Genomic DNA, 227,657 nt, shown 5'->3' on the forward strand with positions numbered 1-227,657 from the left:
ACCGCGGCCGGGGGATCGGCACCTCGCTGCTGGCCGCCGTCGAAAACCGGATGGCGCCGCACGGGCTCAACAAGCTCTCTGCACTCATGCCCGAATCGGAAACCCGGGTGGAGGCGTTCCTGGGCCGCGGCTTCGCGCTGAAGAAGAACCTGCGCTACTTCGAGCGGACCATCCCCGTCCAGCGGCAGGAACTCGGCGCGCTGGGCCAGCTCGGCGGCCGCGTCCTGGCCCGCGACCTCTGGGAAAACGTGGCCGGCATGCGTAAGGAGAAGGAACTCCTGGAACGCCGCCTGGTACTCCCCCTAGCCGAGGCCGACCTCGCCGACGAATTCGGCGTCGTCCCGCCCCGCGCCGTGGTCCTCTTCGGTCCACCCGGGACCGGAAAAACCACCTTCGCCAAGGCCATCGCCTCCCGCCTGGAGTGGCCCTTTGTGGAGGTGTTCCCCTCCCGCCTCGCCGCGGACCCGCAGGGCCTGGCCGGCGCGCTCCGCGAGACGTTCCTGGAAATCGCCGAACTGGAGCACGCCGTGGTGTTTATCGACGAGGTGGAGGAGATCGCCGCGCAGCGCTCCGGGGAGCCGCCGTCGCCGTTGCAGGGCGTTACCAACGAGCTGCTGAAGATCATCCCGGCGTTCCGTGAACAGCCGGGCCGGCTGCTGGTGTGCGCCACCAACTTCATCCGCGCCCTGGACACCGCCTTCCTGCGCCACGGCCGGTTCGACTACGTCATTCCCATCGGCCTCCCGGACCGGCAGGCCCGCGAAGCGATGTGGCAACGGTTCATCCCCGCTCCCGTGGTGGACGCCGTCGACGTGGAACTGCTGGTGGAGCGCACCCCGGGCTTCTCCCCCGCCGACATCGAGTACGCCGCCCGCAGCGCCTCCCAGCGTGCCCTGGAAAAGGCAGTGTACGACGACGGCGGGCTGGCTTCCGACGGCAGACTTTCCGTTCAGGCGGTGCGAAAGGGCCCCTCCACACAGGACTACCTCGACGCCATTGGTGACACCCGCACCACCGTTAGCGCGGAAGTCCACAAGGACTTCCTGGAAGACATCGACGTCCTCGGCCGCGTCTAAGCGCTGCCGCATGAAGCACGGAGCGCCTCACTGCAAATGATCTTTCTGCTGGGTAGGGCTTACTGCTCCGCCTCGGGGACGGCCTTATACGTGCGGGAGGCGGTCCGAGCCCGGTTTAGTTCTGGGTCCACTGAGCGCAAGGCGCGGCCGCTAACAGCCGGGGACCATTCCTACGGGTTATCACGCGTACGGCTGCTGTGGGAGTTTACGCAACGGTTGCCGACTTCCAGCCGTGGAGAACCGTGTTGGTCCTAACTGTGGACGGAACAGGGTTACCGGGCGCAACGTGTGCTCCGCCCCGGCGCCAGGTTGGCGGATATCCGTTATCAGCTTCTCGAATCAGACGGGGAACTGCCTCGGAATCGTTCAGTTACCTCTTCAAAATTTGGGCTGAGTTTGGACGGGCTGGGCGGTGACGTCATGCGAGTAGCAGCCAACTCAGCTGCATGGGGCCCTGCACCTGTTCGCGTCATTCAAACCCACGCCGGTCCACTGTCGGTCTACTCGATGCCAACTGGGCAAGGTCCACGGCGATCTGCTCAATGCCCAAAGGTCCGGCGCAGGAAATACTGGACAGGATGGAATTTCTGCCGTGGGGGCAGGTGGATCCGGTTTTCACTGCCACCGTCGAGGCGGTGGAGGAGGCGGTGCTCAACTCGTTGGTCAACAACCGGGACATGATCGGCCGCGAAGGCCACTTCAGTCCTGCACTGCCCCACGACGAGGTGCGCGAACTGCTCCGCTCACATGGCTTCTGACCTCTCGACTCTGTCGCGACGGTGATAGAGCCGGGCAGCGCAGCTGGACGTGGCTTCGACCGGGAATCGCATCTATTTGCATGTCAATTCTCAACCTCGGTGTTTAGGTCCGAGGGCGACGAGGTGCCCCACGGAGGCGTGCTGGAAAGCCAACGCCTGAAGCCCAGGGCTAGGGTGCGCAGCTCCGCCGCGGCATAATGTTGAGGATCCCAGGATGCGTACAATTTGGTGCGTAAAGGGCGTCCCGCGGCATATGCGGGCAAGCCCCGCAACCCGAAAGATTCCTTCTCTGTTGCCAAGGCGAAACCATGGTTGTTCGCAGCCAGCGCCTGACCCACGAAGCCCATGGCGACATTGCGGATTCTAAACGGGGGTGTGATGCCGGCGGCAGCCTCGTCGAAGACCACATGAACGCCCGTGACGGGAACGAGGATCAGGTCATCTGTCAAACGTTCGAGGTCACCGATTGTTGCGTTCCCGTAGCGGTCTTCCATAGCTTGAGGGGATCCATAAACGTTGACGGGGAGGCTGCCCACGACGACATGACGTCGATGGGGCGGGGGTAGGAGTGTGCTGATAGCCAGGTCGGCTTCCCGTTCTAATGTGGCATCGACGTCGGGCGCAGGCACCATAGTGAGATCGACGATTGGCGGGTCCACGTCCACCATGAATGGCGCCAGCAAAACGTAGGCGGTGGTAGGAGGACATGCGACACGGAATGCAGGTTTGGCGGAGAACCGGGCCCGTAGAGTCCCTTCGGCCCGTTCAAAGCGGGTTAGGACATCCCCGCCAAGTTCGTAGAGGGCCTCCCCTGCTGCTGTCATCGCCATTCCACTTGGGGTCCGGTGGAATAACTTCATGGCCAGTTCAGCTTCCATCCGGCTTATCTGCTTGGACACCGCAGGCTGGGTTACTGACATGTGCTGAGCGGCTGCACTAACCGAGCCCAGCCGGGCCACGGTGCGGAAATACTCCAAAGCTCGTCTGTCCATATTCCTAAATGTTATACACAGGGCCTGAAAAAGTCATTAGACAGCATGACCTCAAGCTGAGAAAGTCGTAGTCGGGTCAGCAGTGCCGCTGATCACATCCCAACTTTCAGTGATACCGCGCTGATCTAATCCACTAGGGATCTCCAATGACTCCACCACGCAATCGGGAGCGCACCGCCGTTATCGGTGCCCTTGTCGGAAATTCGCTTGAATGGTTCGACTTCTTTGTTTACGGAACGGCATCAGCACTTGTCTTCAGCAGGATCTTTTTCCCTGAGGTGAATCCTGCGACGGGGCTGTTGGCTTCGTTTGCAACACTCTGGGTTGGCTTCCTCACCCGCCCGCCCGGTGGGCTTGTTTTCGGTCATCTCGGTGACAAGTTCGGTCGAAAGAACGTGCTGATGGCGACCTTGGTACTGATGGGCGCCTCGACGACTCTCATCGGCGTACTTCCCACCTATCAACAGGTCGGCGTCCTGGCTCCAGTCCTACTGGTTCTGCTCCGTGCCTTCCAGGGCCTTGCAGTCGGTGGCGAATGGGCCGGTGCAGTGCTGATCGCCACAGAAAACGCCCATGAAAAGCGGAAGACGGTTGCGGGTGCATGGGTCCAGCAGGGGTCCCCGATTGGTTCGCTGTTGGCAACGGGCTCGTTCCTGCTCGTTGGGCTCCTTCCCGACGAGGACTTCTTCAGCTGGGGATGGCGCTTGCCTTTCCTTGCATCGGTCATTCTGATCGTTGTAGGCATCGTCCTGCGCATGCGGGTCGCAGAGTCCGAGGAGTTCCTGGAATCCAAGCGCGCCGGCAATCTCGCTGAAAAGGCACCGGCCCTGCTGGTCTTCACCAAGGCCCCGCTCATCCTCATCTTCGCCATGCTTGCCTCTATCATGGCCATCTCGATCTCGTACTTCACCAACACCTTCATGTTGGCGTGGGCGACCGGCCCCCTCGGCTTCGACCGCCAAGTCATCCTTAACATCCTTGTCGGCGCCTCCGTCGTGCAGTTCTTCACGCAACTGGCGGGCGGCTATTTGGCGCAACGGTTCGGGCGAACCAGGATCATCCTCACCGGATTAGGAATCGCCCTTGCCTTCACCGTGCCCTACTTCCTCGCCATCCAGATGGGTCACCTGGTCTTCATCGCGGCCATGGTTTACGTTTCGTTCGGCAGTATCTGCATGTACTTCGCCGTTTTCTCGACATTTTTGGCGTACGCATTCCCCGCCAATATCAGATATTCGGGCATGTCCATTTCTTACCAAATGTGCTCAGCTCTCATCGGCGGCTCCACCGCATTCGTTGCCCAGTGGATCCTCACGACGAGCGGCAACAACCCCTGGGCTGTGGCTGTCTACTATGCAGCACTGACTATCGCAACCATCATCGGTGTCATAGGACTCCACATCGTTAGCAGCCGACGCCCGATCGAGACCCCCGATGGGGAACTGAATGCCGCACCCGTAGCTTGATCCTCCTCCGGACAATCCACCACATTCTGCTCACTTTCCTCAAGAGCAGGGCAGGGCGCCCGGCTAAACCGGACTGTTCCTCGGCAGGTGCAAGCCCCTCCCCCTTGGAACAGTCGTTCTTCTTGCTAAACCGAATACCACCGCCTGAAAGGCATAGAGCATGACCTCTCCGCAACACGCTGACCTCGCACTCGATTACAGGGATGAGGCGCCGGCGGCTATTGCCGGCCCCGCTGCAGTCGAGTACCAAGTGCCGGGCCTCGACGCAGATGTCGAGGTGCTGATCGACCATTGGGGCATCCCTCATATCTACGCCGACACTCGACTCGACGCTTACGTGGCCCAAGGCTTTCAAGTGGCTCGCGACCGGCTGTTCCAGATCGACCTCTGGCGCCGCCGCGGTCTTGGGCTGCTGGCCGAGGCGTTCGGCCCGCGCTATGTCGAGCAGGACCGGGCGACCCGGCTCTTCCTCTACAGGGGTGACATGCGCGCAGAGTGGCTGGCCTACAACACCGAGACCAAAGACATCATCACTGCCTTCACTGCCGGCATCAACGCCTTCGTGGAGTGGGTACTGAAAGAACCAGACCTCCGTTTGCCTCCAGAGTTCGGCCAGCTAGGCTACCTTCCCGCTCTCTGGCAGCCTGAAGACGTAGTGCGCATCAGGACCCATGGGCTCGTCTACAACGTGGAGCAAGAGCTGACGCGCGCCCTGACGCTGCGGGACTTGGGGCAAGCCGCCGAGGAACTCAGAGCTGTGCGCGAACCATCCAACAGCCACGAAACGCCCCCAACAGACCTCTTCGACTTCCTGACAGAGGAGGTCCTGGACGTCTACCGTCTGGCCTTCGCTCCAGTCGATTTCGGCGCGGGCACCGCATCAGAAATTACAAGCCCCTCAGGATCCAACAACTGGGTCATAGCCCCCTCCCTGTCAGCGTCCGGGCGACCTGTCATGGCAAACGACCCGCACCGGGCCATGACCCTGCCCTCCCTCAGGTACATCGCCCACCTCGAGGCGCCGGGCATGAGCATCATCGGTGCAGGGGAACCCAACCTGCCCGGAATCTACATCGGGCACAACGGTCACGTAGCCTTCGGCCTCACGATCTGGCCAGTGGACCAAGAGGACCTGTACATCTACGAACTGCACCCGGAAAATGATCAGCTGTACCGTTACAAGGCCGGCTGGGAGCAGTTCGAGGTGATCCAGGAACCGGCCCCGGTTGCCGGAACGGATGATGCGGTCCACACCCTGGCATACACCCGGCACGGACCCGTCGTGCACATCGACACCACCAACCGCCGTGCGGTCGCCGTCAGGGCAGCCTGGCTGCAACCGGGCATGGCCCCATACTTGGGGAGCCTCGAGTATCAGTCCGCCAAGGACGCGACCGAACACGGCCGCGCCCTCCGGCGCTGGGGCGTCCCCGGCACCAACCAGATTTTCGCTACAAAAGACGGCGACATCGGCTGGCAGGCCAGCGCCATGATACCGCGCCGACCAAACTGGGACGGATCACTCCCCGTTCCAGGCGATGGCCGCTACGAATGGGACGGCTTCGCTTCCGTCGAGGAACTTCCCTCGGTGCTAAACCCCGACAGCGGCTGGTTCTGCAGCGCCAACGAGAACAACATCCCCGACGGCTACGACAGCACCGCGCTTCCAACAACCACGGACTGGTACTCCAACGCCCGCTACGACCGGCTCGCGGCATGGTTCAAAAGCGGAGCGCCACTCGACGTCGCCTCCAGCCTCCAGATGCAAAACAATGCTGACAACACACACGGGCGCCTCCTGCTCGACCGGTTCTCAACCATCCCATCACCAACCAACGCCGCGGAGTGGACGGAACTTCAGGCCTGGGACGGGACCGAGACCGTCGACTCCCGCGCTGCGCTGCTATTCCAGGTATGGCAGCGAAGGCACCTCCGGCCGTGGCTGGTCGATCATTGCCTTGACCGGCTGGGAATCACAGCGTCAGCTGCGGAGAAAGCCAGGCACAGGCTGTTGCGCACAGACACTCTCTTTTCAGACCTCCGCCCCGACCTGCGCATGCTGGACATGTTCGACACCGACAAGGGCACTGACCTGGCACTGCTGCACGAAGCTGTGAACTCGACCCTGGCCACAGCAATCGCCGAGATCGAAGAGCTCCTCGGCCCTGACCGGGAACTTTGGACATGGGGGGCACTCCACCAAACGAGGCTCCGACACCCCGTTCTCTCCCGAAACCCCACGGTGCCCCGGGAATGGGGACACCTTCCAGCCGTACCACGGGCGGGCAGCGGCGACACGGTCGGGCTGACCGGCTACGATGCTGAATTCAACGCCGTCATGGGAAGCAGCTTCCGCATCGCTGTCGACGTCGGTCAATGGGACGAAAGCAGGGTCGTAAATTCTCCGGGACAATCAGGCGATCCCCGGTCTCCACACTACGCAGACCTGCTTCCGCTCTGGGCAACAGGAGACTCCTTTCCGCTGCTCTACAGCCGCGCCGCCGTCGAATCCGCAGTGTCCCAGCGCATCACGCTCCGCGCAGGAACGGCAACACAATGACCAGAATGCAACACCGTATTGCGCTGATTCCAGGAGACGGCATCGGCAAAGAAGTCACCCCGGCCGCAACCGCCATTCTCGACAAGGTGGGACAACGGCATGGAATCTCCTTCGCCTACGACGAACTGGATTGGTCCTGTGAGAGATATGTTCACACCGGTGCAATGATGCCCGAGGATGGCATCGAGCAGATCCGGTCCCACGACGCGATCCTCCTCGGAGCTGTCGGGTGGGGCAATGTACCGGACCACGTCTCACTATGGGGGCTGCTGATCCCCATCCGCCGTGCCTTCGCCCAATACGTCAATCTACGACCGATCGCTGTCATGGAAGGCGTACCAAGCCCGCTAGCTGCGGCGCACCCCGGCACCACAGAGGGCGGGGTTGATCTGGTGATCGTCCGCGAGAATGCCGAGGGCGAATACTCGCAAATCGGCGGCAGGATGAACGACGGGCTTGCCTCGGAAATGGCGGTGCAACAATCGGTCTTCACCCGTGCCGGAGTCTCCAGGATCGCCGACTACGCTTTAACTCTCGCGTCGGCCCGCCGGAACCGTGTCACCTCAGCGACAAAATCCAACGGAATTATTCACACCATGCCCTTTTGGGACGACATCGTAGCTGAACGTGCCCAAGAGCATCCCGGCGTGGAACTTCGAAGCGAACATATCGACGCCCTTGCCGCGAAGCTTGTCCTACAGCCTGCCGAGTTCGATGTAATCGTCGCATCGAACCTCTTCGGTGACATCCTCTCGGACCTCGCGGCCGCCGTAGCCGGCTCAATCGGCATTGCCCCCTCAGGGAATATCAATCCCGAGAGGGAACACCCCTCAATGTTCGAACCAGTACACGGCTCGGCCCCGGACATCGCCGGAAAGGGTGTGGCCAACCCGGTCGGTGCCATCTGGTCCGCCGCCATGATGCTTGATCACCTCGGACATCCTGAAGCTTCCGCAGAAGTCATGGACGCGGTACGCAACCAGCTCGCTGAAGGCATAGTGCTTACCCGGGACATGGGCGGTACTGCAGGAACCGCGGAATTCATACGGAGCCTTCTTGCAAAGCTGAACTGACCTTTCCTACCCACGCCCTGATTCGTCTTTCCAGACGGCCAGGTCACGACGCCCGTCTCTTGACGCAGGGCCACACAAACAGCCCACGGTGCCTGCCACAGACGCGGCGCAACGCCTCCTGAGGACGCTGCCGACAAGACCCGCGAAGCTAAAGACGCTTTCGCGGGTCTTGTCGGTGGCGGGCTGGGCGGTGTCCCGCTGCCAGGTCATTAGGTGGGTGCGGCTTGGGCGTTTCCTTGGAAAAGCCGGTAATACCGTGGCAGGCAAAGCGGGCTGCTGCCAGAGCTTGTTTGTCTCCTGGCACCGTCATTCGCAGTCGGGCTAATCAGCCGCCCAGACTTCGTAGCCTTCAGAGCGCTCAAACATGGTTCGGGGCATGATCCCTTCACCGAGAATCCACAGTATTTCCCCATCGTCGGTTACCGTATCGACGACCCCGGCCCGGAAAAGTTGACCACTCTTGTATATCTCCACGGACTCGCCCTGGACAGCGGTCCAGTCATGTTGGATGTCATGCTTCACGGTGCTCAATCTTTCTTGCTTATGTGCCCCTGCGGTACCGGGCCGCCGGTCTTCTGAACCGCCAGCGAATCCGCTGAAGACGCGGTAGCAGCACGGACAGTCCTCGGTGCTGCGACCGGGGACTGGGGACTGCTAACTCTGCCCTGCCACTTGTGTCACGAGCTGTGAAGAAGTGTCGACGGAGGAAATTTGGGCTGTTATCTGCTCAGTAACCTCATCGATTGCCACGTTTCCGTCGACTGTCAGTAGAACGCCGCGGGCACGGTACAGGTCGATGAGCTGTTCGGTTTGTTGGTGGTAGAGATCCAGCCGGTGTCGGATCACAGTCTCCGTATCGTCGCTACGGCGTGTTGTTTTTGCGCGCTCGAGCAGACGCGTCACAAGGTCTGCGTCATCGACGGTCAGCAGGAGCGCAGCGTCCAAAGTCAGGTTGTTGAATGACAGCATGTCATCGAGTTCTGCCACCTGCGTGGTGGTGCGAGGATATCCGTCGAGTAGGAATCCATCGAGGGCGTCGGGTTGTCTCAATCGCTGGCGCACCATCTGGTTGGTGAGATCATCGGGGACAAGGTCTCCCTTATCTATGTAGTTTTTGCAGTTCACTCCAAGTGGAGTCAGCTGGGCAATGTTCTGCCGGAATATGTCCCCGGTGGAGATGGCCGGAATCCCAAGCTGCTGAGAAATACGTTCAGCTTGCGTGCCTTTTCCTGAGCCGGGAGGCCCAACAATTATCATTCTCATGGTTGCGAAACCCTTCGTTAGACCGGCATGAGGTGGCTGGAGCTGTTGGACTTCCCGTGGCGTGAATGCATTTGCCCGAGCCGCCGCTAATACTTATGAGGCCCCACGTGGTGATGAATCTTCCCCGCTAATATGCGGGGACGGACACCTCTATCGCTGCGATACAAAATTGGGTTGCGATTCGTGTGCCTGGTGTCCTGCATGTTCCTCTTGCATCGCTGGTGGCGTTTGAGACCTGTGGAGGCTTGCCGCGATCTGCTGCATGATCGTGGGGTCGGAGAGGGTGGTGGCGTCGCCCGGATCGCGCCCTTCCGCGACGTCCTTGAGCAGGCGGCGCATGATCTTGCCGGAGCGCGTCTTGGGCAGTTCAGGTACCACCAGGATGGCCTTCGGCTTCGCGATGGGCCCGATTTCCTTGCCCACGTGGTTGCGGAGTTCCTGGACAATGTCGTCACCGGAATCCACTGCGTCCCCGCGGAGGATGACGAACGCGACGACGGCCTGGCCTGTGGTTTCGTCCGCGGCACCAACAACAGCCGCCTCTGCAACGGCGGGGTGGGAGACCAGGGCGGACTCGATCTCAGTGGTGGAGAGCCGGTGCCCGGAGACGTTCATGACGTCATCCACCCGGCCCAGGAGCCAGACGTCCCCGTCCTCGTCCTTCTTCGCACCGTCACCGGCGAAGTACATGGTCTCGAACCGGGACCAGTAGGTGTCCTTGAAGCGTTCCGGGTCGCCCCAGATGCCGCGGAGCATGGCCGGCCAGGGCTCGCGAATCACTAGGAAGCCGCCGTGTCCGTTGGGCACGGATTCGCCCATCTCGTCGACGACGTCCACGGCGATGCCCGGCAGCGGGACCTGGGCCGAGCCCGGCTTGGTGGCGGTAACCCCGGGGAGCGGTGCGATCATCTGCGCGCCGGTCTCGGTCTGCCACCACGTGTCCACGATGGGGGTCTTGTCCCCGCCGATGACCTTCCGGTACCACATCCAGGCCTCGGGGTTGATGGATTCGCCCACAGAGCCAAGGACCCGAAGGGAGGACAGATCGTACTTGTCCGGGATCTCCCTGCCCCACTTCATGAACGTCCGGATCGCGGTGGGAGCGGTGTACAGGATGGAGACCTTGTACTTCTCCACGATTTCCCACCAGCGGCCCTGGTGCGGGGAGTCCGGCGTGCCCTCATACATCACCTGGGTGGCGCCGTTGATGAGCGGCGCATAGGCGACGTAGGAGTGGCCGGTGACCCATCCGACGTCGGCCGTGCACCAGTAGACGTCCGTCTCAGGGTGCAGGTCGAACACTGCCCGGTGGGTGTAGGCAGTCTGGGTGAGGTACCCGCCGGTGGTGTGGAGGATGCCCTTGGGCTTGCCGGTGGTGCCGGAGGTGTAAAGGATGAACAGGGGGTGCTCGGAATCGTGGCCCACGGCGGTGTGCTCGGCCGAGGCGGCCTCGACGGTGTCTGCCCACCAGTGGTCGCGGCCTTCGTGCCAGTCCACGTCCTGTCCGTTGCGCTTGACCACCACGACGTTCTGTACGGTGTGGCCCTCCTTGGCCAAGGCGTCATCGACGGCGGGCTTCAGGGCGCTCGGCTTGCCGCGCCGGTACGTGCCGTCCGCGGTGACTACCAGCTTGGCCTCGGCGTCATCGATCCGGGAACGCAGCGCGTCGGCGGAGAAGCCGCCAAACACCACCGAGTGCACGGCTCCGATCCGGGCGCAGGCCAGCAGGGTGATGACGGCCTCGGGGATCATCGGCAGGTACACCGCAACCCTGTCGCCCTTGGCAACTCCAAGGGATTCGAAGGCGTTGGCCGCCTTCTTCACTTCCTCCGTCAGCTGGGCGTATGTATACGTGCTGGTGTCCCCGGGCTCACCCTCGAAATGGATGGCCACCCGGTCGCCCAGGCCGTTCTCCACGTGCCGGTCCAGCGCGTTGTACGCAGCGTTGACCTCACCGCCCACGAACCACTTCGCGAACGGCGGGTTGGACCAGTCCAGCGCCTCATCGAAGTCCTTGCTCCAGGTGAGCAGCTCGCGGGCCTTCTTAGCCCAGAAAGCCGGCCGGTCGGCGTCGGCCTCGGTGTAGGCTTCAGCGCCTACCACTGCGTTGGCCGCGAATTTTTCTGATGGTGGGAAGCTGAGTTCCCTCCCGGAGCTGTTGATGGGAGGTGATTCCACGTTGCTTGGCATGTCTCTCCTTGGGTGTTCAGGTGATAGGAGGTAGGGCTGAAATCAGGTCTTACAGGCTTGTGGCGGCGAACATCAGTGACATTGTCAGTGCAGCGCCTGCCTCATAGGACCGTTCAAGAATGGTCTGCCGGTGCCAAGAGACCGGGTTCAAGCCGGGTGCTTTCTTTGCCAGCATCTTGGCCACGAGGCGGACCATGGGCAGAAGCCATGCGAGGACTGCCCCAGCAAAGAGAATGGCCAGGACCTGCGTGGCTGCATGGGTCCACAGCGGGCTGACGTCGGGGATTGAGGGAACATTCGTGGTCAGCGCGTGGCCATGATGGGGAGCAGGGTGAGCAGGCATGGTTGTGCGTTCGGCCTGGCCTGCGGAATGAGGAAGTGCGAGCATAAAGACCATTGAGGCGAGCATGGCTGCGTGGTACAGACAGCTTAGGCGCCCGGGACGGCTGTGGCATACAAGAGCGAACTCGTGCCGCGAAACGGCCTGCAGGAAGAACCAAAAGGAGGCTGTGCCGAACAGCAACAGCTGAGGCAGCAGCGGCAACCGTACGTCGTGCCAGACCATTCCGAGCATCCCTAGAGCCATGAGGGTATGCAACACATAGTTCAGCCGGGTGACCCATGAGTTGCCCCGGAATGCCTTGGCAAGGCAAAAAGCTGTGCCGGCTACGAGGATTAGGCTGACCGGAATATTAAGGAAAGGCGCCAGCACGGGAGTCTCCTTCTTTGGCACGGCAAATGAGGCAAGTTGGGGTGTTTGTAGACAGAACCAAGGACAGCGAAGTGGCCGGCCGCCGGTGAAACCGGCGGCCGGCCACGTGCCCTCAGGCTCTGGAGTCGAGTTCCGCCTCGGCCTGCTCGATTGCGGCGAATTCTTCCTCCGGCGCCTGTGCAACCAGCCGGTGGCGGCTGTAGAAGGCGAAGTAGGCGATCATGACCGCGTAGGCGGCCACAGCGTAGAGAACCACTGACGGGTCGACGACGAATCCTGCGGTCAGGGCAGCAATGGCGAGGACGAGCGCGGTGCCGGACGTGAAGATTCCTCCAGGGGTACGGTACGGCCGGTCCAGCTTGGGTTCCCGGACCCGAAGGATGATGTGCGAGAGCATCATCAGGATGTAGGAAATCGTGGCTCCGAAGACGGAGATCAGGATCAGCAGGTCGCCGGATCCGGTCATGGAGAGCACGAAGCCGATGATTCCGGGGACGATCAGTGCCAGAAAGGGAACCTTCCGGCCATTCGTCAGCGACAGTACCCGCGGGAGGTAGCCTGCCCGGGATAGGGCGAACGTCTGCCGGGAGTAGGCGAAGGTGATGGCAAAGAAGCTCGATACCAGCCCGACAAGCCCGATGACGTTGACGAACCAGCTCAGGGCCGTGGCTCCAGTACCAATCAGGGGCGATTCCAGAGCGTCGATGAGCGGGTTTCCGGATTCCTGGAGGGCAGCTGAGCCGGCGCCGCCGGGTCCCAGCATCAGGAGTGCTGCAGCCAGGACGGTCAGGATTACCACTCCCCCGATGAGCCCCTTCGGAACATCGCGTACCGGGTTCCGGGCCTCCTCTGCTGCCAAAGGTACTCCCTCCACTGCAAGGAAAAACCACATCGCATAAGGCAGGGCTGCCCAGATCCCTACGATGCCGAACGGCAGGAAGGCGCTGGCACCAAAAGCATCTGTCGGCTCAATGTTGAGGAGGTTGCTTGCGTCGAAATACGGGAGCATTCCGACAGTCCATGCGACCAGGCCGATTACCGCGACTACCGCGATGCCAAACATGAGCTTCAGGACTTGCTTGACGCCGTACAGGTGGAGTCCGATAAAGGCGGCGTAGAAGACAAAGTAGACGAGCGGACCGCTGATGCCGAGCAGCGACTCCAGGTAGGCGCCGATGAACGTGACGACTGCAGCGGGGGCAAGAACAAATTCCAGCAGGATGGCCGTACCGGTGAGGAATCCTCCCCATGGACCCATGGCGCGGCGGGCAAAGCCGTAGCCGCCGCCGGCTGTCGGGATGATGGAGGACATTTCTGCCAGAGCGAAACACATGGTGGTATACATGATTGCCATCAGTGCAGTGGCGATCACGAGGCCACCCCAGCCTGCCTGGGCCAAGCCGAAGTTCCATCCTGCGTACTGGCCGGCAATGACATAACCGACACCGAGTCCGACCAGCAGCACGGGGCCGGCGGTGCCCCGGCGCAACTGCCGGTGTTTCATATAGTCTTCGCTGACGTTCTGGTACTCAACTCCGCGCGTTGCATGTCGGGTCGCGGGCTGCATTGGGGGTGCTGCCTGGTTTTCTTTTGACATCGTTGTTCTCCTGGGTCATCGGCCCAGCATGGCTCGATGGTTCAGATCACGTCATCGTGAAGTGAGGGGGCGGAGCTTGTTGCCTGGGCCTGGGTGTGGTGCGAAAGGGTGCCAGCGGGCCGGACGTCATCGGGGGCCTGGGAGAGTGGGGACGCCCTCCCCAGTCCGGTCAGGACGGCGAGCATGGGGGTAGACACCTGGAAAGTGTGAACTGGAGGATTTGCTCTTTGGAATGAGGCCGGAAGCGCCGTCGCAGGTAGGCGTTCGGCGCTCCCGGGCCTCAATTAACGACTGTCAGTCTGTGGAGCAGCAGTGCGAGGAATTGTGTGCTGGTGCGGCGGGACGTGGCAGGTCCAGGGTCGGGTTCTGATCGAAGAAGCCGTGTGGCTGAAGGATGAACCCGACGTGCTGGCGCGGCATGACTGGCCAGTCCTCCAGTCGGACCACGTGGTGCATGCCGAACGTGTACCAGACCACCAGATCCTGGTCAGCGATATTGCGGTTGGCCGCTGTCCAGGCCGGCAGGCCATCCCCGCCCATGCTTTGGTTGGGGTATTCGCCTGCGGGGAAACGCTCTGTCCGATCGTACGCGGTGACCCAGAGGTTGTTGCGGGCGAACTGTGCACGCTGGCTCACGAAGGAGTCCTCATGGGCGGCCAGGGTGATAGCGTCCGTGGGCATGAGCCGGTACGCCACCGGTTCATCGACGAGGTTCCGGCTGTCGTGGTTGACGACCTTCCAGAAACGGTGCTTGGAACTATCGGCCTTGCGGATGGCTTCCTGTTCTGTCCCCAGAAGCCGGTCCACGGTGTAGAAGCCGCTGAGGGTGGGGTTGTCGGCGGGGATCTCGGTGTCCACTTCGTAGACGGCGTTCTGCGGGCCGTCGAGTTCAAAGTCCATGCGGACGTTGAAAATGTGCTGGTGGATCGGGGCGTAGAGGCCGTCATTGTTCAGTGTCTGGCCGTACTTGTTCTTTTGCCCTGCCTTTTGGCCGGCCGTTGAGAGAATGCCGGTGGCCTTGACCAAAAACTCGATGGTGCCATCGAGGTACAGGTGCCAGTAGAAGCCGTACTCGTAGTTGGCCACCGTGGCGATAAATGAGATGACCAGCTTGCGGGAGCGGCGGACCTCGGCGGAGTTATTCCGGAAGTCGAAGTGCTTCCACATGATGCTGTCGTCTTCTTCGTGCATGCAGACAGCGTTCTTGATGGTCATGGGGTTTCCGTGGCTGTCGGAAACAATGCCGTCGAAGTACTGGATTTCTCCCAGGCAGTCGCAGCCAAGTTTCAGCGAGTTCGCCATAACGCCGATGTTGTACTCGCCGGCGTCGAAGGCGTTCTTCTTGGACTGCACCGGCGAGGGGTCACCGTAGGGAACCACCATTTCAACGAGGGATGCCCTGTTGATGACAGAGCGGTCCCCGCCCTTGTCCCGGAACTTCATCTGGTGAAGAACGAGGCCTTCCCTTGGGGTGAAGCCCACCCGGAACGACCAGTTGGCCCACTGGACGTGGTTTCCGGTGACTTTGAATGAAGGGCCCTCCGGCTGGGAGATCTCTATGGGCTTGATGTCGGTGCGGGCTGGCCCGACGTGCTGGGGAAGATAGTTGCCGGTGGCTTTGGGGACTTCGACGAAGCCGTTGTCCTCGATCTCCACAACATCTCCTGAGTTGAGGTCGTAGATGATCACGAGGTTCTCTGCGGGGTGGGCATAGGGGTTGTCATCACGGTCGAGCCTGGTGAAGACGAGGCAGCGCATCAGCCGCCGGCCCTCGGCATCAGTGCCGAAGTACCCTGCAGACCACGGCTCAATACAGACCAGGTCAAGGTCGGTCATGCCGCGGGCGGCGAGGACCTCAACGACGCGGGGGTCCTTCTTGCAGTTGACTTCGCACTCTTCGAACTCGTCCAGCATGATCGGCGGCTGCATGCCGCGGTCGAGTTCGGTCCACTGGGCAACGATGTTTGACTCAAGGTCGACCACGGCTTCATAGGCCAGTCCGGTTGCCCGGTTGATGAGCACTGAATCTGCTTCCCGGCCGGGGATAACACCGCTTCGCAGTGTTTCTTTGGCCGGTTCGCGAAGTTCAACGCTGACGAAGCGGAATGTGTCGGCAGCAGCGGGGCCTTCCTTCAGAGTGGACACCGCTTGGGAGATTTCATCCCGGGAAAGCGGATCCAACGGATGGGCTGCCCCGACGACGGTCTGGGTTTCACTGTTCAGGGTCATGTCATTCTCCTTGCTAAATTCCGGACCGATGGTCCGCGGGGTTGGGGGCCGCACGTGTCGTGTCATCCGCTTTCTGTCAGCGGTGTCAAACGGGCCAGTCCATGAGGGTTGAGCGGATGAGGAAACGTACTCCGTCGGGTGATTCCAGGGAAAACCCGCTCCCTCTGCCCTGCACTACGTCAACTGTCAGATGCGTGTGGCTCCAGTAGGCGAACTGCTCGCGGGACATCCAAAAGTCCACTGGCTGGGATACTCTGTCACGGTCGCTTTCATCGTCGGCGCCAATGTCGAACTGTCCGAGCAGAACGTCGGCAGCTCCGGTCCGAAAGTCCCCTGCGGGGTAGCACATGGGTGCCGATCCATCGCAGCAGCCGCCGGATTGGTGGAACATCAGCGGACCATGCCTGGACCAAAGATCCCTGAGTAGGACGACGGCAGCGGGAGTCAAAGCCACTCTTGAAAAATTCTCGCCGGGCAGCGTAACTGCGGCGTCGAGTCTTGAAATGATCATGGGAGTCCTTTCGGGCTGCCATAGCGGGTCCTTCGGGGTTTGAGTTCGCCAGGAAGGGCCTGGATACTCACTTCGCCGCCCTCGGGGAAGTGAACTCCTTGGGCAGCGGATGTGTGCGTTCCCACTGCATCCGGCGATCGTGGATGAGCTTGACGTTCTTCACTTGAACTCACCTCCCTTGGGGAGGGGCTCGAGTGGGATCCGATGATTTTGTTGTCAGACCCCACTCATGTCCCTGGATGCGGCTTAGAAGAAGCCGAGTTTGTTTTCGTTGTAGCTGACCAGGAGGTTTTTGGTCTGCTGGTAGTGGTCCAGCATCATGGCGTGGTTTTCGCGTCCGATGCCGGAGGACTTGTAGCCGCCGAACGCAGCCCCGGCGGGGTAGGCGTGGTAGTTGTTGACCCAGACGCGGCCGGCCTGGATTTCGCGTCCTGCGCGGTAGGCGATGTTGCCGTTGCGGGACCAGACGCCAGCGCCCAGGCCGTAGAGGGTGTCGTTGGCGATGCCCATGGCGTCGTTGTAGTCGCTGAAGCGGGCAACGGAGACTACGGGGCCGAAGATTTCTTCCTGGAAGATCCGCATTTTGTTGTGGCCTTCGAAGACGGTGGGCTGGACGTAGTAGCCGCCAGCGAGATCACCGGGCAGTTCGGCCCGGCCGCCGCCGGTTAGGACCTTGGCGCCTTCCTGCTTTCCGATGTCGATGTAGGAGAGGATCTTTTCCAGCTGGTCGTTGGAGGCCTGGGCGCCGACCTGGGTTGCGGTGTCCAGCGGGTTGCCTTGGATGATCGCATTGGTGCGGGCCAGGGCATCGGCGATGAAGGATTCGTAGATGTCCTCCTGGACCAAGGCGCGGGACGGGCAGGTGCAGACCTCACCCTGGTTGAAGGCGAAGAGTGTGAAGCCTTCCAGTGCTTTGTCATAGAACGCGTCGTTGCTTTCGGCCACGTCGTTGAAGAAGATGTTGGGGCTCTTGCCACCGAGTTCCAGGGTTACCGGGATGAGGTTCTCGCTGGCGTACTGGCTGATCAGCCGACCCGTGGTGGTCTCGCCGGTGAAGGCAATCTTCCGGATGCGGGGGCTCGATGCCAGCGGCTTGCCGGCCTCGACGCCGAACCCGTTGACCACGTTCAGTACGCCGGCGGGCAGCAGGTCGCCGATGAGTTCCATCAGGACCAGGATGGACGTCGGCGTCTGCTCGGCAGGCTTGAGGACGACGGCGTTGCCGGCGGCGAGGGCCGGTGCGAGCTTCCAGACGGCCATCAGGATGGGGAAGTTCCAGGGGATGATCTGGCCGACGACGCCGAGGGGTTCGTGGTAGTGGTAGGCGGTGGTGTCGTCGTCGAGCTGGGAGAGCCGGCCTTCCTGGGCGCGGATGGCGGAGGCGAAGTAGCGGAAGTGGTCCGCGGCGAGCGGGAGGTCTGCGTTGAGGGTTTCGCGGACGGGCTTGCCGTTGTCCCACGTCTCGGCGACGGCGAGCATTTCCAGGTTCTCGTCGATGCGGTCCGCGATTTTGTTCAGGATGGCGGCGCGTTCAGCAACCGACGTCTTGCCCCAGGACGGTGCAACCTTGTGCGCAGCGTCAAGGGCCAGCTCGATGTCCTCGGCCGTGCCGCGGGCCACCTCGCAGAAGGCCTTGCCCGTGACCGGAGTGATGTTCTCGAAGTACTGGCCCTTCACGGGGGCCACCCACTCGCCGCCGATCCAGTTCTCGTAACGGTCCTTGAACGTGACCTTCGAGCCGTCGGTACCGGGCTGTGCATAAACAGTCATTCTTATTCTCCTGAATTTCTGGAATTCCTCATCCTCGAGGAACGTGGGCGGCTATTCGGGCAGACAAATATATTCCAAGACAATTAGGAATAGGGACAGGTACTTCCCTGACGGTCTTCCGAATAACACGTATTCGGGCGGTTCTAGCTGCACATCGTAGGAATGTGATTTACCAGTGACCTTGCCCAGAAGCTCAGCGCCGCCAATACCAGCTACCTGAAAAAATTGAGCCTTATCAGTTTCGATGCCCGGGTCGACATGTACAAAAAAGTTCTGGGGCCGTATTTCGACATTGCCGAACAGCAAAAAGGCGCGCCGGTGGACCGGGATCTGGTCGCCTATTTCATCACCCACTACTATGCATCCATGGCACTCTACGGGGGTTATGGTAGACCCGAGGCAATAAACCTTTTGCTCAAGAAACTCATCACCGGCCTCAGCATGGTGTGACACCGGTGCCCCGTCGAAGGGCTGCCACCAAAGGATCGCCGTAAATCACCCGGCGAAACACCCCGTCCGCAGCCCGGGCCAGCTCCATTTCATCAAGGCCCGGAAATTCACCGTTGCGCCACACCACCTTGCCGTTGATCACGGTCATGTCCACGGGGCCGGAAAAACCCACTTTCGCGGGCAGGCTCCGTGGATCGTGGTTGGCGCCGATGTATTCGATCCGGTTCAGATCGACGGCAAAGAAATCCGCAGCCCTGCCCACGGCGAGGGCGCCGAGATCAGGCCGGTTGAGGCAATCCGCACCACCCTGGGTGGCCATGCGCAGAAAGTCATAGGGAGCTGGCACCGGATGCTGGCGCTCACTGGCCTTCAGGCACTGGAGCAGGTAGGCAAGGCGGATGCACTCGGCGAGGTTCGAGCTGTCGTTGGAGGCGTGGCCATCCACCCCAAAGCCCACCCGCACACCTGCCGCCGCCATGGCGGGAATGTCGGTGACTTCGGCACCCACCAGAAACACCGGCGCCGGGCAATGGGCAACACCGGTGCCGGTGGCGGCAAGGCGGGCGATGTCCGCTGCGGTGAATTCCCAGCCGTGGGCGAGCCACACATCCGGCCCGACAAAGCCCCGGTTTTCGCACCAGTCGAGGCTGCGCTCGCCAAAACGGGCCACCATGGCGGGGGTTTCCCCCTCCCCCAGATGGGTGTGCAGGCTCACCCCCAGGTGGCGGGCCAGACGGGCAGACTCGACGAAGGTTTCCGGGTAGGCAATCACCGGCGAGCTGGGCGCCACCACCACCCGCTGCATGGCGAAGGGCCGCGGGTCATGAAAGCGGCTCACCAGGCGTTCGCAATCGGCAAGAAAAGTATCGGTGCTCTCCCGCATGGCATCGGGAATGGTGCTGCCCTCCGCCATCGGCAGGGTGATGCAGCCGCGCCCGGCGTGAAAACGCAGCCCCAGCAGGTTAGCGGCATCAAACTGGCGGTCCACCAGAAAGGGTCCACCCCGGCGGCTGTAGTTGTACTGGTGATCAAACGCGGTGGTGCAGCCGTGCTTGATCAGCTCCGCCATGGACACCACTGTGCTGTGGTAGATGCAGTCTTCATCCACCAGGGCAAACACCGGGTAGATCTTGCGCAGCCAGGCCAGCACATCAAGCTGGGTCCAGTCGAGGGGGGCAAGATTGCGGACAAAGGCCTGAAAAAAATGGTGATGGGTGTTGATCAGCCCCGGATAGGCGGTCAGCCCCCGGCAGTTCACCACCTCAACACCCTGTTCCTGGCCAACGCCAATTGGGGCCAGAGTTCGGGGCAGATCCGGGCCAAGGCCAATAATCTCCCCGTCTCTCACCAGAATATCGACGCCATTAAGCACCGTGCCCGCGACATCCCCGGTGACCAGCTGGTGAAACCCGGTGTAAAGAGTAACGGCAGCTTTTGCAGGTGTGGCGGTGTGGCTCATGGTATCTCCCTTTTTCTGGTAAACCTGTCTGATGGCATGGTTTCACGAAACACCGGTGTTTGTCAACGTAGTTGTCGTGTAGACCGTGTTTTTATGCAGCCTCGTTCAACTGCATTTCTTGCCTCTCCGGATTGAGTGTGTTCCCGGTCTGGGCTGGAGATCGAAACCTGCCAGATCATTCCCAGACTTGGTGCCACCACTTCAACTGGCAGCTTTCTGGATCCTTTGAGATATAAAGCTTGCAGCTTGGCAAGGTACTCGATGGCAGGATGCTCGCCGGTGGCCTGCCAGGGCAGCTTTGCAATGGCGACGAGCAACGACCGCACGGGGCGAATTCCATCAATCAATCCCTCGCGGACCAGGGAGGCCCTGCTCGGTGGTTTGCGTTTCTGGGTTTCGGTGATCAAGGCTTCAAGACGGGCACGCAACTCAGCATCTGGCACCGCACCTTGCGCGCTCAAGGCAACAAGTTCGCCGAGCAGCGTTTTGTACATTGCGGCCCAATTGACGGTAGCGGGGACATCGGCGGCAGCCTGACGCCACAGATCGGCGATCCGGCGCTGCACCATAAGGATCAACTGGTCTGTGGTGGTGAACAGGCAATACCGAAGAAAGCATGCGACCTCCACGGTGCGCGCTGGCTCTTTGATCTTGGCTCCGGCTGAGGGCGGCCTGGAGACAAGTCGGCGCGCGTAGCGGCGCAAGATGAGATCGGGGATGTCTGCCAGGTGCTTATGAACGTCCAGCGTGTAAAGCAGGTCGATGCGCTCCAGTACCTCGCTGATTTGGCGGGTTGAGTGTTTCGCCGGTGCAGCCCATAGCCAACTCTGCTGGGTTTGTCCATCTGGGCGCAGCTCTGAAACTGAGGCTCGCCAGCGATCAAGTGTTGCTGGATCAACGCTGGCGGCGATGGCGGTGCCTGTTTCAACTTCAAGCTGGGCAAGTGCCGCCGCAATCAGTGTCCGAATTGCCCGCTCGTGCACGATCACCAGCTTGTTCTTGTACAGCCATTGACGCGCCCGCACGAGTAGCTGATCGCGGTCGGCGCAGCGCGCCACTTCGTCGCGCAGTTCACGTACCAGTGAGCGGCGCTGGTGCTCGCTCATCCACTGGAATCCAAGGACCGTGCAGGCTACTTGTTGGTGATCGAATAGCGTGCGCCCGCGTTCATACATGGCTCTCAGCGAGGCGACTTCTGGTGCTGCAATGCCAAGCTCGTTGCCAAGGTGGCGCCACAAGGCTACTGGAATTACCCGAAAGGCACCGAGCAAACGCCCACTCATGCGCAGGAAACCAATATGGAGCGCCAGACCAAGCTTGTGGGAATCACCTCGGCGTGCATTGATTGCGTCGCGCTCGGCACCATCGAAGGTGAAAAATGCCTTCATCTCGAAGTCGCTGATATCGCGGGGGAGCCCACGCATCCCCAAAAACGTTGTGTGCCAACCCTGCATCGTGAACCTCAAAAGTGGGAGGCCACCATACCCGTTTACAAAGCGAACAGGAAAGTCAATGAAATCAACGGTCTACCCAGACCACCCCCGCGCCAGTGCTAGCTTTGCGTACCGTCACTTATTGCACTGAAAACGAGGAGACCCCGCCATGGCCAAAATGCGCAAGGTCACCACCGTTCGCGGCTACGGTGCCTTTGTCGGCGCCAACCACCTCGAAGTGGAAGAAACCACCGGCACGGGCCAGGAGAAGACGGGCACCAAGAAGGTCATCGCCTTCAAGCGCGCCATCATCGCCGCTGGCAGCCAGGCCGTGCGCCTGCCGTTCATGCCCAACGACCCGCGCGTGGTCGATTCCACCGGCGCGCTGGCGCTCAGCGGCGTGCCCAAACGCATGCTCATCCTGGGTGGCGGCATCATCGGCCTGGAAATGGGCACGGTGTACAGCACCCTGGGCGCACGCCTGGATGTGGTGGAGATGATGGAAGGCCTGATGCAGGGCGCCGACCGCGACCTCGTCAAGATCTGGCAAAAGATGAACGCCAAGCGCTTCGACAACATCATGTTGAAGACGAAAACCGTCGGTGCCGAGGCCACACCTGAAGGCATCAAGGTCACATTCGCGCCAGCGGAAGAGGGCGGCACCGCCCCCGAGCCACAGGTGTACGACCTGGTGCTGCAGGCCGTGGGCCGCACGCCCAACGGCAAAAAGATCGCTGCTGAAAAGGCTGGCGTGGCCGTCACGGACCGTGGCTTCATCAACGTCGATATCCAGATGCGCACCAACGTGCCGCACATCTTTGCCATCGGCGACATCGTGGGCCAGCCCATGCTGGCGCACAAGGCGGTGCATGAGGCACACGTGGCGGCAGAAGTGATTGCCGGTGAACTGCAAGGCAACAAAGAGCTGGCAAGCGCCGCCTTCAACGCCCGCGTGATCCCAAGCGTGGCCTACACCGACCCTGAAGTGGCTTGGGTGGGCCTGACGGAAGACCAGGCCAAGGCCCAAGGCATCAAGGTCAAGAAGGGCCTGTTCCCCTGGACGGCCTCGGGCCGCGCCATTGCCAACGGCCGCGACGAAGGCTTCACCAAGCTGCTGTTCGACGACAGCCCCGAAGCAGCGACCCCTCGAATCTCATCGCCGGGTGTCATCTTTCACGCGGCCACCGGCATCGATGCGGCTACCGTGGCCCCAGTGCAGACCACACTGCAAAAACGCATCCTGCGCGCCTTCGTTGCTCGGGGCCTGCTGGAGAACTGTGACGCCAAAGACATGCTGGGCTACAAACACAGCGGCTTCTCGGTGGACGCCGGTGTCTGCATCGAAGCCCACGACCGCGCTGCGCTGGAGCGGCTGCTGCGCTATTGCGCGCGTCCACCGTTTTCCATGGAGCGCCTACGCAAAGAGGGAAGCAAACTGGTGTACCGCTGTGCCAAACAGCGCAGCGAGCCCACCAGTGACAAGCGTGGTGCCAAGGCAGATGAGCTGCACCTCACACCGCTGGAACTGATCGACCGCATCGCCGCGCTGGTGCCACCGCCACGCACCCACCGGCACCGCTACTTTGGTGTGCTGGCACCAAACTCGCCGCTGAGAGCGGCGGTAACGGCGCTGGCTCAGCCTGCTGCGTCGCAACCAGCCACGGTGGAGACTGCACAACCTGGCGCGGGCGTACCTGGGGTGGCGGCGCCGGGCAACGCGGCCACACCCACACCCGAACCTGAAGCACGCCCGAAGCGAGCGGCGCATTACTTGTGGGCGGTGCTGATTGCCCGCATCTACGAGGCATTTCCGCTGCTGTGCCCCATGTGCGGTGGGCAGATGCGCATCATTGCCTTCATCACCCACAGCGCCGAAATCCGCCACATCCTGAACCACATCGGGGTGGAGTCTGCCCCCCCGCACATCACCCCGGCACGCGGGCCACCGCTGTGGGAGGGCTGCGACGCGCCGGTGGATGATGGTGCGCAAGGCGAGCCGGATTGGGATCTGGCAGCTCAACCCGACGAGGTAGACCAGCGCGTCAATTGGTGACCCAGTGAAGCGGCGGTATCCATCGCTGCGGGGAAGCAGCTGCGCGCGCGCCAGGCCCAAATGCATACTGCCTCCCAAGCTCTTGCCATTGAGCGGCAAGCGAGCGCTCAACCTTCCTTGGCCGAACGTGTTTCGAGGCCCAAAACTCGTGCCATACTTGGCCTCATGCGGTTGAATTTCCTATCCGTCTTATAGTACAATGGTTACAACCATGGCACGAAACGGGACAGAATTTGGAATTCGGATAAGTGGTTTAGGAACCAGATGGTTTACAGCTCCCGCTGAAATGGTTAAGGGCCTCATTTTCCCAGGGTTTACCGAAGAAGACGCCAATCCGGACATTGGTGATAGTGCTATCACCGAAACGGCCGGGATAGGAGGATTTGCCATGGCGGCGGCTCCAGCTATTACCCAGTTTGTCGGGGGCTCCGTAGAAGATGCTTTTAGCTGTTCTAACCGTATGTATGAGATAACTTTGGACGAGCATAAATTCTTTAATATTCCTCAGTTTAATTTCCGAGGTAGTGCTACCGGGATTGACCTCAGAAAAGTTATTGAAGTTGGAATTTTACCGCAAATAAATACAGGGATAGCTCATAAAGAACCTGGGGTAGGGCAAATAGGGGCTGGCCTTGTAAATCCCCCTAAAGCCTGCTTTAACAAAGCTCTATCGGCTTTTGTCCAAGAATATGTAAAATAGCTGCAAAAATTAAAAATAACGGGGTAGTTAAATGGGAAAAAGTATTGTCATACCTTGTTGATTTGATAAAAAATGGGTACCACCTCGTGTTAACTCATGGGAACGGCCCACAGGTAGGTAATATTTTAATTAAAAATGAACTAAGCAAATCAATTGTACCGGCTATGCCTCTAGATGTTTGTGTTTCTAATACCCAAGGTTCCTTAGGTTATGCCATTCAACAGGAGCTGACAAATGTATTAGTAAAAGATAAAGCCCAGATACCGGTAGTTACAGTAGTTACAAGGGTCAAGGTAGATATAGCTGATCCTGCCTTTCAAAATCCCACAAAGCCGGTTGGACCTTTCTACAGTGAAAATGAAGCAAAAAACATTACTGCGGAAAAAGGTTATGTAATGATAGAAGACAGTGGGCGTGGATGGCGGCGGGTAGTTCCCTCACCCCTTCCATTAGAAATTTTGGAGAAAGAGGCGATCCATTATTTGTTGGAAGGAGGAACAGTAGTTATTGCCGCCGGAGGAGGGGGAATTCCCGTTTACCTAGATGACAATGGGAACTATACGGGGGTTGAAGCAGTTATTGACAAAGACTTAGCCGGCCAACAACTAGCCAGGGACGTAGGAGCTGAAACCTTTGTAATACTTACAGGGGTGAGTCATGTCGCAATTAACTATGGAAAGGAGTCACAAAAGGAACTAGATACGATTACAGTCAGCGAAGGGCGTAGGTATCAACAAGAGGGCCACTTTCCGCCAGGCAGCATGGGACCAAAAATGGAAGCAGCTTTATTGTTTGTTGAAAACGGAGGCCATAAAGTCGATTATTACCTCTCCGGAATAAATTGGACGGGCCTTAAAAGGGGAAGCTGGTACGATTATTATTCCCGAACCTAAAAAGTTAGTTTAAATCTACCAAAAAGAAGGCTCGAAGTTACAAGTCCTAGTTTAAAAAATGAGGATAAAAATGAGTAAAGATTTTGATTTAATCATTAGAAACGCCTATCTAAGTGAAAAAGACAGTGTATATGATATTGGGATTGTTGGTGACAGAATAATCAAAATAGAAGCTAAAATTGAAGGAACCGTAAAAGACGAAATTGATGCAAAGGGTAACCTTGTGTCTCCCGGATTTGTCGATGCACATACCCATATGGATAAGTCATTTACGAGCACAGGTGAAAGATTACCGAAGTTTTGGAGCAGACCTTATACAAGGGATGCTGCCATCGATGCTGCCATCGAGGATGGCTTGAAATATTATAAAAATGCTACCCACGAAGAAATAAAAAGACATGTGATAGAACATGCTCACATGCAGGTACTCCATGGGACTTTATACACCCGGACCCATGTAGATGTAGATTCAGTTGCTAAAACAAAAGCAGTGGAAGCAGTTTTAGAAGCCAAGGAAGAGTTAAAGGATCTTATCGATATACAAGTCGTAGCCTTTGCACAGAGTGGATTTTTCGTTGATTTGGAATCTGAATCATTGATTAGAAAATCCTTGGATATGGGCTGTGATTTAGTTGGGGGAGTTGATCCTGCTACGCGGGAAAATAATGTTGAGGGTTCTTTAGACCTATGCTTTAAATTAGCAAAGGAATACGATGTTGATATCGACTATCACATACATGATATTGGAACTGTTGGAGTATATTCGATAAATCGTCTTGCCCAAAAGACAATTGAAAATGGGTATAAGGGTAGAGTAACTACGAGTCATGCCTGGTGTTTTGCAGATGCTCCGTCCGAATGGCTCGATGAGGCAATCCCATTGTACAAGGATTCGGGTATGAAATTTGTTACCTGTTTTAGTAGTACACCGCCTACTATGCCGGTGATAAAGCTGCTTGAAGCTGGCATCAATCTTGGCTGTGCTTCGGACAATATCAGAGATTTTTGGGTTCCCTTTGGCAACGGTGATATGGTACAAGGGGCTCTGATCGAAACTCAGAGATTAGAGTTAAAGACAAACAGAGATTTGGGACTAATTTGGAAAATGATAACGTCAGAGGGTGCTAGAGTTTTAGGAATTGAAAAGAACTATGGGATAGAAGTTGGTAAAAAGGCCGATCTTGTTGTATTAAATTCGTTGTCACCACAATGGGCAATAATCGACCAAGCAAAAAGACTATGCGTAATTAAAAATGGACGTATCATTGTGAAGGATGAGGTTATAGTTGCCTAATAGATGCTTTTTTTGGAGCGGCACCCTAAGGATGGTCTGCACGAATCACTTTTGACCGTGCAGCGCCGCCCGCGGCCGCGCCTCCACCGGCAGATGCCGCCGCTGCGCCCGTGCCGCCACCGGCCGCAGCGGGGGATGCCGCCGCTGCGCCCGTGCCGCCACCCGCGGCGCTAGAGGCCTGCGCGGCTTGCGGGGCAGACTGACCGCCGCCGTTCGCTCCCGACGGGCCAGTGGAGCCCGTAGAGCCCGGCGAGCCGGTCGAGCCCGAACCGCCGGATGAGCCGCCGCCGGAACCGGTCGCCAGGCGACCCATCGAGGCCGCGCCTGTGGGGAGGGCGGCGAGAGCGGCCACGCCGAGAGCGCCGCCGGCACCGGCCGACATGGCCCCCACGAGAGGGGTCACGAACCGCATCAGGGCGGGCATCGCGAACAGCGCGAGCACCATCAGGATCAGGCCCGTGAGAACGGCGATGAAGCCGGTCCCGTCGTCCTGGAACACGTTCGTTCCCGCGAGCTGGAACGCCGCGGCGTAGACGATCGCGGCGGCGGGCTTGTAGAGGATGAACGCCACGAGCCACCCGACGTTCTTCTTGAACCAGCCCTTACCCATTTCGGTGTTGGTGGCCGCCGCGGACAGCGGGAGGATGCCGTCAGGATGACGAGCATGCCGCCGCGCGCGATCATCAGCACGATTTGGAAGGCCGTCGCGAGGATCGCGATCAGCCCCAGGATGATGATGAGCAGAGCGCCGAGGCCACCCGTCGCCGGGTTCGTCGTCAGGGCGAGCAGGGTCGCGATGTTGTTGCCGAAGCACGCCGTATCCGTGCCGACGTCGCAGTTCAGCGCCCCGTTGAGAATCCACACGGAGAACGAGTCGAACGCCGACACGAGCAGCCCGACGATAGTCACGCCGGCACCCGCCACGACGATCAGAGTCAACAGACTCTTGACCGTCTCCTTGCCGGGCTCGGCGCGCTGTTCCCACGCCATCCGAACGCCGCCGATGATGACGGACACGACGGCGGCCGCGCCCATGTACCACCACAGCGACGACTGCAGAAACAGCACGGCACCGCCCGCGCCCTGCGGCCCGTTCGGGAGCAGACCAGACACCAGCGCGGTCGCGCCGCTGATGAGGAAGATCGCACCGAGCACGATCCCCAGTCGGCCCGCGGCCTGGAAGCCCTCACCGCTGCGCATCCGCGTAGCGATGAGAGCACCGAGGAGGATGATCGAGATAGCCGCGAGCACGATCGCAATCCAGGTCACCCAGCCGAGCACCTGAATGATGCCGTCAGAGTTCGGAGCGGTCGCACCCGCAGCGATCGACGAGCCACCGCCCGTCCCGGTCAGGTTCGGCGTGCCGACGTTCACCCAGAGCGTGCCGAGCGAGGCGACAGCCTTCCCGAACGCTTCCATGACGGCATCCGCCATGTTCTGGATGGCATCGCCGACGACACTGTTTGCCCACTCGCCGGCCTTGCAGCCGAAGTCGAGCGGCGCACATTCACTCGCGGCCATGTTCTACCCCTCCGTCCAGCTCACATAACCCGAGAGGTCCGGCAACTCAGCGAGGCGTGCAGGCTCAGGGTTCGAGGCGTCGAGCTTCCAGTCCCCGTCCGCCCAGACGAGTTCGAGAACGGCGGAGCCGTTGACGCTCTGGCCGTTGCTGCTGCCGCGGAACGCGATGTCGACACGAGCGGACTCGCCGTCGTACGCGAGCATGCGAAAGCCGGCGATAGATGCCCGCACGTCGGATGGCGCAGCCGCTCCCTGAGCGTTGAGCAGGGTGTCACGGTACGGGCCATCCGTCAGGGCGTACTCGAGAAATGCCTGTCGCTGCTCGGCGGGTCCGAAACCGATGATCGTCACGTTCGCGGCTGCGAACAGTGCACCCTCAGGCGAGTGCTGGAAGCAGTACGGGTAGCCCTCTGGGGCCGTGTCCCCCGGCCCCGCCGTGGAAGAGGTCGGGAAGGCGTAGACGTCCTGGAACCGCCATTCGGCGGCGGGAGCTGTCGTCACCGTCCCGGATAGCTCCTCGCCCGCCAGGCCACAAACGCTCGCGCCGCCCGCGACCCCGGAAGGCTCCGGGGAAGGGGCGGCGCTGCTTGTGGCACTGGACGACGGGTCGGGAGCCGGCGGCGCGGCGTCGTCGTCTCGGTTCAGGTTGAGAACCGTCAGAACGATGCCCGCCACGATGAGCGCGACCACCACGACCGCCCCGACGATGAAGCCGGGGCGCGTGAACGGGTTCTGCTGCGTGTCGTCGTCCTCAGCCATGACGGCTCCTCTCAGGCCCCGGCGAGGATGCCGACGAGAGCGGCACCACCACCGATCACGATCGCTCCGGCCATCGGCCAAAGGATCTTCGGCAGAGCATCGTGACCCTCACCGCGGCGGAAGCTGACGGCGATGAGGATGCCGCCGACGATGATCGCGCCGCCGACGACGACGTAGCCGATCCACTTCAGCCAGGACAGGATGATGGTCACGCCTTCGGTGCCCGGAGGCTGTACGGGGTCCGGGTCAGGAATGACGCCGGCGAGGTTCACGGCGGTGTCGGCCGCCGCGTGGAACACGTCGATAACGGACATGCTGTTGCCTTTCAGTTCGAGGTGCCGGCGGCACCGAGGATTGCGGTCAGCTCGTCGACGAGACGCTGAGCTTCGCGCGGAGAAGATGAGAGAGCCGGCGGCTCTCCCACGCGCCATGCATCGACCCACGGCACCGACCAGGTGCGCGGGACTCCCCCGCTGACGACCTGCATCAGGTCGCGCAACGAGCGAGGCAGTCGACCAGGTGCGTCAGCCATGACGACCAGGCCCAAGACTTCAACAGACGGGACGAGGCCCGCGGCCCACTGCCGCATCGCGGCCTGCGCCGCGCGCAACCCGCGAGCGTCTGAGCGGGCGACGAGAACCGTCCGTGCGGGCGTCGTGGAGGCGGTGCGCGGCCACGAGTGGCCCGCCGCCTGCGAGCCCGGCATCAGCGCCGCCAGCGTGGACTCTCCCGCGCCGCCGTGTGCGCCTACCCACCACAGCGCAGCCGTGGTGTTGCGGTCGTAGATCGGCAGCTGGTCGACGCGATCCGGTGCGGGGATTCCTCGCTGCGGAGCCACCGGGCCGAACGTGTCGGGCACGGCCGCGATCGGGGCCGCCTCGGTAGGCGGCGGCGTCGTCGGCCGAGAAAGCCACGGGTTGAGCGGGTCGCTCATGTTGCCCCCCTAGGTACAGTGAGATTCACCCTAATAAGGGAATCCTACGCCCAAGCGCCCAAACAAGGAAGGGTGAACCCGAATGAACCCGAACCTATACAAACATGCCCTAACCGGTACACTAGGACCGTGGAGCCAACAGGAGGTCTCACCGTGAGCAGCGACAGCGGTGCGTGTGACGCGCTCGATCGCCTATTCGAGCAGAGCCCTCCGACCCTCGGCCCCACCGAAGTAGCAGAACGACTCGGAGTCTCTAACAAGAGCGTGTACACGTGGCTCCGCGAGGGACTGATCCCCGGCTACAAGGTCGGCTCGACGTGGTTCATCATCCGCGACGAGCTGAAAGACACCTTGCGCCGGGGTGCGAATGTCCCTCGCGACACCGGCCCGGTCGTCGTCATCAACTCAGAACGGCACGAAGGGGACTGACATGCGGAAGATCGGGACGGCGCTACTCATAGTCGTCACCGCGGCGGCCCTGACCGCCTGCACCGGCCAGAACAACGCGCCAGCGCCGACCCCCAGCGCCAGTAGCACCGGCCCGATCTATCCCGACCTCGACCAGTTCACCCCCGCCCCCGAAGGCCTCATCGACGAGGACAGCGGAGAGACGCACGGCCCGCGGCCCGTGCCCACGTGGGATGACGAATCGCGCGAGAGCGCAACGGCGGCCGCGGTCGCCGTGATGACCGCCTACGCGCGCCCCGATCTTCCGTTCGAGCAGTGGTGGGCCGGCTTGCAGCCCCTCCTCGACAACAAGGCCACCCAGGACTACGCCTACATGGACCCGGCACGCATCGTCGCGACGAGCGTCACCGGCCCCGCCGTCATCACCGACGACACGAGCGCTTACGTCGCGTTCGTCGACGTCCCCACCAACGCCGGCACCTACGGCGTCGTGCTCAGCCGTGCCGACGCTGACTCCCCCTGGCTCGCGGGGCGCTTCATCCTCCCCGAAGGGGTGAACTGATGGCAGCGCCCAAGGGCAGCGCCGCCTACGCGATCGCGGCGGTGCCGCTCCTCATCGTCGGCTCCCTGTTCGGGCTCCTCCTCATGGGCGAGGACGAGTGCGGCCCGAGCGCCGGCAACGGCGGATCGAGCGTCTCGATCGACCCCGCATCCGTCCCCGAGACGGAGATTGCCGGCTACGGCCACGAGCAGCTTGTGAACGCCGCATATGTCATGCAGGCGGGCAAAGACCTCGGCCTGAACGCGCGGGATCAGACCATCGGCGTCATGACTGCGATGGGTGAATCCAGCCTCCGGAACATCGACTACGGCGACTGGGAAACCGGCGGGGTCACCAACCCCGACGGCACCCGCACGACGTCGATCGGCCTGTTCCAGCAGCAGGACGGATGGGGCACCCGCGAGGAGCGGCTGGACCCCTACATCTCGTCGACGAAGTTCTTCAACGCGATGACCACGAAGGTTCCCGACCGCGAGTCGCTGGAACCGACGATCGTCGCCCACCGCACTCAGGTGAACGCCGACCCGTACCACTACACGAAGTTCTGGGACGGCGCGGTGCAGATCGTCGAGGGCCTGAGTGGTGTCCGCACCGGCCTCGACTCCGGCGACGGCAGCGCCAGCGGCGGCGCATGCGAGGGCCTGCTTCCCGGCGAAGTCAGCGCCGAAGGCTGGGCCTCCCCCGGCGCCGGCCCGGTCAGCAGCCCCTACGGCATCCGCGTGCACCCGATCTACGGCACGCAGCGACTCCACGCCGGCACCGACCTTGCCGGCGGCGGCTGCGACGGCCCGATCTGCTTCTGGGTGCGTAGGTCCGCCGAGAACTCCTCGACAAGCGCGGGCGTCCAGTTCCACGGGTCTTCGTTGACGTGGCTGATGAAGCGCTCGACCATCCGGAGCCGTTGGTCGATGGTCGCGAACTGCAGGTTGCGTGACAGCTGCTGGTTCCGCCAGCCCTCGAGCATCTTCTGGAGCACCTGCTCGTCGGGCCGGAGGACCGGCACCGACTCGACCAGGCGGACCCGTCCGGAGCCATCAACCTGCATCAAATCCTCCCGAGAATCCGGTTTCATCCAGTGATTCCATGATGCATCTGATGAGACGCCATCTGTGTTTGCGCAGGTCAACGGCGTGTCGCGGTGGCCGCGCAACGCCTGATCGTTCCGCCGCCACACACGGTTTGACGCCGTTACGACGACGTTCGGTGCTGCGTTTCCGCTGGTCAGAGCTGGGTTAAGTACGGCCAGCGGGGCAGTGAGTCAGCCGCCCGCGATTGATTCATCCGATGCAATACGCAGACTAGTACCTTACATAAGCATTGTTATCGGCGGTCAATCGGGACGAGTCGAAGCAGATGAGAGAGCCCGTCCCATGGAGTCGGTGACCCGCGACCTCCCCGTAGCACTCACACACACGCGCCCCCAGATCGCCGAATTCGCGCGGGCCAACAGCAACTACAGTTCGGCGGCATGGGGCGCGTCCAGGGGCATTACGAGTGGGCGCGCAGGGACACGCCCCCCGTTGCTCGGACCGCCGCCGATCTTCCGCCCGGCCGGCGCGAGACGCTCGCGTGGCGCCTCAGCGATCGCGATGGCTTCCACCTGGCTCAGGCACTCGACCACCTGGAGGACACCTGTGAGGCGAGCCTGCTGCAGTTCGAGCAATTGCCGCCGTTTGATCGCGCTGTCGCGGACCGATCCGGCATCTACCATCTCTTCGCTGGCTCACGCGCGGCCTGCCTCGGACGGTTCACCGAGTCACGCTGGTGCGAGGCGCAAGTCTCGCGATCAGGCGCAGAGCCCGTCTCCAATGTGGCCAATATCCCGCTCGAGCTTCGCTGCGATCGCGCAGCTGGCCGCTGGCCGCCCCAGATCGACGGCAAAGGGCCGCGCGCAAAGATCCGACGCCGGCTTGTCGAAGAGCTCGGGTGTGGGTGCGCGACGTGTCCGGATCCATGGGCGACCAAGATCGATCATGACCACCTGACCGGACTGGTCCGTGGCTACCTATGCGGAGCCTGTAACACGGTGGTCGACCTGTGTCGACACCTGTCGGGCTGCCGATTTGCCGACTACCTCGCCAACCCTCCGGCCGCGCCTCTCGGCATCGAGTACCCCGGTTGGAGGGCCCAGCTCGCGAGTCCGAGATACGTCGCCCGCTGTCGGCGGCCACGAGAAACTGCCCGGAGACGGCCACGAAGCTGCCCGGTGGCGGACATGAGAACTGCCCACTGACGGTCATGGGATCTGCCCGACACGACGTCGTCTGCCTCACCGGTTCCCACGGTTGAGGCCCCTCCTCAGGTGCGGTTGGCGTGCTGATGCGCCGTTCGCCCCTGAGGAGGGACATGTGAAGTCTGCCGAGGAGATCATGGAAATCTTGGATGCCTACGACCTGACTGGGTCGTTTCGTGATGCCGGTGAGTTGGCCGGCTGTTCGCACCACACGGTGAAGCACTACGTGGACCGCCGCGCTGCCGGCGGGGAGCTGGACCAGACCGCAGCCCGGCTGCAGTTGATCGATGAGTACCTGCCCAAGGTCGAGGAGTGGGTCGAGCGGTCGTTCGGGAAGGTCCGTGCCGATGTCGCCCACGAGAAGCTCGTGGCGTTGGGCTACAAGGGTTCGGAACGCACCACACGCCGCGCGGTCGCTAAAGTCAAGGCGTCCTATCGCTCTGGTCGGGTGCGGGTGCACCGGCCCTGGGTCACCGAGCCGGGGATGTGGCTGCAGTACGACTACGGCGACGGCCCGGTCGTCGACGGCGTCAAGACGGTGCTGTTCGTGGCGTGGCTGGCGTGGTCGCGGTTCCGGGTCGTGCTGCCGTTGCGTGACAAGACGATGCCGTCCGTGTTCGCCGCGCTGGACGTCACGTTCCGCCGACTCGGTGGAGTGCCGACCTACGTGCTGACCGACAACGAGAAGACCGTCACGGTCGAGCACATCGCCGGGATCCCGGTCAGGAACCAGCAGTTGGTCACCTTCGCCGAGCACTACTCGGTCGTGGTGCACACCTGTGTGCCCGCGGATCCGGCGTCCAAGGGCGGCACCGAGGCGTCGGTGAAGATCAGCAAGGCCGACCTCGTCCCCAAGGACACCAACCTGCGGGAGGAGTACGCGAGTTTCGCTGAGCTCGAGGCGGCCTGCGAGGCGTTCTGCGAGAAGGTCAACACCCGTGCCCACCGGACGACGAAGCGGCCGCCGATCGAGATGCTCGCCGAGGAACGAGCTCGGCTGCACCCCGTTCCGGCGCGAGCGCACACGGTCGCGTTCGGCACCACCCGCATGGTGCCGGCGAACACCCCGATGGTGATGTTCGAGTCCGGCCAGTACTCGGTCCCACACACCCTGCTCGGTGCAACAGTGTGGGTCCGCACCCACGGGGTCGGTGAGGACGAGTGGGTCGTCATCGTTCATGTCGGCGACGACGGTCCGATCGAGGTCGCCCGCCACCGTCGCGCCACGCCGGGAACGCCGAAGATCGATGACGGGCACTTCCCGCCCCAGCCGTCCGGCCCGCTGGACCGCCAGCCCCGAGCGAAGAACGCCGCGGAGTCGGAGTTCCTCGACCTGGGTGAGGGGGCCCGGCTGTGGTTGGTCGAGGCGGCTGCCGCGGGCACGCCGCGGATGCGGGTCAAGATGACCGAGGCGCTCGCGTTGGCCAAGTTGTTCGACCCCGTCGAGGTCGACTGGGCACTGGGCCACGCCGCGGTCCATGGCCGGTTCGCCGAGGCCGACCTCTCTTCGATCCTGGACCACCACGCCCGGCAGCCCGGCACAGGTGAGCATCGTGCCAGCGAGGACTCCTCGCTGACCCAGGGCACCGCCGCGTGGGCACGGCTCGGCCAGCGGTCCACCGCGGACGGCGACGGCGAGGTGACCCGATGACGACGAGGAGCCCCATCAGCACCGCGCCGCCGTTGCCGGTCGAGTTGGAGGAGCTGCTGCGCAAGCTGCGGCTGCCGCACATCCGTCGCCACGCGCCCGAGGTGGTCGCGACCGCGAAGGCCCAACGCTGGGAGCCCGCCGAGGTCCTCAAGGCCCTGTTCGCTGAGGAGGTCGCCGGCCGGGAACGCTCCGCCTTGGCCACGAGGCGGGCGGCCGCAGGGTTCCCGACCGGCAAGACGTTCGATGCGTGGCAGCCCGAGATCTCCTCGATCCCGGCCCCGACCCAGCAGGCGCTGCGGACCTTGGAGTGGGTCCACCGGCGAGAGAACCTCGTGGTCTGCGGGCCATCCGGGACCGGGAAGACGTTCCTGCTCGAAGCGCTCGGACAACAAGCCGTCGAGCAGGGACTCAAGGTCGCCTGGTTCACCCTGGAAGACCTCGGCGTCCTGCTGCGCCGGCACCGTGCGGACGACACCGTCACCAAGGCCATCGCCCGAATCCTGCGGGCCGACCTGGTCATCGTCGATGACATCGGGCTCCTGGCCGTCGCCGCCGACGCCGCCGAAGGCCTCTACCGCCTCGTCGACGCCGCCTATGAGAAGCGCTCGGTCGCGATCAGCTCGAACCTGCACCCGTCCGGGTTCGACGAGCTCATGCCCAAGACGCTGGCCACCGCCACAGTCGACCGGCTGCTCCACCACGCCCACGTCTGCCAGACCAGCGGCGACAGCGTGCGCCTGACCCAGGCACTCGCCGGCCAGGGGGTGAGCCCGTTGAGCTGAGCACCCCGGTCGGTGGTGGCCACCGCCCCCTTGGGCAGATCCCGTGGCCACCACCGGGCAGTTCTCGTGGCCGTCAGCGGGCAGGTTTCATGTCCGCCCCTGGGCAGTTCCTACTGTCCCTTGACACGCTACCACGACTCACCTCAGCCTTTGCTGTCGATTGGGAGTCACGGCAAGCGCAGACCCCATCTGAGAACTTCGTTCATTGGAGTTAGACTTTCACACAGCGTAAGCCGTGCCGTCCCAAGGTGCGCGGCCGACGACGGATGGCGGGCAACTCCGCCGCCCAAATCACCGGGTCGGATGGCCCGAGACCGACCGAAAGGGTCAACATGGAGTCGATGACTCGGCAGAATATCTCGTCTGGGTCTCACCTCGAGAGCCTCCGGGGCTACTCGCGGGCCGTCTGCAAGGGGCCGTTTGTGTTTGTTGGTGGGATGACCGCAGGGTCGAGTGAGGGAGCCGTTGGCGGCGACGACGTCGTCGCACAGACGCGTGAGACTCTTACGCGAGTCGAGTCCGCGCTGAAAGAAGCGGGCGCGTCGATCGCGGACGTGGTCCGGACTCGGATCTTCGTCACGAATATCTCGGACTTCGAGGCGGTGGCCGCCGTCCATGGTGAGGTGTTCGGGGAGGTACGGCCAGCGAATGCGCTTGTTGAGGTTGGCGCACTGGCTCTTCCCGACCTACTCGTCGAAATCGAGGCAGACGCCATCATCGGCTAGCCGCCACCGGACCAATGTATGGTCCGTCCGGCTTGCCGGAACCAAACTAGGCATCGGCTCTGCGGTTCGGTGCCTACCTTCACAGGCCATACCCACGAAAGACCAGCGCCCCAGTCAGATTGTCTGGGGCGCTGGTCGTTTGAGCGATCGGCTCAGCCGATGGCACGTCCCGCAGGCAGTTGCGCCTGCCTGCCGTCGTGCGGGCTCCCCAATCCAGAGCGCCTCCTGCAGGAGCCGCCGAGCCGACGGACAGTCCTCACGGCGCGATGGTCAGATCCACCGACTTCTCGACGTCGATCGGGTGGTCGACGTAGTCGCCGTCCTCAAGAATCTTGGCCGTTTCCTCGTAGTTGTCCATGGGAATCTGGCCCCAGTTGTCTGGAGGCGTGTCTCCATCCCAGAGGACGTCCTTCATCGCGTCCAGCGCAGAGGTTTCGACTGGTCGGCTGGCGCTGGGCTCCTCTGCGAGGATGGCGTCAACAGCCTCGTCGGGATGCGCGAAGGCGTAGGTCCACCCCTTCATCGTTGCCTCGACGAAAGCGGTGAGCGCGTCGGGGCTGGACTGGATGGCGCTCTCGTTGGCGATCAGGCACCCGTGGAGAATGCCGACGTCATAGTCAGAAGGCTTGAAGAAGACAAGGTCCTTGTCTGTGTAACCAGCGTGATAGACCTCCTGGAGCTGCCCAAACGATGTCATCTCTGCGACGGGGTACTCGTCGTTGAGCCACGGATCCATCGTGAATCCCTGGTAGAACGTCTTAACATCGCTGGGGTCGACGCCCATCGCTGTGAGGAGGGCGTCGGCCTGGAACTCGTCGTCTGCGAAGATTCCTACCTTCTGCCCGACAAGGTCATCAGGTGAGTTGATTCCGCTGCTCTTCTTGGCCACGAGCCAGAATCCGGACTTCTGATCGAACTCCGCGATGCCCTTGATCGGGATGCCCTTGTCACGCGACAGGAAGAGGGTGCTGACGCGGTCGACGGTGAGGTCGGCCTGACCGCTGGTCAGTTGCTGAACGTTGTTGACGTTCGGCCCGCCGTAGAGAAGGTCTACATCCAGGTTTGCGTCCTCGTAGAAGCCCTGCTCCTTAGCCATCATGTATCCAGCGAACTGTGCGTTCGCCACCCAGCTCAGCTGCATCCGTAGCCTCGTCGGCGCGCCGTTTGATGTGGTGGTGCCGCCTTCGCTGTCCTTGCCGCATCCCGCGATGGAGGCAATGATCAGGAGTGCGACCGCGAGCGCGGCTGAAACCCGTCGAACTGCCATCGATATCGATCCTTTCAAGTGGGAAATCCGTATCAATTCGCCCGAGCGGGCATCGACGGCGAGCAAGAGCGTCGATGACGTGCGTGTGGCAAGGAACTTGGGAGCACAGATGCTCGGCGTCCAGTACCGCCGTGACCCCTACTGCAGGGGGCGCAGGGCACTACAAGTTCTTGGGAATGAGTGCTGTCGTATTCGCGACGATGCGTTCGAGATCTGCCAGAACGGGTCGTTCGTTCTCGACGAGCACCTGACCATTCACGACCACCAGGCTTGCCCGGTCTGAAAGACCAGTCATGATCAGGCCGATCGCCGGGTCGTGCACACCAACCCGGTCGACTCCATCGAGGCGCCAACAGGCGATGTCCGCAGCACGACCCTCCTCGAGGACGCCCAGGTCGGGCCTGCCGAGGCACTCCGCTGATCCCCTGGTTGCCATTCGGAGCAGCTCGCGTGCCGACAGCCACTTCTCGGGCTCGTTGGGGTCAGCGGGGCGGTGCGCCAGCGCAGCCAGGCGCAGATCGCCAAGCAGGTTCCCGCCATCGTTGCTGGCGGACCCGGTCGTTCCAAACCCAACCGTGATTCCGGCGTCGAGGTATTCCCGGATAGGCGCGAGTCCCCAGCCCAACCGAAGGTCCGGCGCAATGAGATGCGCGATCGCGACGCCTGCGTCGGCGAACTCGGGGATCTCCTCCCGTGGAGGTACCACAGCGTGAGCCAGCCATACTCGGTCGCTGGCCCAGCCGTGCTTCTCAAGGAAACGCCACGGCGTCATACCGTAGAGGTGGTCGCTCATTCCCGCGTCGAGCGGTTCGTAGAAGTGGGTGTGGAGGCGCACGTCGTAGTCCGCCGCCATCTGTGCGAACGCTTCGAAGAGTTCGGGCTTGTCGTAGGGGACGCCGCAGGGTCCAAGAGCGATTCGAACCATTCCAAACGGTTCCGGCTCGTGGTACTGGTCGATGAGACCCAGACAGTGCTGGACGACTCTGTCGACGGGCTCGACGAACAGGTCGTCGCAGAAGCCACCTTCGCTCTTGCCGAGCGTCATCGATGACCTTGCCGCATGGAACCGGATCCCGAGGTCGGTGGCGGCCTCGATGGTTGCGTCGATATAGCTATCGACATAGCTATCGGCCGTGGCACCGGGGAAGAATGGGTGCTGGTCGGCGACCGTGGTGATGCCACCGAGGAGCGACTGGAGGAGGACGGCGCGCGCAACCTCCCGGATGACATCTGGACCGAACTTCCCGTCGCGCCACCATCCTGTGCTTCTGGTCAGGACGCCTTCGAGCCAACTGGCCATCGTGACCCGCTCGAGTTGGGGAATCGCCCGCATTGCGCCTTCGAACAGGTGCTGGTGCGAGTTGATGAGACCTGGCAGCGCAATCATTCCACGCCCGTCGATTGTCCGTGAAACGCTGCGATCCGACAGGTCCTTTCCGACGGCGACGATCTTCGGCCCGTCGATCAGAATGTCGGCGTCTTCCAACTCGCGTTCTTGATCGTCGAAAGTGATGACACGTGTCAGTCCGCGGATCAGGATCATTCTCTCTCCTTCGTGCAGGGCTCTTACGCCCGGGTACGACTTGCTGACGGCGTCGACCTCGAGCAACGGCGCGTGGCGGTCTTCGGTCCGTCCTAGGTCCGGTGCTACTTGCGTCATGTTCCCTCGCGGAGGTCTTGTGTGCGGTGCGTCACCCCACTGAGCGATGGACCCTAGACGACATCCGAAGTTGGATGCAATATACCCGCCACGACGATCAGAGTCAACAGACTCTTGACCGTCTCCTTGCCGGGCTCGGCGCGCTGTTCCCACGCCATCCGAACGCCGCCGATGATGACGGACACGACGGCGGCCGCGCCCATGTACCACCACAGCGACGACTGCAGAAACAGCACGGCACCGCCCGCGCCCTGCGGCCCGTTCGGGAGCAGACCAGACACCAGCGCGGTCGCGCCGCTGATGAGGAAGATCGCACCGAGCACGATCCCCAGTCGGCCCGCGGCCTGGAAGCCCTCACCGCTGCGCATCCGCGTAGCGATGAGAGCACCGAGGAGGATGATCGAGATAGCCGCGAGCACGATCGCAATCCAGGTCACCCAGCCGAGCACCTGAATGATGCCGTCAGAGTTCGGAGCGGTCGCACCCGCAGCGATCGACGAGCCACCGCCCGTCCCGGTCAGGTTCGGCGTGCCGACGTTCACCCAGAGCGTGCCGAGCGAGGCGACAGCCTTCCCGAACGCTTCCATGACGGCATCCGCCATGTTCTGGATGGCATCGCCGACGACACTGTTTGCCCACTCGCCGGCCTTGCAGCCGAAGTCGAGCGGCGCACATTCACTCGCGGCCATGTTCTACCCCTCCGTCCAGCTCACATAACCCGAGAGGTCCGGCAACTCAGCGAGGCGTGCAGGCTCAGGGTTCGAGGCGTCGAGCTTCCAGTCCCCGTCCGCCCAGACGAGTTCGAGAACGGCGGAGCCGTTGACGCTCTGGCCGTTGCTGCTGCCGCGGAACGCGATGTCGACACGAGCGGACTCGCCGTCGTACGCGAGCATGCGAAAGCCGGCGATAGATGCCCGCACGTCGGATGGCGCAGCCGCTCCCTGAGCGTTGAGCAGGGTGTCACGGTACGGGCCATCCGTCAGGGCGTACTCGAGAAATGCCTGTCGCTGCTCGGCGGGTCCGAAACCGATGATCGTCACGTTCGCGGCTGCGAACAGTGCACCCTCAGGCGAGTGCTGGAAGCAGTACGGGTAGCCCTCTGGGGCCGTGTCCCCCGGCCCCGCCGTGGAAGAGGTCGGGAAGGCGTAGACGTCCTGGAACCGCCATTCGGCGGCGGGAGCTGTCGTCACCGTCCCGGATAGCTCCTCGCCCGCCAGGCCACAAACGCTCGCGCCGCCCGCGACCCCGGAAGGCTCCGGGGAAGGGGCGGCGCTGCTTGTGGCACTGGACGACGGGTCGGGAGCCGGCGGCGCGGCGTCGTCGTCTCGGTTCAGGTTGAGAACCGTCAGAACGATGCCCGCCACGATGAGCGCGACCACCACGACCGCCCCGACGATGAAGCCGGGGCGCGTGAACGGGTTCTGCTGCGTGTCGTCGTCCTCAGCCATGACGGCTCCTCTCAGGCCCCGGCGAGGATGCCGACGAGAGCGGCACCACCACCGATCACGATCGCTCCGGCCATCGGCCAAAGGATCTTCGGCAGAGCATCGTGACCCTCACCGCGGCGGAAGCTGACGGCGATGAGGATGCCGCCGACGATGATCGCGCCGCCGACGACGACGTAGCCGATCCACTTCAGCCAGGACAGGATGATGGTCACGCCTTCGGTGCCCGGAGGCTGTACGGGGTCCGGGTCAGGAATGACGCCGGCGAGGTTCACGGCGGTGTCGGCCGCCGCGTGGAACACGTCGATAACGGACATGCTGTTGCCTTTCAGTTCGAGGTGCCGGCGGCACCGAGGATTGCGGTCAGCTCGTCGACGAGACGCTGAGCTTCGCGCGGAGAAGATGAGAGAGCCGGCGGCTCTCCCACGCGCCATGCATCGACCCACGGCACCGACCAGGTGCGCGGGACTCCCCCGCTGACGACCTGCATCAGGTCGCGCAACGAGCGAGGCAGTCGACCAGGTGCGTCAGCCATGACGACCAGGCCCAAGACTTCAACAGACGGGACGAGGCCCGCGGCCCACTGCCGCATCGCGGCCTGCGCCGCGCGCAACCCGCGAGCGTCTGAGCGGGCGACGAGAACCGTCCGTGCGGGCGTCGTGGAGGCGGTGCGCGGCCACGAGTGGCCCGCCGCCTGCGAGCCCGGCATCAGCGCCGCCAGCGTGGACTCTCCCGCGCCGCCGTGTGCGCCTACCCACCACAGCGCAGCCGTGGTGTTGCGGTCGTAGATCGGCAGCTGGTCGACGCGATCCGGTGCGGGGATTCCTCGCTGCGGAGCCACCGGGCCGAACGTGTCGGGCACGGCCGCGATCGGGGCCGCCTCGGTAGGCGGCGGCGTCGTCGGCCGAGAAAGCCACGGGTTGAGCGGGTCGCTCATGTTGCCCCCCTAGGTACAGTGAGATTCACCCTAATAAGGGAATCCTACGCCCAAGCGCCCAAACAAGGAAGGGTGAACCCGAATGAACCCGAACCTATACAAACATGCCCTAACCGGTACACTAGGACCGTGGAGCCAACAGGAGGTCTCACCGTGAGCAGCGACAGCGGTGCGTGTGACGCGCTCGATCGCCTATTCGAGCAGAGCCCTCCGACCCTCGGCCCCACCGAAGTAGCAGAACGACTCGGAGTCTCTAACAAGAGCGTGTACACGTGGCTCCGCGAGGGACTGATCCCCGGCTACAAGGTCGGCTCGACGTGGTTCATCATCCGCGACGAGCTGAAAGACACCTTGCGCCGGGGTGCGAATGTCCCTCGCGACACCGGCCCGGTCGTCGTCATCAACTCAGAACGGCACGAAGGGGACTGACATGCGGAAGATCGGGACGGCGCTACTCATAGTCGTCACCGCGGCGGCCCTGACCGCCTGCACCGGCCAGAACAACGCGCCAGCGCCGACCCCCAGCGCCAGTAGCACCGGCCCGATCTATCCCGACCTCGACCAGTTCACCCCCGCCCCCGAAGGCCTCATCGACGAGGACAGCGGAGAGACGCACGGCCCGCGGCCCGTGCCCACGTGGGATGACGAATCGCGCGAGAGCGCAACGGCGGCCGCGGTCGCCGTGATGACCGCCTACGCGCGCCCCGATCTTCCGTTCGAGCAGTGGTGGGCCGGCTTGCAGCCCCTCCTCGACAACAAGGCCACCCAGGACTACGCCTACATGGACCCGGCACGCATCGTCGCGACGAGCGTCACCGGCCCCGCCGTCATCACCGACGACACGAGCGCTTACGTCGCGTTCGTCGACGTCCCCACCAACGCCGGCACCTACGGCGTCGTGCTCAGCCGTGCCGACGCTGACTCCCCCTGGCTCGCGGGGCGCTTCATCCTCCCCGAAGGGGTGAACTGATGGCAGCGCCCAAGGGCAGCGCCGCCTACGCGATCGCGGCGGTGCCGCTCCTCATCGTCGGCTCCCTGTTCGGGCTCCTCCTCATGGGCGAGGACGAGTGCGGCCCGAGCGCCGGCAACGGCGGATCGAGCGTCTCGATCGACCCCGCATCCGTCCCCGAGACGGAGATTGCCGGCTACGGCCACGAGCAGCTTGTGAACGCCGCATATGTCATGCAGGCGGGCAAAGACCTCGGCCTGAACGCGCGGGATCAGACCATCGGCGTCATGACTGCGATGGGTGAATCCAGCCTCCGGAACATCGACTACGGCGACTGGGAAACCGGCGGGGTCACCAACCCCGACGGCACCCGCACGACGTCGATCGGCCTGTTCCAGCAGCAGGACGGATGGGGCACCCGCGAGGAGCGGCTGGACCCCTACATCTCGTCGACGAAGTTCTTCAACGCGATGACCACGAAGGTTCCCGACCGCGAGTCGCTGGAACCGACGATCGTCGCCCACCGCACTCAGGTGAACGCCGACCCGTACCACTACACGAAGTTCTGGGACGGCGCGGTGCAGATCGTCGAGGGCCTGAGTGGTGTCCGCACCGGCCTCGACTCCGGCGACGGCAGCGCCAGCGGCGGCGCATGCGAGGGCCTGCTTCCCGGCGAAGTCAGCGCCGAAGGCTGGGCCTCCCCCGGCGCCGGCCCGGTCAGCAGCCCCTACGGCATCCGCGTGCACCCGATCTACGGCACGCAGCGACTCCACGCCGGCACCGACCTTGCCGGCGGCGGCTGCGACGGCCCGATCTGCTTCTGGGTGCGTAGGTCCGCCGAGAACTCCTCGACAAGCGCGGGCGTCCAGTTCCACGGGTCTTCGTTGACGTGGCTGATGAAGCGCTCGACCATCCGGAGCCGTTGGTCGATGGTCGCGAACTGCAGGTTGCGTGACAGCTGCTGGTTCCGCCAGCCCTCGAGCATCTTCTGGAGCACCTGCTCGTCGGGCCGGAGGACCGGCACCGACTCGACCAGGCGGACCCGTCCGGAGCCATCAACCTGCATCAAATCCTCCCGAGAATCCGGTTTCATCCAGTGATTCCATGATGCATCTGATGAGACGCCATCTGTGTTTGCGCAGGTCAACGGCGTGTCGCGGTGGCCGCGCAACGCCTGATCGTTCCGCCGCCACACACGGTTTGACGCCGTTACGACGACGTTCGGTGCTGCGTTTCCGCTGGTCAGAGCTGGGTTAAGTACGGCCAGCGGGGCAGTGAGTCAGCCGCCCGCGATTGATTCATCCGATGCAATACGCAGACTAGTAGTTGACATAATATTTATTATCGGCCTCTGAACAACGGGAGCAGAAGTAGCTGCGGGAAGCTCCCGTCCACGGACGAAGCCGACGCAATCGCAAGTAACAACCGTCAGGGCTCGTGACCGGTCGCGATGCCTTTTTTAGGGTGTCAGGGGTTTATGGAGAGGAAGATAAAGGCGGCGAAGAGGATCAGATGTATGGTGCCTTGGAGTCTTGTGGCGCGGCCTGGTGCCACTGTCAGTGCCCCCACGATGATGGTGAGGGCAAGCAGAACCATTTGTGTCGGTTCGAGCCCGAGTGTGAGGGGTCCTTCCAACCAGATCATTGCCACGGCGATCGCCGGGATGGTCAGACCGATGCTGGCGATCGCCGAACCGTAGCCGAGGTTGAGGCTAATCTGCATTCGGTCCCGCAGCGCAGCGCGGGTGGCGGCCAGCCCCTCGGGCAGCAGCACCAGCAGGGCAATGACCACCCCGACGAATGATTGGGGGATGCCGGCCGCCGACACTGCAGCTTCGATCACCGGTGAGATTGTCTTGGCGAGGCCAACAACCGCCACCAGTGCTGCGACGAGCAGGATGAGGCTTGTCAGGGCCGACCGTTTTGACGGGGGCGTTGCATGTTCCTGGTCGGGGGGCGCTCCTGGGACAGTGGTCACGGGAAGGAAGAAATCGCGGTGGCGCACTGTCTGTGTCATCACGAATGACGCGTAGAGAACCAGTGAGGCGACGGCGGCGAAACCGAGTTGCGCGGCCGAAAATGTCGGACCGGGCTGGGCGGTAGTGAATGCGGGAAGCACCAGGGTCATCGTTGATAACGTCGCGACGACCGCCAATGCTGCGCCGGTGCCTTCGGGATTGAACCGGGCCAACCCGTGCCGCAGCGCCCCAACCAGAAGTGACAAACCTACAATGCCGTTGACGGTAATCATCACGGCTGCGAAAACTGTGTCCCTCGCAAGCGAACGGCTTTCCGGTCCACCCGAGAGCATCAGGGTAAGGATCAGTGCGACCTCGATAACCGTCACCGCAACGGCCAGAATCAGGGACCCGAAAGGTTCCCCCACGCGGTGTGCGATGACTTCAGCATGATGAACAGCGGAAAGGACCGCTCCGATCAACACCACCGCCACAGCCACGACAAGCAACGGAGCCAATGCCTGTCCCCAGGTCAACAGAAGCAGAATGCATGCAAGGATCGGAACCGCTACGAACCATTTATCCAGCAGGAAACGGACCAAGGGTTCCTCCTCCAGTTATCAGCCCGGCGGACTACGGATGAGCGTAATGGTCGGTTATCAGAGCGGTCCGCCAATCGCGACAAGCTAGTCTCCCACTTCGGCCTCCTCAGCGGTGACGGCGGCGATCGCGGAAGTTATCGTCCTAAGTGTAGGGGCGGCAGGCTGAGCCGGTCATCGAGGCTCTGGGTTTTGTCGGTGACAACGGCTGTCAGGTATCCGAAGCGGCGACTGCTCCGACGATCAGTAGGACACCAAAAGCCGTTCCGGCTAATCCAGTCATTCCGGCCCACTTGCGGGTCTTAGCTGTCCGAGCGCCCTCCTGCGCGTCTTCCGTCTGCCCGGGCATTTGCATTCCGCGCTGGCTCTTGGTAGCTGCGAAGGCCCAAACGACAAGCAGGGCAACCCCGATGTTAATGATCAACACACCGATGAGTACGATGCCAAGCGCCGGTTCCACGCGTTCTCCTATCTTGCGCAACGCCACTCCCGTATGAATCTGAGGCCACAGCGGAACGCTGACTTCACAGTTGCTTGGTGGTAATTCATTTTGAGATGTTTGCAGTGAACGTCTTATCGGGATCCTCGTCCCGGTCGTGCGGGCCAGCGGTGGTCACCGGTTCGCCGTGCATCTGTCTGCGGTCTTCCTTGTTCTCGTTGCCTCGGGTCTTGAGCAGACTCGCGGCGGTCGCTACGACGATGGTGGCGGTGATGAAGAGCAGCGAGAGCCAGATGGGGATCTCCGGCACCCACAGGAGCGGTTGCCCGTCGTTGATGAAGGGGAGCTCGTTGACGTGCAGGGCGTGGAAGACGAGCTTCACGCCGATGAAGGCGAGGATAACGGCCAGCCCCTGGGCGAGGTAGACCAGACGCTCGAGCAGGCCTCCGATGAGGAAGAACAACTGACGCAGACCCATCAGCGCGAACGCGTTGGCGGTGAAGACGATGTAGGCCTCGTTGGTCAGGCCGTAGATCGCAGGGATTGAGTCGACGGCGAAGATGAGGTCCACGAAACCGATCGCAATGATTGTGAGCAGCATCGGCGTGATGAAACGCTTCCCGCCCTGCATGACGGTGAGCTTGTCCTGGTGATACTCGTCAGTGACGGGCAGGACCCGGCGGACAAGTGTCATGAACTTACCGTCAGCGGGGTTGGACTCGTGGCTGCTGAAGGCTTGCCGGTAGGCCAGGACGAGGAGGAGGGCGCCGAAGATGTAGAAGACCCAGGAGAAGTTTTCGATCAGGGCCGCTCCGACGGCGATGAACCCGCCGCGCAGGATCAGTGCGATGATGATCCCGATCATCAGGACCTTCTGCTGGTACTTCTTCGGTACTGCGAATCCGGCCATTACGATGAGGAAGACGAACAGGTTGTCGATCGACAGTGCCTTCTCGGTGAGGTAGCCGGCGAAGTACTCGCCGCCGAACGTCCATCCCGAGACCGTGCCGATCCCCACCCCGAACAGTAGTGCGAGGCCGATGTAGAACGCGGACCAGCGGGCCGATTCTGCGATGGACGGCTCGTGGGGTTTACGGACGTGGGCGAAGAACTCGTAGACGAAGAACAGGATCGTCACGGCAATCGTGATGAGCCAGATCATAGGTGTGACCTGCATAAGGGGGGCTCCCAAGGGGTAGGCGTTGAACAAGAACGCCAAGGTCTCCTCCGCCCGGATGACACCGGAACTGTCGGCCCGAGATGCTTCAGTGCATCCGTATTGACGGGCCGATCACAGACGGGAGTACTCCCCTTGATAGGAAAATCATAGCCGGACCAAAACCGTCGTCCAAACCCACAGATCATGCCGCCGGTAGCACCCGGGACTGCTCCGGTCTTCCTTAGCTCGGGTCTTGGGCGCGAAGACGCGAAAACACAAACCCCATGAACTTTGCCGTGCATATTGGTTAAGCTGGCCGGATGGAACTGGCATTCGAGCTGACACCCGATTTGGCCATTGCGTTTGTGACCCTGTTCATCCTGGAGATCGTCCTGGGCGTGGACAACGTCATCTTCATCTCCATCCTGGCGAGCAAGCTTCCGGTGGAGCAGCAGGCCAAGGCCCGCAACCTCGGGTTGACGCTCGGCATGCTGATGCGGGTCGTCCTGTTGTTCGCAGCCTCCTGGATCATCTCCCTCACCGAGGATCTCTTCGAACTCTTCGGGATGGGGTTTTCCGGACGGGATCTGATCCTGCTGTTCGGCGGTTTGTTCCTGGTCTATAAAGCGGTACGGGAGATCCACGAGAAGCTCGAGGGTACCGAATCCCATGGCATGGGTGGGGCGAAGGCCGCCACGTTCGGTGCCGTGCTGGGGCAGATCATTATCCTGGACATGGTCTTCTCCTTTGACTCGGTGATCACCGCCGTCGGGATGGTGGACAATCTGCTGGTCATCATCGTCGCGGTGTTGTCCTCCTTTACCATCATGCTCTTCTCCGCGAAGTACATCTTCGCCTTCGTCAACCGGCATCCCACCGTGAAGATGCTCGCGCTGGCCTTCCTGGTGCTGATCGGGGTGTTCCTGATCGCCGACGGGTTCGAGGTCAAGATCGACAAGGCGCTCATCTACGGCCCGATGGCGTTCGCCATCGCCGTGGAAGCACTGAACCTGGCAGCCAAGCGGCGGCAGGAAAAACGCATGGGCAAGCCCATCGACCCTGTCCATCTGCGCCACGCCTACACAAAAGCAGATGACCGCGCCGCCATCGCCGCCGCAACAGCCCGCGGGCCCGAAGCCGGCGACGTCCACCTGTCCCGCAAACCGGTCACCGGCCGCATCATCGACGAGGACGGACACCAGGAACCTGCCGGGCTGGGATGACCCGATGGGGCCATCTGACCGGCCGGTTAGGCTGATCAGCTGGACTCGGCAGACAAGCTCAGCCCTGACCGGACGGCGTTCCATCCGTACGGAAGTGACCGCAGAATTGGTCGTTTCTGAGAGCTCGCAAGGCATCAAGTTCAGATCGTGACTTTTCCCTACCCATTGGGGTTGTTTGATGCGTACTGCCACCGCCCGCCCGGCAGGAAAAACTCGCGGGCAAGGGGGAACTCAGGCGCTGGCATTTTTTGAGGTGACGCCATCTGCTGGCAGAATTGATGGTGTCCACGGCGGCAGGCCGCGGACATTTTCTGTATCTGGATCCCTTGAGAGGAACCGATGTCTACTCCCGGTGACAGTCCGGGGCACAGTCCGTGCCCCCCGTTGATGCGTGAGAGCGCCTTGAACAGCAACGGGGGGTGTGGCAAGTGGAAGTAGCCTCAATCCTCGTCGGCCTATTACTGATCGTCGGCTGCGGTTTGTTTGTCGCCGCAGAATTCTCGCTGATCACCGTTAACCGGAACACGGTCAGGGAAGCCGCCGATTCCGGCGACAAGAAGTCCGTGGGCGTGCTCAAGGCGATGAACACGCTCTCGACCCAGTTATCGGGTGCCCAGCTGGGAATCACACTTACAAACCTCGGCATCGGTTTTCTGGCCGAGCCCGCAATTGCCGCCCTCATCGTCGGTCCGCTGATGGACGCCGGCCTCGCGGCCCCGGTGGCACGCTCTGCCTCGGTGGTCCTCGCCCTGATCCTGGCAACACTGCTGACCATGGTCTTCGGCGAACTCGTACCGAAAAACCTGGCCATCGCAAAGCCCTTGGCGACCGCGCGGGCCACCGCCGGCTTCCAGCGGGGCTTCAGTACCGCGACGGGACCGCTGCTGCGCTTTTTCAACGGCACCGCGAACAAGCTGGTCCGCGCCCTCGGCATCGAACCTCAGGAAGAACTCGCTTCGGCGCGCTCCCCCGAGGAACTCGCCTTCCTCGTGCGGCACTCGGCCCGGCAGGGCATCCTCCCCGAGGAGACCGCCGACCTGGTCCAGCGGTCATTCGCCTTCGGGTCCCGCCGCGCTCACGATGCCATGACACCGCGCACCCGGATGGTCACGCTGGCGCCGGAGCAAAGCGTCCAGGAAATGCTGCAGACCGCCGCCGAAACCGGACATTCACGGTTCCCGGTGATGAAGTCCGGCTCCCATGAGGTGCTGGGCATCGTGCACGTCCGACGGGGACTGGCAGTGGCCTTTTCCGACCGCGAGCAGACAGCTCTCGCCGATGTCATGGACAAACCCACCCTCATACCCGACACCGTCGAGCTCGATGACCTGATGGACACGCTTCGAGCCGGCGGGCTGCAGATGGCGGTCCTGATCGATGAAACAGGCGACATCGCCGGGCTGATCACCCTCGAGGACCTCGTCGAGGAACTGGTCGGCGAGGTCGTGGACGAACACGACCCTCAGGACGGCACGAGCGAACGGCTACCCTTCGGTCTCTGGCGTCTCGACGGCGCGCTGCGCCCCGACGAGGCGACAGCGATCCTGGGCCACACGGTGCCCGAGGGGACGGAGTACGACACTCTGGCCGGCCTGGTCACGCTTGAGCTGGGGCATATCGCCCGGCCCGGCGATGCCATTCAGATCGCCACGGAGCAGTCCCACGGCCACCCGGCGGCAACCGTTGAACTGCGCGTGGAGGAAATGGACGGGGCACGCATCGCCAAAATCCTGGCCACCGCCAGCCCCCGCAACGACGAAACAGAGGAACGCTAGTGGATACCGCCGGGATTATTCTGACCATCGTCCTGCTCGCCGCGAACTTCTTCTTCGTCGGGGCCGAGTTTTCCCTCATCGCCGCGCGGCGAAGCATCATCGAACCGTTGGCCCAACAGGGCGGGCGGTCCGCCCGGATCACCCTGTGGGCCATCGAAAACGTTTCTCTGATGATGGCCGGCGCCCAGCTCGGAATCACCGTCTGTTCCCTCGCCCTGGGCTACGTCACCAAACCCATGGTCGTCTACGCCCTGGAGGGGCCCTTCGAAGCATGGGGCGTCCCGGATGGCTGGATCGACCCGATCGCGTACGCCGTCGCCCTGTCCGTGGTGACCTACCTGCATGTCGTGCTCGGCGAGATGGTGCCGAAGAACATCGCCCTGGCCGGCCCGGAACGAATGGCTCTGGTCCTCGGACCGGTCCTGGTCGTCGTCGTGCGCATCCTGCAGCCGCTCCTGTGGCTGATGAACTCCATGGGTAACGGGATTCTGCGCCTGTTCAAGGTCGAACCGAAGAACGAAGTGGCCAGCGCCTTCACACGGGACGAAGTAGCGGGCCTGGTCGAGGAATCCCGCGAAGGCGGCCTGCTGGACAAACAGGACGAACGCCTCCTCCTCGGAGCCCTCACCTTCGAGGAACGCTCCGTGGAAAGTATCGTGATTCCCCTGGATAAGGTCACCACGCTGCCGCACGGGTGCACCCCGGACCAGATCGAACAGATTGCCGCCAACGGCTTCTCCCGTTTCCCCGTCCAGGCACTGACCGGTGAACTCACAGGCTACGTGCATGTCAAGGACCTCCTCGGCCTGGGCGCCGCGGACCGCAATCATCCACTGCCGACACACCGCATCCGGGATCTGCCCCGCGTGCATCTGGACGACGGCCTCCGCGTCTCCCTGCGCCGCATGCAGCGCGAAGGAGCCCACCTGGCCCTCGCCACCGACGAGGGCGGGAGACCCTACGGCATCGTCACCCTGGAGGACATGCTCGAGGAACTCGTGGGCCAGATCCGCGACAACAGCCGGGCATCCAGGACCGCCGCGCCCAGAACGGCTTAGGAAAGCCACGCTGACGCGGGACCAAAGCTATATCCACCCGCGTCAGCCTGCCCCCGGCGAAGGCTACAAAAAACAGGCACCCTGCCACCGGCAGGGTGGCACGTCCTGAGCCGCAACCCCGCGCCGCCGCGGCGGCCGGCCCTCCCCGGCGAAAATCCGCCCTATAACTGCCCGCTGAGGCAGATTGGAGACCAATGATGACAACCGTCGTTTTGCCTTTTTCTGTGCCCGAACACTCATCTGCAGCAGCAGGTCTGACTGGCGTCTCCCAATGGGCTGTGGAGCTGATGGAGGGAATCGGCGCGCCCGGTGCCGGACTGATCGTGGCACTGGAGAACCTTTTCCCGCCGCTGCCCAGCGAGATCATTCTCCCGCTGGCCGGCTTCACAGCCAGCCGGGGTAGCTTCAGCCTGGTCGAGGCGCTGCTATGGACCACCATCGGCTCAGTGCTCGGAGCATGGCTGCTCTACGGGATAGGCGCCCTCTTAGGCCGGGACCGGATGCGGGCCATCGCGCGCAGACTGCCCCTGGTGGATGTCGAAGATGTGGACAAAGCCGAAAACTGGTTCCACCGCTACGGGTACCGTGCGGTTTTTTTCGGCCGAATGGTCCCCTTGTTCCGGTCCCTGATCTCCATTCCGGCAGGGATCGGGCGGATGAGCGTGTGGAAATTCCTGCTGCTGACGCTCGGGGGAAGTTTGATCTGGAATACGGTATTTGTCCTCGCGGGTTTCTACCTGGGCGAGAACTGGCATCTGGTCGAGCAGTACGCCGGAATCCTTCAAAAAGCCGTGATCGCCGGCCTCGCCCTAGCCATCGTCTGGTGGGTGGCCGCGAAGATGACTAAGCGACGCGAGAAAGCCGACGCTACCTGAGTGAAGCCACCGGACGTCTTCTGGAATCCTGTCACGGGGCGGACGACCCTTCAGGACTTCATCTATCGCAGGAATTCACCATGTGTTCGGGCGGGGCCTCAACCCTGCCGAGGCCTGAAATTGGCGAAGCTCCAGTCAAATAGCGGTTGACCGGAGCTTCGGTCCATTATGTGCCGGTAAACCTGAGGATTACCTGTGAGGCTGGAGAGGGAATCTCGATTATCACCGTCTAAGAAAACCGTTGCAGACGGTGGGTATTTCCGGGGTTTCAGCGCACGTAGGGCGGGACGGAGGCGTCGTTGAAGGGCTCGAACCAGTCCTCGACTTTCATCGGTGCAAGGCCCAGCTGCATGTTCAGCTCGATGTCGCCTTCGAAGCCGTCCATGGCGTTCTGGTAGAGCATTTCGCTGTCTATGTCTTCGAGCATGTTTTGTTCCAGCATGCCCCGCCAGTCGCCCGGAAGGTCCAGGTCGTACAGGTCCTGAATGACTTCGACTTGGTCAAAAAGGCAGCGGAGCGCCAGTTCCTGGGCCACGCAGGACGGGTGGGTCCATCCCCGGATCAGTGCCCCGGTCATGTCCACGGCGATGACGAGGAACTGTTGGGTGAACCGGACGTCGTATTTATCGGCGTGCCGGGGTGGAAGTCCGGACAGGACGAAGGTGGTGGCGATGTCCTGGCGGTCGATCCGGTCGAGCTTCAGCAGGCCGTTGAGATCCTCGAAGAGCTGGTCTATTAGGACGGCCGATGCCTCCCAGAGGGATCCGGCCAGGAGCGTTGCCTGGAACAGGCTCTGGTCGCGCTGCTCCGGCGTGATTGAACTTATCCATTCGAGGTCCTCAGCGTCCAGTCGGTTCCGTTGGTCCTCTGTCAGGTCCTCCAGCCGGGGTTCGAAACCCAGCTGCTCTAGGCTTAGGCCGGTCAGGTCCTCGCCGACGTGGAGCGCGTGCTCGATGTAGTTCTCGTCCCCGGTCATGGCCCCGATGCTACCGCCTCCCCCGGGCCCGTCTTGCTTCAGGTCGAGGGGGCGGTCTATGGTGGCAGGAGTTTCACCACTTTCACCGGTTTCACCTAGTTTCACCCGAGGAGGGTATGGTGCAGAATCCCTTCAAGCCGACGGCCGGAGCGACGCCTCCTGAGCTGGTCGGACGGGCCGGGCTGCTGGACGATTTCGAGTATGGCCTGCAGCAGGGTTCCGGAGCCCCTGGGCTCTTGACTATCATCACCGGCTCCCGGGGCATCGGCAAGACGGTCATGTTGAGCGAAGCCGAAGGTATCGCCCGGAATCACGGGTGGGCTGTGATTTCCCGGACGGCCACGCCGGGCTTCCTCGCCGGGGTTGGTGATGACATGCTCCGCCTCCTTGATGAACTCGGGGACGGGCCTCCGTCCCGGAAGATCACCGCTTTTTCAGCGGCAGGGTTCGGACTGACGACCCAGCTTCCGCCGGAACGTGCCGTGGACTGGCGCCGGACCGGGAACGACCTGCTGCGCCTGCTGGACGCGAAAGGCACAGGACTCGTCATCACCATCGATGAGATCCATGCCGTCGACAGGGCGGAGATCGCCCAGCTGGCCGCCGACGTCCAGCACTTCATCCGCGACGGGCTGCCCATCGGCCTGATCTTCGCCGGCCTGCCATCAGCCGTGTCGGACCTTCTCAATGAAGGCGTTGCCACCTTCCTGCGTCGGGCCGACAGGATCAATCTTCATGAGGCAGCTATCGCCGAAGTCACCGCCTCGTACAGCGAGCTCTTCAGCCAGGGAGGCATCAGCATCTCCCCCGACCTCATCAACCAGGCCGCCGAAGCAACCGAAGGGTATCCCTTCCTGATCCAACTGGTGGGCTACTATCTCTGGCTGGAAGCCGACAGGGCAGGATGGAAACTCGACGTGACCAACGTTCAGCGTGGAATCGCTGCCGCCCAACGACGAAACACCTTAGTAGTCGTCGAGTCGGCACTGTCGGACATCTCAGACAAAGACCGCGAGTTCCTGAACGCAATGGCCGGCCAGGACGGCCCCTCTGCCGCCGGTCAAATCGGCGCCATCCTCAAAGCCAAACCCAACGTCGTGTCCAAATACCGCAACAGGCTCATCGCCGCGGGCCTGATTGAGTCTGCCGGCTACGGCAAAGTGGACTTCGCAATCCCCGGGCTCCGCCAATACCTCCGCGAGTAGATTGACAGAAGGGTGGATCTACGTATAGACGCTGTGGCCCTCACGTCGTAACCTCCAGACATGAGTTACCGGCTGTCTTCGCTCCTAAACGTAAGTCCTGTCGATGGACGTTATGTTTTCCTCCTGGTCGAATGGAATGACTTCGCCCATGGAGTCAAGGAAGAGCTGCACCGCCAAGCGGACGCTTTTGGACAGGCCATGCGTACCAACGGGGTATTTATCAGGGCATTCGAACGATCGACTGACGCCGTCGTTGAAGAAGTGATGGATAAGCAATGGCCAGCCGAAATTGCCGAGAGGTTCATGACGGACCAGGAGCCCATCATCCTGATATTCGACCGGGACTGGGCGGATTTTGATCCTAGGGAACATCCTTATGGAATCATTTGGGTTTCCGACTTCCAGGATGACCCAGCTGCTGTACGTCCGTTGCTTTCCGAGCTAGCAATGCGAACTGCCAGGGGGGATGACATAATCGCTTACCTACAGGAGGTCGCCGAGAAGGAACGACGCACAAGCGCCCTTGATGTTGTGGAGCGCGGCACAGGGTTGCTTGCCCGAATCGCCAGTTACGTAGAAATAAAGCCGGAAATCTTTGGCGTAGCGGTGGACCTAAAAGCCATCTTGCGGGACATGGCGGAGCGAAAGACATAGCGCAGAGCCTGCGGTTGGCCCCGGGTCATCAGGGATCCCGGACCGTCAAGAGGGGCTGACTCTAGACGTGCTGAAACCGTGAACCGGCCCCACGCCCGGCAAGTACTCTCGGGCGAAGTCACATGGAGCTCCCCAACAAGGACAGAGAGCACTCGCCGCTGCACATCCTCCGACAAATACATACTTCCAGCAACAAACCACGACCAAGCCACGGTGTTGGCAAGGCTATGAAGCCCTCCGGTTTTGGCGGTCAAGAGAAGCGTTGAACAGATCACTGCTACGCGGAAGGGGCACCAAGATGGGAACACGTCTGCCGCGATCATGCCCATCCTGCCCGTCGATTGGCGCGGTTTATGGGCAGAGCCGGTCCAGGGTCTCTTGGAGGGCAGAGACCATTTGGTCATCCCATAGGTTGAACTTGTCATCCGTTCTCGGATCCTCAACGGGTGCGGGCATCGGAGGTGGTATCAGGGTCATCGTGGCCTGGTACTGGCCATCGGTGCTCGCGACTGACGCGGTGCGGTAGGTCCAGAACCCGCCAGTACCGCCGAACCGGTGCTTATCGTCGCAGTCCTGGTTCCACTTCCAGAGCCCGAGACCGTACAGCGGGAAGGCCTCGGTCTTGGTCATTTCCCGGAGTGAGTCTTTGGACAACAGGTCCCCGCGAAACAATGCTGCGTAGAAGTCGTTGATATCGGACATGGTGGAAATTGCTCCGTAAGCAGGCGATCCTAGAACACCCGGTGATTCAGTGACATCAAGGCGTTCTCCGCCGTAGGTGATGTAGCCCCGGATCACTCCGGGTTCAGCAGCTGCAGCCTGATCTAGGGCTGTATCCTCCAGTTTCAGCGGATCAATAACGTCCTCGCGCAGCACCTCGGTAAACGGGCGGCCCCGCAACTTCTCCACGAGCTGCCCCAAGGCCATATAACCGGAATCGGAATAGCGGAAAGAGCCTACGTCCCGAGCCTCCCACGGCAGTTGCGCCGTAAGTTCCAGGGCCCGTTGTGTAGTGATGTCTTCTGCAATAACACTCGGGACGTCGGCGTCGGTTTTCTCGGTGGCGTCCCGGAAGGTGCGCATGCCCGAGGTGTGTCCCAGAAGCTGCCGGACGGTGATGGGGCCGGGTGGTTTGAGGACATTGGTGAAGCTGTCCAGGATGCCGTTCACCGGATCGTCCAGACCGATGAGGCCGTCTTCCACCAGCTTCATGACCGAGACGGCTGTCATTGACTTGGTGATACTCGCGATGAACACCTGGTCGTCCGGCGTCGTCGCTTCCTTCGACTCCAGGTTCCGGACGCCATATGCCCGGGACCACGTTCCTCCCGGCCACCTGACTTCCGCCACCACTGCAACAGAGCCCTGGTCCACAAAAGCGCGCATGGTGTTATCGATAGATCTGGTCGGCGGAGGCGCGGTGCCAAAGGAGGCCGGCGCGGGTACGGGTTCGGAGTAAGTGCACGCACCCAGTGCCAGCGCAGTTGTGGCCACTGCGCTAAGAAAAGGAATGAAGGACGTTTTCATGACGCCGCCTGATAAATGAAAGGGCTGAAGGGGGCGGGCCGCACACTACGCCGCTCCCGGTCAAGGGCTCCCCGGCGCATTAGTCCCAGCGCTTCAAGTTTAAGTACTGTGCCCTTGCCCGGTCGAGTGCCATTCCTGGGCTGTCTCCAGAGGAAGGCGAAGACGGCAGGCTTACCACCACTTCGTCAGCGCCCAGCCATTTTGTGCGCCGTTTCCGCCGTCGCCATCCTTACCGCAGCGCAAGCAACGCTTATACAAACCTCCATCCTCGGCATGTTCAACGTGCCAATGATGCCGGAGATTCAGCTTGCACAGCAGAGCCTGGATCATGGCCAACTCCGATCCGAATCGCAGCGCTCTAAAGTTCAATACTGGCCTTTAGACCGCCGCAATAGAAGACGAAATTAGTGGCCAGGCTAACGGGCAACCGGCTGCGCGTCTCCTGCCCAGAAACCACTGAAGAGGCAGTCCCGATCGTCTGAGTTAGGCAGCTTTCAAAAGCCTTCTGCCAACTCAACACAAACTCCACTAACCCGAGAGGGACCTCGGCTGTCCCCGGCCTGTTCAACCATAAATGAAGACGAGGGACCCTACGAGCACATGGTCTGCCCGCCCACAGCCAGGGACGCTTGTCATAGGATATCCAACGCTACTGCTGCGAGGGAGCCACTCTAACGGCCCCCAATCCCAGCCGTGGATAACCCGAATTGACTCCACCCATAGACGGATCAAAGGCGCCATCAGTTAGTCACGTGATCGTCAACCTGCCCTGAAGGCAGGTTGACGGAATCTCCATTATCGGCTCTTAAATAACTGGAGCAGAAGTAGCTGCAAAAACTCCCGTGCATGAACGCGGAACAGGCCTTGCCGTAGGTTGGTGGCTGATCCCAGCTGGCATCGGGCTCCGCCACGTGGGCTCGCTCTTGGTCTCAGGAATCTATGGAGTCAGCCCCCATCTCTCGACCCGCAAGCTGGTCGGTCTACCTCTGAGACCCGACCCTGTGTGGCTGGTATAGCAGCACACAGCTGCGTTCGAGCATCCGGGCCAACCTCAGCTCTGCTACAGCGGCCTCGGAATGCCGTTTACCGCCCGTTTGCTTGAGGGCCCCTGAAATCTTCACTTCTGATCCTCAAGATTGGTCATGACTTTTCCCAAGGATGAAGGCAATTTTGAGCTGCCCCCGAAGGATGTCCTCGATGGCGCCTGACCAGCGTGCTGAACGAAGTGCCCGCCCCGTATAGAGTCGGTGCGCCCGGTGCAACATGGGCTAGGGTCAATAGGTTGGGGACCGCAACTTACGTGGCAAGGATCCTATGGGCAGTATTGAGATCACGGACAAAGGCACTCTTGAACTCGCACATGGATTTTTGCGCTTGCGCTGGAGCGCAGGTCAGACCATTGGAGTGGATGAGGCTCACTGTGCTGCCGCGGCAGTAGACGCGCTCGGCCAGGGAGGTAGCCTTCCGATGCTCATACACGTTGAAAAAGTGAGCTTCACACGGGAAGCCCGCAAAGTATTTCCGACGCCGGGAAGCGTTTCACGCATTGCGCTCCTGGGTTCGTCTCCGGTGGATTATGCCATTGCCCTCTTCCTACTGAGGGTAAGCCCGCTGCCTTGCCCGGTCGCGTACTTCACCTCCTCAAGGAAGGCCATGACCTGGCTTCGCCGGGACATGGATCTGACCGCGGGCGGGTAAGTGCCCACCAGACACGCGTCTCAGGTGGCAGTATCTGTCGAGAAGAGCTCTTTCGTGGCGACGATGCACAGGAAAAACCCTCGCAGAAGCAAGGACTTAGCGGGAATTAGAGAACAACGAATGGTCGATCTCTGCCTTGACCTTCTGGCCTCGTTATGCTCTTGCGGCCGCCGAAGGGGTCCGAGACGGCACTGGCGTTCCATCCGCGCTTGATGTTTTTGGTATGCACCCGGATGACGGTTTAGATTCTCTCCTCAAGTTTCTTCGGGGGTCTTGAGCCATGTGAGGGCCTCATGCATCGAGCCAAACATCCGTGTGGGGCACGGCAGGGTGTGCCGGGCCTGGTAGTAGCTCATGAAGATATGATCCAGCGGTGAGGTTCCAAGGATGGCGACACGGGTGAGCGGCCATGGGCCGGCAAAGACGCTCATGGCCCTAAGGTCCACCCACTGGACTTCGGGGCTTTCAAGCAGGAGCGGATGCTCGCGCCCGTTGCAGAGCCTGTTGATGTTTTGCATCGCCTCAAGGGCATGCCTCTCCAGAATCACTGCTCCGGTGCTCCAGCGCAGGAACACGACGCCGTCTCTGAGTTCGATGTGGGCTGTCGGGGCGACGGGCGGTGGAGGAGACATCATGTCCTTCCCTGCCAGTTGCACATCTGGGCTCCTGCGAAGGGGCGCTATCTGGGTGCTGGAGCGTCGACACGATCCGTTCGGGGCCTGACCATGCATCGTACCCTGATTGGCCGATGTGCAAACACGCTGGATGGCCAAGCCATTGAAGGGATCACTGCCCAGAGCGGACAGCGGAAGGTGCGCTCCCTGGACACGGACGGATTCAGCCGGCCTTCCTGTCGGAGAGAGGAAAGCCGTTCACCCGGCCTCGGGCGTTGCCGTCCCACCAATGCCGGAGGTAGATGCGCGGCGTCCCCTTGGGGGCGGGTAACAGCACACTTCACGAGGACCTGAGGTCAACGGTGCTGGTCGATGTGAAAGTACTGCCTGACAGCGCATGGCCCGCCCTCCGAAAAATGGAGGCCGGGCCATGGGCGGTTAGGTGCACTGTCCCGGAGGCGCTCCGGAACCGGGCTGTAGTTATCGGTTGGTGCGGCCGTCGTCGTCGAGTTCGATGTTTTCCTTGCGGATTTCTTCGTTGACGGTGACGTTTTCGGTTACGGTGTCCTTGTCGAGGCGGACGTGTTCGACGGGGGACGGTTTCCTTCTGCACGCCCCGGTGGCCGGCGAAGGAAAGCGCTTGGTAGTTGCTGGTGATGCCGGGGATGAAACCGAGGACTCCGGCCAGCAGGAAGACGGCCCCTACTGCCTGGGCTGCTCGTTGGAGGGAGGTTTTGGGTCCGGAAGTCCGGTTCGTCATCGCCACGTATCTGCTCCTTTTTCAACGTGAAGTACCTGGGTTGGATCCTGCGTGTTGGTCGAATTTGAGGATGTTGCTGACCGGCGCTGTCTGGGTCCGTGCGGGACAAAACCGCTGGGCTCGGTGTTCCTGAGGTGGCGGATGTGTTGCTCCAGCTGGTGGCGGAACAGTGCTTCGTCTTCGGCTTCGGTTTGTTCCCCTTCGCGGACGAGGGCCTCAGCTGCTGAGAGGACGTTGCGCCCCTTTCCGGTGAGGCGGATGTCGGCGCTCCTGCCGTCCCTGGCCGGCTCTTTGATCAGCAGCCCCAGGCTTTGCAGGCGCCGCACGACCTTGCCCAGGCTTTGCCTGCTCACGCAGAGGATAGCGGCGAGATCGGCGGCGGTGGTGGGCTCCAGCTCGGCCGCGGTCTCCAGTGCGTCCAGTGATCCTGTAGTCAGCCCGAGCCGGGCAAGCCGACGGTTGAGCCGCCGCTCATTGAGCCGGGCAGCGACGCTGACGAGCCGGTATGTGGCCCACTGGTCAGGAAACGGGCCGGGTCGGGCCTTCATGTGCCGCGGCCCGCCCACAAGTGGTTGCTGGTCCGGGTCCGAAGCCCGCCCCGCCGAGTCGCGGGGCGGCTGCGTACCCTGTCCCGGGCGCTCACGTGCTTTGGACGGTGTCCTTGGCCTCTGCCGCGCGGTCTTTGACGTCCGTGACGGCGCCCTGGCTTTCGGCCTTGACGTTCTGGGCACCCTCGGCGGCGGTGGTTTTGACGTTGTCAATGGCTTCCTGGGCCGGTTCCTTCAAATCCTGAACCATGTCCTTGGCCGCGTAAGTGACCTGGGTGGCGAGGGGTTCGGCGGCGGTTTTGAGCTGCCGCGCTGCCTCGCGTTCCTTGGTGCTGGCGGGGATCAGGGAGGAGAGCAGCATTCCGGCGCCGAAAGCGATCAGGCCCGCGGCCATCGGGTTGCCCTGGGCCTTGGCCTTCACCTGGGACGGGGCGGCGGAAATCGCGTCACCGGCATCGGAGAGCTTGGCTGTGACAGATAATCGTCGTCTCTGGAGTTGCCAACTCGACCCAGCACCGAAAAATGCAGACCAGGAGCGACACGTGTAACCGGACACTGCTGGGTTTTGGCCCTGAAGCGGTCCTCTACGCCATCCTGGTCGCCGTTGTCGACGGTTATGCACCGGAGGTTTCGGGGCTGGACAATGATATCGATGAGATCGAAACGGAGGTCTTCAGTGGTGTCCCTGCCGTGTGTCCTGACGTATCTATGAACCGTCCCGCGAAGTCATCCAGTTCCAACGCTCCGCCCGCCCCCTGACCGGCATCCTCGCAGCCTTGGCGGGTGGGTTCACCAAATACGGTGTCCCCGATGACCTGTGCAGCAATACCTTCGGGACGTCGCTGACCACACAGCCCAGGTCAATGAACGGATCGACGGGTTCCGTCACTTGCTCCGGGACATCCTCACCGTCAACGCCACCCTCGTCGCCCAGCGCCAGAACCAGGCGATGAAGCACCTTGCCCAGTCCAGCCACGCCCAGAACGAGGAAATCAAAAAGATCTCAGCCTGGCGCCGATCCTGTTCGCACCACCACTGGTGGGCACCGTGTATGGCATGAACTTCGATTACATCCCGGAACTCCAATGGGAGTACGGCTATCCGTTCGCCCTGCTGTTGATGGCCGCGGTCAGCATCGTGGTTGGGTCCCCAGGTAGAAGTCCAGTGTTTGTGTGAGTTTCGTGTCCGAGAATGGACACAGGAGGAAATTCACGAATTATGGTACGCAGACACACCCCCGAGCAGGTCATCACCAAGGTCCGGCAGGGCCAGAAAATGCTCAATGACGGCCGCCCGATGGTCGATGTCATCAAAGAGCTCCAGGTCACCGAGGCGACCTGGTATCGCTGGCTGAACCAGTACGGGTCCGAGAAGAACGCCGAGGCATCCAAGCGGACCAAGGAACTGGAGAAGGAGAACGCCCGGCTCAAGCGGCTGCTGGCGGAGAAGGAACTGGCCATCGACATCCTCAATGAGGTGGCCAAGGGAAAATTCTGAGCCCCGAACCCCGTCGCCGTGCTGTGGGCATGGCGGTGAAGAAGTTCGGGGCGTCCGAACGCTTCGCGTGCGCGCTTCTGGGGCAGAACCGGTCGGCGTTCCGCAAGAAGAAGCCCGAGCTGGGCTTCGAGGAAGCCCAGCTCCGCGCAGCCCTGCGCGCCGTCGCCGGGCAGCACCCGGCGTGGGGCTGGCGGAAGGTGCGCTGGCATCTGCTGGCCCAGCCCGAGTGGGACGGCGTGGCACTGAACAGGAAGCGGGTGCGACGGCTCTGGCGCGACGAAGGCCTGGTCTGTAAGCCCGGGGCGCGGAAGAAGCGCCGGACAGGGCCCGGCGCCGGGGAACAGAAGCGCCTCACTGCCAAGTACCCGATGCACGTGGTCAGCTTCGATTTCCAGTCCGATGTGACCTCCTGCGGCCGGCACATCCGCTTCTTCAACGTCGTCGACGAATACACCCGCACCGCGCTGGCGATCATCCCGCGCCGGTCCTTCAAAGCCATCGACGTGGTCGCGGTGCTGGAGGACATCATCGCCGAAATCGGCACCGCCCCGACCTACGTCCGCTGCGACAACGGACCGAAATTCACCGCTGCCGCCCTCATCGAGTGGTGCAACACCGCCGGGGTCGACACCGCCTTCATCGACCCGGGCTCACCATGGCAGAACGGCTTCATAGAGTCCTTCAACGCCCAATTCAGAAGGGAACAACTCGCCGGAGAAATCATGGACACCATGGCCGAAGCGAAGTACTTGGCCGAGGAATGGAAAGCTATCTACCGTCATGAATGGCCCCACGGATCCCTGAACGGCATGACGCCGAAACGCTACTGGGAAAACTGGACGCAAGAAAACCAATTAGCTATCGCATAAGCGCTGGACTCCTAACGGGGGCCCAATCAATCGGACTCCACCGGATCTTTAGGAACCGCGACTGGATCTAACCGACTAAGAAACCGGCGCTCCGCGCAGCGGCGGGGAAGGTTCCGGCCCGTTGCGATGCCGGCAGCGCTCGGGTGGAAATGTCCGGACCTACTGACCGTAGTGTCCTTCCCGGCCCTACACTGAGCGGAGACTGAGCAGCCGGGGGGCTTGATGGAACGCCAGCATATCTGCCTGGTTATCGAAGATAACGACGACATCCGGAGTGATCCGCGCCGTCAGCTCTGCTGCAGCGGGCATCTTCGCTGCCACCGCTATTCCCACCTTGTCCCTGATCGCCCCGGAACCTCCAGATACACAGGCACTCTCTTGAACCAACACGGGCGCGGACAATATGGGACGGGCGCAGCAGGCGCCGGGAGCAGGCCGCTTTGCTGCATCGTGGACTGTCACCGGAACAGGGGCTGGCCCTCGGCCTCCCCCGGGCCAAGAGCCAGACCGAACGGTGGTTCCCCCCAGCACGCCTCAAACACCGCCATGTTCATAGTCGAACAAGGGATTGCCTTAGGCAAGGGACCACCGGGCTGTCGCCACGGCTTCACCACGTTGGCTCAAATGCTGGACCCTCACAAAATCCCATCGGGTGCGATTATTGCCGGGCAGTTGGTCGGCACGGCCGATGAGGGGCGCAAGTAGTCCGGTCCCGGAAAGAGCACCAGTTGGAGAGAGGAAGCAGGGTGGGCAGGCCTAGCGTTGTGGTGCTCATAGAAGATGATGCCGATATCCGTAATCTACTCACGGGCATGCTCGTACAGGCCGGGTACCTGGTCCATGCCGCGGCGACCGGGAGCGGCGGGATCGATCTCGTGTCCGACGCTGGCCCCGACCTTGTTATTCTCGACCTTGGGCTGCCCGATCTTGACGGACTCGAGGTCTTGAGCCGCATCCGGCCAATAACCGCCAGTCCCATCCTTATCCTCAGCGGGCGCACGGGAAGCACGGCGCAACTCACTGCTTTGTCGCTGGGGGCTGACGGCTATGTGACTAAGCCTTTCCGTCCCAAAGATCTGCTGGCGAGGATAAGCGCCGTGATGACCCGGCCCAGGATCGGCGACACCCACAGTTAGTACCTATTTGATGGTGAGGACGAGTTTGGGTGCGACGGTGCTGCCGGCTTCCTTGGAGTTGAGGTCCACGCCGTCGGTGCTGCTGGAGTCCATACCCAGTGAGAGCTGTTGGCCGAGCTCCCCGGCCAGGGCGCTGGTGGTCAGTGGGACGTTGTAGTTGGTGTTGGTCGTGGTCGGGCCGAGCGTGCCGATGATGGCCCCGAGCACCGGCCGGTTGGTGTAGGTGATTCCGCCTTCGGTCCAGCTGTCATCTGCGACCAGCTTGACGTTCTGCTTCCCCGTTGACCCGCTTCCGGCGCTGCGCAGCTGCAGCGTCGCACTTTCGACCGTCCTGCCCGCATACGCTGACAGGTCGAACTTCAAGTACGAGATCTCCACCGTGTTGGCATCCACACCCAGGACGGTCCTCGTGCCATAGTTGGTCCCCGTCGTCGTCGACCCGCCCGAGACGAAGCTGTCAGCGGTGGCCGTAAGCGTTACGGTTTGGGAGGTGCCGGTGCCGGCGGAGGCGGTGGTGAACGTCCAGGTCTTGTCCGAGGCCAACGCGTTGCCGGCAGCATCCTTCACCCCGCCGGCACCGCCCTTGATCGTGGCCGTGTACGTCGTGCCAGCAGCCAGATCCGTGCCCGGGTTCAACGTCGCCACCTTGTCCGTGCCGTTGTAGGTCACAGCGGCCGGCACCGTCGTGGTCCCCGTCGTCAACGTGAAGGTGGCCGGGGTGATCGTCGAGGCATTCATCGCCTCCGAGAACGACCCCGTCACATCCGTGCCCACCGCCACACCGGTAGCCCCGGCAGCCGGTGACGTGGCCGTCACCGTCGGAGCAGCCGTATCACCCGGCGGTGGCGGCGGTGGGGCCGTACCACCCCCACCGCCACTGCTGATGGTGAGGACGAGTTTGGGTGCGACGGTGCTGCCGGCTTCCTTGGAGTTGAGGTCCACGCCGTCGGTGCTGCTGGAGTCCATACCCAGTGAGAGCTGTTGGCCGAGCTCCCCGGCCAGGGCGCTGGTGGTCAGTGGGACGTTGTAGTTGGTGTTGGTCGTGGTCGGGCCGAGCGTGCCGATGATGGCCCCGAGCACCGGCCGGTTGGTGTAGGTGATTCCGCCTTCGGTCCAGCTGTCATCTGCGACCAGCTTGACGTTCTGCTTCCCCGTTGACCCGCTTCCGGCGCTGCGCAGCTGCAGCGTCGCACTTTCGACCGTCCTGCCCGCATACGCTGACAGGTCGAACTTCAAGTACGAGATCTCCACCGTGTTGGCATCCACACCCAGGACGGTCCTCGTGCCATAGTTGGTCCCCGTCGTCGTCGACCCGCCCGAGACGAAGCTGTCAGCGGTGGCCGTAAGCGTTACGGTTTGGGAGGTGCCGGTGCCGGCGGAGGCGGTGGTGAACGTCCAGGTCTTGTCCGAGGCCAACGCGTTGCCGGCAGCATCCTTCACCCCGCCGGCACCGCCCTTGATCGTGGCCGTGTACGTCGTGCCAGCAGCCAGATCCGTGCCCGGGTTCAACGTCGCCACCTTGTCCGTGCCGTTGTAGGTCACAGCGGCCGGCACCGTCGTGGTCCCCGTCGTCAACGTGAAGGTGGCCGGGGTGATCGTCGAGGCATTCATCGCCTCCGAGAACGACCCCGTCACATCCGTGCCCACCGCCACACCGGTAGCCCCGGCAGCCGGTGACGTGGCCGTCACCGTCGGAGCAGCCGTATCACCCGGCGGTGGCGGCGGTGGGGCCGTTCCGAGCGGCCGGTCCGAGTACCAGTAGCGCGAAGTGCTCTTGTTGGAGGCCATGACCACAACGCCCGTGGTGGCGTTGACGCTCTGTTTGGTGGTGGTGACATTGTTCATGCCGGCCGATGCGCCGTCCTGGATCACCGGCGTTCCGCGGCCGCTGCCGAAGACAGGGTTGTCCATGGACGCGGTCTTCTCGTAGATACTGCCGGGCATGCCCGAATACGCGCAGCCTGATACGGAGGTCGACGGCGCCGTGTAGAACGCCCTCACCTGGTTGTTGGCCGTATCGAGCAGGATTTGCGGCCGGGAAACGCAGTCAGCAATGGTTGCGATGGGGGACTTCGTGAATGCACCTGTTCCGGGTTTGAAGACCAGCAGCTGCAGCTGGGGCAGCGTCTTATCCGAGGAGGTTTCATCGAGGCTGGTCTTGACCGCGGCGTAGACGCGTCCTGCCGAATCAGCCAGGAGTGCTTTGAGGTTCAAATGGTCATCTGCCTGGCCTTTGCCCTGGACGGCGGGCTGGACCTTCCATGAGGATGCTGCAGTGGGGGAAGTCCCGTCGGTGCGGGTGGCCCAATACACGGTTCCCGCTGATTGGTCGCTCCACATCACGCCGATCTTCTTGCTGCCATAGGCAACAACGGCCGAGATGTCATCCGGGGCGGGGTTCGGGTCTGCAACAGGCAGGACGAACGGGGTCCCCCAGCTGGTCCCGCCCGGGGCGGAGGAGTTCACGTACACGCTGCTGGTGTAACCACTGGTTGAACTCCCGGACACCTGAGTCCAGGTCGCCCATACAGCACCGGTGGTGTCCTTGTCGATGGTCAGAGACTCGCTGCTGTTGTTGTTGATGTTTGCGGGGAAGCCCGTGTCGAGCGTGTACTTGCCGGCGGCGTAGCTGTACCTGTACAGCTTGGCCGGCTGGCCCGAAAGCGAAGGTTTTGGGCTGCTTGAGGACACCGTCACCACATGGGAAGCGATGTACAGCTTGTTCCCGTCCCACAACGTATCCGCCGAGGCAGTGCTGCGGGTATCGTTCGTAACCCCGGTGCTCACCCAAGCCTTGGTAGCCCGATCCAGCCGGTAGATCTGCCAACCGGTCCCGGTGGTCCACATATCCGCCCACCACGACCCGTCATTCCACCACAGCTTGCTCTGTGGCTTATCAGCGGTAGGGGGGTTAGCCAGACCGGAGTAGCTGATGCTCTGGTACCCGTAATTCTCTGCGGCCTGGGCACTGCTAACTACTGCGATCAGGCTGACAAAAAGGGCAACTGTCAAGGCCAAAGCCTGGGCGATCAAAGCCATAGGCGCTTTAGCTCTTGGCATCTCCGGAGTCCTTGCTGAAGAAACATGCACTGGCGGCACCCCAACTGTGCCGGACGGTCATTGTTGACCGTCAAGATGAGGACAAGGTAGTCCTTGCTTCTTGCCGGGGGCAATGGGGTTTTCGGGGCGAAGAGTCAATAGGGAGTTGAGGGCTTCCTTGCTACTCTGAACCTGCGGAGAAAAGCTAGTTTTGGGGTCTGCTGCTCCGGTGCTGGTCACACCGTCTCCTGGCTCATTTAGCTTCCGAATGACCGGGCAAAGCGCTCGTAATCCAGCATCCAAAGAAGGCGCCTGACAACGAAGTGCAGCTAGGCGGACCGCAAAAAAGAGGGGGACTTGGTCATTGACCGGTCTCAACGGTCAGAGGATACTAAAACTTAGCTTGCTGGGCTGGGACACTGGCTTGATCTAAATCAGGGCCCTTAATCGAGTGCCTGTTTATTTCATTCAGAATTCAAATGACGTCGTTTTACGCGCTGCGGCACCGATCGCTCATCGTCTGTAATCGTCGTCACCGAGACGGCTGAATTTGGCCGGCCGGGTCCGACCTCGATGCGAGCCACGAATGTGCCAGGGGCTCGCTTTAGGAATGCGCATGCTCCGTCACTCCCGACTTTTTCTTGTGACGCTGCTCGCATTGGTGACTATTGGTGCATTGGCTTTGATCACTCTCGGACTTAATACGGCAGTCGCCGCCCCCACGACTGTCACACTCAACCCGGTAGCTGACACCTATGTTTACGCCAAGTCGCCTAACAGCAACTATGGCCGCGCAACATCTTTAACGGTTACACAGAGCACCTACCGGGCGTTGGTGCGGTTCGACGTTTCGCTCCCGGCGGGCAGCACCATCACCAACGTGAGCCTCCGGCTCTATTCGAATACCTCGGTGAGCGGGAGCCTGATCGTGCACCCGGCCAGTAACGACTGGGGTGAGACGACCGTGACATCAGCAAACCAGCCCCCCTGGCAGACAGCTGAACTGGGCAGGACGGGCGTGCTGCGCTCTAAGCAATACGCAAGTGCGACCTTGCTGACGGGCGCCGTCAGCAGTTCTGGCAGCGTTAGTTTCGGGCTCAACACAACTTCAGGGGTTAAGGCAAGCTTGGCCTCTCGGGAGGCGACGCAGCGGCCCCAGCTTGTCATAACCTACGATCCGCCAGCCGCCCCCACGCCGACCCCTACGGAGACAGCGACGCCTACGCCAACTCCCACGCCCACGGAGACAGCAACGCCCACGCCAACCCCGACACCGACGCCGCCGCCATCAGACGCCAACGCGCCCAAGAATGTTCGTCTTGATCCTGGTTACACCACGGATCTTCAGCACAGTGCCCGGTTCCTCTGGGATGCGGTGCCGAACTCCACAAAGTACCGCCATTACCTCAACGATGCGCCCATCGCCAATGAAGATGACACCAGTACCAGCGAAACGGTCGAGAACCTCCAGCCAGGAACGGCATACACGTTTACCGTCGGCGCCTTCGTCGGCGGCGTAGAGTACAAGTCCGCCCCCTTCAGCTTCACCACAGCCGGAACAACACCAACCCCGACACCGACGCCGCCGCCATCAGACGCCAACGCGCCCAAGAATGTTCGTCTTGATCCTGGTTACACCACGGATCTTCAGCACAGTGCCCGGTTCCTCTGGGATGCGGTGCCGAACTCCACAAAGTACCGCCATTACCTCAACGATGCGCCCATCGCCAATGAAGATGACACCAGTACCAGCGAAACGGTCGAGAACCTCCAGCCAGGAACGGCATACACGTTTACCGTCGGCGCCTTCGTCGGCGGCGTAGAGTACAAGTCCGCCCCCTTCAGCTTCACCACAGCCGGAACAACACCAACCCCGACACCGACAGAGCCTGTTGTGCTGCCGGCCCTCGAAACTGAGAGTTTCTCAGGCTCGGGGGACATTGCAGATGACTCCGCCATTTGGGTTGACCAGACAAATCCCGCCAATAGCGTAGTGATTGCTGACAAGAAGTCGTCCTCAGGCGGCGGCATTGGCGTGTTCGGAATGGATGGAAAACTCATCCAGTTCCGTGGCGACGGAATGATTGGCAACGTCGATATCAGAACCGGATTCCCACTGGCTGGACAATCGACCGTGCTGGTCGGGGCAAATAACCGCACGAACAATACGATCGCGCTTTACACGCTAAATACCGCAACCAGAAACCTCACATCGGTCGTCGCCCGGAGCATTGCAACCTTTTCACCAAACTACGGTTTCTGCCTCTACCGCAGCAGTGCCACCGGCAAGTTTTATGCTTTCATCACACCCTATGTCTCAGGCAACATCCAACAGTTCGAACTTTTCGATAATGGAGCTGGCATGGTCGACGCCACCCTTGTCAGGACCTTGCCCATCAGCAGCATCACTGAAAGCTGCGTCGCCGATGATGGACTCGGCCATCTGTATGTGGCCCAGGAAGACGTGGCCCTCTGGAAGTACGGAGCCGAACCAGGCTCTGGCGGAGGCCGTGTGGCCGTCGATACTGCCGGCGGTGGCCGACTAGTAGCGGATATTGAAGGGCTGACTATCGAGTACGGCCCAAACGGCACGGGTCGACTCTTCGTCTCCAGCCAAGGCGATTCCAAAATCGCGGTCTATGACCGTGCTGGAACCAACGCCTTCCTTACGAAATTCAGCGTAGGGGCCAACGGAACCATAGACGCGGTGACCCGCACGGATGGTCTCGACGTCACCCCCCTGAATGCCGGTCCTGGGTTCGAGAACGGGCTCCTCGTAGTTCACGACGAGACTAATACGGGCAGCACATCATCGAACCTTAAATATGTACCGCTGGACGCGGTGCCCGGATAACCAACCATCGGGTTCCGTCAGAGGAGACCAGTTAGGGGCTTGTATCTCTTAAATACCCCCTGTCGAGGTTGGGTGGTCGTCGTTTACGGTGGCCTTGGGAGGGGTCGGGGTGGTTCCGGTTTTCGGCTGGGCGTCATGGCTCGTGAAAGAGATCGTCGCCCCGGCCTGTCTTCCAAGCAGACCCGATTGAGGGAATTGGTGGCCGGAAGAGAACGGTGCGCAGCATCGGGTTTCGTCCGGGCGGGCACCGAATCACTTACAAGTGCGGGAGCTGTATCCGACGCTTCCTCAGCAGTTGCGGGCGTGTGCGGGAGGTCGCCGGCGGCGCTTAGATTAGCGCATGACGGTTCTCCCCAGGGATGGGGAAGCCCGGCCCCTGGTGACTCGGCTGGTGGACCGGCAACGACGGGTTGTCCCATCGCACGTATTCGATGCGAGGAGGAGAACCATCATGCAGAATCAGGATAAACCCGCGGGAGTCGTGCGTGCAGTGGCAGGTATCGACGCTGCCATCACGGCACGGCACCATATCGCGGTGCGGGAGTTTTTCGACGACGGAACAGAACATCTGAGCCGTTTCACGGTTGACCCGACACTGGCTGGGCTGGAGAAACTCTCACAGCGGCTGGCCGCAGTTCCGGCGCCCCTGACAGCGGTCGTGGAACCGACCTCGATGACCTGGCTGGCGCTGGCTCTCGCGGTTGAACGGGCCGGCGGCCAGATGGAAAATGATCGGCGCCCGCCACTCCTCACGGCTGCGCGGAGCCATCATGGGCAAGAACAAATCCGACGTCATCGATTCCGAAGTCCTCACTCATGCCGGGGAGATCTTCGATCCGCCGCCCTTGATACTGGCGTCTCCGGGACAGCTGGCGCTGCGGCGGGCCGTGGTCCGCCGGGCCGGCGCTGTGGTTGACGGTAACCGGTACTGGCGGCGGCTGTTGTCGCTGGCACGGTGGGCCTTTCCCGATGTGTGGACCGCGTTCGCCGGATGCGAATCAACAGCCCTCGCCGTGCTGGGCCGCTGGCCCCACATCCGTTCCCTGGCGTCGGCACGCGCGGCGACCCTGACGGCTGTGGTCGCCCACCATACCCGCGATGTCGCCGACACACCCGCCCGTGTCGGCGGCAATCAGGACCGCAGCCCGGGGGATGGGCGGACTTCTGGGACGGTCACCTGGACTTGGACGCACTGGCAGTCGACGTCACCGAACACCTGACCTGCAGGAATCCCGGGCCAGGGTGGAGCGCTTCACCTCCCATGCACGGCATTGGTGGGAGCACCTCTACGGCGATGACCCTTTGATCCTGTCCCTACCCGGCGTCAGCAAGGAAGGGCCGGCGCCCCTGCGCCTTGCTTTCTACCAGGCCGGCAGTGTCGCCCGGACCATGGACCCGCAGCTGGCCGCGTTCTATCACCGGCTCATGACTGAACACGGACACTGCCACACCCAGGCCACCATCGCGGTCGCCAGGAAACTTGCTGAAAGGACCTGGAAAACCCTCACCACAGGGCAAATGTATGAGCTGCGCGACGTCGAAGGTCACCTGGTCACCAAACGGGCCGCGAAAGAGCTCATCGCCTCACGCTATACCGTCACCACCAAGCAGCGCAGCCAATCCCGGTCCCACACGGTTGAAGCGAAACGGGCCCGCCTGACACGATAGGCAACACGCGATACCGTTCAGGCCGAGCCACAGGGCCCCCCTCCGCCCCCTCCACCAGCCCAGGGCCGACGCCCCGGCTTTTCCCCGGACAGACCAGCACCACCGCACCCGCACAGCATCGGTGACGGTGCACTCAGCCTGCCTGCCGTCCAGAGCCAAAAAACGGTTGACAAGCGTTAGGGAATCTCTTCACGGTTGGTGGGGAAATGGATCCATGGAATGAGTAATGCTGCCGTCCGGACGGCACTTCTCAAGAGAAAAACTGATTTGTAGTTGGCGGCATTGCGCTATCCGCGTGCCGTTCGCTTGATGTTCTTGATCGCGGTGTTGATCGCCTCGACCTTGCCGGTGGTGGCGCCGGTGATGATCAGCACCTCGATCTCTTTCCACCATGTGCAGACGGTGCGGTAGAGCTTATGGTCGTGGCCGTCGACCACGCCCAGACCCTGACCGGTGGCCAGATCAACGATCGTTGTCATCCACGGTTCGAACCAGATCCACACCTTCAATCCCGGGTCCTGAAAATAGCGCAGGGACCGGAACCGGTGTTCATTGATGCCCAGCAGCCGGGCTGAGCTTGTCCACGTCAGGAAGCTCCAGCAGGCAGGCCTCATTCAGCGCAGCGCGGACCATCCACCAGGACACGGCAAACCTGGCGGCTTGTCTCCGAGACGGCCCTGCCGGAGCGGATGACGCGTCCACGAGGTTGTCCCGAAGCCGGCTCGTCGCGGCACCTACGGGCTGGATTCAAAGGGCTGGATTCAAAGAACGACAGCCGGCATTTTACGGTTTGGCCTGGATGTCAACGGCCCACTGAACCGCAGCAAACGTGAAGACAAGTAAAAGGAGCAGCGCAACGTTCTGACCATACTGCCACCAAGGTCGGATGGAGACTCTCCATTGCCATCGCCGATAGCGGCGCACCCAACGTTTCAGGACATGCTTCATATGACCTTCTCATGAAAGCTAGCCCCAGCTTCCGATGGAGAAAGAGTACGTGAGAATGCTTAATAATCCGAGGTGTCGACGCGAGATGCCGCACGAGCTTTCCTTGAACCGGAGTATTGGCTACGTTGTTTGCGGCGGAGGCGTGGACCCCGGACGATGCCCGGCCTTCTCTGCCCTGCCGCTAACAATCCCGGGCACTGTTCGGAGCAAATCATCTCGCCAGCGATGCCGTAGTTGGCCACAGTGTCGAGGCGCACTATGTCCGCAATAGTTGGCGACGGTGGCCGGAATGTCAATAACAAGCCGAAGGCGACTCAGAGCTAGGAACAGACCATTCAGGCTCACGCGCGGCCGGCGAAACGGATTACGCGCCGGCGCCTTACTCCGCGTGGGTGTGGTGTAGAGAAATACCCCCCGGTCGACCGCGCACAAGGCAGGCAAGGCGCCGTCACTCCAACAGATTCCAACGACTCGAGGAAAGTTCCCCACCTCACTGGCGGCGTCTCAAGAAAACCATCCCGATATTCTATTGCTCGGGCTTGTCATCTCGACCACTAAAATGGGGTCAACGAAGGGACGTATCGAGGATTATGGCAGGGGCAAGGCGTCGGGCGCAAAACTCGATTGGATGGGTGAAGATGTACCGGAACGGGCTGTCCGTCTCCAGGATTGCCGCACTGGTTAGTGCTGCCGAAACCACCGTCCACAACCACTTGCAGATGGTGGTAAGGTCGGATCCGTCCCTTCAGGAAGAGCATTTGAAGGCAGCGATTCAGTCTGGGAAGAAGCAAAATAGCCCAGCTCTGAGAAGCCTGGAGGAAGTTGTTGCCCTTTATCGGGCAGAGGGCCGGCTGCCTAGCGGCAACGCTAAGTCAGCGCGGGAACGGGCACTGCGGTCTTGGCTTTCAAAACGGCGTCGGGAGTCGGAGGCCGGGACCCTGCCCACCCTATACAGGAACGGGCTTCAGGAGATCCCGGGGTGGGACGCGCCGCCTAAAAAAGAGAGAAATACGAAACGCTCTGGAACGAGCGGTTAGCCGAAGTCATCGGGTACCGGACCTCCAGGCACGAGTGGCCATCGGATAAGGGCGCCGGCAACGAAGAGGAACGCTGGCTCGGGGCTTGGCTGCGCACCCAACGAACCAATCATCGCCACGGTCGGCTGCGCCCGGACCGGGAAGCGCAGCTCGACGCAAAGCTGCCTGATTGGCATCTGAGCCTGCCCCCCAAGGGCGTAGGTCCATAGCCCTCGGTGCCCGGCATCAGGTCACGAAAGGCCAATGGGCCGCACACGCCCACGTAATGTAGGGCACACCCCAACCTGACGTCGGGGGCGTCTGGCCAGGCAGGATTCGCCTGTCGGTGGAGCTCTGATCGTGTACTCAGACACTTGCCGACCCGCAAGAGGTAACATCGCAGCCCCTGCACGAAGCAATTTTTATCGAGTCCCGATTCTTTGGACTATTTCGATGATTCTCGGGCTACCGCACCCCGGTTCGCTGCCCCTCCGACTGTCAGGGTGGGATCTGAGAACATCATGAGCCACTGTCAATAAAACGGAACATCGCACTGTTCTGACACCAACGAGATCTCCTAAAATTTCTGCTCCCGTTGGCATAACTCGATGGCTACTTGACCGAATATCCATTATCGGCCCTTTGAAATAAGCGGGGGAGTGGCTGCGAAAGGGGTTGTTTTCAGGCGCCACTTCGTGGCGTTCTCTCCCCAGATTCCGGAAGTCAGAACTACTCAGCCAGCGCCCGGTTCACGGCTAGAATGTCCAGAAAAGCCGGGTCAAAAGGCGCATCGGAGCCGGTATGTCGGCACCAGCTTTTGCCGTTGTCCGGCCGATAAGTGATGGTGCAGTCATCAGAGGCTCCTTGTCCGCATGATCCCGTACGTTCAGCCGGTCTTCTGCATCAAGGCTGCAGGAAGACTTGAGGAACAGTCGCCCATCAGCGCGCGGCGCGCCGGATGGATGCCCCTGATCGGCCGGGGACTCAAGAGTCCAGTATTCCTTTCAGGACCTCAGCCTCATCCCAGGGCACCAGCACCTGCAATTCTTTGGAGTCACCCGCGTGGCTGAGAGTAAGGTGCAAAACCAGTCCCGGCTTGTTGCCCCCCACCTTTATGGCACTGGTCGCCAGCACCCGCCAAGGGACATCCTGTGACATCAGGACGCCAGCGGAACGGGACTCCTGCCCCTCCGGATGCTTAAGGACCCAGTCCTCTCCACCGTCCATGGCATCCTTATGAGCGCCACAAACAGGCAAGGCCTGTTCGCCCGGACCCTCAACATAGAAAACATCATTCCCTAGTGCTGTGCAGCGGTGCACCGAACACTCTGGCATGGGCCCTCCCCGGTTCTTGTTGGCGTATCACGCTACGTTTTCGAAGGCAGCCGGTGGCCGGAACCATCGCGATTACTTTAAGCCGCTCCGATAATCTCTACCATAACGTGAGAGTAGATTCGCGGCTCTATGAACCGGGCAACAATTTGGACCCTAACCTAACGTCAGGGTAGAGTTAGGGTTGTACGGCCCGGTTTTTTGGCCCCTGTTCTCCGTTCTCCACACATCACCCAGGCCAAGGAGATGAATTTGCCTGGTTCCAGCCTGCTGTGTGCCCTGGGCCCGCAGCAGCCGGACCCGGCATAGGGGACGCATTGCCGCCGAAGTCAGTTTGAACACTTTGGGCGCTAACGTCGCCGCCATAGGCGCGGCCTTATGCGCAGCCCGCCGCTTCACCAACGTTCGAAAGACCTGCGCGGAGCCACCGCGCATCACAAAGGAAGAAGGAATACCATGTCTGCAACCCAGAGCATCCGTAAGACAGTGACTGTTGAGAACACCGCACACTTGGATGAAGTGACGGTACATTTCGAGGTGGATGTTAACTGCCAGTGCGCCTCAGGCCAGGGCGGGTCCTACATCACGACCGAACCGCCACGCCGCTAACCACCCCGTCCCGCACAGTGCGGGAAGCAGTACCCCGCCGTCCAGCTAAAGGAAGCAGCAAAACACATGAACCATGCCCACATCGAACACAAGACGCCGCCCAAACTCGCCCATGATGCCCTGCGCGTCGTGGCCCTGGGAGGCATCGGGGAGATCGGCAGGAACATGACCGTCTTCGAATACGGAGGCAAGCTGCTCATTATCGACTGCGGGGTGCTGTTCCCCGAGGACCACCAGCCCGGGGTGAACCTCATCCTGCCTGATTTCTCGGCCATCCGGGACCGCCTCCACGATGTGGTTGGCGTGGTGCTCACACATGGCCACGAAGACCACATCGGAGGCGTACCGTACCTGTTGCGGGAACGGCCCGACATTCCCGTCGTCGGTTCCAAGCTCACCATCGCCTTCATCGAGGCCAAGCTCAAGGAACACCGGATCACCCCCAAGACCCTCCAGGTGGCCGAAGGGCAAAACCTCACCATGGGTCCGTTCGATCTGGAGTTCCTCGCCGTCAACCACTCGATCCCTGACGGGCTGGCCATCGCCGTCCGGACCGGCGCCGGGCTGGTCCTGCACACCGGGGACTTCAAGATGGACCAGTTCCCGCTGGACCGGCGGATCACCGACCTGGCCGGGTTCGCCCGGCTGGGGACCGAGGGTGTGGACCTTTTCCTGGTCGACTCGACCAACGCCGACGTCCCCGGGTTCACCACCTCGGAGAAGGACCTGGCCCCGGCCATCGACACCGTGTTCCGGACCGCTCCGCGGCGGATCATCGTCTCCAGCTTCGCCAGCCACGTCCACCGCATCCAGCAGGTCATCGACGCCGCGCACCGCCACAAACGCAAGGTCGCCTTCGTAGGCCGGTCCATGGTCCGGAACATGACCATCGCCCAAAGCCTGGGCTACCTCACCATCCCCCGCAACACCCTGGTGGATTTCCGCCGCCTGCAGAAAAGCGATGACCCCAAAGTGGTCCTGATCTGCACCGGCTCCCAGGGCGAACCCCTGGCCGCCCTGTCCCGGATGGCGAACAAGGACCACGCGATCAGCATCGCCGAGGGCGACACCGTCCTGCTGGCCAGCTCGCTGATCCCGGGGAACGAAAACGCCATCTACGGGGTGATCAACGCCCTCACCCAGCTCGGCGCGAACGTGGTCCACAAGGGCAACGCCAAGGTCCACGTCTCTGGCCACGCCAGCGCCGGTGAACTGGCCTACTGCTACAACCTCGTCAAGCCCCGCAACGTCATGCCCGTCCACGGCGAGTGGCGGCACCTGAAGGCCAACGCAGCCGTGGCCGAAAGCACCGGGATCGACCCGGCCCGCATCGTCCTGGCCGAAGACGGCGTCACCGTGGACCTGCACAAGGGACGGGCAACGATTTCCGGGAGGGTCACCGCCGGCCTGGTCTTCGTCGACGGCGAGAACGTCGGCGGCACCACCGAAGACACCCTGCGTGAACGCCGCCAGCTCGCCGAGGAAGGATCGGTAACCGTCCTGGCCATCCTCGACGCAGACACCGGGAAACTGGCCGAACCCGCGGAATTCTTCACCCGCGGGTTCGCCTGCACCGACGCGGACCTGGACAAGGCCGCGGCCGCCGTCGGCAAAGCGGTGGGGCAGGCACATGCATCCCGCCGCGGCCGCGGACCGGCCCAGGACCCGGAAGCCGTGATCGAGCGGGCCACCAGTGAGTGGATGCGCCGATTCTACAACCGGGCCCCGGTCGTGACCGCCATCGTCGTGGACGCCTAATAAACCACGCCACAGCTGAAGGCCAGGCCCCTGCAAAGGGGCCTGGCCTTCAATTGTTTAAACTTTGGCGGGAGTGCTGCGCCGGAGTATTCCGCCGGTGCTGCCCGGCGCGGGGCACAGCAGCGCAAACACCGCGACCCCCAGAGGGATGGCCGAGGCGAGCAGACTCGGCATCACGTAGCCGCCGCTGGCGTCCCGGCCGAGGGAAAACAGGATCGGGCCCAGCGCCGTGGAACCGACGTTGATGGCTGAGATGACTCCCCTTATTCCCCCGATGCTGGCGGTCCCAAAATAGTGCGCCAGGGCGATCGGCTCGACAGCCCGCACCGCTCCCCCGGCCCCGCCCAGCAGCAGGCCATAAAAGATGCCCGGGAGTGTTCCGGTGATCAGGGGCAGGAACAGCAGCGCCGCGGCAAGCAGCCCCATGGAGCCGGCCAGTGCAAGGCGGGGGTCCAAGCGGTGCGAGACCGCACCGAGGATGATGGTGGCGAGGATCCCCGTCACTGTCTGCGGGATGAAGTTCGCTGCCGCTTCCGTGGTTGAGAGCCCCTGGGCGGTGAGGATGGACACCTGGTGGAATGCCAGGGCGGTGGAGAGCATTCCGGTGGCGGCCAGGGCCGCGGCGATGGCCCAGAAGATCGGCGTCCGGGCGGCCTGTTTTCCGCTCCACAACCGCTCGCGGACGTGTCCATTCCCGTGCTCTCCGTCGTGCCCCGCTGCAGGAGCGTGGTCCTGGGGTGCGGGATTTTTGTGGACGGCCACTGGCCGGTGCCGCGGAAGCAGAAGAACCATGGGGAGGATGATCACCAGGACGGCCACGGCTTCCAGCCGCCAGGCCAGTTGCACGCCGCCGGCACTGATCAGGCGCTCCACGAGCACCGGCGTGAGTGAGATACCTGCCGATCCGACGGCGGCGGTGATGCCCACCGCAAGTCCCCGCCGGTAGGTCACGGCCTTGACGACCGCCGTCGTGGCCGCGAGGGTGAGCGCACCCTGGCCTGCCATGCGCAGGAAGACAAACCCGGCGGTCAGGCCCAGGATCTCGCTGACAAAGCTCATCGCCAACAGTGCCGAGGAGAAAACCAGGGCAGCTGCGGTGATGACCAGCCGGGCGCCCCACCGGTCCAGCGCCCTGCCGATGAACGGCAGGGCCAGGGCGCCGGCGAGGGTGCCGACCAGGTAGCTGAGGGAGATGTCGGTCCGGCTGATCCCGAGCTGGTCGATGAGCGGATCGGTGAAGGGCGAGAGCCCGGCAGTCTGTCCTGGTGCGCTGGCGGCCGTGATCAGTGCGGCGGCGGTGACGGTGCCGGCCCAGGACTTCCGTGTGCCGCCGGCACCGCCCTGCTGTTGAGACGTCACGGCCGTCCGCCCAGATCCGGGCGGACGGCCGTGACGGTGACGGCGGTAATGGCGTCAGTGGGCGCCGTTGAGCATCCCGCCGAGGCGTTCGCGGATGGCTGCGCTGGCCGTATTGAGCCCTTCAACTTCAACCTCTTTGCCGTAGCTGTGGTACTTGGCGGCGATGGAATCAAGCGCCGCGATGGTGGAAGCATCCCACAGGTGGGAATCATAGAGGTCGATGACGATCCGGTCCGGGTCCTCGGCATATTCGAACTGCATGTACAGGTCGTTGGAGGAGGCGAAGAACAGCTCCCCGCTGACCTTGTACTTGGCGAACGTTTCCCCGAAGTGCTCCTCGATGGTGCGCTCCACGCTCATGAAGTGGGCGACCCTGCGGGCGAAGGCGACCATGGCGACGATCACGCCGAAGATCACACCGATGGCCAGGTTGTGCGTCCAGACCGTTAGAACCACGGTGGCGAGCATGACGGTGGTTTCACTCTTGGGCATCCGCTTGAGGGTGCTGAGCTTGATGCTGTGCCAGTCGAAGGTGGCGATCGAGACGAAGATCATTACGGCGACCAGGGCGGCCATGGGGATCAGCGACACGATGTCCCCCAGGGACACGACCAGGATCAGGACGAAGACGCCGGCCATGAAGGTTGAGATGCGGGTGCGGGCGCCGGAGGCCTTGACGTTGATCATGGTCTGGCCGACCATGGCGCAGCCGCCCATGCCGCCGGTGAAGCCGGAAATGACATTGGCGACGCCCTGGCCCCAGGATTCCCGTACTTTCATCGAGTGGGTATCGGTCACGTCGTCGACCAGTTTGGCGGTCATGAGCGATTCCATCAGACCCACGACGGCCATGCCGGCGGCGAACGGCGCGAGGATCTGGAAGGTCTCGAAGTTCAGCGGAACGTTGGGGAGGAACAGCGAGGGGAGGCTCTCAGGGAGTTCGCCCTTCCCGCCCACGGTGGGAACGTTGATCGCGAAGAGGACCGCAGCGGCAGTCAGGACCACGATGGCGACCAGCGGAGCCGGTACCACCTTGGTGATCCGCGGCAGCAGGAAAATGATCACAAGTCCGACGGCGACCAAGGGGTAGACCAGCCACGGAACGCCGAGCAGCTCAGGCAGCTGCGAGGTGAAAATCAGGATAGCCAGGGCGTTAACAAACCCAACCATGACCGAGCGCGGGATGAACCGCATCAGTTTCGCGACACCCAGCACACCCAAAATGATCTGGAAGATGCCGGCCAGGATCACGGCGGCGATGAAGTAGTCCACACCGTGGGACTTCACCAGCGGGGCGATGACCAGCGCCGTGGCTGCTGTAGCGGCCGAGATCATCGCCGGACGCCCGCCCAGGAAAGCAATGGTGACGGCCATGGTGAAGGAGGCAAACAGCCCCAGCCGGGGGTCTACTCCGGCGATCAGGGAAAAGGCGATCGCCTCAGGGATCAGGGCCAGGGCGACCACCAGGCCCGCGAGGACCTCCGTGCGCAGCAGGCGGGGGGACCGGAGGGTTCGCCAGACGGACTGGCGTTGCTCCGGTGTCAGGGTTGGCGCGTGGGCGGCAACAGTCATGCGGGCTCCATTTCATGGGTTGTGGGGCAGATGAGTGCCCCGGGTGGTGCGAGTGTGAGTGGGCGCCGCGCTGCGCCGGTAAAAGTAGGGAGGACCTCCAGGCCCACCACAAACTGTACCCTAACGTAATGGTAGACTTCCAATCAGGAGCCCTAACCATCCGGGAGGAAACTGTGCACATTGGGGAACTGGCCGAACGTACCGCCCTGTCGCTGAGGACCATCAGGCACTATGACTCTGTGGGACTGCTGCATCCGAGCGCCCGGACCGAAGGCGGGTTCCGGGTCTACTCCGAGGAGGACTACGAACGCCTGCTGTTGATCCGGCAGGCACGGTCCCTCGGTTTTGGCCTGGAGGAAATCGCGGAGATGCTCGACGTCCTGACCTCCCGGAGCCCCGGGACCCCGGAGGCCGCCAAAGCCGAACTCGCATCGATGCTGCGTGAGGCCATGGCCAGGAGGGAGGCGCTGGCCTCGGACCTGGGGCGTGCGGACCAGTTCATTGCCGTCATCAGCAACCGGATGGCCGGCTGAGCGCCAGGCCGCGCAGCCCGGTCAGGCGCCGATCGCGGTGAGGGTCAGCCCGGGGTTGTCCTCGCGGAAGTGCTCGAGCTTGTACCGGTCCGTGAACAGCGCCAATGTCTCCCCGTCGGAGCGGTGCAGGACTTCCCCGCCGCGGAAGGTTTCCGGTGGGCGGGCGCCTGTCGTCTCCAGCCGCATGGCCAGGCTATAGGGCAAGGGTTCGAAGGTTGCCGGGGCGTGGAATTCCTCGGCCATGCGGTGCTGCGCCACTTCAAACTGCAGGGCTCCCACGGCTGCCAGGACGGGGGCCTGTTCCCCGCGCCGGTCCGAGCGCAGGACCTGGACGACGCCTTCGTGTTCCAGCTGGGCGATGCCGCGCCGGAACTGTTTGTACCGGCCCGGATCCGCGGCGCGGGCGACGGTGAAGAGTTCCGGGGCAAAGTGCGGAATCTCCGGAAACCGTACCTCTTCTTCGGCGTACAGGCTGTCCCCCACCCGCAGGCTGGCCGCGTTGACGAGCCCGACAATGTCCCCGGGCCAGGCGAGATCGATGACTTCGCGGCTGCGGCCAATGACCCGGTGGGCGTACTTGGTGGCGAACGGCCGCCCCAGCCTGGCGTTCGTCAGTGTCATGCCGCGCTCGAAAACCCCGGAACAGACCCGGAGGAAGGCGATGTGGTCGCGGTGGGCGGCGTCCTGCCCGGCCTGGACCTTGAAGACGAACCCGGAGAACCCCGCATCCACCGGCCGATAGCCGCCGGCTTCTGTGCTGCGGTCCGACGGGGCAGGACCGAGTTCGGCGAGCACGTCAAGCAGTTGCCGCACGCCGAAGTTTTTGGCAGCAGCGGTGAACAGCACCGGAGTCTGCTGGGCGGCATGAAAGGCGGCGGCGTCAAATGCTCCGCTGGCGGCGGAGACGAGTTCTGCCTCCTCCAGTTCCGCCTGCCACTGAGCATTCAGCGTCCCGGGCCCGCCTGTCACCGGTGTCTCCAGGCTGGGCAGCGCACCGCCCCGGACAGCTTCAAGCCGCACCGCCTCGCCCCGGCGGAGGTCGAACAGTCCGGTGAAGGCGCCGGCCCTGCCGGCCGGCCAGGTCAGTGGAACCGGAGCCATGCCCGTCTGCTCGGCGATCCCGTCGATGAGGCCAAGGGATTCAAGGCCGGGCCGATCCCACTTGTTGATCACCGTGATGATGGGAAGTCCCCGGCGGCGGCACACTGCAAGGAGTTTGAGGGTCTGGGGCTCGAAGCCTTTGGCGGCGTCGATCAGCATCACGGCGAAGTCCACCGCGGCCAGGACCCGGTACGTGTCCTCAGAGAAATCGGCGTGGCCCGGGGTGTCCACCACATTCAGGACCGCGCCATTGTGGTTCAGCTGAAGGGCCGCGGAGCTGATCGAGATGCCCCGTTCCTGCTCCAGGCCCATCCAGTCCGATACTGTCCCGTGCCGGCTGGACTTGCCGTGCGTGACGCCGGCGTCCTTGATCACACGGGCATAGAGCGCCAGCGCCTCAGTCAGGGTGGACTTCCCCGCGTCGGGATGGGAGATGACCGCGAACGTCCGCCGCCTGCCCGCCTCATCCCGGAGGGACGGGCTGTGCGTGGTGGGGATGTTCGCTGTCCTGGGCATTTCTGTACCTTCCGGCCGCTTCGCTCTCGGTGTTCCCGCGCCAACTACACTCTACCCTAACGTTAGGGTAGAGTGTAGTTGCAACTTGATTCTGATCTACCGGCCATGCAGGGAGTACTTTGACGATCACCACCGAAAGGGCGCAGGCGGCTACACCGAAGGCCGGCACGCGATTCCGGCCCGAGGTTGACGGGCTGCGGGCCATCGCGCTGCTCATCGTCGTGCTCTACCACGTCTGGCTCGGGCGGGTTTCCGGTGGCGTCGACGTCTTCCTGCTGGTCTCGGCCTTCCTGCTGACACTGTCATTTTCAGAGCGCGTGCGCACCGGGGAGCCGTTCGCACTGCGGCGGTACTGGGTAAGGGTCTTCAGCCGGCTGGTCCCTCCCGCGGCGATTGTGCTGCTGGCCACCGTGGCTGCAGGGGCTGCATTCTTCCCGCCGGTCCGCTGGGCGCAACTGATCGAACACGCGTGGGCATCGCTGTTCTACGTGCAGAACTGGGCGATGGCCTTCAGCGCCGTGGACTACCAGGCAGCCCAGGCAGCCACCGCAAGCCCCTTCCAGCATTTCTGGTCACTCTCCATCCAGGGCCAGGTGTTCATCCTCTGGCCCCTCCTGCTGCTCGGTGCTGCGGTAGCAGCACGCCTGTCAGGGGTATCGTTCCGGGCCCTCGCCACCGCCCTGTTCGGGACAATCTTCGCCCTCTCACTGGCCTTTTCGATCCACGAAACAGCGGCAAACCAGTCCTTTGCCTACTTCGACACCCGGGCCCGCCTGTGGGAATTTGCGCTGGGATCCTTGCTGGCCCTGGCACTGCCCTACCTCCGGCCGGCAAAGGCCGTGCGGATCGCGCTGGGATGGGTGGGGCTGGCCGCGATCCTGCTCTGCGGGGCAGTGATCCAGGTCGACAACCAATTCCCCGGATGGGTCGCCCTCATCCCCACCCTCGGCGCAGCCATGGTCATCACCGCCGGCCGGACCGGCCACCGCATGGGAGCAGACCGGTTCCTGACAGCCGCGCCGGTCCGGCGACTCGGCGGAATCTCCTACGCCCTGTACCTGTGGCACTGGCCCGTATTAATCGGCTACCTGATCCTCAGTACAGCAGGCGAAGTCACGGCAGTGGCAGGGGCCTTCATCATCGGCATCTCGGTGGTCCTGGCCTGGCTGACCACCCGGCTCGTTGAACGCCCCCTCCGGTCATGGGGCTGGATGCACCGGCGCAAACGCCGCAGCGCCGGGATCACCATCGCCCTGGCCATCGCCGTCGCCATCCCCCTCAGCGGCTGGGAAACCCGCATAGGACTCACCGAACGAGAACTGCAAACGCAGGCCAACCACCTCAACCCCGGCGCCGCCGCACTGGAACCCGGATACGACCTGCAGGAGCTTCCCGACGCGCCGCTCATCCCTGCCAAAACCGCACTGGATAAGGAATGGGGCAACGCCGGACCCGCCTGCACCACCGATTATGCTCCTCAGCACTCCGCACTGGAGTCCTGCCAGCAGATCGAGCCCGACACTGCCGCCACAAAAACCGTCGTCGTGATCGGCGACTCGCACGCGCAACAGCTCATGCCGGCCCTGATTCCGACTGCCCAGGAGCACAACTGGAGGATGATCTCCCTGCTCAAAAACGCCTGCCGGTACGGCGCGGAATCATCCTCCCGCGACCGCGAGTGCAACGAACGGAACGAGGCCGCCATGGACTATGTGCTTGCACTCTCACCCGACGCCGTCCTCACCCACGGCACCCTGAGCTACCAGGAAGCCCCGCGCGAAGGACTTGTCCCGGACTACGAGGACGGCATCCGGCCATTCCTTGACGCCGGCATCGAAGTGGTTGCCGTCCGCGACAACCCGCGGTTCCCGTTCCACATGTTCGCCTGCGTCGGGCTGCACGGCCAGGACTCCCCCGAATGCAACCCCGCCAGGGACGACGTCCTGCTGAAGGTGAACCCACTGCAGGAGCTGGCAACGCGCGAACCCCTGCTGCACTCCGTGGACGTCACCGACAGCATCTGCACCGACACCGTGTGCCCGGCAGTGGTGGGCAACGTGTACGTCTACCGCGACCACGACCACCTCAACAAAACCTATGTCGAGACCATGACCCCTGCCTTCAAGCGCAGCCTCCTGGCCGCGACAGGCTGGGGCGGATGACCGGGCCGGCATGCCTCAGCCCTACCTCCACCACGAACAAAACCAGGAGAGCACCGTGACACCGTTTGAGACCGTTTCCCACAACAACCTGCTCGATGTCGGCGGCGCTGCCGCGGCCGCCGGTGTTCCCGCCGAGACCATCCAGCACCTGGTCACCCTCAGGATCATCAAACCCCTCGAAAACGATCCGGAGCACGGGCCCTTGTTCGGAGCGGAGCAAACTCCGGTACTTGAAATCCTCAGCACGATGAGCGTCCTGAACTTCCGGGTCGAGGAAATACGCGACATGGTCTCCGTCATGGACACCCTCGATCGCTACCCCGCCTCCGAGATTGGCGCACGCTACCGTGTACGGCTCGGACTGTTCGCCGAAGCGCTCCAGCGCCGGCCTGTTGTCACGACGGAACAGCAGGTATCAAAACAGGATCTGATCCACGCGCTGACCAACCGCTACACCTGGTTGACCGCCTAAGCCTTCAGGTGTTTTTGCCCATCCGCTCAATGAACTCATCGGCCTGGGACAGATTCCGGGCAATCTTGTCTCGCTGGTTTTTCGCCCGCTCCATGAACAAGGCGAGCTTTTCCCCCCTGGCCCCAACGCTTTCGCTGCCGGATTCCAGAGCGGAGAGCATGTCCAGGATCTCCCCCATCTCCTCCAGCGAGAATCCCAGCGGCTTCATCTGCTTGATCAGTGTCAGCCGCTCGACATCATTCTCGGCGTAGACCCTGAACCCGCCCTCAGTACGTCCGGTGGCCGGCAAAAGCCCGACCTCGTCATAGTGGCGGATGGTCCTCAGGGACAGCCCGGTCCTTTCAGCGAGTTCACCGATATGCATGGTGCGGCTGCTGGTCCGTTCCGTCATCAAAGACCTCCTGCGTATGTCCGCCCTAAACTCTACCACCACGTTAGGGTAGACTTGGGGGAAATGGGTGTAGACGTCCAAGCCTAGTGGCTGGCGTTCTCATTCCCGGTGCGTTGATGCGCCCCACCTTTCCCTCGAACATTTGAAGCCGCTGCCGCGTGTCTTCTTGAGCATGAAACGGAGCCAGCATTGGCCGTTAAACCAGCCACGAATGCCCCGGCATTCACGCCCGAGCAGCTGCAATCTGTCCGGGAAACCCTGAAGTCCCCGCGCAGGCTCAAGACCGAAGTCCTCGCCGGGCTCGTTGTCGCACTGGCATTGATCCCGGAGGCGATCGCCTTCTCCATCATCGCCGGTGTCGATCCGCGGCTTGGACTCTTCGCATCCTTCACCATGGCCGTCACCATCGCCTTCGTCGGAGGCCGGCCCGCGATGATCTCCGCCGCCACCGGTGCCATCGCCCTGGTGATCGCCCCGCTGGTGAAGTCCCACGGCGTGGACTACTTCATCGCCGCCGTGATCCTTGCCGGGATCTTCCAGATCATCCTGGGCCTGTCCGGCGTGGCGAAACTGATGCGCTTCATCCCCCGCTCGGTGATGGTGGGCTTCGTGAACGCACTGGCCATCCTGATCTTTATGTCCCAGGTCCCGGAACTGCTCGGCGTCCCTTGGCTGGTCTACCCGCTGGTGGCGCTGGCCCTGCTGATCGTGTTCGGCCTGCCCAAACTCACTAACGTCGTTCCCGCCCCGCTGGTCGCGATCGTCGTCCTGACCCTCATCACCGTCCTGGCCTCGGTCGCTGTTCCGACCGTGGGAGACAAGGGTGACCTGCCCGAATCCCTGCCGACACTGTTCATCCCCAACGTCCCGTTCACCCTCGACACATTGCAAGTCCTCTTCCCCTACGCCCTTGCCATGGCGTTCGTCGGACTCCTTGAATCCCTGATGACCGCCAAACTTGTTGACGACGTCACGGACACCCGCTCCCACAAGACCCGCGAAGCCTGGGGCCAGGGCGTGGCCAACATCATTACTGGCTTCACTGGTGGCATGGGCGGCTGCGCGATGATCGGCCAGACCATGATCAACGTCAAGGCTTCCGGCGCACGCACCCGGATCTCCACGTTCCTCGCCGGCGTCTTCCTCCTCATCCTCGTGGTGGCGCTCGGCGGTGTCGTGTCTGTCATCCCGATGGCCGCGCTCGTTGCGGTGATGATCTTCGTTTCCTGGGCCACCTTTGACTGGCACAGCATCCACCCCCGGACCCTGAAGATGATGCCCAAGAGCGAAACCCTGGTCATGGTCGCCACCGTCATCGTCACCGTCGCTACGCACAACCTGGCCATTGGCGTCGGCGTCGGTGTCCTCGTGGCCATGGTGATGTTCGCCCGCCGCGTCGCGCACTTCGTCACCGTCGAACGGACGGTGCGAGAGGTGGACGGCCACGAGACCGCCACCTACGTGGTGGACGGCGAGCTGTTCTTCGCCTCCTCCAACGATCTCTACACCCAGTTCGAATACGCCCTGGACCCGGACCACGTCGTCATCGACATGCACGCATCCCACCTCTGGGACGCCTCCACGATCGCGGCCCTGGACGCCATAACCGAGAAGTACCACCACCACGGCAAAGACGTGAAGATCGTCGGCCTTAACGAGGCCAGCATCACCATGCGCGAACGCCTCGGGGGGAAACTCGGCGCGGGACACTGATCCTGTCCCGGCCTGTCCATCGGCGACCGCCTTCATGAGGAAAGTCCCCTACCGCACAATCGGTAGGGGACTTCCACGTTGTGGGCCGGATTAGGTCACAGGCGGCGGTCTTCTTCGTAAACGTCCGGGATCCCGTCCTGGTCGGTATCGATGGCCTCTTCAGCCTCCACGGCACGGTACTGACGGTTCCGGACGCCCAGCACTGCCGCCGCCAACAGTGCGGCCAGCAGCGACGCGGCGAGAATCCCCACCTTGGCGTGGTCGTCATGGGCGCTGCCCTGCCCGAAACTCAGCTCCGCCACCAGAAGCGAAACAGTGAAGCCGATCCCGGCCAAAAGGGACACCCCGAACACATCGATCCACTTCAAGGACCGGTCCAGGGACGCCCTGGTGACCTTTGTCAGGAGCCAAGTCGTGCCCACGATCCCGACTGGCTTACCCAGCACCAAAGCCACGATGATGCCGATCGCGACAGGGTCAGTGACGGCCGAGATCAGGCCGTCCCAGCCGCCCACGGCGACACCGGCGGAAAAGAAAGCAAAAACGGGCACCGCGATGCCGGCGGAAATCGGCCGAAACCGGTGTTCGAAGATCTCGGAGAGCCCAGGACCAGCGGAAGGCCCTCCGCTGGCCTGTGACCGGATCACAGGGATGGCGAATCCCAACAGCACACCGGCGACCGTGGCATGAATCCCGGAAGCATGCACCAACGCCCACGTGATCACGCCCAGGGGAAGAAGGATCACCCACGCGGCAACGGGTTTGGTGCCGAAAAACCTGCGGTACTTCTGGGCCAGGAAGGTGTAAACCGCCAGCGGAATAAGGGCCAGCAGCAGCGGTCCGGCCTGGATGTCGGACGAATAGAACACCGCGATGATGCTGATGGCCATAAGGTCATCGACCACGGCCAAGGTCAGCAGGAAGATCCGCAGCGCACTGGGCAGGTGCGAGCCGATGATCGCCAACACGGCCACGGCGAAGGCGATGTCCGTTGCTGTAGGGATCGCCCAGCCCCGCAGGGTTTCAGGGCTGGTCAGATTGATCAAGGCATAGATAGCTGCAGGGACTACGACGCCTCCGACGGCCGCTGCGATGGGCACCACGGATTTACTGAATTGGCGAAGGTCTCCGGCCACGAACTCTCGTTTGAGTTCGAGCCCCACGAGGAAGAAGAAGATCGCCAGCAATCCGTCGGCAGCCCAGGCCCCGAGACTGAGTTCCAAGTGCCAGGGCTCGTACCCGATGCGGAAATCGCGGAGCGCGAAGTAGCTGTCGGACGCCGGGGAGTTTGCCCAAATCAGGGCGATGATTGCTGCTGCGACGAGCAGGATGCCGCCGACGGTTTCCTTCCGCAGGATCTCGCCAATGCGCAGCACTTCGCCGTAGCTTCCCCGTCCTAAAACAGAGGAGCGTGAAGGAGCGGACGGGTCTTTACTCATGAGTGTCCTAAACATTGGGTCGACAAAGAACATGCCGACCAGACTTCCCGGCTCACCTTTCAGCCAGTCTACGCGCCCTATAAATCGCCCCAGCTCCAGCAGACGTACCCATCACCTATCGCGATCGTCTTAGGAGAAGCCCGGCGAAAGCCCTACTCAAGAGCCGACCCTGTGGCGCGAACAGAACCAAGCGGTTCATGCCGGAACGGCGGTCCAATTGGGCACACCTGAACCTGACAGCGGCAGCCGCTTGACGGACTCTTGAATTCCTGTCCCAGTGACGGGGATGCTGCCGGTAGGCAAGCGCGACCCCGCAGCTAGAGCACGGCCACCTCGCTCCCCTGCCGTGTCCGGCGGAGCGTGGCTGCAAGGTCGCTGAGAAGACGTGAGGGTCGGGCGCTGGGGCAGGCGCACGTGAGGGCCGCTGCTTGCGGTATCCACCCCTTCAGCGCGGTGGCAGCTTGGCGGAAAACAGCGGGCGACAATCGGTGCAGACCTCGACGTCGGAATCCTGCGGTCGGCGGGCCAAAGTAACCTTGCGCTCGTGCTCCAGTCGGGCGTGCAGGGCCAAGGCCATCAGGGCCAGGGCCAGCGTGCCGACTATGCCCTGGACTGGCGGCAGGGCTTCCCGGGGCGAGCCCGCCCAAACCATGCCGAACATGCCCATAACAGGCCACCGCAAATCGCAAAAGGTGGGCACCGCGCCAATCGGTGCGTCCGTATAGCTGCCTGCCAGGAAGCCGGCCAGGATTGACCCTGCGCTTACCAGGGCATAGCCCGCCCAGCCGGTTCCGGCGCCGAAGATCATGCCCGTTGCGGCCGTCAGGAAGACTGCGGAGGCAGCCGCCGTGATGACGGTCACCGTTACCCGCTTCCGCGACCAGTTGGCGAGCACCTCGGGCAACTGCCGCAGGCGATCGCGGCGGACGCTCATCCTGTGCTGTCTGTTTGGTGTCATGGCTGCTCCTGGTTCCGGGTGGACTGCCGTGGCTGCAGGGCAGACCAGATGATGACAATGGCTACCAAAGTCAGAGAGATGAACCCTAGACCCGAGTATCCGGCGGCGGCCAGCACGGGACCGGCCAAAGCCCCGCCTGCGGCTCCGGCGGCGTTCATGCCCAGGTCCGAGATGCCCTGAAGTGCGGGCCGGTCCTGCAGCTGCGCCGAATCAGCGACCAGGGCCGATCCGCCGACCACGGACGCGGACCAGCCGAGCCCCAGCAAAATCAGGCTCGCGGTCACGGCGCTGCGGGAGTTGGCGGCGATGCCGGCCAGCACCAGCGAAACCAGCAGCATCCCCTGACCCGCAAGAATGGTGCGCAGGGGCCCGACCTTGTCAGACATCCAGCCAAAGACGGGAGACAGCGCGTACATGCCTGCAATGTGCAGACTGATGGTCAGTCCCACCACGGTGAGGCTGGCCCCATGGTCGCGCAGGTGCACTGGGGTCATCGACATGAGGGCCACCATTGTGGCGTGGCTGAGGGCGACTGCCGCTACCGCGTAGCGGGCCCGGGGGGTGGTGTACAGAATCCGCAAGCCGCTCCGGGGCCGGGGCGCGGCAGGGTCCGGCACCCGTGCGGACATCGCGGTCAGGAGGGGGTCCGGCCGCAGGCCCGCCGCATAGACGGCGGCGGCTGAAATCTGGGCGGCCACGGAAAAGGCAAAAGCCCCAGTGAGAGGGGGCAGGCCAAGGGCGGCGCCGACGCTCTCTCCCGGATCGAAGAGGTTCGGACCCAGGACAGCGCCGATCGTAGTGGACCACACCACTATGGAGAGGTCCCGGCCCCCGGACCCGGGCCGGGAAAGGTCAGTTGCGGCGAACCGGGCCTGCAGATTCACTGCGGAACCTGCACCAAGGAACATCAGGCCCAGCAGCAACAAAGGAAAGAGACCCAGGGCCGCGGAGGCGATGGCGGCTATGGCGCCGGTGCCCGCAATCAGTGCACCCAAGGACAGCGAAACCCGGCGGCCGCGGGCGCTAGCCAGCCGGGCCAACGGGATGGCGGCGAGAGCGGCGCCCAAAGTACTCATCGTGGCGGCCATGCCGGACCAGGCGTTGGACCCGGAGAGCTGCGAGGCCAACAGGGAACCCAGGGACAGCGTGGCGCCCATGCCGATGCCACCGAGAATCTGCCCACCGACCAGAACAGGAATGACACGACGCTGGAGCCGCTGGTTCCCACTCCCGGGCTCGCCGGAAAGAACACCCAGGCGATGGCTGGAACTCCCATCAGGTCTCAAGCCTTCCGACCGCTCCTCCGTGTCCATGCCTGTCCTCCTGGCGTACTCCCCCGCGCACCGCGCAGAACCCCAATATACCCTCAGGGGTATTGTAGTACGCAATGCGCGAAATCGGCGGCACCGCGAGGCGGAGGCCATCTCCGCAGGGTGCTGAACGGCCGCTTCCCGGTCTTGCGCAGGACATGCCCCCATCGGCTTGCGGGATCCTTCCGCCCCGACGGGAGGGCGTGCTGCGGAGCGCGGTCCGCAAGAGGTCAGCGTCACTCCCCGCCGCGGTCCTTGTAGGGCCCCTTGAGAGACGTGAAGGCTAAAAAACCACGACGTTTCCAGAGAGGGGCAGACCAGCCACGAATTGCTGACTATACCCCCAGGGGGTATATATTGGCCTGTGGAAGGCGCCGCCTGTGCGGTTGTGCCTGCCATCCGTTAGGGCGCGGGCAGGGCGTAAATCGACACCGCCTCCGCAACTGCCGGGTACCCGTCACGAGCATGATTTGTGGTGAATTGCACCCGGTGCGGCCACGGCGCCCCTGCACCATTCCAACCGACCAAGGAGCCAGTACTGTGCTTAATGAGCAAATTCTTCACCAGCCCGAAAGCCGGGTCATTGAGCTCGATATTGAAGGCATGACCTGTTCGTCCTGTGTCGGCCGGGTCGAGCGCAAGCTTGGAAAGATTGACGGTGTGGAAGCCCTCGTCAACCTGCCGCTGGAATCCGCCCAAGTGACAGTTCCCGCAAACGTTACAGACGAGCAGATCACCGCCACGGTGGCTGCCGTCGGGTACAAGGCGACGGTCCGGCGGGCGGCACATCCAGTGCGCACGATCGGGACAATGGCGGATCCGGCGCCGACGGGACTGGCAGGGTCAACCCCCGCGTCGCCGCCGGAAGGGCCGCCGTCGCACCCGGCCGGCAAGCTGCGTCCCCGACTGATTGTGGCGGCCGTCCTTACCGTCCCGGTTTTCATGGTTTCCATGGTCCCGGCGCTGCAGTTTTCCAACTGGGGCTGGGTGGTGGGTGCGCTGGCCCTGCCGGTGGTGAGCTGGGCGGCATGGCCTTTCCACCGGGCCGCCGCCATAAACGCCCGGCACCTCGGGTCCACCATGGACACGCTGGTGTCGATCGGGGTGACGGCAGCCTACCTGTTCTCCGCGTGGCAACTCTTTGCCGACCCCGCGATGACCGAACATTCGCAGGCGATGGAGGGCATGGAAACCGGAGGCCTGTACTTCGAGGTGGCATCCGTTGTCACCACATTTCTTCTGTTGGGCCGCTACCTGGAGGCCAACGCAAGGCGTAAGGCCGGCGGTGCGCTCAAGGCCCTGCTGAACCTCGGAGCGAAGGATGCCGCCGTGCTGCGGGACGGCTCGGAGGTCCTGATCCCGGCCGGCCAGCTCCGGGCCGGTGACGTTATCGTGGTCCGACCAGGTGAGAAGATCGCCACCGACGGCGTTGTCCTGGAAGGGACCTCTGCAGTGGACGCCTCACTTGTAACCGGGGAATCAGTGCCGGTTGAAGTAGGCCCGAACAGCCCGGTAACGGGCGCAACAATTAACACCTCGGGACGCCTCCTGGTCCGCGCCACCCGGGTCGGTGCTGACACGACCCTGGCCCAGATGGGACGGCTGGTCTCCCAGGCGCAAACCGCGAAGGCACCGATCGCCCGGCTCGCTGACCGCATCAGCGCGGTCTTCGTCCCCGTGGTTCTCGTCCTTGCAGCCCTCACCTTCGTCGGCTGGCTGCTCGCGGCAGGCCCTGCCATCAGCGACGCGGAACTGCGCGCCGCCTTCACCGCAGCAGTGGCGGTGCTGGTTATCGCCTGCCCCTGCGCACTGGGCCTGGCCACACCGGTCGGGCTGCTCACCGGCACGGGCCGCGGCGCCCAACTCGGCATCCTGATCAAGGGCCCGCAGGTCCTTGAGGACACCCGCACCGTGGACACCATCCTGCTAGACAAGACCGGGACGGTGACCACCGGCCACCTGGATGTCGACGGAACCCATGCGTTTGCCCCGTTCACCGAGGCAGAGGTCCTGCGCCTGGCGGGCGCGGCGGAGGCCGCCTCCGAGCATCCCGTCGCCCGGGCTATTGCCGCGGCAGCGCTGACCGCCGAACACCGAACCGGCGGCGCCGCGCGGCTGCCGGCCGTCACCGACTTTCACTCAGCACCAGGCGGCGGCGTCCGCGGCAGCGTCGACGGGCGCCACGTTACAGTAGGCCGAGCCAGTTGGCTGCAGGAAAACAGCGTCACCGTCTCGGCGCAGCAACAGGCGGCCCTGGCCGCGGCCGAGGCCGACGGAGCCACCGCAGTCTGGGTGGCCGTGAACGGGCAGCCAGCCGGCATCATCAGCCTGCGCGACACCCTCAAACCCGGCTCCGCCGCGGCCATCGCCCGTCTGCGCGAACTGGGGCTGCGGCCCATCCTGCTGACCGGAGACAACGCCGCGGTGGCCAACCAGGTCGCCGCCGCCGTCGGAATCCCCTCTGAAGACGTTTTCGCAGGTGTACTGCCCGAGGGCAAGGTCGAAGCTGTTCGGTCGCTGCAGGCCGGTGGCGCGACGGTGGCGATGGCCGGTGACGGCGTGAACGATGCCGCAGCGCTGGCCCAATCGGATTTGGGCATCGCCATGGGTTCCGGCACCGACGTCGCCATCGAAGCGGCGGACCTCACCGTGATGGGCAACGACCTGGGCCAGGTGGCCCAGGCGATCGAGCTGTCCCGCCGGACTCTGGCCACCATCAAGACCAACCTGTTCTGGGCCTTCTTTTACAACGTGGTCGGCATTCCGGTGGCCGCGCTGGGGTTGCTCAACCCAATGATCGCCGGCGCGGCGATGGCGGCCAGCTCCGTACTGGTAGTCGCCAACTCACTGCGGCTGCGGCGCTTCGGCAAGTAACCGGCCGGGAAGCCGGACCAAGCCAGGCCGGGCGGGCGGGCTGCCTCGACGGCGCCCACCCCCCGGCCTCAGGCGATTACGCCCTTTTCGTGGCCGTACTCCCCCGACGGAGTGGCCTTGTTCCCCATGGACGAGCGCGGCACCCATGCGTTGGCAGTAGCGTCGCAGAACGTCCACTACCGGGTATAAGTTCCCGGTACAGGGCGCCGCACTTATCCCCTAAATGTTTATACATTTGTGATTTTTCCGTGTAGATTGGCCCCGTGCCGCCCACCAGGTGCTGCACCCTTGGCCTGTTACCGAACCCTGCCGACCGCCAAGGCTCATAGACCAGAAACTCCGGCAGGGGCGGGGGAACCAAATTGCGGATTCGAAATTGAATCCTTGGGGTTAAGACGCCGGCATTTATGTCCGGTGGCCGGGTGACTCCCACCCGCATCCGACAGCTCACCTCGCAGGTATCGGGAGAGGTTAAAGCAATGTCAAAGAAAAACGCCCGCCACAGGGCCGCCACCAGCAGTACCCTGTCCACCATTTCACGCAGCGTCTCCAGCCACGGCGGGGCAGTGGGCCGCCAGGCCGCCCTCGTCGCCGTGGGGTCCGGGCTCGTGCTGAGCATGGCCGTCCCCGCCCACGCGGGAGCCACCGCCTCCGACCCGCAGGGGGGAACCGGTTCAGCCACCATTTCCTCCCCGGCAGGAATTCCAAGCCAGGCGGCTGCCCTGGGGGCAACCGTCCACACCGTGGTCGCCGGGGACACCTTAGGCCAGATAGCAGCGCTGCACGGCATCTCCCTGGATGCGATTCTGTCGCTGAACGGACTTCACATGGCTTCAATCATCTATCCGGGGGATGTCATAACACTCTCCGGGGCAGCGGGCAGCCCGGCCTCGGAACCGGCAGCTGTTCCGGCACCGAGCACGACCGCAGCATCCGCCGGTGCGCCGTACCAGCCTTCGACGCTAATGCCGGCGAGCGTCGATGGCGGACAGGGGGCACCGTCTTCGCTTAACGGAGCAATTCTGGCCGCGGCTCAAGCCCAGATGGGCGCCATCCAGGACTGCACGGTCCTGGGGGAAGTAGCCTTGCGATCGGCAGGGATCCAAGGGGTCGGCGATGAATCGCCCGAGTCTCTGATGGCCTACGCCACGCCGGTATCAACGCCGGAACCCGGCGACTTTATCTACTACGCCGACGGCGGAATGGGATTCTCGCATAACGCGGTCTACCTCGGTGACGGGCAGGCCATCCACAGTGGATGGAACGGCAACCAGACCGTCGTCTTCAGCGTGAACGTCGGCTCCGGCCCTTCCTACTACCGGGTGAACGCCTAGCTCCTGAAGTCCGCGGTGCGTGGCCCCACAGCCAGGCGCCGCGGACTTACAGCGCCTGATAACTGAGCTGAAATTTTCCCAGGCGCAGCAGGCGCGCCGTTCGGACCCGGCCTTTACACGCCGATGCCCGGACCCGTACCGTCAACAAGAAGAAATGTATAGACATTTAATAATTTTGTGGCCATTCTGAGGAGCCAGCATGCCATCGACTACTACCGGCACTTCTCGTAACCGACCCTGGACCATAGCGATTTCCGCCCTCGCGGTGGCAGTCCTGATCCTGCTGGTGGGGATCTTCGCGTATCAGGGAGGGGCATCCCAAGGGGCCAGCACCGGAGCGGCGGCCCAGGAATCCGCGGGTTCCGATAGCGCGCCGCTGGATATGTCCCGCAGGACAGCGGACGATCCGACGGCACTGGGCCCGGTTGATGCCCCGGTGGTGCTGGTCGAGTACGCAGACTACCGCTGCCCTTTCTGCGGGCTTTTCTCCCGCGATACCCTGCCGCCGTTGGTGGAAAAATACGTCAAGAGCGGTGACCTGCGCGTTGAATGGCGTGACCTGCCCGTTTTCGGCGAGCAGTCCACCATGGCTGCTGTCGCCGGCCGCGCAGCCGGGAACCAAGGCAAGTTCTGGGAGTTCAACAAGGCAGTTTTCGCCATCGCCCCCGAGCGGGGACATGCCGATCTTTCGCGGGAGCGTCTGGTGCAGATCGCACGAGAGGCCGGAGTGCCGGACGTGACGCAGTTCGAAGCGGACCTGAACTCCACGGAACTGCAGCAGGCCGTTGCCACAGATGCACAGGAAGCGGCATCCCTGGGTGCCACCGGAACACCTACGTTCCTGGTCAATGACACGCCCCTGGTCGGTGCGCAGCCCCTGGCAACCTTCGAAAAGGCCATACAAGCCGCGCTTAAAAAGGCAGAATCCCAGTAATGGTCATCGGATACGCAGGGGCCTTTCTGGGGGGTATCCTCACCCTGTTGAGCCCGTGCTCGGCGCTTTTACTGCCAGCCTTCTTCGCCTACGCATTTTCCACCAGAACCCGGCTTGTCGCGCGGACCGCCCTCTTCTATCTGGGCCTGCTTTCCACCCTGGTGCCGCTGGGGGTATTTGCCGGGACGCTCGGGTCTCTTGTGACACAGCACCGCGGGATCCTGGTCGCGTCAGGCGCCGGAGTTGTTATTGCCCTGGGCCTCGCCCAGGTCGCCGGGATCCGGATGCCGTCCATTCTCCGGAACAACGCCCGGGCAGGATCGTCCCGTCTTTCGGTCTTCGCACTCGGCGCTGTCTATGGCATCGCCGGGGTATGCACCGGGCCGATTCTGGGGTCCATCCTGACCGTGGCGGCAGTGGGCGGCAACGCCCTGTACGGGGGAATCCTCCTGGCGGTCTACGCGCTCGGGATGGCACTGCCCCTGTTTGCGCTGTCCCTGCTGTGGGACAGGCTCGGCATTTCGGGCCGCCGCTGGTTGCGGCCACCGCCGGTAACCATCGGCCGGTGGTCCAACTCCTGGGTCATGATCATCTCCGGCGCCCTCTCCATCGGCATCGGGGTCCTGCTGCTGGTCACAGACGGCACTGCCGGGCTCGGCGGAGTGCTCACCGTCACCGACCAGTTTCAGCTCGAATCCACCGTCAGCGGAGCAGCTTCCGGTGTTCCGAACACTGTCTTCGCGCTGCTGGCCGCGGCCATACTGGCAGTCGCTGCCGCCCTGTACTTCAAGAGCCAACGGAACGACCGTCCCGCCAGCAGCGACGCTGAGGCGACGTCAGAGGCAGCCATGAACAAGGAGAACCGATGAACCCCCGAGTGACTTTGACATCAGCTCTGACCCAATGGCCCGGCCGACGCTGGCAGGCCGCAGCCGTCGCCGCGGTGGCCACTTACGTGGTGGTGGCAGTACCCACCGACCTCATCGACACTCCCCTGTTCAGCCGCGAGGTCCCGCCCACCTGGTGGTCCTTCCCGGTCCTGGCTGTCACCGCCGTACTGACAGGACTGCTGCTGGCCACCTATGTTTCCCGCGATCCGGCCTCCGCTGACGAAAGCGACAACGAGCCGGGCCGCAAAGGCAAATTTGGGGCTGCAGGCGCCATCGTTTCCTTTTTTGCCGTGGGCTGCCCGGTCTGCAACAAGCTCGTGCTGCTGGCGCTGGGCACCTCCGGGGCCATGCAGTACTTCGAGCCGATCCAGCCGCTGCTGGCAGTCCTTTCCATTGCCCTGCTGCTGTGGGCGTTCGTCAAGAGGGCAACCTCCGAGGACCGCTGCCCGCTGCCGCGAAGCCAGGCGGCTGCGGCAGCAACGGTGGATCATGGGGGGAAGCAGCTCTCGCCCTAGTCCCGCCGGGGCGGGTTCGCTTTGCAGCCGAAGGCAGTCGCGATGGCCACGCGGTCGCCCAGGACATAGCTGCGCCGGAACTCGAGATTGCTGGCCCGGTGACAGCCGGTCCGCTCGATCAACAACAACGGGGCGCCCTCCGCACACCCGAGCAGAAGCGCCTGGGCGGGGCTGGCGAGGACCGCTGTGAGCTGCTCCGTGCCGCCGTCAAGGACCACGCCGCACCGCCGGTCGAGCTCCCCGTACAGGGACGCGTCACGGAAGTCGGCCTCAACCAGCTTCCCTGCGATGGCAGCAGGCAGCCAGACCTGGTCCAGGCCGATCGGTTCATCATCGGCAAGCCGGATCCGGGAGAGGTGGAAAAGTTCTGCATCCGCGGGAAGGGAAAGCTTTGCCGCCACCTCCGGGCTGGTCACCAGGTGCTGTTCCAGGACTACGCTGCCATGTCGCATGCCGGATTCGCGGATGGAGGCAAGGACGCTGTAGATCGGCCCGTAGGCCGTGCTTCTGCCAGCCACCACCGTCGGTTTCCGCCCGGGGTGCGCGGTGATGTGCCCGGCATCGCGCAGGGGCTTCAGCGCTGCCCGGATGGTGCCCCGGCTGACACCGTAGCGCTGGGCCAGTTCCAGTTCGCCGGGGAAGCCATCTACGAACTCTCCGGCCAGGACCTCCTGCAGGAGCTCGGCGCTGACGGTTTTCCACAGCGGGCTGCCACCTGCCCGCCCAGCGGCGCCTTCGGCGACGGATGCGACCGCTTGTCCCTGCTGATCCTTCACACCGCTCCCGACGGTTGGTTCCACAAAGCTGCTGGCATCTTGACGTTACTGCATGGGGGCTTCCCGGTACCCCGTCTTCACCCCAACGGGCCTGCCGTATCTGCGATTTTCATACCCCCGGAGGTACGCAGGGCACGGCCCGAGGACGATTCCCAGCGCATCTTCCGGCGCGCGTACAACTACGACGCCGCTCCGGGCGGGGGAGAAATCTCGGATTCAGGGCTGATCTTCGTGTCCTACCAGGCCGACGTCGAGAGGCAGTTCATCCCCATCCAGCGGCGGCTGGATGAGATGGACATGCTCAACCAGTGGACGACGCCGGTCGGGTCGGCTGTTTTTGCCATTCCCCCGGGGAGCCGCGAGGGCGGTTTCATTGGCGAGGGCCTGTTCGCCTGACCCGGCGGCGCGGGTCACGCACCATCCATCGAGTCTCATCGGAAGGATGCTGCGTGGCCGCGCGCCGAATCAGCGCGCGGCTACGTGCAGCACTGGGTCAGGGCGTGCTCATGGTTCGGGTTTCGCGAGCACATATCCGGTGCTGCTTTCGCGGGTGGGAAAGAGTGCTGAGCCATCGGCCAATACGGCCTCGGGAAGGACAAACTGCCCGGATTCAAGGACCGCACCGGATTCAAGATCCATCCTGGCCGACGTGCCGTCAAGCCGCGCATACACCGCTCCGTGCCCGGCGGCGAAAACCTCGGCATCCTTGGCGGCTTTGCTCCAGAGCAGCCCCGTACCAGGGCGCACGGCCTGGAGAACATGATCGCCGCTTGCCTGCCGGGCAGTGAACAGCACCGTTCCGGTTGCTCCATCAACCCTGGCGATGCCCGCCGGCGTCCCGGATGCCTGGGCCAGTTCTTTCCCGGTTTGGAGGTCGTAAACCACCGGGACGCTGGAGTCTCCGCCCGCCGTCCACTCAAGAACCACCACGCCGCCGCTCGAGGGGCCGTAGCTTCCCCGGAACACCACGTGCGCTTCCGGGTCCGCCGCGGGCGGCCGGCGAAGGTCGCTGGAGCTCCACAACAGCCGGCCGGAGCCGGCGTCGATGGCAGTCAGTGCCGGACCGTCGCCGAGCAGAACGGTGCCGTGATGCTCGTACAGCGCTGTTCCCGGCCGGGCGTTGAGGTCCACCACTGCCCCGGTATCGGCATCGAGCACTGTGCCTGGCGCTTTCTCAGCGGTGAGTCCCTTGGGGGTGTTGGCGAAGATCAGTCCGCCGGTGGAGGGACCTGGCACTTCTGTGGGACCCCAAAGTGTTTCACCGTCATCAACGGCGAATGCCGTTGCCACCGTGACGCTGACGGGACCCTTCCCGTCGGTACGAGCGTCCGAATCAAGGATGACAATGGAAGGTTCACCGTTCACAGAAGTCAGTACGGTCCCCACGCAGGAGGGGTTCGTGTCGATCCTCCATCGTGTGCCGGAGGAATTAAAGCCGTAGAAACTCAAGTTCTCCCTGCCGGCGGCAGGAAAGACGGAGCCGGTGAAGGCCGAGCCGCTCCCCTGGGGAGCGCTGTCCACGGACACAGTACTGACGGGGCGGAACCCGGGAAAGTAGCCATCCCCTCCGGCACTGGAAACCGCCCGGGTCAGCGGATCCCCCACCTCCACCTGCCGGGCGCCGGCGCCGGAACCGCCGCCGGAGCACGCGCTCAACAGCAGCAGCGCGGGGGCGGACAGGGCAATCACCATCACCCATGAGCAATGTTTATACATTTGATGGCAGGCTACCACGCCGGGCAGGCCCCCAGGCTGGCGGACGTCAGGGGCCGGCGCTACAGCCTGACGTAGGCCCAGCCATCCCATTGGCGCCAGGCCAGATGGGCGATGGCTGCGGGAACCGTGCCCACGCCCGGGGCGAGGTCTATGTCTTCCATGCCTGCCGAGCGCATGCTGTTGCCGCAGGCGAGGATGCCCACGTCCAGTTCTCCGGCGTTGGTGATGGCTTCAGTGGCGGGTGAACTTTTGGCGAGGAGCTTGACACCGGGCCCCTGGATTACCACTTCAATGCCAGGTCCCTGGCCGAGTGCGGCGCGGGCGTTGGCGGCACTGCGCAGGACACCGGCCAAGGCATCCTGCTCGAGCGGGCCGGCTGAGTGGATCAGCAAGCCGGGTCGGGCCTGCTCAGTCTCTGGAACCGTTGTTTCCATGGACATCTTTACTTCGCCGCTTCGCCCAAGTCGGTGAGGGCTTTCCGGAGGCGGGTCCCGGCGTCGTCGGCTACTTCTTTGACTGACGGGGAGGCGCTGAGCTGGACCATGGTCTGGGGGTCGATGGCTTCCACCGTGGTCAGCTCTGCATCCTTGTTCCGGCGCACCACGACATTGCACGGCAGCAGCGCACCGATTTCTGGTTCGGCGGCGAGGGCGCGGCTGGCAAGGGCGGGGTTGCAGGCGCCGAGGATGACGTAGTCGCCGACAGCGTCCGCGGCTTCGGCGCCAAGCTTGGCTTCGAAGGTGGAGCGGACGTTGATCTCGGTGAGGATTCCGAACCCCTGGGCTGCCAGGGCGTCCCGGGTGCGGTCCAGGGCTTCAGCCCACGGAAGGTCGACGGTGGCGGTGAGAGTGTATGTCATGGTTCTCCTCGAAGGCTCGAAAGTCGGACGGGTCAGGCGAGGGAGAGGAAAAGCTTTTCCAGGTCCTTCTTGTCCATGCTTGCATCCTTCTGGACGATGCACTGCTCCAGGCCGGTGGCGATGATGGCGAACCCGGCCCGGTCGAGCGCCTTGGACACGGCCGCGAGCTGGGTGACCACGTCCTTGCAGTCCCGGCCTTCTTCAAGCATGCGGGTGACAGCGGCCAGCTGACCCTGGGCGCGCTTGAGCCGGTTGATGACAGGGGTCAGTTCTGAGGCGTTCAGTTCCAAGGGTTTCTCCAAATATCGGGGGCTTACATCAATTCTATACCCCCTAGGGTGTTTTGACTACCCCCAGGGGTATCTGTAATACTCGGTGGGGTAGCCACCCTTCCCCCCCTTCCGAGAGGCCAACCATGACTTCCCCTTCCACGGCACCCGCTGTTACCGCCCTTGCTCCTGAGACCCTCCAGTCCTGGTTCAAAGAGCACCAGGACCTCGTGGTGATCGACGTGCGGTCCGCCGCTGAGTTCGAGTCCCTGCACATCCGCGGCTCTTACAACGTGCCGCTGCCGCTTTTGTCCGAGCACACCGATGAGCTCGCCACCCGGCTGGGTTCCCGCGTGGTCCTGGTCTGCCAGTCCGGCGTTCGCGCCGAGCAGGCCCGGCAGCGCCTTGCCAAGGCCGGGATCGACACCGCCTACGTCCTGACCGGCGGCGCGCCCGGTTTCGCCGCTGCCGGCGGTGACGTGGTCAAGGGCAAGGACCGCTGGGACCTGGAGCGGCAGGTCCGCCTCGTGGCCGGGTCCCTGGTGGTCCTGGGACTGGCCGGCGGCAAGTTCATCTCCCCGAAGATCCGGACGCTTGCCGGGGTCATCGGCACGGGCCTGACGTTCTCAGCGGCCACCAACACCTGCGCCATGGGCCAGGCCATCTCGGCCATGCCATGGAACAAGGCTGCCCAGGAGCCCACCCGCGAAAGCGCCATCCTGACCCTGCCTGGTGACGCCAGCAAGAGCCCGGAAGCCGCAGCCTAATGACCACCACCCTGATCCTCGTTCTGGCCCTGTCGGTGGTCATCGGACTCTCGCTCGGCGTCCTGGGCGGCGGCGGCTCCATCCTGACCGTCCCGATCCTGGTCTACGTGGCAGGGTTTGAGGCCAAGGAAGCCATCGCAGCCTCGCTCTTCGTCGTCGGCGTCACCTCCGCGGTCAGCGTGTTCAGCCACGCCCGCGGGGGCAGGGTGATGTGGCGGACCGGGCTGATCTTCGGCGCGGCCGGCATGGCCGGTGCGTTCGTCGGCGGACTGCTCGGCGGGCATATCCCGGGCCAGATCCTGCTGATCGCCTTCGCCGTCATGATGGTGGCCACGTCCGTGGCCATGCTCCGCGGGCGGAGGAAGAAGAACGACGACGGCGCGGCGCCGGTCAAGCACGAACTTCCCCTTGGCAGGGTGCTGCTGGACGGCGCCGTCGTCGGGCTCGTGACCGGACTGGTAGGCGCGGGCGGCGGATTCCTCGTGGTCCCGGCCCTGGCACTCCTGGGCGGCCTGCCGATGTCCGTGGCCGTGGGCACTTCCCTGGTGGTCATCGCCATGAAGTCCTTCGCAGGGCTCGCCGGATACCTCACCACCGTCCAGCTTGACTGGGGCATCACCCTCGGCGTGACCGCCGCAGCCATCGTCGGCACACTCGCCGGGTCCAAGCTCGCCGGCCGCATCCCGGAAGCGGCCCTGCGCAAGGCCTTCGGCTGGTTTGTCCTGGCCATGGGAACCTTTGTCCTCATCCAGCAGGCACCGGCCGACCTCCGATGGTTCATCGCCGCCGGAATCGCAGCCCTCACCGCGGCCACCGCCGGCATCTGCTGGTTCTTCATCAGCTCCTGCCCCCTGCGCAACCGCACCGGCCGGCGCAGCGACATGCCCTCACCAGTCTGAACAGCCACCAACCAAGGAGAACATCATGGGCCTCATCAGCTCTCTGAAAAAAGCCTTCAGCAAGCCCTACACAACGGTCTCAGTAGCTGAGGCCAAGGACCTTCTGTCTTCAGGTGCCGCGCTGATTGATGTCCGCTCAGCCCAGGAATGGCGCTCCGGACGGGCTCCCCAGGCCAAGCATGTGCCGCTGGACCGGCTGCAGACCAGCACCGCCGGAATCAACAAGAACAAGCCCGTGATCGCCGTCTGCGCCTCCGGGGTCCGCTCCGCATCAGCGGCACGGCTCCTCGCTTCCCAGGGGTACCAGGCCTACTCCCTGCGCGGCGGCATGGGCGCCTGGCGCGCAGCCGGCGAACCCGTCCGCTAACAACCATCACATCCGAAGGAGAACCCAATGGCTGAAATCACCGTCACCGAAGCCGACCAGCGGCGCACCAGCGCCCGTATCCTCGATGTCCGTGAGGACTTCGAGGTCGAGGAAGGCATGATCCCCGGCGCCCTGCACATCCCCATGGGCCAGCTGCAGGCACGCCTGTCCGAACTGGACCCCGCCGTGCCCGTCATCGCGGTCTGCCGCAGCGGCAACCGCAGCGCCAAGGTCGCTGATGCCCTCAACGGTGCCGGCTTCACCGCGGACACCATGGCCGGCGGCATGATCGCCTGGACCCGCGCCGGCCTTCCCACCACATAGCACCTCCGGTTCCGCCACCCTCCACCCAGCCAACTCCCGAAAGGAACATGAAAGACGATGGCAACCATTGACCTCACCGAACAGAGCTTCGCCGAGACCCTGGAGAGCAACGAGATCGTCTTCGTTGACTTCTGGGCAGCCTGGTGTGGCCCGTGCCGCATGTTCGCCCCCACCTACGGAGCGGCCGCGGAACGGCACCCGGACATTACCTTCGCCAAGGTGGACACCGAAGCCGAACAAGCCCTGGCTGCAGCGGCGAGCATCACCTCCATCCCCACCCTCATGGCCTTCAAGGACAAGACCCTGGTCTTCTCCCAGCCCGGAGCCCTCAACGCCACCGGCCTCGAAGAAGTCATCCAAGCCGTCAAGAACGTCGACATGAATGAGCTCCGCGCCCAGGCCGGACCCCAGAACGCCTGATGCGATGCCAGGCGACCATGCGTACCGCACTGTCACGGCACACGAACTCGCCACGGTGTGGCCGCGAGCCACGCTGGTGGACGTCCGGAGCCGGGAAGAGCATGCCACCGCATACGTCCCCGGGAGCCTGAACATTCCCTTGGGCGAATTAACCTCCCGGCTCGCAGACCTGCCCGGCGGCACGCTTTACCTCATGTGCGGGTCAGGAAAACGCAGCAGCCAGGCCGCGCGGATCCTTACCGACCGCGGATACACCACCGCGAACGTGGCCGGTGGGATCACCGAGTGGTACCGGGCAGGCCACCCGGTCGCCTATCAACCCATCCCGGAAAACCCGTCACGGCAACAACCTGGCCATGCCCCGGCAGGCCTGCGCAGTCTCCTGCACAAGCTGTTCCACAGAAATACGGCCTAGGCCGCAGTTCACTTGCGTGATACCCCCCGGGGTATCTATACTGGACTCAGAACAAACCTCCAGACCCCTTTCAACCAAAGGAGAGCACCAGATGCTTATCGAGCGCATTTACGATGAAGACCTCGCCCAGGCCAGCTACCTGATTGGCTGCCAGGCCAACGGCACCGCCGTTGTTGTGGACGGCCGCCGCGACATCGCGGTCTACCAGGAGCTGGCGGAGAAGAACGGCATGAAGATCATCGCCGTCACCGAAACCCACATCCACGCCGACTACCTCTCCGGCACCCGCGAACTCGCCGCCGCCACCGGCGCGAAGATCTACGTCTCCGGCGAGGGCGGGCCGGACTGGCAGTACGAATTCGACGGCGAACGCCTCTACGACGGCGACACAATCACCATCGGCAACATCAGCATCAAGGCCCTCCACACCCCGGGCCACACCCCCGAGCACCTGTCCTTCCTGGTCACCGACGGCGCGTTCAGCGACCAGCCCGGTTACCTGCTCTCGGGTGACTTCGTCTTCTCCGGAGACCTTGGCCGGCCGGACCTGCTGGACGAGGCAGCCGGCGGCATCGACACCCGCTTCGAGGGCGCCAAGCAGCTCTTCGCCAGCCTGCGGGATAAGTTCCTCACCCTGCCGGACTACGTCCAGGTCCACCCCGCCCACGGCGCAGGCAGTGCCTGCGGCAAGGCACTCGGCGCCATCCCCTCCTCCACAGTCGGCTACGAACGCCTCTACGCCTGGTGGGGCCCCTACCTCGCCGCCAACGACGAGCAGGGCTTCATTACCGAACTCCTCGACGGCCAGCCCGACGCCCACGCCTACTTCGGCCGGATGAAGCGCGAAAATCGGGAAGGCCCCGCCGTCATTGGAGAACGCGCTCCGCTCAAGGAACTGGACACCGCCGACGTCGCAAAGGACCTGGCGGCGAACAAAGTCACGTTCATCGACACCCGCCCCAACAGCGAGGTCCATGAAGGCACGGTAGCCCGTTCCCTGAACGTACCGGCCGGGAAGTCTGTGGCCAGCTACGGCGCCTGGGTAGTGAACCCCGAGACCGACAAGAACCCGCTGGTGCTGCTCGCAGCAGATCAGGAACAGGCCATGGACATGTGGGACCACCTGGTACGGGTCGGCATCGACAACGTCGCCGGTTACGTCACCAGCATCGAAGGGCTCCCCATGACCACCCCGAAGCTGATCCAGCCGGAAGAGCTGCAGGGCTTTGACGCCGCCATGGTCGTGGACGTCCGCAACCGCAGCGAACACATCGCCGGGAACATCCCCGGCTCCTACCAGCTCAGCGGCGGACGTGTCATGTGGCACCTGGACAAGCTTCCCGCCGAGGGCACCATCGTGACCTACTGCCAGTCCGGCGTCCGGAACTCGGTCGCGGCAAGCGCCCTGCGCCGGGCCGGGTACGACGTCGTCGAACTCGACGGCAGCTACGCAGCCTGGGACGCCTTCCAGCAGACCCGACAGAACGCCGTCTCAGCAAAGTAACCCCTAAGACCGCCCGGGCAGGACCCCCTCCTGCCCGGGCGCCTTTATGTCTCCGGCACGAATGGAGTACCCCAGCATGGCCAGAACAAAGGCGGGAAGCACCCTGGACTCCGGCGCTGTCGCTCTGGGCCTGCGACAGAACCTGGCACAGTTCATGCTGCTGGTGGCAGTCAACGCCCTGGTGGGCGGCACGCTGGGCCAGGAGCGCACCGTGCTGCCGCTGCTTGCGGACCAAGTCTTTGGCGTGGGCCAGTACACGGCCGCCCTGACGTACATTGCGGCGTTCGGGCTGGCCAAAGCCGCCACCAACTACTTCGCCGGAACCTTCTCGGACCGCTACGGCCGCAAACCCGTCCTGGTCGCTGGTTGGCTCATCGCCCTCCCCGTGCCGCTGCTGCTGATCTTCGCCCCTTCCTGGGGGTGGATCGTCGCGGCCAACGTCGTCCTGGGCGTCAGCCAGGGCCTGACCTGGTCCACCACAGTCATGATGAAAATGGATCTCGTCGGTCCCGAACGCCGCGGCCTGGCCATGGGACTGAACGAAGCCGCCGGCTACCTCGGCGTTGCAGGCACTGCGCTGGCCACCGGCTACATCGCCTCTACCTACGGTCTGCGTCCCGGGCCCTTCCTCCTCGGTGCCGCATTCATCGCCGTCGGCCTCGGACTGTCCGTCCTGACCGTCCGGGAAACTCACCACCATGCCAAAGCTGAAGCTGCTACCCATGTCCCGGTCCACGCCGGCAGCCATGCGGGGCTAAGCAACCGGGACGTCTTCACCCTGACCAGCTTCCGCGACAAATCCCTGTCCTCCGTCAGCCAGGCCGGCCTGGTCAATAACCTCAACGACGGCCTGGCCTGGGGCCTGTTCCCCGTCCTGTTCGCCGCAGCAGGGCTCAGCGTCGAACGCATCGGAATCCTCGCCGCCGTCTACCCTGCGGTCTGGGGCGCCGGGCAACTGATCACCGGCCCCCTTTCAGACCGGATCGGCCGCAAACCACTCATCGCCGGAGGCATGCTCGTTCAAGCCCTGGCCCTGACCCTGATCGCCGCGGGAGAAGACTTCGGAACCTGGCTCGCCGCCGTCATCCTGCTCGGCGCCGGAACGGCCATGGTCTACCCCACACTGCTCGCCGCCATCGGTGACGTAGCCCACCCTGCCTGGCGGGCCCGCTCGGTCGGGATCTACCGGCTCTGGCGCGACGGGGGCTTCGCAGCCGGCGCCCTGCTCTCCGGCCTCATCGCCGATGTCTACGGCATCCCGGCCGCCGTCACAGCAGTCGCTGCCCTCACCGCCGCCTCAGGGGTCCTGGTCGCCCTCAGGATGCGCGGAACCGACCACAACATTTCCGCAGGTCAGGCCGACGAAGGCGTGGACGCCGAAAGATAGTAAGCATACTGTGTAAATAAAGAATGCGAACCCGAAGCCTATGGAACCCCGGTGAGGAGAACGGAGCAGCCATGACCAACCCAGCGGAAACTAACGGCAGGAGCCAGGGCACTGCGCCCAAGGCGATCACCCTGCCCGGGATCATTCTCGGGGTCGGGCTTGGCGGGTTCGTTGACGGGATCCTGCTGCACCAGATCCTGCAATGGCACCACATGCTCTCCAGCTCCGAAACCGCGAACGTCGACATAGGCGCATACCCGGTCACCACCGTCCACGGGCTCCAGATGAACACCCTTTGGGACGGGTTCTTCCACACCATCACCTGGCTCGCAGTACTCATCGGGCTCGGCATCCTGTACTCCCGGATTACAGAATCACGGGGGCGGATCTGGGCCTCGAAAGTCCTGTGGGGCTGGGTACTGGTCGGATGGGGGATCTTCAACATCGCCGAAGGCATCTTGGACCATCACCTGCTCGGCATCCACCACGTCGTCACAGGTGAGTTCCAGACCCTGGCGGACATCCTGTTCCTGATCTTCGGGGCCCTCCTGATCGCCGGCGGATGGGCGCTGCAGCGCACCGGCCAGGTCCTGGACCTGACCGCGGATGACCGGCGGTCGGCTGCCGACAGCCGATGACGGCCGTCCACGACGCCCACGCCCATCAGGGCACGGGGGCACTCGAGGCAGGGGTTCCGCTGGTCCTGCTCGCCGTCCTCGTCCTGGGATACGTGGTCCTCGCCTACGCCCGGAGCACCGAGCCGCGCGGCTGGAACCCCTGGCGCACCACCGCATTCGTCACCGGCGCAGCGCTCCTCGCCCTGGGCCTGATGCCACAAACCGCCCCGTACCCGGAAGGCAGCCTGCCCTCCCACATGTACCAGCACCTGCTGATCGGCATGTACGCCCCGATCGGACTCGTCCTGGGGGCGCCGGTCACCCTGCTGCTCCGCTCCCTGCCACGCCGGACCGGTAAAACCATCGGCCGGGCACTCAGGTCTCGTCCGCTGCACCTCCTCGCCCACCCGGTAACCGCACTCATCCTGAACATCGGAGGCCTCGCAACCCTGTACTTCACCCCGCTCTACACCGCAACAACGCAGGCGCCGGGCCTGCACTGGCTCATCCACGTGCACTTCCTGCTCGCCGGATACCTCTTCGCCTGGGTCATCGCCGGGCCCGACCCCGCACCCCGACGGCCCACAGTCCCGGCCAGACTCGTCATCCTCGGCGTGGCGATCGCCGCGCACGCCATCATTTCCCAGCTGCTCTACGCCGGCCTGTACGTGCAGGTCACCACCACTGCCGCCGAACTGCGCCAGGCGGGAGAGCTGATGTACTACGCCGGAGACATCGCCGAACTGATCCTGGCCTTCGCCATGGTCACCGCCTGGCGTCCCAGCCCAACCGGCAAGCATCCACGAAACCGGCAAGAAACCGTACCGGGAACGGCCTGACGCAGCCACCGGCTGCGTTCTTACCCCGGGCTGCCAGCGCTCATGCGCCCCATGTGCGGGCAGCGTCCTGCACCCTTGGAGCGCCGCTGGACGCGAGTTTGTCCAGTTGGTGCACACCCCAATCTGACGTCAGACGGCTGGCTTATACTCGTCAGAATAGGCTACGGTTCCGCTTTTCTTGACACTCGGTGTGGAGGTTCTTAGATTCAAACCTGACACGGAGTAGGAGATGCCATGGCTGGACAGCGAATCGGGTATGTACGAGTCAGCACCTTGGACCAGAATGAACAACGCCAGCTCGATGGAGCGGTTCTCGACAGGATCTTCCTTGATAAGGCCTCGGGCAAGGACACCGCCCGCCCTGCGCTGACAGAAATGTTGCGCTTCGCCCGTGAGGGAGACACTGTTGTAGTGCACAGCATGGACCGGCTGGCACGGAATCTGGATGACCTGCGTTCCGTAGTCAAAGCGCTCACCGGAAAAGGCGTGCAGGTGGAGTTCGTCAGGGAGCACCTGCTCTTCAGTGGCGAGGACTCCCCTATGGCGAATCTCATGCTCTCGGTCATGGGGGCCTTCGCTGAATTTGAACGCTCCCTGATCAAGGAACGCCAGCGAGAAGGCATTGCCTTAGCCAAGCAGCGAGGTGCCTACCGCGGGCGCAAAAAGACGCTTACACCCGAGCGGGCCACCGAGCTGGCGCAGAGGGCAGCCGATGGAACACCTAAATCGGTCCTCGCGAAGGACTATGGAATCAGCCGGGAAACGGTGTATCAATACCTCCGCCAGGCCGACCGTTCCTGATCTGCCATCCGTTTCTGACTGCTGACGTACGCAGACTACTACCCAACATATGGGTGCTTATCGGCGTTGCGGGCGTTCGGAAAGCTCAGTCTTCTGGTTCTATGCCGGGTTCGGCCCATTCGAGTGCTGCCACGACGTGGCCTTCATTGGGCAGGACACGCTTCTCGTCTGCCGGGAGTTTGTCGTAGGTGTAGGCAGCGACCGCCATCGGTGAGGTTGAGCGGCCGAGGCTGTAGCGTACGCTGCGTTCGTTCTTGGCGCCGCAGATGAGAATGCCGATTGTTTCGTTGTGGTGCTCGCGGCGGAGCATGTCATCGACGAGGGCGACGTAGAAGTTAAGTTTGCCGGCGAACTCTGGCTGAAACTTCCCTGTCTTGAGTTCGATGACGACGTATCTGTTCTGGTCCATGTGGAAGAACAGCATGTCGACGTAGTAGTCGTCGCCGTCGACGTCGAAGTGGACTTGCCGCCCAACGAAAGCGAATCCTGGTCCGAGTTCGCGCAGGGTTTCGGTGATTCGACTGGTCAGAGCCAGTTCCAGTTCGCGTTCAGCGACCTCCCCCGACAAGCCCAAAAATTCGAAGTTGTAAGGGTCCTTCGCGATTTGTTGGGCAAGCTCGGTGTCTTGCGCAACAAGCTGTTGCGCGAAGTTGGACGGAGCTGCACCGGTCCTTTCAAGGGTTCGGTTCATGATCATGTTCAGCAGGACATTCCTGGACCACCCGTATTGGACGGCTGCTGCAGCGTACGAATTACGTTTTTCCTGTGTGTCCACCTTGTCCAGCAGGACAGTGACGTGGCCCCACGGCAATTGCGCAACAGCTTGTTGCGCAATTGGTCCGCCTTGCCAGGCTCCGGCGAACGTGGTCATGTACTGGATGTTGCGCGGCGAAAGGCCTTTCATCTCCGGGAACTCTCTGCGCAAGTCCTCGGACAGCTTCTTGATAACTCCGCTCCCCCAGCCCTGCTGTTCCTGCTGCCGCCGGACGCCCTGGCCGATCGTCCAATACAGCTCGATCAGCTGGGTGTTAATGGTTCGGAGCGCCGTCGTCCTGGCTGCCTTGACGGTCGCTTTTAGGTCCTCGAGCAGTTCCACGTAGCCAGCGGGCAGGTCCAGTTCGCGCGAGTCTGTCATCATTCCACCCTAATGCGAGCCACCGACAGGCACGGTGGACTCAATTGTCCAGACGCTGTCTGGACAATTGAGCCTACGGGTTTCTAGCAGGCGGTTGGGTCGCCGAAAGGCAGGGAGGTGCCGGCGATGAGCCAATGTGTTCCGTCCCAGTGCATTGAGTACCGGATCTTCCAGTTCGAACATGTTTGGCCGGTCCCGCGGTAGGCATCGGCCGCGTTCTGGATGGTCTGAAGATTCACATCGGCGTTCAGATCGTCGGCTGACGGCGTGCCGGTGACATCAATGACCTCAGCTTTCGTCCAGTAGGAGGAACCGAGGTCCTTGCTCCATGTCGAGGCGTCCCCGAAAGTGGCCTGCAGCTCGGGCGTGAGGAGTTTGAAGGCTGCTGTGTAGGCGGCTCGATTGATGCCTTGACCGTGAAGGAGCAGGCTTTGGCCTACGCTGCGGGCTTGGTCATGGTCTGCCGAGACGGTAAAGGGAAAGAATCCGGAACCTGGCGCCGGAGCGTTTCCGCAATCCTTGAACGCCACAGGGGTGGACCTGGATTTCCACTCGTTGACGGCCGCGGCAACACGGGGTGCGGTTACCGCGTAGGCGATGCCTTCGGCCCTGGTGTACTCATCAAATTCGATGGTTACAACAATGCCGGCTACCTGGCCGTCTTGGGTGATGAGTGGTCCTCCGCTGTTGCCATGGTTGATAGCAGTGTCTGTTTGGATCAGGTTTCGGAGAACCCGGTCCCCTATGTCCTGTTCGGTGTCGAGGGCGCTGACTGTTCCTTTGGTGAAGGTGAACGGGCGGCTCAACGGGAACCCCAGGGCTGCTACATCGGTCCCGACCGGGGGCTCGCTGCTTCTGAGCTGAAACTGATGGCCTTGGATCGGCCGGTCGGTTCTGACAAGAGCGATATCCGCTACATCATTCGTGCCAACAACGGTGGCATTCACCGATGTTCTCCCGAAGGCTACGCTGATCGAGGTAGCATCCTGGACAACGTGCGCTGCAGTAACCACCAAGTCAGGTTCGATAAGAAAACCAGTTCCTGTACGCCAGGATTCACACGTCGTGACAGAGAGCTGGCCCACGCCGGGCTGGACATCAGCAACGACATCAGGCCATGCACTCGGTGACGGGGCGGCGCTTGTGCTTGTCGCTGCTGCGGTGGTCGGTGCGCTTTCGGTGGGCGGAGTGGGTTGAACGGTGCTTGTCGGCGGCGATGTCTGCGGGGACGTGCCGGATCCGTTAGTGCAGCCTGTAGCCCAAAGACATAGGCTCAAGGACGTGACAACCGTGCAACGGATGAAGGGGTTTGGTTTGTTGCTCATCAACTACCTCCCAAGGCTGAGAAGAACAGCTGCCCGAGCGACCCCTCTGTTGTGTCCGCTCCTGCAACTGCCCACAATAAATATGAGTCGGGTAAGCCGCCGTCAGATGCGCTTGATCATGGAGGGAAACGGGAGACCTTTCCCATGATTCAAACCAACGGCCGTTTACTCGACTCGTGTCCCAGCAAGCACATCGTAACCCCGAGGGATCCTGTCTATCTGGAAAAGCTTTCCTGGCGGGCGAGTCGACAGCAGGGCCGCAACAGGATCTTTCCCTGGTAGCCGGTGACCGGCAGCAGCGTCCCATGCCCCCCTGCGACTTCAATTTTTGCCGTCATAGTCCAAAGTTCCTTGGACGATTGCTTCGGCCAATGTGCCGCAGCTTGTGGCACTATGGGCTTCGCATCACTTCCTTGTCCTGACGGGATGCTCATCTTCCAGCGATGGAGCTTTGAGGGTTATGGCTGGGTCGTTCTGACGTCGGGAAACCAGCCGTGGGGTGCTTTGCGGGGTTCGAGGTGTTCGGGGTCTCGGTGTTCTTTCATGTCGCAGTTGTAGAAGGGTCCCTGCGGGTCCAGAAGGACGCGCATGTGGTGATCTGCATGATCCCTCCACCAGACACTCATACCGGTCGCTGGATCCAGGCGCAGGTGCTCCCATGAACGCCACAGAGCCGCTACACGGGAGACGGCTTCCGGGTGGAAATACCAGTCGATGCACCACTTGGCGGACTTTCCCGTGACGCTGCGGACATAGGTGGGTAGCAGCTGCTCATGGAGGAATTCTTCGGCTGAGCCGTAGACGAGCTCCGGTTCTTTCTCCGCGCTCTGGTCAGCTGCAGCTGCAGCCGGGGCCGGTGTGTCCGTGTCGTAGAGGTCAAAATCAGTTGCCACGTGGGGTGCCCTTTCCTACTTCGTGACCCAGGGATTGGCTGCCGGTGCAGCTGGCACTAGGTCGGCGGGTTCTTCGGGCCGAGGGCTGTACTTCTTTATGGATGCCTCCACCGTTTCCTTGTGGGGTCCGGTGTACCAGGGCGTCGTGCGGACGAGCGTGGCGGGTGCGCCGGAGGCGAGGACGACGGCGCGGCCACGGTCCAGTTCGGCGAGGTTGGAAACGTCGAAGATGCGTTCCTTGCCCTCCTGGCGGGAGCGGCTGGAACCAGACTTGCCTGAGGAAGTGGAGACGTTGATGTAGCTGTAGTCTCCGATCAGGTCCGAGAGAGCACGGAGGAAGCCTTCTTCTGCGACGCCGCCGCCGTAGACCTTCACGTTCGCCGCTGACCAGATTTTCCGCATGTTCGCCTCTCCCCACAGCTCCACGCCCTGGGACCAGGACTGCAAAATCCCCATGACAATCAGGCCCTTGGAGCCGTAGTGGCTGAACTGGTCCGGCAGGGATGCCCAGCGGACGACGTTGGCCAACTCATCGAGAGCAAACAGCGCCGGCTTCGGGAGCCGGCCGCCGCTCCGCTCGGCTCGCTCTTCCATGGCCTCAGCTATGGCCACCGTCAGCGCTGTGGTGAGCGGTGCGGCTGAGCCGGCACCTTCCTTGGAGAGGATGTAGATCGTCTCCTGCGACGCAGCGAAAGCATGTGGGTTGAATTGGCGGCGGGCATCCGTGGCCACGGTTGTCCCGCCGGTCGGAGCGACCCAGCGCAGCGTGTTCCGGCTCTTGAGGCATTGGATCATCTTCTCGGCTGTGCCGAAGATACCGTCACGTTGCTTGTCAGCCAGTTCAAGTGTGGATTCAAGGCCCTTGTACTGCAGCTCGTAGTCGTGCTGTTTCAGGATGTTGATCGGTTCGCGGTTCACCTGTTCGGTGACCCAGATGTAGACCTGGGTGATGGGCAGGTCGCCGAGTGCGGCGGCGAGGAAGTACGAGGACAGAATGTCTTCGGCCTTGGGGTCGAAGTAGGCGTCGGGCTTGGACCCGGGGACGCGGGAGCCGACCGAGAAGTGCTGGGTGAGTTTGTACGCCTTCTCCTCGTCGGTGACGTAAGAGAGTGGGTTCCACCACCAGTTCGGTTCTTCCTGGGCGATCTTCTGCGGATCGAACACCCACACCGGGGCGACGGCCTCGCGGACGCCACGGGTGCCGTCCACGACGTCGCGCTTGTTCGACGTTGAAACCACGGCACCGGGTGCGTCCAGAATGGCGGGCATGACCCGTGAGGTCGACTTACCGGTACGGGGACCCCAGATATCGAGGGACAGGTCTTCCCAGGACTGGATGAACTTCTGCCCCGTGGAGACGACCTTGCCGACCACGATGCCGGGAGTATCAGTGACACCCAGACGCTCAGCGGTCGCCTTCGCTCCCTTCTCCGAGAACGCGGCCAGCGACTTACCTCGTCCAAGGTACCGGGCGGCCTTATCGACCCGGGCACGCTTGGACGCACCCTTCCGCCAGGCCACCAGGACAACAATGGTCAGGGCCAAAACCACGCCAGCCAGCAAGCAGACCACAACCGTAGCCTCCGTGGGCCACGGCACACGGCCCTTGGCCAATCCGGCGATCAGATCAATGGGATGGGCTGGCGGGGCGGCGATGCCTGCCATCCACGACCCGAGATGCAAGGCACCGTAGGTTCCGCCGCCGAAGACGACGATGAACCCGATGGCCAGCCACACCAGCAGTGCTTCACCCATGCCCATCCCTTTGCGGTTTGGTGCGCTCACAGGGCGCCTCCTTCCATGGGCAGAATTGGTGCTGCCGTCTCCAGCAGGGTTTCCGGGGCAGCATGCCACTTGCCGTCGGTGTCGTTGACGCCTTCCGGGCCCTTCTCCAAGGACGTGAGACCGACCTGGACGGGGATCCCGGGACGGCCACCGACCTTGATCAGGAACTTTCCCCGGCCCGGAGGTTCAACGTCGACGCCGCGTGAGTCCCACGCGGGCGGGTCTTGCCAGCCAATGAGCTTCTGCTGCTCCTGCCGGGACAGCGGAATGGCCGAGGTCAGCAGCGGCATTTCAGAGGCGGGGAGGCCGCCGCAGATGACCATGCCGGAGCGTTCGACGAAGCCGCGGGCTTTCATCCGGTCCTCTTCTGCCGGCAGGGCCAGCAGGTCAGACATGGTGTGGGAAATCATGATCTGCCCAACACCTACGGAGCGGTTCAACCGGGTCAGAGCGTCCACACGGTCCACCATGCCCTTACCGGCGCGAAGCGCCCGCCACAGCTCGTCCAGGACCACGAAGTAGTTCCGGCGCGGTTCCAGACCGGCGTCCGCGAGAGCGTTGGCAACGTTGACCGTGCCAAAACCGTAGGACCAGCACGCAAGCAGGACGGCTGCCTGCAGGTCTGTCTCGGTCTCGTCAATGCTGGAGACGTCGAAGACCACGGCACGGTCTCGCTTCATGGGCTGGCTGGTCTGGCGGGAGAAGATTTCCCCCAGCTTCCCGCCACCGGTCAGACCGAGCAGGGTTGCCTCCAACGCTCTGGTTTCCTGCAGGTAGATGTTCATGTCTCCCCGGTCCAGTGCGACCTGCCGGAGCTCGTCCGGAGCGGAGACGATCACGTCCAGAAGGTCCTTCAACACCGGGATGCCCTCAAAACGCTCATCGAGGACCCGCAAGGCCCGGTCCAGGATTGTCTGCTCCTGATCGGTGGGCGGGTTGTTGCGGCTGATCGTGATCAGCGAAACGACCATCGTCAGGCGGCGGCCGTGCGCGTCGGCACGGACGCGTGCGGCGTCCTCAGGGTGGCCGTTGTCTTCAAGGAGCTGGGCGGCTTCAACGGCTTGGCCCGGGTCGAGGATGTTCAGGTACCCGACACCGCGGCCGAGCCGGATGACCTGCCCGCCGAGGGCCCGGACGGCTTTGACGTGCTCGCCCTTGAGGTCACCGAGGATCAAGGGATGAACGCCTTGGGCAGAGAGCCCGATGAACATCCGACGCACGACGGTGGACTTTCCCAAACCGGGCTTTCCGAGGATGAAGGCCGAGGGGTTGGAAATCAGCCGGGCGCGCTGGAACCAGCTGATCGGGTCGCAGCAGACCGTGGCCTGTGTTTCCTCGTGGCGCCCCAGCGGGACACCGATCATGGGCGAGGACGCACCGGAGGAGAACGGCCACAGCCCGCAGACCTGAACAGTTGTTCCCCGGTACTGCTTCACGGAGGGGACGAGCTGGGCCATGCCGCCGCCGCGACCGGGCCAGCCACGGGCACCAGGACCGGCAGGGCGGGGCTGCTTTTCAGCCTTCTTCGGCTCAGCTTTGACCCGAGTAGTGCTGTGTTTCGAGGAACGGGGGAAGAGTTTCGGGAGGGTCATTACAGTGCATCCTTAATCTCGGACGGGACCATGCTGTGCTCGGGCAGCACCAAGCCCAGAGGCAGGGACGCGGCGAACACCGTGTCCTGCGCACCGTAAGCGGGACGCAGCAACAACCTGGCGCTACCGGAACTCTGTTCCACAGCAGCCACAGCGTCTGGAAGACGTTCCCGATCCGTCACGGTGGCCGTGACGACCACACCGAAGTTCACCAACCCGGCCCCTTGTGCTTCTTCCTGCGCGGTCTGCGCCGCTGATCGCGCATCAACCAAGGCGCGGGCGGACGGGCGGGTTCCGGAGGTGATACGAACGTTGGCGTTGTTCTGATCCTGTTCCACCACGGCAGCGGCCCGAGCCGAATCCATCGGACGGTACAGCAGGGACACGCGCTTGCGGTCAACGTCCCCGTGCGGGGCCAGCAACCGGGACAGGACCGAGGAATTCACCGATCCACGCGGGGCACCTGTCATGGTCCAGGACGCCGAGAACGCGGAATCGTGCCGGTAGTTCTCCCAGTTGGACTGGTGCGCGGTGGGTCCGACCTCGCCCCAGGTCAGGGACACCGGGGACCCGGCAGCATGGGCTTCATCGATGATCAGCGCTGCGGGAGGATCGTAGGCGATCCGTACAACCTCGCAGAGTTCCTGCGCGGTTGTCGGGCGGGCGATCCCGGCCCCGGTGGACTGCAGCCGTGCCGAAAGGCCGGGGATCCGGGAGGCCAGGTCACGGGCGACTTCTTCAGGCGTCCGCTTCTTCGCACCTGTACGGATCGCGGCGTTGAACGTCAACGAAACCCAGGCGCGGACCGTTGCCGATCCTTCCGGGTAGGTGGCCACAACCTCGTTCAGCATCTCCCGGGCGAACGCGGGTGCTTCCGGGTCGATGTTCATCAGTACTTCGTTCCGCAGCCGGTACCCCGAGTCCGGGGCGGTCTCGATCGTGACAGCTGCGGCGTCCAGCCCGGCCTCATCGGCCAGTCCGGCGAGCCAGCCGCCCCAGTTCGCGACCCACGCATCGACTTGCTCAGGGTCAACCAGTGATGCCCCGTCAGGTTCGGTGGAGAAGATCACGGTGAAGTGGCCCGTGGTGGGTACGTGCAGCAGGGCGAACGGGCGCTTGTAGGAATCAGTGAACTCGTACAGGGTCGACTTCGCAGCCAACCCGGGGAGCTGGTACATGCCCCACGGCGTTACGCCGAGCGGGCCGGAACGGTAGAGATTCGTCCCCGAGGAACGGGAGATCTTGAAAGCCAAACGAGTGCCGGCACGGTCAACAACGGACTGGCCATGCTTGTCCTTGACTGTCAGCAACAGCAAGCTGAGACCGGCAAAGGCAAGGACGCCCAGGCCGACGAACAGGCCCCAAATAGCGAAGCTGATAATGCCCGCCAACAACCCGCCAAAGAAGATGACTGTACTGAGCGCGCTGAGGTTGGCCAGCCCGGCTGAGCGCGGTACGCGCCAGTTGCCGTAGGACGGTTCTTTGTATTCGGTGTTAATTGCTGCCACTGGGGCCCTCCCCGGTTGAATCCTGCGCGGTCTTTTCGATTGCCTGTGACGTCGCGGACGCCACCTTTGCTCCTGTAGCTACAGCCACACCAGCCGGGCCAGCTGCCGCTGCTCCCCCACTGGCTGCGGCCGTCCCTGCACTGGCACCAGTTGCCGCTCCTGCGGATCCAGCGGTTCCTGCCGTGCCTGCCTTGGCTGCTCCAGCAGTTCCAGCAGCTCCGCCCGGTCCCGTAGCGCCCGGGGTAGGTTGCCCTCCCCCTCCTCGTGGGCCGGATGTTCCATCGCTGCCCTTGGGCGAGCTGCCGGTTTGCGTGCTCTGGGTGTTCGATGTGCTTGTTGACGATGAAGGGGTTGGGGACGCGTTGCCCCTGCCACTGCCCCCGCGTCCAAGGGAGACGGCCCCTGTGGCAATGGCACCGACGGCTGCTCCCGCACCGGCACCTCCGCCGGAGGCTACGGCCCCGACCATGGGAGTAACGAATCGCATCAGAGCAGGCAGCGCGAACAACGCCACGATCATCAACGTGAAACCAGTGATGGAGCCGATCAAGGCGTCCTGGCCCTTGCCGCCCATGAGCAGGAATGCGACGGAGTAGACGATGGCTGCGGCTGGTTTGTAGAGGATGAAAGCGATGGTCCAGCCCACTGCTTTCTGGAACCACTGCCTTCCCATCTCCGTATTCGTGAACGCGGATGTGGTCGGAAGAATGCCCGCCAGAATCACCAACATGCCACTGCGAACGACCATCAGTACGATCTGCACGAGAGACGCGAGCAGGCCGATGAGACCCAGAACGATCAGGATGAAAACCCCGACACCTGTCTGATTCGTCAAGATCAACAGCTGCATCGACTCGGCAAAGCCCTTGCCGTCCGTGGAACGGTTGATGATCGCGGCAGAAAAGGCATCCGCCGCGATCACCAGGATCGAAATCACTCCTAGGCCCAGGCCGGATACCAAGGTGAGCGTGACCAAGGAACGGAGCAGGTCCTTTAGGGGTGCTCCGCGCTGCTCCCAAATCAGCCTGATACCGCCGAGGATGACGGCCAGGACTGCCAGAGCCAACGTCCATGGCATCAACTCGCTGTTGACCATTGAAACAACAGGACTGGCTGTAGAGCCATCTTGGCTGGTCAGGTTCACCGTTGGAGTTGAAACCCAGAAGGTGGACAGAGTTGTGACCATCTGGCTCATGCCCTCAAGGATGGCTTTGGCCATGTTGCCCATGGCGTCATCAGTGAGACCGGAGATCCAATCTCCAACCGGGTTCCATACCGGCCTCATGCGCCGCTCCAAGGGATGAATCCTGAAAGATCGCGGATCTGGCGCGGTTCTTCCAGGGGTGCACCGTTGTCAGCGACGACGCCCTTCCAGTCCCCGTCCTGCCAGAGAAGGGTTGTACGGACGGATGCAAGAGCGCCGGTGTCAGCTTTGAATGCGAGCTCTACCACCGCTTGGTTCGCTGTGTATGAAACGTTGAACCCCGCAATCTGAACCTTTACGTTTGTCGGCGGCGCGGCCGTTTGCGAAGCCTTCATGCCTGCGTCTCGGCCAGGACCTTTAGCTGCGAGCTGGTCAGCAATGGCGCGTTCTTTTGAGGGATCGCTGCCAAGGGCCCAGAGGTTCACTGCGGCGTATAGCGCCCCTTGCGGAGAGTGGGCGAAGCAAGACCTCATGCCTTGGTCATCGGTCTTGCCCGGGCCGACTTTGGGATCTGTCGGGGCCGCCATAGTTCCAACGAGTTCCCACTTGCTCGCCGGAGCCTTCCCCAATGCCGTTTCGGCGGACGCTGGCAGTCCGCAGACACTCTTGCCGGACACGGCGGATACGCTGGGTTCAGCTGTGGCGGCACTGCTGGATTCTGCCGGGGCTGGTAGGGCGTTTCCCTGTCCTTTGGGGAGCAGGAAGATCACGACGGCTGCTGCGATCAGCGCGACCACCAGCGCGGCAGCAATGATGAAACCGGGTTTGGTGAACGGATTGCTTTCGGTGGTGCTCTCTGTTGACTGGCTCATAGTGAACCTCCCGTTGTTGGTGCTGGATTAGACGAAGGCGCGGACGATGCCTGCGGCACCGGTGATGATGATGCAGCCCAGCAGGACCCAGCCAAGCTTGGCCAGGGACTGGCCGCCTTCTCCGCGCTGGAGCTGGATGACCATGGTGATGCCGACGATGATGACGCCGAGAACACCTAGGACGAGGCCGATACCGGAGGCCCAGTTCAGGACGGTGAGCAGTCCGCCGGCTTCAGCGGGTACGACCGGTGTCGGGTTCGGGATGGTGCTGGTGGTGATTGCGGTGATCGAGTTCATGATGAGTGACCTTTCAGTGGTTGGTGCTTGGGCTGGTTTCGGTAACCAGGGCGGTTACGTCGGTGATGAAGCGTTGGTATTCGCGGGCCGTTGGTGTTGTGGTGGAGTCTCCGTGCCGCCATGCCTCGACCCAGGGAAGAGTCCAGAGACGGGGCGCTCCCCCGCCGACGATGGCCGTGAAATCGCGGAGCGCTTTGGGTGTCTTTCCCGGCGCGTCCGCGAGGACGGCGAGGCCGAGCAACTCCACAGCAGGGGCGGCACCGGAGGCCCATTGCGTCAAAGCGCTTTGAGCGGCGGTGAGGCCGCGCATGTCTGCACGACAAACCAACAGCACGCGGGGCTTGCTGCCGTCCTGCAGGACAGGCCAGCAGTGCCCGGTCGGGCGTGCTCCCTCGAGCAGGTCAGCGGTGCGGCTTTCACCGGCTCCACCATGGCTCCCGACGACCCACAGAGCGGCGGTGCCGGTGATGGTGCGGCTGGCCAGACGATCTGCGGTGTCAGGTTCGACCATGCCCTTGAGCGGTGTGCTGATCACGGCAGCCGGCGGGACGTGCACGTCAGGTGTTTCTTCTTCGATGCTCTCGGCCGGGCTGGTGACCCAGGGGTTCAGGGACAGTTGCATGGTTCCTCCTTCCTTCCGTTCGGTAGTGACTGTTTAGAAGCCTTCGGCGACGGCGGCAGCTGCGGCCAGCCATGCCCGTTGGGTTGCGGGCTGGAGGGCTTCGTAGCGGATGGGGCCGTTGACCAGGGCGGGGTCGTAGGGAATTCGGACGACTGTCCGGACGAACGGCTCAAATCCGTCAGCGATCCGTTGGGCTTCGGCCTTTGCTCGCTTGAGGGCGTCGCCGGTCATGCTGCGCTTGGCATCGGTCGATTCAGAGACGATGACGACGGCGTTGCGGGCCAGTTCAGCGTCGTGGCCACCACGGGATTCCAGAGTCTGCAGTGTCAGTCTGGCGGCCTCTGCGCGGTCCTCGATAGCGGTGACCGGAACGACCAGCTGGTTGGTGTGGTCGATCATCCGACGCCAGTTCGCAGCCCGGGCGGTGTTACCGGAGTCCATGACCACCAGCCGGTAGTAACGGGTCAGCACCTGGTGGGCGATGTCGACTTCCTCGGCGGTGACTTCGTGGTCGCCTTCTTCGTTCTCATCTGAGCGCAGCACGTCGAACTTGTCTGCCGTCTGGTGGTGCACGAACTTAGCGATTTCGGCTGCGTTCGTGGACGGGGACAGCAGTTCCGTGGAGGAATCGATCAGGTCCAGGACGCTGCGGTTGTGCGCGCCCTTTTCCGTGCGCCAGCCCAGGGTGCCTTGGGATTCGTTGTTGTCCCAGGCGACGGTGGCCGCGCCGCTGTAGCGGGCAAGGATGGCAGAGAGCATCACGACAGTGGGTGTCTTGTTTGCCCCGCCCTTGCGGTTGACCACGGCGATGGTCCGGGGACCGGGCCAGTGCTGGCTCACGGTGCGGATATCTTCGCGTTCGGACAGCTCTTCAGGAGAGGGGTCCATGCGGAAACCGAGCCGGGTCAGTGTCCCCCGCCAGCCCTGTGTGGCTGGCTCCAGGACCGGAGCGCTGACCAGGAACGAGGTTTCCTTCAAGCTGCGCCGTGTTGCCGGTTCCTCAGGACCGGTCACAGCGGCCTGCGGTTCTTTTGCATCGATGATCCGCTGCGTGGTTGAGCTGGCAGGCCCGGAGCTGACCTGGATATCCGTCGTTACATCGGCTTCTACGGGCGTGGGCGGCCACGGCTGGCGGTCCACTGCCGCTGCCGTAGCTTCGACGGTGGCGGGCTGTGCGGGAGCAGGGATCGGTTCCGGGGCCGTTACGGGGACTGTTTCAATGACGGCCGGTGATACGGTCTCGGGCGTGGTCGCGGGGGCCTGGGCCCGGCGGCGTGCCGGGCGCGGCTCGTAAGAGACGGATTCGATCTTGTTGTCCGGGTGCACGATCAGTTCGCCGTGTCCTTCGGGATCCTCGATCTGGACCCGTACCGGGCGCTGCAGCGTCTGTGCTTCGCCCACGACGAGGGCGAGGGCGTTGTTCCGGAGGTCTTGCATGGTATCCCCGTCGGGGACGACGCGGGAGTTACCGGCGACGACGACTTCGGCGGTTCCGTTGTCGCGGACGATGGCCTTGATGTTGGGAAAGGCCAGGACCTCAGTTGATGCAGTACTCATGAACTTTCTTCCTTTACGTGTGAGAGGTGAAGAGGGGTTACCTCTAGGACGCTGGTGGTGTCAGCCGATTGATCTTCCACGGGGCGTCCTTCCCCGTGCGGAGCAGCTGCAATGTGTAGGTCCCGGCGTCGGTCGGGACAGTGGCGATGACGCCGTAGCCGTTGGCTTCATCGACGGTCAGCTTGGCCGGGCCGGTGACGCGGCTGGCTGGAATGTTCGCCGGATCCACCGCTGAGTAGTCGGCGGTGGCCTGCGGGGTGAGCCAGCGGGCAAGATCATTGGCCCACTGTTGTTCCTTGGCCGTCGGGCGGGCGAAGTCGGCCATGGCCTTCTGCGCGACGTCCACGGCCTGATCCTTGCTGGCTTGATCCCAGGAGATGCCAATGGTGGGAGGGACGGTCCCGCCCGGTGCTTGTGGGCCGCTGTCGACGCTCAATGAGACCGGAGCTGAGGGCGTGGCCGTGGTCTCCGTCGGTGCCGGTGTGGTGTTAGACGCTGGTGCGCATCCGGCGCACAGCAGAGCTACCGCTGCAATGAGGGCCAGGGGCTTTTTCACTTCTTCTCCTCTTGGTTGGGCAGGTACAGGAACGCGGAGGGAACACTGCTTTTGACGGTCCGGGTGTAGTAGTTGTGGTCATCCGGGGGCGGGTTGCCGTTGTAGCCTTCCTCGACGTAGGTCCCGTCGTCTTTGACTTCCTTGACCACGGCCACGTGGCCGAACGTCGGGTCCGATCCCCCGGTGCCCGGGGCGTACCAGACGACAGCGCCAACGCGGGGTGTCTTACCGGAGGGCCAGCCCTTGGCATCCCAGCCGGCCTTCCACGTCAAAGCAGAGCCGAGACCCTGCCCGTCCGGGCGGAAGGTCCCGTTGAGGAACTTGAACGGTGCACTGGTGGAACCCATCTGCTGGTTCACCCGCCACAAGGCGAAGTCCACGCACTCGCGGTAGAACATGCCCAAAGGCGAGGCAGCAGCTGAGCCTGCCCCGACCTGCAACCAGGTCGGAGAGTCCTTCCAGGGGTAGTCATCTCCGGCTCCGGACTTGCCCGGGATCCCGCAGTCGCTTCCTTCAACGGAGAACTTCCCGTCCGAGAGGGCCTGGACGATTTTGACCGCTTCGGGCCAGTACTTCTGATAGTGGTACGGGTCGGCGTTGCGCTGGACCTTGTTACCGGCGATGGTCGGTTCCAACAGCTCCCAGCCCGGTACAGCCTGCAGGGCCTTGATGAAGTTCGTGGCACTGATGGTCGGGTCCATGCGGTCCCTGTAGGAGCCCCACGCGCCGTTGTCGCGCTGCTGGAACAGGCCACGGGAATCCGGGCCGGGACCGTCCCCGTAGTCCAGGACACGCAGCCCCGACTCCCCCAGGGCAACCATGATGCTGATGGTCTGGCCCTTCACTGAAAGGTTCAGCGCCTTGCCTGCTCCCATGACAGCGGCGGCGTTCTTCAACTGCTCCGCTGAATACCCATCAACCTTCGTGTTGCCGTCAACGACAACCGACACCGGGCCGCAATCAGCTGCAGCAGGTTTCGCCGGTGCCAGCAGCAGGACGAATGAGAAGATCAGCCCAAAGAACAGGCTGGGGACGGCAATAAGAGCCAGGAGACCCAGCGACTTACGCCGCATCAGGGGCTCCAGCTGCAGGCATCCAGAGACGGAAGTGCTCCAGGCCGTCCTCGTCGTGTGTAAACAGCAAAGCATTCACGGTCCACACTGCACCGAACGTGTTCTTCACAATCCATCCCCTGGGTACTGCTTCCATATCTACTGCCCCCAGCTGCACTAGTAGCGCCTGTCAAACTGCCCAGTTGGGATGCCGTGGCCGGGCTTGTATTTCTTGTTCTCGTAAAGGAGCCTGGGCGCGCTTCCCATTCACTGGCATCTCTACAGCTACGCCGTCGAACGGGTGCCTGGGATCTAGCAAGTGAACAGTGGGCCGCATAACGCCTCCTTAGTGGTGAGGGCCGGAGATGAATGTGGGTGAATAGCTCCAGACTAGCGAATAGTTTAACTAACCGCTAATCTGATGAGGTCTCTTGGGTGGGGATGCGGCAAAATAAGAACCATGCCCCGCTACTCCCGCCCTAAAATCCCATCCAGTACAGAGCGGGCAATTAGCGTGTTCAGCAACTCAACAAAAGTGGCCATTGTTGGCTACCTTGCTAAATCGGGGCCGGCCACCAGGGGTGAAGTGGCCAAGGGGCTGGAAATTGGGGTCCCGACGGCACAGAACAACCTGGTGCAACTGGAGGCCGAGGGGGTACTAATGGCGGATCCGCCGGCCTCAGAAGAGCGGAATGGCCAGCGGGTCAGGTACACCGTCGACGCCGATGAGGTGGCCCGACGCTACTCCATCCTGGGTCGGGCACTTGGCCTCGACGAAGTCCAACCTGAGGACTAGCGGCGCGAGCGAATCCCAACCACAGGCAAGGCATCCGCTCGCGCGAGAGCGCCGCCCCCTGACCGCCGGGTGGGGGTAAATCAAATTGCTGGATCGTAGGCACGCCAATAGCCTACCTTGAGCATGCTCAAGATAAAAAAGCATGCTCAACATGAGTGTGCCGTGAGTGTTCTAGTCGTCTTCGTCCAGGATTCTGGCTATCGCTTGGAACTTCTCAGGTGAGACGCCCTTGAGGCTACGGGCAGCGAATTTCTTCACTCTCTTCTCGCGGAGCGTCTTTAGCGACTTGAGCTGCTTTTCGATGCGTTCGGGAATCTCGGTCTCGAAGTCGTTGAGGTACGCGGGGTTCACCCCGAAGAAGTTGGCCAAGGCCGTGAGCAGTCGTTCATCCGTCACGGTGGCTCCGGTGCCGTCACGCATGTACAGCCAGCGCGAGCGAGACAGAGTCACGCCTTGCTCTTGCAGGCCTCGCCGGATGTCTTCAAACTCGTAGGGCTCTCCCCCACTGGCCACCATCACGTCGAGCAGGAGATTCAGCCGCTCCGACAGGGTCTGACGCCAGGCGTCCCGCGCTTCGTTGAGGTTGGGCGCCACCGTTATGCTCCGAGCAACGACAGGCTAAGCAGGTATGCGAGCCATGCGACGACTCCAATGGCGCTTCCCCAGAGCGACTGGGCAACGTTCTGGCGCTTCAAGGCTGCTCGTGACCAGATAAGGGCCGGCAGCACAATCAAAGCCGCGAACCACAGTGGAGACAGCGATGTTCCGAGGCCCAGCACGATGCCGGTGAAGATGACGGTGTGCACAGAAATGTTCCACCGTGACCGGCCCAGAGCGATGAGCGTTGCTCCGACGAAGAAGGCGATGCCGTTGGCGATGAGCAGCGCAGGGGCTCCCAACAGGGCCGTCACGATCAGGCCAAGGCCAAGCACGCCCGCGCAAGCCATGAAGCTCCTCGTCTTCCTGCGCTCTTCTGGCCAGCCCAAGGACTTGCCGATCCGCGGAAAGACCAATACGCCAAGGAGGATCACGACTGCCAGTGCCGCCAGGGTGGAGACGAGGGCGGGAACGGATCCTGGAGCGCTGATGGCCGTTGCAACCGCTGCCGCCAGGAGCAAGACCGCAGGGTGGAGAATCCGGCTAACGGCTTCTGCCGCAGGTCCTGGGCTGGTTTGCTGGTCAAGCATGTGTGTTAACTTCCATCGTTCGAATTGTCGCCAGTTCGGCTTCAGAGAGTCTACCTTCTAGGGTTGCATCCGATTCAAAACAGTCACGTATTTCGACGCCCCTTCGATGCCTTCGCATGGCGGGGTCCCGGCTCATGATTTCCATCAGCCGGCCGCGGTACGGCCAGATGACGTACTGGTCAATTTCCGGTTGCAGCTTGGCCCACACCGGGCAGAGGTTCCAGAGCTCCCGCCGGGCGATGAAGTCCTTCCTGGCGGAGCCCAGCCACCGGGGAAACGTGGGGATCCCGATGGCCAAAGCGAAAACAATGGCGGCGCTGGCTGTGAAGATCCGTTCCAGCGTTCCGAGGATGTCGGGTGGGGATCCAACCAGATCGGTCAAGGTGATTGTGGCGTGGATCAGCGCGACGGCTAGGGCAAAGCCGGACCCAAGGGCTACGAATGCCAGCGACCGACGCCGGCGCAAAGACTTGAGACGCGGTCTGTAGCGCACACTCAGGCGCATCGCGGAAAAGGCCACTGTGGCAAGGTGCGCAAGCATCAGAAGGCTATAGGTGGCGACCAACGGATTGCTTTCGTATTGCCGCATACCCGAACTGCTAAACGACGGAGCTGCCAGGATGAACAGCATCACTTGGCCGCCATAGCTGGCCGCTGCTATGACGCAAGCAAAAATGACGGGACGCTTTAGTTGCGAAGGGGCCATGGCCCGCCAGATGCCTATATGCATTGAGAGCAGGGTCGCCGTCAGGAAAGCCCGCTGGGCCAAGGCAAGGTAGTTCACACCTCCCAGGGCTGCATCCACGGCATAAAAAATCGGCTCGACAAGGAAGATGGCGGTGAGCGAGCCAAAGAAGCTGCCGTAGATCCACGAACCATGCATCCGGAGACCCCGGGAAACATACATCGCCGCGGACGACAGCAGAAGAACGAAGGCGGCAATGATCAGGACAACACCAGCGAGGGTCAACCGATTACATCTCCAAAGCCCAAGATCTCTTCTTCCCTCTTTCCGGAGCGGATTTGGGCATAGAGGTGGTCCGCCAGCAGCTCCGCCTCTGCTTCGATCCCGGTCCGGAGCTTGGTGTGCCTCCATCCATGGAGCACCTTCCGCGGGTCTAGATCCGGGAAAACGACAGCCAATTCCTCCCCCGTGAGAGGCTCAGGATCATGTTGAAGCAGAACGTGCGAGATCTCGTGCAGGATGTTCATCTCGCCGGCGAATTCTGATCGGTCGCCCACATGAAATAGACGGTTTACGTCCTCGCCCTCATGCCAAAAACCTGACATGTCCACATCCAGCAGGTCATCCCTCCGCGAGAGCTGGATGGGCCTCTCCGTAACCAGTTCAACAAACCGCAGGAGCTTGTCCAGGCTTAGAGGCGACGGCAGTTCCAGTATCCGGGTGAAAGCGGATACTCTGCGGGCTGCTCGACGCCTATCCAGCCCAGAGGAGGCGAATCTCCCGAGGCGGCCAAGGTGCCGCTCTGCAAACTGACTGGATGATGCAATAGGATTTGTCTTGAGCATGATTAACTCTTAACAATCATGATCAACTTAGTATGGAAATGAGGAAGTACATATGTCACATCCTAACTACGGCAAAAGCAGGCTGGATTGACGCGTATGGGTTTGCCAGCTTTTCGAGCTAGCAGAGTGGCCACCACGCGCCGCACGCCTCACATGAAAGGCAATGGGCATGCATTGCTAGCATCAGCGATCGTCGGCGACCGCGGTTTAGTCACCGTCACGCGCTCCGGCGCATGGAAGCTGGCGGTGGCATGCCCAATGCGGGTCCGCATCCCAAGCTGTCCATCATCGGGCACGCCGACGCTCTGGCGTCATGGCAAACCTCCATGCAAGGGCTCCGCCACTTAACTCTGTTTCTTCAACACGCCGGAGGGTGTTTCTGTTTCAATGCCACTGCCAGAAGGCGCGCGATGGTAGTTTCAGTTTCAGAGATGGCCGGTTGTACAGCAGCCGCCAACTTAGGGCCAGGTGGCACTTGGTTCGACCAATCTATTGAAGTAGCGGCGGCTTCCGCGGCCCAGTTCAAAGGACAGGGATGATGGCTCCAGTTACACGTACAGGCAGACGCTCCAAAGGCGACCGCAAATTCGTCGGATTCCGCATCGCAACTCCCAAAGCGGATGCAATGGACCAGATTGCAAAGGCGGAGGGTTACCAGTATGTAAGCGACTGGCTGTCCGATTTGGTTGAGGAACGCCTGGCCAACACCAAGCTGCACGCAGTTCCCCAGCAGGAGGAGTTCCCGCTAGGGCGCTTAGCCTCATAACGAGGAAGGCCCGCACTAGGCGGGCCTTCGAAGCTAGTGATTTACATTCTGGATTGCTTCCCGGCGCTCAGATTGTAAATCGTGAAGGTTGATCCTTTCAGATCTACCTTTGTCTTGCTATGAAACCGGTCTTGGCGGGCCGGCCCTTTGTTGTCCCTCTGACAGGACCTCCTCGAAAGGATTGTTCTCATCGTACAACAGCACGCTCGCGTGCTGCCAGCAGGCAAACCTGCTGGCGTGTCCCGCGACCATTCCCTGGCCTCCGAAGCCGCCCAAGCGTGGGCCGCGCTTGCGCCTCTTCTCGCAGGTCAACCCCGTATTCGGCTGTCCCGAGACGGCGGTAAGACCTATCCCCAAAAGCACGAACGCGCGCTGACTGAGACGCTCCCCACTTTTCCTGCGGCGGTCCGGATCTTCGGAAAAGACGGCACCTGCTCGGCCATCTTCCTTGACTTCGACTCCTCTATTGCAGGAATCGACTGGGTAGAAGCGGATGTGAAGTCCCTCCAATCGTGGCTTCACAACTGTGGCGCCCGGTGGATTGAAGATCACTCCCCCAATGGTGGCCGGCACGTTTACATACCCCTGGAGACAAAGGTTTCCTTTTCCGAGGCCCGTGACGTTGTCGAGGCACTTGGCACGCGATACCGGACATTGGATAAATCACCACACCAAAACCTTCTCCACGGGTGCATGCGCACACCAGGATCACCCCACAAACGTGGCGGGCACCAAGAACTCGCCATGAGCCTCAGCATGGCGTACGACGTTGCCCGACGCCCAAACAAGGTTCAGGTCTGGGAAGCAATACGCCAAGACTTGAACGATGAAATCACCAGCGTACGGGCCCTGAGACTGGAGCGGCCGTCATCCCCGGACAATAGAGATCCGGGAGCACCGCAGATGATCGGGCGGATGTCCAGGGCAATGCAGCAGATGGCGCTGTCGGGCCTTTACGACGCGAACCGGTACGCCTCCGACTCAGAAGCCCGTCAGGCTATCCTGACAGCCGCGGCCGCCGCAGGAATGAAACTCGTCGACGTACAACGACGGGTCCTCCAAGGTGTTTGGCCCGGACTGGCATCGTTCTACGCCCGCTACACCTCCCATCACCGTCTCCCATCCTTGAAACGGGACTGGAACAACGCGGTCGACTACCTACGAAAAAACCAAGGCTCAAGGACAGGGAATAACAATGCCCGTAAATCCCCCACAAGCCAGCCAAGTACACAGCCCCCACTAGGAACCTCGACAGACTTAGATCCCGGCAGCGAGCACCGCTACTTGCGATCCTGGAGAAACGCCCTGCTACTGCGGGAGCCCGCCTACGCTAGCTCCCGAACTGGTCTGGCACGTCGAATGGTTCTAAGAGCTCTGGGAGCGGCAGCCCATATGACAGCATCCCGATTTGTTGAGTTCGGTGACCGCTCAATTGCCGTGGCGACAGGGCTGGATCATACGACCGTCGGCTCTCATTTGAGGGCTCTGCGTGCTGAGAGTGATCCGTTGGTGACGTTGGTAGAACGTGGCCGGGGAACCAAAGGTGACCTGTACATGTTGACGATCCCTGAAGGCCTCCGTGCAGCAGCCGAGGATCTAACGTGGCGAAAAGGAAAGATTCACTCGCTCAGGCCGGTTTTCAGGGAGCTGGGCTTGCCCGCAGCGTTCGTCTACGAAGCGCTGGAGAGCACGCCAGGGCTCACAACGACGGAATTGGTCGTTCAGACAAAGCTGTCCAGAACTGCCGTGAGCGAAAGCCTCGAGGTCCTGGCAGCTTGGAACATGATTTCCAGGAACGGCGCCCGAGCCTGGATGATCGTTGCCACGACCTCTCTCCAAGAGCTTGCAGAATGCTTCGGTGTGGTGGACGCTGTAGCTGCCCAACTTCAGAGATATCGTATTGAACGAATCGTTTGGCGGGAGTGGCTCTCAAAGAACGTGAACACAGTCGCGGAGTTCCTCTCCCCCACGGACGATTACCCATGGGAAACCTTTGAAGGGCCACCAGATGAGTGGAGCCTAGCCGACATGGCCTTCACGAGAGCGACGTGACGCAGGAATCGGCTCCTGTTCAGGAAAACAAGACGGTAAAGCTACTCGTACCCCAGTATTTTCGCGCCATAAGGGACGCCATAAATTCCATTGGAATGCATACCATAATCGAAGCAGGATAGAAACGTAGGCCGGTCGGCAGAGCGGGTTGTCCCTTCCCTGGCGACCGGCCATGAAGCTAGTCTTTGAGATAGAGTCTGTAGACGGTGGAAACGAGTGCACTCCTAGACGGCGCATTGAACTCGACGACCTTCTCATCAAGCCAAGCAGTCTGATGCCCATCCAGTCGCACTTGGATCTGGATACCGGCTTCCCCGCGTCGGCGAGGCACCCGGCGGGGCATGCCTGACAGCGACGGAGTAGTTTCAGGCCTGAACTCCTTAGCGATACTCGCTTCCGACACAGAGTCGAAGGCGTCCAGAAGAAGATCTGCGTATGTTGTTCGCTGTGAGTGCAAGGCTTCTTTCACGGTGGCTAGGAGATCCGGGGCCAGATATACGCCCACATTGCGCAGGGCGCCCAAAACGACCTCGGAGGCTTTGGTACCTGAACTTGATGAGACGTCCTTGCGTTGACTCGTCGAGGCCTGGCTTGTTTTGGATGCTGGTTCTTGGGTCCGGTTCATTCCTTCGATCGCACCGACATGATCCGTAGACATGAATTCCGAGGAAGGAGCGGTTGATTCGGCCTCGGACTCCTGGGCTAGTTCGGGAACTACCGAAATGCGCGTCGACTCCAGAGACCGGTCTGGAATTTCTGGCGTATCCGGAGCTTTCCGCCGCTTAGGGGCGAGGATTCCTTCGAGCTTCGCGCCGCGAGGTGCTGAGGGCGCGAATGCGCTTGCGAGGTTTGGCCGATTGCTGCTCATACGAGCTCCTCGCTTTCGATCGTGTTCAGTCGTGCCAGGATTTCGCCTGTCAGCTGCTCGAACTCTTCTGCCAGTCCCCCAGCATTACGGGAAAAGAAACCATCCGTGGGCTTCTCCCCCGCCCGGAGTGCCTTGAGGCGTTTCTTTTGAGCATCCGTAACTGCTCCCTCAAGTTCGTGGAAAAGTAACCCCTTACGCCGGGCGTCTGCACTTGCACTTTCAAGACTACGGATCCTTGTTTCGAATACTGGGGCTACTTCTCCAAGCATCTCAGCGAGGGTGTCTCTTACACTGCGCTCAAGTCTCATCGACCGTGGTCCGACGCCAAAGAGCACAATGCCGGCTAGCTGCAGCGCTGGGTTCCGGTCCCGCACGGCCATGAACCGCCGTGCGATACGTTCTACCCCGTCAATGCTGGCGTCATCTGACTTCGTTGGAATCACGACGGCGCTTGAGATGGCGAATGCTCCCTCGACCAACACCCTCTCCCCCGGTGGGGTGTCAATCAGGATAAGGTCATAATCGTCGGCCAACGGCGCCAACACTGCGTAGAGCATGTCACCGAAGTCGGCTGCGTCCGAGCGACTGGAACGGGAAACCATTAGACCCTGGATGTCTTCTAGTTCTTGACCACCCGGTATAACGTCGAGGTTCTCTCGGACGTTGTGAAGTACAAGCGGAGTGGTGCCTGCGATCAACGCTTGGAACAGCTCGCGTCCGTTCTGTCGCTCATATCCAAGGTCCCTGGCCAGATCTCCCTGCGGGTCCAGGTCCACCATTAGGACTCTTGAGCCTGCAAGCGCTACGTAGCCACCAACGTTGGCCGCGGTAGTAGTTTTGCCTACTCCCCCCTTGCCGTTGGCGAAAGAGATCACACGTTCAATTGCCCGTGCTCGATTCTGTGTGAAGTTTGCCGGTGCGTGTAGCGAAGATCGTGGCATTTGTTCTAACTCTCCTACTGGTCTGGCACTCTGCCTTCCACTCTATGGGTTGCACCCTGTTCGGCAGGGCAGTGACACACGCGTTTTACCCAGTCTGTCGTTCGGTTGTTGCTCCTGCGATGTCAAAAGCTAGCAGCACTACCTTGCATCACGTGATGCACTCCGTACTCTTACTCATTTTGTGCAACGTGGATTTATAAATGGATTCTTTAGTTGCACGACAAGCTGGTAAATCTATTCAGTTTTATGCTGTTTTTTCGGTGGGATGACATGCCGTAGAACTCGTTTTAGGGTCATCTATAGATCCCATTGCTCACCGCATAGGTTGCTGGCTGACACTAACACTTTATTTAACTGCAAGTATTTACGTTCGAGGAAAAGCGAGGGTTCCCATAAGAATTATGGCAGTCGTTATGGCATGACTGCTCATGTACACCCGGATGGCCTGCCAGGCTACGTAGTCAGTAAGGCCGCTTCGGGTGCCAGGAAGAGAGGTCTGACTCCCTAGAGACGATCCAGATCAGTCGATGGGCAAGGCAGGCCCCCGATTAGTCTGAACCTCGCTCAGGCGCGAGGCGAGCATTCCCATAGTCTTTATGGCACGTGTTATGGCATAACGGATCGGGGGCCGCTTTTCCATACCTGCCCATTAATTCTTGGGTAGTGAAAGACAGCCGTCTTCTCTCTGTGAGGATCCAACTTGGACTCAGGGGTCCGTCTTTCCCCATCTGGCGTGAGCCGACTGCCGGGTGATTTCCAGAGTGGAAGCAATTGCGGACCAAGGAAGTCCCACGGCGCGACTCTTGCTCACAGCGTTGTCCAGCCTTGCTTTGGCCGTTCGAATAGACCTTTGGGCAGCCAGCAATTCATCGATGACCGACGACGCTTCAGCGTGAGCCCGCCACTCCACCTTCATGGCATCTTCGGCGGCGACCGGGGGAGTGGCGAATCCCAGGAATGGAACGTAAGCTCTGTGATCAGCCAGATTCGCTTCCGACTTGGTCGCGACTCTCGTCCAGAACCTGCCCTTCCACCCGCAATTGCAGGACGCCTGCCATCCAACAACATGGTCGTCATCGATAACTTCATGGTCGCGCTTTTCGGCGTCTCTTGGAAACCTTCCGGTGATGCCTGAAACGAGAAGGCCAGATTCTCCCACTTCATGGGACAGACGTCCGTCTGGCGCGACCATGGAGGCCGTACCCTCGTGGCGGCCATCGCCTAAGTCCCACTGCACTGCATGTTCTCCTACTGTTGCTTGCGGTCAGGATATCCTGACAGCGACCCAAGTCTTCTCGGCGCAACGCGGGCGGACTGTTGTCTTGGAAATCTAAAGATTTCCGAGACAGCCGTAGATGCCGGGAAACGTCATCGATGAATGCCGGAAACTCAGGACGCGCTTTGTCTCTTAAAGATGCCTCACCGTGAAACGTCTTAGTTCCGCTAGGTAGGGGTATTTTCAAGGCAGAATGAGGCGCATGAGATTACTGGGGTACACGAGGGTAAGCACGGCGTCCCAGGATGCGCAGCTGCAGCTGGACTCGCTCACCGCCTCGGGTGTGCAACGACGTGACATCTTCTCTGATGTGACTTCCGGCAGCAAGAACGCAAGGGAACGGCCGGGGATGAAGAAACTCCTTGAGTACGCTCAGACTGGAGACACTGTGGTGGTGTGGCGGGTCGATCGTTTGGGGCGTTCCTTGGTGGATGTATTGAACACGGTGGATTTGCTGCGCGACAGGGGAGTGGAGCTCCGCTCGATCTCTGATGGCATCGACCCGGCAACCACTACGGGCCGGCTGATGCTGAATATGCTGGCCACTTTGGCGGAATACGAACGCGAACTGATCACCGAGCGGGTGAATGCCGGCATTGCCGCTGCCCGGGCCGGGGGGACGAGGTTCGGCCGGCCAGTGATGGACCCTGCGGTTGTGGCCGACAAGCTGGCCATCGTCAAGGAGGCCCGGGCGAAGGGTAAAACAGCTGCAGAAGCCGCTGGCCTGGTGGGGTGGAGCCGGGCGACCCTCTATCGTCACCAGCAAACAATCCAGATTGAGGCAGCTATAGCCGCGAGTGACGGGGCAGTTCGGTGACTCTCTGGGAAGAAAGGGCTCGGATGCAAGCGTTGGAAGACGCGATGGTTCCTGCGGTGACCGCAGCACTGCTTGTCGTCCTGCTGGTATGTCTGCTCTGTCTGGTTTTTCCCGCTCTCCCGGGTGCAGTCGCGACCAACTGGCGCCGCTACATCGGCAGAGCGCGTTTCGTCCGCACCGCACGCGGGGCGCTTGCACCTCCCTTAGAGGTGGCGGCAGTTGGCGCCGGAATTGAAGTCCGCCGCCCTCATGGACAGATCTCACTAGTCGTTCTTCCGAACAGGCACGCCACCCAGGTCCTTGCCCTTCTCGGGGGCGCCGATGAAATCAGAATCGACGGCGGGCAAGTATGGCGAGCAGTTCCGCCGCGCAGCAGAAGGGCTCTCTGGGACGTCGTCAATGAATACCGTCACCGGGAATGGGAAGAACAGGAAAGAACCACGCAGGAGCAACGTTTACGGTTGGTCCAGCACTCCAACGACGAGCTGCGGAGGCGGGCAGGACTCAGCTAACCGACGCAGGGTATGTCCCCGGAAGGCTCAACTTTGCCTAGGTTGGTCGGATCTTGGAGCCCAGCAGGGCCTGGGCTCGTGGTTTCAAATTCGCAGAAGACGGCGGCGTTGAATGTAGTGGCCGAAACGTGCGGGCGGCACGCCAGCGCCGGTGAGGTGCAGTAGACCACCTCCGCTGCACAAGGCTGTGCCCATTGTCCGCTCACCAGTGGTGGGACGAAGAACTCAAGGTGAGGGTGGGCTTTGGGTGCAGGCGGTCAGGTGGGTCCCATCGTCCACCTGGGTGCGGGAAAAGCCCGAAGGGTTGAGCTTTTGCCGTGCCCCTGTGGGCGAGGGGCAAGTAACCTCGCCGAGGAAGCACCGAAAGTACTCGTTCAGCATCAGCAAGCAACCGACAAATAAATGAAACCTGTGTCCGCCGTCATGGCCTATGATCTTTTCAGGCGGGTACGCGAGTTATCCGATGGCAGGGATCACCGACTGGATCCCTGACTGTGAAAGAGCTTGGCTCTGACTCGTGGCGCTGTAGCTGTGTTTGTTGTGCGCGTGTCATGTTGCCAGTAATCCCGAGTCGGCGGGGTCTACGAAGGAGCATCATGCCAGCGTCCCGGATTGCCCACATCGCCAGAATCCAATCGAAAGCCACCGGTCACAGCTACAACGCTGTTCTCCACCAACTAGTCGAGCGCAATCCCAGCTCGGGGCTATTGCCTGCTATTCCCTCCCCGGCACAGCAGGAACTGGAGGCCTTGTTCATCAACAAGCTGGAAACCATGTATGTCGAACGCAGCGAAAAGGCTTGGAATCGGCTTAATTTTGGCGTCAAGCGCCTTCACGCCGAAACCAAGCAGTTGACCGTCTTCCTTAGCCCGTCAACCAGCCTGACGCATCTCGCCGTCCAGGTTCTACCTGTGATCACCTCACCGGGCGCCGGCGCTGAGGTCCACGGGATCCCTGGACTTCGCGCTACCGCACATCCTTTGGGGCTCTGTCTCTATCGTCCCGGAATTGACGCAAGGATTGTCCTCGCTGGAATTACCGCGGAAGAGTTCGAACAAGCTCACCATGCGGGCTTTAGTGTGCCGCACAGCCAGGTGCGTTGCGCCGCCACGGCCATGCCTGATGAGTGGGCAATGGAGGAGCGCACGTTTGCGGCCTACTACGGTTCCACTCTTGGCGCTGCCTCTACCGTTGAAAGTGCCTTGCTTCGCCGTATCTGCCTCTTTGGCGTCCAAAATCCCAAGTCGGTGCGAACCTGGCACAACCTTCCGGGTGGAATTTGCGTCGAGCTCTCCTTTGAGGCGTTCTCCTTGGACCAGTTTGACGAGCTGCTGGCCATGCTTACCTCGCCATACCTAAACCCACCAATGGCTCTGCAATCGCGGCACTACAACATTGAGGACAACTGGGGCAGGATTACCCTCAGCTGCGCGGGAACGGAACAGGAAATCGAGATCCGTACAACACTGAGGTAGCCCCTAGAGGCCAGCCAACCAACGGGAACGGATACTCATCTCCCGTTTATAGTCCGGGTCGCCGCGTTCATTGGTGGAGTCAACTGGACGGCTCTGGTTATTGTCTGTGGTCCCTGAAAGACTTCCTGTCAGGAAACCCTGACAGGAAGGTGTACGCGCATGGGATGGACATCCAACGACTACAACCATGAGGGCTGGGTGGCTTTTGTCGCACCCGACGGGCGGCTCTCAGGGAGTTCGACCGGAGCAGGAGTACTTTTCCACGGGATCACCGGCGAATACCCGCATGCAGGGGAATTCAATCCTGATGAGGAGATCGTTCCTAACGACCTGATCATGAGCTGGCGCGGCGCCTGCACATGCGGCTGGCAAGGAGAGCTGTGGCAAAGAGTTCCTACGGCTGCCGACGCTGACCTTGCTACCCGCAAGGAGTACGTTCCAAGCGGCGAGTTTGCCGACGTTTCGGGCGAGGTGGAGGAAGCCGTCCGAGAGGAATGGCTCGTCCATATCGCACCGTCTGAGGCGATCCTCGGTGTTGAGGCAGCTGCGAAGGAGCACCGACAGGCCGGACTCCGCTTGGATAAGACTGTCGCGGCCGCGAAGGCAGCCGGTGCCTCCTGGACCGACATTGGCCGGGCCGCTGGGATCAGCCGCCAAGCTGCGCACGAACGCTGGGCCGCGAAGTAACCCTGCACGGTGTCGTCCGGATCTAGGGTGGGCAGTTCCATTCGGGCAGACGTGCGTTGAGTTCCCTGATGCGGTGAGGGTATTGGCGCTTCTTTGCATGGAGCCGTTGTCTGGCGACCCAACCGGCCAGTGCCCGTTCTTTGGGGTCCCAGGCGCTGCGGTGCGGGTGCCTTCCGTTCTCCTTGACCCATTCGATATAGTCGGTGGCCCGCTTTTGCCAGTGGCGTTCGACGTTGAGCGAGATGCCGTCCAGCCACCCGGGGAAGGACGCATCGAGCGTCTGAATAGCTTCTTTGGCGAGCGGGCCGCGCCTCTTGAAGCCGTCATCTGGTAGCGGCCCATTATCTCCAGCAGCGATGACACGGGCACAGTATCGCACCGGCAAGTCACGAGGATGCAGAGTTTCCTTAAAATGTCGTATGCGGCTGGCATTATGGTTCGGTGTTCCAAAAACTCGCCAGTGAACTGGTCCAAACTGTTTCTTTCAACATGCAGCTCGCGAAACTCCAACTCGACGGTTACGGTCGACGTCGGTTCCGCGCAGGGTTCGACTCCGGGTACAGCATTGGGCGTGATCATGGTTCCCGGGGACTGACGAAATCCTCGAAACCAGGGCTTGCTGGTCATCCGCAGTCGGAGATTGACGGCATTGAGGTCGACCATTTGATGGCACCCTTACTTCGAGCACTTTGGGATTTGGGGCTGGAGACGCAGTTTTCGTGCCAGGGAGACGCTGACCACTACACCGCCCACGAGCCCTTACTGAACTTCAACCGTTCCCAAATCGTATTTGCCGACTACGACCAGGCGTGCAAGTTCGTGCGGAAAACGATGGAACTGATGGACAGTGCCGCCTACAGTGAGGGAGGAATTGACATCACAACGATGGACCCGATGGATGGCGCCGCTTTTCGCGCGGCAGTATGGTTCCCTCCGCAGCTTCTCGAGCCCATCACAAGGCAGTGGGTGGAGTTCGAAAGAACCGTACCTTTGGCTGATGGGCAGCTTCCCCGGGGCTGAGCTGGCGCAAGAAGGCTAGATCTCATCTCACCTGAAGGATCTGACTATTGGGATTGTTCCGGTTTGCGGCGTAGCTTTCCTGTCTTGATTGCCCTTTGGATTTGATCGTATGTCCGGTGCTTCTTGGGATTGAAGTCGCCGTCCACGAGATCCCGCATGAACTGAAACTTCATCCGGGTCCACAGCGTGAGGATCTGCTCTCGGCCGAAGGAGGGAAACGAGTGCTCGTCATCTGTCTTTAGAGGGGACTCGCCCGCGTCTCCGCCCAGGGATTTCAGTAGACCCTTGAAGCGGCGAAGGTCTTGGGCGGAGGAGCGCAGACGTCGCACCGCTGTCTCAGCATCAGAGGCCTTGCCGGGAGCAATCTCTTTAACTTTGTTCACGAATTCTTCCAGCGGGATGGCCACTTCGATATCAACCAGATCACTCACGGCGTCCATTAGATGCCGATGCTCGTCCGGGTCGGGTTCCCAACCGAAACTCCCCGTCTTTACGTCAAATGCGAAGTCCCGGATCAGCTCGGCATGGGTCTCTCTGGCGGTTCGAAGCTGCCGCCCGACCGTTAAGAGCCGGATTGCGTCCCACCCGCTGTCGCTATAGGTGGCTTCCAAGACCAGACCGGTCACCGGCATCACCGCCGGTCCATTAACTGCGAGTTCTTCCTCCATGGCCGCACGATCGTAGCTCCACTCCGCCGGACCGTCTATGCCTGCAAACCAGTCCACGAGATCGATAGTTCTCATAGGCATAATCTCAGGCTCACCATCGCTCGAAGCTGGTACTGGTGCGAGCGGCCGCGTTACGTCAAAGAGAATAGCGACGGGGGGTACCCGCAAGGCCTTGGATAGGGCCATCAGCTCGCTAACCGTGATGTCTTCGCGCCGCCCTGTCTCGATATTGGCTATGACCGACCGGGACATTCCTGAGTCTTCTGCCAGATCTTGGGCTGATAGACCCTCTCGCCTACGGAAAGTACCGATACGCCGACCGATCCCCATCGAAATTTGTGTCATGAAAACACAATATACGGCAATATGTTTCACTGGTACACATCATGCTATTCTCGGTGGTGATTAGAAGCCTGCTGTGAGGCGGGGTGGCTGCAGCAGGGAGGGTATAAAGCGCGTGGGTGGGGTGACGGGAGGCGAATCGAAAAACATTGGGGCATGGGGAGATGAAAGTATGCGCCTTACAAAGGTGCATTCACCCATGTACTTGCTTGGTGCCGCCCTTGCGGACGAGGTGACGGCAGTTCAAGCTCGCGAGGCCATGCTAGGGATTCACAAGAAGGGTCCGAAACTCCATTGGAGAGATCTGGACCCACGAGCCAAGACGCTGTCTGTCGAAGCTGTCGCATCGCTGAGCCTGGACCATATTGTTGTTATCGCCAGCCCTCTGGATCCTCGCCGGCAGGAGCGCGCACGTGCCAAGTGCATTGAAAGGCTCTGCTGGGAGGTGGAGGACCTGGGCGGTACGAGCGTGACGTTCGAAGCGCGGACCCAATCGCTGAACCAACGCGATCGGCAACTGATCCCCAAATTGAGGGGAAAAGGCGCCCTGCCCGTCGGCTTGCGAGTCGATTGGCTTAGGGGCTCCGAGGACCCAATGCTTTGGATCGCCGATCAAGTCCTAGGTGCCATAGGGGACGCTGAAGCTGGAGAGCCCAGATACTTCAAAACCATTCTTGATGACGTCAAAATCTCGCGGATAAATCTCTAGAGAACGCGAAAGCCAGGTCCCGTTATGAACAGCGGGGGTCCTGGCTTCACTTCTTCCACCCCTCGGGATGGAAGCTCACGTTCAGTGTACAACAAACATTCCCTAACTTTCCCGTGGTCGTTGCGTGTGCGAGTTCCCTAACTTTCCTGTAGTCGTGGGGCGTATATGGAGGTGCGGCACAGCCCAGCATGCCGGCACCCCCAAGCAGGTCAAGAGCTCGACCTCATAGCCCTGGAAAGTACCCGGTCTAACATACTGAGTGGACCAGCCGCCGTCGGATATGAAGCTCGAGATCGCCGGCTGCTGTTGTGTGGCCGTTCGCATCGTAGATGGAGGTGGTGGCGCCCGCCGGTGTGGCGCCGCAGGCTCTGTTCGACATGTCCGGACGACTGTGTACCGCGAGCTCCAAAGGCGCATCATCTAGCTCTGTGAAAAGACCGCTATCTGACGGGGTATTTGGTGCAGCGGACTCCTGAAAATGACAATTCGGATGTGTGGGGGAGCGTGCCGCTGGGGGGTGTCCCACTTCTAAGGAAGTGGGACACCCGGCCGTACCAGAACTGTGGGCACGTCGCAGTGGTCATCCGTTGTGGATGTTGGTGGCGTTTTGCGGTTGCAGTATGTGTCGTGAGCGACATGCGCACCCGAGGTCAGGCCTTACGCGGGTTCGGTATTTAGCCCATGCGGCGCTCAGTTTTATCTCCGCTCTAGTGTGATCCCTTCAATTCCGGCCAGGGCACTGTCATACGGCTCTGAGGTCTGTGTGACCAGGGGAACCGCGGCGCTACGGGAGGGTAGGGTATGCAAACCTGCGTAGCGGGGTTGGTGGTCCGGTGTTTTACTTCCTATATGTCTGAATTGCTGAAGCAGCACCCGAACGAGCCCCATGACGAGAGCATTGCAGCCCGGCTGAATTGGTTGCGGGCCGGGGTTCTTGGGGCCAACGACGGAATTGTTTCAGTGGCCGCAACCGTCGTAGGCGTAGCCGGCGTGACCAATGATGTCGCGCCCATCTTGGTGGCGGGTGCCGCGGCGGTGGTGGGCGGCGCAGTTTCCATGGCTTTGGGCGAGTATGTTTCGGTCAGCAGCCAGAGTGATAGCCAACGCGCCTTGATCGAGAAGGAACGCCAAGAACTCCGGGAAGATCCCGAAGGCGAGTTGGAAGAACTGGCGGCGATTTACCGGGCAAAAGGGCTGACCGAGGGGACCGCCCGCACAGTCGCCCGGGAACTGACGGACCACGATGCTCTAAAGGCGCATTTGGACGCCGAACTCAGGATGGACGAGGAGGCAGTTGCCAGCGCCTGGCACGCAGCGTTTGCCTCCGCTACCGCTTTCACCGTAGGCGCCATTCTTCCGTTGCTGGCAATCCTTCTACTCCCTTCGGAGGTGCGTATTCCGCTGACGTTTGTGGCCGTGGTCATTGCCCTCGCGATCACCGGCTCGGTCAGCGCGAACATTGGTGGTAGTTCCAAGAGAAGAGCAACCCTACGGCTGGTTATCGGGGGTGTCCTTGCCATGACCTTCACCTATGGTGTTGGCCTGCTGCTAGGCACCACCGGGATCGTTTAACTAGGGACCAGCGAAGCTCGAACTCCACTGTTCAGGAGTGTCTCCATGATGAGATCTGCGGCCTTCCAGCCCACATCCTCCCGATCCATGGCTTTGTTGTCCTTGCGCCCCTGTCGGGGCTGATGGCAGTCGCCCTCGTGCCCTGTCGGACTAGTCGGAATTGCCTTGCGGGGCCGTTGGTGGTGCTGGCTCTGTATGGTCCTGCTGGCCGTTCTGACCGCAGAGGCAGGGAACAGTTGGAAAATGTTCGGCCAGCCTTGGAATTCAACAAAGACCATGCCAAGCAGGGCAGCTTCTTTCGGATGGTGATGCTTGTCCTCCTGTTTGTCGTGGCCGCGCAAGTCCTCGGTGCATCCTGGCCCATGCTAAGCCGGTGGTCGGCCCTTCGTGGCGTCGGACAAGCATTGCGCGCCCGTTGGCTAGTTCCTGCCACGTCCGTACTCGGAGTCCTGGCTGGGCTGTTCCTGATTTATGAATCCGTGCACAGGACACTAAGGCCCGGCGTCGGTTTGGAGCGTAACCTAACGCATCCGCCCGAGGAGGCGGTGGCCTTCGCCATTTATTCTCACCGCGAGATACGGTTCCAGCCTTTGTGCGGAGGCGGAGGAAATCAAAGGGCGTCTGCGGGGCGGTAGCTCGTGCCGCCGTCGGTGGAGACGACGATCCCTTCGGGTGTGGCAGCCCAGATCCAGGGGTTCCCGTCGGCGCTCTTGAGGGCGGCTATGGCCAGTACTTCACTGTCGATTCGTCCTTTCTGTGTCCATGACTTGCCCGCGTCGGCCGAGTAGTAGGTGGTCCCGTCAGGGGCCACGCCTGCCGCCTCGTCCGGAGTGGCGAAGGCGGCGTACTGAACCACCGGGGCGGTCTTGTCCAGTGCCCACGTTGCCCCGCTGTCGGTGGAGCGCTGGATTCCCTCGGTGGTGGTGGCCAGCACGGTGTCGCCGTCGGGGTGCCCGGCCAGGACCGCCGGGGCGAACATGGCCGCCACGGTGTCCCAGGTTTTCCCGTCGGGGCTGCTGCGCAGTTGCCCGTCGAACGCGATGATCCCGGATTTTGTGGTTGTCAGGGCGTGGAAGTCGGATTCGCCTTGTCGTGAGAGTTTCTCCCAGGTTTGTCCTCCGTCGGTGGACTTGATCAGTCCGAGGGGGTTGGGCATATCGGAGCCAGGGCCAGGGTGCCCGGAGGCGTAGAAGACGCCGTCTTTGCCGGCGGTGAAACCCATCAGGTCGTTCGTGCCGCCGATCTTGCTGGCTGGTTGTTTGGTGACGTCGAACAGGCCCTCGTGGGTGGCCAACAGCACCTGGCTGGTGTCACTGTTGACATTCAACCCGTGGACGTGGCTGCCGGGCAGGGGCTTGTCCGTCTGTTCGATGGAGGGTGTTGCAGAGGTCTCCGGACTGGCCGGGGCGCAGGCAGCCAGCGTGAGGAGTATCGCGGCGCTGGCCATAACGGCTCCGGTCCGCTTTGCCGCGGTGGTGAAGAATTGCATGGGAAGCTCCAGGTTGGGGTGGAAACGGGTACGCGAAAGGCGCGCCGGCCCCCTATTCGGTTGGAGGACCGGCGCCACGGTGGGGCTGGTTAGAGAGCGGCCAGCAGCGTCTGCATTTCCTTGATCTCGGTTTCCTGGGCGCTCACGATGTCCTTGCTGAGCTGGACAGCTGCAGTGTCCTTGCCGTCCGTGGTTTCTGTCTTGGCCATGGCCACTGCACCTTGGTGGTGGACGATCATTTGGGTCAGGAACAACTTCGCGGCCTCAACACCCTGGGCGGCCTCCAGTTTGGTCATGTCGTCGGCGCCCATCATGCCGTCCATGCTGTGCCCGGTAGACATCTGGGTGGGTTCGCCCCAGCCTTTCAACCAGCCGGTCATCTTTTCGATCTCCGGTCCCTGCGCGGCCTTGATCCGGGTGGCCAGGGCTGTGACATCGGCGGGAATGTCCTGCTTCTTGAGGATCATGTCACTCATCTCGACCGCTTGGGCGTGGTGCGGGATCATCATCTGGGCGAACATCACGTCAGCGGCGTTATGGTCCGCTGCCGCGGCTGGGTTTGAAGCGCTGGAGGAGTTGCTGCCGTGGTCCATGCCCGGCATTGGCGTCCCGGAGGAACCGGAACCACCGGAGGAACCGCAGCCGGCCAGTGCGATGGCGGCGGCGATCGCTGTTGCGGCGACAGGCAAGAATTTTTTTGTATTCATCTTCATCAGGTCCTTCTAAGGATTTGGGGGCGCTAAGGCGCCCTCAGAACGGGGTGAGGTTTGTCAGGAGGGCGCTGATCAGCCGCGGCGGGGCTGGGGCGCAAAGGAAGGAATGCCCTGGGCTGGGCCCGGGCAAGCGGAACGATTACGTTCTGCTGATGGACAACTCACCCGGTGACGGACTGCCGGGGCGGTAGGACCAGGGAATGGGAGCTGCGATTGTCGAGGCTGCGGACTGGGCCGTGATGGAGACCGTGTCGTCCGGTACGGGCGCCGCCAGGGCGCCGGTCGCGACCGTGGGGATGCACGAGGCGCTCATGGAGTGCTGGCTTGAGCAATTCCCGGAGCAGGAGCACTGCGCAGGGGAGGGCGCAGCATTCACCGCGGACAGCTTTTGCAGCGCGGCAGGTCCCGATGATGGTGAGACCGAATGGCTGGCGTGCCCGGACACGGGGAGTCCGGGTGTTGGGTGTTCGGACATTGCCGGGTAGGACCCGGTCGTATCCGTCATGCCGACGGAAACCATGGCGGCCGTGTGTGCAGAGTGGGTCCCTGTCATGACGTGCATGCCAAGGATTCCCGTGATGAGGGCCAAGACCGCTGTCAGCAAAGAGGCCGTGAGCAGGGCGGAGCTCATCATGGTGCGTTGTGCGGCCATGCGGGTCTTCCTCCCTGTGGGTCTGCTGTCTTTAGGCTACCGGCACCCGGCGCCATACCTTTCCGGGGGCAGCGGTGCCGGTTCACTGTTGGGTCAACGAACTTGGCTGGGGTTCAGTTTCACCCGGCGGAGCAGCTGGGCGTTGAGGGCGACCACGATGGTGGAGATGGACATCAGGACCGCCCCGGCGGCGGGGGACAGGACGATCCCGGCGAAGGCCAGCACACCGGCGGCCAAGGGTACGGCGATGACGTTGTATCCGGTGGCCCAGACGAGGTTCTGCCACATCTTGGTGTAGCTTGCCCTGGACAGGTCCACCATGGACAGCACGGCCCTGGGGTCGTTGCCTGCAAGGATGACCCCGGCTGATTCCATGGCCACGTCGGTGCCGGCGCCGATGGCAATGCCAACCTCTGCCCGGGCCAGCGCCGGGGAGTCGTTGACGCCGTCCCCGACCATCGCCACCTTCAGGCCGCGGGCCTGCAGTTCGGCGACTTTCTTGTCCTTGTCCGCAGGCAACACTTCGGCGAAAACCTCGTCGATGTTCAGTTCCGCACCGACCGCCGTGGCTACCTGGGTGGCGTCCCCGGTGATCATCGCGACTTTCACGCCTCTGTTCTGCAAGGCTGCTACGGCTTGCCGGGACTCGGGCCGGATGGCATCCTCGAGACTGACTGCCCCCAGGATCCGGTCGCCGTCGATGACGTGCAGCACAGCTGCGCCACGGCCCATCCACTCACGGGTCGAGGCCGCCAGCGTCTCATGCTCGGTGATTCCGAGTTCGCGCAGCAGTGCAGGGCCGCCGACTTGGACGGTGCGGCCATTGATCGTGGCCCGCACGCCACGGCCCGTCATGGACGTGAAACCCGTCGCTTGCGGCAGCGTGAGGCTTTTCTCCTTCGCTGCCCGGACGATGGCCCGGGCGACAGGGTGTTCACTGTCGGATTCAACGGCTGCTGCCAGAGCCAGCAGCTCATCGGTTGTCCTGCCATCGGTGGTGGCGGTGTTCCGGAGCTCGGGTTCGCCCTTGGTCAGGGTGCCTGTCTTGTCGAACAGGACGACGTCGATGGTGCGCATCCGCTCGAGCGCGATCCTGTTCTTGATCAACACCCCGGCTTTGGCGGCCTGTTCGGTGGAGATCGCGATCACCAGCGGGATGGCCAGGCCCAGGGCGTGCGGGCAGGCAATCACGAGCACTGTAACGGTGCGGGTGACGGCTTCGGGCAGGCTACCCAAGAGAATCCATGCGATGAAGGTGATGACACCGGCGATGGTGGCGAAGTAGAACAAGAACGCCGCCGCCCGGTCCGCGAGGGCCTGGGCCTTCGAGGACGAGGCCTGCGCTTCAGCAACCAACCGCTGGATGCCGGCCAAGGCCGTGTCGTCACCGACTGCCGTGACGGCGACCCGGACGGTGTTGTCGGTGGCCACGGTCCCGGCCACGACCGGATCACCCACTGCGCGGAGCACCGTTTTGGACTCCCCGGTGATCATGGACTCATCGAACTCGGCTTGCCCGTCCGCGATGGTGCCGTCGGCGGGCATCCGCGCCCCGGACCGGACGAGAACAATATCCCCGGGGTTTAGCTCAGAGACCGGGATGGTTTCGACGCCGGCATCAGTGACGCGTTCGGCCTCGTCCGGCAGCAGAGCCGCCAGGGCGTCGAGGGCGCCCTGCGCGGAGCCGAGCGCCCGCATTTCGATCCAGTGTCCGAGCAGCATGATGGCCACCAGGAGCGCCAGCTCCCACCAGAAGTCCAGATCGAAGTTCCCGATCTTCAGGGTTGTGGCCCAGGACGCGGCGAACGCGACGGTGATGGCCATGCTGATCAGCAGCATCATGCCCGGCTGCCGGGATCTTAGTTCATTGATGCCGCCCTTGAGGAAGGGCATGCCCCCGTGGAAGAAGATCACCGTTCCCAGAACGGGCGGGATCCAGGCGGACCCCGGGAACTCCAACGGCATGTACCCCAGGAGGTGCCCGAACATCGGACTGAAATACACCACCGGGACCGAGAGAGCCAGGGTCAGCCAGAACCTGTCCTTGAACATGGCCGTGCTGTGACCGGCGTGCTGACCGTGGTTGTGCACGGCATGATCGTCCGAGGCGTTGTGTCCCTGAGCATGCGCCTGGTGCTGATGCGGTGATTCAGGCGTCCCGGGAGTCTGGTGTGGTGCTGCTTGGCCGGGGTCTGCTTCGGTGACCGGCGAAAGGTGGTGATCGTGGTGATGGGTGTGCTCTGTCATGGTGTGCTCCTCCAGGTGCGGCCCGCGGCATCGCTTGAGGCGGTGCGGACGCACGTGTTTGGGCTAGCTGTTGGTCAAGCTGTAGCCGGCTGATGTGATGGCGTCCCGGATGGCGGAAGGTCCAGCGGAGCCGGTAATGACCAGGCGGGAAACACCGCCTGGGACGAGTTCAACAGCCGCGCCGTCTACGCCATCCACGGCCTTGACGGCCTTTTCGACGCTGGCCACGCAGCTGCCGCAGGTCAGTCCTTCCACGTCGTATTCGACACCCATTTTGGCGGGCGGAGTGGCGCTGGCCTCGGTGGAGCAGCAGCTGCAGCCCGGGGAGGACGCAGAAGTAAGGGGCAGTTCGGTGCGTGAAGGTGTTTTCATGTCAGTTCCCTTATGTGCAGAAATGCGACGGGTGCTGTGGTTGAACGGTTGTAAAGAGGCCAACAATCATTTGGTCCTCCGCGACATACCACTCACTGACAACAATGAAAAGATACCCCTGGGGGGTATGCAAGTCAAGTAGTGAACCATCATCAGTTGGTCCGGATGGGGTGCGCAAAGGGTCGGTATTCGGCAGGCGGGGGAGGGGCAGTCTGCAGTTTTGGGCGTGACTGTCCGGCGTCGCGCCGGGCTACGCGTGAACCACGCCGGCAGCGACATTTCCACCACGTGGCCCATTGTCTTTCTTCCGTCAGGAGTCGATGCGATAGGGTCCAGGGCGGAGTCCGCGGGTTCAGGGCAACTGCTCCCGGTCAGAGGTCCGTAATGCCCATGCCGGCGTCGTCCAGGCAGGGCGAGCGTTTGCCAGCGGGTTTTCCCATGGACCGCAGGCAGGTGCATTGGGGTCCCTTGACCGCCGGAAGGCCGGTCCAGACGAAACGTTGCATGCGGTTGTAGTTTCCGAAGTCCAGGACTGCGCCATTGATCCGGTCAGCTAGTTCGTAGCTGACGGAGATGGTCGCCGGCCCGTGCGCCTCGGCAAGGGTTTCGAGCGTGCATCCGATGAACTTTTTTGGTCGTGTTCTGGAGAAGTAGAGTCCCTGGGTGCGGCAGCCGCCGGAACCCAGGTAGCAATGGAGGGAGCCGCCAAACACAGCAATCATTTCAAGGGCTTCGGCGGTGGCGTGGAAGCGGCCGTGTCCTGGCACCGTCACAGTTGCGAGTGCCTTCGTGGGGAAGGTGTTCATGGAGTCCTTGGGGTTTGCTCCCCGGGCAGCAGGAGCAGTGGGGCGGCCGGCGTGTGGCGGCCGGTCAGTTTTTCCATGCCTGGGAGCGTAGAAGCCGCAGGCCGTTAAGGGCGACGATGACGGTGGAGCCTTCGTGTCCGGCGACGGCCAGCGGCAGTGGCAGCCTGGAAACCAGGTCCCACGTGACGAGAACGGTGATGAAGGTGGCCGCGATGGCGAGATTCGCGATGACGAACCGGTGGGCCCGTTTTGAGATCGCGATCAGTGACGGCAGGGCCTCGAGCTCGTCGCGGACGATGATGGCGTCGGCCGTTTCCAGGGCGAGGTCGGAGCCGTGCCGTCCCATCGCGATTCCGGTGCTCGCAGCCGCAATGGCGGGGGCGTCGTTGACGCCGTCGCCGATCAGCAGAACCCGGTGGCCGACCTGTTCCAGTTTGTGCACCGCTGTCGCTTTGTCGGCGGGCAGCAGGCGTGAGCGGACGTTGTCTATGCCGGTTTCGGCGGCGATCTGGGCTGCCGCCCGGTGGTTGTCTCCGGTGAGCAGGTGAACCGGGTTGCCCGTGATCTGCCGGAGCCGTGTGACGGTTGCGGCCGCGGTCGGGCGGAGCCGGTCAGCAAGGGTGATCCGCCCTGCCGTGGCCCCGTCGATGATGACGTAAACGACGGTTCCGGCCACGGTGGCATCGGCCTCCACGGCGGGCCGTTCCACCCGGACCTGCCGTCCGTCGACGATGCCGGATACTCCTTGGCCGGGGACGGCCTTGAATTCTGCTGCTGGCTCCACGGTGAGGCCCTTTCCCGTGCGTCACGGAGGATGGCCCGTCCGAGCGGGTGCTCGCTGTACTGCTCGACGGCGGCTGCCATCCCCAGGATCTGTGCGGGGTTGGGGTCGGCGTCCAGGGATTCGGCGGACGTGACCTTCGGGGTTCCCTCGGTGAGGGTACCGGTCTTGTCGAAGGCGACGACGGTGGTGCGGCCGACCTGTTCCATCACGGTGGCGGATTTGACCAGGACGCCGTGTCGTCCGGCGTTGGCGATGGCAGCCAGAAGAGGCGGCATGGTCGACAGGACAACGGCGCACGGAGAGGCCACGATCATGAACGTGATGGCCCGCAGCAGGGCAGCCTCCAGGCTCTCGCCGAAGGACACGGGCAGGAAAAACACCAGCAGGGTAGCCACAATGACACCGACGGAGTAGCGCTGTTCGACTTTTTCAATGAACAGCTGGGTCTTGGCCTTGGTGGCGGAGGCTTCCTCCACGAGGGTCACGATGCGGCTGACCACCGAGTCCTTGGCGGCCTTGGCTACCCTGACAGACAGAGCGCCGCTACCGTTGACAGTTCCGGAGAGAACCTCGTCGCCTTCGCGCCGGATGATCGGAGTCGATTCCCCGCTCATCGCCGCCTGGTCGACCTCACTGACTCCCCGGATGACGGTGCCGTCAGCGCCGATCCGTTCACCCGGGCGCACCAGAATCATATCGCCGACCTGCAGTTCCGCGGTGTCAACCTCCTCTTCGAGGCCGGTCCCGTCCAAAATCCGGGTCGCCCGCTCGGGGGCCAGACCCAGCAGGGAGCTGACGGAGTCAGCGGTTCGTTGAGTGACCAGGGCTTCCAGGGCGCCCGAGGTTGCGAAAATGACGATCAGCAAGGACCCATCAAAAATCTGGCCGATGGCCGCGGCAGCGATTGCTGCGACGATCATCAGCAAATCCACATCCAAAGTCTTCTCCCGCAGCGCCCGCAAACCTGACAAAGCCGGTTCCCAGCCGCCGGCCACGTAGCAGGCCAAATAGAAGCACCACCACAGAAGCTCCGGCGCCCCAGCCAGCTGCGCAACCCCACCCGCCAGGAAAAGCACTAAAGCAAGCGCGGCCCACCGGACTTCAGGCAGCCGCGCGCCGGTTCGGAAGATCGACGGCGGCTTGGGCAGAAGCCTGCCCGGAGCAGCCTTGCCAGGAGAGGCAAGCACCTGGCTCACGAGCGCACCGTCGCTTCCGCGGCCGGTGTCTCCACCGTCATATCGATACGGTGATGGGCCGGCTCGCCTCCCAGAGAATGCTCGGCCTGGAACACGGCATCGGCCACCAGTTTGCGCGCGTGCTCGTTGGCCAGTCGGTAAAAGACCCTGGTGCCGTCCTGCCGTGCGCTCACCAACCTGCCCAGACGAAGCTTTGCCAGATGCTGTGAGACGGCCGTCGGGGACTTGTCGATGATGTCCGCGAGATGGTTTACGGACATTTCGCCCTCCCTGAGCGCCAGGATGATCCGCACCCGCGTAGCATCCGCGAGCATGGCAAATACCTCGACCGCAAGCTCTACATACTGGCTGTCCACACTAAGCCTGCAAGTGTTCTTATCTTCGCTCATATGAAGATTATAGCCATAGAAGCCCTTTGCCCGGATTCCCTCCGTTGAGGCGGAGGACTGAGGCGGAGCCGACCGCCGGTACTGCCGGAGGCGGGAGCTTGAAGATGACGGAAAGAGCCGCCTATTATGAGTGCATATAAGTGCACGTATGTACCTAAAGGGTGTGGTGGGATGTTATCTGTTTTGCGGGATGTTACTTATCGACGGCTGTTCGCCGCCCAGGTCGTGGCTCTCATCGGTACCGGCCTGCTCACCGTGGCTCTCGGACTGCTGGCCTACGATCTGGCCGGCCGGAACGCCGGGGCTGTGCTGGGCACCGCCCTGACGATTAAAATGCTGGCCTACGTCGGTCTGGCCCCGGTGATCAATGCCTTGGTGGCCCGACTGCCGAAAAAGCCTGTTCTGATCGGGGCTGACCTGATCCGGGCCGCGATGGCATTGTGTCTGCCGTTCATCACAGAAACCTGGCAGATCTACGTGGTGATCTTCCTGCTGCAGTCCGCTTCCGCTACTTTCACCCCGGCCTTCCAATCGCTGATTCCCACCATTTTGAAAAGTGAACGCGACTATACCCGGGCATTGTCCCTTTCAAGACTGGCCTATGACATGGAGGCCTTGATCAGTCCGGCCGCTGCGGCGCTGTTACTGACGCTGATCAGTTACAACAACCTGTTCCTCGGCACGGTTGCCGGGTTCGTGTTCTCCGCTTTCATGGTCACGATCACGGCCCTGCCCCGCCTTGCCGCCCCCGCCGGTCCAGTGAGCTCCCTGTGGCACCGGACCACCTTGGGTACACGGATCTTCTGGCGGAACCGGCGCCTGCGTTCACTGCTGGCACTGAATCTGGTTGTCGCAGCCCCCACGGCCCTGGTGCTCGTCAACACTGTGGTCTACGTCCGTGAGGTCCTGCACCGGCCCGACACCGATCTAGCCCTTGCGTTGGCCTGTTTCGGCGTCGGGTCGATGATTGTCGCGTTATCCGCGCCCGTGGTCCTGGACCGGTTCGGGGACCGGGCCGTGATGCTCACAGGTGCCGCCGTGATCCCAGCTGTGCTGGCCGGCGCGGTGTTTCTGCCTTTACTGGGGGTCGGTGGGGTGGGATGGTGGCTGCTGTTGGCGCTCTGGTTCCTGCTCGGTGCCGCGAATTCGACGATCCTCACACCCTCATCCCGGCTGCTGCGCGATGCCTCCACCGAGGAGACCAGGCCCTACGTTTTCACTGCGCAGTTTTCCCTGTCTCATGCCTGCTACATCCTCACCTACCCGCTGGCAGGGTGGATCGGTGCAGCCGCGGGACTGGGCTGGGCTGCGCTTGCTCTGACATTTATTGCGATGATAGGTAGTGCAGGTGCATTTCTGTCCTGGTCGCCGCGCACCGCCGCGGCGTTCCGACACCCAGCCACTGAGGAGCAGACCCTTGAGCAGCAGGACCGGCAGCGCGTTGAGCCCTAGCAGCATACAGGGCGCAGGTTCTGGGGAACCGTCCCTGGTCCACCCGATCACCCCGGATCCGGAGCTGCTCGAAACGGCTGCCGGTACGCTGCGGATGCTGGCCGAACCCACCCGGCTGCAGTTGCTCTGGCACCTTTCCAACGGCCCTAAGACCGTCACTGAACTGACCAGCCTCTCCGGGGCTCCACGGACCGTGGTCAGTCAGCACTTGGCCAAACTCCGGCTCAGCAAACTGGTGGACACCCGCAAGGACGGCCGCCATATCATCTATTCCCTCCATGACGGGCACCTGATCCGGCTTATCCGCGAAACCATGAACCACGCCGACCACCTGATGACCGGAGAACCGGCCCACGGTTAAGGCACCCTTCTGCCGATGACCGTTAGCGTCGCGGGCGCTGTCCACACGGCGCCTTCACAGCACGTCGGCTACATGCCCGTTGTTATCGGGGCCGGCGGTCGGCGCTGGTCAAGGTCGGGGCGCACTGCTCCCGGCAGCATGCCTGTCATTTCCGGCCCGTGGGCTCAGAGGACGGCGGATGGTGTGGTGTGCCGTGAGCGACACCGCGGACCTGAACATCCCGTACAGGACGCCCGCAGTTCCAGCCAAGGCCAAAACGATGAGGGCAGCGAGGGCTAGGAGCAGGAACATCAGAAAGGAAATGCCCAACGTCGTGCAATAAACCAAGGTGAAAGCGAACGTATCCGATCCGGTCACGAGCCTGGTTTCCCCCGCCGGGCCGGTGCGGCAGGTCCCGCATAACCGCTGGCCTGCCGGAGCGGACAGAGTTCGGCCACCAGCGCCCGGAGTTCGGTAGGGCGGAATGGTTTGATCAGGTACCCGCTGGCGCCGGCTGCAATTCCGGCGAGTTCATTTGCAGCCTCGGCGAACGCGGTAATCATGAGCAACGGCGCGGAAGACACGCTCCGCAGTTGCCGTGCTACTTCGCGGCCGTCGACGTCTGGCAGGCCAAGATCCAAGGTAATCAGCGCCAATTGCTGCCGTGAAGCGGCCAGCAGCCCCGCGCTCCCGGTTTCCACGGTGTGGACCTCGAACCCCTCAGCGGAAAGGATGAGACTGATCAATCCTTGAATATCGGCGTCGTCCTCGATGACCAGACATGCACCGCGTGTGCTCATTCCGCCCCCCATTTCCTCCGGCCATTCTAAGAGACCGTTTCTTCACCGGCGCCTCTACCCGGCATTGAGCTTCGCCGGGGTCCGGACTTCCTTGACGTTGATGCCCCGGTGGGCCACCGAACGAGGCTGTGGCCCCTGCCAGGAAGGGGCCGTAGGCTTGGCAGGTTGTTGCACCCCTTCGTTCATTTCTTCCGGCAGGATCCCATGGCTGCATTGGTCCCCACTGATTCGTTTATTCCCTCACCGACCCTCAGCGCCGTGCACCTGGGGCCGCTGACCATTCATTTCTATGCCCTATGCATCCTGGCGGGCATCATCCTGGCGATCTGGCTTACCTCCCGGCGATGGCAGCAGCGCGGCGGCCAGCCGGGCCAAGTGCTTGATATCTGTCTCTGGGCCGTGCCGGCGGGGATCATCGGCGGACGGATCTATCACGTCATCACGGACCCGGAACTCTACTTCCTTCCCGGCCGGAATCCCTGGAACGCGTTCGCGATCTGGGACGGTGGTTTGGGGATCTGGGGCGCCGTCGCCTTTGGCTGTCTCGGAGCGTGGATCGGGTGCCGCCGGCCGGGAGTATCCTTCGTGGCGTTCCTGGACGCGGTATCCCCTGGAGTCCTCTTTGCCCAGGCTCTGGGCCGGTGGGGAAATTGGTTCAACAACGAGCTCTACGGGGATCCGACAACGCTGCCGTGGAAACTTCAGATCCATCGGATGGACCCCGCGACTGCCGCGGCGGCAACGGATCCCTCCGGAGCGCCCATTGTGCTGGGGTACTTCCAACCAACGTTCCTCTATGAGTCGCTGTGGTGCCTGCTCGTCGGATTGGTCATCATGGCCGTTGATTCGCGCACGCGGCTCGGCGCCGGGAGCGTGTTCGCCCTGTACGTCGCAGGCTACTCGGCCGGACGTTTCGCCTTCGAACTGATGCGTTCCGATTACGCCAACCTGATTCTGGGGCTGCGGGTAAACACCTGGGTCGCAGGCCTGCTGGTCCTGGCCGGCGCGGCAGCCTTCGCAGTGCTGTGCCGCAGGGAACGCTCAACAGCCAACCCAAGTCCGCACCGAACGGCCGGCCTTGCCGGCGCAAAGGGCTCCGGAACCGGTTAGTGCGGGACAAGCGAAACCCTGCCCAGCAGCGCGCTGGCCCGAATGAGGTCGGCCGCGGCTGCGGATTCGTTTTCAGTGTTGGTTCAGGGGTTCCTCTCAGCTGGCTCTTATCCCTCCGGTGGGACACTCGGTCCTAACGGAAGGGAGAAGCCATGGACAGGGCAGTGAATTCACGGGTCCGGGCGCTGGATGCGGTTCGGCGGTCGACGGTGACGGCGATGGTGTTGGCAGGGCTGACGACGGCCGGTATCAGTGCCGGGCTGGCCTCCGCGCAGAATCCCTCCACCGCTCAGACGGTGAGCGTGCAACAAAACCCGGCTGCACCCGTTGTCCCGGCCCCGGGAGGGGCTTTCGGGAGCGTGGCACCGGCGCGGAACGCCCCGGCCCGCGCCCTCCCGCATACCACGACCAGGGCATCCTAGCCATGGACGCGGTCCAGGCCACATGGTTTCCCGCGATTGGCACGACTGCCGGTGTGCACGCGACGGAACCCGGAAGCTTTGACGAAGCGGTTAGGACCGCCGGGCAGTGGCTGGATCGGCTGGATCGGGCCGCTTCGCGGTTCCGACCCGATTCTGAGCTCCGGGCAATCAATACCCGCTCGGCCCGTGAACCGGTGACTGTTCTCCTGAGCCCGTTGCTCGGCGAAGTCCTTGACGCTGCGTTTCTCACGGCGGCCCTGACCGGCGGCCTGGTCGATCCCACCGTCGGCGCTGCCCTGCTTCACGCCGGTTACGACGATGACTTGGACGTCGTCCAGAACCGGGACGGGTGGACAATGGCCGGTGAACCCGAACCGGCACCGGGCTGGCGGCACATCAACTACACCCCGGAAACGAGGGTCCTGACCCTCTCCGCCGGGACGGTCCTCGATTTTGGCTCCAGCGCCAAAGCCTACGCCGCCGACTGTATCGCCGGGCTGCTGGCACAGACCCTGCCTGGCGGTTTCCTGGTCGACCTGGGTGGGGACATCGCCGTGGCCGGCACCGTACCGGAGGGCGGCTGGCAGGTCGGCATTGAATATGACGGCGGCCGCATCGCCCAGGTCATTACCCTCACGAACCAGGCACTGGCGACCTCATCCACCCGGCACCGGGTGTGGGCCAGCGGGTCCGGGACCGCACACCACATCATCGATCCCCAGACCGGAGCCCCGGCAGAGCGGATCTGGGCCGAAGTGACCTGCCTCGGAGCGACCGCCCTGGAAGCAAACGCCGCGTCCACCGCCGCAGTCATCATTGGTCTGAAAGCACCGGCGTGGCTGCGCGCTCACGGCATCGACGCCCGGCTGCACGGCATGGACGGCTCGACCGTGATGACCGGGAACTGGCCCTCGGACCACCATGTCGCCGGGGCCCGCTGATGCCTGCGGTCAACGAAGTTTTCTGGTTCCTTTCCCGCGCGAGCGGGATCACGACCTCCGTCTTATTGACCGTGACCTTCATCCTCGGAGTGATGACCTCAGGACGGCGCCGCCCAGAAGGCATCGGCAGCACCGTCGTGACTGGCCTTCACCGCAACCTGGCTTTGGGGATGATGCTCCTTCTGGTGCTCCATGTTCTCACCGCCGTGGCCGATGGCTACGTCGACATCGGATGGGTCGCGGTCCTGCTGCCCTTCACCTCCGGCTACGAACGTGCCTGGACCGGGCTCGGCGCCATCGCTTTGGATCTCCTGCTGGCCGTGACCCTGACCTCTGTGCTGCGCCACCGCATCCCGGAACGGTGGTGGGCTCCGGTCCACGCCCTGACCTACGTGCTGTGGCCTGCAGCGATCGTGCACGGCATCATGATGGGCACCGGGAGCGCATGGATCCTGCGGGGCGTTGGCCTGGCGTGCCTGATCGCAGGGGCGGCGGCCATCGCCTACCGGCTAATGAACCGGCAGCCCGACGAAACCCGCCGCGGCGCCATCGGCAGAGAACCATGGCGATGAACCTCAGGACACTGGAAGCGGCCGGCCTGACCGGGCGCAGCGGTTCGGCATTCAGCACGGCACGTAAAGTCGGTGCGGCTCGACAGAACGGTGCCGAACTAATTGTTAATGCCTGCGACGGGGAAATCAGTGCCCTGAAAGACGCCCATGTTATCCGGCACCATCTGGCATGGGTCCGGCACGGGGCTGCCCTGACCGGACTGAGGCACGTGACCTACGCAGCCCACACCGGAACAGAGACCGAGGAGCGCCTACGCGCCGCCGGTCTCTCTGTGCTGCCCGTGCCGGCCCGCTATGTCGCCTCCGAAGCCAGTGCTCTGGTATCGCTGCATCACGGGGCTCATGCCCGCCCGATGACCAAACGCCGCCGCCTGATCGAGGGAGGACGCACCCCCGATGGCAAGAGAACCCGCCCCGTTCTGGTCCTGAACGCCGAAACCGTGCTCCGGATCGCCCAGATCGAGGTCTTCGGCCCCGCCTGGTTCCGTTCCTTCGGCACCCAGGTCGAACCCGGCCCGCGCCTAATCACCATCACTGGCGCCGTCAAGGCACCGGGAGTGTATGAAACCGAATCCGGGCTGCCACTGAGCCGGGTCGTTTCACTGGCTGGAGGCCCGCTTCCGGGTGTCCTGGCGATGAACATCGGCGGACTCAGCGGCACCTGGATCGACGCATCCAGGATCGACTCTCTGAATTACAGCTCTGCATCCCTGGCCACCGTCGGCGCAACCCTCGGGCCCGGCGTCATGCACCTGCTGGACCGCTCCCGTTGCCCGGTGGATACGGTGAAGGACATGCTTGACTATGCCGCCGGGGAATCTGCCGGGCAATGCGGGCCCTGCATGTTCGGGCTCCCCGCAGTTGCCCGAGACTTCGCTGAACTGGCCGCAGGCACCGGCAGACCCAGTGCAGCAACTGCCCTGCGTCAACGGTTGGGATTCCTGGTTGGCAGAGGAGCCTGTCACTTCCCTGACGGGATCGCAGCGTTCACGCACTCCGCGCTGGAGGTCTTCACCGATCACCTCAGCGCCCATGCCGCAGGCTACTGCCCTGGCCACGAGAGCCGGGTCCGGAGATGATCCTTCGTTTCCGCCGACAGGTTCTTCCGGAGTACCCGGTTCTGGCCGTGGACCGGACCACCTGCACCGGGCACGGGGTGTGTGCGACCATGCTCTTCGAACACATCACACTCGATGACTGGGGATACCCGGTTTTGCACGGACCCATCCCGCGGGCCCACACCTCGGAACTGGCGTTGCGGTACTGCCCTGCACGGGCCCTGTACTGGCGGAACGGGAACGACTAGGGAAAAACTGACACCCACCTGGCCCGGAAGACGCCCACGCCACATTCTTGCGTGTAATCAGCGAAGCGTCCGGCCGGGTCTCATGCGTGGATGTTGGCGTTAGGTGGCGGCTTTTTGTGTTCGCTCTGTGTCGTTAGGTGCCGATGACGATGATGCTTGCTGCTGCTTCTAGGACGTCATCGGTGATGGTTTCGAGTTGGTTGGTATTGGGACCCGGGTGATCTGTCGGAATGGCCGTTCGAGGAGCCGGAAGTTGCCACGGGCAATGGATTCTACTGCGGCGATTGCCTGGGCGTCGGTGACGTCAGCCTGGTCGAGGGTGCGGGCCGAGGCGTTTCCCGTGTCGGTCCAGAACGAAGAGGAGCTCGTCTTTGACGCGCTCGACGGTCAGCTCGCTCTCATACTCGGCCAAGGTGGCGGGTAGTTCAGCATCAGCCGACCGTCGAGGTTGCCGGGTCAATACCTTCTGAGATGAATCGGACCTGGACGCCGCGTTCCCTCTGCGGGTTCACGGTGTTCAGTACGTCGATCAATGACCGGCCCAGCCGATCGACCCGCCAAACAACGACAGTGTCGCCCTCCGCGGCATACTCGAGGAACCTCTGGATCCGTTGTTTGCAAGGACACTCTAATTCGACGCTTTGCCCAGGTCGGCGAGGGCCTTCCGGAGGCGGGTGCCGGCGTCGTCGGCTACTTCTTTGATTGATGGGGCGGCGCTGAGCTGGACCATGGTCTGAGGGTCGATGGCTTCCACTGTGGTCACGTCTGCATCCTTGTTCCGGCGCACCACCACATTGCATGGCAGCAGCGCACCGATTTCCGGCTCGGCGGCGAGGGCGCGGCTGGCGAGGGCAGGGTTGCAGGCGCCGAGGATGACGTAGTTACCGACAGCGTCAGCCGCTTCGACACCTAGCTTGGTTTCGAAGGTGGAGCGGACGTTGATCTCCGTGAGGATCCCGAAGCCCTGGTCCGACAGGGCCTTCCGGGTACTTTCCAGGGCTTCGGCCCACGGAAGAGCGGTGGTCGTGCTGAGTGTGTACGTCATGGTTCTCCTTGGGGAGCTCGGAAGTGGGACGGGTCAGGCGAGGGAGAGGAAAAGCTTTTCCAGGTCCTTCTTGTCCATCGTTGCGTCTTTTTGGACTATGCACTGCTCAAGGCCCGTGGCGATGATGGCGAACCCGGCCCGGTCCAGCGCCTTCGATACGGCGGCAAGCTGAGTGACGACGTCCTTGCAGTCCCGGCCTTCTTCAAGCATGCGGGTGACAGCGGCCAACTGGCCCTGGGCTCGCTTCAGACGATTGATGACAGGGGTGAGTTCTGAGGGATTGAGTTCCACGGGATTCTCCAAGTGTCGGGGGCTTGCCCCCATCGTATACCCCCTAGGGTGTTTTGACTACCCCCGGGGGTATCTGAAATACTCGGTGGGGTATCCACCCACCCCCTTCCGAGAGGCCATCATGACTCCCCCTTCCACGGCGCCGGCCGTCACCGCACTCGCCCCTGAAACCCTCACGTCCTGGTTCAAAGAGCACCAGGACCTCGTGGTGATCGATGTCCGCTCCGCCGCCGAGTTCGAGTCCCTGCGCATCCGCGGCTCCTACAATGTGCCGCTGCCGCTTTTGTCCGAGCACACCGATGAACTCGCCGCCCGGCTGGGTCCCCGCGTTGTGCTTGTCTGCCAGTCCGGCGTGCGCGCCGAGCAGGCCCGCCAGCGCCTTGCCAAGGCCGGGATCGACACCGCCTATGTTCTGAGCGGCGGCACACCCGGCTTCGCCGCTGCTGGAGGCGACGTGGTCAAGGGCAACGACCGCTGGGACCTGGAGCGCCAGGTCCGCCTGGCCGCCGGTTCACTGGTAATGCTGGGTCTGGCAGGCGGCAAGTTTGTCTCCCCCAAGGTCCGGATGCTCGCCGGCGCCATCGGCACAGGTCTGACCTTCTCGGCCGCGACCAACACCTGCGCCATGGGTAAGGCCCTTTCGGCCATGCCGTGGAACAAGGCTGCCAAGGAGCCCACCCGCGAAAGCGCCTTCCTGCAGCTTCCCGTTCCGGCCCAACAGGACGCCGCGGCATGATCCCGGCCCTGGGTCTAGGGCTTGTCGTCGGAATCGTCCTGGGTGTGGTGGGTGGCGGTGGCTCCATCATTGCCGTTCCTGCGCTGGTGTACGGCGTGGGCATGAGCCCCGTCCAGGCCATCCCGACGTCGCTGCTGGTGGTGGGCATTTCGTCGCTGGCAGCGCTGTTTCCCCGGATCCGGGAGGGCCTGAACTGGCCCGTCATCACACTGGTAGGGGCCGCCGGCATTCCGGCGGCCTGGGCCGGCGCGGCCGTCGGCAAACTCCTGGATCCGAACGTCCTGATGCTGGCGTTTGCCGTAATCATGGTGGCCGCGGGCGTCCGGATGCTGAGCAAACCGCGCGAAATCGAGGGAATCTGCAGCACGGGACCCAACCGGGCTTTCCGGTCCTGCGCCCCGAAGGCGGTGGGCGTTGGACTGCTCGTCGGATTCCTCACCGGGCTGCTTGGCGTGGGCGGCGGCTTCCTCATCACCCCCGCGCTGACCATCTTCCTGGGCCTGCGCATGAAACAGGCCGTCGGAACGTCGCTGGCGATCATCGTCATCAACTCCGCAGCCGGATTCAGCGCTCACGCCGCCGGCTACACCATCGACTGGGCCACCACCCTGGCGTTCGCGGTCCCGGCCATCCTGGGATCCATCGTCGCGGCACGGCTTGCCCGCCGCCTGCACGACAAGCACATCCGCATCTCATTCGCGGTACTCATCTTCGCCGTCGCGGCGTGGGTCACCGCCAGCACCGTCACCGCCTGACACCACAGAACAGGAGCACACCATGGGACTGATCGAATCGCTGAAGAAGGCCTTCAGCAAGCCCTACACAACGGTCTCCATTGCACAGGCCAAGGAACTCCTGGGTTCCGGCGCCACACTCATCGACGTCAGGTCCACCCGGGAATGGCGGACCGGCCGGGCACCGCAGGCCAAGCACGTCCCCCTGGACAGACTGCAGGTCAGTACCGCGGGGATCCAGAAGTCCCGCCCCGTGATCGCCATCTGCGCCTCGGGAGTGCGGTCCGCCTCTGCCGCCAAACTCCTCGCCGCGAAGGGCTACCACGCCTACTCGGTGCGTGGAGGCATGGCCGCCTGGCGCCAAGCCGGCGAACCCGTCCGCTAGACGGCACCACCCCCAACCACCAGCCGAAACCATTTCGAAGGAGAACCACCATGGCTGAAATCACCATCACCGAAACCGCGCAGCGCCGCTCCACCGCTCGGATCCTGGACGTCCGCGAGGACTTCGAAGTCGCCGAGGCAATGATCCCGGGCGCCCTGCACATCCCCATGGGCCAGCTGCAGGCACGCCTGTCCGAATTGGACCCTGCCGTCCCCATCATTGCAGTCTGCCGGAGCGGAAACCGTTCAGCCCGCGTCGCCGACGCCCTCAACGATGCCGGTTTTTCGGCAGACACCATGGCCGGCGGCATGATCGCCTGGACCCGCGCCGGACTCCCCACCACCTGACCCCTGCAGTCCCGCCACGGCAACAGCCGGGCCATGCCCCGGCGGGCCCGCACAGTCTCCTGCAGGCTGTTCCGCAGAAGATCGGGGAAGGGGCCGCAGCCTCGTTGCAAAATACCCCCAGGGGTATCTATGCTGGACTTAGAACAACCTCCAAGCCTTATCAATCGAAGGAGATCACCAGATGCTTATCGAGCGTATTTACGATGAAGACCTCGCCCAGGCCAGCTACCTGATCGGCTGCCAAGCCAACGGCACCGCCGTGGTTGTCGACGGCCGCCGCGACATCGCCGTCTACCAGGAACTGGCCGCGAAGAACGGCATGAAGATCAGTGCCGTTACTGAAACCCACATCCACGCCGACTACCTTTCCGGCACCCGCGAACTCGCCGCCGCCACCGGCGCGAAGATCTACGTCTCCGGCGAGGGCGGCCCGGACTGGCAGTACGAATTCGACGGCGAACGCCTCTACGACGGCGACACGATCACCATCGGCAACATCAGCATCCAGGCCGTGCACACCCCGGGCCACACCCCCGAGCACCTGTCCTTCCTGGTCACCGACGGCGCGTTCAGTGACCAGCCCGGCTACCTGCTCTCCGGGGACTTCGTCTTCTCCGGAGATCTCGGCCGGCCGGACCTGCTGGACGAGGCAGCCGGCGGCATCGACACCCGCTTCGAAGGTGCAAAGCAGCTCTTCGCCAGTCTGCGGGACAAGTTCCTGACTCTGCCGGACTACGTGCAGGTCCACCCCGCTCACGGTGCCGGCAGTGCCTGCGGCAAGGCCCTGGGCGCCATCCCGTCCTCCACCGTGGGCTACGAGCGGCTCTACTCCTGGTGGGGGCCGTACCTCGCCGCGAATGACGAACAGGGCTTCATCGATGAGCTCCTCGACGGCCAGCCCGACGCGCACGCCTACTTCGGCCGGATGAAGCGGGAAAACCGTGAAGGTCCCGTCGTGATGGGTGAGCGCACGCCGCTGCCCGAACTCGCAACCGGCATCCTCGCTGCAGGCCTGGCAGAGGACACCCTGACCTTCATCGACACCCGCTCCAACAGTGAGGTCCACGAAGGCACCGTAGCCCGTTCCCTGAACGTGCCGGCAGCCAAGGCCGTGGCCAGCTACGGCGCCTGGGTAGTGAACCCGGAGACGGATAAGAACCCGCTGGTACTGCTGGCACAGGACCAGGAACAAGCTATGGACATGTGGGACCACCTGGTCCGGGTCGGCATCGACAACATCGCCGGTTACGTCACCAGCATCGAAGGGCTCCCGATGACTACGCCGAAGCTGATCCAGCCAGAAGAGCTTCAGGGTTTTGACGCCGCCATGGTCGTGGACGTCCGCAACCGCAGCGAACACATCGCCGGAAACATCCCGGGCTCGTACCAGCTCAGCGGTGGCCGTGTCATGTGGCACCTGGACAAGATCCCCACTGACGGAACCATCGTGACCTACTGCCAGTCAGGCGTCCGGAACTCTGTCGCAGCCAGTGCCCTGCGCCGGGCCGGATACGACGTCGTCGAACTCGCCGGCAGCTACGCAGCCTGGATTGCTCAGCAGAACTCAGTCGCCACGGCCTGACCAGCCGGAACACCTCAAGACCGCCCGGGCAGGGCCCCACCTGCCCGGGCACCTTTATGCCCCGGCACGAAAGGGAGTGCTCCGGAATGACCAGAAAAATGGCGGCAAACAGTGTCGCTTCCATCGATGCTGTGCTGGGCCTTCGGCAAAACCTGGCACAGTTCATGCTTCTGGTGGCAGTCAACGCCTTGGTGGGCGGCACGCTGGGCCAGGAGCGCACCGTGCTGCCCCTGCTCGCTTCCCAGACATTCAACCTGGACCTGTACACCAGTGCTCTGACTTACATCCTCGCCTTCGGCCTGTCCAAGGCCGCGACGAATTACTTCGCGGGAACGCTCTCTGACAGGTACGGCCGCAAACCCGTCCTGGTCGCGGGCTGGCTTGTAGCAATCCCAGTCCCGCTCATGCTCATCTTCGGCCCGTCGTGGGGATGGATCGTTGCGGCAAACCTGTTCCTCGGTGTCAGCCAAGGCCTGACCTGGTCCACGGCCGTGATTATGAAGATGGACCTGACCGGCCCGAAACAGCGCGGCCTTGCCATGGGTCTGAACGAAGCGGCAGGCTACCTCGGAGTCGCCGTCACTGCCCTAGCGACCGGGTATATTGCCTCCGCGTACGGGCTCCGGCCAGGCCCGTTCCTCTTCGGAGCCGCCTACATTGCCCTCGGGTTAGGCCTGTCAGTTTTGAACGTGCGCGAGACACACCACCACGCCAGGACGGAAGCCTCCCAGCACGTCAGTGCACACAGCAGTGCCCATGCCGGCCTCACCACAGGCCAGGTTTTCACCCTCACCAGCTTCAAAGACCGCTCACTCTCCGCAGCCAGCCAGGCAGGACTGGTGAACAACCTCAACGACGGCCTCGCCTGGGGCCTGTTTCCTGTCTTATTCGTCAGCTCCGGGCTAAATCTGAACCAGATAGGGATCCTTGCCGCCGTTTATCCCGCGGTCTGGGGAGCCGGGCAGCTCTTCACCGGCGCCGCCTCAGACCGGTGGGGCCGCAAATGGTTCATTGTGGCCGGCATGATCGTCCAAGCCGCGGGACTCGCGCTGGTCGCCGCCTCCCGCAGTTTCGGGCCCTGGCTCATCGCCTCAGTCCTCCTCGGGCTCGGAACGGCCATGGTCTATCCCGCACTCCTTGCCGCCATCGGGGACGTAGCCAACCCCACGTGGCGGGCCCGTTCCGTCGGCATCTACCGGCTCTGGCGTGACGGCGGCTTCGCCGTAGGGGCACTCTTGTCAGGTCTTCTCGCTGACTTGTATGGGATTCCCTCAGCCATCGCCACCGTCGCTGCACTCACAGCCGCCTCCGGCCTGGTGGTCGCCGTTCGAATGCGCGGCAAAGACCACATAATCGGGGTGGACACTGGCCCTTAGCCCGACACGTCAGCCCCGAATGACCCCTGCACGGACGGACTAGTGTCAGCGGTCAGCGGATAGGCAGTCACGACACATAGCGACAAACAAAACGCCGCCAAGCACCCCAGGCACACGCCGTGTTCTATTCTTTGGGTGCGGAGACGTCCTTGGCGGAACGGCGCCGGCGGGCGTGCCATAGAAGAAGGCCGGCAAGAACGATCACCGCCATGGCCAGCGCGGTTCCTTGCCCGGCCAGCCGGGCAATGCTCTGGTACGAGTTACCGGCGAGGAATCCCAGCATGACCGCGCCGGCTCCCCAGATGAGCCCGCCAGCTGCATTGAAGGTCAGGAACCGCAGGTAAGGCATGCGCGCCATCCCTGCCAGAGCGGGCATCACGGCGCGGAAGAACGCCGTGAAGCGGCCGATGAACACGGCCGTACCGCCCCTTCGACGCAGCAGCTCTTGGGCTTTGGCCACCTGCGGCTCCTTGCGTGCAACCATACGAAGGCGCATGATTCCAGGTCCGAAGAACCGTCCTATCTCATAGCCGACAGTGTCGCCGGTGATGGCCGCGACCACGACCAGAACGATCACCAGCCACAGCGGAAGCCGCCCGTGGCTTGCCAGGACCCCGCCGAGAATGGCCGCTGTTTCCCCCGGGATCACGAAGCCCAGGAAAAAGGCGTCCTCGGCGAAGACCAGAGCGAAAATCAACAGCGCCGCCAGCACCGGGCTGAGGTTCAGAATGCTGTCGACAAACTGGGACACCGGACGTCCTTTTCTCGTGATTTCCTCTACCTGGTTCAACGTTGGAACCGGCTGAGGTTCCCGTCCGGGGGCTGCCTGCGGCACATCTGCTTCAACCGCTGGCACCACCGTGGGAGGCCGCCTACAGCCTTTTCCCATCGGCGAAGACGCTTCGAGTGCGTGGATCATCGGCCGGGTACAGCCGCCGCTTTCGGGTCTTGGGGGTGTTGAGGCTTAGGGCTGTACGGGCTCGAGCGTGGCGGTCAGGCTCTGTTCGTGGCTGTCCCGGATGAGGGTTACGGTCACCGACGCGCCGGCGGGTTGTTCGTGCACTGCTGCAGTGAGTTCGGCGGTGTCCTGGACCGGGTGGTTGTTGATTCCTGTGATGACGTCGTCTTTCCGGATGCCTGCTTTTTCTGCTGCTGATCCGGAGGTGACTTCGGTGACGGCGGCGCCACGGGAGAACACGGAGCCCTTCGCCGCGGCGTCCGTGGTGGCTTTGATGCCGAGCTGACCATGGGTTGCGGTCCCGGATGCGATGATCTCCTGGGCGATTCTCTTGGCATTATCGATCGGGATGGCAAAGCCGATCCCGACGTTGCCTGCCTGTGTGCCGGCAGTGCCGGCGGAGGGGGATGCGATGGCGACGTTTACGCCGATGACCTCGCCCCGGGCGTTGACCAGGGCTCCGCCGGAGTTGCCCGGGTTGATGGCCGCGTCGGTTTGGATCACTTCCAGGCTGGGGTTGCTGCCGGACGCCTGTGAGGGGATTTTTGCGGTGCTTCCCGAGGCGGTTTGCGCCGGTGGTGGTGGTGCCGCGCTGATGGTCCTGTTTAGGGCCGCGACGATTCCTTTCGTCACCGTCCCGGACAGGCCCAGCGGTGTTCCGATCGCAACGGCGGTGTCGCCGACATTGATTTTTGACGAGTCTGCCAGGACTGCCGGGATCAGGGAGGGGGCCTGGATGCGGATCACGGCGAGATCCGCGAGCGGGTCCGCGCCTACCAGGGTCCCGGCGTAGACGTGGTTGTCGCTGCTGCGTACCTGAATGACCGGTGTGCTTGTGGCGCCGTCAAGAGTGACCACGTGTGCGTTCGTGAGGATGTCTCCTTTGGCGTCGAGGATGATCCCTGACCCGATGCCGCGGGTGGTGCCTGAGCTGACGGCGAGGGTGACGACGCTCGGTGTGGCCTTCTGTGCTGCCGTGGCGACGGTATCGCTGGTACCGGTGTTGTTCACCACTATCCGGGATGTTCCCGGCGAGGTGGACACCCCGGCCGTTGCCGGGCCGTCCAACAGCGCGTCGGCGCCGGCTGCGACCGTGCCACCGACGAGGGCGGCAATGACCAGTGAGGCGGCGAAGACGGGGGTGCTGCAGCGCCATTTCCTGCCGGTCGGGCCGGGAGCCGGGGGCGTCGGTGGACGGAGGTTAGTGACCGGTGGGGCGAACTGGGAGGGATCGGCATGGGCCGCGTCATCCCACGGGATGGAACCTTGACCCGGGTACACCCACGGGTCAGGGCCGGGGCCTGACTGCGCCGGATGAGGCCCACGGGGGCCAGCGGAATCTGGGGTGTGTGTCATCAAGTCCGTCCCTGTGACTGTGCTGCAGGGGATTCCCTGCAACAGGAAAGTGGGGTATCCGGCACCGGCAGGTGAAGCCGGCGTCGGGAATGGGGCAACCGGTACCCCGTCAGGTTTAGGGTCGTTATTCTCCGGAGGAAGCGGTGCGGTTCATCAGGTGCTCCAGCAGCGCTGCTTCGGGCCGGTCGGGGTTCCGGGAAACACATTCCTCCAACTGCTCCCGGTTTCGTTCGGCCCCGGCCGTGGTGTCGGCCAAGATTTCATCGATAAGTTCCCGCGCCTGCTCCTGCAATGTCGTTTTTGGGTACCTGGCGGTGGAGGAAGGAACAGAGACCGGCCCGCCCCCGCTTCCTTCCTCCACATCGTTTGGTTTCATCAATTTCCTGTGCCCGGAGGCCTTACTTGGTGCCCGGAGTACTGGTGTCCGGTGTTTCGTTGGACTCCGTTTCGGTAGTGTTTTCGGCACCCTTCTGACCGTTCTCCTGTGAGTCGGCCGTTTCGGTGGCAAGTACGGTGGCGTTGCCGGCGTCGATCTTCACTTCGTGCACGGCACCGGTGCTGTCTTTGACCGTCACTTCGTACACCAAGGATCCGTTTTCGTCACCGAGGTGGGAGGCCGTGGCAGTGGAACCGGGCAGGGAAGCCGCAGCGGCCGTTTCAGCGGCCTTGGCATCGATGGTCGCCAGTGCGGTCAGGTTCCCGGATTCTTGGGCGTCGGATTGCTCCCCTGCCGTTTCGGGGACGGTAATGGAGCCTTTGAGCTGTGGTTCCTGCTGGCCGGCATCGGACTTCCCACCATCGGCTGTGCTGCCGGTGGCCGGCGACGTGACCGGAGGCGATGGTGTGGTGCTGGCGTTGGCCGCTGAAAGCCCGACGACCGCGGTGCCGCCAACGAGTGCCAACCCGGCAAGTGCCCCGATGAGGGTCTTGCGTTTGGGTGAGGTGTTGTCCATGATCGTGCCTTTCGGAGAGTCGTAATCAACGCCGCCCGGGTCCGGGTGGTTTCTTCGGCGCCTACAGCCAGTCTCGACCGCGGGCCCTTAGAGGACGCTGAGGGGTCCTGAGAATTCCCGGCAGCCGGACACATGCGGAGAGTACTCAGGACACGCGGCCGGCAACCGCATGAGAGGCCAGGAGCGCGCTGGCTCAGTAGGAGAGGCTGGTGTCACCGCACCGTCCAGGCGGTCTCCTTTTTTGCTGCGCCGGGTACCCGTGTCGGGGCGATGTCGCCGGGATCAGAGGACGAACGCAAAGACGAGGCCGAGGATGGCAAGTGCTTCTGTCAGGGCAAGTCCGAGGAATGCGATGGGTTGAAGAATTTTTTGTGCTTCCGGCTGGCGGGCCACGCCGTTGATATAGGCCGCGAACACGAGCCCGACACCGATGCCCCCGCCGATGGCGGACAGGCCGTAGCCGACGAGGTTGAGACTGCCTTTCATGGTTCTACCTTTCAGTCGCCCGTTTTCGGACGTGGAGTTCATGGTTAGAGTGGCGGCCGGTTCTGTGCCCCGGCTCGGGAACCGTGCACCGGTTTCGTTCCGCCTGTTGCTTTGGCTGGGGCCCGGCAGGGGGCGGGTCCGGGGTTCAGGTTCAGTCTGTTTTTTCGCCGGTGCCCTGGGCTTTGGTGGCTGTTCCTTGGGCGGGGGCGTAGCCGCTGGCGGCGGCTTCGATGCTGATCTTCACTTCGTTGGCGGAGCTGCGGTAGAGGCTGTATTTGTTCTCCGGGTAGTGCCCGGTGCCGGTGCCGTTGTCGAAGTAGATGGTCGTGGCCTGTCCGGGGGTGAGGGTGAGCCCGTCAAGTTTCTGGTAGTAGGACTCCGTGGTGCCGGTGGTGGTGTCTTTCATGGTGTAGTACACCTCCAGCCCGGTCATAGGGGCGGTGCTGGTGTTGGTGAGCGTGAACTGGAGCCGGTCTGCAAGGGCTGCCTTGGTGGTGGGATCGACGTTGTTTTCGGCCATGACGTCCGTGATCGTCAGCCCGGTTTTGGTTCCCGTGGCGGTGATGGGGTTGGTGGTGACAGGCAGGACAGTGGCTGCGGAGGGGGTGGCCGAGGGCGCTGCTCCGGGCTGTGCCGGGCCGGTGATGGTGGCCTGCATGATCAGGACGGCGGCCACCAGCACCGCGACGAAGGCTCCCAGGCTGAGGAGTGCTTTTTTCATGGTCAGGTGACCTTTCTGAGTAGTTTGGTGCGGGTGGCTGCGAGGAAGGATCCTGTCAGTGCGGTGATGAAGCCGGTCATGAGCCAGAGGGTGTTGTTGAACGTCCCGGCCCAGATTAGGTTGAAGGGTTGCCCGTTGTATTGGTCTTTGATGCCGAGCCAGGCGAAGAGCGGGCGTTCGAATTGTTTGGTCATGGAGGTTTGCTCAATGAGGTCCCGGGCTGTTTCGTATCCGCTGAAGTTGGCCATGATGGCCTGTTCGTGGGTCTTATCGACCTGCAGGCTGGCGAAAAGGCCTCCGGGGATCTGGTTGTCAGGGTCCATGGTGTCCCCGATCTGGGGGATCACGAGCACCACGACGAGCCAGATGACCAGGGCCAGGATCAGGCCGGAGGCAGGGGTCCGTGTTAATGCTGCGACGGTGAATGCCAGCAGCGACCACATGGTCAGGTACAGGGCGGTATGGGCCGCGGCAACACCAAGTCTGACGTAGTCATCGCCTTGCAGGGGCGCGTTGGCCAGCAGCAGCAGAGTTGCCGTGATCACAGCGAACAAGGCCCCGGCCACCGCTGTCCAGAGGATGCCAACGGCCAGGATCTTGCCTCCGGCGAAGGTGTAGCGGCCCAGCGGGCGGCTGAAGATCAACTGCAGGGTCCCGTTGCCCCTTTCCTTCGCCACGAGCCCGTACCCGAGGATCACCGCGAACAGGCTGCCGACGATTTCCAGATATTCCATGCCGCCCCGGAGCATTTGCAGGGCCGCCAGCTGCGGCGGGGCGGTCCCGGCCGTCCCGCCGCTGCTGCGCAGCGCGGCCACATAGTTGTTGTAGTCATCGATCTTGATCCGGAAATCCGCTGCTGCGACCAGGACCGAGAGCATAACAACGGCGGCGAGGAACACGATAAGAGAGACCAGGGCGCGGCTGCGGGTGAGGTCTTTGAGTTCCTTCCCGCACAGAATCAGGGACTTAGGCATGAAGTTCGCTCCTGATCCGTTGCCGGTTCGTGGCCAACAGCACCACACACACCACGGCGAGGACGGCTCCGAGGATCAGCACCGGAGCCGCCACGGAGCCGGACACGGCCTGATCCTGGAGAATGATCGCGGCGGCGTGCTTGAACTGCTCACCCACGGACAGAGGGCCGGTGAAGCCGCTGGTGACCGCGAAGAAACCCATCGGGGTAGCAGCCGGGGCCGGGACTGGGTTCAACAAAGACACCGGCAACGCTGCGGTCCCGGCCAGAGGCAGGATGAAGATCACGATGCTCCACAGGACAATGGGGGCCAGCAGCGCCGTGGTGGTCGATGATGTGTGAAGGCCGCTGAGCATTCCCAGTACAAGGAAGGGCATCAGGAACAGCCACGCCAGGGCGTAGAGGCCCGCAAGCCGAAGGGATTCATCCCAGGTCGGCGGGGCGCCTGTGACGATGGCGATCCCGGTGAAGGTGAGGATGGCAGCTGCCGCCAACAGGAGGGCGAACAACGCCGCGAGACCGGTGAGTTTGGCCCCCAGGTAGGTGGCCGGGCTGATGTTGCGTGACAGGACCAGATCGGCGGTGCGGGCACGCCGGTCCCGGGTGGTGGACTGAACGCCGGTGATGATGGCCAGCAGCGCCCCGATCACAATGATGTAGATGACGTTGTTTCGTGCGTAGTAGAGGGCCGGCAGCCCGTCGAAGGGGTTGTGCGCCGTTGTCAGACCCTGGGCGGCGACTTCGCGGTAGACGTCGCTGACGGTGGTCTTGGCGCTTGAGCCGATGAACGCCGACGCCGCGGTCATGCCCAGAAACACCGCCAGGACACCGCGGGGCAGCCGCTCACGGGAGATCGCGGTGATTTCCTGTCGGAGAGTCACCGTCCAGATGTTCACGGCCGGGCACCGGCTTCGATGTGCAGGTAGATGTCTTCCAGCGATTCCTGGTCCGGGAAGGCATCCAAGGTCGCGGCCACGGAGTTGTGGTAGATCAGGTTGCCCGAGCTGAGGATGCCGATGCTGGTGCAGGTCTTGGTCACTTCGGCTAGTAAATGGGTGTTCATGAAAATTGTGATCCCGAATTCCCGGTTCAGGTTGATGATGATTTCACGCAGTTTCGCCACGCCCTGCGGGTCAAGGCCTGAGGTGGGTTCGTCCAGGAACAGGACCGAGGGTGTGTGCAGGATGGCCTGGGCGATCCCTGCACGTTGTCTCATTCCCTTGGAGAAGGTTCCCAGTCGCTCCCGGCCGTGACCGGTGAACTCCACGGCCTCCAGTGCCGCTGCGACCATCTGCCGTGGCCGGTCGACACCTGAGAGTCCGGCGAAGAAGAGCAGGTTCTCCTCCAAGGTGAGGTTTCCGTAGAACTGCACGTTTTCGGGTAGGTACCCGATGTTCCGGCGGACTTGGGCTGCTTCTTTGTCGATGTCATACCCACAAATCCGCCCGGACCCCGAGGACGCTGGAAGCAGCGTCGTGAGGATGTTTACCGTCGTGGTTTTGCCGGCTCCGTTATGACCCAGGAGACCGAAAATCTCGCCCTCGGGGACACGAAGGGTCAGGGGGTTCAGCGCGGTGTCCCTGCCGTACTTCTTGGTCAGTTGCGTGGTTTCGATTGCCATGTCCATGCGGCAACCGTAAAACCGGGCCGCTAAGAGCGCCCTGAGAGAACCGCAGGCCAGGGCTCAAATGCTTCCGGAGTCGAAGCGGCCCAGAGTGTGCGGGGCCGCCTCAAGATGTTCGCGCTCATCATCGACCAGCCGTTCCTCGCGGTGCAGTTCCTGCGGGAAGCCCTGCGGAATGACCGGATCAGCAGGTCCATGGGCTAGGCTTGCCGGGCCGCGGCCCCCGTTGGGGGCACGTACCGGCGCGGTCGCGGAAACCGGAGCCGCGGATGAGGCCCGGTGGTGGGAGTGTTCGGCCCCGGCGGCAGCCCCGATTCCAAGAGCCGAGACAACGGCCAGGGTCAAAGCGGCGGTCAGAGTCGCACGGAGCTTCTTCATACCCCCACCCTTTCGTGGTTTTGCTGAGAGAGGGCTGTGCGCAAGTTGTTCGAACGACGGGGGTGACCGATCCTTGGATCATGAACCAGGACAGCTCCGCGCCCGCTGCACCCGGGGACGCAGAACCCCGGAAACGGTGGGGCATTCGTAAACGCGCCACCGCAACCGCGATGGCAGTTGTTGCAGCGGCCTTGGCGGTGGGGGGAATCATTTTGCTCGTGTTGCTGCAGACCTCGTTGATCGCCGCCACGGAGAGCGCGGCCAGGCAAAAGGCCCAGGATGTGATTACCCAGATCAATGATCAGGATGTCTCCGAAGCGGCCCAATACATTGCCTCAACGGCCCATTCGGGCCAGATTGTTCAGATCCTGGACCCGGCCGGCAAAGTCCTGGCCGCCTCTGTTCCGGCGGCGACGAAAGAACCGCTGTCGGATTTACGGCCCGGCCCCGGACAAACCCTGACCCGGGACGTGACCAGCCTGCAAAGCATCGGTGATGAGGATGAATTCCTGATCATCGCCAGCGGGGCACAGGACGGCACCGGAACCTATACCGTGCTGGTGGCAGCCACCGTCCAGGTTCAGGCGGATACCGTCGCGACAGTGGGATGGTTCGTGCTCGGAGCCACCCCCGTGCTGCTCGCCGTTGTCGGCGCCGCAGTCTGGATGCTCGTGGGCCGGTCGCTGCGTCAGGTCGAGCGGATCCGGGGCCAGGTCGCAGCAATCAACGCCCAGCGCCTGGACGGACGGGTGGAGGTGCCACCGACCGGAGATGAGATCCATGCCCTGGCGTTGACGATGAACGAAATGCTTGAGCGGCTCGAAGCCTCCGACCGTGAGCAGCGCCGGTTCGTCTCCGATGCCAGCCATGAACTACGCAGTCCCTTGGCGACCTTGGGCGCCGGGGTGGAAATCGCTGCCGCCGACCCCTCCGGGGAAACGTGGAACGGAATGAAAGATGTCCTGGCCGGGGAAACAGCCCGGATGCGGTACCTGGTCGAGGATCTGCTCACCCTGGCCAAAACCAATGACGGGACGTTCTCGGCAAAGCACACCGATGTTGACCTCGATGACGTGATGGACCAGGAAATCCGGAGACTCCGTTCCACCAGCCGCCACCGGATCACCGCTCACCTGAGCCCTGCCCGGGTGAGCGGGGACGCCCGACGCCTAAGCCAGGTAGTACGCAACATACTGGACAACGCCGACCGCCACGCCCACTCCTGCATCGCCATCGGGCTGGCCGCCGGACCCGCCGGCGCCGTGCTCACTATCGACAATGACGGCCCCCCGATCCCTCTGCCGGAGCGGGAACGGGTCTTTGAGCGTTTCGTCCGACTCGATGAAAGCCGTTCCCGGGAAAGCGGCGGCAGTGGACTCGGACTGGCCATTGCCGCCGGGATCATGGCATCACATCATGGGACGGTCCGGGCCACCGAAACAACGGAGGGGAACTGCCGTTTTGAACTCACATGGCCCCCCGCGGCCGACCCTTCCGGACCCGACCCCACCCGCAGGTCCTGACTGCGGAAAGTGCCCCGAACCGCGGCGCAACGTAACCGGCACCGGGGCCGCGAACACTCAAAAGGAAACTCTCAAAAGTGGTCTGCGCCCCGCTCCGGGGCGCGTCAGGTCCCGGATGTGCCCGCTGACCTGCCGGGCTTGTCCGCGGTGATCTGGTACCCCATGCCCCGGACCGTGGTGAGGGTCTGCACGCCGAAAGGCCCGTCGATTTTGCGCCGCAGATAGCCGATGTAAACTTCCACGACGTTGTCGCCGCCCTCGAACGCGGGGTCCCAGACGTTGTCCAGGATTTCGTTTTTGGACACCACCTGATCGTGCCGGCGCATCAGGTACTGCAACAGCCCGTATTCCCGTGGCGTGAGCCCGATCAGTTCGTCGCCGCGTCGGACACTGCGGCTGACCGGGTCCAGGCTCAGCGTTCCCAGTGTGAGCACCACTGGCCGTTCCGGGGCGCCGCGGCGCATGAGCGCCCGGATCCTGGCCACCAGGACGAGGAAGCTGAAGGGCTTGGTCAGGTAATCATCGGCGCCCAGATCAAAAGCGTCCGTCTGGTCGTACTCGCCGTCCTTGGCCGTCAGCATCAGCACCGGGGTCCAAATTTTGCGTTCCCGGATTTCTTTGAGGACGTCGTAGCCGTTTTTCAGTGGAAGCATCAAATCCAGCAAGATCACGTCATAGGGGTTCTCGGTCGCTGCCCAGAGCCCGCTGACCCCGTCATGGGTGACATCGACCACGAAACCCTCGTTGGTCAAACCCCGGCGGACGGTCTCAGCCAGCATTTTTTCATCCTCTACCAGCAGGATTCGCATCTCCTGGCTCCTTTCCTCGTTGGAAGGAAGTATCACGGACCCCACCTGAGCCAAACCTGAGGAACAAACGGGGAAGGTTCTCTCAGCATCTTCTCAGCGCCGGGCCGCCAAGGTGGAGGCAACACCCTCCTACACCTCTAAGAGTCTGGATTACGCCGTGGACCTTGCCGCCTCCCGCCAACCGGGGACATCCCTGGGACTACGGTCCTGGTGGTGGATCCCCGCGGGCATCGTCATCTATGCGGCCGCCGTCGCCGGGGGACTGACCGCCAAATCCTTTGGTCCTTTCACGCCGGAGCTCGGGCTCGACATCGCCTTAAGTCATGGCCGCAGCGCCGCCCTGGTCGGCATCAGCGAACTGATCAATTTCGGGATCAGCCCGCCGGGAGCGATCATCCTGTCGTTGCTGCTGTGTTCCTGGCTTTGGTGGGGCAAAGGCAGGCCGCTGCAGGCTGCGGCGTTTGGTTCGGTCGTTGCCGTCGGATGGCTGAGTTCAACTGCCGGCAAAATCCTCGTCTCCCGCTCCCGGCCTCCTGGTGAGGCTGTGACCGCCCTTGTACCGGAAACACGGCTCGATAGCTTTCCTTCTGGTCACACGGCCTTTGCCATGGCCATGGCCCTGGCCTTTGTGATCGTTGTGGCACGCACCCGGGCCCAGAGGATCATTGCTGTTGGCCTCGGAGCAGCGGGTGTGGCTCTGGTCGCTTTCTCCCGGCTCTACCTCGGGGTCCATTATCTGAGCGATGTGGCAGGGTCCGTGGTCATCAGTACCGCAGCCATCCTGGCGTGGTTGCCGCTGTGGAACAATCTGATAGCACCACGCCTTGCCCGTACCGCGCTGATAGGTCGTCTGGAGCGTGGACGGCCCAACGGTCCATAACCGGACTCCGGGAGGAAAGCCAGTGACAACGCATCTGGATAGCCCGGACGCGGCACAGCGGAGGCGGCGTCTTTGGCGCAGGGTCCTGGGCAACGTTGCCGCGGCGCCGGTGAGCATGGGTTGCGTGCTGGTTTTCTGGGTCTCGGGGGCCGCGGTTGCGGGGTTCGCTGATGGGTCCCGGGTTTCGCTGGCCGCGACGGCCCGTTCTTTCCCGGACCATTGGTGGGTGCTGTTCAGCTCGGCTTTCTGGGCCCGGAACCTGGCGGGCTACCTGCTGGGTACTGTGCTGCTGCTGACGGTGGGGGTCCTGGTCGAAAGACGCATCGGCAGCCGGCGGTTCGCAGCGGCCGCGGTGGCTGGGCAGGTTCTCGGAGTGGCTGCTGCGACGGGCTTCGTGGCTGCCGCAGCAGGGGTTATGGGTGATTGGACCCGGCAAATGAGCGGGCACCTTTTCATGGGACCTACCGCCCTGGTTTGCGGGGCACTGATGGCCTCGACGACGTCCATGACGACGCTGTGGCGGCGCCGCGTCAGGCTTGTCGTTTTTGCGCTGCTGGGGTTGCTTGCCCTGTACAACGGCGGTTTCGCCGACCTGGTCCGGCTTTTCGCCGCGATCGCTGGTGCTCTCGTAGGACCGGTGCTCTCCGGCCGGAAGCCCCGGACACCGCATCCTGTCAGCTCCCGGCACGAGGGGCGGGTGCTGATCGCCCTGCTGGTCGCCATCACGGCCATCGGACCGGTCGTTGCCGGCCTGGCCCCTCACGCGGTCGGCCCGTTGTCGGTGCTGCGGTTTCTTTTCACGAACATCCAGCCCGTTGACCCGCAAACCCTGCAAACCCTGTGCACGGACCCAGCCCAAGCCAAAGACTGCGCGTCCGCCCAACTGCAGCTACGTGCCGGGGCGGGTGGAACGTTCATGGCAGTCCTTCCCTCATTCCTGCTCCTTCTGCTCGCTGATGGACTGCGACGTGGCCGCCGCTTTGCCTGGGCCGGGACGCTACTCATCCAAGTTGCGCTCTCAGCCATGGCCCTGGTCACCATCATCGGCGTCCTGCAACCCACTGCCCCGGACACCGCCGCCACCGAGGGCCTCGCGGCCATGGACGCCGCCGTCTACGGCCATCCCCTCACCCTGGCCCTTCCCCTGCTGGTGCCGGTCATGCTCTCGGTCCTCCTGCTGAGCAGACAAAGACTGTTCCCTGTCCACGCCCCGCACGGGACCTACCCGCGCCCGGCGGCCCTGATCGTAGCGCTGGCCCTAGTCTTGGGATTGGTCTATCTCGGGGCAGGCCTGGCCACGGCCAGGGATTTCACCCCCGCACCTGGGGCGGGCGAACTCCTGGCCGACATCCCCGACCGGTTCCTGCCCCTTGGCTATATGTTCGACCTTTCACCCGCGTTTGTTCCTCAAAGCACCGCGGCGGTGGTTCTGTATGAAGGGATTGGCATTGTTTTTTGGGCCATCACCGGAGTTGCCTTGCTCAGGACCTTCCTCCGGCCGGCCCACGACCGGTACAGCCTTGATGAAGCCCGGGCTCGGGCCATCATCAAAACCCACGAAGGCGGGTCACTGTCCTGGATGACAACGTGGCCCGGCAACAGCTACTGGTTCGCCTCCTCCGGCCAGAGCTTCCTCGCCTACCGGGTCATCGGTGGCATCGCTCTGACCCTGGGACCCCCTGTCGGCCCCGGCAGTGCACAGGAGGAGGCCTTTGACGAATTCACCGCCCATTGCGCCCTTAACGGCTGGAGCCCGTGCTTCTACTCCGTTCCACAGGAACTGAAGGATCACGCCGCCGCCAGCGGATGGGCAAGCGTTCAGGTAGCCCAAGAGACCATCCTTGACCTGGAAAACCTAAGCTTCAAAGGAAAAAAATTCCAAGACATCCGCACGGCCATGAACAACGCCACCAAGGCCGGCGTCCGGGCCGAATGGACCAGCTACCCCGCAGCAACCCTGCCGATCCAGGCACAAATCCAGGAAATCTCCGAAGAATGGGTCGCAGACAAAAAAATCCCCGAAATGGGCTTCACTCTTGGCAGCCTCGATGAACTCAACGACCCCGACATCCGCTGCCTCATCGCCATCGACAACGACAAGAGAGTCCACGCCGTGACCTCATGGTTGCCGGTCTACCGTGACGGCGCCGTTATCGGCTGGACGCTTGACTTCATTCGCCGACGCACCACCGGTCTACGCGCCAGCGCCGAATTCCTCATCGCCTCCGCGGCGATCACCCTCAAAGAAGAAGGCTGCGAATTCATCAGCCTCTCAGGAGCCCCGCTGGCACAACCACCCTACAGCGACCGCACCACCGACCCGCCACCGGCCCCGACCGGCATGGACCGGCTCCTTGACCAACTCGGCACCACCCTCGAACCCATCTACGGGTTCCGGTCCCTGCTCGGCTTCAAAGCCAAATTCCAACCCCGATACGTGCCCCTGTACATGCTCTACCCCGACCCCGCAGCTTTGCCGGCCATCGGAAACGCTGTAACCCGCGCCTACCTCCCGGAAGTGCGCTTCGGACAAGGAATCTCCCTCGCCCGGACCCTGCTCCGGATCCTACTGACCAAGACGCCAAAATCCCGGAAAAACCCCTCACCCCGGCCGTGATCTCCCCGAAGGACGCCCCGCCGGTCCCCGGGACTGCCACCTCCCTGGACGCACCTCTTGCCGGCGGCCATGAGGGAACCTGAGAATTCCACAGGAATCTCTCAGGAGCGCCGCCATAGCCTGTCCCCATGGACATCACCAGAACCATTTCCGCCCTCGGAGCCGGCCGTGTCGGGACGGGACTGCTCCCGGACTGGGCAGACCCTGCCGTCATACTTCACCAGCCCGCCCTGGCACCCTGGCTCCTGGTCATCATCGGTGGTGTCGTCTTCGCCGAATCCGGGCTGCTTGTGGGGTTCTTCCTTCCGGGGGATTCACTCCTGTTCACCGCGGGCCTGCTCGTGGCAACGGGGACCCTGAACATCAACATCTTCCTTCTGGGGATCATCGTGTTCCTGTGTGCGTTCGCAGGCGATCAAACCGGGTACCTGATCGGAAAAAGAACAGGACCAGCCCTGTACAGAAAGCCCGACGCGAAACTGTTCAAACAAGAACACCTCACCAAGGCCCACCAATTCTTCCTTCGCTACGGCGGACGCGCCGTCATCCTCGCCCGGTTCATTCCGATCGTGCGGACCTTCACCCCCGTCATCGCCGGAGCAGCGAACATGAGCTACCGGACATTTATCCTCTTCAACGCAGTTGGAGCTCTCCTCTGGGGCATGGGGATGACGCTGCTCGGATTCTGGCTCGGCCAGTACGAATGGATCGGCAAGAACATTGACATCATCTTTATCGCCGTAGTGCTCCTATCGGTGCTGCCAATGATCATCGAAATCGTCAAAACGCGCCGCCGACGTACACGGCGGCCGGCCCAGGAAAGCGACTCCCACCACCCGTAGACTGCCGCCGCTCCAAACAACCCACCTCAAGGGCACCGCAGTCGGCCCGCGACGACTTGCGTTATCAGCCTCAACTCGTCTTCTGTCCCGGGAACGCCGATCGGATTCCCGCGCACAAGCGCCACATCGGCTACGTCGCCCGGACGGCACGCTCTTCTGCACTTGACAGGCCGACAAAACACAGCCGTCGCCTGGATTCCGGAAAGCTCGACGGGCGGCCGGCAACAAACGCGTGACTGGCGCGCCTAGGCCCCCGCGACCCCGATCTATGCCCCTGGACTCGCCGTCCTCTACGCTCGGCGCGTACCTCCGAGCCGCCACCCGCCGGCCGGTAGCCACGGTGCAGCGAGAGTGGGTTCAAAAAGTTTCAAAACGGAAACGAATAGGATTCACGTAATGGACTTTTACGCATGGCTCTGCCTCTTCTTAGGACTTGTGTTGCTGCCCGCAGTAACGTGGCACGTCCGCAGGAGGAGACAACGCCTCTTAGGCCGGTTGCAAGACAGAAACCGGCGGTGGTCGGCCCGATTTCGCGAGGACGCCGCAAACTCTCATGACAAAATAGGGCGCGGGTTACGCGAGCACAGGCCCGACATCGCCAAAGAAACCGGGTCTGGCACAGCTTTCATGGCCTAACAACTCAGCAAGTCACTCTGACGGGGTGCCGGCAGGGTGAAAACATCATCGCTCCCGAATACCGGCGCTTACATCTCTGCCCGAGAACGAACATCGCCACCAACTTAGCCATGCATCGCTCTGACGACCGGCCTTACTGCAATGCCCGCAGCGGCCAGGACGGACATGGCCTGGCCCAGAGGCGGCGGGTTCGAGAAGCATGGCGCCCCGGCTGCGGCCTCCAATTTGCTTGACGATGTCCAGTGAAGAAATCCGTCCCATTTGGGTTCTGAATATAGGACGCCCGGCAGTGCGCCCGGTCTGGGAAACGTCTTGACGAGTTTCGCCAGGGCAACCGCAACCGGTGGTTGCAGTGCCCGCGGGATGGACTCGTCCATGCGCCCAGCCTAAAGGATCAGGACCAGAACGGACCTTCGCTGAGCTTCGGCCTGTAAAAGCTTCTTTCTGCCTTACACGCGGGCCGGATCACAGCAGAGAGTCTTGTAGACCTCGCCATGCTTGAAATTGCCGTCGGAAATAGAATCCGGGGCGGGCGGCCACACGGCGGCACGCCCTACTGGGCATGGTTGTCCTTCGGACCTTCGGCCGTCTCGTTCATGATGCGCCCGATGGTGGCAGCGATCGCCCGCACTGCCTCAGGGTCTTCGACCCACGAGCTGCCGTTGCGGCTGCAGGCACGCAACGATGTCACCTTGGACGCCGCGGTAGTCTGCCGCAGCTCCGCCCAGGCGGCCTCCAGGTCGGCCGATTCGTCGGCGGTCAGGGTCCTTCGTTCCTCGACTGTCCGCACAGCCACGGACGGCTCCGGTGCTTTGCGGCGCCTGCTCAGAATGTTTCGCAGTCCCACGTGCCACCTCTCCTTCTGACATAAGTGTCCCGCCTGGGATTGGGGGAAACCAGGCGGGACAGGTTCACCGTACCAACCCAGTCTGACAATGCGCGGGGAGAAGCATGCTCGCGGGGCTCGCACTCCTTTTGGGCGTCCACTCCGCTTCGCTCCGTGGCCGGCTGTTGGGCCCGGTCCCGACGTCGCAGAGCTCCGCCGTGCCCGGTCCTGTTGTGTCTACGACGTTTTTTGGCTGCTGTCCTTCGGATTGCACGTGTCCGCTCCACCCCGTCTAGCCCCTCCGCAGGCTCCGGGGCCTGCGGTGCAGGAATTTCCCTCCGGCGCTCCTGCGTCGCTTATTTCCTCCGGGAATTTCCTGCACCTTGCCCAAGGGTAGACAGGCCTCCGTCGGCCACAGCTCCGCAAGCTTCGCCAGCAGCCAAAAAACAACGGAGGGAGAGGGGAACTGGCCGGTCACCATTGGCCACCCCACCCACCACCAGCAAAGGACCGAGGACAATGACCGAAAACCGCACCATCGCCAACAGCCCGGCCCAAGCCGTGGTCTTCCTCGAAACCCTCGCCGCAATCGTTGAGAAGTCCCCCGTGGCCTACAGCGCCAGCGCAGCCGAAGACCTCGCTGCACACATCCGCGGCATGGCCGAAGCCGTCAACGCCGAGGCCCACGTGAACCCAGCCGTACTGGGCACCACCCGGCAATACGCGGCGCTGGACTGGCACAACGAAGCTATAGCCGTCCTGTTCGCCGCAGAACACCGCCCAACCTTCCACTAACACCAGCCGATGGACCGTTCGCCTTTCGTGGGAGGACGGTCCCCCGGAAATCAGGAGACGAGACCATGGCTGAAAGCCTCGAAGTACAACAAACCGCCGAAGAGATCGAATGGTTTCCCGCGCGGGAACTGGTGGACGCTATGAAAACCGAAGGCCTGGAACTTCAAGTCGGACAGACCGGCGGCGGTACAGCCACCTTTTTCCTTCAGGAGGAAGGCCGCCACACCTTCCTAATCGGCCCCGGATCCTTCAACTGGAATGACCCCTTGGAATCCCAGTTCACCACGGCAGAGCTCTACTACGGACCGGATCACTACGACGACGCTGGCGAACCGATGGAGTTCGCCGACGATGAAGAGAAGACCATCACGCCGCGAACCCCGATGACGGATATCGCCGAAGAAATCGCCACCAACTTCCGTCGATTCAACACCCGAGATTCAGCCAGCGCCGCATAAGCCGGGTGGGCCGTTCGCCTGTGTGGGCGGGCGGCCCGCCGCCCAGGACGAACCACAGCAACCAATCACCAGCGGCGGACCGCCGTTCAACGCCACCAAGCACACGGCCGCCAAAAGGCGCGCCCGGCCTGCCTCCAGAAAGTCTCTGACATGGGACACCATCTGAAATCGCAGCACCGTCCTGTTGCCGACATGCGTTCCCTGGCTGAATAGTCATTCACATCAAGGGAAGGAATGTTTTGTGGCCATCGCGACCAGTCCGAGCATCAAGTACAAGTGCGGGCATACCCAAATGCAGCGGCTACTACGCGGCCCGACCGTCTGAACTTTTTCCGGAACAGGAGAATGGACGGGAGTATTGCTACTCCCGTCCAACTATTTCTATTGAAAGACTACCAACGACCTAGAGCGAAGCGTCGGTTGAATCGCTTCTCCTTTACTTGTTGGCCGTTCCCTGGGCTGCATCAATTTCTGACTGGGTTGGGGGCGTGACTGTGAAGGTTCCCACTTTGGTTTTTCCGGTTTGGTCGTAAAGGTCTATTGTCACGGTCTTGCCGGCGTTTTCCCGTTGCCATGCCACGGCCTCGTCGGGACTCTTGAATTGCGGCTGGTAGTTCAACTGCTTCGTATAGACGTAGCCTTTGGTGCCATCGTCACCGACGGCAGCGATGAGGTCGGGCTCTGTTTCTGGCGAGATGGCTTTCGCTGCTGAACCATACGTCAGGCCCGAGTCGTTGCGCGGATATTCCGGGGCCGGACCTTGCGGGAGGTCCATTCTCTGTTCGGCAGCGGTGATTGTGCCCTGTACAGCTACGGCGGCGGTGCCCCCAAGAGCTAACGATGCCAGGATTGCGGCCCCGGTTGAGATCCGGACGATATGTTGTTTTCTCATGTTGTTCCCCCTAGACTCCGTTGACCCAAGTGCTCTGAGGTGCGTAGTAGTAGTTATAGCCAGAACCGTTCCATGCGCCCGTTACTGACCATCCGTAGTAAGCGCTGGGCAGGGCACATCCGCTACCCTGCGTGACAACGGCGAAATTGCTAGACCAGCTTCCGGTGTAGATATTGCCCGTTTGCTTGCAAAGCTCACCGGTTGCCAGAAATAGCCGAGCATTGGCGGACATGTATCCGGCAGGTACCGACGAGGTTGACGTGGGGGCAACGGCTGCGACGGCGTAGGTTCTCGTCGATGCCCAGGCCTCAGACACGTTCTTGTAGCTGTATCCGTTGACTGGTCCGTAAAATCCATTCAGTCCAGTGCCTGCATTGGCCGCCGTGATACCAATTAGTCCAGCGAATCCTACAAAGAACGCGCAAGCGGCAGCAATTAGTGAATTATGCCATGGTCTTTTCATGAAAATCCCCCAAGTCGATTTGCCATCCCCATGATGGTGGCTCGAACCTATACGAAGAGAGGCTTCAACACAATGGTCAATTTGTGATCTAATTATCCGGGTGCCTCAAACGTGCCTATCTGAGTTTCGCCGTCTTGGAGAAAGACGGGAATTTGCCGTGTTGGGCGAGGCGTCGAAAAGTTCTTTGCAGCATCGGCGGGGCTTGTCGGCTGTGGCCCTTCCAAGTCCCGCGAGAGTACGTATCCGCTGGCGCCGTTTGTTGCCACAACGGCGACCAGGTCGGGTGGGATCGGACTGTCACCCTGGACTCCGTACGTCTGACCCTTCTCATTTACAGGCCACGCCGGCACGGTGGCGTAGGTGGGTGAACATGGCCCAGCCACTTGGCATGGCAGGGCGATCCAACCCAGTTGGCCTGTTGAAGCCAAAGCTCCGGCTCCAAGGGTCAGCGACCCAGCTATGACCACCCCTACGGCAACTGCCCGCGCGCTATGCCTGCGAACCTTTGCTGTGTCGTCTCGGACATTCTGGAGCAGAATGTTGCGAACGGCTTTACGTCGCGCTTCGTCAAACTGGACTTCAGGATTCATGAGAGGCTCCTAACCAAACTGATGTCGGGAGATGTTGATCCGACCATGTCGGCGAGTCGGGATTTGGCTCGATGGAGACGCGATTTCACGGTTCCGTGGGGAATCTTGAGCACCGTGCTGGCCTCCTTCGTCGTGAGGTCTTCAAGTACGCAGAGAGTTAAAATCTCTTGTTCCCTCCGGGTTAGCCGGGCGAATGAGTGTCGAACGATTCGTTCGATTGAAACGCTGGAAATTCGATCGCTAACTTCATCTGCAGGATCAGGCTCATAGTCGACCGCCGGAAGCTGAGAGAGCATCTGTTGGTGCCTTCGTCGCGATCGTTCCCAATTTCGGACTGTGTTGTTGGTAACAACCAAGAGCCAGGCAAGTATCGATTCGTTGACCATCCTGACACTCCGGCGTTTCCTCCACGCCTCCATGAAAACCAGAGCAGTCACGTCCTCGGCGTTCTCTCTCGAACCCACCACGCGAAGACTATGACGAAATACTCGACGGTAATGCCGATCGAAAACTTCCCCAAAAGCCTCGGCGTCTCCTTCTTGAGCGCGTCGCCACAGTTCCTCATCGGTACTCATACCTAATAATGTCCGGTACCACGACTTTGGTTCCAAAACAGGTGATTGTGTCAACGTGATCGGAGCCCACTAGGACGGCCCGAACGGTACCCACCCGTCGGACGTCCGGGGATGATGTTGTGAGGGTGTCTAGGGGTTCTTGGCGTGGTTTCTGGGTCTGTGAAAACACTGCCGCGGGTTGGGACGATACCCGGGGTCCCGGTTGTTGGAAGCTGGCGTCTGGCGGAGTAGTGCGTCAGAGGTAGCTGCAGATTTGTTCGGGATCGCAGCTTGCGTCGGTCCCGGACGCGGCAGTGGCGTGAAGGCCGGCGACGATGGATCGCAGCGCCATTAGTTCAGAAATCTGGTGGTCCAGTTCGGCCAGCTGGTTGGAGAGAAGGTCTTGGACGTGGGCGCAGGGGGCTTCTCCGGCGTCACGGAGGCTAAGAATTTCGCGTATTTGGGTCAGGGCGAGGCCTGCGGCCCGTCCGCGGCGGATGAATTCGAGCCTGGCCACGGAGTCGTCATGGTAGTCCCGGTAGCCGTTAGAGGATCTTTTCGCTGCCGGGAGAAGCCCGCTGTCCTCGTAGAAACGCAGCGTCTTGGTTGTCATCCCTGCCGCTGCCGCGGCCTCACCGATACGCATCATGAACTCATTTCTTAGCAGGCGGCCAGGACGGCGATTCCTTGACATTCCAGTGTAGGGGAAGGTTGAGAATGGGATGCAGAGCTGGTCTTCGGTTGAAGGCTGCACATGGCGGTCGGTTGAGCAACAGGTGTGCTGGCGGCTGCTTCCCTTCCATCTTCAGGAGTCCCTCGTGTCGGCAGCATCTTTCGATTATGACCTGGCCATTATCGGTTCCGGCGGGGCTGCTTTCGCTGCGGCCATCCGGGCAACCAGCCGTGGCAAGCGGGTGTTGATGGTGGAGCGCAGCACTGTGGGAGGCACGTGCGTGAACACGGGCTGCATCCCGTCCAAGGCCCTGCTGGCCGCCGCGGAAGCCCGCCATGTCGCCCTCGATGCTTCCGGACGGTTCCCCGGTATCAGCACCTCCGCAGAGCCGGTGGATATGCCCGAACTGGTCGCCGGGAAGCGCTCACTGGTCGAATCCATGCGGTCAGAGAAGTATGTGGATCTCGCCGCGGGCTATGGATGGAACCTGCAGCGGGGGACGGCGGTGTTCGCCGGAACCGCAGCCGCACCGGTTTTGAACATAACCGCCCCGGGCGGAACCACCGAGACAGTCAGCGCGGAACACTACCTGGTCGCGACCGGCTCCACCCCCTGGATCCCTGAAGTGCCGGGAATGGACGAGGTGGATTATCTGACGTCCACGAGTGCGATGGAGCTGCAGGACGTTCCCGCTTCGATGCTGGTGGTGGGCGGCGGGTATGTGGCGCTGGAGCAGGCGCAGCTTTTCGCCCGGCTCGGCACGGAGGTGACCATCCTGGTCCGGTCCAAGCTCGCCTCGGCCGAAGAGCCTGAAGCCGGGCATGCCCTCGCCGGTGTCTTCGCCGATGAGGGCATCCGGGTCGTCCGTCGAGCGACAGCGTCCTCGGTCCGGACCGATGAGGTGTCGGGGGACGTGGTCGTGGATGCTTCCGTCTCAGGAGGAAACGAGGAATTCAGGGCCGCGCGCCTGCTCATGGCAACAGGCCGGCGCCCGGTCACGGAGGATTTGAACCTTTGCATGGTCGGCGTTGAAACCGGGGACCGCGGGGAAGTCCTGGTCGACGGGAGCCTTCGCAGTACTAATCCGAGGATCTGGGCCGCGGGTGATGTGACGGGTCACCCGGAGTTCGTTTATGTCGCCGCCGCGCACGGGGCCCTGATGGTGGAGAACGCCTTTGAGGGTGCCGGGCGTGAGGTCGATTACCGGCACCTGCCCCGGGTCACGTTTACCAGCCCTGCCCTGGCCGCTGTCGGGATGACGGACAAGGAAGCGAACCAGGCAGGGATCCGGTGCATGTGCCGGGTTCTGCCGCTCAAATTTATCCCTCGCGCGCTGGTGAACCGTGATACCCGCGGCTTCATCAAGATCGTTGCCGACGCGGACACGGGTCGGATTGTAGGGATCACTGTCGTGGGTAAGGACGCCGGGGACATCGCCGCCGCAGGGATTTACATTCTGGAGGCCGGGATGACCGTTGATCAGGTCGCGAATCTCTGGAGCCCCTATCTGACCATGGCCGAAGGCATCAAGATAGCAGCCCAGTCCTTCACTACTGACGTCTCCAAACTGTCCTGTTGCGCGGCATGAAGTGGTCAACGACAACCTATGTGTTCGTGGGGCGGGCGGCCGCGGCTACCTTTTAGTGCGCGTTCCTTGTCAGGCTGTGGGCGAGGCGGTAGGAATCGGTGCCGGTTTCGATGATGGTGCCGTTGAACGTCAGCCGGTCAACGATCGCGGCGCAGAGGCGCGGGTCGGTGAATGTCTTGGTCCAGCCGGAGAACGACTCGTTGGAAGCGATGGCGATGGAGTTCTTCTCTTCGCGTTCGGTGAGGACCTGGAAGAGGAGTTCGGCGCCGCGCCGGTCCAGTTCCATATAGCCGAGCTCGTCAATGCAGAGCAGGTCCACTCGGCCGTATCTGGCGATGGTCTTGGCGAGGACTTTGTCGTCGGCGGCTTCGACGAGTTCGTTCACGAGCCGGGTGGCCAAAGTGTATTTGACCCGGTATCCCTTCTCCGCCGCGGCGGTGCCCAGCCCGATAAGCAGGTGGGATTTGCCGGTTCCGGAGTCCCCGATCAGGCATAGCGGTGCACCTTTTCGAATCCATTCGCCGGTAGCGAGGGTATGGATGGTAGCGGGGTTGATGTTCGTGTTCGCGTCGAAATCGAAATCACCGAGCCATTTATCCCGGGGAAAGTTCGCGGCTTTGACGCGTCGGATTGAGGAGCGACGGTCCCGGTCATCGCATTCGGCCAGCAGCAGCTCGGCCAGGAAGCCTTGGTAAGAGAGTTGTTCCTTCCCCGCGACGGTCAGAGCTTCGTCCAGAACCGCCCGGATGGTGGGCAGGCGCAATCGGCGGCATGCTTGGTCCACGGCCGCGACCGCGGCCTGCTCAGTCAGACCGCGGCGCCGTCGCAGGGTTGGGGTGATGGTGGTGGCCGGTGCGGTGGGGCTCATGAGATGTTTTCCTTCGACGCGGTTCCTGCGGAGTGTTCGGTGCGTTTGGCCAGCAGCTCGTCATAGGCGCTGATCGCCGGGAGCGGCCGCTTGTCTGGAGGGAGCCCGGCGATGACCGCCGCCGGGTCCATCAGCCGGCGCTGGGTCAGGCTGACAACTCGTTGCACTTTCGCTTCAGCATGAGCACCGCGATGACGGTCAGGACGGGACCCACCAGCAGGGATGCTGGAGGCATGTCGGCGGCCTTCAACCGCCACGACGTCGGCACTGACGGCACCTACTCCAAGGGCTGCGGTGATCCCTGCCTCGATGTCTTCGGCTTCCATCGATCGGTGCAGCAGCAGGACGTCAATCAGTTCACGGGTCCCCGCGGCATCACCGTTGACCCTGCGCGAGGCAGACCAGAAGGCGTCATGGGCGCTGGTGAAAGCACCCGACTCCCGCGCCCTGGCCAAAGCAGTGGAACCAGGCAAAGCGCCGGGCTTGGTCTTGAGGACCTCCAGATAATGGTCCAACTGGACCGACTGCCCGCCCTTGGCAATAATCCGCTGGTGCCGGGCCGCCACCGCGCGGCCGTCGAACACCACAACTTCGGATGCCCGCAATGAAACCCGGACCCGCCGACCGATGAACCGTGCTGGCACCGAGTACTTCACCATCCGCACGGTGATCATTGAGGACCGGTCCACTCTCGGGTTCAACACCAGACCGGGATCGAACTCGTCGGCCGGCAACGGTGCCAGGAACGGGCGCTCGGCGGCGAAGTCCTGGCCGATAGTGCGGATCCTGCCATCAATCCGCCGCTGATCGTCTTGAACCTCCCGGCTCCGGATCCAGTCGTTGAGCTCATCAAGGGACCTCGCCACGGGCATCGGGGTCAGCCGGTTGCGGCGGAACCAGCCCACCTCGCCCTCGACCCCGCCTTTCTCGTGAGCGCCGGCAAGACCTGGCTGGCAATAAAAGGCATCAAATCCATAGAACGAGCGAAACAACACCCACCGGTCATTCTCCAGGCGGTTCCGCCCCTGACCGAACACCACGGCCCTGACGGCACTGGTGAGGTTGTCATAGCGGATATGTTTGACCGGCACGCCGCCGATCTCGTTGAACGCCTCGACGTGGCCTTCCAGAAACGCTTCCTGGGCCTGGGTGGGGTAAATCCTTCTCTGCACTAAATTTCAGGCGCTTGAGTCTGTGATCGCAGCGACAATGGCGTGGTTATGTCCCCGGTAAATGCCTCGGCGTCGGTTGGTGAACCACCCACGGGATAGTCCGCGGCACTACGCTACCTATCCAAGGTTGTTCCAGTGGGCCGTGGGGCTAGGCTAAGCGCATGGACTTCGGGGGCAGGAAAGAACGGCAACAAGTATGAATGGCAATCCTGGCCGTCCGATTCACTGGAGGGCATGCCGCCAAAGCGAAGACGCCTTGTTGTCTGGGGGCTGTGGTGGTTTCTCCTCCTAGGCGTGCTGTTGGGTAGTGCTTTAGATGCAGCGAACATTCCGCAACCCTGGCGCACTTTGTTGGCCGTCGCAGGTCTGGCCGCTGTATTCGGTCCGTTGACCCGTGGGGCAGTGATTGAAACGCGCCAGCTTCGCGCCGAAGGTATCGACTTACCGTCTTATCCGGTGACCCGCAAGACACTTATTTTTACAGCTGTCATCACCGCTATTCTCTGGATCATTTTCGCCTTCCTCGTCGCTAATGACAGGCCCACGTTTCCGCTTCTCCCAATCGTCGGAACTGTCTGGTTGGGCTATCAGTGGCTCCGCCTCCGGCCTCTCAAGGCGCCTGTTCAGCGTGGCGATGGGTCAGCTTAGAGCGTGGGCGCCTGCGTCGCCCTGGTCGCTCTGATGACTGAGTCGTTCGGCCTGCCGTCTTTTGCTGGCAATGTGGCGGAGGCTTTCTTTCAAGGCTGAGACTTCGCCGAGCCATTGCATGCGGTGGGCTTCTTCGAGGCGCTCGTGAGCGTTGCGTTCGATCTCCAGCAGACGGGGTAGTTGCTTCGGTGACATGCGGAGCATGGGGCAGCGAACGCAGGCGTGTTCGTGTTGGCATGGAGTGCCGTAAGGCCGCTCGCAACTGCCCAGGGCTACTTTCCGGAGGCTGAAGTGGTCGCGGAACTCTTTCCATTCTGTGTCGGTGGGTTCGCGGTATTCTTCACTCGGACGCCGGGCGCGGCGTTGGTCGACGAACTGCCTGTAGTGGCTGATCACTTCTTCCGGATAGACCGCGACGTAGCCTTGCGTGGTGTTCAGATCGAGGTGTCCCAGCACTTTCGCGGCGATGTGGATCGGAAGACCACCGTTGACGGTCTCGGTGGAAAAGACGCGTCGGAAGTCGTGTGGGGTGAACGTCAACGCTGTGCCATCGACATCGGTGAGGTCTGCCTGCCGGGCAAGGTCGGTGAGAAGTTCGCGGATCCGGCCCGGTGGGAGGACCTGCAGCCGGTGGTGGGTGCGGCGTTGGAACAGGTGCGGCAGCGGCGGTCCGAAGAGACGTTCGTAGGTGTCGTAGCGCTGGAGTAATGGCACCTTGCCGTCGTCATTCTTGATGCGGCGGATGATCCGGGCCAGCACCGCGACGAGGTCCGGGTCGGCGGGGATGACACGTTCGCGGTCGGTCTTGGATGGGCTGATCTGCAGCAAGGGGACCATCTCGCCGGTCGGTGCCTGATATTGGCGCAGGCTGACATGCGTGAGCTCGAGCATTTCCTCGATCCGCGCTCCTGTTCTGCGCAGGACCTCGATGGCGGCCCAGGTCCAGAATGCGTTGTCTTCCCATCGTTCGGCATCGAACCGGGGGCCGGGTTCATCGAGCGGAGTCACGAACAGCGCGGTGGGACGCCATTTGCTGCCGGCGCGGCCAGTGCGTCGATAGCGCAGTTCGTCGACGACGAACTCCTCGCCGGGTTCGGCCTCGCGGACGGCTGTCAGCAACCGGCCAGCCCGGCCGAGCTGGTCCTCGGCCACGGTGATTAGCTGCGGAAGAACCGGGATCAGTGTTCGGGTGCGTTGCTGCATGCGAGCTTGGCGCTGACGGGTTTCTTTGACGTAGCCGCGGATGTCGGCTTGGCCGATCGGGCAGGGAGCGGCCCACTGCGCCCATCGTGCGGGGTCTTCCAGCGACCATTGCAGCAGGTCGAGGTAGAAGGCACGGACCGTGAACAACGCCGTGTGGGCGGTGCGGCGGGGTTTGCCGTTGGGCAGTGTCCGGATCCGCTTCTTCCAGTCCTGCGCCACGGAATCCGGCAGCTGCAACGAAGAGATCCCGGGATGGTGGCGTTCGAGATCGCACCAGAACAGGTCCACCAGCACCTGAACGTGGTTGAGTAGTGAACCGTAGTCGAGCCCGGCGGAGCGCTCGACGAGGTAGTGCACGAGCACGTCGCGGACGGCCCTGTTGATGATCGGGTAGCGGTCGACGAGTTCTGCGACCGTCAGCTGCCCGCGGTTCCGTGCCTGCCGCAGCGTCGGGGGCAACCCGCTGAGACCACCGATGGCGTGCAGGATCTCATAGGCCATTGGGAGCGAGGCGACAGTGCGTCCGGAGTCCTGTCGCGCGATTGCGTACTCCTCGAAGTCTTCGAGGTCCAGAGCGCGCAACCGCTTGCCCGTGACGATCGCCATGCGGGTCAGCAGGTTCAGCGCCTCGGCGGAGTACTCCGTGCCCCCACCAGGGCCAGCGGCCTTCTGTTCAAGTGCGGCAAACGCTTCGGTCTGGTTATGGCGCCGGAATGTCGCGTATACACCGAGGAGCCGGCTGCCCGACAGCCAGGCATAGGACGGGCGAACGGCCCGCAGAACGATCAGGATGCCCAGCCCGGCGGTGAGTCGGTTGCGCAGGGCCGGAGTGTGGTTCGGCGGTCCCCACTCGTGACCGCTGTGGTCGCTGCCGCTAAGTAGCCAGCGCTCCTGCCAGTCCTCGCCAGGGAAGGTTTCCAGCCACTCCAGGATGCGGGCCAGCGCCAGGTCCTGCCGCCATTTCTGCTGGTATGTGGGGTTATCGAGCAGCGCGGCGGCCAGCCTGCCGAGCTCGTCCCGGGTCGCCGTTTCGCGGCCGTTGGACACCAGCTCCGGAGCCAGCTCTGGAGTCCGCGGGAACTCCAGCGTCTGCGGATCCTGCCGGCTGACCGCGGTGCGGGCGACCCGCCCATGTCGGGTGGCCATCACGCCGGACCAAACACATCGGCCAGATCCTGGGGGTCGTAAGACCAGCCGACCAGGGGCCGCGGCTGCGGTTTGGGCCGCGTGTAGTGCTGGTGCACCTTGGCGATCACCTCGTCGGTCTGCGGGCGGAGGTAGCCGCCAGTTGTGCTGATCTGGCGGTGCCGCATCACGTGCTGGACGTCGACGAGACTCACGTTCGGGTCTTCGATCAGCCGCAACCCCAGGGTATGCCGGAGATCGTGGAGGGTGATGTTGGCGCCGATGCGGTCATTGATCCGGCGCAGCACCGCCCGCAATGCAGTGTAGGTCAGCGGTCGCAGCGGTTGCCGCCGAGTCCACCACAGCGGCTCATCCGGTTCGGGCCGGTGGCCCTCGTCGGCGAGCTCAGCGAGATAGAGCGCCAGCCATGCGAATGCCTCGGGCGCGGCCGGGCAAGCTTCTTTCGCCCCGCCCAGCCCCTTGGTCCGCACGTAGATCCGGCCGTCGCCCGGGTGGGTGTCCGCGACCGTGAGGCCCAGCATCTCGTCGGCCCGCGCGCCGCTGGACAGGAACATGCTGAACAGGGCGCGGTCCCGGTTGCAGCCGAGCCCGTCGAAAAGGTCCTCGACGACGTCGTCCGGGACCGCGCGCGGTGGTCGTTCGGGTTGCTTCTGTCGATAGGTGCCGCGCCCGTGCAGCCGGAATGGTTCCATCGGATTGTGGTGGGCGTTGGGTCGGCGGCCGGCCCTTGACCGCGGCGGCACCGGTGAGACCACGGGTCCCTGACCGGTCTGCAGCTGGAAGTCGTAGAACGCCGAGATTACAGCCAGCGCGTGGTTGATCGTTGCCGGTGCATACCCGGCGGCCAGATAAGGTTTGCCCGTCCGCCGATTGACCGACCCAGCCGCGGGTGCACCCGGGCGACGGCGGTCCCGAGCAGGGTTGTGACTCGTGCGCAACCACAGCACGAAGTCACGCACGTCTGAGCGTTGAGCGCGGTCCCAAGACACACCGACCGCTGCCAGGAACCGGAACCAGCGCAGCAGGTCATAGCCGTATGACCGGCAGGATGCCGGACTGTTTCCGCAGGCCAGCAGTTCGCGCAGGTACTCGCTGACTGGTTCGAGCACAGCGCCCGAGCCGTCGACAACCACCCAGGGCAAAACCGAGTCGTCGTTCGCCTTCACGCTGCCGATTCTCGCTACGACAAGCCCGTTCAGCTGTTTGCCAAGTCCTTGCTCGTGTTCCATCGCTTCTCCGTCCTCAAGCCCCCACTTGAGAACAAAGCGTTCCCGGCGACGCTGCCGACAACGCGGAAGACACGCCGGTAGTGCGGTCAACGGTCCGATGGATGGCCCTGCCCGAATGCGATAACCGGAAGATGAACATGTGGCATTTCGTCTTTACCCCGTCCAGCACGATCCAGACTTCACCGAAGTCCACTTCCGCTTCCGCGCCCGGGGCGTGCTCCTGAGGAACAAATACCTCAACCCGGCGGCCGGCCTCCACATCGATCTGCGCCCGGCGGACCCGAACGTAGTCACGCACCGTCGAATACGACAACTCGTCCGCTCCATGCTCCTCGATGAGCCGGGCAAGAATCCTCCGGGCAGTGTGACGCTGCTTCCTCGGCGCCGTCGTGTCCTCGACGAGCATGGCGTCGATCGTCGGTTTATAAGGATCAAGCCGCGGCGAGGACCGTACAGGAGTTTTACGCTCTGGCGGGACCGGGGAACTTAACGCCTTACGCACGGTTTTCCGCGCCACCTGGTGCCTGCGGGCAAGCTCCCGGATTGACGCGCCCTCCACCCGGGCATCCCTCCGAATCTGCGCGAACAACTCCACTCTTGACCCCATCCCGGCCCTCCCGTCGTCGATCCAACACTGGATGGATCAACGTTCACAGGTGGGTACCATTCAAGCCGTCATTAGGTTCGGCATGTCCGGCTGGTGGGTACCGTTCGGGCCGTCCTAGTGGGCTCCGATCAGACTGTCATACTCAGCTCACCCACTTTTGCTGTTCTTCGTTCGGGAAAACACTCATGCTAGCTCTCCAGTCCTAAAGCTTCGCCCGCAGATGTGGCAACACTACTCGCGCACTGACAGAACTATGTTGTAAAAGGACTCTCCTCAAACGATGGGGCCACCAAGACCCGAGCGTGTCCGGGAGGGTGCGACCAGACCTTTGATGGAACAAGCTTGGACGACATCGCGGTGAGGGGCCGCCGAGGATAGCTTTTGCCGCTTCAGATAACGGCCCCGAATCAAGTCCTGCAGTACGTCTTCGACGGGCACGGCCAACCGCCAGGTCCCGCGTCCGCCATCTGACTGCCCTGGCAACAGGTCGGTTGCGTTGCCGGAACCGCGCCTGCACCGATCAACCAGAACATAGACCTGCCGCAGGGACACACCCAGCTGCGCTGCAGCTTCGGCCGCAGCGCTGAGCCCTATTACGTCCCGCTGCGACAGGGGAGTGATCACGGCGGCGGTTCGGACCGCGGTATCCCAGTCCTCTTCGGTCATGGCCTATAGGCCATGACCGAAGAGCGGAACATCGTTGTCCGTCATTTCGTCACCGCGGGAACAGGGCCGAGAACAGAACACCCATACGAAAAACCTAGTCCAGAGCCGTGGGACGCGAAATGACTCGTTTGTGCAGCCGGCTTCGATTACTACGTGGTCATAGGCGGTTGCGCACACCGCGGAATAGAGAGGACATCAGTGCAAGCGACTGCGAACAATGACAGTTCGTGTCAGTTCGGATGGGTGGGGGAGTGTCCCACTGAGGGTGTCCCAGTTCTAAGGAAATGGACACTGATGGTTAGGTTTGTCCCACCCAGCGGGTCCCTATTACGCCTTACGGTGGCCGAATGCATCAAGTTAACCGACTCGCGAGGAATGGGCCGGATAATGCCCATTTTCGCGGATAGCCATCATTGGTATCTGGCAGGCAGATCTGTGGGCTGGGTATGGAGAGCGCATGTCTCCACGAGGACGTCCCAAGCTTTGGCCCTGTCGTCGTTTATGCCTCTCGACTTCGCCCACTGACCGGGAGTCATGGTACTCCCGGGCTCTCCGAGGTAGAGGTTAAGATCGGCGTAGTCGGAGATTCCGACCCTCAGGGTGCTGTCTGCGACCCTGTACGAAAGCCTCTTGAGGTCTTCGAACAACACCTTGAGGTCCTGCTGGTTAAAGATGGACTCCGGGTGTTGGTGCCACCAGGCGTGAACGCCGATGGCTCTGATTTCGAGACAAGTCTCGTCATTGGACAGCGGGTGGGTGCCAGAACTGCCGTGGAAAACCGGGCCGTGTACGCCGCCGGCCGTGGCTTGCCCTGTTGCACTCCCGGTCGTTGTCGAGGACGCAGAACTGATTCCGTTAGTCGTCGTCTCAGTGCTGATTGTTCCGCTTGCCGTGCAGCCCGACAGGGAGAAAAGAATGACAGCTGCCAGGGCCTTGGCAGCACCGTGGGTCAAAGGATTTCCTTTTGATTCGCGCCATTGTTTAAGGCGAAGTCTACGCCCGGCCCCAATTCCGAGGAAGACAGCGACCGTGAGCAGCGCAGGCGGTTTCAGACGCTCTCACCAGGGTGTCAAAATTCCTCAGGCTGCCAGGCTCATCAGAGGACGTGCAGTTTTCTTGTGAGCTATCAAGCCGGCGATACCGAGATGCTCGTTGACTAACCCAGTCGGCCCCGGGAGCTGGCCACTGAGGTCCACCGCGGGTGGCGGCTGTGAGTGGTTGCGCCTGTAAAGGCTGGTGTTGGCTTGGACACTTTGGCTGTAGAGGATCGGTCTGAGAATGTTGAGCAGCTGCGGTGGAACATAAGGCGGGTCCGTGGCGAGGCTAAGAGAAGCACAGCAGTTCCTAGGCTGCCGTTGACGGCCACGGTACGCGGGAGTCTCGGCTCCGGATTCAAGACAGCGTTCCGCCAATAGCGTCACACTTCCAGGGAAGCGGGACGCTTCATTTGCGCTCTTGTTACTTGCCAGCCGCCCGGAAACCCGGCCGGGAAGTGCTATTGAGGAGCAAGGGCTGCACACAGGTCTGTCGCTGTTCCATTGAGCGAGAAGGACGTGTAGACGAAGGTGGACGATTCCATCGTCACGCGAGTATGGCCGTTGACGCTTAGGAGCAGGCCTGGGTATTCGACCAGTCCATAGGGCCCTTGGTCTCCAGGAAAGAGGGTCATGAACAGCTGACCACTGGTCTCAAATACAATGTCGCCTTCCACTGAAGAAGGCCAATCCGTGGCATGGAAGCGGCTGCGATGTACGACCGACTTTCCGGTGTCCACATTGGTGAGTGTTGGGTCGGCGATGTCGTGCGTCACGATCCGTCCATCAGCGAACTCGGTGATCGTCACCCGGACACTCTCGGCTTCTGCGGCGACGGGGAATGTACAGCCTTGACCCGCCGGTATTACGAAGGGCTCCGGAACTGTGATGACCGTTCGAGTTGGCTTCGCGCCTTCCGCAGCCGAAGCGGGGCACATCACTCCCACCGCCGACATGAGCACGACAACCAGAAATGTGCATCCTAGCCGTCTGGCTACGTTCATGACCTGTTCTCCGCCCTTGGGACGACAGCGCCACCGCGTGTAGGTGGGTCCGTTAACTCTAGATTCCTCCCCACGAGGCAACATGTCGATGGCCCGGCGCATGCAGAAGCGACGACCGCGCAAATCGCAGAGTCAGAGTTGGTGGGGAGAATCCCGTTACTTAGGAAGTGGAACGGATAATAATGCGGCGTTTAGAGTGCCGCACGCCTGAGGAAGCGGCTAGTCTAGGCTTCACTGGCGAAGGGGAGCTATGAAACCAATCACTGTGGACGTCGGCAAGGGCACGCTGGAACTCGATTCGGAGGGAATTCTCCACCTTGTGTGGAAGCCGTCCACTGTTCTCGAAGCTGATGATGTCCATGCAGCCATGGCAAGGCTCAATGAAGTGGCCGACGGCGCCGAGTATCCGATGCTGATCGACATAACAAACACCAGAGCCGTAACTCGTCCAGCCAAGGCCGTTTTCAGTACCAAGTGTGCTGCGTCGCGAATTGCCCTGCTTGGTTCAAATCCCGTAAATCGGGTTGTCGCAAACTTTGCTATGGCACGCCGAACCCTCCCATGTCCCACCCGGTTTTTCGCCTCCCGCGGCGAGGCCATGACCTGGCTTCGCGGTAGTCCGCTTCCGTAATTCCACTGGTCCAGAGCACCCCAACCTGGCGTGCCATGAGGAAGATGTGTGGAGCTTTCCTGACTGCTGCTTCTTCGGACCGGAACATGGCGGCGACTTCATTGGTCCCCAAGCCAAGCCGCAGGACGACGATGCAACCTCCACGCACACTAACCCCGGCTCCTGCTGTGACCAGAGGAAGAAGCCCAGGGCCTTCGTTCGGGCACAACGAGCGCCGGGGTGTCCTTCCGGAGGGTTTCGCCATGTAAGAAGCCGGGCCGCGCATCGGACATGATCCCTGAAGGCCGGGAAAGGGAGTTATCGTCCAGAGCGCGAAGTAGTTGGGCAGGATGCAGCTCCATGGCAGGTTCGAATCCACGGACTTCGATTCGACGGGAAGTGTCCCATCAAGGGGTGTTCCAGTTCCAAGGAAGTGGGACGGGAAACTGTGTAGCGTGTAGGGAGCCTTCACCGACTTGCTGGTGCGTTTCAGGACGACAGAGTCCTGGACAGGAACTTTCGGGTAGGTTTCTGGTCATGCGAGCAGCTGCAGATCCCTGGGTTCCTGAGGTCATTGGTAGATATTCCCTGTTCAGGCAGGCCACCAGGCGTCATGCGCCATCGGAGCTTATCCCGGCCGTAGCGGCGGCAGCAGCGAAACGCGCCTACGACAAACCTGCGCAAAAGCTGAAAGGGATCCATCCCTGGGTTTACGCTGCAATGGCGCGTGACTGCATGCTGTACAGCAATGAGAGACGGTCCAAACCCGTCGATGACAATGCTCTTCGGCAGATGCACAACTACTTCCTCGACTCACCCGGGTGGGATCACTCGCAGGAATCCACGACCAGTATCTTTACCATGTTGTTGGGGATGGCCTATGAGCAGACCTGGTATCAAAAAAATCCGAAGAACGAACTCGCACGGTCCTACCTGCTCTACACAAAGACGGAAACGCCAGGGCTTTGGCAGCCGGAAGCAGATGAATGGCAGGAGGTGCTGGGCGCACCGTTCCAAACCGCTCTGACGGCGTCCTTCATCCTCTACGCCCTCAGTTGCTCCCATGCCGGAACGTTTGATCCGAAATGGCCAGAAAGCCATGGCTACTCGAAGTTTGAAGGTCTTATCCCTGCCAAAGAACTTCTGAGGGTATTGGACTTGTTGACCACGACCGTTGAACAGGCGAAGGACCGTGCCAAAGAAATGCCGGTGCCGGCGGGACGTTACGCGTTCAACCCCTTAATCGAACGCCCCTTCGTTGACCTGGGGGACGGTCTGCGGTACGCGCCACAGCCGCACTTCGTCCTTCGGGCTTTTGAGACGCAGAACGTGTATTACCGGGCCATGGCTCGATGGGGTGACCGCTTCGGGCAGGTTTTCGGAAGCAAGGTCGAAGCGTACACGGGCATGCAACTCCGGCACACCGGTGAGCAAACCGTCATCCCGGAATTTACGTGGGAAAAGAAGAAAGCCGGGGTCATGCGGTCCTCGGACTGGTTTGTCGTTACTCCAGCTGCCACGATCCTCATCGAGTGCAAATCGGCGCGCATGACACTCGAAGCGCGTGCCGGCAATCAGAAGGCAGAAAGCCTCCTCGATCAGTACGTTGGAAAGGCATACCGGCAGCTGGCCAAAAACGCTGAGGAACTTAGAGCGGGAAACCCGAACTTCAGCCACATCCCCGCCGACCGACCACTGATCGGTTTGGTTGTCACGGCCGAACGGATGTTCGGGTCCAACTCCGACCGAATGCGCAGCAGATTCGGCACCCCATCGCTCCCAGTCCTGACAGCCTCATTGGAAGACGTTGAAACTCTGTCCTCGCTTCCCCCCGAAACCTTGGGCGAAGTCCTGACCGAAATTCTGGAAGATGCTCATCTGGCAAACCAGAGCCTCACGGATGCGGTCGTAAGAGTGATCGGACCCGAAGCAATACCGAAGAACCAACTGATCGAAGACACCTTTAACGAACTCACGCCCTTTTCCCGCGTAGAAGAGGCCCTCAATCGGGCCGGGGACACAAGCCCGGGATTCCCAAGTGGAGCATAACTGGGTTGAGCTCGACTAAGAAATAGTGCCGTACCGCTAGGGGAGACGGCCGCCCGAGGTTTGGATGCTTCTATATTCGTCAAGCAAAAAAGCCTTGGGGCGCTTAGGCCTTCTTTCGTATGACAAGACCCACCGAGAGCAGTGCGGTAGCGTCATTGGCACGGTATGCGCGACTGGGGGAAACAGATGATGAAGCTCAAACTCACGGCAACGATTGCACTGCTGACGGTTCCACTACTGCTGGGAGGCTGCGCCAGCAATGGGTATGGCATTGCTGCGCTGAAGGCTCCTGCAGGACCGAAAGATGTCGTCCCTGAGGATGTCAAGCTTCCTTTTCTGGAACAGGTTGATGCTACAACTCTTCGTTTTCTGGTCGAAGAGGACGGTCGACAGTACTTTGCAGCGCAGAGTACCGACGGCGCCCAAGCCTGTCTGGCGGTATTCCATCTCGATCAGCAAATCACCGATTACGCGGGATGTGCAGTTGCAGCCGGCAGCTCCAGCAATAAGATCGTGACCGTGAGCGGGACAGATAGAAGACCCGCAGCCCTGGTGCGAGACAACGCTGACACCGCTCAGTTGGAGTCTGAAGGCTTGAGGCGCATTCATCAGAACGTGTATGTAGGCGAGTAACCGAAGAGTCCAGCTGGTACTAATACTGCGCTGACCCTTGGGGTATGGATTTCGAGGGTGCCGCATCTTCGGTCTCTCCCTTTAGAGTTCTGTAAATCTGGCGGCTGATGTATCGCTTAAGACTGCGGATGATTTCCTTCTTCGTGCGACCCTGGCTTGTTCGTTTTGCGACGTAGTCTTTGGTAGCTGGGTCGCGGTTCATTCTGATGAGGGCGATGGTGTAGATCGCCTTGTTGAGTTGCCGGTCACCGCCGCGGTTCAGCCTGAATCTGGTGGTGCCACCTGATGAGGCAGGAACGGGGCACGTGCCGGCCAGAGCTGCAAATTCGGCCTCCGAGCGCACTCTGCCGGTGTGCGACCAGGCGGTGAGGATGATTGCGGCAAGCACTGGGCCGATTCCGTAGATATTCAGAAGGGCAGGCTGGACTTGCTGCACGAGCGTCTCAAGTTCTGCGTGGTTTTGGGCCATTTGTTCCCGCAGAGTCAGGATTTGCTTTGCTAACTTGACGGCTTCGCGGCGGCATGTTTGAGTTCCGAATTCCTCCTCCCGTTCCCTCCAGGCTGCGATGGTGTTGATCTGGGTGACCGTCAAGGGTTTGCGGGCATCCATGCCGAGGTCCACGATGCGCAGGAGGGCCGTCAGAGCGTTGATGGCTGCTGTGCGTTCGCGGGCCATAGATCGGCGCGCATTAGTGAGGACCCGTAGTGCCATCTGGTTCTGGCCCGACCGGGGTTCCCGAAGTCGGTCCATAGGGATGCTCAGGGTAGCTCGTGCTGCGCGGGTCGCATCGATGGAATCGGATTTGCCCTGGTATCGGCCCAGTTGTTGGTTAGGGACGGGTGCTTCGGTGACTTGGAAGCCGGCGTCGGATGCTTGTTGCCTTAGTTTGGCGCCGTACGATCCTGTTCCTTCCATGGAGAGTAGAACCTGCTCAGGAGAAGCGTCGGTGCGGCGCAGAATCCAGGACAGGGCGCGGTTGCCTCCGGTTGCGGTGGCAGGGAATGTTTCGTTCGCTCTTTCTCCACCGCTTGCGGTGTCGATGATCGCGAGGGTATGCGTTTTGGCGTGCGTATCAATGCCGACGACGAAGTCGAAGTGCTCTGCCACAATCATCTTTTCCTCCTGGGTGCCGGGAATGGAAGCCCATCGGTGGGTTACTGCGTGGCAGGTCTGTAATGGGCCACACCCGGTGGGCGGGTGGGCATGCTTCTAATCAGGCCAGCGCTGTAGACAGAACCGATGCCGGGCCCGGCCAAGGCGGACATATCCAAGAAAGCGCACTCCGGAAACTCAATCCGGAGGCAATACCATGGGTGAGCCACACCCTGGCCAGGCCACAGCATCAGACTGCCAGCTGCTCACGGAGCAACCGGGTAAAGACTTACAGACCATGGGGGTCTATTCCGAGATTTACATGTGCACAGCCTCGGGTGTACCTGATTCAGTTTGGGTTGGTCGGTACGAGCACTCCGATGAGCATTAAGACGAGCCAGAGGGTGTAGATGGTTCCGGCGATGAGTATGAGGATAAGGATTCGGGCTACCCAGTCGACGCCGCGGAACTTGTTGGTGTTCCTGTAGTCGTTTATGTGGAGGGTGACCAAGGGGCCGATGACGAGAGCGAGGGTGGTGAGGCCGGCGAGCAGTACCCACGCGTTTTGCCATGGTTCGTGTTGCCCGGTGTAGACGCACCAGATGGTCAGCGCTTCTCCTGCGCCGATGAAGATCAGGACGATGGCCATGCCGACGGACTGAAAAAAGTTCGTGTCTCTTCCTACCCGCCCGGTTTCGTCTGTTTCGTCCGGTTTCCCCCCGTACCGCATTGGCACGCGTTGGAGGACCTTCGATTCGAAAGCTGCCGCCAGCAGAAGCACCGGAATGACCTGGGCCATCAGGGCATGAAAGTTGTTCACACATGAAATCTTGACAGACCACTCAGACAACCCCGGGCATCAGCTTGGGGATTTGTGGGCAGAATGGTCTCATGTGCGGCAGATATGTAATGTCCAAAGCAACGAGCGATCTTCTGAGTCATTTCGAGGCGAAGGAAGTTGAGGGCAGCCCGCCGGGGCCGAGCTGGAACGTCGCCCCGACCCAGAACGTCCCCATCGTGGCCGAACGCTTGGATGAGGGCGCCCTTGACCGGCGCCTGCTTATCGCCCGGTGGGGCTTGGTGCCGTCCTGGGCCAAGGACACCAAGATGGGTTCCAAAATGATTAATGCCCGGAGTGAGACGATCCTGGAGAAGCCTTCCTTCCGCTCGGCCGCGGTGAAGCGCAGAGCCATCTTGCCTGCTTATCCGGTACAGCTTCCGCCCGGACTTTAACGTCTTCGACAGAGATTGATGGCAGGAATGCTCTGTTGAAGACGGGGCTATCCGGTACTCGTCTTCATCGGCCGGTCCGCATCTTTCCCTTCGGTGTTCACTTCTAGTCCCACTCGAATTGGCTTCCGCACATGAAGCTGATGGGGGAGTGGAACGGGGAGCTGATCTATGGTGCGAGTCCAGCGGGTTCAAAGCGATGGCGCAGAAACCACATGGACAGTTCTCGGAGACGACTTCCTCCCGGTTCCGGAAATTGAGCTCTACTTCGAGCACCTGAGGCAGACCGGTCATTCCCCCAACACCGTTAAGTCCTACGCACGCTCCCTCTGCTTGTGGTGGGAGTTTCTGGGACTTCGCGGGCGTGCTTGGGACCACGTAGAACTTGAGGACTTGTCGGCCTTTCTGGCATGGATTCGTACAGGCCTTCCGCCAGAGGTGGTTATCTTTCGCGGGACCGCCACGTCGTCCCGGATTGCTCCTTCAACTGCTGCCCTGAGGGTTCAGGGCGTGCGCTCCTTCTATGCTTTCCATCAGTGGCGCGGGTACGATTTCGGGTCGATTGTCTACTCCGACCGCCCGTCCCGGAGCCCGTATCTGCCGTTTCTGGGTCATACCAGTCGTGGACTGCGCCGCAGCGCTTCGGTAAGTGTCCCGAAGCGACGGTCCAGCGCTCCTGTCCTGACGGTTCGGCAGATCGACGCGATCAAGGATCACTGTGGTCGGTTCGATCCGAAAAAGAGGGAGTGGAGCGGGTCTGTCCGGGACCTTTTGCTTTTCACCTTGTTGGAGGAGACCGGGCTTCGGTTGGGCGAGGCACTCAGTTTGCAGCATCGGGACTGGCGTGCCGGGCGTGGGGAGAACGCCTACCTCGAGGTCGCTCCGCGCGATGACCACCCATACGGGCTGCGGGTCAAGGGCTCCCGATACCGCAAGATCCATATCTCCGATGGCCTGGACAGGCTCTACGCCGAATACGTCTGGCAGTTGTGCGAAGCCGGCATGGACTTGGCTGTGACGTCCATGGATGAGGCATACGTGTTCGTCAACCTCAGGATGGGGCATGAGTTCAAGCCCCTGCGGGCAGAGACCGTCTATAAACGCGTCGGGCGCATTCGCAGGGCCCTGGGCTCTGCGGTGCCGCCGGACTGGACGCCTCATTGGTTCCGCCACACCCACGCCACGGCAATGCTCCTGGCAGGTGCCCCGCTCCATGTGGTGAGCCGGCGTCTCGGGCACTCTGACGTTCAGACAACCCTGAATCTGTACGCCTGGGTCACCGATGACGAGGAACTCCGTTCCCTTGCCGACTGGCGAAGAATGACGAATCGATGGAGAGTCCAGGATGAAATCGGCTGACGCGCGAACCCTTGAGGCACTGAGCCTCAATGGCAGAAACCCATTCACCACCCACGCCAACCAGGCGTTGGGAAACCAGGTCCCAGCGGAGATGCAATTGCTCCACTACACCCGGACCACGATCCCCGAACAATACCTGCCGTTCTTCGCCTACTACCACGCCAAGATCGGGAACATTCACCTGGACGGGCTCCCACCGGTGATGCAGAGGGAAATGCAGTACGTCATCTGGAGCATCGTCAAAGGTGGTGGCCGTGTTCCCTGCTCGCCGCTGGGACTACTCATGAGGGAACTGGCAGAGACCTCCCGCCGGTTGAAAGCAGAGGGGAAAGCCGCGGAAAGCCTGATGGACCGCACCCCATCCCAATGGCGGAAAGAGCTCAGCAGTTCCTGGGCGAAAAGAACCCGGGCGCTGCCGAACCCCTCGACCCTGCGAACCATCACCGGGCCTCTGGACCGGGCCTCGAAGTTGTTGTGGTTCGCCTACGATGACGGTCCCTGGTGGAAACGGGAAGTCTGGTCACTGGACTTGGACACCCGCATTCCCCGGGGGCGGAACATCCCTCCGAAGACGGATGCCATCCATTGGCACGAAGTCACGCCGGCCTGGCTGAGGCTGGGAGCGATGCTCTACGTCAAGACTGAGCTGGAACGGGGTGACATCGCCTGGGGGACAGTGCTGCAGCGACACCACGGGATTAAAGTTTTCGGCAGATTCCTCACCCTCAGAGGTGTCGATACGCCCCTTCTCGCCAGGAATGCCCAGGAGCGCAGGGCCTTGATCCTCGACTTCCTCACCGAGAGCGCCTTCACGACCCAAAACGGCCGCCGACGCGAGCAGTCAGGCATTTCCTCGATCGTCGCAGCCGTCCGGGGGCTGTATGAGTTCATGGTTGATCATGCCGAGGACGCGGCACAGACCGGAATCGACGCCCGCTGGACTACATTGTCCCCGGACTACCTCCGCCTCATACGCCCGGGCGACCTCCCACGAAAGTCGAAGAAAGAGCCGCTCGACGAAACCCGACTCTATTCCGACCACACGATGTCCCAAATCGCCCTGCACGCACCATTGCTGGGGGCTTCAAGGACAGACGGAGGTCTGGGAGATCCCCAAGCGATGCGGATCCTCCTTTTGCTCATCGCGACAGGTCGCCGCGCGAGCGAAATCTGCATGATCGACGTCAATCCCTTGATACCTGTTCCGGGAGCCGAGGACCCGGGATCGGACAGAATCGCCAAGCTGCGATACCAGCAGACCAAGATCGACGGAGCACCCGAAACGATCTTCATCGATTCCGAGGCAATTGAGATCATTGCCGAACAACAGCGATGGCTCAAAGACCACCTTCACCGAAACCAAATCACAGAGCCTCCGCAGTATCTGTTCATCCGGAGCCATAACAACCTGCACGGTCAACGCCCCTACAGCAGTAACGTCTTCCGTACGCAGCTGCGAAAGCTGGTAGATCTCGCCGACATCCGCGACGAAAACGATCAACCACTCAAACTCGCCAGAACCCATAACTTCAGGCACACCAAGGCAACGAACCTACTCAACGCCGGCGTCCCACTTCACGTCGTTCAGCGATACCTGGGCCACACCACCCCCGAGATGACCATGCACTACGCCCAGACCCTGGACGCGACGGCCAAAGCGGAATTCATCAAGTACCGAAAACTCACAGCCGAGGGCAGCCGGCCGGTTATGTCCTCGGAGGACCTCTACGAGCTTATGGCTTTGGATGCCCGCACCGACCGAGTCTTGCCGAACGGGTGGTGCACGCTCCCGCCGGCCCAGACCTGCGGCAAAGGCAACGCGTGCCTGACCTGCGACCTGTTCGTCACGGACGAACGCTTCCTGGGCGTCCATGAGGGCGAGCTCGTTGCACTGGATACTCTGGTCGAGAAACGCCAGGAGGCCCACCAACAACGAACTGGCGAGCCGATGGGCGAAAACCACGTGTGGCTGACCCTCCGGCGTCGAGAACAGCGTGCCTTGGGAAGAATCGTCGAGGCCATCAAAGACCCTGCACGCGGCAAGTCTCCCGTGGCCGGAGCTGGCACGCCGGCACGGACTGAGTCCGACATTCACCGGGCACCACGTCAGGTCACCGGGTAAATGGTCCGGGGCAACACCGAGAATCTTCGGCTGGCCGCCCAGACGAAACGCGATGCCGCTTTGGCGCGCGCCGAGAAGGGACTGCGAAGGCTCCTCAAAGCCGGCCGCCCAATCACATTCCAAACCGTGGCAGCAGAAGCAGGAGTCTCCAAAGACTTCCTCTACCGGACCAGCGACCTGCGCGAACGAATCATGGATCTCCGCTCCAAAACCACGCCGGGGAGCGAACCAAAGCGTGACCATCCACGGAGCGAACCGCCGCATCCCGACACCAGCAGCATCGTCAGGACTCTGGCGGCCAAACTTGCCGCGGAGCGATCAACCAACGGGAAAAAGATCGCCGAGCTCGAAGCCGCCCTCGCAGCAGCCCACGGCGAAATTCTCCAGCTTCGGCGCCGGAATCCCTGCCCACCGCCTCGCACCGCGCCATCCGGGCAGTAGGCGCGGGATCAGTTCGTGCTGTCGGTGAGGTCGTTGTAGAGGGCCTGCACGCGGGTTTTGATGTCGTCGCGGACCAGGCGCATGCGTTCTATGCCCTCGATACCGCGGGTAGAGGGTTCGTCGGTTTCCCAGATCTCAAACCGCTTCCCGGCAGGTGCGTCGAGTTTGGCTTCAGTGCCGAGGACGATGACGGCGTCCACGAGGTTCAGGACCTCGTCGGTGACGGGTTTCGGGTATTCACCGGTGACGTCGATGCCCAGCTCCGTCAGTGAGTCCACGGCTTGGCCGTTCAAGGACTCTGCGGGTTTGGTGCCTGCGGAGTAGACGGTGATGTTGTCCCCGGCGAGGTCGCGCATGAGACCTGCGGCGAGTTGGGATTTGCCGCCGTTCTTGCTGCAGACGAAGAGGACCGCGGGGTGTTCGGTTGTCATTAGAGGGCTGCTTCTTTCGTGAGGGAGGCGACCAGGGTTTTGACCCGGTCGTGGATCTGGTCGCGGATGTCCCGGACGGTTTCCAGCGATTGGCCGGCGGGGTCGGTGAGGTCCCAGTCTTCGTAGCGTTTGCCGGGGTAGATTGGGCAGGAGTCCCCGCAGCCCATGGTGATGACGACGTCGGAAGCCCGGACGACATCATCGGTGAGCGGTTTGGGGTATTCCTTGCCCAAGTCCAGGCCCATCTCGCTCATCACGGTCACGACGGTCTGGTCCAGTTCGGAGGCCGGGAGGGACCCGGCGGACCGGACCCGGATCCTGCCTTTGGCTTCGACGTTGAGCAGAGCGGCGGCCATTTGGGACCGGCCGGCGTTCTGGACGCAGACGAATAAAACTTCGGGCACGTCGGAGACGATGGCGCCCTTGGATTTGGCCAGGGCGTGGAGCCTGTCGTTGGCGAAGTGCTCGGTGGTCGCGGGCAGGTAGGCGCTGATCTTCGCGGTCCTGGCCAGGGCGGTGTAGGACTCGAAGACGTAGCGTTCGACGGTTTCGGCGGCGAACGTTCCGGCGTAGCGGTCGGCGAGGCGGTTGCTGATCCGGTGCAGGACTTCGGTGTTGTCCTGCAGTCCCAGCGTTGTTTCCTGGTGGTCGGTCATGGCAGTACTCCCTAGGGGTGGGTCCGGCTCGATGATGACTGGCGCTGTGGGTTGGGTGGGTTAGTTGTCGGCGGAGCGTCCGTGGGCCAGCCCGGTCGGGAACCCGACGAACGCTGGTTTGGGTGCCGCGCAGCAACCTCCCTGGGCTTCGGGCTCCTGCGTGGTGGCTGCGGCCGGGACGTCACAGCTGGTGCCCGCGTCCGCGGAGCAGACCCCGGTTTCGGGCAGTTCCAGGTGCACGGTGTCTGCTGCTGCTTGGTCACCCGCGAGGGCGGCGGCCACGGAGCGGACCTGTTCGTAGCCGGTGGCCAGCAGGAACGTCGGTGCCCTTCCGTAGGACTTCATCCCGACAATGTAGAAGTCCTTCTCCGGGTGCGCCAGAACCTTAGCGCCGTGCGCTGGGACGGTGCCGCAGGAGTGGAATTCCGGGTCGATGAGCGGGCCGAGCTCGGTGGGGGCTTCCACTGCCGGGTCCAGGTTCAGGCGCAGTTCCCGCAGGACATCCAGATCGGGCCGGAATCCGGTGCAGGGCGCGATGACGTCAGCCTCGACGGTGCGCCCGTCCACCGCTTCGACCGTGACGTGCGTGTCGAGGGTTTTCAGGGCGGCGATGCCGAAGCCGGTGTGCAGTTCGATGGTTCCGGCGTCGACCAGGCGGCGGAGCCGGGAGCCGAGCTGGCCGCGGGCGGGTAGACCGTCGGCGTCTCCGCCGCCGTAGACCTTCTCCGCGGACTCGCCGCGGACGGCCCAGAGGATCGTGGTGCCGGGTTCTTCCTTGGCCAGTTCGGCGAGGTTGATCAGGGTGTTCGCAGCTGAGTGACCGGCACCGACGACGAGGACGCGGCGGCCGGCGAACGCGGCACGGTCCCTTCCAATAGCGTCGGGCAGCGGCGAGGAGATCCGGTCAGCTGCGGTGGTCTCGCCGATGGCCGGCAGACCCGAGGTGCCGAGCGGGTTTCGCGTGGACCAGGTCCCGGAGGCGTCGATGACAGCACCGACGACATGGTCCCGAATCTCGCTGCCGTCGTGCTCAACGCGGACAACGAACGGGGTGGTGTCACGGTCCCGGACATGGGTTTTGTCCAGCCCAGCGCGGGTGACGGCAATGACGCGGGCGCCAGTCTGGAGCCGGGAGGCGATCTGGGCGGTGGCGGCCAGCGGGGTGAGGTAGTTGTCGATGAGTTCCCCGCCGTAGGGCAGTGCCGTGGGGCGGGGGGACTCCCACCCGGTGGGTTCGAGCAGGCGCACGGCGGCGTCGTCGAGGTTGAACCGCCACGGAGAGAACAGCCGGATGTGGCGCCATTGTTCAATGGCGGCACCGGCGGTGGGGCCGGCTTCGAAGATGACCGGTTCGAGGCCGCGCTCAAGCAAATGTGCCGCGGTGGCCAAACCGATGGGTCCTGCGCCGATTACGGCGACCGGAAGGTTCTTCACTGAATCCATGCTGTCCTCTGTTCTTTTCCGTTGGTGCGGTTGGTTTCGGGGGTGCCTGCCGGTCCTTGTGGGTCCGGCAGGCCGGGGCTGTGCTGTTTAGCAGCAGTCCGGATCGTCCTCGTCGCAGCAGCCCGTGTCGGTGCAGCACCCGGTGTCCATCCAGTTCACCCCCTCCCCGTTACTGAGTGGTTAGGCGTGGGTTGGTTCTTCAACCAGTGCCGTGGCGATGCTGTCGGCATCCTCCAGCGCGACCAGGAACCGTTCGGCGTCCAACGCGGCCGCGCAGCCGGTGCCCGCGGCGGTAATGGCCTGCCGGTAGCGGTGATCCACCGCATCACCACAGGCGAAGACACCCGAGAGGTTGGTGACCGTGGTGGGTGAGTCGACCTTGATGTAGCCCTCAGCGTCCAGGTCCACCTGTCCGGTGACCAGTTCGGTGCGGGGCACGTGGCCGATGGCGACGAAGATGCCGGTGGCGGCCTGTTCGCGGGTTTCCCCGGTGCGGGTGTCCGTCAGGGTCACGCCGGTGACCTTGGTGTCGCCGTGGATCTTGGTGATGGCGGAGTTCCAGGCGAAGGTGATCTTGGGGTTGTCCTTGGCGCGCTGGGCCATGATCCGGGAGGCCCGGAGTTCGTCCTTGCGGACGACAACAGTGACGGTCCTGGCGAAGCGGGTCAGGAAGGTCGCTTCCTCCATCGCGGAGTCACCGCCGCCGACGACGATGATGTCCTGCTCGCGGAAGAAGAACCCGTCGCAGGTCGCGCACCAGGACACACCGTGGCCGCTGAGCTTCTTCTCTTCCGGCAAGCCCAGCTCCTTGTAGGCGGACCCGGTCGCGAGGATAACGGCAGGTGCTTCGTGCGTGGTACCGGCGCCGGTGACGACACGCTTGAGGTGACCGGTCAGATCAACCTCGGTGGCGTCGTCGAACACGATCCGGGCGCCGAACTTCTCGGCCTGTTCCTGGAGCCCATCCATCAGCTCCGGGCCCTGGACGCCGCCCGGGAAGCCGGGGAAATTCTCTACCTCGGTGGTGTTCATCAACGCGCCACCAGCGGTGACCGAACCGGCCAGGACCAAAGGATTCAACCCGGCCCGGGCAGCATAAATCGCGGCCGTGTATCCGGCAGGGCCGGAGCCGATGATGATCAGATGTTCTGTCTGGACGTCGGTACTGGCGTCGGTGCTCACGGAAGTCTCTCCTGGTGCTCGAAAAAAGATGGGTTACTTGGCGGCCGGGACCAGCGAGGCGATCAGGGCCTCGATGCGGGTCTTGATCTCGTCGCGGATCGGACGGACAGCGTCCACGCCTTGGCCTGCGGGATCTTCAAGGACCCAGTCCTCGTAGCGCTTGCCGGGGAAGTACGGGCATTCATCGCCGCAGCCCATGGTGATGACGACGTCGGATTCCTTCACGGCCTCGGTGGTGAGGACCTTGGGGATTTCGGCGGACATGTCGATGCCGAGCTCGGCCATGGCTTCAACGGCGGCTGGGTTGACCTTGTCCGCGGGCTGCGAGCCGGCGGAACGGACCTCGATGGCCCCTTCGGACAGGGTGGTGAGAAACGCTGCGGCCATCTGGGAACGTCCGGCGTTGTGGACGCAGACGAACAGGACGGAGGGCTTCTTGGTGGTTTCGGTGCTCACGGGGTTTCTCCTGGGATCAGTTGGGTGAGGGGTTGGGAACTCTCTGAATCTCTGTCCGCTCCGTTGCAGCAGCACCGGCCTGATATTGATGCTTGTCGATATATGGAGTATCGGACAGTAGATTGATGATTGTCAATATTTAGCTTGGAAGGCTCCCCGTAAGCGCCCGGTCGTTCTTGGATCAGGCGGCGTGCAGGCGGGGAGCGAGGTCGTTGATGCGTGCGGACAAATCTGTGAAGGCGTTCTCGAAGGCGTCTTCATTGTTCAGTCGCAGGGGGTCGGGCACGGACCAGTGGATACCGCCAAGGCCGGCCAGTTCCTCATGGGCGTTGTCGCAGACGGTCACGATGAAATCATCGGCGGCCGCCACCTGATCCAGCTGGCGCGGGGTCAGCTGGTCAAGATCGACACCGTGGCGGCGGGCCACGGCTACAGCGCCGTCGGCAATGCGCTCGGCCGGATGGGTTCCGGCCGAGATGGAGGGGATGTTACTGACCTGGCGCCAGAGCGCGGTCGCCAGCTGGGAACGGGCGCTGTTCCGGGTGCAAATGAACAGCACACGTCGCGCTGCGTGCTCACGCCCGGGTGCCAGTCCGTCAAGGGCTCCGGCTGCGAGCCGGAAGTAGCTGCGTCGCTTGTCCGCTTCCGAACGGTGGCGGGTAGCAAGCCCGGCTTCCTCAAGGCTGCGCAGGTGGTGCGAGAGCAGGTTCGAGGGCATCCCAAGTTCAGCCTGCAGCTCCGTCGGCGACAAATCCCCCAGGGTCAACAGGTCCACGATGCGAAGGCGGGCAGGATCGGCGAGGGCGGCATGCTTTGCAACCCGCGCCCGAAAGATGGTCATCTGCTCAGTATCCATTGACTCAATTTTGACTGAGATACTTTCTTCGGTCAAGCTGGTTGCCATGACTTCACACCAGCCGCCGTTGTGGCGCCGCGCCGTCGCCGAACTGCTCGGCACCGCTTTGCTTGTCTCCGTCGTCGTCGGCTCGGGGATCGCCGCAGCCCAGCTTTCACCCAATGATGTGGGCTTGCAGTTGCTGCAGAATAGCACAGCGACTGTACTCGGGTTGACCGTTCTGATCCTTGTGTTCGGGCCCGTCAGTGGGGCGCACTTCAACCCCGTAGTGTCCCTGGCCGACTGGTTCCTGGGCAGGAGTACCCGAACCGGCCTGTCGCTGGCCGAAGTTGGAATCTACGTGATCGCGCAGGTCATCGGTGCCATCGGCGGCAGTGTGCTCGCCAACGCCATGTTCGAGGTCGGCACCTCCATCTCGGTCAAGGACCGCGCCACCACCGGGCACCTGCTTGGCGAAGTCGTCGCCACTGCTGGATTGATTCTGTTGATTTTCGCGCTGGCGGCCACCAACCGCGGCGCTCTCGCGGCCCCTGCGGTCGGCGCTTACATCGGCGCAGCCTACTGGTTCACCTCCTCGACGTCCTTCGCCAACCCGGCAGTGACCGTCGGGCGCATCTTCAGCGACACCTTCGCCGGTATCGCGCCCGGATCCGTTCCAGGGTTCGTGGTGGCGCAGCTGATCGGTGCTGCACTGGGTATCGGCGTCCTGGCGTTGCTGTTCCCGACAGCATCTCGCGCCGCGGACGACATCGTCGTCCCGCACTCGCTGGAGAAAACCGGGGCCTAGTCATCCGCTGACGGAAGCGGCGGGCCGCTTGCCCGACTACATTGATGATGGTCAATATTCGGGCATAATGGATAAATGAACGCACTGCCCGTCCTCGAACCAGCCACGGATGAATCCTGCTGCGCCCCGGCCTCAGCGCCTGCGCTGGGCGCCGAAGAAGCCAAGCAGAAAGCGCTGGTCTTCAAGGCCCTGGCAGACCCGAACCGGCTGCGGCTGCTCTCCATCGTCAAGGCCGAAGCCTCCGGGGAATCCTGCGTCTGTGACCTCACCGAACCCCTGGACCTGGGCCAGCCCACCGTCTCCCACCACCTGAAGATCCTGGTTGACGCCGGACTGCTGCACCGCGAAAAGCGCGGCACCTGGGCCTACTACTCCCTCATCCCGGGCGCCTTGGACGACGTCGCCGGGATCCTGGCCGCACTATGAGCCAAGGCTTCGCCCTTCGTCCCATGGACCCGGCCGACTGGCCCGCCGTGCAGCGGATCTTCCAAGAGGGCATCGACACCGGGCACTCGACGTTCGAATCGACTACCCCTGACTGGGAATCCTTCGACGCATCCCGGCTCCAGGCACACCGACTCGTCGCCGAAACCGTCAATGACGGCGTTCTGGGATGGGCGGCAGTTTCGGCCGTCTCGGCCCGACCCGTCTACGCCGGAGTCGTTGAACACTCCATCTATGTCGCGGCAGAAGCCCGCGGACTCGGACTTGGAAAAGCTCTCTTGCAAGCCCTCATCGACTCCACCGAACGAGCCGGAATCTGGACCATCCAATCCAGCATCTTCCCCGAAAACCACTCCAGCCTCCGGATCCACGAAACTGCCGGGTTCCGGGTCATCGGACACCGAAGCCGCATCGCCAAAATGACCCATGGCCCCACCGACGGACAATGGCGCGACACGCTCCTGCTCGAGCACCGATCCACGCTGGAGTCGTGAATGGAGGCACCCACGACTGCCGTATTGCGTTCGAACCTGTCGACCTGCCTAGTGACGCGCCCTGGAGGCGGGGACAATTCCGGTGAAAATTGAAGTACTCCACATCGATGACTGCCCCAACACGGTCAAAGCCCTCCACCAAGTCGAGCGTGCCCTGGCCGCCCTCGGGCGATCAGAGACCTCCGTCTGACGTAACCGGCATCTTCCCCGAAGCGGCTCCCACCAGTGAGCTCGCATGCAGGATCTACCAGACTTCAGCCGGTCTCGCCGGAACCCCGACCGTCGAGCAAATAGTCGAGGTGCTCAGATGCCGCGGTATCTGACTTGGAAAACTGAAGCTCCTCGTGCAGGCGATCCATGGCAACGCCCGGCGTGAGCGGCCGGTTACGCCGGGCGTTGCACGATCCGGCCCCGCTATTTCTGGGTGGAGTCAGGCCTCGCCTAGCATTGCAATGGTGGATACCCGGAACCTTGTCGCGTGGATGGACCGGCAGCAAATTGGTCTGTATCTCGTGGCCATCCTTGTCGGGGGCGCAGCGGGCTTACTCGCTCCTGGAGTGGCTCCGGCTTTGGAGCATTCGATCAACCCTGTCCTTGGGCTCCTGCTTTACGCCACGTTTCTGGGGATACCGTTTGCTTCCCTCGGAAGGGCCGCCCGGGATCTGAAATTCCTGGCCACTGTCCTGGTGTTGAATTTTCTCGTCGTTCCCTTGGTGGTGTTTGGCCTGACCCGGTTCATCGCCGGCGACCAGGCGCTGCTTGTTGGAGTCTTGCTCGTACTTCTGACCCCGTGTATCGATTACGTCATCGTATTCACTGGGTTGGCCGGCGGCGCGAGTGACCGGCTTCTCGCTGCGGCACCTGTGCTGATGCTGACGCAGATGCCTTTTCTCCCGCTCTATCTTTTGGTCTTCGTCGGCCCGGATCTGGTCTCAGCCATCGATCCGGCCCCATTCCTTCAAGCCCTTATCGTTTTGATCATCATCCCGCTGGCCGCGGCAGCGCTGACCCAGGCGCTGGCCAGAACGAGGGCTATGGGCAGAGCCGTGATGTCTCTGATGCAGGCCTTGATGGTTCCCCTTATGATGGCGACGCTGGCCGTGGTCGTGGGGTCGCAGATTGTGGGAGTCGGCGAGGAACTCGGCTCCCTTCTGTCCGTCGCGCCTATCTATGCTGCATTCCTACTGGTCATGGTGCCGCTGGGTCTACTCGCAGCAAAACCCGCAGGACTCGATGTTGCCGCCACCCGCGCTGTCGTGTTCAGTGGTGCGACCCGTAACTCCTTGGTCGTGCTGCCATTGGCGTTGGCATTGCCAGGCCACTTGGCGCTTGCGGCCCTGGTGGTGGTGACCCAGACCCTTGTGGAGCTGATCGGTATGGTGCTCTACGTCCGCTTCCTTCCGCTGCTGATCAAGCAGGAACGCCGTCACCAGACCACCTGACGGAGACCCGCCGTGCAGCGGGTTTTGCGGCGCACCTGACTTGACCTTCAAGCCAGATCGAAGGTTTACGGTGGATCCATGAAGACGATCCGGATTTCCGAGGTTGCCGCCAGAACAGGGGTTCAGGCCACTACTTTGCGCTATTACGAGGACATCGGCCTGATCGGCCCCGCAGCCCGCTCAGCCAACGGCTACCGGAGCTACGACGAACGGGACCTGGACCGGTTGGCAGCCACTGCGCGCCAAGAAGCTCGACATCAGCCTTGAGGGATGTCCGTGGACTCGTCTCTGCAGGGGATACCGATGAATGCGGGACCGTTCAAGACAGCTGGGTGGTCTCGTCACGGCCAGACTGCAAGAGGCGCAGGAACGCATCAACGAGCTAACAGACCTGGCACACCAGCTCGAACGCATACGCTCGCCAGCCTGAGCTTCGCACCCAGTCCACTGAACCCAAAGGCAGCGGACCGCATTGAAGATGCATCCAACGGCATGAGCTGCGGGAAGGCTAGCGGCATCGCGGCAAACCTGCCAGGAACCGACGCCAGAACATGGAGAGCGGCACGCGTACGCACTTGGCCGGGAAATGAGCATATGGGTCTTGTCACCTGCAGCTCGCAGTGCCAAGGTCTAATTAAAGTTTCCCAACGCTCAACACAATTAGGCTCAGCCAGGGGGTTGCGATGAATCAATGGTTTCTTCCACCGGGCGGGATCTTGAGCAATTACATTGCTCCGGGACAGACCGTCCGCCACTCGTTCTGGTGGGAAGATCGCGCGTTTGGTCCTGCGATCCTGGCTGTCGCCATGCCACCATCAATCGTGGTCTCGACCGGCGGGGTGACGACACTCGGCAACGGATTCAGCCAAAGCCGCGACCGGCTCACCTATTTCGCTGATCTGCGGGCAGAAGCTTCGTATGGGGCCAGCTATCGTCTCCTCATTACAGCGCTGCGCTAAGGAGCCCTCATGAAATGCACGGTCATCAGCGACGAACGCGGCAAGATTATCGCCATTGGTCCGACGCCTGGGCCGGTAAAATCCTCCGACGGTGAGGGACCGGCGCTCTGGCACGAGCTCCTGCCTTTTGAAGGACAAACCAGCCAGATTGTGGATGTACCTGATGAGTTGCTCAACGACCCTGAGCTACTGGCAAATCTGCATCAAACCCACCGCCTCCGCGGCGAACGGATTGAGGCTGTTGACGGTCTGACTACAGACTAGTCTCCGGGTCAATTGACGGAACACCTCCGAATGGCTGCCTGCCCCTGCCTCAAAGGTCCTGAATGTCACGCGTCGGCTCGTATCCGGAACCATAGCGTACTATCCAAAAAACTGGATACTCCTTTATGGTTGTTGATATGGAAAGTGCTTTGAACCCTTACTCGCCCGGGTCGGGCCGTCGGCCTTTCGAACTGGTCGGGCGCCAGAGCGAGATCGATGCCTTCGATTTGCTGCTGGCCAAGACCCGCCAGCGAAGACCGGACCGGGGTATCGTCCTGCACGGGTTGCGTGGGGTGGGCAAAACGGTCCTGCTGAACGAGTTCCGTCGGCAGGCCGAACATGCTGAGTTCATGGTCGTCTTCCTCGAGGGCAGGGACGCCGAGGGGGGTCCTGAGGCCGTACGGGCCAAGCTCGCCCGGAACCTGCTGCAGGCCGGGCGGAAGTTGAATCGCCGCGGCGCCGGGGAGCGACTCTTGGCGGCACTTGGCAGCATCGCATCCTTTTCCGCGAAACTGGGTGTGACTGGGATCGACATCGGTGTGAACCTCAATCACGGCCGCGCTGACTCCGGATCGATCGAAGTGGATCTGGAAGAACTGATTGAGGACCTCTGTCTGGCCCTGGGGGAGAATCGCTCGGGTCTGGTTTTCATCATTGACGAGATGCAGGACCTGGACGACGGACTCATTGCCGCACTCCTGAGTGCCCAGCATCTGGCTGGCCAACGCGAATGGCCTTTCTATATCGCGGGGGCCGGTCTGCCCAATCTTCCCTCGGTACTGAGTGAAGCGCGCTCTTACGCCGAAAGGATTTTCAATTACCGCAGCATCGGGGCGTTGTCGAGGGAGGCTGCAGAGGCGGCCTTGGTAGCCCCGGCCCAACGCTATGGGGTGTCATTCGTGGCCGAGGCCAAAGACCTTCTCCTGAGCGCATCGGGCGCGTATCCGTATTTCCTGCAGGAATACGGTTACGCGGCCTGGGAAACAGCTCCGGAGAAGACCGTAACCTTCGACGACGCCAAAATCGCGGTGGAGATCGGCCGCGCGCAGCTGGACCAAGGGTTCTTTCCTTCACGCTGGAAACGTGCCTCGAAGGCAGAGAAGGACTTCCTCCGCCTGATGGCCACTGACGGTGATGAAGGATCCAGCACAGCCGGTCTTGCTGAACGGGCGCAGAAGAAGCAAAGCTCCATGACCATGACCCGTGCGTCGTTGATCGACAAGGGGATTATCTACGCACCCGCCCTGGGTGTTGTGGCGTTCACCGTGCCAGGAATGGCTGACTATGTTAAACGCCTCCATGAGTAGCACGAGCGCAGGAACCGGTACCACCGCAGGCGGGAGGTTGCGGTGGGGAATTCTCCTGGGAGTTACCGCGCTGGTCCTTGCCGGAGCCGGGATCTACGCGGTGGGAGCCTATCAGCGTTTCGAGGAGAGCCGCACGGCCGCCTCATCTGTGGGAGTGACTGCAGGCCAACCTCTCCCCGGGGTTCCTTTCGTCCTGTTCAGGAACACTGCCGGCGGGCAGGGCTATGGCAATGCAGCCACGGTGCCGCTTTCGGCTCCCGGTGGCACGCGGGCGGTCAGTGAGCAGGCGTGCGAACGGGTCTATGGCACTGCAGCTGTGGTGGTCTGTCTCAGGTCCAACCGTGGTCTGGTGACTACTTACGACGCGGCCGTCCTGAACCGGGACTGGCAGCAGGATCGGGCGTGGCCTGTCCCGGGTATTCCGAGCCGGACACGCATCAGTCAGGACGGTTCCGTGATCGCGACAACGGTGTTCGTCTCCGGGCACTCATATACGCAAGCCGGGTTCTCGACAGCAACAGAGATCACTGTTCCCGACGGCGGTACGGGTAACCTCGAAGATTTCGCGCTCCTCGTGAACGGCGAACGGTTGCTGGCGAGCGACCGGAACATCTGGGGAGTTACTTTCGCGCCAGGGCAAAGCGAAGTCTTCTATGCCACAGCAGCATCCTCAGGACGTATCTGGCTCGTCCGGGGAAGCCTGAAAGACAAGACCCTGACCGCCATTCATGACAACGTTGAATGCCCCTCCATCTCACCGGACGGCACCCGGATCGCGTATAAAAAGAACATTGGCGGGCCGCTCACCGCGCACTGGAACGTCGCCCTTCTTGACTTGGCCACGGGGGTGGAAACGGTGCTCTCGGAAAAGCGCAGCGTCGATGACCAGATCGAGTGGCTGGACGATCAGAACCTGCTCTACGGTTTGGCCGACGAGGATACCGAAGGTGACAGCAACATCTGGAAACTCGGAACCGATCCGGCGTCCCAACCGAGCCTCTTCATCGAACATGCGTGGTCGCCCAGTGTGGTCCGCTGACGTCCGGACGTAACTCGGGGAGCGGCCGGACATCAGCAGTCTAGAAACCGCCCCCGGTCAGCAGGTTCCCAGTAGTCCGCACAGCAGCCCACCCGACCCTGTCGGACTCGGCGAGGGACTGGGGGACGGGCTCGGCGAGGGACTGGCGGAAGGATTTGGTGAAGGCGTCGCCGTCGCGGTTGCGGGTGGGGCCGGCGTTGCGGTCGGGGTGGGCGTCGCCGGTGCCGGTGTGGTGGCTGAGTAGAGGACGTCGACGAAGTAGTTCGTGGAGTTCCAGGAGTTTGTTGGTGCCGTACCGCCGGCCCCGTACCGGTAGCGGCCGTTGTCAGGGCCAGCGGCGGTGAAGACCCCACTAACCCACGTCTGGGCGAAGAACGCCGGTGTATAGGCGTAGCGGCCGTTGGGCGCCAGATAGGACACGGTGTATGTCTCCCCCGGGGTTACGGCTACCGGGGAGGAGAGCATCGCGGTTTGCCAGCCCGTCGCTGTTTCGTTCGTGAAGGTCACCTGGGCCAGCCGTGTTCCCGCGGCGTTCCACAGGGAGCCGATGTGGGTTCCGGTGTTTCCGGTTCCCTTGTAGAAGCGGATGCCGGTGACATTGCCGGCGGCGGAGACCGTGAACGCCGTTCCCAGTTCAACCGATGACGGATCATCGGAGGCTGCTGTCTGCGGTTGGAGGTCCCCGAAGATGGAGGCTTGCTCGGCATCGGGGTCGGCCGTGGTGAACTGCCAGGTGGTGGTCGGCAGTGTCTGGCCCTGTTGGGATTCGAGGTTGCCGGCGCTGACGGAGATGGCTGTGTTGCCCGGCAGGGGATTCGCCGGGGTGAAGGTCAGGGTGCGGCCGTCCGTGGACAGGGCAGCGTTGCCGGCAACGGGCGTCCCGTTCGCTGCGAGCGTGAACGTTGCCCCCGGCTTGATCGCGGAGGAGAACGTAAGGGTTGGTTTGACCTCGACAGGTACTGCCGTGGCGTTTGGTGCAGGGGAGCGGTCAGTGATTGTCAGCGGGGGCACCGCGGCCATGAACACCAGGTCCACCAGGTAGCTTGCCGTGGAGGGCGAGTTGGGGAAGTCGTTGTTGTAGGCGAATGCACCGGAATCGGGGGCTGTCCTCAGCGGTCCGCTGGTGAAGCCTGAGCCGAATCCGCCGGCCGTGTAGGAGTAGTTGCCGCTCGGGGACTTGTAGGCCGCCACGTATTCAGTGTTGGCGTCGATGGTCACTGGCTGGCTGAATGTTGCTGTTTGCCAGCCGGAGCTGGACTCGTTAGTGAAGGTGACGGTGGCCAGAAGCTGCCCGCCGGCCGTGTATAGCGAGCCGGTGTGTGTCCCGGTGTTTCCGGCGGCCTTGTAGAAGCGGACGCCGGTGACCTGGCCTGCAGTGTCGCTGGCGAACCGGACTCCCAGGGACAACGACACGCCGTCGTTGGCGTCGGGAGTGCCCGGCGTAACGGTGTCCTGATAGAGCGTGCAGGGGCACGTCCCCGGTGTTCTGGGGGCGGGGACGGTACTGAAGGCCCATGTGCCGTTGCTTAGTGGTTGACGGGATACGGCGGTCGCCGTGAGGGTGGCCGTGTACGACGTACCGGCAGCCAGCGGCCCGGCCGGAGTGAACGTGACTTTCCTTGTTTGGGGGTCGTAGCTGGTGGATCCGGCCACGGTTGTTCCGCTCGCATCTTTTACCGTCAGGTTGACGCTGGGGGCTTCGGCCGGTTCGGACAGTACGGCACTGATCTGGCTGTCCAGCGGAACACTGGACGCGCCGGGCAGCGGGGATTGACCCGTCGGGGTGAACGCCGGGGGTGGAACCGTCACGATGACGTCCACCAGGTAGCTGGCGTTCGACCGTGATCCGGGGAAGTCACCGCTGTACGTGTACGCTCCGGCGTCAGACGTTGTTCGCAATGGTCCGACGCTCATGCCGGATCCGAACCCGTTGGAGGTAGCGGAATAGGTGCCGGTCAGTGACTTGTAGGCCACGATGTAGTCCGTGTTCGCGGCCATCTGGACTGGTTGGCTGAACATCGCCGTCTGCCACCCTGAGGCGCTCTCATTGGTGAACGCCACGGTTGCCAGTTGTTGCCCGGAGGCCGTGTACAGGGCACCGTTGTGGGTGCCGGTGTTGCCGGCCGACTTGAAGAACCGCATGCCCACTACTTCACCGGCTGAAACACTGGAGAACCGGACGCCCAGCGCCAACGGGACGCCGTCCTGAATCTCGGCGATGCCGGGCGTGACGGAGTCGTCAAAGAGGCTGCACGGGCAGGACCCGGGAACCGGCAGTGTCGCAGCGGTCGTGAAGGACCAGGTGCCGCCGGCTGTGACCGGACCGCCCAGGGTGTCTGTCCCGGCGAGGGTGGCCGTGTACTGCGTGCTGAACGCCAGGGCGCTCGTCGGGGTAAAGGCCGCCCGACGTGTGGCGGGGTCGTACGCTGTCGTGCCGGCCACCGGGCCGTCGGAGGATTGCAGGGTCAGCTGGACGCTGGAGGCAGTGACTGGTTTGGAGAACACTGCGCTGACCTTGGTGTCCACGGAGACGCTGGACGAGGACGGGAATGGGGTGTGCCCGGACACCGTCATGGGCGTGGTGTCCACTGTGCCGAACAAGGCGTCGACGAAGTAGTTGCCGCCGTTGTAGCTCGAGGTCGGGAACCCGGAGGAGGTGGCATAGACACCGGCAGGCTCGGCTCCGAAACCGCCCGCCACCCTCAAGGGCGCGTCGGAGGACCCGAAGCTCGCCCACTGGAAGTTCTGGATGGCGTAGCGACCGTTCGGAGTCCAATAAGAGACCGTGTATTTCTGCCCTGCGGCCACGGGAACGGCTTGGCTGAACAGCACGGACTGCCAGCCGGAGGGCGTTTCGTTGGTGAACGTCGCCGTGGCCAGCCGTTCCCCAGTGGAGCTCCACAGGGACCCGGTATGTGTACCGGTGTTGGCTGCGCTCTTGTAGAAGCGCACCCCGGTGATGAAACCGTCCACTGTGGGGGTGAAGCGCAGGCCCATTTCGTAGCTGCCGCCGTCACCGGAATCCTGCACTGCCGGTGCGGTCTGGCCAAAGACGCTGTAGGGGCCGCTCAGGATCAGGCTCCTGCTGGTGGCGGCCCCTATGTTGGCACTGTCATCAATGGCCCGGGCCTGGATGGTGGCGGTATCGAAGCCCTTCTGGATGTAGGTGTATGTCCAGTTTTGCTTGCCCACGGCGGGGTGCCAGGTACCGCCGCCGTCGGTTGAAACCTCCACGCCGGCCACCACTCCGCCCGTATCGGCGGCCGTTCCTGTGACGGTCACACTGGTCCCATGGGGCACAGTGGCGCCGTTGGCCGGGGCAGTGATGGCAGCCGTTGGTCCGGTCCGGTCCGTGCTCGGGGCGGCAGCGGTCAGGCCGGCGGCACGGGTGGCGGGCTGGGCGCCCATGTCGGCCAGGAGGTTGACTTGGGCCTGCCGCATCCTTGGATCTGCAGGTGCGCCCTCGCCGTCATGGACCTCGTCCAGGCCCCACGTCCACTGGACACTGCCGGCCGAGAACACCAGGGCGCCGCTGGGGGCGCGGTAGAGGGTCACGTGGTGGGTTGTCGTGCCGGGAAGGACTGTGTTGCCGAAGTCCTGAAGGTACTGGGGCACCTCGCCTACGGTGGTGGACAACCGGATCAACCCCGGTGGGCGGAACCCGTTGTCCAGGTCCTCGTCGGACTCATATCCCACCGTATGGGGCGCCAGGGCCGCGGAGGAACCGGCCGGCAACGAGGTGAGGGAAGTATTGCGCCACAGTCTGGTTTTGCCTTCCTCCGAATCGACGGTCACCGGCAGGTCGGAGTAGTTGGACATGTAGATGGTTCCGGTCAGTCCGTTTTCGGGCAGCCCGCCGCCGTTGGTCTGGGCTGCGAACCGCGGGTCCCGCCAGGTGCCGGTCCATTCGGGGCTGGGGTCGATCTTTTCGTTGGCCCAGGTTTCCTTGTAGGAGGTGAGCGTCCGGCCCGCTCCACCATCCACCGGGGAGGGTTCGAACCGGGTGCGCCAATAGCCCTCGTTGCCGGAGAGGAACTGCAGGTTCACCCCTGCGTCGCGGGCGGCGGTGATGTTGGCGCGCTGGGGCCCGGACCAGTATTCGTCGTGCCCGACGGAGAGGAAGACCTTGTGGTTGAGCAGCTGTGGGCCGTTGCGGTCGGTATCAAGGCCGCTGATGTAGCTGACGTCGTAGCCGTTTTGCTCCAGGAAACGCACCATCGGGTATTCGTTGGAGAAGTAGAAGTCCCGGCCTCCGGGTCCGCCGCGCGTGGCTACCGGTCGGTTGTAGCTGACCTTGTAGGCGCGGCCGTTCGTGCCTTGGTAGAAGTCCGAGCCACCATAGGAGTTATAGGCCTGCCAGGAGGGATCGGAGGTTTGGAAGACCACGTCGGACCGGCTGCCGTCGGAACGCACGATGAAGGTGATGTGGCTTTGCCCGCCGGTATCGGGCCGGGTGAGAAGGGCGACGTAGACACCGGAGACCGCGGTCGCGGGGACCTGCCACGTCGCGGACACCGCCCAGGTCCCGCAGTCGTACAGCCCTGTGGTGAGGTCGGTGAGGCATTGGGGCTGGTTTTGGCGGACGACGGACGGTGTCACGTCGGCGATCTTGCGGGCGCCGGCGCCTCCGTACCAGCCGGTGCGGTAGACCGCGATGGTGTAGCTGGGAGCGTTCGTGTCGATTTTGAAGCGGATCGGCTGGCCCGCGTTGACGCTGATTTCGGTTGAGTAGCCTTGAATGCTGTCGTCGCCGGGACCGGAAATGTCCCATTCCGATGGCGGGTTTCCCGGTTTGGAGTTTTCGCAGACAACAGGGTTCACTACCGGCTCGCAGGGTCCCGCGGCGAGGGCTGTCGGGGCGGTAAGGGGCAATAGGGCTGCCATCATGGCAATCACCAAGGGCGTGATGAATCCCTTTAGGGGTGACTGCGGCCGGGTGGCTGAATGACCGGGCATCGGAGCTCCTGGGAGTGGTACGCCTGTTGCGAGTATGGATCCGTGCTTGCCGCACGGGTCCCTGCTTGCCGCTCCCCAGCCAGGGTCAAACCAAGAATCTTCAGTTAGGAAACACCCGGGTCCCTGTCCTGGAGGTGGTCATGCAAGACGAACCAGACCGGATCCACCCTCGACCTTGTAGACCAATAGGACGAAGCGCATCATCAAGTAACCCTTGGCAGGAGTGTAGGGGTGTGACGTGCGCACGGCAAGGCTTCCCGCCTACCCAGGGCTGGATTTCCTCGCGCCGTCAGCCCAACGAAGGGTCCTCGGCTCTTGGCCCAGGACGGACAACGCGTCGCCACGGCTCCAGTTGCATCAGAGCAAAAGCGCTGGGACCGGCTTCCGGATCAAGGCTGGTTCGAACGCCCTGGGATGATGACATCCAAAATTGCCGCTATCATCGTTATATGACGATTGATGATGCGTTCTCGCCCGATCCGTGCGCCCCGCTGGACCCCGCGGCGGCCCTGTTCCACTCCCTCAGTGATCCGACCCGCTTGAGTATCGTGAAACGGATGGCCGGGGGAGAGGTCCGGGTGGGTGACCTGACCGGGGAGCTGGGTCTGGCGCAATCCACGGTCTCGGCCCATGTGGCGTGCCTGCGTGACTGCGGCCTGGTCGAGGGTCGCACGCAGGGCCGAAGCGTCTATTATTCGCTCTCCCGTCCGGAGCTGATGGACATGCTCGCCCAGGCCGAGGTCCTGCTGGCAGCTACCGGCAACGCGGTCAGTCTCTGCCCGAACTACGGCATTGGCAGCACCGGGACAGTCCCGACGACGGAGGCGGCCCGATGAGTGACGCCTGCGGTTGCAGCGACGAAAAGCCCGGGACCGGCGAGTCCGAGGAAGCCGAGGAGGCCGTGGGTTTCTGGCAGGTCCGGGAGGTCCGGGCGGCAGCCGTTTCCGGTGTCCTGCTCCTGGCGGCGTGGATCGCGTCGCTGGCCGACGCGCCGCAGTGGCTGACACTTCCTCTGGAGATCGCCGCGCTGCTGGTTGCTGCCTGGACGTTCGTTCCGTCCACTCTCCGCCGCCTGCTCAAGGGCAGAATCGGTGTCGGAACCCTGATGACGATTGCGGCAGTCGGCGCGGTCGCTTTGGGCCAGTACGAGGAAGCGGCCATGCTGGCCTTCCTCTATGCCATTTCGGAAGGCCTGGAGGAGTACTCGCTGGCGAAAACCCGCCGCGGGCTGCGGGCACTGCTGGACCTGGTACCCGCCGAAGCGACCGTCCTGCGCAACGGCGAAGAGGTCACGGTCGATCCTGCAGTTCTGGTCCTGGGGGACCGAATGGTCGTCCGGCCCGGGGAACGTCTGGCCACCGACGGGCGGATCATCACCGGCCGCACCTCCCTGGACACCTCGGCGTTGACCGGAGAATCCGTTCCGGTCGAGGTTGGGCCCGGCAGCGAGGTCTGGGCCGGTTCGATCAACGGTACCGGCCCGCTCGAGGTCGAAGTGACCAGCACCGCCGAGAACAACTCGTTGGCCAGGATTGTGCACATTGTCGAAGCCGAGCAGTCCCGCAAGGGCCCAGGCCAGCGCCTGGCTGACTCCATTGCCAGCAAGCTTGTCCCGGGAATCCTGATCGCCGCGGCCCTGATCATCGGTTTCGGCTTCATCGTCGGCGAGCCGCTGCTGTGGTTCGAACGCGCCCTGGTTGTGCTCGTTGCTGCCTCACCCTGCGCCCTGGCCATCTCCGTGCCCGTCACCGTTGTCGCATCCGTCGGAGCTGCGAGCCGGATCGGTGTGCTCATCAAGGGTGGTGGGGCATTGGAAACCCTGGGCAGGATCCGCACCATTGCACTGGACAAGACCGGCACCCTGACCCGGAACAAGCCAGCCGTGATCGATGTTGCCACCACCGGAACGTTCACCACGGAGCAGGTTCTGGCTCTCGCGGCCGGCTTGGAGGCCCGCAGTGAACACCCTCTCGCCCGCGCCATCCTCGCCGCGGCCGCAGACCGGGCACCGGTCACCGAGGTCGATGCCGTCCCCGGCGCAGGACTGACAGGCCTGTGTGAGGACAGGACGGTGCGTCTCGGCAGGCCAGGCTGGATCGACGCCGGACCCCTTGCCGACGAAGTGAAGAGAATGCAACAGGCCGGCGCGACCGCCGTCCTGATCGAAGACCAGGGACAGGTCATCGGCGCCATTGCCGTCCGCGACGAGCTGCGCCCCGAAGCCCGGGACGTCATCGCCCGGCTCACTTCCTCGGGCTACACCACCGCCATGCTGACCGGTGACAACACGATCACGGCCAACGCCTTGGGCAAGGAAGCAGGCATCACCGAGGTCCACGCCGATCTGCGCCCCGAAGACAAGGCGGACATCATCCGCACCCTCCAGGGGCGCGCCCCGACCGCGATGGTCGGTGAAGGTGTCAACGACGCGCCCGCACTGGCGACTGCCGACACCGGCATCGCCATGGGAGCCATGGGAACCGACGTCGCCATCGAGACCGCCGATATCGCCCTCATGGGCGAGGACCTGAACCACCTGCCCCAGGTCCTCGAGCACGCCCGCCGCACGCGGTCCATCATGCTCCAAAACGTCGGACTGTCCCTGCTGCTGATCGCGGTGCTCATCCCGCTGGCGCTGGTCGGTGCGCTCGGTCTGGCCGCTGTGGTCCTGATCCACGAGCTGGCCGAAATCGTTGTGATCGCCAACGGCGTCCGAGCCGGCCGTATCAGCCGCCGAACCGGGGTCCGGACCGCCCAGCCGACCCCGGCTCTGGAACCAGCATCATGAGCCGCGAACCCGCAGCAGTGACCCCGGCCAAGCGGACCTCGCGGCGGATCCGGGTCTTGGTGATTGTCGCTGCGGCAGCCCTTGCCGCCACGGACCTTATCGTCAAGGCCGTGGCCGAGGCTGTTCTCTCTGCGGGTGCAACCAGTGACGTCGGGCCGATCAACATCCGGCTGGTCTACAACCGTGGTGTCGCCTTCAGCATGGGCGCGGGCCTGCCACCCTGGGCCGTCATCGCAGGCACGGGGGTGATCCTGGCCGCCCTGCTTTGGTTCCTGCTCGCCGCAGCGCCCGGCATGTCTCTGCTCTCCCGGGCAGGGGCGGCCCTGCTGCTTGGAGGAGCCGCCGGAAACTTCATCGACCGGCTCAACGGGCAGGGGGTGGTTGACTACCTCCACACCGGATGGTTCCCCACCTTCAACCTCGCCGATGTCTTCGTCACCACCGGCGTAGCGGTCATGATCCTCGGGACCGTGCTTTCCCCAAGGCCACGACCGGAGGACTAGCCGCCCTTGTCGGCCCATCCGGCGAGACGAATGCGTCGATGGCCAAGCAATACCGCGAGTATGAACATATGTTCATACTCTGTTGCTAGAATCAGTCTCAGATATCCCCAAGGGCAGGTCCCCGTAGTGCCGGGGCTGTGAGGCTTTTTTGCCTACCAATTGGTTCTGACCTGAAGATGACAGCGCGTGCCAGGAGTCCTTGCCATGGTCCTCTGATGGTGCTGCAGCGGTCGTTCAGCCTGCGGGGAATCCAGACGGGGTCGCCCCCGCCTGTCCCTGTCTGGCACACCGCTTTTCTGTGCACCGCCGGTTCCGCCACTGCTGCGAATGATCCCGCCGTACCCACTCTCCAAGGAGCCACAGAGCTAATGCTTTCAAACCCCGACGCCACGGTTCCCGCGGACGCCGTCAAGATGCCGCTTGGCGCCCGTCGACTCGTGCTCATCGGAGGACTTTGCATTCCGGTAGGGCTGGTTGCCGGCCCATACCTCTTTGGCCTTCAGCTGGTTGCCGTGGCGGGTGTCGTGGCTGTCGCCATTGCCCTGTCTTATCGGCGGGGCCAGTCCTGGTTTTCGCGCTGGTCCTGGCTGACAACGGCAGCCGGTGCGCTGTGGGTGATCGCAACGGTGGCTTACTGGCTGAGCATCATGGCTGCTGTGGACGGTTCGTCGTCGCCGTCCAGCTTTCCCACGGTGCTGTTCTACAGCGGTATGGCGGCCCTGGCAGTCATGGTTTTCGGCACCATCGCGGGTTGGACCTCACGTTTGGTGTCCGGTCGACGCTCCGTGCCCACGGCACGGTAGCGCGCCCGAACCCGCCGGCCCCGGGCACGTGGCCCGGAGCCGACGGGCGGGGCGGAATACTCGGCTGGTTCGCCGGTTCGCCGGTTCCGCTACGCTCCCGAGGTTTTGTCCCTGCGCCTGCGTGCAATGAAGAAGACAGCGGCTGCGACGGCCAGGATCGCTGCCGCAATGCCAACGGCCATGGGGGCGTTGTCATCGTTGGGTTTTATCTGCTCCGGCGCCGTTTGCGCGGCCGGGGCCGCGGCGTTGGAGGCAGTGCTCGCGGCCGGGGTTGGCGTCGCAGATGGTGTGGCGGTGACGGCTTGGGCGGGGTCCTGGACGGTGAAGGAGTAGTTGCCCTCGATGGGGTGGCCGTCGGAGGAAACCGTCCGCCAAAGGACTTTGTACGCCCCGTTGCTTCCGCCGGCTATGGTCGTGGAGATGGTCGGGCCGTCCACGGTGACCTTGCCGTCACTGAGTGTCTTGCCCGTCTCGTCGGTCACGGTGATGACGCTGAGATTGAGCTGTGTGGCATCCATGGGCGGCTCCGAGAGGATCAGGGAAACGGTACCCGGGGCTGTGGTGATAGTGGTGTCCTTGGCCGGGACAGTGGATTCCAGGGCGTCGTGGGCCATTGCCGGCGCTGCGGCGAAGGCCGGGATGAGGATGGCCGCGGCAAGCGCCAGGCGGACGCGGACGCGTCGTTTGTTGTTGCGGGGATTCATGGGACTCTGCGATTCTGCTCGTTGAGAAAGGTTCAGTGTGCTCGGTGCGCGCCGGTGACACCCTAAGCCAATGCCTGGTGCGTGGCGGCGGACAGGTTCCGGGGAGGCCCCCGGGCCGGTGGCCGGGCCTGCCTGTTCCGTCGCAGATGGATGGTCTCCGTGCCGGTGACCGGCAGGCTGGGACATGCCCGGAGCTTTGATGGTTTGAGCAGGCCCAGCAGGGGGCGCAGCCAGGCGGCCAAGGCCCACAAAGCCGACTCGCCCCGTGCCATCAGAAGAGCGGTGGCGAGGATTGCGGCGACATGCAATCCGAGCATTCCGGGGCTGGCATCGGAGCTCAGATGTTCGTGCGGGACAACCCCGTGCCCGCTGCCCGGGCCGGCTGCCATTCCGAGGTGGTGGGACAGGCCGGGCCTGGGCGTTCCGGCGCCTGCCAAGGCTGAGAACGCCAGGTGCAGCGCAGCCTGGGATGCGCCCAGATATACGGCCAGAAGGGGCACTGTCATCTTTCTGCCGGTCAGCATTATCGCCGATAGGGCAATAACGGCTGTCAGTGCTGTCATGACAGGGAAAGCAGGCAGTTCACCACCGGCCAGCAAGTGCGCCGTTGCGGCCAAGGCAAGGACCGTGACCGCAACGGCCGCGGCCCGCGGAATGCGGAACGGTGCACGCGCAGCAGTCATCGCACACCGTTCCTTTCAAGAGATGGATTCCTTTTTACGTTGCGTAGAAGCTTGGGTCAGGGTAAAGCCCACGGCGATGTATCTGTCCCGGGAGAGTCTGTTACTTGGCGGCGTCCGCGAGCAGCTGCCGGAATTGCTCCTTGGTTTCAAGGGTGAGCATCTTCCCGTTCAGGAAGAACGTCGGCGTTCCCTTGACGCCCAGAGCGGTGCCATCTGCGATGTCCTTCTTGATCCGTTCCTTGGTCTTGTCGTCGGCCACGGCCGCGTCGTACGCGGTCAGGTCCAGCCCGAGTTCTTCAGCGAACGTGCGGAACAGAGGCGCCTGGGACTCGGTCTTCTCGCCCCATTGCGGCTGGGTTTCGAACATTTTGGCATACATTTGTTCGTATTTGCCCTGCTGGGCTGCGGCTTCGACGGCAAGGGCTGCGGTGGCTGAATTGCGGTGCGCAGGCAACGGGAAGTAGCGGTTGACGAAGGTGATCCGGTCCCCGAATTCCTTCTTCAGTTCTTCGACCACGGGTTGGGCGGCGAGGCATGCTTCGCATTCGAAGTCCAGGAACTCAACGAGTTGGGCTTTTTCGGTGGCCGGGGAGGTGACGCGGTGGCTGTCTTCGCGGACCAGTTGGGCTTCCGCGGCCGGCGTCGGGGCCGCGGGGGCTGGTTTGTTCAGCGTAAAGACCGTGTACCAGATCACGCCAACGGCGACGAGGACGGCCAGTAGGACCCAGATGAAGACCCGGGTCTTCTTCGCGGTGTCCATGGGCGGGGGAGGGGTTTTGGTTGTGCTCATCAGTGGTGGATGCTTTCCTGGTCGCGGTGGGCGGCTGGCTCTATTTGGAAGGTGGAGTGTTCGACGCTGATGTCGAAGTGCTGGGCCACGCAGGCCTGCAGATCCGCCAGGATCGTGGCGGCATGCCCGTCGGTCATGCAGTTGTCCTCCACGGTGACGTGGGCGGAGAGGACCGGTGTTCCGGAGGCCACCAGGGTGGCGTGGAGGTCGTGGACGTCGATGACGTGGGGCAGCGCCAGGATGTGCTCGCGCACCTTGGCCAGGTCCAATCCCTTGGGGGTGGATTCCATGAGCACGTTCACGGTGTCACGGAGCAGTTTAAGTGTGCGCGGGATGATCAGGACGCCGATGAGCAACGACACGAGGGCATCGGCCTGAAGCCAGCCGGTCACGGCGATAATGATGGCTGCCGCGATGACGGCCACGGAACCGAGGGCGTCATTGAGCACCTCCAGGAAGGCCGCCTTCATGTTGAAGTTGTGATTCCGTCCGGAAGCGAGAATAAGAAGGCCGATCGCGTTACCGGCCAGCCCGATGATGCCGAACCAAAGCATCGTGGACTCGCCAATTTCCGGGGGCTCGAAGAACCGGCGGATGCCTTCAACGATGACGAAGCCCCCGACCGCGAGCAGCAGGGCCGCTTGTCCGGCGGCGGCGATGATTTCGGCACGCTTGTAACCCCAGGTGCGCGTCAGCGTGGCTGGCTTCAACGCCAATGATGCGGCGATGAGCGCTATCAGCAGCCCTGCCGAGTCGGTGAACATGTGGCCGGCATCTGCCAGCAGCGCCAGACTGCCGGTCAATACGGAGCCGATTATCTCTGCAATCATGACCGTGAAGGTGATGGCGAAGACGGTGATGAGTTTGCCGCGGCGGGCCGTTGCCGCGGCGGCGTGGTCGTGCTCGTGACCGCTCATGATCGGACCTCCAGGGTGTCGGGAGAAGCCAGGGAGCCTGCAGTGGTGTCCTGGGCGCATTCGGGTTCGGCGCAGCCGCAGATCGTATCGACTGTCAGGATGGTACCGAGCAGATCCTCCAGTGCGTGCGCCAGTTTGGCGTCGGAGAGTTCGTAGCGGACACGCCTTCCGACCGGCTCCGCGGCGACCAGCCCGCAGTCGCGCAGGCAGGCCAGGTGGTTGGAGAGGATCTGGCGGCTGACGCCAATGCTGTCGGCCAGATCCGACGGGAACGCCGGGCCGTCTTTGATCTGCAGCAGGATCGCGGCCCGGGTGGGGTCCGCGAGGGCTTTACCGAACCTGGCCAGAACGTCAATCGTGGAAAGGATGCGCATACCCGCAATGATACAGAAGTCTGTGGATTCAGAATATGCTGAACTTAATAGGGGTGCGGGACTGTCCGGACTAGGCCTGGCCACCACGGCCCCTTGTGTCACGTTCCTCGAGGCGGGCGAGCATGGCGTTGTAGGCATCCAGGTCAGCGTCGTTGGTGCGTGCGGCCGCCCGGTCGCTGCGCCGTGTTTCGCGGGCATCGGAGCGTGACCACATGACGGCCACGCCGATGGCGATCAGCAAGGTCGGGACCTCACCGATACCCCAGGTGATAGCGCCGGCCATTTGCTGGTCCTCCAAGGGCGGCGCTCCCCACTCGCGGCCCAGTTCCGTAAACCACTCCGGCTGGATCAGGGTGGTCGAGCCCATCAGGGTGACACCAAAGAACGCGTGGAAGGCCATGGTGGCCAAAAGGAGCAGCAACCGCAGAGGATACGGCGCCCGGCGCGGGATCGGGTCGGTGCCGATCATCGACAGGACGAACAGGTAGCCGGTGATCACGAAATGGACCGTCATAAGTTCGTGCCCGGCGTGTTCCCGGAGGGCAAAGCCGAACGCATCGGAGTAGTAGAACAAGACGATGGAACCGGCGAAATTGGCGGCAACGAAGAGGGGATGCGTCACGACGGCGGCCACCCGTGAATGAACCAGGACCATGATCCACTCACGTGGTCCGCGGGAACCGTCAGTCCGCGGCTTGAGCGCCCTGAGCGCCAGCGTCACCGGGGCTCCGAGGACGAGAAACACGGGGACGACCATGGTCAGGGCCATGTGATCGAGCATGTGTGCACTGAAAAGTATGCGCCCGTACACCGACGGCCCACCTGAGGTGAAAAACACCAGCGCCGCCAACCCAACGAGCCAGGCCAGGCTGCGTATCCACGGCCAACT

Annotated in this window: 221 protein-coding genes, 14 pseudogenes and 1 riboswitch (2 of these 236 cut by a window edge); of the genes and pseudogenes, 106 read left to right on the forward strand and 129 right to left on the reverse strand. The window is 62.7% G+C overall.

The features are described 5' to 3' along the window. Together AYX22_RS22280 and AYX22_RS24215 are read left to right on the forward strand one after the other, a co-directional pair. On the forward strand, positions 1-1,076 hold the 3' portion of the coding sequence (locus AYX22_RS22280) for a GNAT family N-acetyltransferase (RefSeq protein WP_207597751.1). The gene continues 238 nt to the left of window position 1, outside the view; 1,076 of the gene's 1,314 nt are visible here — the last part of the coding sequence; its start codon lies beyond the left edge, outside the window; the stop codon is at positions 1,074-1,076. 578 nt (positions 1,077-1,654) lie between these two features. Continuing rightward, positions 1,655-1,834, forward strand: coding sequence for a P1 family peptidase (locus tag AYX22_RS24215; protein ID WP_242703282.1), 180 nt, complete (start codon positions 1,655-1,657; stop codon positions 1,832-1,834). Between the two features lie 83 nt (positions 1,835-1,917). Here AYX22_RS24215 and AYX22_RS22290 read toward each other — a convergent pair whose 3' ends face one another. Then, positions 1,918-2,826, reverse strand: coding sequence for a LysR family transcriptional regulator (locus AYX22_RS22290; RefSeq protein ID WP_207597753.1), 909 nt, complete (start codon positions 2,824-2,826; stop codon positions 1,918-1,920). Positions 2,827-2,972: 146 nt separating this feature from the next. Here AYX22_RS22290 and AYX22_RS22295 point away from each other — a divergent pair, with 146 nt between their 5' ends. The 3 genes from AYX22_RS22295 (at position 2,973) to AYX22_RS22305 (ending at position 7,925) form a co-directional block, all read left to right on the forward strand. Further along, complete coding sequence (locus AYX22_RS22295; RefSeq protein ID WP_207597754.1) at positions 2,973-4,292, forward strand: MFS transporter; 1,320 nt, start codon at positions 2,973-2,975, stop codon at positions 4,290-4,292. Between the two features lie 160 nt (positions 4,293-4,452). Continuing rightward, a complete protein-coding gene (locus AYX22_RS22300; protein WP_207597755.1) occupies positions 4,453-6,852 on the forward strand; it encodes a penicillin acylase family protein in 2,400 nt (799 codons plus the stop codon). Beyond that, positions 6,849-7,925 carry a tartrate dehydrogenase gene (locus tag AYX22_RS22305; protein WP_207597756.1) on the forward strand — a complete coding sequence of 359 codons (1,077 nt, stop codon included), beginning with the start codon at positions 6,849-6,851 and terminating at the stop codon, positions 7,923-7,925. The genes AYX22_RS22300 and AYX22_RS22305 overlap by 4 nt, the downstream gene beginning before the upstream one ends. 321 nt (positions 7,926-8,246) lie before the next feature. Here the strand turns inward: AYX22_RS22305 and AYX22_RS22310 are convergent, their stop codons facing one another. The 9 genes from AYX22_RS22310 to AYX22_RS22350 all read right to left on the reverse strand — a co-directional run bounded on the left by AYX22_RS22310 (position 8,247) and on the right by AYX22_RS22350 (position 18,197). Beyond that, positions 8,247-8,447: a hypothetical protein gene (locus tag AYX22_RS22310; protein WP_207597757.1), complete on the reverse strand. Its 201-nt coding sequence runs from the start codon at positions 8,445-8,447 to the stop codon at positions 8,247-8,249. Positions 8,448-8,579: 132 nt separating this feature from the next. After that, entirely contained in the window at positions 8,580-9,182 is a 603-nt protein-coding gene (locus AYX22_RS22315) for an adenylate kinase (RefSeq protein ID WP_207597807.1), read from the reverse strand. 156 nt (positions 9,183-9,338) lie between these two features. Beyond that, positions 9,339-11,378: an acetate--CoA ligase gene (gene acs / locus AYX22_RS22320; RefSeq protein ID WP_242703283.1), complete on the reverse strand. Its 2,040-nt coding sequence runs from the start codon at positions 11,376-11,378 to the stop codon at positions 9,339-9,341. Between the two features lie 49 nt (positions 11,379-11,427). Beyond that, a complete protein-coding gene (locus AYX22_RS22325; RefSeq protein WP_207597758.1) occupies positions 11,428-12,090 on the reverse strand; it encodes a DUF5134 domain-containing protein in 663 nt (220 codons plus the stop codon). 112 nt (positions 12,091-12,202) lie between these two features. Next, a complete protein-coding gene (eat, locus tag AYX22_RS22330; protein ID WP_207597808.1) occupies positions 12,203-13,657 on the reverse strand; it encodes an ethanolamine permease in 1,455 nt (484 codons plus the stop codon). A gap of 71 nt (positions 13,658-13,728) precedes the next feature. Then, positions 13,729-13,884, reverse strand: a complete 156-nt coding sequence (locus tag AYX22_RS22335; RefSeq protein ID WP_207597759.1) for a hypothetical protein — start codon at positions 13,882-13,884, stop codon at positions 13,729-13,731. A 97-nt stretch (positions 13,885-13,981) separates the two neighbouring features. Continuing rightward, entirely contained in the window at positions 13,982-15,916 is a 1,935-nt protein-coding gene (locus AYX22_RS22340) for a primary-amine oxidase (RefSeq protein ID WP_207597760.1), read from the reverse strand. Positions 15,917-16,001: 85 nt separating this feature from the next. Next, positions 16,002-16,427, reverse strand: coding sequence for a DUF779 domain-containing protein (locus tag AYX22_RS22345; protein WP_207597761.1), 426 nt, complete (start codon positions 16,425-16,427; stop codon positions 16,002-16,004). Between the two features lie 246 nt (positions 16,428-16,673). Next, on the reverse strand, positions 16,674-18,197 hold the full coding sequence (locus AYX22_RS22350; protein ID WP_207597762.1) for an aldehyde dehydrogenase family protein: 1,524 nt from the start codon (positions 18,195-18,197) through the stop codon (positions 16,674-16,676). Positions 18,198-18,422: 225 nt separating this feature from the next. Here AYX22_RS22350 and AYX22_RS22355 point away from each other — a divergent pair, with 225 nt between their 5' ends. Next, a complete protein-coding gene (locus AYX22_RS22355) occupies positions 18,423-18,647 on the forward strand; it encodes a hypothetical protein (RefSeq protein WP_242703667.1) in 225 nt (74 codons plus the stop codon). On the opposite strand, the gene AYX22_RS22360 is transcribed toward AYX22_RS22355, so the two are convergent. Continuing rightward, on the reverse strand, positions 18,634-20,106 hold the full coding sequence (locus tag AYX22_RS22360) for an amidohydrolase (protein ID WP_011777000.1): 1,473 nt from the start codon (positions 20,104-20,106) through the stop codon (positions 18,634-18,636). The genes AYX22_RS22355 and AYX22_RS22360 overlap by 14 nt on opposite strands. Before the next feature lie 140 nt (positions 20,107-20,246). Continuing rightward, positions 20,247-21,560 (reverse strand): annotated as a pseudogene (locus AYX22_RS22365) (Tn3-like element IS1071 family transposase); the annotation flags it as partial. A gap of 145 nt (positions 21,561-21,705) precedes the next feature. On the opposite strand from AYX22_RS22365, the pseudogene AYX22_RS22370 reads away from it, so the two are divergent. The 5 genes and pseudogenes from AYX22_RS22370 to atzC all read left to right on the forward strand — a co-directional run. Then, a pseudogene (locus AYX22_RS22370) lies at positions 21,706-22,677 on the forward strand (NAD(P)/FAD-dependent oxidoreductase); the annotation flags it as partial. Continuing rightward, positions 22,678-23,592: pseudogene (locus AYX22_RS22375) on the forward strand (IS91-like element ISPps1 family transposase); the annotation flags it as partial. Between the two features lie 190 nt (positions 23,593-23,782). After that, positions 23,783-24,292: pseudogene (locus AYX22_RS22380) on the forward strand (DUF1116 domain-containing protein); the annotation flags it as partial. 44 nt (positions 24,293-24,336) lie between these two features. Continuing rightward, the gene (locus tag AYX22_RS22385; RefSeq protein WP_242703668.1) at positions 24,337-25,185 is read left to right on the forward strand and encodes a carbamate kinase; all 849 of its coding nucleotides are present in this window, start codon (positions 24,337-24,339) and stop codon (positions 25,183-25,185) included. Positions 25,186-25,255: 70 nt separating this feature from the next. Next, positions 25,256-26,479, forward strand: a complete 1,224-nt coding sequence (gene atzC, locus AYX22_RS22390) for an N-isopropylammelide isopropyl amidohydrolase (RefSeq protein WP_011776997.1) — start codon at positions 25,256-25,258, stop codon at positions 26,477-26,479. Between the two features lie 450 nt (positions 26,480-26,929). Here the strand turns inward: atzC and AYX22_RS22395 are convergent, their stop codons facing one another. The 4 genes from AYX22_RS22395 to AYX22_RS22410 are packed head-to-tail and all read right to left on the reverse strand — an operon-like array spanning position 26,930 to position 29,693. After that, positions 26,930-28,000: a hypothetical protein gene (locus AYX22_RS22395; protein ID WP_207597763.1), complete on the reverse strand. Its 1,071-nt coding sequence runs from the start codon at positions 27,998-28,000 to the stop codon at positions 26,930-26,932. 3 nt (positions 28,001-28,003) lie between these two features. Then, the gene (locus AYX22_RS22400; protein ID WP_071416682.1) at positions 28,004-28,759 is read right to left on the reverse strand and encodes a hypothetical protein; all 756 of its coding nucleotides are present in this window, start codon (positions 28,757-28,759) and stop codon (positions 28,004-28,006) included. A gap of 11 nt (positions 28,760-28,770) precedes the next feature. After that, a complete protein-coding gene (locus AYX22_RS22405) occupies positions 28,771-29,073 on the reverse strand; it encodes a hypothetical protein (RefSeq protein WP_071416683.1) in 303 nt (100 codons plus the stop codon). A gap of 11 nt (positions 29,074-29,084) precedes the next feature. Then, positions 29,085-29,693: a DUF6668 family protein gene (locus AYX22_RS22410; protein WP_071416684.1), complete on the reverse strand. Its 609-nt coding sequence runs from the start codon at positions 29,691-29,693 to the stop codon at positions 29,085-29,087. A 129-nt stretch (positions 29,694-29,822) separates the two neighbouring features. Between AYX22_RS22410 and AYX22_RS22415 the strand changes: the two genes are divergently transcribed. Beyond that, positions 29,823-30,122, forward strand: a complete 300-nt coding sequence (locus AYX22_RS22415) for a helix-turn-helix domain-containing protein (protein WP_231941996.1) — start codon at positions 29,823-29,825, stop codon at positions 30,120-30,122. Position 30,123: 1 nt separating this feature from the next. Then, positions 30,124-30,663, forward strand: coding sequence for a hypothetical protein (locus AYX22_RS22420; protein ID WP_071416686.1), 540 nt, complete (start codon positions 30,124-30,126; stop codon positions 30,661-30,663). Here the strand turns inward: AYX22_RS22420 and AYX22_RS24220 are convergent. The 4 genes and pseudogenes from AYX22_RS24220 to AYX22_RS24235 all read right to left on the reverse strand — a co-directional run bounded on the left by AYX22_RS24220 (position 30,582) and on the right by AYX22_RS24235 (position 32,638). After that, positions 30,582-31,415, reverse strand: coding sequence for a hypothetical protein (locus AYX22_RS24220; protein ID WP_242703669.1), 834 nt, complete (start codon positions 31,413-31,415; stop codon positions 30,582-30,584). The genes AYX22_RS22420 and AYX22_RS24220 overlap by 82 nt on opposite strands. A gap of 50 nt (positions 31,416-31,465) precedes the next feature. Continuing rightward, a pseudogene (locus AYX22_RS24225) lies at positions 31,466-31,708 on the reverse strand (site-specific integrase); the annotation flags it as partial. Between the two features lie 408 nt (positions 31,709-32,116). After that, on the reverse strand, positions 32,117-32,374 hold the full coding sequence (locus tag AYX22_RS24230) for a hypothetical protein (protein WP_043426244.1): 258 nt from the start codon (positions 32,372-32,374) through the stop codon (positions 32,117-32,119). Positions 32,375-32,449: 75 nt separating this feature from the next. After that, on the reverse strand, positions 32,450-32,638 hold the full coding sequence (locus AYX22_RS24235; RefSeq protein WP_225740199.1) for a hypothetical protein: 189 nt from the start codon (positions 32,636-32,638) through the stop codon (positions 32,450-32,452). Here AYX22_RS24235 and AYX22_RS24240 point away from each other — a divergent pair. The 4 genes from AYX22_RS24240 (at position 32,561) to AYX22_RS22445 (ending at position 36,054) form a co-directional block, all read left to right on the forward strand. Continuing rightward, positions 32,561-32,896, forward strand: coding sequence for an endonuclease domain-containing protein (locus tag AYX22_RS24240; protein WP_225740194.1), 336 nt, complete (start codon positions 32,561-32,563; stop codon positions 32,894-32,896). The genes AYX22_RS24235 and AYX22_RS24240 overlap by 78 nt on opposite strands. A 115-nt stretch (positions 32,897-33,011) precedes the next feature. Continuing rightward, positions 33,012-34,547, forward strand: a complete 1,536-nt coding sequence (gene istA, locus AYX22_RS22435) for an IS21 family transposase (protein WP_021473522.1) — start codon at positions 33,012-33,014, stop codon at positions 34,545-34,547. Beyond that, a complete protein-coding gene (gene istB, locus AYX22_RS22440) occupies positions 34,544-35,329 on the forward strand; it encodes an IS21-like element helper ATPase IstB (RefSeq protein WP_021473521.1) in 786 nt (261 codons plus the stop codon). The genes istA and istB (AYX22_RS22440) overlap by 4 nt, the downstream gene beginning before the upstream one ends. Positions 35,330-35,661: 332 nt before the next feature. Continuing rightward, complete coding sequence (locus AYX22_RS22445) at positions 35,662-36,054, forward strand: RidA family protein (RefSeq protein ID WP_192551697.1); 393 nt, start codon at positions 35,662-35,664, stop codon at positions 36,052-36,054. A 256-nt stretch (positions 36,055-36,310) separates the two neighbouring features. On the opposite strand, the gene AYX22_RS22450 is transcribed toward AYX22_RS22445, so the two are convergent. From AYX22_RS22450 to AYX22_RS22475, 6 genes are all read right to left on the reverse strand, one after another. Beyond that, entirely contained in the window at positions 36,311-37,321 is a 1,011-nt protein-coding gene (locus AYX22_RS22450; RefSeq protein ID WP_043426253.1) for an ABC transporter substrate-binding protein, read from the reverse strand. A gap of 160 nt (positions 37,322-37,481) precedes the next feature. Further along, the gene (locus AYX22_RS22455; protein WP_207597764.1) at positions 37,482-38,864 is read right to left on the reverse strand and encodes an amidohydrolase; all 1,383 of its coding nucleotides are present in this window, start codon (positions 38,862-38,864) and stop codon (positions 37,482-37,484) included. Positions 38,865-39,034: 170 nt separating this feature from the next. Then, positions 39,035-39,670 (reverse strand): hypothetical protein, encoded by a 636-nt coding sequence (locus AYX22_RS22460; RefSeq protein WP_207597765.1) that lies wholly within the window; start codon positions 39,668-39,670, stop codon positions 39,035-39,037. 3 nt (positions 39,671-39,673) lie between these two features. Beyond that, the gene (locus AYX22_RS22465) at positions 39,674-40,429 is read right to left on the reverse strand and encodes a hypothetical protein (protein ID WP_071416682.1); all 756 of its coding nucleotides are present in this window, start codon (positions 40,427-40,429) and stop codon (positions 39,674-39,676) included. 11 nt (positions 40,430-40,440) lie between these two features. After that, positions 40,441-40,743, reverse strand: a complete 303-nt coding sequence (locus tag AYX22_RS22470) for a hypothetical protein (RefSeq protein ID WP_071416683.1) — start codon at positions 40,741-40,743, stop codon at positions 40,441-40,443. A gap of 11 nt (positions 40,744-40,754) precedes the next feature. After that, the gene (locus AYX22_RS22475; RefSeq protein WP_071416684.1) at positions 40,755-41,363 is read right to left on the reverse strand and encodes a DUF6668 family protein; all 609 of its coding nucleotides are present in this window, start codon (positions 41,361-41,363) and stop codon (positions 40,755-40,757) included. A gap of 129 nt (positions 41,364-41,492) precedes the next feature. On the opposite strand from AYX22_RS22475, the gene AYX22_RS22480 reads away from it, so the two are divergent. Further along, positions 41,493-41,792, forward strand: coding sequence for a helix-turn-helix domain-containing protein (locus AYX22_RS22480; protein ID WP_231941996.1), 300 nt, complete (start codon positions 41,493-41,495; stop codon positions 41,790-41,792). Between the two features lies 1 nt (position 41,793). Beyond that, a complete protein-coding gene (locus AYX22_RS22485; protein WP_071416686.1) occupies positions 41,794-42,333 on the forward strand; it encodes a hypothetical protein in 540 nt (179 codons plus the stop codon). Here the strand turns inward: AYX22_RS22485 and AYX22_RS24245 are convergent. From AYX22_RS24245 to AYX22_RS22505, 5 genes and pseudogenes are all read right to left on the reverse strand, one after another. Next, the gene (locus tag AYX22_RS24245; RefSeq protein ID WP_242703669.1) at positions 42,252-43,085 is read right to left on the reverse strand and encodes a hypothetical protein; all 834 of its coding nucleotides are present in this window, start codon (positions 43,083-43,085) and stop codon (positions 42,252-42,254) included. The two genes, AYX22_RS22485 and AYX22_RS24245, sit on opposite strands and share 82 nt — an antisense overlap. A gap of 50 nt (positions 43,086-43,135) precedes the next feature. Continuing rightward, a pseudogene (locus AYX22_RS24250) lies at positions 43,136-43,378 on the reverse strand (site-specific integrase); the annotation flags it as partial. 401 nt (positions 43,379-43,779) lie between these two features. Continuing rightward, the gene (locus AYX22_RS22495; RefSeq protein WP_207597766.1) at positions 43,780-44,871 is read right to left on the reverse strand and encodes a calcium:proton antiporter; all 1,092 of its coding nucleotides are present in this window, start codon (positions 44,869-44,871) and stop codon (positions 43,780-43,782) included. Positions 44,872-45,079: 208 nt separating this feature from the next. After that, the gene (locus AYX22_RS22500; protein WP_207597767.1) at positions 45,080-45,328 is read right to left on the reverse strand and encodes a hypothetical protein; all 249 of its coding nucleotides are present in this window, start codon (positions 45,326-45,328) and stop codon (positions 45,080-45,082) included. 85 nt (positions 45,329-45,413) lie between these two features. Further along, positions 45,414-46,484: a TerC family protein gene (locus tag AYX22_RS22505; protein ID WP_207597768.1), complete on the reverse strand. Its 1,071-nt coding sequence runs from the start codon at positions 46,482-46,484 to the stop codon at positions 45,414-45,416. Between the two features lie 302 nt (positions 46,485-46,786). Here AYX22_RS22505 and AYX22_RS22510 point away from each other — a divergent pair, with 302 nt between their 5' ends. From AYX22_RS22510 to AYX22_RS22525, 4 genes are all read left to right on the forward strand, one after another. Then, positions 46,787-47,689 carry a TerC family protein gene (locus AYX22_RS22510; protein ID WP_207597769.1) on the forward strand — a complete coding sequence of 301 codons (903 nt, stop codon included), beginning with the start codon at positions 46,787-46,789 and terminating at the stop codon, positions 47,687-47,689. 428 nt (positions 47,690-48,117) lie between these two features. Then, positions 48,118-49,464, forward strand: a complete 1,347-nt coding sequence (locus AYX22_RS22515) for a hemolysin family protein (protein WP_207597770.1) — start codon at positions 48,118-48,120, stop codon at positions 49,462-49,464. After that, the gene (locus AYX22_RS22520; RefSeq protein WP_207597771.1) at positions 49,464-50,522 is read left to right on the forward strand and encodes a hemolysin family protein; all 1,059 of its coding nucleotides are present in this window, start codon (positions 49,464-49,466) and stop codon (positions 50,520-50,522) included. Before AYX22_RS22515 ends, AYX22_RS22520 begins: the two co-directional genes overlap by 1 nt. Positions 50,523-50,719: 197 nt before the next feature. After that, entirely contained in the window at positions 50,720-51,397 is a 678-nt protein-coding gene (locus AYX22_RS22525) for a DedA family protein (RefSeq protein WP_207597809.1), read from the forward strand. 268 nt (positions 51,398-51,665) lie between these two features. Here AYX22_RS22525 and AYX22_RS22530 read toward each other — a convergent pair whose 3' ends face one another. After that, a complete protein-coding gene (locus AYX22_RS22530; protein ID WP_207597772.1) occupies positions 51,666-52,373 on the reverse strand; it encodes a hypothetical protein in 708 nt (235 codons plus the stop codon). A 116-nt stretch (positions 52,374-52,489) separates the two neighbouring features. On the opposite strand from AYX22_RS22530, the gene AYX22_RS22535 reads away from it, so the two are divergent. Both AYX22_RS22535 and AYX22_RS22540 read left to right on the forward strand, forming a co-directional pair. Further along, positions 52,490-53,578 carry an ATP-binding protein gene (locus AYX22_RS22535; RefSeq protein WP_207597773.1) on the forward strand — a complete coding sequence of 363 codons (1,089 nt, stop codon included), beginning with the start codon at positions 52,490-52,492 and terminating at the stop codon, positions 53,576-53,578. A gap of 60 nt (positions 53,579-53,638) precedes the next feature. Beyond that, positions 53,639-54,232 (forward strand): hypothetical protein, encoded by a 594-nt coding sequence (locus AYX22_RS22540; protein ID WP_207597774.1) that lies wholly within the window; start codon positions 53,639-53,641, stop codon positions 54,230-54,232. Positions 54,233-54,583: 351 nt separating this feature from the next. On the opposite strand, the gene AYX22_RS22545 is transcribed toward AYX22_RS22540, so the two are convergent. Continuing rightward, positions 54,584-55,618, reverse strand: coding sequence for a serine hydrolase domain-containing protein (locus AYX22_RS22545; RefSeq protein ID WP_207597775.1), 1,035 nt, complete (start codon positions 55,616-55,618; stop codon positions 54,584-54,586). 1,455 nt (positions 55,619-57,073) lie between these two features. Here AYX22_RS22545 and AYX22_RS22550 point away from each other — a divergent pair. After that, positions 57,074-57,457, forward strand: coding sequence for an STAS/SEC14 domain-containing protein (locus AYX22_RS22550; RefSeq protein WP_207597776.1), 384 nt, complete (start codon positions 57,074-57,076; stop codon positions 57,455-57,457). 254 nt (positions 57,458-57,711) lie between these two features. Here AYX22_RS22550 and AYX22_RS22555 read toward each other — a convergent pair whose 3' ends face one another. The 4 genes and pseudogenes from AYX22_RS22555 to AYX22_RS22575 form a co-directional block, all read right to left on the reverse strand. Continuing rightward, positions 57,712-58,092 (reverse strand): STAS/SEC14 domain-containing protein, encoded by a 381-nt coding sequence (locus tag AYX22_RS22555; protein ID WP_207597777.1) that lies wholly within the window; start codon positions 58,090-58,092, stop codon positions 57,712-57,714. A 598-nt stretch (positions 58,093-58,690) separates the two neighbouring features. Further along, positions 58,691-58,831: pseudogene (locus AYX22_RS22565) on the reverse strand (DUF4383 domain-containing protein); the annotation flags it as partial. After that, a complete protein-coding gene (locus tag AYX22_RS22570; protein WP_207597778.1) occupies positions 58,828-59,379 on the reverse strand; it encodes a MarR family transcriptional regulator in 552 nt (183 codons plus the stop codon). The gene AYX22_RS22570 and the pseudogene AYX22_RS22565, both read right to left, overlap by 4 nt. 91 nt (positions 59,380-59,470) lie before the next feature. Then, positions 59,471-59,935 carry a hypothetical protein gene (locus AYX22_RS22575; RefSeq protein WP_242703670.1) on the reverse strand — a complete coding sequence of 155 codons (465 nt, stop codon included), beginning with the start codon at positions 59,933-59,935 and terminating at the stop codon, positions 59,471-59,473. Between AYX22_RS22575 and AYX22_RS22580 the strand changes: the two are divergent. Then, a pseudogene (locus AYX22_RS22580) lies at positions 59,935-60,555 on the forward strand (CorA family divalent cation transporter); the annotation flags it as partial. The gene AYX22_RS22575 and the pseudogene AYX22_RS22580 overlap by 1 nt on opposite strands. A 42-nt stretch (positions 60,556-60,597) precedes the next feature. Further along, positions 60,598-61,745, forward strand: a protein-coding gene (locus AYX22_RS22585; RefSeq protein ID WP_207597779.1) for an IS3 family transposase whose coding sequence is annotated in 2 segments (ribosomal slippage) — positions 60,598-60,871 and positions 60,871-61,745 — 1,149 coding nt in all. Because the reading frame shifts where the segments join, the coding sequence is not laid out codon by codon here. Between the two features lie 186 nt (positions 61,746-61,931). Here AYX22_RS22585 and AYX22_RS24355 read toward each other — a convergent pair. Further along, positions 61,932-62,066 carry a hypothetical protein gene (locus tag AYX22_RS24355; protein ID WP_278251960.1) on the reverse strand — a complete coding sequence of 45 codons (135 nt, stop codon included), beginning with the start codon at positions 62,064-62,066 and terminating at the stop codon, positions 61,932-61,934. A 425-nt stretch (positions 62,067-62,491) separates the two neighbouring features. On the opposite strand from AYX22_RS24355, the gene AYX22_RS22590 reads away from it, so the two are divergent. Beyond that, on the forward strand, positions 62,492-62,881 hold the full coding sequence (locus tag AYX22_RS22590) for a response regulator transcription factor (RefSeq protein WP_207597780.1): 390 nt from the start codon (positions 62,492-62,494) through the stop codon (positions 62,879-62,881). Positions 62,882-62,884: 3 nt separating this feature from the next. Here the strand turns inward: AYX22_RS22590 and AYX22_RS24260 are convergent, their stop codons facing one another. Beyond that, on the reverse strand, positions 62,885-65,941 hold the full coding sequence (locus AYX22_RS24260; protein ID WP_242703671.1) for an Ig-like domain-containing protein: 3,057 nt from the start codon (positions 65,939-65,941) through the stop codon (positions 62,885-62,887). Between the two features lie 595 nt (positions 65,942-66,536). Between AYX22_RS24260 and AYX22_RS22600 the strand changes: the two genes are divergently transcribed. The 3 genes from AYX22_RS22600 (at position 66,537) to AYX22_RS22610 (ending at position 70,442) form a co-directional block, all read left to right on the forward strand. Further along, positions 66,537-68,774 (forward strand): phytase, encoded by a 2,238-nt coding sequence (locus tag AYX22_RS22600; protein WP_207597781.1) that lies wholly within the window; start codon positions 66,537-66,539, stop codon positions 68,772-68,774. Between the two features lie 728 nt (positions 68,775-69,502). Further along, entirely contained in the window at positions 69,503-69,994 is a 492-nt protein-coding gene (locus AYX22_RS22605; protein ID WP_207597782.1) for a hypothetical protein, read from the forward strand. 22 nt (positions 69,995-70,016) lie between these two features. Continuing rightward, positions 70,017-70,442, forward strand: a complete 426-nt coding sequence (locus tag AYX22_RS22610; RefSeq protein WP_242703672.1) for a hypothetical protein — start codon at positions 70,017-70,019, stop codon at positions 70,440-70,442. 287 nt (positions 70,443-70,729) lie between these two features. Here the strand turns inward: AYX22_RS22610 and AYX22_RS22615 are convergent, their stop codons facing one another. Then, entirely contained in the window at positions 70,730-70,921 is a 192-nt protein-coding gene (locus tag AYX22_RS22615) for a transposase (RefSeq protein WP_207597783.1), read from the reverse strand. A 1,514-nt stretch (positions 70,922-72,435) separates the two neighbouring features. Between AYX22_RS22615 and AYX22_RS24265 the strand changes: the two genes are divergently transcribed. After that, the gene (locus tag AYX22_RS24265; protein WP_242703678.1) at positions 72,436-72,636 is read left to right on the forward strand and encodes a helicase associated domain-containing protein; all 201 of its coding nucleotides are present in this window, start codon (positions 72,436-72,438) and stop codon (positions 72,634-72,636) included. Positions 72,637-73,390: 754 nt separating this feature from the next. On the opposite strand, the gene AYX22_RS22625 is transcribed toward AYX22_RS24265, so the two are convergent. Beyond that, a complete protein-coding gene (locus tag AYX22_RS22625) occupies positions 73,391-73,633 on the reverse strand; it encodes a hypothetical protein (RefSeq protein WP_207597784.1) in 243 nt (80 codons plus the stop codon). A 561-nt stretch (positions 73,634-74,194) separates the two neighbouring features. Between AYX22_RS22625 and AYX22_RS22630 the strand changes: the two genes are divergently transcribed. Together AYX22_RS22630 and AYX22_RS22635 are read left to right on the forward strand one after the other, a co-directional pair. After that, a complete protein-coding gene (locus tag AYX22_RS22630) occupies positions 74,195-74,347 on the forward strand; it encodes a hypothetical protein (RefSeq protein ID WP_207597785.1) in 153 nt (50 codons plus the stop codon). Positions 74,348-74,413: 66 nt separating this feature from the next. Further along, positions 74,414-76,105 (forward strand): ribonuclease J, encoded by a 1,692-nt coding sequence (locus AYX22_RS22635; RefSeq protein WP_207597786.1) that lies wholly within the window; start codon positions 74,414-74,416, stop codon positions 76,103-76,105. Positions 76,106-76,162: 57 nt separating this feature from the next. On the opposite strand, the gene AYX22_RS22640 is transcribed toward AYX22_RS22635, so the two are convergent. Beyond that, a complete protein-coding gene (locus AYX22_RS22640; protein ID WP_207597787.1) occupies positions 76,163-77,464 on the reverse strand; it encodes an MFS transporter in 1,302 nt (433 codons plus the stop codon). Positions 77,465-77,518: 54 nt separating this feature from the next. Next, positions 77,519-79,036, reverse strand: a complete 1,518-nt coding sequence (locus AYX22_RS22645; protein ID WP_207597788.1) for a SulP family inorganic anion transporter — start codon at positions 79,034-79,036, stop codon at positions 77,519-77,521. Positions 79,037-79,164: 128 nt separating this feature from the next. Between AYX22_RS22645 and AYX22_RS22650 the strand changes: the two genes are divergently transcribed. Continuing rightward, complete coding sequence (locus tag AYX22_RS22650) at positions 79,165-79,569, forward strand: MerR family transcriptional regulator (protein ID WP_207597789.1); 405 nt, start codon at positions 79,165-79,167, stop codon at positions 79,567-79,569. A 21-nt stretch (positions 79,570-79,590) separates the two neighbouring features. On the opposite strand, the gene AYX22_RS22655 is transcribed toward AYX22_RS22650, so the two are convergent. Beyond that, the gene (locus AYX22_RS22655; RefSeq protein WP_207597790.1) at positions 79,591-81,186 is read right to left on the reverse strand and encodes a peptide chain release factor 3; all 1,596 of its coding nucleotides are present in this window, start codon (positions 81,184-81,186) and stop codon (positions 79,591-79,593) included. Between the two features lie 119 nt (positions 81,187-81,305). On the opposite strand from AYX22_RS22655, the gene AYX22_RS22660 reads away from it, so the two are divergent. Both AYX22_RS22660 and AYX22_RS22665 read left to right on the forward strand, forming a co-directional pair. After that, on the forward strand, positions 81,306-83,348 hold the full coding sequence (locus tag AYX22_RS22660; protein ID WP_242703673.1) for an acyltransferase family protein: 2,043 nt from the start codon (positions 81,306-81,308) through the stop codon (positions 83,346-83,348). A gap of 55 nt (positions 83,349-83,403) precedes the next feature. Continuing rightward, complete coding sequence (locus AYX22_RS22665) at positions 83,404-83,820, forward strand: hypothetical protein (protein WP_207597791.1); 417 nt, start codon at positions 83,404-83,406, stop codon at positions 83,818-83,820. A 4-nt stretch (positions 83,821-83,824) separates the two neighbouring features. On the opposite strand, the gene AYX22_RS22670 is transcribed toward AYX22_RS22665, so the two are convergent. Further along, positions 83,825-84,211, reverse strand: a complete 387-nt coding sequence (locus AYX22_RS22670) for a MerR family transcriptional regulator (protein WP_207597792.1) — start codon at positions 84,209-84,211, stop codon at positions 83,825-83,827. 189 nt (positions 84,212-84,400) lie between these two features. Here AYX22_RS22670 and AYX22_RS22675 point away from each other — a divergent pair, with 189 nt between their 5' ends. Next, positions 84,401-85,924, forward strand: a complete 1,524-nt coding sequence (locus AYX22_RS22675; protein WP_207597793.1) for a SulP family inorganic anion transporter — start codon at positions 84,401-84,403, stop codon at positions 85,922-85,924. A gap of 95 nt (positions 85,925-86,019) precedes the next feature. Here the strand turns inward: AYX22_RS22675 and nhaA are convergent, their stop codons facing one another. The 3 genes from nhaA to AYX22_RS22690 form a co-directional block, all read right to left on the reverse strand. Then, positions 86,020-87,363, reverse strand: coding sequence for a Na+/H+ antiporter NhaA (gene nhaA, locus AYX22_RS22680; protein ID WP_207597794.1), 1,344 nt, complete (start codon positions 87,361-87,363; stop codon positions 86,020-86,022). A gap of 445 nt (positions 87,364-87,808) precedes the next feature. Next, positions 87,809-88,321: a hypothetical protein gene (locus tag AYX22_RS22685; RefSeq protein WP_207597795.1), complete on the reverse strand. Its 513-nt coding sequence runs from the start codon at positions 88,319-88,321 to the stop codon at positions 87,809-87,811. Beyond that, a complete protein-coding gene (locus tag AYX22_RS22690; RefSeq protein WP_207597796.1) occupies positions 88,318-89,634 on the reverse strand; it encodes an MFS transporter in 1,317 nt (438 codons plus the stop codon). The genes AYX22_RS22685 and AYX22_RS22690 overlap by 4 nt, the downstream gene beginning before the upstream one ends. Before the next feature lie 537 nt (positions 89,635-90,171). Between AYX22_RS22690 and AYX22_RS22695 the strand changes: the two genes are divergently transcribed. From AYX22_RS22695 to AYX22_RS22715, 5 genes are all read left to right on the forward strand, one after another. Continuing rightward, the gene (locus tag AYX22_RS22695; protein ID WP_207597797.1) at positions 90,172-92,505 is read left to right on the forward strand and encodes a heavy metal translocating P-type ATPase; all 2,334 of its coding nucleotides are present in this window, start codon (positions 90,172-90,174) and stop codon (positions 92,503-92,505) included. 318 nt (positions 92,506-92,823) lie between these two features. Continuing rightward, positions 92,824-92,980, forward strand: a riboswitch (cyclic di-AMP (ydaO/yuaA leader). Positions 92,981-92,984: 4 nt separating this feature from the next. Further along, positions 92,985-93,839, forward strand: coding sequence for a LysM peptidoglycan-binding domain-containing protein (locus AYX22_RS22700; protein ID WP_207597798.1), 855 nt, complete (start codon positions 92,985-92,987; stop codon positions 93,837-93,839). Positions 93,840-94,038: 199 nt separating this feature from the next. Then, the gene (locus AYX22_RS22705; RefSeq protein WP_207597799.1) at positions 94,039-94,773 is read left to right on the forward strand and encodes a thioredoxin domain-containing protein; all 735 of its coding nucleotides are present in this window, start codon (positions 94,039-94,041) and stop codon (positions 94,771-94,773) included. After that, complete coding sequence (locus AYX22_RS22710) at positions 94,773-95,642, forward strand: cytochrome c biogenesis CcdA family protein (RefSeq protein WP_207597800.1); 870 nt, start codon at positions 94,773-94,775, stop codon at positions 95,640-95,642. The genes AYX22_RS22705 and AYX22_RS22710 overlap by 1 nt, the downstream gene beginning before the upstream one ends. Further along, the gene (locus AYX22_RS22715) at positions 95,639-96,178 is read left to right on the forward strand and encodes a hypothetical protein (protein ID WP_207597801.1); all 540 of its coding nucleotides are present in this window, start codon (positions 95,639-95,641) and stop codon (positions 96,176-96,178) included. Before AYX22_RS22710 ends, AYX22_RS22715 begins: the two co-directional genes overlap by 4 nt. Here the strand turns inward: AYX22_RS22715 and AYX22_RS22720 are convergent. Beyond that, complete coding sequence (locus AYX22_RS22720; RefSeq protein ID WP_242703674.1) at positions 96,175-96,954, reverse strand: GntR family transcriptional regulator; 780 nt, start codon at positions 96,952-96,954, stop codon at positions 96,175-96,177. The genes AYX22_RS22715 and AYX22_RS22720 overlap by 4 nt on opposite strands. A 123-nt stretch (positions 96,955-97,077) precedes the next feature. Here AYX22_RS22720 and AYX22_RS24270 point away from each other — a divergent pair. Further along, positions 97,078-97,350 (forward strand): annotated as a pseudogene (locus AYX22_RS24270) (peroxidase); the annotation flags it as partial. Between the two features lie 108 nt (positions 97,351-97,458). Here AYX22_RS24270 and AYX22_RS22730 read toward each other — a convergent pair. The 4 genes from AYX22_RS22730 to AYX22_RS22745 are packed head-to-tail and all read right to left on the reverse strand — an operon-like array spanning position 97,459 to position 99,819. Then, a complete protein-coding gene (locus tag AYX22_RS22730) occupies positions 97,459-98,670 on the reverse strand; it encodes a PQQ-binding-like beta-propeller repeat protein (protein WP_207597802.1) in 1,212 nt (403 codons plus the stop codon). Between the two features lie 59 nt (positions 98,671-98,729). Then, complete coding sequence (locus AYX22_RS22735) at positions 98,730-99,104, reverse strand: DsrE family protein (protein WP_207597803.1); 375 nt, start codon at positions 99,102-99,104, stop codon at positions 98,730-98,732. Between the two features lie 8 nt (positions 99,105-99,112). Continuing rightward, positions 99,113-99,529, reverse strand: a complete 417-nt coding sequence (locus AYX22_RS22740) for a DUF302 domain-containing protein (RefSeq protein WP_207597804.1) — start codon at positions 99,527-99,529, stop codon at positions 99,113-99,115. Between the two features lie 32 nt (positions 99,530-99,561). Next, the gene (locus AYX22_RS22745; RefSeq protein ID WP_207597805.1) at positions 99,562-99,819 is read right to left on the reverse strand and encodes a metal-sensitive transcriptional regulator; all 258 of its coding nucleotides are present in this window, start codon (positions 99,817-99,819) and stop codon (positions 99,562-99,564) included. Positions 99,820-99,944: 125 nt separating this feature from the next. Here AYX22_RS22745 and AYX22_RS22750 point away from each other — a divergent pair, with 125 nt between their 5' ends. The 11 genes from AYX22_RS22750 to AYX22_RS22800 all read left to right on the forward strand — a co-directional run bounded on the left by AYX22_RS22750 (position 99,945) and on the right by AYX22_RS22800 (position 108,138). After that, positions 99,945-100,565 carry a rhodanese-like domain-containing protein gene (locus AYX22_RS22750; protein WP_207597806.1) on the forward strand — a complete coding sequence of 207 codons (621 nt, stop codon included), beginning with the start codon at positions 99,945-99,947 and terminating at the stop codon, positions 100,563-100,565. Next, complete coding sequence (locus AYX22_RS22755) at positions 100,565-101,464, forward strand: sulfite exporter TauE/SafE family protein (protein WP_207597699.1); 900 nt, start codon at positions 100,565-100,567, stop codon at positions 101,462-101,464. The genes AYX22_RS22750 and AYX22_RS22755 overlap by 1 nt, the downstream gene beginning before the upstream one ends. 25 nt (positions 101,465-101,489) lie before the next feature. Beyond that, positions 101,490-101,831 carry a rhodanese-like domain-containing protein gene (locus tag AYX22_RS22760; protein WP_207597700.1) on the forward strand — a complete coding sequence of 114 codons (342 nt, stop codon included), beginning with the start codon at positions 101,490-101,492 and terminating at the stop codon, positions 101,829-101,831. 27 nt (positions 101,832-101,858) lie between these two features. After that, positions 101,859-102,155: a rhodanese-like domain-containing protein gene (locus AYX22_RS22765; RefSeq protein WP_207597701.1), complete on the forward strand. Its 297-nt coding sequence runs from the start codon at positions 101,859-101,861 to the stop codon at positions 102,153-102,155. A 57-nt stretch (positions 102,156-102,212) separates the two neighbouring features. Further along, on the forward strand, positions 102,213-102,575 hold the full coding sequence (gene trxA, locus AYX22_RS22770; protein ID WP_207597702.1) for a thioredoxin: 363 nt from the start codon (positions 102,213-102,215) through the stop codon (positions 102,573-102,575). Positions 102,576-102,579: 4 nt separating this feature from the next. Next, entirely contained in the window at positions 102,580-102,990 is a 411-nt protein-coding gene (locus tag AYX22_RS22775) for a rhodanese-like domain-containing protein (protein ID WP_207597703.1), read from the forward strand. A 91-nt stretch (positions 102,991-103,081) separates the two neighbouring features. After that, complete coding sequence (locus AYX22_RS22780) at positions 103,082-104,494, forward strand: MBL fold metallo-hydrolase (RefSeq protein ID WP_207597704.1); 1,413 nt, start codon at positions 103,082-103,084, stop codon at positions 104,492-104,494. A gap of 76 nt (positions 104,495-104,570) precedes the next feature. After that, a complete protein-coding gene (locus AYX22_RS22785; RefSeq protein ID WP_207597705.1) occupies positions 104,571-105,881 on the forward strand; it encodes an MFS transporter in 1,311 nt (436 codons plus the stop codon). 71 nt (positions 105,882-105,952) lie between these two features. Next, on the forward strand, positions 105,953-106,519 hold the full coding sequence (locus AYX22_RS22790) for a DUF2243 domain-containing protein (RefSeq protein WP_207597706.1): 567 nt from the start codon (positions 105,953-105,955) through the stop codon (positions 106,517-106,519). After that, positions 106,516-107,337 (forward strand): cytochrome c oxidase assembly protein, encoded by an 822-nt coding sequence (locus tag AYX22_RS22795; protein ID WP_207597707.1) that lies wholly within the window; start codon positions 106,516-106,518, stop codon positions 107,335-107,337. Before AYX22_RS22790 ends, AYX22_RS22795 begins: the two co-directional genes overlap by 4 nt. Positions 107,338-107,571: 234 nt before the next feature. After that, positions 107,572-108,138, forward strand: a complete 567-nt coding sequence (locus AYX22_RS22800; protein WP_142940240.1) for a recombinase family protein — start codon at positions 107,572-107,574, stop codon at positions 108,136-108,138. 85 nt (positions 108,139-108,223) lie between these two features. Here AYX22_RS22800 and AYX22_RS22805 read toward each other — a convergent pair whose 3' ends face one another. The 14 genes from AYX22_RS22805 to AYX22_RS22870 form a co-directional block, all read right to left on the reverse strand. Beyond that, positions 108,224-109,273: a PDDEXK nuclease domain-containing protein gene (locus tag AYX22_RS22805; protein ID WP_142940239.1), complete on the reverse strand. Its 1,050-nt coding sequence runs from the start codon at positions 109,271-109,273 to the stop codon at positions 108,224-108,226. An 83-nt stretch (positions 109,274-109,356) separates the two neighbouring features. Further along, a complete protein-coding gene (locus AYX22_RS22810; protein ID WP_142940238.1) occupies positions 109,357-110,598 on the reverse strand; it encodes a serine protease in 1,242 nt (413 codons plus the stop codon). 458 nt (positions 110,599-111,056) lie between these two features. Continuing rightward, complete coding sequence (locus tag AYX22_RS22815) at positions 111,057-111,491, reverse strand: DUF4913 domain-containing protein (RefSeq protein ID WP_142940237.1); 435 nt, start codon at positions 111,489-111,491, stop codon at positions 111,057-111,059. Between the two features lie 15 nt (positions 111,492-111,506). Further along, the gene (locus tag AYX22_RS22820; protein WP_166842582.1) at positions 111,507-113,276 is read right to left on the reverse strand and encodes a type IV secretory system conjugative DNA transfer family protein; all 1,770 of its coding nucleotides are present in this window, start codon (positions 113,274-113,276) and stop codon (positions 111,507-111,509) included. Beyond that, a complete protein-coding gene (locus AYX22_RS22825; RefSeq protein ID WP_207597708.1) occupies positions 113,273-114,868 on the reverse strand; it encodes a DUF87 domain-containing protein in 1,596 nt (531 codons plus the stop codon). The genes AYX22_RS22820 and AYX22_RS22825 overlap by 4 nt, the downstream gene beginning before the upstream one ends. Next, on the reverse strand, positions 114,868-116,376 hold the full coding sequence (locus AYX22_RS22830; protein WP_142940344.1) for an SCO6880 family protein: 1,509 nt from the start codon (positions 116,374-116,376) through the stop codon (positions 114,868-114,870). Before AYX22_RS22830 ends, AYX22_RS22825 begins: the two co-directional genes overlap by 1 nt. Next, on the reverse strand, positions 116,363-117,661 hold the full coding sequence (locus AYX22_RS22835; RefSeq protein WP_142940345.1) for a hypothetical protein: 1,299 nt from the start codon (positions 117,659-117,661) through the stop codon (positions 116,363-116,365). The genes AYX22_RS22830 and AYX22_RS22835 overlap by 14 nt, the downstream gene beginning before the upstream one ends. Further along, entirely contained in the window at positions 117,658-118,392 is a 735-nt protein-coding gene (locus AYX22_RS22840) for a hypothetical protein (RefSeq protein WP_142940346.1), read from the reverse strand. Before AYX22_RS22840 ends, AYX22_RS22835 begins: the two co-directional genes overlap by 4 nt. 27 nt (positions 118,393-118,419) lie before the next feature. Next, the gene (locus tag AYX22_RS22845) at positions 118,420-118,689 is read right to left on the reverse strand and encodes a hypothetical protein (protein WP_011777317.1); all 270 of its coding nucleotides are present in this window, start codon (positions 118,687-118,689) and stop codon (positions 118,420-118,422) included. 13 nt (positions 118,690-118,702) lie between these two features. Beyond that, positions 118,703-119,311, reverse strand: a complete 609-nt coding sequence (locus tag AYX22_RS22850) for a DUF6668 family protein (protein ID WP_142940347.1) — start codon at positions 119,309-119,311, stop codon at positions 118,703-118,705. A gap of 33 nt (positions 119,312-119,344) precedes the next feature. Beyond that, the gene (locus AYX22_RS22855) at positions 119,345-120,868 is read right to left on the reverse strand and encodes a chromosome partitioning protein ParA (protein WP_207597709.1); all 1,524 of its coding nucleotides are present in this window, start codon (positions 120,866-120,868) and stop codon (positions 119,345-119,347) included. A 43-nt stretch (positions 120,869-120,911) separates the two neighbouring features. Beyond that, positions 120,912-121,424, reverse strand: coding sequence for a hypothetical protein (locus AYX22_RS22860; protein ID WP_142940349.1), 513 nt, complete (start codon positions 121,422-121,424; stop codon positions 120,912-120,914). Then, positions 121,421-122,497 carry a CHAP domain-containing protein gene (locus tag AYX22_RS22865; RefSeq protein WP_142940350.1) on the reverse strand — a complete coding sequence of 359 codons (1,077 nt, stop codon included), beginning with the start codon at positions 122,495-122,497 and terminating at the stop codon, positions 121,421-121,423. Before AYX22_RS22865 ends, AYX22_RS22860 begins: the two co-directional genes overlap by 4 nt. Then, on the reverse strand, positions 122,487-122,633 hold the full coding sequence (locus AYX22_RS22870; RefSeq protein WP_160147684.1) for a hypothetical protein: 147 nt from the start codon (positions 122,631-122,633) through the stop codon (positions 122,487-122,489). The genes AYX22_RS22865 and AYX22_RS22870 overlap by 11 nt, the downstream gene beginning before the upstream one ends. Positions 122,634-122,990: 357 nt before the next feature. On the opposite strand from AYX22_RS22870, the gene AYX22_RS22875 reads away from it, so the two are divergent. Beyond that, on the forward strand, positions 122,991-123,272 hold the full coding sequence (locus tag AYX22_RS22875; protein ID WP_142940351.1) for a helix-turn-helix domain-containing protein: 282 nt from the start codon (positions 122,991-122,993) through the stop codon (positions 123,270-123,272). Positions 123,273-123,443: 171 nt separating this feature from the next. On the opposite strand, the gene AYX22_RS22880 is transcribed toward AYX22_RS22875, so the two are convergent. Genes AYX22_RS22880 through AYX22_RS22895 form a run of 4 tightly spaced genes read right to left on the reverse strand, consistent with a single transcriptional unit; the run spans position 123,444 to position 125,989 of the window. Then, positions 123,444-123,866: a hypothetical protein gene (locus tag AYX22_RS22880; protein WP_142940352.1), complete on the reverse strand. Its 423-nt coding sequence runs from the start codon at positions 123,864-123,866 to the stop codon at positions 123,444-123,446. 2 nt (positions 123,867-123,868) lie between these two features. After that, positions 123,869-124,459: a hypothetical protein gene (locus tag AYX22_RS22885; RefSeq protein WP_142940353.1), complete on the reverse strand. Its 591-nt coding sequence runs from the start codon at positions 124,457-124,459 to the stop codon at positions 123,869-123,871. After that, the gene (locus AYX22_RS22890; RefSeq protein ID WP_142940354.1) at positions 124,452-125,429 is read right to left on the reverse strand and encodes a hypothetical protein; all 978 of its coding nucleotides are present in this window, start codon (positions 125,427-125,429) and stop codon (positions 124,452-124,454) included. The genes AYX22_RS22885 and AYX22_RS22890 overlap by 8 nt, the downstream gene beginning before the upstream one ends. Next, positions 125,426-125,989, reverse strand: a complete 564-nt coding sequence (locus tag AYX22_RS22895; RefSeq protein ID WP_142940355.1) for a hypothetical protein — start codon at positions 125,987-125,989, stop codon at positions 125,426-125,428. Before AYX22_RS22895 ends, AYX22_RS22890 begins: the two co-directional genes overlap by 4 nt. A gap of 1,003 nt (positions 125,990-126,992) precedes the next feature. On the opposite strand from AYX22_RS22895, the gene AYX22_RS22900 reads away from it, so the two are divergent. Further along, positions 126,993-128,807, forward strand: a complete 1,815-nt coding sequence (locus tag AYX22_RS22900; protein ID WP_238703515.1) for a MarR family transcriptional regulator — start codon at positions 126,993-126,995, stop codon at positions 128,805-128,807. A gap of 178 nt (positions 128,808-128,985) precedes the next feature. Here AYX22_RS22900 and AYX22_RS22905 read toward each other — a convergent pair whose 3' ends face one another. Continuing rightward, on the reverse strand, positions 128,986-129,675 hold the full coding sequence (locus AYX22_RS22905; protein WP_142940357.1) for a hypothetical protein: 690 nt from the start codon (positions 129,673-129,675) through the stop codon (positions 128,986-128,988). Further along, complete coding sequence (locus AYX22_RS22910; protein WP_079581673.1) at positions 129,672-130,616, reverse strand: ParA family protein; 945 nt, start codon at positions 130,614-130,616, stop codon at positions 129,672-129,674. The genes AYX22_RS22905 and AYX22_RS22910 overlap by 4 nt, the downstream gene beginning before the upstream one ends. An 850-nt stretch (positions 130,617-131,466) precedes the next feature. On the opposite strand from AYX22_RS22910, the gene AYX22_RS22915 reads away from it, so the two are divergent. Beyond that, positions 131,467-131,751, forward strand: a complete 285-nt coding sequence (locus AYX22_RS22915; protein WP_142940358.1) for a hypothetical protein — start codon at positions 131,467-131,469, stop codon at positions 131,749-131,751. A 343-nt stretch (positions 131,752-132,094) separates the two neighbouring features. Next, positions 132,095-132,709: a recombinase family protein gene (locus AYX22_RS22920; protein ID WP_142940359.1), complete on the forward strand. Its 615-nt coding sequence runs from the start codon at positions 132,095-132,097 to the stop codon at positions 132,707-132,709. Between the two features lie 263 nt (positions 132,710-132,972). Here AYX22_RS22920 and AYX22_RS22925 read toward each other — a convergent pair whose 3' ends face one another. After that, the gene (locus AYX22_RS22925; RefSeq protein ID WP_207597710.1) at positions 132,973-133,122 is read right to left on the reverse strand and encodes a hypothetical protein; all 150 of its coding nucleotides are present in this window, start codon (positions 133,120-133,122) and stop codon (positions 132,973-132,975) included. A gap of 695 nt (positions 133,123-133,817) precedes the next feature. Between AYX22_RS22925 and AYX22_RS22930 the strand changes: the two genes are divergently transcribed. Both AYX22_RS22930 and AYX22_RS22935 read left to right on the forward strand, forming a co-directional pair. Next, positions 133,818-134,696: a hypothetical protein gene (locus AYX22_RS22930; RefSeq protein ID WP_142940360.1), complete on the forward strand. Its 879-nt coding sequence runs from the start codon at positions 133,818-133,820 to the stop codon at positions 134,694-134,696. Between the two features lie 159 nt (positions 134,697-134,855). Further along, positions 134,856-135,383: a hypothetical protein gene (locus AYX22_RS22935; protein ID WP_142940361.1), complete on the forward strand. Its 528-nt coding sequence runs from the start codon at positions 134,856-134,858 to the stop codon at positions 135,381-135,383. Positions 135,384-135,405: 22 nt separating this feature from the next. Here the strand turns inward: AYX22_RS22935 and AYX22_RS22940 are convergent, their stop codons facing one another. Further along, positions 135,406-135,768, reverse strand: a complete 363-nt coding sequence (locus AYX22_RS22940; protein ID WP_142940362.1) for a helicase associated domain-containing protein — start codon at positions 135,766-135,768, stop codon at positions 135,406-135,408. A gap of 56 nt (positions 135,769-135,824) precedes the next feature. Here AYX22_RS22940 and AYX22_RS22945 point away from each other — a divergent pair, with 56 nt between their 5' ends. After that, positions 135,825-136,403, forward strand: coding sequence for a hypothetical protein (locus AYX22_RS22945; RefSeq protein ID WP_142940363.1), 579 nt, complete (start codon positions 135,825-135,827; stop codon positions 136,401-136,403). 44 nt (positions 136,404-136,447) lie between these two features. On the opposite strand, the gene AYX22_RS22950 is transcribed toward AYX22_RS22945, so the two are convergent. Further along, positions 136,448-137,416, reverse strand: coding sequence for a helix-turn-helix transcriptional regulator (locus AYX22_RS22950; RefSeq protein WP_142940364.1), 969 nt, complete (start codon positions 137,414-137,416; stop codon positions 136,448-136,450). Between the two features lie 196 nt (positions 137,417-137,612). Between AYX22_RS22950 and AYX22_RS22955 the strand changes: the two genes are divergently transcribed. Next, positions 137,613-138,122, forward strand: coding sequence for a hypothetical protein (locus tag AYX22_RS22955; protein ID WP_166842577.1), 510 nt, complete (start codon positions 137,613-137,615; stop codon positions 138,120-138,122). 849 nt (positions 138,123-138,971) lie between these two features. Next, complete coding sequence (locus AYX22_RS22960) at positions 138,972-139,694, forward strand: VIT1/CCC1 transporter family protein (RefSeq protein WP_142940366.1); 723 nt, start codon at positions 138,972-138,974, stop codon at positions 139,692-139,694. Between the two features lie 610 nt (positions 139,695-140,304). On the opposite strand, the gene AYX22_RS22965 is transcribed toward AYX22_RS22960, so the two are convergent. The 9 genes and pseudogenes from AYX22_RS22965 to AYX22_RS23000 form a co-directional block, all read right to left on the reverse strand. After that, the gene (locus AYX22_RS22965; RefSeq protein WP_142940367.1) at positions 140,305-141,183 is read right to left on the reverse strand and encodes a F510_1955 family glycosylhydrolase; all 879 of its coding nucleotides are present in this window, start codon (positions 141,181-141,183) and stop codon (positions 140,305-140,307) included. Between the two features lie 89 nt (positions 141,184-141,272). Beyond that, positions 141,273-141,890, reverse strand: a complete 618-nt coding sequence (locus AYX22_RS22970) for a DUF305 domain-containing protein (RefSeq protein ID WP_142940368.1) — start codon at positions 141,888-141,890, stop codon at positions 141,273-141,275. Positions 141,891-142,035: 145 nt separating this feature from the next. Further along, positions 142,036-142,548, reverse strand: a complete 513-nt coding sequence (locus AYX22_RS22975; RefSeq protein ID WP_142940369.1) for a hypothetical protein — start codon at positions 142,546-142,548, stop codon at positions 142,036-142,038. Positions 142,549-142,641: 93 nt separating this feature from the next. Further along, complete coding sequence (locus AYX22_RS22980; protein ID WP_142940370.1) at positions 142,642-144,795, reverse strand: copper-translocating P-type ATPase; 2,154 nt, start codon at positions 144,793-144,795, stop codon at positions 142,642-142,644. 63 nt (positions 144,796-144,858) lie between these two features. Then, complete coding sequence (locus tag AYX22_RS22985; RefSeq protein ID WP_142940371.1) at positions 144,859-145,167, reverse strand: heavy-metal-associated domain-containing protein; 309 nt, start codon at positions 145,165-145,167, stop codon at positions 144,859-144,861. Positions 145,168-145,538: 371 nt separating this feature from the next. Beyond that, entirely contained in the window at positions 145,539-145,973 is a 435-nt protein-coding gene (locus tag AYX22_RS22990) for a peptidase (RefSeq protein WP_238703516.1), read from the reverse strand. 64 nt (positions 145,974-146,037) lie between these two features. Continuing rightward, a complete protein-coding gene (locus AYX22_RS24380; RefSeq protein ID WP_347565841.1) occupies positions 146,038-146,649 on the reverse strand; it encodes an HAD-IC family P-type ATPase in 612 nt (203 codons plus the stop codon). An 89-nt stretch (positions 146,650-146,738) separates the two neighbouring features. Beyond that, a pseudogene (locus AYX22_RS24385) lies at positions 146,739-147,677 on the reverse strand (HAD-IC family P-type ATPase); the annotation flags it as partial. A gap of 272 nt (positions 147,678-147,949) precedes the next feature. Beyond that, complete coding sequence (locus tag AYX22_RS23000; protein ID WP_142940372.1) at positions 147,950-148,342, reverse strand: metalloregulator ArsR/SmtB family transcription factor; 393 nt, start codon at positions 148,340-148,342, stop codon at positions 147,950-147,952. A 171-nt stretch (positions 148,343-148,513) separates the two neighbouring features. On the opposite strand from AYX22_RS23000, the gene AYX22_RS23005 reads away from it, so the two are divergent. Genes AYX22_RS23005 through AYX22_RS23015 form a run of 3 tightly spaced genes read left to right on the forward strand, consistent with a single transcriptional unit; the run spans position 148,514 to position 150,434 of the window. Continuing rightward, positions 148,514-149,794: an MFS transporter gene (locus AYX22_RS23005; protein WP_142940373.1), complete on the forward strand. Its 1,281-nt coding sequence runs from the start codon at positions 148,514-148,516 to the stop codon at positions 149,792-149,794. Then, positions 149,784-150,155 carry a metalloregulator ArsR/SmtB family transcription factor gene (locus AYX22_RS23010; protein ID WP_242703675.1) on the forward strand — a complete coding sequence of 124 codons (372 nt, stop codon included), beginning with the start codon at positions 149,784-149,786 and terminating at the stop codon, positions 150,153-150,155. Before AYX22_RS23005 ends, AYX22_RS23010 begins: the two co-directional genes overlap by 11 nt. Positions 150,156-150,170: 15 nt before the next feature. Then, entirely contained in the window at positions 150,171-150,434 is a 264-nt protein-coding gene (locus AYX22_RS23015; RefSeq protein ID WP_207597711.1) for a hypothetical protein, read from the forward strand. 74 nt (positions 150,435-150,508) lie between these two features. Here AYX22_RS23015 and AYX22_RS23020 read toward each other — a convergent pair whose 3' ends face one another. Next, a complete protein-coding gene (locus AYX22_RS23020; protein WP_142940375.1) occupies positions 150,509-150,934 on the reverse strand; it encodes a response regulator in 426 nt (141 codons plus the stop codon). Between the two features lie 204 nt (positions 150,935-151,138). On the opposite strand from AYX22_RS23020, the gene lgt reads away from it, so the two are divergent. Continuing rightward, complete coding sequence (gene lgt, locus AYX22_RS23025) at positions 151,139-152,044, forward strand: prolipoprotein diacylglyceryl transferase (protein WP_142940376.1); 906 nt, start codon at positions 151,139-151,141, stop codon at positions 152,042-152,044. Between the two features lie 133 nt (positions 152,045-152,177). Here the strand turns inward: lgt and AYX22_RS23030 are convergent, their stop codons facing one another. Next, positions 152,178-152,330 carry a hypothetical protein gene (locus AYX22_RS23030; protein WP_160147686.1) on the reverse strand — a complete coding sequence of 51 codons (153 nt, stop codon included), beginning with the start codon at positions 152,328-152,330 and terminating at the stop codon, positions 152,178-152,180. 138 nt (positions 152,331-152,468) lie between these two features. On the opposite strand from AYX22_RS23030, the gene AYX22_RS23035 reads away from it, so the two are divergent. From AYX22_RS23035 to AYX22_RS23050, 4 genes are all read left to right on the forward strand, one after another. Beyond that, positions 152,469-153,407: an FAD:protein FMN transferase gene (locus AYX22_RS23035; RefSeq protein WP_142940377.1), complete on the forward strand. Its 939-nt coding sequence runs from the start codon at positions 152,469-152,471 to the stop codon at positions 153,405-153,407. A 92-nt stretch (positions 153,408-153,499) separates the two neighbouring features. Further along, positions 153,500-153,979: a ferric reductase-like transmembrane domain-containing protein gene (locus AYX22_RS23040; RefSeq protein ID WP_242703659.1), complete on the forward strand. Its 480-nt coding sequence runs from the start codon at positions 153,500-153,502 to the stop codon at positions 153,977-153,979. After that, positions 153,976-155,058, forward strand: a complete 1,083-nt coding sequence (locus AYX22_RS23045; RefSeq protein ID WP_202979342.1) for an NADH-ubiquinone oxidoreductase-F iron-sulfur binding region domain-containing protein — start codon at positions 153,976-153,978, stop codon at positions 155,056-155,058. The genes AYX22_RS23040 and AYX22_RS23045 overlap by 4 nt, the downstream gene beginning before the upstream one ends. Further along, positions 155,055-155,285, forward strand: coding sequence for a ferredoxin (locus tag AYX22_RS23050; protein WP_142940380.1), 231 nt, complete (start codon positions 155,055-155,057; stop codon positions 155,283-155,285). The genes AYX22_RS23045 and AYX22_RS23050 overlap by 4 nt, the downstream gene beginning before the upstream one ends. 133 nt (positions 155,286-155,418) lie before the next feature. Here the strand turns inward: AYX22_RS23050 and AYX22_RS24275 are convergent. The 4 genes and pseudogenes from AYX22_RS24275 to AYX22_RS23065 all read right to left on the reverse strand — a co-directional run. Further along, positions 155,419-155,655: pseudogene (locus tag AYX22_RS24275) on the reverse strand (ATP-binding protein); the annotation flags it as partial. Between the two features lie 61 nt (positions 155,656-155,716). Beyond that, entirely contained in the window at positions 155,717-155,992 is a 276-nt protein-coding gene (locus tag AYX22_RS23055) for a recombinase family protein (RefSeq protein WP_238703523.1), read from the reverse strand. Continuing rightward, complete coding sequence (locus AYX22_RS23060) at positions 155,914-156,330, reverse strand: DUF302 domain-containing protein (protein WP_142940381.1); 417 nt, start codon at positions 156,328-156,330, stop codon at positions 155,914-155,916. The genes AYX22_RS23055 and AYX22_RS23060 overlap by 79 nt, the downstream gene beginning before the upstream one ends. Positions 156,331-156,363: 33 nt before the next feature. Further along, entirely contained in the window at positions 156,364-156,621 is a 258-nt protein-coding gene (locus AYX22_RS23065; RefSeq protein ID WP_011777016.1) for a metal-sensitive transcriptional regulator, read from the reverse strand. A gap of 121 nt (positions 156,622-156,742) precedes the next feature. Between AYX22_RS23065 and AYX22_RS23070 the strand changes: the two genes are divergently transcribed. From AYX22_RS23070 to AYX22_RS23095, 6 genes are all read left to right on the forward strand, one after another. Further along, on the forward strand, positions 156,743-157,357 hold the full coding sequence (locus tag AYX22_RS23070; protein WP_142940382.1) for a rhodanese-like domain-containing protein: 615 nt from the start codon (positions 156,743-156,745) through the stop codon (positions 157,355-157,357). Next, positions 157,354-158,112 carry a sulfite exporter TauE/SafE family protein gene (locus AYX22_RS23075; RefSeq protein ID WP_142940383.1) on the forward strand — a complete coding sequence of 253 codons (759 nt, stop codon included), beginning with the start codon at positions 157,354-157,356 and terminating at the stop codon, positions 158,110-158,112. Before AYX22_RS23070 ends, AYX22_RS23075 begins: the two co-directional genes overlap by 4 nt. A gap of 22 nt (positions 158,113-158,134) precedes the next feature. Further along, entirely contained in the window at positions 158,135-158,476 is a 342-nt protein-coding gene (locus AYX22_RS23080) for a rhodanese-like domain-containing protein (RefSeq protein WP_142940384.1), read from the forward strand. A 50-nt stretch (positions 158,477-158,526) separates the two neighbouring features. Next, positions 158,527-158,823: a rhodanese-like domain-containing protein gene (locus tag AYX22_RS23085; protein ID WP_142940385.1), complete on the forward strand. Its 297-nt coding sequence runs from the start codon at positions 158,527-158,529 to the stop codon at positions 158,821-158,823. 181 nt (positions 158,824-159,004) lie between these two features. Continuing rightward, entirely contained in the window at positions 159,005-160,405 is a 1,401-nt protein-coding gene (locus tag AYX22_RS23090) for an MBL fold metallo-hydrolase (protein WP_142940386.1), read from the forward strand. An 86-nt stretch (positions 160,406-160,491) separates the two neighbouring features. Then, the gene (locus AYX22_RS23095; RefSeq protein WP_142940387.1) at positions 160,492-161,781 is read left to right on the forward strand and encodes an MFS transporter; all 1,290 of its coding nucleotides are present in this window, start codon (positions 160,492-160,494) and stop codon (positions 161,779-161,781) included. Between the two features lie 124 nt (positions 161,782-161,905). Here AYX22_RS23095 and AYX22_RS23100 read toward each other — a convergent pair whose 3' ends face one another. The 10 genes from AYX22_RS23100 to AYX22_RS23145 all read right to left on the reverse strand — a co-directional run bounded on the left by AYX22_RS23100 (position 161,906) and on the right by AYX22_RS23145 (position 169,230). Next, entirely contained in the window at positions 161,906-162,532 is a 627-nt protein-coding gene (locus AYX22_RS23100; RefSeq protein WP_187697284.1) for a DedA family protein, read from the reverse strand. A gap of 213 nt (positions 162,533-162,745) precedes the next feature. Further along, positions 162,746-164,095 (reverse strand): trypsin-like peptidase domain-containing protein, encoded by a 1,350-nt coding sequence (locus AYX22_RS23105; RefSeq protein WP_142940388.1) that lies wholly within the window; start codon positions 164,093-164,095, stop codon positions 162,746-162,748. Positions 164,096-164,219: 124 nt separating this feature from the next. Then, a complete protein-coding gene (locus AYX22_RS23110) occupies positions 164,220-164,471 on the reverse strand; it encodes a hypothetical protein (RefSeq protein ID WP_142940389.1) in 252 nt (83 codons plus the stop codon). Between the two features lie 22 nt (positions 164,472-164,493). Further along, on the reverse strand, positions 164,494-165,048 hold the full coding sequence (locus tag AYX22_RS23115; RefSeq protein WP_166842562.1) for a PepSY domain-containing protein: 555 nt from the start codon (positions 165,046-165,048) through the stop codon (positions 164,494-164,496). A 282-nt stretch (positions 165,049-165,330) separates the two neighbouring features. Next, a complete protein-coding gene (atpE, locus tag AYX22_RS23120) occupies positions 165,331-165,534 on the reverse strand; it encodes an ATP synthase F0 subunit C (protein WP_142940391.1) in 204 nt (67 codons plus the stop codon). 151 nt (positions 165,535-165,685) lie between these two features. Next, entirely contained in the window at positions 165,686-166,255 is a 570-nt protein-coding gene (locus AYX22_RS23125; RefSeq protein WP_142940392.1) for a hypothetical protein, read from the reverse strand. Positions 166,256-166,257: 2 nt separating this feature from the next. Beyond that, the gene (locus AYX22_RS23130; protein ID WP_142940393.1) at positions 166,258-167,229 is read right to left on the reverse strand and encodes an ABC transporter permease subunit; all 972 of its coding nucleotides are present in this window, start codon (positions 167,227-167,229) and stop codon (positions 166,258-166,260) included. Continuing rightward, positions 167,222-168,109, reverse strand: coding sequence for an ABC transporter permease subunit (locus tag AYX22_RS23135; RefSeq protein WP_238703517.1), 888 nt, complete (start codon positions 168,107-168,109; stop codon positions 167,222-167,224). The genes AYX22_RS23130 and AYX22_RS23135 overlap by 8 nt, the downstream gene beginning before the upstream one ends. Positions 168,110-168,120: 11 nt before the next feature. Beyond that, positions 168,121-168,855 (reverse strand): ABC transporter ATP-binding protein, encoded by a 735-nt coding sequence (locus AYX22_RS23140; protein ID WP_238703518.1) that lies wholly within the window; start codon positions 168,853-168,855, stop codon positions 168,121-168,123. 57 nt (positions 168,856-168,912) lie between these two features. Beyond that, positions 168,913-169,230 (reverse strand): hypothetical protein, encoded by a 318-nt coding sequence (locus AYX22_RS23145; protein ID WP_142940395.1) that lies wholly within the window; start codon positions 169,228-169,230, stop codon positions 168,913-168,915. 80 nt (positions 169,231-169,310) lie between these two features. Here AYX22_RS23145 and AYX22_RS23150 point away from each other — a divergent pair, with 80 nt between their 5' ends. Next, positions 169,311-170,753: an ATP-binding protein gene (locus AYX22_RS23150; RefSeq protein ID WP_142940396.1), complete on the forward strand. Its 1,443-nt coding sequence runs from the start codon at positions 169,311-169,313 to the stop codon at positions 170,751-170,753. 104 nt (positions 170,754-170,857) lie between these two features. Here the strand turns inward: AYX22_RS23150 and AYX22_RS23155 are convergent, their stop codons facing one another. Next, the gene (locus AYX22_RS23155) at positions 170,858-171,562 is read right to left on the reverse strand and encodes a response regulator transcription factor (protein ID WP_142940397.1); all 705 of its coding nucleotides are present in this window, start codon (positions 171,560-171,562) and stop codon (positions 170,858-170,860) included. Positions 171,563-171,674: 112 nt separating this feature from the next. On the opposite strand from AYX22_RS23155, the gene AYX22_RS23160 reads away from it, so the two are divergent. The 3 genes from AYX22_RS23160 to AYX22_RS23170 all read left to right on the forward strand — a co-directional run bounded on the left by AYX22_RS23160 (position 171,675) and on the right by AYX22_RS23170 (position 175,901). After that, positions 171,675-172,442: a phosphatase PAP2 family protein gene (locus tag AYX22_RS23160; protein WP_238703519.1), complete on the forward strand. Its 768-nt coding sequence runs from the start codon at positions 171,675-171,677 to the stop codon at positions 172,440-172,442. A gap of 22 nt (positions 172,443-172,464) precedes the next feature. Next, positions 172,465-175,059: a DUF2156 domain-containing protein gene (locus tag AYX22_RS23165; protein WP_238703520.1), complete on the forward strand. Its 2,595-nt coding sequence runs from the start codon at positions 172,465-172,467 to the stop codon at positions 175,057-175,059. Between the two features lie 128 nt (positions 175,060-175,187). Continuing rightward, positions 175,188-175,901: a VTT domain-containing protein gene (locus AYX22_RS23170; RefSeq protein ID WP_142940398.1), complete on the forward strand. Its 714-nt coding sequence runs from the start codon at positions 175,188-175,190 to the stop codon at positions 175,899-175,901. Between the two features lie 1,189 nt (positions 175,902-177,090). Here AYX22_RS23170 and AYX22_RS23175 read toward each other — a convergent pair. Further along, positions 177,091-177,384 carry a hypothetical protein gene (locus AYX22_RS23175; RefSeq protein ID WP_142940400.1) on the reverse strand — a complete coding sequence of 98 codons (294 nt, stop codon included), beginning with the start codon at positions 177,382-177,384 and terminating at the stop codon, positions 177,091-177,093. Between the two features lie 498 nt (positions 177,385-177,882). On the opposite strand from AYX22_RS23175, the gene AYX22_RS23180 reads away from it, so the two are divergent. Together AYX22_RS23180 and AYX22_RS23185 are read left to right on the forward strand one after the other, a co-directional pair. Beyond that, positions 177,883-178,158 (forward strand): hypothetical protein, encoded by a 276-nt coding sequence (locus tag AYX22_RS23180; protein ID WP_142940401.1) that lies wholly within the window; start codon positions 177,883-177,885, stop codon positions 178,156-178,158. 65 nt (positions 178,159-178,223) lie between these two features. Continuing rightward, on the forward strand, positions 178,224-178,616 hold the full coding sequence (locus AYX22_RS23185) for a hypothetical protein (protein ID WP_142940402.1): 393 nt from the start codon (positions 178,224-178,226) through the stop codon (positions 178,614-178,616). A gap of 436 nt (positions 178,617-179,052) precedes the next feature. Here the strand turns inward: AYX22_RS23185 and AYX22_RS23190 are convergent, their stop codons facing one another. The 3 genes from AYX22_RS23190 to AYX22_RS23200 form a co-directional block, all read right to left on the reverse strand. After that, positions 179,053-179,508, reverse strand: a complete 456-nt coding sequence (locus AYX22_RS23190; RefSeq protein ID WP_142940403.1) for a hypothetical protein — start codon at positions 179,506-179,508, stop codon at positions 179,053-179,055. Positions 179,509-180,557: 1,049 nt separating this feature from the next. Further along, positions 180,558-181,136 carry an RNA polymerase sigma factor gene (locus tag AYX22_RS23195; protein ID WP_142940404.1) on the reverse strand — a complete coding sequence of 193 codons (579 nt, stop codon included), beginning with the start codon at positions 181,134-181,136 and terminating at the stop codon, positions 180,558-180,560. Positions 181,137-181,371: 235 nt separating this feature from the next. Then, entirely contained in the window at positions 181,372-181,761 is a 390-nt protein-coding gene (locus AYX22_RS23200; RefSeq protein ID WP_031216440.1) for a heavy metal-responsive transcriptional regulator, read from the reverse strand. Between the two features lie 172 nt (positions 181,762-181,933). Here AYX22_RS23200 and merA point away from each other — a divergent pair, with 172 nt between their 5' ends. Beyond that, entirely contained in the window at positions 181,934-183,376 is a 1,443-nt protein-coding gene (gene merA, locus AYX22_RS23205) for a mercury(II) reductase (RefSeq protein ID WP_011691634.1), read from the forward strand. A 52-nt stretch (positions 183,377-183,428) separates the two neighbouring features. On the opposite strand, the gene istB (AYX22_RS23210) is transcribed toward merA, so the two are convergent. The 8 genes and pseudogenes from istB (AYX22_RS23210) to AYX22_RS23245 all read right to left on the reverse strand — a co-directional run bounded on the left by istB (AYX22_RS23210) (position 183,429) and on the right by AYX22_RS23245 (position 192,758). After that, positions 183,429-184,244 carry an IS21-like element helper ATPase IstB gene (gene istB, locus AYX22_RS23210; RefSeq protein WP_011691635.1) on the reverse strand — a complete coding sequence of 272 codons (816 nt, stop codon included), beginning with the start codon at positions 184,242-184,244 and terminating at the stop codon, positions 183,429-183,431. Beyond that, a pseudogene (locus AYX22_RS23215) lies at positions 184,241-185,407 on the reverse strand (IS21 family transposase); the annotation flags it as partial. The gene istB (AYX22_RS23210) and the pseudogene AYX22_RS23215, both read right to left, overlap by 4 nt. 648 nt (positions 185,408-186,055) lie before the next feature. Next, positions 186,056-188,413, reverse strand: coding sequence for a tyrosine-type recombinase/integrase (locus AYX22_RS23220; protein ID WP_207597712.1), 2,358 nt, complete (start codon positions 188,411-188,413; stop codon positions 186,056-186,058). After that, a complete protein-coding gene (locus AYX22_RS23225) occupies positions 188,413-189,642 on the reverse strand; it encodes a site-specific integrase (RefSeq protein WP_207597713.1) in 1,230 nt (409 codons plus the stop codon). The genes AYX22_RS23220 and AYX22_RS23225 overlap by 1 nt, the downstream gene beginning before the upstream one ends. Before the next feature lie 94 nt (positions 189,643-189,736). Beyond that, a pseudogene (locus tag AYX22_RS23230) lies at positions 189,737-190,249 on the reverse strand (IS21 family transposase); the annotation flags it as partial. 273 nt (positions 190,250-190,522) lie between these two features. Continuing rightward, the gene (locus AYX22_RS23235; RefSeq protein WP_142940405.1) at positions 190,523-190,915 is read right to left on the reverse strand and encodes a hypothetical protein; all 393 of its coding nucleotides are present in this window, start codon (positions 190,913-190,915) and stop codon (positions 190,523-190,525) included. 410 nt (positions 190,916-191,325) lie between these two features. Continuing rightward, the gene (locus AYX22_RS23240) at positions 191,326-191,868 is read right to left on the reverse strand and encodes a hypothetical protein (protein ID WP_207597714.1); all 543 of its coding nucleotides are present in this window, start codon (positions 191,866-191,868) and stop codon (positions 191,326-191,328) included. Positions 191,869-192,410: 542 nt separating this feature from the next. Continuing rightward, positions 192,411-192,758, reverse strand: coding sequence for a hypothetical protein (locus AYX22_RS23245; protein ID WP_142940407.1), 348 nt, complete (start codon positions 192,756-192,758; stop codon positions 192,411-192,413). Positions 192,759-193,203: 445 nt separating this feature from the next. Between AYX22_RS23245 and AYX22_RS23250 the strand changes: the two genes are divergently transcribed. The 3 genes from AYX22_RS23250 to AYX22_RS23260 all read left to right on the forward strand — a co-directional run bounded on the left by AYX22_RS23250 (position 193,204) and on the right by AYX22_RS23260 (position 196,245). Beyond that, the gene (locus AYX22_RS23250) at positions 193,204-193,584 is read left to right on the forward strand and encodes an STAS/SEC14 domain-containing protein (protein ID WP_165450225.1); all 381 of its coding nucleotides are present in this window, start codon (positions 193,204-193,206) and stop codon (positions 193,582-193,584) included. 339 nt (positions 193,585-193,923) lie between these two features. Further along, the gene (locus AYX22_RS23255) at positions 193,924-195,612 is read left to right on the forward strand and encodes a hypothetical protein (RefSeq protein ID WP_142940409.1); all 1,689 of its coding nucleotides are present in this window, start codon (positions 193,924-193,926) and stop codon (positions 195,610-195,612) included. Positions 195,613-195,798: 186 nt separating this feature from the next. After that, the gene (locus AYX22_RS23260; protein WP_142940410.1) at positions 195,799-196,245 is read left to right on the forward strand and encodes a hypothetical protein; all 447 of its coding nucleotides are present in this window, start codon (positions 195,799-195,801) and stop codon (positions 196,243-196,245) included. A gap of 19 nt (positions 196,246-196,264) precedes the next feature. Here AYX22_RS23260 and AYX22_RS23265 read toward each other — a convergent pair whose 3' ends face one another. Together AYX22_RS23265 and AYX22_RS23270 are read right to left on the reverse strand one after the other, a co-directional pair. Then, positions 196,265-197,359: an IS110 family transposase gene (locus AYX22_RS23265; protein WP_142940411.1), complete on the reverse strand. Its 1,095-nt coding sequence runs from the start codon at positions 197,357-197,359 to the stop codon at positions 196,265-196,267. A gap of 328 nt (positions 197,360-197,687) precedes the next feature. Further along, the gene (locus AYX22_RS23270) at positions 197,688-198,158 is read right to left on the reverse strand and encodes a hypothetical protein (protein WP_142940412.1); all 471 of its coding nucleotides are present in this window, start codon (positions 198,156-198,158) and stop codon (positions 197,688-197,690) included. A gap of 89 nt (positions 198,159-198,247) precedes the next feature. On the opposite strand from AYX22_RS23270, the pseudogene AYX22_RS23275 reads away from it, so the two are divergent. From AYX22_RS23275 to AYX22_RS23290, 4 genes and pseudogenes are all read left to right on the forward strand, one after another. Continuing rightward, positions 198,248-198,541, forward strand: a pseudogene (locus AYX22_RS23275) (SOS response-associated peptidase family protein); the annotation flags it as partial. A 198-nt stretch (positions 198,542-198,739) separates the two neighbouring features. Beyond that, on the forward strand, positions 198,740-199,927 hold the full coding sequence (locus AYX22_RS23280) for a tyrosine-type recombinase/integrase (protein WP_142940530.1): 1,188 nt from the start codon (positions 198,740-198,742) through the stop codon (positions 199,925-199,927). Beyond that, on the forward strand, positions 199,914-202,049 hold the full coding sequence (locus tag AYX22_RS23285; RefSeq protein WP_142940529.1) for a tyrosine-type recombinase/integrase: 2,136 nt from the start codon (positions 199,914-199,916) through the stop codon (positions 202,047-202,049). Before AYX22_RS23280 ends, AYX22_RS23285 begins: the two co-directional genes overlap by 14 nt. Then, the gene (locus tag AYX22_RS23290; RefSeq protein ID WP_238703541.1) at positions 202,050-202,490 is read left to right on the forward strand and encodes a DUF6262 family protein; all 441 of its coding nucleotides are present in this window, start codon (positions 202,050-202,052) and stop codon (positions 202,488-202,490) included. It abuts the gene before it with no gap. A gap of 8 nt (positions 202,491-202,498) precedes the next feature. On the opposite strand, the gene AYX22_RS23295 is transcribed toward AYX22_RS23290, so the two are convergent. The 6 genes from AYX22_RS23295 to AYX22_RS23320 all read right to left on the reverse strand — a co-directional run bounded on the left by AYX22_RS23295 (position 202,499) and on the right by AYX22_RS23320 (position 207,514). Continuing rightward, on the reverse strand, positions 202,499-202,921 hold the full coding sequence (locus AYX22_RS23295) for a low molecular weight phosphatase family protein (protein ID WP_142940527.1): 423 nt from the start codon (positions 202,919-202,921) through the stop codon (positions 202,499-202,501). Further along, entirely contained in the window at positions 202,921-203,577 is a 657-nt protein-coding gene (locus AYX22_RS23300) for an arsenate reductase ArsC (RefSeq protein WP_142940526.1), read from the reverse strand. Before AYX22_RS23300 ends, AYX22_RS23295 begins: the two co-directional genes overlap by 1 nt. Positions 203,578-203,637: 60 nt before the next feature. Then, the gene (locus tag AYX22_RS23305; RefSeq protein ID WP_142940525.1) at positions 203,638-205,020 is read right to left on the reverse strand and encodes an FAD-dependent oxidoreductase; all 1,383 of its coding nucleotides are present in this window, start codon (positions 205,018-205,020) and stop codon (positions 203,638-203,640) included. Between the two features lie 180 nt (positions 205,021-205,200). Next, complete coding sequence (trxB, locus tag AYX22_RS23310; protein ID WP_142940524.1) at positions 205,201-206,202, reverse strand: thioredoxin-disulfide reductase; 1,002 nt, start codon at positions 206,200-206,202, stop codon at positions 205,201-205,203. A gap of 33 nt (positions 206,203-206,235) precedes the next feature. Further along, entirely contained in the window at positions 206,236-206,658 is a 423-nt protein-coding gene (locus tag AYX22_RS23315; protein ID WP_142940523.1) for an arsenate reductase ArsC, read from the reverse strand. A gap of 181 nt (positions 206,659-206,839) precedes the next feature. Further along, positions 206,840-207,514 (reverse strand): metalloregulator ArsR/SmtB family transcription factor, encoded by a 675-nt coding sequence (locus tag AYX22_RS23320; RefSeq protein WP_142940522.1) that lies wholly within the window; start codon positions 207,512-207,514, stop codon positions 206,840-206,842. 46 nt (positions 207,515-207,560) lie between these two features. Here AYX22_RS23320 and AYX22_RS23325 point away from each other — a divergent pair, with 46 nt between their 5' ends. The 9 genes from AYX22_RS23325 (at position 207,561) to AYX22_RS23370 (ending at position 214,250) form a co-directional block, all read left to right on the forward strand. Continuing rightward, on the forward strand, positions 207,561-208,301 hold the full coding sequence (locus AYX22_RS23325; protein ID WP_142940521.1) for an MIP/aquaporin family protein: 741 nt from the start codon (positions 207,561-207,563) through the stop codon (positions 208,299-208,301). Between the two features lie 75 nt (positions 208,302-208,376). Continuing rightward, the gene (locus tag AYX22_RS23330; protein ID WP_207597715.1) at positions 208,377-208,727 is read left to right on the forward strand and encodes a metalloregulator ArsR/SmtB family transcription factor; all 351 of its coding nucleotides are present in this window, start codon (positions 208,377-208,379) and stop codon (positions 208,725-208,727) included. Beyond that, entirely contained in the window at positions 208,724-209,239 is a 516-nt protein-coding gene (locus tag AYX22_RS23335) for a GNAT family N-acetyltransferase (RefSeq protein WP_242703660.1), read from the forward strand. The genes AYX22_RS23330 and AYX22_RS23335 overlap by 4 nt, the downstream gene beginning before the upstream one ends. Before the next feature lie 452 nt (positions 209,240-209,691). After that, a complete protein-coding gene (locus tag AYX22_RS23345) occupies positions 209,692-210,681 on the forward strand; it encodes a bile acid:sodium symporter (RefSeq protein ID WP_238703529.1) in 990 nt (329 codons plus the stop codon). 78 nt (positions 210,682-210,759) lie between these two features. Then, positions 210,760-210,948 (forward strand): MerR family DNA-binding transcriptional regulator, encoded by a 189-nt coding sequence (locus AYX22_RS23350; RefSeq protein WP_142940482.1) that lies wholly within the window; start codon positions 210,760-210,762, stop codon positions 210,946-210,948. 449 nt (positions 210,949-211,397) lie between these two features. Next, positions 211,398-211,640 (forward strand): hypothetical protein, encoded by a 243-nt coding sequence (locus AYX22_RS23355; protein WP_142940481.1) that lies wholly within the window; start codon positions 211,398-211,400, stop codon positions 211,638-211,640. Between the two features lie 9 nt (positions 211,641-211,649). Beyond that, complete coding sequence (locus tag AYX22_RS23360; protein WP_142940480.1) at positions 211,650-211,904, forward strand: hypothetical protein; 255 nt, start codon at positions 211,650-211,652, stop codon at positions 211,902-211,904. A gap of 137 nt (positions 211,905-212,041) precedes the next feature. Then, positions 212,042-213,211, forward strand: coding sequence for an ATP-binding protein (locus AYX22_RS23365; RefSeq protein ID WP_142940479.1), 1,170 nt, complete (start codon positions 212,042-212,044; stop codon positions 213,209-213,211). Beyond that, positions 213,204-214,250, forward strand: coding sequence for a hypothetical protein (locus tag AYX22_RS23370; RefSeq protein WP_142940478.1), 1,047 nt, complete (start codon positions 213,204-213,206; stop codon positions 214,248-214,250). The genes AYX22_RS23365 and AYX22_RS23370 overlap by 8 nt, the downstream gene beginning before the upstream one ends. Before the next feature lie 57 nt (positions 214,251-214,307). On the opposite strand, the gene AYX22_RS23375 is transcribed toward AYX22_RS23370, so the two are convergent. Next, complete coding sequence (locus AYX22_RS23375) at positions 214,308-219,206, reverse strand: DUF4082 domain-containing protein (protein ID WP_142940477.1); 4,899 nt, start codon at positions 219,204-219,206, stop codon at positions 214,308-214,310. A 449-nt stretch (positions 219,207-219,655) separates the two neighbouring features. Here AYX22_RS23375 and AYX22_RS23380 point away from each other — a divergent pair, with 449 nt between their 5' ends. From AYX22_RS23380 to AYX22_RS23395, 4 genes are all read left to right on the forward strand, one after another. Beyond that, positions 219,656-220,042, forward strand: coding sequence for a metalloregulator ArsR/SmtB family transcription factor (locus AYX22_RS23380; RefSeq protein WP_142940476.1), 387 nt, complete (start codon positions 219,656-219,658; stop codon positions 220,040-220,042). Then, a complete protein-coding gene (locus tag AYX22_RS23385; RefSeq protein ID WP_142940475.1) occupies positions 220,039-221,994 on the forward strand; it encodes a heavy metal translocating P-type ATPase in 1,956 nt (651 codons plus the stop codon). The genes AYX22_RS23380 and AYX22_RS23385 overlap by 4 nt, the downstream gene beginning before the upstream one ends. Next, entirely contained in the window at positions 221,991-222,497 is a 507-nt protein-coding gene (gene lspA / locus AYX22_RS23390) for a signal peptidase II (RefSeq protein WP_142940474.1), read from the forward strand. Before AYX22_RS23385 ends, lspA begins: the two co-directional genes overlap by 4 nt. Positions 222,498-222,865: 368 nt before the next feature. After that, on the forward strand, positions 222,866-223,300 hold the full coding sequence (locus AYX22_RS23395; protein WP_238703527.1) for a hypothetical protein: 435 nt from the start codon (positions 222,866-222,868) through the stop codon (positions 223,298-223,300). Between the two features lie 89 nt (positions 223,301-223,389). Here AYX22_RS23395 and AYX22_RS23400 read toward each other — a convergent pair whose 3' ends face one another. The 6 genes from AYX22_RS23400 to AYX22_RS23425 form a co-directional block, all read right to left on the reverse strand. Continuing rightward, a complete protein-coding gene (locus AYX22_RS23400; RefSeq protein ID WP_207597716.1) occupies positions 223,390-224,004 on the reverse strand; it encodes a copper resistance CopC family protein in 615 nt (204 codons plus the stop codon). Between the two features lie 62 nt (positions 224,005-224,066). Next, positions 224,067-224,687 carry a hypothetical protein gene (locus AYX22_RS23405; protein WP_187697292.1) on the reverse strand — a complete coding sequence of 207 codons (621 nt, stop codon included), beginning with the start codon at positions 224,685-224,687 and terminating at the stop codon, positions 224,067-224,069. Positions 224,688-224,787: 100 nt separating this feature from the next. After that, on the reverse strand, positions 224,788-225,477 hold the full coding sequence (locus AYX22_RS23410) for a thioredoxin domain-containing protein (protein WP_142940472.1): 690 nt from the start codon (positions 225,475-225,477) through the stop codon (positions 224,788-224,790). Continuing rightward, on the reverse strand, positions 225,477-226,394 hold the full coding sequence (locus AYX22_RS23415; protein ID WP_142940471.1) for a cation diffusion facilitator family transporter: 918 nt from the start codon (positions 226,392-226,394) through the stop codon (positions 225,477-225,479). The genes AYX22_RS23410 and AYX22_RS23415 overlap by 1 nt, the downstream gene beginning before the upstream one ends. Then, the gene (locus AYX22_RS23420; RefSeq protein WP_142940470.1) at positions 226,391-226,768 is read right to left on the reverse strand and encodes a metalloregulator ArsR/SmtB family transcription factor; all 378 of its coding nucleotides are present in this window, start codon (positions 226,766-226,768) and stop codon (positions 226,391-226,393) included. Before AYX22_RS23420 ends, AYX22_RS23415 begins: the two co-directional genes overlap by 4 nt. Before the next feature lie 70 nt (positions 226,769-226,838). Continuing rightward, positions 226,839-227,657: the end of a cytochrome c oxidase assembly protein gene (locus AYX22_RS23425; RefSeq protein ID WP_142940469.1), read on the reverse strand. 1,278 nt of this gene lie beyond the right edge of the window; the window shows 819 of its 2,097 coding nt (coding positions 1,279-2,097); its start codon lies off the right edge, out of view; the stop codon is at positions 226,839-226,841.

It is taken from the genome of Arthrobacter sp. D5-1, from assembly GCF_017357425.1.
In the GTDB taxonomy this organism is placed as follows: domain Bacteria; phylum Actinomycetota; class Actinomycetes; order Actinomycetales; family Micrococcaceae; genus Arthrobacter.

Coding starts and splice junctions, on each gene's coding strand:
- AYX22_RS23295 (WP_142940527.1), bottom strand. CDS start 202,921: ATGACAACCGAACACCCCGCGGTCCTCTTCGTCTGCAGCAAGAACGGC.
- AYX22_RS22300 (WP_207597755.1), top strand. CDS start 4,453: ATGACCTCTCCGCAACACGCTGACCTCGCACTCGATTACAGGGATGAG.
- AYX22_RS22625 (WP_207597784.1), bottom strand. CDS start 73,633: ATGGACGGTGGAGAGGACTGGGTCCTTAAGCATCCGGAGGGGCAGGAG.
- AYX22_RS22685 (WP_207597795.1), bottom strand. CDS start 88,321: ATGACACCAAACAGACAGCACAGGATGAGCGTCCGCCGCGATCGCCTG.
- AYX22_RS22705 (WP_207597799.1), top strand. CDS start 94,039: ATGCCATCGACTACTACCGGCACTTCTCGTAACCGACCCTGGACCATA.
- AYX22_RS23255 (WP_142940409.1), top strand. CDS start 193,924: ATGGCAGGTTCGAATCCACGGACTTCGATTCGACGGGAAGTGTCCCAT.
- AYX22_RS22455 (WP_207597764.1), bottom strand. CDS start 38,864: ATGATCCTGATCCGCGGACTGACACGTGTCATCACTTTCGACGATCAA.
- AYX22_RS23420 (WP_142940470.1), bottom strand. CDS start 226,768: ATGCGCATCCTTTCCACGATTGACGTTCTGGCCAGGTTCGGTAAAGCC.
- AYX22_RS23125 (WP_142940392.1), bottom strand. CDS start 166,255: ATGAAAAAAGCACTCCTCAGCCTGGGAGCCTTCGTCGCGGTGCTGGTG.
- AYX22_RS22750 (WP_207597806.1), top strand. CDS start 99,945: ATGACTTCCCCTTCCACGGCACCCGCTGTTACCGCCCTTGCTCCTGAG.
- AYX22_RS23235 (WP_142940405.1), bottom strand. CDS start 190,915: ATGACCGAAGAGGACTGGGATACCGCGGTCCGAACCGCCGCCGTGATC.
- AYX22_RS23180 (WP_142940401.1), top strand. CDS start 177,883: ATGACCGAAAACCGCACCATCGCCAACAGCCCGGCCCAAGCCGTGGTC.
- AYX22_RS22905 (WP_142940357.1), bottom strand. CDS start 129,675: ATGAGCAGCAATCGGCCAAACCTCGCAAGCGCATTCGCGCCCTCAGCA.
- AYX22_RS23090 (WP_142940386.1), top strand. CDS start 159,005: ATGCTTATCGAGCGTATTTACGATGAAGACCTCGCCCAGGCCAGCTAC.
- AYX22_RS23360 (WP_142940480.1), top strand. CDS start 211,650: ATGAAATGCACGGTCATCAGCGACGAACGCGGCAAGATTATCGCCATT.
- AYX22_RS22635 (WP_207597786.1), top strand. CDS start 74,414: ATGAACCATGCCCACATCGAACACAAGACGCCGCCCAAACTCGCCCAT.
- AYX22_RS22735 (WP_207597803.1), bottom strand. CDS start 99,104: ATGGAAACAACGGTTCCAGAGACTGAGCAGGCCCGACCCGGCTTGCTG.
- AYX22_RS23075 (WP_142940383.1), top strand. CDS start 157,354: ATGATCCCGGCCCTGGGTCTAGGGCTTGTCGTCGGAATCGTCCTGGGT.
- acs (WP_242703283.1), bottom strand. CDS start 11,378: ATGCCAAGCAACGTGGAATCACCTCCCATCAACAGCTCCGGGAGGGAA.
- AYX22_RS23265 (WP_142940411.1), bottom strand. CDS start 197,359: ATGATTGTGGCAGAGCACTTCGACTTCGTCGTCGGCATTGATACGCAC.
- AYX22_RS23110 (WP_142940389.1), bottom strand. CDS start 164,471: ATGAAACCAAACGATGTGGAGGAAGGAAGCGGGGGCGGGCCGGTCTCT.
- AYX22_RS22800 (WP_142940240.1), top strand. CDS start 107,572: ATGGCTGGACAGCGAATCGGGTATGTACGAGTCAGCACCTTGGACCAG.
- AYX22_RS22630 (WP_207597785.1), top strand. CDS start 74,195: ATGTCTGCAACCCAGAGCATCCGTAAGACAGTGACTGTTGAGAACACC.
- AYX22_RS22290 (WP_207597753.1), bottom strand. CDS start 2,826: ATGGACAGACGAGCTTTGGAGTATTTCCGCACCGTGGCCCGGCTGGGC.
- AYX22_RS23365 (WP_142940479.1), top strand. CDS start 212,042: ATGGAAAGTGCTTTGAACCCTTACTCGCCCGGGTCGGGCCGTCGGCCT.
- AYX22_RS23190 (WP_142940403.1), bottom strand. CDS start 179,508: ATGAGAAAACAACATATCGTCCGGATCTCAACCGGGGCCGCAATCCTG.
- AYX22_RS23080 (WP_142940384.1), top strand. CDS start 158,135: ATGGGACTGATCGAATCGCTGAAGAAGGCCTTCAGCAAGCCCTACACA.
- AYX22_RS23005 (WP_142940373.1), top strand. CDS start 148,514: ATGTTATCTGTTTTGCGGGATGTTACTTATCGACGGCTGTTCGCCGCC.
- AYX22_RS22350 (WP_207597762.1), bottom strand. CDS start 18,197: ATGACTGTTTATGCACAGCCCGGTACCGACGGCTCGAAGGTCACGTTC.
- AYX22_RS22605 (WP_207597782.1), top strand. CDS start 69,503: ATGATCGGCGCCCGCCACTCCTCACGGCTGCGCGGAGCCATCATGGGC.
- AYX22_RS22650 (WP_207597789.1), top strand. CDS start 79,165: ATGGTAGACTTCCAATCAGGAGCCCTAACCATCCGGGAGGAAACTGTG.
- AYX22_RS23050 (WP_142940380.1), top strand. CDS start 155,055: ATGATCCTTCGTTTCCGCCGACAGGTTCTTCCGGAGTACCCGGTTCTG.
- AYX22_RS23350 (WP_142940482.1), top strand. CDS start 210,760: ATGAAGACGATCCGGATTTCCGAGGTTGCCGCCAGAACAGGGGTTCAG.
- AYX22_RS22305 (WP_207597756.1), top strand. CDS start 6,849: ATGACCAGAATGCAACACCGTATTGCGCTGATTCCAGGAGACGGCATC.
- lspA (WP_142940474.1), top strand. CDS start 221,991: ATGAGCCGCGAACCCGCAGCAGTGACCCCGGCCAAGCGGACCTCGCGG.
- AYX22_RS22405 (WP_071416683.1), bottom strand. CDS start 29,073: ATGTCCGTTATCGACGTGTTCCACGCGGCGGCCGACACCGCCGTGAAC.
- AYX22_RS22730 (WP_207597802.1), bottom strand. CDS start 98,670: ATGTATAAACATTGCTCATGGGTGATGGTGATTGCCCTGTCCGCCCCC.
- AYX22_RS23260 (WP_142940410.1), top strand. CDS start 195,799: ATGATGAAGCTCAAACTCACGGCAACGATTGCACTGCTGACGGTTCCA.
- AYX22_RS22345 (WP_207597761.1), bottom strand. CDS start 16,427: ATGATCATTTCAAGACTCGACGCCGCAGTTACGCTGCCCGGCGAGAAT.
- AYX22_RS23045 (WP_202979342.1), top strand. CDS start 153,976: ATGAACCTCAGGACACTGGAAGCGGCCGGCCTGACCGGGCGCAGCGGT.
- AYX22_RS22930 (WP_142940360.1), top strand. CDS start 133,818: ATGCCAGCGTCCCGGATTGCCCACATCGCCAGAATCCAATCGAAAGCC.
- AYX22_RS22970 (WP_142940368.1), bottom strand. CDS start 141,890: ATGAATACAAAAAAATTCTTGCCTGTCGCCGCAACAGCGATCGCCGCC.
- AYX22_RS22910 (WP_079581673.1), bottom strand. CDS start 130,616: ATGCCACGATCTTCGCTACACGCACCGGCAAACTTCACACAGAATCGA.
- AYX22_RS23220 (WP_207597712.1), bottom strand. CDS start 188,413: ATGGCCACCCGACATGGGCGGGTCGCCCGCACCGCGGTCAGCCGGCAG.
- AYX22_RS23035 (WP_142940377.1), top strand. CDS start 152,469: ATGGACGCGGTCCAGGCCACATGGTTTCCCGCGATTGGCACGACTGCC.
- AYX22_RS23060 (WP_142940381.1), bottom strand. CDS start 156,330: ATGACGTACACACTCAGCACGACCACCGCTCTTCCGTGGGCCGAAGCC.
- AYX22_RS23225 (WP_207597713.1), bottom strand. CDS start 189,642: ATGGAACACGAGCAAGGACTTGGCAAACAGCTGAACGGGCTTGTCGTA.
- AYX22_RS22795 (WP_207597707.1), top strand. CDS start 106,516: ATGACGGCCGTCCACGACGCCCACGCCCATCAGGGCACGGGGGCACTC.
- AYX22_RS23375 (WP_142940477.1), bottom strand. CDS start 219,206: ATGCCCGGTCATTCAGCCACCCGGCCGCAGTCACCCCTAAAGGGATTC.
- AYX22_RS22920 (WP_142940359.1), top strand. CDS start 132,095: ATGAGATTACTGGGGTACACGAGGGTAAGCACGGCGTCCCAGGATGCG.
- AYX22_RS22960 (WP_142940366.1), top strand. CDS start 138,972: ATGTCTGAATTGCTGAAGCAGCACCCGAACGAGCCCCATGACGAGAGC.
- AYX22_RS22510 (WP_207597769.1), top strand. CDS start 46,787: ATGGAACTGGCATTCGAGCTGACACCCGATTTGGCCATTGCGTTTGTG.
- AYX22_RS22810 (WP_142940238.1), bottom strand. CDS start 110,598: ATGAGCAACAAACCAAACCCCTTCATCCGTTGCACGGTTGTCACGTCC.
- AYX22_RS22470 (WP_071416683.1), bottom strand. CDS start 40,743: ATGTCCGTTATCGACGTGTTCCACGCGGCGGCCGACACCGCCGTGAAC.
- AYX22_RS23385 (WP_142940475.1), top strand. CDS start 220,039: ATGAGTGACGCCTGCGGTTGCAGCGACGAAAAGCCCGGGACCGGCGAG.
- istB (WP_021473521.1), top strand. CDS start 34,544: ATGACGACGAGGAGCCCCATCAGCACCGCGCCGCCGTTGCCGGTCGAG.
- AYX22_RS22555 (WP_207597777.1), bottom strand. CDS start 58,092: ATGATGTCTCCTCCACCGCCCGTCGCCCCGACAGCCCACATCGAACTC.
- AYX22_RS23155 (WP_142940397.1), bottom strand. CDS start 171,562: ATGCGAATCCTGCTGGTAGAGGATGAAAAAATGCTGGCTGAGACCGTC.
- AYX22_RS23140 (WP_238703518.1), bottom strand. CDS start 168,855: ATGGACATGGCAATCGAAACCACGCAACTGACCAAGAAGTACGGCAGG.
- AYX22_RS22615 (WP_207597783.1), bottom strand. CDS start 70,921: ATGACAACGATCGTTGATCTGGCCACCGGTCAGGGTCTGGGCGTGGTC.
- AYX22_RS22755 (WP_207597699.1), top strand. CDS start 100,565: ATGACCACCACCCTGATCCTCGTTCTGGCCCTGTCGGTGGTCATCGGA.
- AYX22_RS22985 (WP_142940371.1), bottom strand. CDS start 145,167: ATGAAAACACCTTCACGCACCGAACTGCCCCTTACTTCTGCGTCCTCC.
- AYX22_RS22855 (WP_207597709.1), bottom strand. CDS start 120,868: ATGAGTACTGCATCAACTGAGGTCCTGGCCTTTCCCAACATCAAGGCC.
- AYX22_RS23170 (WP_142940398.1), top strand. CDS start 175,188: ATGGACATCACCAGAACCATTTCCGCCCTCGGAGCCGGCCGTGTCGGG.
- eat (WP_207597808.1), bottom strand. CDS start 13,657: ATGCAGCCCGCGACCCGACATGCAACGCGCGGAGTTGAGTACCAGAAC.
- AYX22_RS22550 (WP_207597776.1), top strand. CDS start 57,074: ATGGGCAGTATTGAGATCACGGACAAAGGCACTCTTGAACTCGCACAT.
- AYX22_RS23300 (WP_142940526.1), bottom strand. CDS start 203,577: ATGACCGACCACCAGGAAACAACGCTGGGACTGCAGGACAACACCGAA.
- trxA (WP_207597702.1), top strand. CDS start 102,213: ATGGCAACCATTGACCTCACCGAACAGAGCTTCGCCGAGACCCTGGAG.
- AYX22_RS22295 (WP_207597754.1), top strand. CDS start 2,973: ATGACTCCACCACGCAATCGGGAGCGCACCGCCGTTATCGGTGCCCTT.
- AYX22_RS22710 (WP_207597800.1), top strand. CDS start 94,773: ATGGTCATCGGATACGCAGGGGCCTTTCTGGGGGGTATCCTCACCCTG.
- AYX22_RS23330 (WP_207597715.1), top strand. CDS start 208,377: ATGAACGCACTGCCCGTCCTCGAACCAGCCACGGATGAATCCTGCTGC.
- AYX22_RS22870 (WP_160147684.1), bottom strand. CDS start 122,633: ATGGAAGCAGTACCCAGGGGATGGATTGTGAAGAACACGTTCGGTGCA.
- AYX22_RS22840 (WP_142940346.1), bottom strand. CDS start 118,392: ATGAGCCAGTCAACAGAGAGCACCACCGAAAGCAATCCGTTCACCAAA.
- AYX22_RS22340 (WP_207597760.1), bottom strand. CDS start 15,916: ATGACCCTGAACAGTGAAACCCAGACCGTCGTCGGGGCAGCCCATCCG.
- AYX22_RS22445 (WP_192551697.1), top strand. CDS start 35,662: ATGGAGTCGATGACTCGGCAGAATATCTCGTCTGGGTCTCACCTCGAG.
- AYX22_RS22450 (WP_043426253.1), bottom strand. CDS start 37,321: ATGGCAGTTCGACGGGTTTCAGCCGCGCTCGCGGTCGCACTCCTGATC.
- AYX22_RS23290 (WP_238703541.1), top strand. CDS start 202,050: ATGGTCCGGGGCAACACCGAGAATCTTCGGCTGGCCGCCCAGACGAAA.
- AYX22_RS23285 (WP_142940529.1), top strand. CDS start 199,914: ATGAAATCGGCTGACGCGCGAACCCTTGAGGCACTGAGCCTCAATGGC.
- AYX22_RS22315 (WP_207597807.1), bottom strand. CDS start 9,182: ATGATAATTGTTGGGCCTCCCGGCTCAGGAAAAGGCACGCAAGCTGAA.
- AYX22_RS22765 (WP_207597701.1), top strand. CDS start 101,859: ATGGCTGAAATCACCGTCACCGAAGCCGACCAGCGGCGCACCAGCGCC.
- AYX22_RS22845 (WP_011777317.1), bottom strand. CDS start 118,689: ATGAACTCGATCACCGCAATCACCACCAGCACCATCCCGAACCCGACA.
- AYX22_RS22410 (WP_071416684.1), bottom strand. CDS start 29,693: ATGAGCGACCCGCTCAACCCGTGGCTTTCTCGGCCGACGACGCCGCCG.
- AYX22_RS22700 (WP_207597798.1), top strand. CDS start 92,985: ATGTCAAAGAAAAACGCCCGCCACAGGGCCGCCACCAGCAGTACCCTG.
- AYX22_RS22990 (WP_238703516.1), bottom strand. CDS start 145,973: ATGAACACCTTCCCCACGAAGGCACTCGCAACTGTGACGGTGCCAGGA.
- AYX22_RS22645 (WP_207597788.1), bottom strand. CDS start 79,036: ATGACTGTTGCCGCCCACGCGCCAACCCTGACACCGGAGCAACGCCAG.
- AYX22_RS23400 (WP_207597716.1), bottom strand. CDS start 224,004: ATGAATCCCCGCAACAACAAACGACGCGTCCGCGTCCGCCTGGCGCTT.
- AYX22_RS22955 (WP_166842577.1), top strand. CDS start 137,613: ATGTACTTGCTTGGTGCCGCCCTTGCGGACGAGGTGACGGCAGTTCAA.
- AYX22_RS22805 (WP_142940239.1), bottom strand. CDS start 109,273: ATGACAGACTCGCGCGAACTGGACCTGCCCGCTGGCTACGTGGAACTG.
- AYX22_RS22460 (WP_207597765.1), bottom strand. CDS start 39,670: ATGGCCGCGAGTGAATGTGCGCCGCTCGACTTCGGCTGCAAGGCCGGC.
- AYX22_RS22545 (WP_207597775.1), bottom strand. CDS start 55,618: ATGCGCGCTTTTGTGGACCAGGGCTCTGTTGCAGTGGTGGCGGAAGTC.
- AYX22_RS22965 (WP_142940367.1), bottom strand. CDS start 141,183: ATGCAATTCTTCACCACCGCGGCAAAGCGGACCGGAGCCGTTATGGCC.
- AYX22_RS22790 (WP_207597706.1), top strand. CDS start 105,953: ATGACCAACCCAGCGGAAACTAACGGCAGGAGCCAGGGCACTGCGCCC.
- AYX22_RS22525 (WP_207597809.1), top strand. CDS start 50,720: ATGACAACCGTCGTTTTGCCTTTTTCTGTGCCCGAACACTCATCTGCA.
- AYX22_RS23305 (WP_142940525.1), bottom strand. CDS start 205,020: ATGGATTCAGTGAAGAACCTTCCGGTCGCCGTAATCGGCGCAGGACCC.
- AYX22_RS22850 (WP_142940347.1), bottom strand. CDS start 119,311: ATGCAACTGTCCCTGAACCCCTGGGTCACCAGCCCGGCCGAGAGCATC.
- AYX22_RS23415 (WP_142940471.1), bottom strand. CDS start 226,394: ATGAGCGGTCACGAGCACGACCACGCCGCCGCGGCAACGGCCCGCCGC.
- AYX22_RS23130 (WP_142940393.1), bottom strand. CDS start 167,229: ATGCCTAAGTCCCTGATTCTGTGCGGGAAGGAACTCAAAGACCTCACC.
- AYX22_RS22835 (WP_142940345.1), bottom strand. CDS start 117,661: ATGAGGCCGGTATGGAACCCGGTTGGAGATTGGATCTCCGGTCTCACT.
- AYX22_RS22980 (WP_142940370.1), bottom strand. CDS start 144,795: ATGACAGAGCACACCCATCACCACGATCACCACCTTTCGCCGGTCACC.
- AYX22_RS23370 (WP_142940478.1), top strand. CDS start 213,204: ATGAGTAGCACGAGCGCAGGAACCGGTACCACCGCAGGCGGGAGGTTG.
- AYX22_RS24215 (WP_242703282.1), top strand. CDS start 1,655: ATGGAATTTCTGCCGTGGGGGCAGGTGGATCCGGTTTTCACTGCCACC.
- AYX22_RS23395 (WP_238703527.1), top strand. CDS start 222,866: ATGCTTTCAAACCCCGACGCCACGGTTCCCGCGGACGCCGTCAAGATG.
- AYX22_RS22570 (WP_207597778.1), bottom strand. CDS start 59,379: ATGAAGGCCCGACCCGGCCCGTTTCCTGACCAGTGGGCCACATACCGG.
- AYX22_RS23345 (WP_238703529.1), top strand. CDS start 209,692: ATGGTGGATACCCGGAACCTTGTCGCGTGGATGGACCGGCAGCAAATT.
- AYX22_RS22670 (WP_207597792.1), bottom strand. CDS start 84,211: ATGACGGAACGGACCAGCAGCCGCACCATGCATATCGGTGAACTCGCT.
- AYX22_RS22760 (WP_207597700.1), top strand. CDS start 101,490: ATGGGCCTCATCAGCTCTCTGAAAAAAGCCTTCAGCAAGCCCTACACA.
- AYX22_RS22895 (WP_142940355.1), bottom strand. CDS start 125,989: ATGCTCAAGACAAATCCTATTGCATCATCCAGTCAGTTTGCAGAGCGG.
- AYX22_RS23105 (WP_142940388.1), bottom strand. CDS start 164,095: ATGACACACACCCCAGATTCCGCTGGCCCCCGTGGGCCTCATCCGGCG.
- AYX22_RS22780 (WP_207597704.1), top strand. CDS start 103,082: ATGCTTATCGAGCGCATTTACGATGAAGACCTCGCCCAGGCCAGCTAC.
- AYX22_RS23410 (WP_142940472.1), bottom strand. CDS start 225,477: ATGAGCACAACCAAAACCCCTCCCCCGCCCATGGACACCGCGAAGAAG.
- AYX22_RS22785 (WP_207597705.1), top strand. CDS start 104,571: ATGGCCAGAACAAAGGCGGGAAGCACCCTGGACTCCGGCGCTGTCGCT.
- AYX22_RS23250 (WP_165450225.1), top strand. CDS start 193,204: ATGAAACCAATCACTGTGGACGTCGGCAAGGGCACGCTGGAACTCGAT.
- AYX22_RS23070 (WP_142940382.1), top strand. CDS start 156,743: ATGACTCCCCCTTCCACGGCGCCGGCCGTCACCGCACTCGCCCCTGAA.
- AYX22_RS24230 (WP_043426244.1), bottom strand. CDS start 32,374: ATGGTAGATGCCGGATCGGTCCGCGACAGCGCGATCAAACGGCGGCAA.
- AYX22_RS23085 (WP_142940385.1), top strand. CDS start 158,527: ATGGCTGAAATCACCATCACCGAAACCGCGCAGCGCCGCTCCACCGCT.
- AYX22_RS22655 (WP_207597790.1), bottom strand. CDS start 81,186: ATGCCCAGGACAGCGAACATCCCCACCACGCACAGCCCGTCCCTCCGG.
- lgt (WP_142940376.1), top strand. CDS start 151,139: ATGGCTGCATTGGTCCCCACTGATTCGTTTATTCCCTCACCGACCCTC.
- AYX22_RS23000 (WP_142940372.1), bottom strand. CDS start 148,342: ATGAGCGAAGATAAGAACACTTGCAGGCTTAGTGTGGACAGCCAGTAT.
- AYX22_RS22475 (WP_071416684.1), bottom strand. CDS start 41,363: ATGAGCGACCCGCTCAACCCGTGGCTTTCTCGGCCGACGACGCCGCCG.
- AYX22_RS22975 (WP_142940369.1), bottom strand. CDS start 142,548: ATGGCCGCACAACGCACCATGATGAGCTCCGCCCTGCTCACGGCCTCT.
- AYX22_RS22865 (WP_142940350.1), bottom strand. CDS start 122,497: ATGCGGCGTAAGTCGCTGGGTCTCCTGGCTCTTATTGCCGTCCCCAGC.
- AYX22_RS23380 (WP_142940476.1), top strand. CDS start 219,656: ATGACGATTGATGATGCGTTCTCGCCCGATCCGTGCGCCCCGCTGGAC.
- AYX22_RS23115 (WP_166842562.1), bottom strand. CDS start 165,048: ATGGACAACACCTCACCCAAACGCAAGACCCTCATCGGGGCACTTGCC.
- AYX22_RS22395 (WP_207597763.1), bottom strand. CDS start 28,000: ATGGCCGCGAGTGAATGTGCGCCGCTCGACTTCGGCTGCAAGGCCGGC.
- istB (WP_011691635.1), bottom strand. CDS start 184,244: ATGAGCCCCACCGCACCGGCCACCACCATCACCCCAACCCTGCGACGG.
- AYX22_RS22535 (WP_207597773.1), top strand. CDS start 52,490: ATGGTGCAGAATCCCTTCAAGCCGACGGCCGGAGCGACGCCTCCTGAG.
- AYX22_RS22950 (WP_142940364.1), bottom strand. CDS start 137,416: ATGACACAAATTTCGATGGGGATCGGTCGGCGTATCGGTACTTTCCGT.
- AYX22_RS22715 (WP_207597801.1), top strand. CDS start 95,639: ATGAACCCCCGAGTGACTTTGACATCAGCTCTGACCCAATGGCCCGGC.
- AYX22_RS22485 (WP_071416686.1), top strand. CDS start 41,794: ATGCGGAAGATCGGGACGGCGCTACTCATAGTCGTCACCGCGGCGGCC.
- AYX22_RS22600 (WP_207597781.1), top strand. CDS start 66,537: ATGCTCCGTCACTCCCGACTTTTTCTTGTGACGCTGCTCGCATTGGTG.
- atzC (WP_011776997.1), top strand. CDS start 25,256: ATGAGTAAAGATTTTGATTTAATCATTAGAAACGCCTATCTAAGTGAA.
- AYX22_RS23020 (WP_142940375.1), bottom strand. CDS start 150,934: ATGAGCACACGCGGTGCATGTCTGGTCATCGAGGACGACGCCGATATT.
- AYX22_RS22360 (WP_011777000.1), bottom strand. CDS start 20,106: ATGAGCCACACCGCCACACCTGCAAAAGCTGCCGTTACTCTTTACACC.
- AYX22_RS23185 (WP_142940402.1), top strand. CDS start 178,224: ATGGCTGAAAGCCTCGAAGTACAACAAACCGCCGAAGAGATCGAATGG.
- AYX22_RS24235 (WP_225740199.1), bottom strand. CDS start 32,638: ATGATCGATCTTGGTCGCCCATGGATCCGGACACGTCGCGCACCCACA.
- AYX22_RS23095 (WP_142940387.1), top strand. CDS start 160,492: ATGACCAGAAAAATGGCGGCAAACAGTGTCGCTTCCATCGATGCTGTG.
- AYX22_RS22540 (WP_207597774.1), top strand. CDS start 53,639: ATGAGTTACCGGCTGTCTTCGCTCCTAAACGTAAGTCCTGTCGATGGA.
- AYX22_RS22825 (WP_207597708.1), bottom strand. CDS start 114,868: ATGACCCTCCCGAAACTCTTCCCCCGTTCCTCGAAACACAGCACTACT.
- AYX22_RS23280 (WP_142940530.1), top strand. CDS start 198,740: ATGGTGCGAGTCCAGCGGGTTCAAAGCGATGGCGCAGAAACCACATGG.
- nhaA (WP_207597794.1), bottom strand. CDS start 87,363: ATGAGTAAAGACCCGTCCGCTCCTTCACGCTCCTCTGTTTTAGGACGG.
- AYX22_RS22775 (WP_207597703.1), top strand. CDS start 102,580: ATGCCAGGCGACCATGCGTACCGCACTGTCACGGCACACGAACTCGCC.
- AYX22_RS23200 (WP_031216440.1), bottom strand. CDS start 181,761: ATGCGTATCGGTGAGGCCGCGGCAGCGGCAGGGATGACAACCAAGACG.
- AYX22_RS23335 (WP_242703660.1), top strand. CDS start 208,724: ATGAGCCAAGGCTTCGCCCTTCGTCCCATGGACCCGGCCGACTGGCCC.
- AYX22_RS22530 (WP_207597772.1), bottom strand. CDS start 52,373: ATGACCGGGGACGAGAACTACATCGAGCACGCGCTCCACGTCGGCGAG.
- AYX22_RS22690 (WP_207597796.1), bottom strand. CDS start 89,634: ATGGACACGGAGGAGCGGTCGGAAGGCTTGAGACCTGATGGGAGTTCC.
- AYX22_RS22935 (WP_142940361.1), top strand. CDS start 134,856: ATGGGATGGACATCCAACGACTACAACCATGAGGGCTGGGTGGCTTTT.
- AYX22_RS22465 (WP_071416682.1), bottom strand. CDS start 40,429: ATGGCTGAGGACGACGACACGCAGCAGAACCCGTTCACGCGCCCCGGC.
- AYX22_RS23015 (WP_207597711.1), top strand. CDS start 150,171: ATGACCGTTAGCGTCGCGGGCGCTGTCCACACGGCGCCTTCACAGCAC.
- AYX22_RS23325 (WP_142940521.1), top strand. CDS start 207,561: ATGACTTCACACCAGCCGCCGTTGTGGCGCCGCGCCGTCGCCGAACTG.
- AYX22_RS22420 (WP_071416686.1), top strand. CDS start 30,124: ATGCGGAAGATCGGGACGGCGCTACTCATAGTCGTCACCGCGGCGGCC.
- AYX22_RS23405 (WP_187697292.1), bottom strand. CDS start 224,687: ATGACTGCTGCGCGTGCACCGTTCCGCATTCCGCGGGCCGCGGCCGTT.
- AYX22_RS23040 (WP_242703659.1), top strand. CDS start 153,500: ATGACCTCAGGACGGCGCCGCCCAGAAGGCATCGGCAGCACCGTCGTG.
- AYX22_RS24260 (WP_242703671.1), bottom strand. CDS start 65,941: ATGCCAAGAGCTAAAGCGCCTATGGCTTTGATCGCCCAGGCTTTGGCC.
- AYX22_RS22505 (WP_207597768.1), bottom strand. CDS start 46,484: ATGCAGGTCACACCTATGATCTGGCTCATCACGATTGCCGTGACGATC.
- atpE (WP_142940391.1), bottom strand. CDS start 165,534: ATGAAAGGCAGTCTCAACCTCGTCGGCTACGGCCTGTCCGCCATCGGC.
- AYX22_RS23150 (WP_142940396.1), top strand. CDS start 169,311: ATGAACCAGGACAGCTCCGCGCCCGCTGCACCCGGGGACGCAGAACCC.
- AYX22_RS23145 (WP_142940395.1), bottom strand. CDS start 169,230: ATGAAGAAGCTCCGTGCGACTCTGACCGCCGCTTTGACCCTGGCCGTT.
- AYX22_RS22400 (WP_071416682.1), bottom strand. CDS start 28,759: ATGGCTGAGGACGACGACACGCAGCAGAACCCGTTCACGCGCCCCGGC.
- AYX22_RS22740 (WP_207597804.1), bottom strand. CDS start 99,529: ATGACATACACTCTCACCGCCACCGTCGACCTTCCGTGGGCTGAAGCC.
- AYX22_RS23195 (WP_142940404.1), bottom strand. CDS start 181,136: ATGAGTACCGATGAGGAACTGTGGCGACGCGCTCAAGAAGGAGACGCC.
- AYX22_RS23320 (WP_142940522.1), bottom strand. CDS start 207,514: ATGGATACTGAGCAGATGACCATCTTTCGGGCGCGGGTTGCAAAGCAT.
- AYX22_RS22885 (WP_142940353.1), bottom strand. CDS start 124,459: ATGCTTGACCAGCAAACCAGCCCAGGACCTGCGGCAGAAGCCGTTAGC.